This window comes from Anabaena azotica FACHB-119 (assembly GCF_014697625.1).
In the GTDB taxonomy this organism is placed as follows: Bacteria; Cyanobacteriota; Cyanobacteriia; order Cyanobacteriales; family Nostocaceae; genus Trichormus; species Trichormus azoticus_A.
The window spans coordinates 1-210,128 of record NZ_JACJSG010000009.1 but is presented as its reverse complement, the minus strand read 5'-3'; the positions used below and the strand labels follow the sequence as shown (position 1 = coordinate 210,128).

Below are 210,128 nucleotides of genomic sequence, written 5' to 3'. Positions count from 1 at the left end.
CTCTTGCCAAATGTTTGAGGATTTGTAATTCTACATCCATTGCCCTGCTTACCTTCCAGAGTTTTTTCTTTTCATCCTTTTATTCAGAATACTCGGAAAGTGACAGAAGAGGGATAAATCAGCGATGCTTAAATTACTTGCTTCAATCTTGGGTGCAACTGACATAACTTGAGAATCTGGCTTTGTATATGTAATAACTACGGTTATAGCCTATAGTAATAGATTTGCTCTACAGGGAAACTAACGAAAGTATATACTACAGCAAGCTTAGTGGCAGTTTGCAGTCTATGATAAAAACCTAACCCCCTGATTTCTTGTGTTGTAGCACAGATTTTGACCCCTCTCCAAACCTCTCCCCCACGGGGGGAGAGGCTTTGAAAAACATTAGTCTTTTTTCTCTCATTGTATGAAACTATCCTGCTGCTACGAGGGAAGGGGGAGAAATCTAACTCCCCTCTCCGCGTCGGAGAGGGGTCGGGGGAGAGGTCAGCCATAATGTATGAATCAACACGAGTATCTAAGATTCATACATGAATAATCCAACACCACCACGTAAAGGCGATAGTATAAATCACATAATCACAGGACAAACAATAAACCCAGATAAAATACAGATTGCCAAAGAACTACGTTGCCAAATGACACCAGAAGAAAAAATCCTTTGGCAACATCTTCGCGCTAATCGTTTGCATGGGTTACACTTTCGTCGTCAGCAAATTATTGATGGTTTTATTGTAGATTTTTACTGTCACGCCGCTAAATTAGTGATAGAGGTAGATGGAAAAATTCATGAACAACAAGCTGAATATGATGTAGAACGTGACAAGGTTTTGTCAGCAAGAGGGTTGCGTTTGCTGAGAATAAAAAATGAAGAAGTAAGGCAGAAACTTGATCAGGTTTTGAAGCTGATTTATCAATTTTGTTTGGAAGAGACCTAACCCCCTAACCCCCTTCCCTTGTAGGGAAGGGGGAAATTTTATCCTAACAACCCCATTAAGCAAAAGTCTCTGCGCGATCGCCACCAATGGCAAGGGCTAACTTCTTCCCCTTACAGCCCTGTTACATTAACGCCGTCCACTTTGAATTTTGTCAAAGATCGCCCCATCATCGAAGAACTTCTTCTGCACACCGTCCCAACCGCCTAAACTCTGAACGTTGTAAAGTTTGGAGACTTTAGGGAATTTCTTATCCACTTCTTTAGCAACAGCAGAGTTAACTGGTCTAAAACCCACCTTAGCAAATTCGCGTTGTGCTTCTGGAGCGAAAAGAAACTTGACAAAAGCTTCGGAAACAGCACGAGTACCGCGTTTATCTACAACTTTGTCAACGACGGCCACAGGGCCGTCTATGGAAATGTTGGTTTGGGGAATAATATAGGATGGTGATGTTCTTCCCTGTTGAGCTGCTAGAATGACTTCGTTTTCGTAGTTGAGTAGTACATCGCCTTGACCTTTTTTATAAAAAGCATCGCTGGCTTCCCTGGCATCTTTGGGTAATACAGGCACGTTTCTGTAAACTTTAGTGACATAATCTAAAGCTTGAGCTTCATTACCTCCATTTTTGGCGATCGCACCCCATAAAGCAAGGAAATTCCAGCGTGCGCCACCGGAGGTTTTCGGGTTGGCTGTAATTACCTTAATCCCTGGCTTGGCTAAATCACTCCAACTTTGAATTTTTTTCGGATTTCCGTCTCTAGTTTCTAGCGCCACTACTGAGCGAGTTACAATCGAATTATTGGGTGCTTCTTTTTCCCAACCTGGTTTAATTAAGCCTGCTTTCTCGATTTTTTTAGTGTCTAGCGCCAATGCTAAAGCCACAACATCTGCTTCTAAGCCGTCGATAACTGCGCGAGTTTGGGAACCAGAACCACCATAACTTTGCTTGATGATTACATCTTGACCTTTTTCCCGCTTCCATTTAGCCACAAATTGAGGAATGATTTTCTCATAAGCCGCCTTTGTCACGGCGTAGGAAACTAAAGTAATTTCAACTTTCTGCCCTCCTTGGCTAATAAGTTGTGTCTTCCCTGTTGCAGACGCAGTTTGGGAATTTGCCACAGCAAAGGGCGTTAAAGCACTTAAACCTAAGCCTGCTGCTAGCACTAAAGCAGATGGTTGGCTTAAGGTTGGCTTCCAGGTAGTAAATAGGCGCTTTTTCGCCTCGGCAATTGAACTGAGCGTTGTTAAGATTTTAGGTGTCATGGGATGTGTTTCACTGAGTAGCTAATTGCAATTAGTCGATGCAAATTCCAGACAAAGACAATGTAAATCTGGGGCAATAAGGGTACTAAATAGTACAACTTACTGCCCCGTTTTTTCACTATTATTCTACGGCACGTCTATCGTAAAACAGTGTTATAAAAAAGTAAAGTGTCTCACAAAATTTCGGAATATACGAATATGGGAAGGAGGAATTGGCGATCGCTCTCCTCATGACAAAATAGCTTAAAAGCCAGTAACGACAAGGCTTTAACGAAAAAAATTTATTAAAGATATAGACTACAGCAATAATTAGCTATATAGTATCAAGTTACTTTAAATACAAAGATGCTAAATGTTAGCAAAATTTGATACTAAACCTTAACAGCATTTTTAGTTGCCAAGCAAGCTGGTAGAATCACTATAATTACCATATTATCGATAGATATTATGAAGTTTTCTTATTGTATATTTTACGAAGGTCTGCAATTATCTATGTATCGTTAGACTGTAATATTGAGTATTCTCATCGATTAACTGTAGATTCATCTGGAGGAGATTAAATGAACCTGTGGCAGCGTCCCCTGAAAAAACTGCTGCTGATAGCCCAGCAGACGACACATAGATTTAGATTCAACTCATTAAACAGCTTTGTGTCATTAGTATTAGTCGGTGCGGTTTTAAGTGTAGCGCTAGCCGCCTGCACTGGTGGTAGCAATGGCAATAATGCTAGTACACAAAACCCAACTGCTAGTCCTGTTGCTGCCAACAAACCAAATGTGGAATTAACCCTAGTGTCCTTTGCTGTGACCAAAGCCGCGCACGAAGCCATCATTCCCAAATTTGTCGAAAAATGGAAGCAGGAACATAACCAAACCGTCACCTTTAAGCAAAGTTACGGTGGTTCTGGTTCTCAAACTCGTGCGGTTATTGATGGTTTGGAAGCCGATATTGTCCACTTGGCGCTGGCTTTAGACACGCAAAAAATTGAGAAAGCTGGACTAATTCAGCCTGGATGGGAACAAGAAAATCCCAATAATGGTATTGTTTCTAAATCTGTAGCAGCAATCATTACTCGCTCAGGCAACCCTAAAGGTATCAAAACTTGGGCAGACTTGGCTAAAGATAATGTTAAAGTAATTACTGCTGATCCCAAAACTTCAGGTGTTGCTCGCTGGAACTTTCTAGCCTTGTGGAACTCCGTAATTAAGACTGGTGGAGACGAAGCAAAAGCAACAGAATTTGTCACTCAGGTTTATCGGAATGTGCCGATTTTAGCCAAAGATGCGCGAGAAGCCACCGATGTATTTGGTAAAGGTCAGGGTGACGCTTTAATCAATTACGAAAACGAGGTGATCCTGGCACAGCAAAAAGGCAGCAAAGTAGATTATGTTATTCCCGATGTCAACATTTCTATTGATAACCCCATCGCTGTGGTAGACAAGAATGTTGATAAGCATGGTAACAGAGAAGTGGCAGAAGGGTTTGTCAAGTTTCTCTATACACCAGAAGCCCAAGAAGAGTTTGTCAAATTAGGATTTCGTCCAGTAGATGAGAAAATTGCTCAAACCAAAGAAGTAACAGATAAGTTTCCCAAGGTGAATACTTTGGGTACTGTTCAAGACTTGGGTGGTTGGGCAAACATTGATCAGAAATTCTTTGCTGATGGTGGCGTTTTTGACCAAATTCAAGCCAAAAATAAACGGTAAATAGGTAATGGGTAATTGGTAATAGGTAATGGGTAATGGGTAATTGGTAATAGGTAATTGGTAATAGATAAAAGTTTTTCAGTATCTGTAGGGTGGGCAATGCCCACCAAGACCATGAGCCGGTGGGCAGTGCATCGGCAAACGTATATTTCAAAAATCAAGTGTGAGTCCTATAGGTAATAGATAAAATTTTTTCAGCAATTACCAATTACCAATTACCAATTACCAATTACCAACTACCAACTAAAGTTAAATATTCTCTATCTTTTCACATTGAACTATCTATGACCTTATCTTCTACGGCTGAAGTTGATAGTAAAACTCCTAAATGGAAGGTATTTATTCAAAAAGTATTAAATACGCCTTGGACATGGCGAATTACTATTGCATATCTAACATTAATGTTATTTGCTCCTGTAATCGCTATGTTTCTCAAAGCTAGTACAGAACCGCCCTCGGAGTTTTGGCGAATTGCTACTAGTGATGTGGCATTGGCTACATATAATGTTACTTTTGTGACTTCATTGCTGGCAGCTTTGCTCAATGGCGTATTTGGTACACTGATTGCTTGGGTCTTGGTACGCTATGACTTTCCCCTGAAGCGCATAGTAGATGCTACCGTAGATTTACCGTTTGCACTACCGACATCAGTAGCGGGTTTAACATTAGCAACAGTTTACAGTGACAATGGCTGGATTGGTTCTTTATTAGCGCCACTGGGAATTAAAGTATCATTCACCCGTGTAGGGGTTTGGGTGGCAATGGTATTTATTTCCTTACCTTTTATAGTCAGAACAGTGCAACCTGTATTGCAAGAAGTAGAACGTGAGGTTGAAGAGGCGGCTTGGTCTTTGGGTGCTTCCCAATGGACAACATTTTGGAGAGTGATATTACCGCCGTTATTTCCCTCGATTTTAACTGGTATTGCCTTGGGCTTCTCTCGTGCTGTGGGTGAGTATGGCTCGACTGTAATTATTTCCTCCAACACACCCTATGAAGATTTGATTGCGCCGGTGTTAATTTTCCAGAGATTAGAGCAGTATGACTATTCAGGTGCAACGGTAATTGGCGTAGTCTTACTAGCAATTTCTTTGATACTGCTGTTAGGAATTAATTTGTTGCAAGGGTGGGCAAGAAGATATGACAATAAATGAGCCAAAATTACACTCATCGGGAAGTGACAAGGGGAAAGCTAGACCGCCACAAAAAAAGAGTTGGGTTCCCACAATTTTAATTTTTGTAGCGATCGCTTATTTAGCCTTAGTTCAATATATCCCGGCACTGAACGTATTTGTTCAAGCCTTCAGTAAAGGAGTAGGGCCATTTTTACAGAACCTCACCCGTAGCGACTTTCTCAGCGCCGCCAGATTAACCGTACTATTGGCGTTAATAGCAGTACCTTTAAATACAGTATTTGGCTTGTGTGCGGCTTGGGCGATCGCGCGTCACAAATTCCCCGGACGTGCTTTAGTATTAAGTATTATTGACCTGCCCTTCTCCATCTCGCCCGTAGTTGCTGGCTTAATGATTGTCTTACTTTACGGGCGCAATGGTTGGTTTGGGCCATTGTTGGAAGCAAACGACTTCAAAATCATCTTTGCTTTCCCAGGGATGGTATTAGCTACAGCATTCGTCAGTATGCCCTTTGTCGCCCGTGAAGTCATCCCTGTATTAGAGGAATTTGGCAAAGACCAAGAAGAAGCCGCCAAAACCTTGGGTGCGAGTGAATGGCAGACATTTTGGCGTGTCACCCTACCGGGAATTCGCTGGGGCTTACTTTATGGCATAATTTTGACCAACGCCAGAGCAATGGGTGAATTTGGTGCTGTATCAGTAGTATCAGGTAACATTGCCAATCAGACCCAGAGTTTACCACTCTTCGTAGAAGACGCTTACAAGCAGTACGAAACAGAAGCCGCCTTTTCCGCCGCCGTTCTTTTAGCACTACTAGCAGTAGTTACCCTAGTATTAAAAGAGATTGTAGAACGCAGAACCCGCATTAAAGATGTGGAGTAAATGGTCAATGGTCAATGGTCAATAGTCAATAGTCCATATCAGTGAATAGTCGTCAGAATTTATGATATTGATAACTGATAACTGATAACTGATAACTGCTTCCCCAGTCCCTAATCAGAGTTCACCTATGACTGACAACATACTTACCAATAAAAGAATTAGATTACGGATTCCTAAAGACTATCATCAGGAACCTGTAATTTCTCGGCTAGTATCAGAATATGGTTTGACTGTGAATATTGCGGCGGCGATTTTAGGAGCAAATGCTGTTGGAGACGGTTGGTTTGATTTGGATTTGCAAGGTACAGATGCACAAATTCAAAGTGGACTGAAATATCTACAAGAGTTAGAATTAGAAGTTTGGGATGAAAGCAAAGTTGCTGATTGGTAGCAACCAAAGTTGTAGGCGATCGCTTTGCTCTTGCTTGGTTAGGACAGAGCGATCGCTCAGATATTTAAAGCAAAGGTAATAGGATTTCAAATTTTGTCCCGATACCTAGTTGGGAAGAGAAATTTAATTTTCCCCCGTGTCTAGCAGTGATGATACGGTAACTAACTGCTAAACTTGTCTCTTTTGCGGTTCTTTTTTCTATGGAAAAATTTTCAAGTATTTGTTGTTGTAATTCCTCAGACATACCTGGGCCATTATCAGCAATACAAATTGCAACCCAACGTGAATCTGATTCGTTGGGTTTAGTTGTTGTTTGAGAAATAACTTGTGTGGTGATTTCTATCGTTGGCTGTTTATTGTTGTCGCCAGAATTTGCTTGTAATTGCTGACGCACCGATTCATCTAATAAACTATCTACAGCTTGGCTTAAGATATTCATGAATACTTGATTTAATTGACCTATAAAACAAGAAACTGGGGGAATTTTGCCATAATTTTTAATAATTTTAATTTCTCCTTTTAAACGACTTTTAATTAAAATTACGATACTATCTATGGATGCGTGTAAATCCATAGGTTTAGGATAAACTGCATCTATATGACAAAAGTTTTGTAAGCTGGTAACAAGTTTTTTTAATCTTTCTGCTCCAGAACGAGCGCTAGTTATTGCTTTTGATAAATCTTCTGCTAAATAATCAAATTCGATTTCTTGTTTAAGATCATTAATCTCTTGAGAATTGTGGGGGAAACAATGATCATAGGCAGATATTAACTTGAGTAAATCTTGGCTATAGTTAGAAATATAAGTTAAGTTACCCCAAATAAAACCTACGGGGTCTAAAATTTCATGTGCTACTCCATCAACTAATCTGCCTAATCTAGCCATTTTATCATTTTGAATCATTTGGGCTTGACTACGTTCGTAGCGTACTTGAGTTTCTATACCGCGAATTTGCCAAGCTGCAATATTCAATTCGTGGGGATCTAATAATTTGTAGGAATTGTCTGCTGTATGTACGACTATGGGTTCTGCCAAAAATTCTGGCGATCGCCTCAGTGTATGTTGCATTGCTGTTAAGATAGGCGTAGTATCTTTCAGCACTAGAATAGGCAAACGAGCATAGCTGTAAAGAACATCTAATGATTCTTTAGCAAACAACTCTTGTCCGTAGGGACGCAGCAAAAACTCTACTAATCGCCGTCGCGAAATCATCCCGACATATTTACCCTGTTCGAGCAGGATTACTCCCGGTAACAAAGGGTATTTATCAAAATATTTTCCCACTTCTGTGCCAATAACGCTAACTTCCACCCCAAAGTTGTACATTGGTAGTTCTTGGATAGTGGAATCTAAACATAAATCGCGATCGCTACCAGCAGATAAAACAGGCGGTGAGATAACAGAACAAAATTCTTGTGACACTGGACACCCTGATATATACAAGAACTGTTAAAGGAGGTAAACCCACTACCCCCAAAAGGACTTTCACGTAGTGTTCCGTAGGGAACCTAAGAGAAGCAAGCTACTCACTTGACTCAGCACAGGCTGAACGCCTCGCTTCCGCGCTTCAGCACTCTCGCTTCTGACTACAACTGAATTTAGTAAAACTAACACAAAGTTTATTTTAGTGATAATACTTACAGTTGTTTTGTGTCACAGTGATAATACGGAAGATGAACAAGTTAATTTTGGCAAATTGGACTGGCAAGTTAAAAGTTTTTATAGTAAAAAATCGATCCTCAGCAGAATTACAATCACACCGGGATCAAAAATGTTTGGCTGTAAGTTAGCGATAAGAAAAATTAATTTGCCCATTATTAATTTGCAAAAGCCGCAAACCATTACAGGCTATATATCATAGCTATAATCAGCCATAGCTATAGTGATCCCCAACTATTTAAAAAGTATGAATCATGAAAAAAATGCCCGGAAGGTAATACTGTAAAGAGCTTATTGGGAATAAGTATAAATCTGATGTAATCAAAATTTATGTAACTCTATACCCAGTCTGCTAATATCGGAACTATTTCCACAAGAAAACAATGCTCAAGATATCCATTATCATTAAAAGTCCCCGCCCACAAAGAAATAGGGTTTTTATTAGAGGTCAGCAGTTAGTCGTCAGTTGCACAAGATGATTGAAAATCAACCACCAGGAAAGCTCTAGATGTGTCCAAAACAACTGACAACAGTCAACCGACAATTTCGATAGAATGACTAGGCATAATATAAAAAATACACAGCGCTTTTGACTACGAGGCCCATGAATCAACTGAACAATGGTTTCACAATATTTTTGAGTCTGCTAGTCGAGGCGATACCCTTTTTGCTGTTGGGGGTTTTATTCTCCAGTGCGCTGCTATTTTTTGTCGATGAGCGCAAATTGGTGGAAAAAATGCCCAGAAACCCTCTCTTAGGTGCTTTAGTTGGCAGTATGGTCGGCTTTTTGTTTCCAGTCTGTGAATGCGGAAATGTACCAGTAGCGCGGCGTTTACTGATGCAAGGAGTACCGACACCTGTAGCGGTTGGTTTTTTACTAGCAGCACCAACAATTAACCCCGTTGTCATTTGGGCAACATGGACAGCATTTAGGGATCAACCAGAAATAGTAGTTTTACGTGTGGTATTTTCGCTGTTAATTGCCACAATTATCGGTTGTGTTTTCAGTGTACAAGCAGACTTACAACCAATCGTCCAACCTGCGATCGCTCGTTATTTAAAATTCAATCCCCCCGCCCAGCCTGGAACAAAACGCCGGGGTAAGTCCCCAACCAAAGATACAGGTTCATCCAGTATGTTGCGTCCGGGAACGTATATTTTAGGTGGTCGTGCAGGTGGTAGTCCCGCGCGACTAGACGCTAACCTCACAGCAGACAGCGACACAAGCGCCAGCAACAGCAAACCTTTCAGAGATAAAATGCGCCTCCTGTTAGACAACAGCATCCAAGAATTGCGAGAGTTAGGCGCAGTTATGATCATTGGTAGTGCGATCGCCGCAGCAATTCAAGTCCTAGCACCCCGCGAATTAATCCTCAGTCTAGGTTCTGGCCCCATTACCTCAATTGTTGTCATGCTAATTTTAGCCACAGTAGTATCAATTTGTTCTACTGTCGATTCATTTTTTGCCTTATCATTTGCGGCGACATTCAGCAGTGGTTCAATATTAGCCTTTCTCGTCTTTGGGCCGATGGTTGATATTAAAAGTGTCGGTTTGATGTTATCCCTATTCAAACCCAAAACTATCTTTTACTTATTTGCCCTAGCTGGACTATTAACATTCTTGTTCACCCTTTTTCTTAACTTGCACGTTCTTTAATTTAGTCAATAGTCAATAGTTAATAGTCAATAGTTAATAGTCAATAGTCAATAGTCAATAGTCAATAGTCAATAGTCTATGGAACAATGACCAATCACCAATCACCAATCACCAATCACCAATGACCAATGACCAATTCTCAAATTCCCAATAAAATACTTTCTTGGCTCGATGTCCTAGCAATTACAGCTTGGGGAATCTTATTGCTGAGATATTGGCTGACTGGCAAACTGAATTTGTTGATTCACCCCAATTATTTTTGGTTAGTGATAGTAGCTGGTATTGTCTTATTAATTATTGGCTTTGCCAAGGCTAAAGAACTGTGGCGTTTACGTCCCCGTGAAATAACCCAATCTCAGCACATAACTTTATTCGCTCCTGGTTGGGGTAGCGGTTTGCTGTTAACCACGGCAATTTTAGGCTTTATGATTACACCTCAAGTCTTTGCTAGCGATAAAGCCCTCCAAAGGGGCGTTACCGATTTGTTAGCAACCTCTCGCCTGCAACCCCAATCTTTCCGCGCCTCCATTCGCCCAGAGGAGCGATCGCTTGTAGACTGGGTACGCACCATTAACGTTTATCCAGAACCTGATACATATACAGGGCAAAAAGTCAAGGTACAAGGGTTTGTCATCCATCCCCCAGAACTGGGTAAAGAATATATATTCCTCGCCAAATTCGTCCTGACCTGCTGTGCGGCTGACGCTTACCCCGTAGGTTTACCAGTCAAGTTAAGCGCAAATCAAGAACGCTATACACCAGACACTTGGTTAGAAGTAGAAGGACAAATGACCACCGAAACCCTAAGCGGTAAACGTCAAGTGACTATTGCTGCTACTTCGTTGAAAAAAATTCCTCAACCACAAAATCCATACAGTTATTAGTAGATTATCTGAAGGGGAGATGAGGGGGATGAGGGAGAGAGGCAGAATAACCTATAAACTGTGGACTAATGACTATGGACTGTGGACTAATGACTATGGACTAATGACTAATGACCACCAAACCTTTTCTCCAACCACTAGATCGCGTAGCGATCGCTCTAATGTTAATTTTGAGTTTGTTGATTGGCTTGTTGATGTTACAAGGCGATGTTGTATCCTCTAGCGTGCGTGATTTTTCTTGGGAAAATCAACAAATTGGCGCAGATGATATCTCTTTTTCCTTGACATTTAGCCGTCCGATGGACATTAAAAGCGTCGAGGAGAACTTAAAAATAGAACCACCTTTAGCGGGGAAATTTAGTTGGGCGGGGCGCAGGATGCTTTATAGTCTGCTGACACCAGCCCCCTACGGGACAAACTATAGAATACAGTTGCAGGACGCTAAAGATAGGTTTGCTGACAAAGAACAAACAAAACGAGTCATTAAACCCTTTACTAGTCAATTTCGCACACGCGATCGCGTCATTCTCTACATTGGCGCAGATCAACAAGACCAAGGGCAGTTAGTACTTTACAATTTGTCATCTGAGCAGAAAAAGGTACTCAGCCCCAAAGACCTAGTAGTGATGGACTTTAAACCCTTCCCCGATGGAGAAAAAATCTTATTCTCCGCTCGTACTGCTAATAATCAAGACTTACTTTCCGCCCAATTATACACAGTCACCACAGGTATTCCTGCCAAACCTGATACACCAACAGAACCAGCAGGTAAAATTGACTTAATTTTAGATAACAAAGATTACCAAAACCTGAAATTCGACTTATCACCCGATGGACAAACTATTGTCATCCAACGGGGAAATAAAAATAACCCAGGTGACTTTGGGTTGTGGATGATGCCAACTACCAGCGACTCACGAGAAAAACCCACCGCACAGCGTCTACAAAGCCAACCAGGGGGTGATTTCATGATTACTCCCGATAGTAAAGCCGTAGCCGTAGCTCAAGGGCAAGGAGCCGCCATTCTACCACTACAAAAAGATGCCAATAAACCTCTAGATTTTCTGCCACAGTTTGGGCTAGTACAGGCATTCTCTAAAAATGGCTCTCAAGCAGCAATGGTAAAATTCAATACAGATTTTACAAAAGAATTGTTTTTGGTGACAAACCAAGGCATCCAAAAACCATTGTTAAAAACTACAGGTTCAATTCTTAGCTGTCAATTTGATCCCAGCTTACCCACATTGTATTGTTTGCTGACACAGCTTGTCTCTCAAGAACAATACATAGAACAGCCTTACCTAGTAGCAATTGACCTAAAAACCGGGCAGCAGAAACCCTTGCTAGTATTACCCGTAGAACAGAGAAACGTGCAGATGAGCTTATCGCCTGACGGTTTAGGCTTGTTATTTGACCAAGTAGTTCCCCAAACCAATCCTACTCCATCTGCAAGCACAACATTAAAAACCGACGATGGAGAAGCGATCGCCACCAGCAACCTATGGTTGATGCCCTTGCTACCCATCTCCGACACCGCTATCAGCACCATTAGACCAGAAAAGCTCCCCTTTATTGGCTTTCATCCTCGCTGGCTACCGTGAGGGACTGGGGACTGGGGACTGGGGACTGGGGACTGGGGGGAGATGGGGGAGTGGGGGGAGATGAGGGAGATGAGGAGAAGAACTGTCAACTGTCAACTGTCAACTGTCAACTGTCAACTGTCACCTGTCACCTGTCACCTGTCAACTGATAACTGATAACTGATAACCAACGTTTTCAATTTTTAACTTTTCTGAGCTAGGCATTTGATAAATTATATACAGAGACAGTATTTCTCTAGCTTGTGACATCCTATCAGTGAGTGGCTACCGTATAACTGTTTAGTCAACGCCAGCAGACTGATACCTTGATTAAGTATCTGTAGTGCGGGTTATGTATTTGTAGCATTTGAACTGAAAACCCTCGTCAGGACTAAGGTTGACGGGGGGGAAGCTCATAATGTTATAACGACATCAGTTATATATGCAAAACGGGGAACACTGCATCAAAAACTAACTACCCATGCTGAGGAAAGTCTAACTTGGCTGATAGATAAAACCCTCAGCAGTTGAGAAGCAGCGCTATTTTTAGTTAGCGTCGCTGGGATTTTTTAGTGGGTGGTTTAAGAGTGATGAATGAAGCTGACACCTCAAATAATAGGGCTGTGATGGAATCTCCTAATTCTTCTGCTAATTCACTACAACCAGAACAGACAATCTGTCCTTTTTACACAGTTGTGCCTGCCGATAACACAACTACTGCTAATTTGCCACTCCTAAACCCAGCAGAAGATGAACAGGACAGTACCCGTGCTGATGCTTCTCAAGACGCAAAACTGCAAGATTGGGTAGTAGAGCCTGATGGTGAAAAGCAAGCAATAGTAGACGCTGAATTTCAGAAGTTGCTGGCACTTAATGAGGAATTACGGGCTGCCAATAATGAACTATACCAGCAAGTGGAACATTTGCGGGATGATTTAGCTGAAGCAGAAAAAGCAATGCAGTGGCAGAAGAGACGCTCTAGTGTCACTGAATCGATGCTAAACCAGCAAGCTCAGGAGTTAGCCGCAGCCCAAGAACAAATCCAGTCTTTGTTCCAACAGTTAGAAACTGCTGTCCAAACTACTCAACATCAAGAAATTCTGATTGATAGTTATAAGGCTCAATTACAAATTAGTCAACAGCGTATTGCCCAATTAGAACGAGAGTGTTCTTTATTACAGACTAATTACAGTGAACAATCTCAACAGGTGATCCAATCAGAAAACGCCTGCCGAGAATTACGTACTCGCCTGATGCGACAGCAGCGCCAAACTTTACAATTCAAGGCTGCCTTAGAAAAATGTCTGGACACATCAATCCCCAATTATGAGTCTACAGACACGGGTGTTAACAATGCCCAAAACCCAGTCCCTCACAAAACTAGATTTGCTAGAAAAGCGCGGTCTTTGTTTCCCAACGCCGAGCCGATTAAACCTTGGTCAGCAGAACCAGAGTCTCCACTACAAGAGGCAGAAAAACCTTGGGATGAACCCCCGACACCACGCCCTTTCTCCAGTGATTACTCAATGCCTAATCAGCCTTCTCTCTGGAACTGGCCAGTGAAGGATCAGGAGAAGGAAGAGATCCGCATCATCTCTCAGCCACCAGAAGTAGAACCGGAACCAGAACCAGATGTTACTCCCCCTACACCGGAAGAAATTTCATCGGTGGGTTCCGCCGAATTAGACCAGCAAATAGAAAATCTCATTCAAATGTTTTTCGCGGCTCAATCGGGAAGTGCATCCCCTGCACCATCTGCGCCAGTAGACAGGACTGTTTGGGAAACTGCGGCGAAAACTGTAGAAGAAGAGACACCAGAACAGCCAACAGTAATTATAGAGGTGAGTCCTGCTCCAACGAACTCTACATTATCCTTTACTGTATCCCCGACGGAAAAAATAGACCAAACACAACAGCCACATCACTCGCCAACTCCACAATTGGATGAGCTAGAGTTACCGTTGAGGGACTTCAGCCCAGAGTCATTTGATGACTCTGCCAATAACACCCAATCACCTTCACCAGTGGTTTATCCGCAAAGACCTCCGAAGAAGCGTAAGTCTTTAGCATCGGTGGAATTACCTAATTTTAAACCTAATAGTCAGTAGACCTCTTGCATAAATACTTTGGTGTTGTTGAGGCTATGGCTTGTTTTTAAACTTTTGAGCAAGCGATCGCCGCTTCTATGGATGATGAGGCGATCGCCGGATGTTCACAAACAAATTAATATTAATAGGACTTACGCATAAAAACGAAAAATCAAGGGTTTGGGCAAGGGTGTAGGGGTATAGGGGTATAGGGGTGTAAATCTTTAAAACCCTTACACCCTTACACCCTTACACCCTTACACCCTTACACCCTGTCTCAACAGATAACCTTGGTGCGTAAGTCCTGATTAACTACAGCGACTGCTGGTTAGTGCGATCGCTACTAGTTGGGCTGATAAATGGATGAGCTTTAATTCATCTTCCCGTAAAGAACCAGGTTCTTTCCACTGGAGGGACAATACACCTAACATCTCATCGCGGTAGGTAATGGGGATGACGACATGGGCTTGGATACCATGCTCCTGATAGTGGCTAATACTGGCTAGGTTGGGGTCTTTGGCTGCATTGACTGTCACCTGAATTTGACCTGTGGCGATCGCTTCATTTGTCAGGGGATCTTGATTTAGCCAGTTGTTCAGGGTTGCTTCACTGCTGTAAAAGCCTTGTGTCGCACTGAGTGTTTTTCCTTCCATCATCTGTAGAATACAGGCATCGGCGGTAAAGCTGTCAGCAAATGCGGTGGCGATGGGTGTTAAGGTTTCCTCTAAACTCTTTGCTGCTTGAGTTACCTGTACCAAAACCGTTAATAATAACATTTGAGCATTGGCGCGACGCAATTCTTCTGTGCGTTGCTTGAGCAAATCATAAGTTTCGGCTGCTCTCTGCACAACGGCTTTCAGTTCGCTGGGGTCCCAAGGCTTAGTAATATATTTGTAGACTTGCCCAGCGTTAATTGCCTCTACCAAGTCTTCAATATCGGTAAAACCAGTGAGAATTATTCTCACTGTATCGGGGAATTGAGGTACAGTCTTACTTAAGAACTCAGTTCCCTTCATTTCCGGCATTCGCTGATCGGAGATAATGACAGCAACTTCCCCCTCTGCTGCCAAGATTTCTAAAGCATTTATGCCACTTTCAGCCTTGAGGACATGAAAATCTCGTCGGAAAGTGCGGTAAAGTAAATCTAGATTATCCGGTTCATCATCAACTACCAAGATTTTCAGTTTTTTTGCTCGTTCCAGAGTTGACAATTGCCGACGATGAGCCTGAACTTCAGTAAAACCATTAGTCATAACATTCTACAAGTAGATATTTTTATATTGTTATATTCAATACAAGCTTAGTAGATTATCCTTGTTAAGCCTTGCGTGTAATTGCGGATATACATTCAGGACTTATGCACCAAAGTTGTTGGTTGAGACTGGGTGTTAGGTTTGTGAACATCTACACACTCATAGCCCTATTGACTGTGGTAAGTAACGTTATTAACACAAAAATTTATTTGGCGGTAGAGTGTAGAGATAGTTGGCTGTTAAAGATTAGAATAAGATTTGCTGATGCAGTATAAAGTTAGTCGCAGCAACCAAGGTCTAAACTTTATAAGTTAGGCCGATGCTAGTTTAACGTGAGTTCGACCAGCGTTGTTTTGACCTCTCCCCCAACCCCTCTATCTTGAAAAGTTCTGAACGCCGCAAGCCCGCGCACCCTACGGGTTCGCGTAGCGTCTCGTTAGAGAAGCAAGCTACAGACTTTTCGCTCCTACGAGGAGAGGGGCTGGGGGTGAGGTATTTTTTCCTTTCTCCTCCCTCTCCTCGTAGGAGAGGGAGGTTGGGAGGGAGAGGTTCATCGAACTCACGTTAGTTTAAATTGCGTCCTACTATAAAGTGAAAATGTCTACTCTATTGATATTTGGTTTCTGCGCGAATCTAAAAAAATATTTTGAATTAAAATATGACTGACTTAACACCTAACACTCCCAATCCTGAAAACGCTAGTGAATTAGCACAAGAACTGCTGCGGAAACTAAGACAAAAACAAGGTAATTGGGTGGAATGGGGTCAAGCGATCGCCTATTTACAAAAATCCGGTTATAATCCCCAAGAGATTTTTGAAGCTACAGGATTTGAGCCAATTCAGCAAAATCAGGTGGTTGTAGGCGCTCAAGTTTATAGTTCTTTAGAAAAGGCGGGAGCATCAGAGGCTGCACGCACTCATTATACTACCCGTGGCAGTGATGTTTTATATGAACTACGTTTGCTCACCCAAGAAGAAAGAGCTAGGGCGGCTGAGTTGACGTTTACTCATAAACTAGATTTGGAGGAAGCAAGGGAAGTAGCTAAAGCAATTAAGGATTTTTCCTACTTCCGCACTTTACCGGAAGGATTCACTAACCATCCTGGGGATGCAGTAGCCTATCAAGCTTGGAAGTTAGCACGGCAGTACACAGATTTACAAGAGCGATCGCGCTTAATTGCTAAAGGCTTAAGATTTGCACATAGTCAATCAGCTAGGAAACAAATCGAACAGTTACTAGTTGATTTTACGGTGGTTTCCCAGCGTCCCGCACCCATTCCTCCCTTTTACCGCTTCGATACAGAGGACGAACTACCCCGTATTGTTCCTGTAGTGGGTAAGTTACCTTTAAAAGTGCAAGAACTCCAAGCCGTTCCTCTAGTTGAAGAACTCGAACCATTTCGGATAGTGAAATTTGCTGGTGAACAGGCTTGGGTAGCTTTACCGGGTTGGCAAGTATTGTTAGCCGCAGAAGATCCAGTAACGATTATAGCAACTAGCGATCGCTTCCCTAGTCAAAGTCAGGTTCAACCTGGGCCTGTGCTAGTAGTTGTAGATCGTTCCCAACGCGAATGGAATGACTTTAGTTATTTTGTCATAGATAACGGTGGCGAATTGGATTTTCAGTGGTTTGAAACCCAACCAGAACTACCCATATTAGGAAAGGTAATTATTATTGTTCGTCCTCGAAAAATTCTCGATGAAAATGTCACAAAAGATTCCTGGCAAATTGATGAATAGGTGATAGGGAACAGGTTACAGGGAACAGGGGAAGAAGAGGGGAAAGGGAAGAATTTGTTGCCTTTGTCCTATTGACTGTGGACTATTGACTGTGGACTATGGACTCCTTCCCTCACACCTATAAAGTTGATGGCGGATTCCAATACGGTAATGGTGCTTGGGGTCGAGTTGACAAATGGTTTGGTTAGATAGCAACAATTGCTGAGGAAAACTTTGTCTTCTCATTCCCCTTCCCACTATCCATAAATTAAGGGGAGATTTTACTGATATGGGTAGTTGGGAAATTTTCTTCCATACTGCACTCAAATCAGGGTCTGGTGATAAAGCTACAAAGTTATCAGGCTGTGAGTTTTGGCTTCTAACCTGTTCTAGTGCGGAAGCAATACTAATTCCCAACACTGCATCTTGGTAATTGCTGTATGTAGTCACCAAAATCACAGGTGAAGAGGGGTCTAAATTTAAATTTTGTGCTACTCTGTCGGGTTGAAAAGGTTTTTGGAATACTAGATTATGAACAACAAAAATACTACTCAATAAACCAACAAAGATAAAAATTAAAATAGATAAATTTTGACTTTTAAAATTCTTGGTAATTATGGGAATAAATTTATATCGGCGATTTACACTTAGGCTAGCAGCTAATAATGCACAAAAGCCTGGATAGTAAACAAAGCTGTAACGAGGAACGCTAGTAATATCTTTATTCGTAAGATAGGCAATAACAATTATTTGCAATAATATACAGCCTGTAAAACTTAAAAGTGTCAATGTAGCTGAGTGAGTAGCAGGCTTGATCCATAGTTGCTTTAAACCACGAAAAACTTGTAAACTTGCAAATATAGTAAATGCTAGCATCAAAACTCCGCTAATAATCACAACTATTAAAGGTTGATTTTCAACAGGCAAGAAAATCACCATTAATATCCAATTCATGATAATTTGGTATATAGGCGAGATAATAGTTGGAGAATCTAACCAGTTAGTTTCCGCCCTTTGAGCATGATTGAAAGTTGTGATCATCCAAGGCAGAAAACTCACGATAACAATACTGATGGAGAGAATGATTGTTAAGAAAAGTTTGGTCTGATTGACTAACTGAAAATTATGATATTTGAGCAACATCAGTAAAGTTGCAATCTCGGCAATAAAAACTAATGCAAAAAAGTAGTGGATATAAAAACCTATAATATTAATCACTACCCATAATAGCCATACCCATAATTTCCAAATTCCTTGAGCCAAATTCCGTTGAATCTGCATGAGCATCAGTAATGCTAAACTGATACAGAGCATGGGTAAGGTATAGTGCCTTGCCTCTTGAGAAAGGTAAACGGCAAAGGGAGATACCGCCATGAAAGCGGCGGCGATGATACCCGATTTTGGTGAAAAGGCTATACGATTGACACCATAAATAGCAGCGATCGCACCTACACCAAACAAGACTGGTAGCGATCGCAATTTAACTATCCAATCTTCTCCCAAAGGCGTTAACCACCCCAACCAATAGTGCATTAAACAAAAAAACAGTGGTGGGTGGGTAGATTGACGAGCAATATTTGCCGCAATTTGCGGACAACTCACACCAGAACGAAAAGTAAAAATTTCTTGCACCTGTTGTAGAGGAATCAGCACATCTAACTGCAAATCCTGATAATTATTACCTAAACTAAATATGGCAGTAATCACCTCATCCAACCACAGTGGTTTTAAGTCCAAATGCCAAAAACGCAAAATAGTACCAATGGCTAGCAAACAAAACAGAGCCAAATAATGGGAATAACTTCTATGATTTGTCATGATTACGATCCGAGTCAATTAGGGAAATAAAATATTTTTTGGCATTGAGACTAGTTGCAGAAACAACAATAATCTTTACTATTTAAGTTTGTGAATTTATGAGATTGTTTTACAATATAAAATAGTAAAATATACAAAGATAGCAATAATTATTAAAAATATCTAACTTTAAATCACAAATTTTATATGTCAGATACTAATATTACCCAAATACTGCCAACATCTGTGCAAACAGAATTATCTCAGATATCATTTGTTGCCAGTTTACAAGCAAAAATTGCGGAAATTCGCCAGACTTTACGCCCTGGACAACAACAAATGGCTGACTGGCGATCGGGGCCTTTGGCGGTGTCGGCTGTACCGGGTGCAGGTAAATCTACCGGGATGGCGGCGGCGGCGGCGATCGCGATCGCTCGTCAATATCAGCAGGCGGCTGAGTCAGCTAAATATTCCCGTCGTCAGTTAGTAGTAGTAACCTTTACTCGCTCGGCTGCTGCTAATATTAAATCAAAAATTCGCTACTACCTAAAGCAATTATCTTTACCTCAAACTGGCTTTGCTGTCTATACACTGCATGGTTTGGCTTTAAATATTGCCAGTCGTCATCCTGATTTATCAGGGTTAGAGTTAGAAAACCTCACCCTGATCACGCCTAACCAAAGTCATCGCTTTATTCGCACAGCCGTAGAACAATGGATCAACAATCATCCTAGATTATATTTGCGATTGTTAGAAGGGCAACAATTTGATGGTGAAGAAACAGAAAGATTACGCCGCCAGTCAGTATTACGCACAGAAGTTTTACCAGATTTAGCAACTACAGTCATTCACGAAGCCAAAAGTTCTGGTATATCACCAACTCAACTAAGAGAATGGAGTCAACAAACCACAGACGCTTATGAGATTTTAAGCATAGCGGCGGGATTGTATGAACAGTATCAAAATTTGATGCGATCGCGCGACTTTATTGACTACGACGACATGATTCTAGCCGCCCTGCGTGTTCTAGAAAACAACAGCGCCCGCAGAATTGAGCAAAATCAAGTCTTCGCCGTCTTTGAAGACGAAGCCCAAGATTCCAGCCCGTTGCAAACGCGACTGTTAGAGATTTTAGCAGCAGGCAGCCAGGAGGCAGGAGGCAGGAGGCAGGAGGCAGGAGGCAGGAGGCAGGAGTTAATCATTTCTCCCCCATCTTCCCCCACTCCCTCATCTCCCCCACCTCCCCCCAGTCCCCAGTCCCCCATCAACCTCGTCCGCGTCGGTGATCCTAACCAAGCGATTAACTCAACTTTTACCCCAGCCGATCCGATTTACTTTCGGGAATTTTGTCAAGATTGCGATCGCTCTGGTAGGTTAGCAACAATGGATCAGGCTGGTCGTAGTACTGCTATGATTATTAAAGCTGCTAACTTTGCCTTGGAATGGGTGAATAGTTTTTACAGTGCTAAACGGCAGTCTTCCCATACGCCTATTTCCACTCCCTTTAGTCTGCAAAAAATTCGTCCTGTTAATTTAACTGATATCAACCCAGCCCCAATGGGTAGGGGATTAGAACTACATACACCACGTGATATTTTTCACACCGTGCAATTGCTATCTAAGCGGGTGGTGGAGTTATTTACCGAAGACATGACTAAGAGTGCTGCTGTGTTGGTGCGGGAAAATCGCCAAGGACGTTGGTTAGCAGAGGCGCTAGCACCCATCTGTAAAGAGCATAACATTACATTGTTTGATGTGGGAGAGAGCGATCGCCGTTCTCATGTTCCCCAGGAGATTTTAGCATTGTTGCAATTTTGCGATCGCCCCCACTCTCCAGATTACCTCAAAGCTGCCCTAGAAGTATTAGTACAACGTCAATTAATTCCTACCCAAGACCTCAACGCCCTTGCTAGTTTACCAGAAGAATTTTTGTATCCAGGCCCCTTAGCTGCACCCCAGCCAGAACCAGTACAAAAAGCTTCCCACCTCTGTCGTAGTTTACTCCGCGCCCGTTTAGAACTGCCTTTATATCAAATTATTTCCTTCCTCGCCCTGACATTAAATTACGACCAAGCAGAACTAGCCACAGCCGACAAACTTTCAGAACGGGTAAACAAACAAATTGCTGGGAGTAACTCTATGGGGGCGATGCTTTCCGCCTTAAGCGAAATCGTCAGTTCCGAAAGGTTTGAACCTGTAGAAACAGACGACGCAGAAGCCCGTTACACCCGCAATGGTCAATTGACTATTATTACCATGCACAAAGCCAAAGGGCTTGATTGGAACTACGTTTTCATTCCCTTCCTCCATGAAAACTTAATTCCCGGTAGATTTTGGGTTCCTCCCCAAAGCCAATTTTTAGGTGAATTTACTTTATCAGAAGTTGCCCGCGCTCAAATTCGTGCCGCACTTCACGGTGAGAACGAGATACCACAAGTAACGCCAGCCTGGGAACAAGCAAAACACCTCAAAACAGCTGAAGAATATCGTTTACTGTATGTAGCGATGACGAGGGCAAAACAACTATTATGGATGTCTGCGGCGCAAAAAGCCCCATTTACCTGGAGTAAACCAGATAACTTACAAGAACAAGCGCCATGTCCAGTATTTTCCGCATTAAAACGGCAGTTTTCTGAATGTGTGGTTTCGTAGATAGGACTTACGCAACTGGCATATTTTTCCTGTAGGGTGTGTGACTGGGGATAATATTTGAACGTAGTTATGAGACTTGTAGCGTCACGCACCAACCAGCAATTGTGACAATTGCTTAAATTCTGGTAGAAAAAAGGCTAATAGAGTGATGAATAGCGATCGCTTATATCTTGCACCACTCTGTTATTGCGAAAATCTGAGCTTGAAACGCTTATGATTTCGTAGGGTGGGCATTGCCCACCACTAGCTTATTGAGAAGGTGCAAGATGTCAGATCGCTAAATAAATTAACGTGAGTTCGACCAGCGTTGTTTTGACCTCTCCCCCAACCCCTCTCCTACAAGGAGAGGGGAGTAAGAGGGTGATTTTTTCGTTTCTCCTCCCTCTCCTCATAGGAGAGGGAGGTTGGGAGGGAGAGGTTCATCGAACTCACGTTAAATTAGAACATCAAATAACCATCAAAACTCCAAAGTAAAAGCTTTCCCAGCCTATTCCCAGTCCCCAGCTATAAAATTTCAAGCGCCAGACAAGTAAATACTCGAACTGGCGCTTAAAAGATTCTGGTTTTTTTAACTTGGGGGTCTTTAAAATAGTTGACCCCATTGAAAGTTATGGGTTTATATTCAGGGTCTTTATATTTGCTGACCCCGTTTGAACAATTACCAGTGTCTCAGAAAATTGAGAAATTCTTTATTTCGTAATATTTTCTTTATCTTTTCTCTCTTTATATTTCGGACTGTATCAAAATATCAACTTTTTTAAGAAATATTACGATAAGTTAAAGCCGCACCCCTTGTAACAAAGTGATAAGTAGAACGACGTAGAAAAACCGAACTATGTAAAGAAAAGTAAAATAAGCTGACTCAGTTATGATTTTCTCCTCTGCTTCCCCAGTCCCCAGCGATGCACTGAGCGCAGCCGTTCGCGCAGAGTCCCCAGTCCCTATCGCTTTTGCCGACTTTGTTCCCAACGCCAGAAAAAAATCATCAGTGCAACAATTCCTACTTGCAGAGCGAAATTTGGTAGAGCATTTTCCACATTTCGTCCAGCGAGTAGTTGAAAAAAGAAAATGAACGCGCCAATAAACCCAGAAGCGCCAACACCAATATAGAGGAATTGCCGCAGTCCACGATAAGGCGTTGCCATTTCGGCTTTCAGGCGGGCATATTGTTCAGGATCAAAGCGCTTCTTAGAATTAGGTTCTACCATAAGTAAATGATGCTATAATTTCTAATCGTATATGCCGATGTGGCTCAGTGGTAGAGCAGCTGATTCGTAATCAGCAGGCCACGGGTTCAAATCCCGTCATCGGCTTGGGTTTTGGGAAAATAATATTTTTGTCTGGACCGATTTTTGACCATTTAGGCATAAAACCTATAGCGATCGCGCTACTCGTTTTTTAATCCCAATATCTCCGGCTCCTTTGTGCCATTGCTCTAAATTTCCTCAATTCGTCCCAAGGGCGAGTTGTAATATCTAGTTCTTTAGAATGCTGGTTTGGGTGATAGTGTTGTCGCTTGTAAACCCGCCCCTACATTCGCCATTTACTAAAGATAAATTTAGGACTTACGCATTGACAGAAAGTTGATACTAGGACTTACGCAACTGTCAGATTTTTTCTTTAGGGTGTGTGAGGAGCGATAATATTTGAACGTAGTCATGAGACTTGTAGCGTCACGCACCAACCACCAATTGTGACACTTGCGTAAGTCCTGAATATTATCGTTAATAATTGGTCATATCTCTGAACCCGCCCCTACCCAAATTGTTGATCATGAGAAATGCGATCGCCTGATGTCCCTGTGCGATATAGAAGCCAACTAAAACAAGGGCGAGACAGCAGCGAGAAGCTGATGGAAGTCGCAGCAAAGCAGGTGTTAACAGCCTGATAACGAGTAGCGCACTCTACATTTTGGATATTGTTTATCTGCAAGTCCCTTAATCAAAGTCAGTTTCGCAAAAAGCCTTCAATAAATTAATACAATTGGCAATTGCGCCTAAATGAGCAATTTCATAACCATGAGTATTTTGCGTAGGAAAAGCTAAACAAGCAGCACGTCCAACATGACCGAATTTCATAGCAATTGAAGCATCACTCCCAAAGCCACTGAGCGTTGTTAGCTGAATCTGCATATTCAATTGCTTGGCACATTGGCGTAATTGTCCATTCAAACTTTCATCATATATACCATAGGCATCTTGAGATAAAAGCACGGGATTTTCGCCATCTTGGACGGGGTATTCTTCAGATAATGGACAAATTTCTAAAGCAATTAAAGCATCTAATTTTTGATTTTGTGTGAAAAATAATGCACCAATAGCACCTACTTCTTCTTTGGCGGAAGCTACTAAATAAACGTCAATTGCTGGCTGTTGTAAATGTTGCGCTAAAGCTAGTAAAATTGCTACTGATGCTTTATTATCTAAAGTATAACTAGCGATATAGTCCTGCAATCTCACGGGACGCTTGCGATGTTTGCCAATTACCATTCTTGTCCCTGGACGAATACCCGCAGCTTCTAATTCCTCTGTGGTGCGTTTAGTTTCAATCCAGGCATTTTCCCATTTAACGGGACTGTCTTCTTGTTGAACTTTTTGTGGAGATTCGTGGGAGACATGGCGGGAACCAAAGCTGAGAATACCGCTAATGGTTTCATTATCTCCCAGTAAATCAACAACACCCTCGCCGTAAATCCAAGGGTAAGCACCGCCAAGTTTGCGGACTTCTACTTTACCTGCATCACCGATATTTTTGACGATCGCACCTATTTCATCCTTATGGGCAGTGATGGCGATCGCTCTAGTGGCATCTTTCCCTGGGATTTTGGCTATGATATTATCAGCGCGATCGCTCCAAACCTCCACCCCCAAAGCCGTAAATTTTTGTAATAAATATTCGTTAATTTCCGTTTCTACACCACTAGGCGAATGATGCAGAACCAACTCTTCAATAGTAGCAAATAATTGGTTGTAATTCCACATTAGTCAGCTTAAATCTAAAAATATGTCTTGATTGAGCAACTATAATCATCCTATCTTGAGCAGGCACTTAGCGCTAATTAAAAAAACTCACCCAGAAACATAACTGAGTGAGGCATATAAAAAATATCTTAAACAAGATTAATTTTTACTAGCAGTCAAGGCTAAATTTTTCCTAGTTAGTTTTGACTTTGTTTGTTTTTGCTTCAGCATTCCCACCACAGTCAAAGCACCGAAAGACAACATTCCCAGCGTCATGGAAGGTTCAGGAATTGTAGAAAATGCTGCTGTTGCTAAGATGGTATGAGCGCGTGCGGTTGGATGAATATCATCCCAAAATAAATATTCATCGGGATTTGCACAGATGGTTCCAGCCACCCTATCGAGACAAGGCTTATCTACAGTTGTAAAACCTAACTTTTTGGCATTATTAAACTGAGTATTGACATCTAAAAGTGTAATATTTAAACCTAACGCTGAATTTTGGTTTAAATTGGCAATGAGTTGGGATAATCCCAGATTGTGTTCTTGGGTTAATTTATTGAGTTGACTGGAAAATCCATTGAATTGGCTGTCTATACCTAGTGCTAGAGGGGTAGATCCTAAGTTTGGCAAATTAGGAACTAGAAAATTTTTTGCCCCCACACTAGCTAAAGCTAATATGGCATTGGAGATATTAGTTAAGGTCGTGTTAGGAGTAGTAAAAGGTGTAAAATCTAAAGATTGAGTAGGCAAGTAATCATTCAGTTTAGAAAAACTTGCAGCCGAAGCTTTTAGAGGCAACATAACAGAAAAAGTAATAAAAGTTGCCGCTAATATTTTAATTTTCATGTTTGATGAAAAATGAGATTTTATTGTTGAGTTTGTTTGATAAAGTTACAACAAGATAAAAAGCTTATAGCAGGGGACAGGGGACAGGTGACAGGTGACAGCCAAGGGAAGCTTCTTAATATAAGCGTTTGATGATTTACCCTATGTCCTAACCTATGTGGCTACTGCTATAACTGAGTTATTCTGTTTTTAGAACTCAGCTATGATTGGTGTTTTTGCTGAAGTAACTTAACGTACCCAACAATAAAATATCAAGAAAAATTAGAGGAAAATATCAAGATTTCAAGTATTTTTTGCTGCTCACTTAATAGCCATCAAAAATGATGTTAAGAACTTCCATAAATTCCATCATTCCATGAGCGAGAGCGAAGATTTTGAGAAAATTCTTCCTTTCCCCCTACTTACGCAACTGGCATATTTTTTCTGTAGGGTGTGCGACTGGCGAAAATATTTGAACGTAGTCATGAGACTTGTAGCGTCACGCACCAACCACAAATTGTGACACTTGCGTAAGTCCTGAGTAAGTAGGTTTTGCACCTGTTACCTGTCCCCTATCACCTGTCCTCTACTATAGTTGAAAGTCCTTTAGCGATCGCCTAAAACCTACCATAGATCGATCATTGCCCTTGATTTGCGGGTGGTGTTTGCTTCAACTTCAGCGCCTCAACAGCCGATATTCCCTCACCTTGCGAGCCAAAATACCATAAAGCCGCCGCCGCTTCAGCGCGAGTCACAGGTTTTTTCGGTTGAAATAAGGTTGTATAGCCAAATACCCGACGAATATTTGATTGTTCGCCATTTTGGAAATCAGCTAAAACTGCTCTTAAAGCTTTAGGGTCAATTTTACCCACATCTTGGAAACCCCAAGTTTCCCTAACCGCATCCAAAGTAGCATTAGGTAAAGCTTGCCGAGTATCTAAAGGTAATTTCCACAAAATCAACTGTTCTCTTGTCAAAGGTGCATCAGGACGAAACAAAACGGCTGTCGCATCTCCAGACAAAGGGCTAGGAATTAAACCAGCTTCGGCTAACCCTTGAATTACAGGAAAATCGGGGTTTTGAGACGACACATCACTAAAAGCAGCTTGCGAACTTTCCCCAGCCAAACGAATTTGCTTTGCTGGGTTATTAGCATACATAGCATTATTAGCAGCCACTAACCAACGAGCATATTCTCGCCGAGTCACGATTTTACCAGGTTCAAATTGATTGCTAGGAGTACTTTTATTCCCAGAAGATGCAGCACTGAAAACACCCAAAGCAGCTAAATCTTGAATATACTGGCGCAGTTGTTGGGGTGCTTTGTTAATGTCGTTAAACGATGTGGCTGTGGCGGTGGTTGAGTTATTGGGTGTATTGCTTGGCTGTGTTGCCCAATTCGCTGGAGGCACTGGGCCGATAAACTGGGTATCATCCTGTGTAGGTGGATTAGATGATGCCGTAGCTGTACTATTAGGGACGTACTCAATCTGGATGGCTGTAGATGTTTGAGGTTGATTAGCTGCGGCGTTAGTTACCGACTGAGGTTGAATTGACACCTTGAGGAGCAAATCATTACGTCTTGCTGCAAACGTTCCGCCGACATCATCAGTTGGCTGTTGCAAAATCTGCCAGTTGTTAGCTTGAAACTGGTTACGATAAAAGCTAATAATAAAATTGCTAGGGTCTGAACTCACCCAACGAGTGGATACTCCCTTTTGGGAATCACTAGCAGGGGTAATTTCCTGTAGTTGAGCATTTTGATAGATGGGTATGTCTTTGGGAAAATCAGCAGGTAACTGGGCGGAAGGTTGATTTGGCGTAGGTTGAACTTCACCTTCCTTAGCCTCCCCAAAAATCACTTGATTACCTTGCAATCTCGGATCTGCCGCCAAAGACTGTTCCAAGTTCTTGGCAGTTGGACTACTGGCGCAGGCTGTTAGTGAAGTCAGGAAAACAGCCAAACTCAGGACTAAAGCTGGTCGTTTACTAGGAAGCACAGGAAATCACAAATCGCGTGTCAATTCCTACCCTAGCACTATTGGCTGTTGATAGTTGACAGTTGACAGTTGACAGTTGACAGTTATCAGTTATCAGTTGACAGTTGACAGGTGACAGGTGACAGTTGACAGTTGACAGTTGACAGTTGACAGTTGACAGTTGACAGTTATCAGTTGACAGTTATCAGTTGACAGTTATCAGTTGACTATTGACTATTGACTATTGACTATTGACTATTGACTATTGACTATTGACTATTGACTATTGACTATTGACTATTGACTATCGACTACAGCCTGAATGACAATTGCCGTAACAAGGCAAATCTAATTAGCCGCATGGGTGTTGTGGAACCTTTGACGACTGGGGGTCGTAAAAAGCGCCCAACTGCTAAACGGGCAATTCCTTTGAGGCGTGCTTGTAATCTGACGCTGAGAAATTTCCATGTTCCGCCCTGTTCGCCAACGGCATACAAAGGGGTAAAAGCAAGTTTACCGTAGAGGACATCAGCACGATGAACTTTACTCAGATTGTTTTGCTGGTGTTCTGGATTAGGTATACCGCCATGTTCTCCATAGTTACGCCAAGGAATGTAGTTTTTTAGCTGACGTTGGAGGAGAAATTTATCAATATCAGAGTCCCAAGTTGAATACTTAGTGGCTCCGATTTTTTCTGTAACTTCATCAGCTAGTTCTAATAAATAGGTGGCACTTTTTGCATTCACAATATAAGCAACGGCGGAAGTAGAAAAACCTTGGGCATAGCCTTCGGGTGAAACGTGATAAACTTGTGGCGCACAGGTGTAAAGCCAGCTAATGCCCACATCAGTCTGATGGGGATTAAATGGTAAGGGCAATTTACCAAAACCTACTACTGGAACAAAATCTGCTTCAATAATTAGAGTTGGTTTATCTGTTTGGGTGGCTTTTTCCCAGGCGTGGCGATGGTTTAATAAGCATAAATAACTGCGAGAAAAGTTTTTAAATTCTGGCTGACTTTCTTGACGCAGAACTTCATAATTAAAACCTGCTTCAGATAATGTAGTTTCTAATTGCTCGGTTGATTCTTTATGAGCAATTATCAACACCCGGTCAATATAGTTAATCAAATAATTATTTACTGTTTCTTGTTCGTTCATATTTCTCAGAAACTTTATTTATTAGCTGTTGATTTATCTGCGTTCATCTGCGTGCATCTGCGTTCAATTATTCTCGATATATTATATGCAGCCTGATGTTAATTTGGGATGAGATATTGCAAGTTATCAATAAGAATTGGTGGGCAATGCCCACCCTACTAGTCTCTCTCCTCAATTTGTGGTGCTGGTAACTCCTTCAAGACTCGCCAAAGCACGGTGTAACTACCATCAGAACGTTTACGGACTGGTCGAAAAGCAATAATCATGTCGCTGCTGCGAACCTGTTTTAATTGGTCTATGTAGGTTGTCTTTTCTAAATTGGCAATTTGACTATTGAGGATAATCTCTGGGAGTTGGAATTGTAGCGATCGCAATAAATAAGTATGATGCAATTTGGCAGTCGCACTGGCAAGAATTACCTGATGTTGCTGCCAATTTTGGTCTTTACCAGTCAAAAACCGCCTTCTATCGACTTGCAGGGCTGCTAACTGTTTAGGGGGTTGGTAGTTAAGGAAAAACTCTCTGGTTGATGCAGGGACAGATTTTAAGCCATCGTCCAATTTCTCTAACGGCACATCCCCCACATCGACCATAAAACTGTAATCTACTCCCGGATGCCGTAATTGGAAGTTCTCATCTACTAGCTCAAGTGTTAAACTGGGATTAAGTCCTCCTTGAGTATTACCTAAATTCGGAAAATTATAGCGATCGCTCACGCTGGGCTGTAATCGGTTCCTGACTGTGTTGAGTGGACGCTCTTTAGCTGAAGCTCTGAAAGTCCGAAAAATCCCAGTACGTGGTAGTCGCAAAAACTGTGCGTAAGTTTGAGGTTCTTGCGGGTCAAGTCCGTAAGCAAAGCGGTCAAGGGCTGTAGCTGTTTCCTGTGCATCTCTAAATTTTGTATTTGGGGGAAATACTATCTGCGCTGTTGTCAACAACTGTTTGGCACGGGCAAGAATCTTAATTGCTGCGTCTGGTGGTGCGATCGCCGGTGGCATCGGTGGCTGATAATTAGCTATGGCTGTTTTACCAACTATGCCGATAATTGGTAATCCAGATGGGGAAGTGGCTGTGGTAGACTGTTGCCCTGGTAAATTGGGTTCCCCAGTTAATAAAGGTGTTGCTGGCTTTCCCAAATTTGGACGTTGTGTTGGTGCAATAGTCAGTATAGGATCTGACTTACGTTCACCACTTACCAAAGGCAAAGGTCTAACTAGACCTACTTCACCCCGGCGCGACAAGAGTTGATCTAGCACTGGCGAGAGTTTTAATAATTCTTGGCTAGAAGCAGACAAAGCACAATAAATTTTTGTTTGTGATGCGTTCAACTGGCCAGACAGGGGGGATGCTGCTTGCTGCTGACACATTCGACCGTTATAGTCATAGCGGTTGAGAAAAGCTGCTACTGTTTTAGTTTGCACAATCAATTGTCCCCGCACAGCACGCATCTGATTAGCATCTGGAGAAACCAGGGCTTGTTGGATGCGGACAATCAAATCTAGTTGTTGCTGCATCAAAGCGCTGGCTTCAGTATAAAAATTTTCATCAGTTGACGCAACAGCCAGAGTATGATGATGAGGCAAAGACTGATATTGTAAGGCAAGGGCGTTTCTCCCCAAGCTACTGACCCAAAAAGGCAACAAAAGGCTAAAAACTATGGAACTCATCTCCAAAACCCTGTGTGAATAGGTGTAGTAAAAATCTAAAATAGATATTAAATTGAGAAAAGAACGACCATCGACAATTGTCAGTCTATTCTAAATTTCGCAAAGCGTCGCCGGGTTGTTACCAGTGCTGAAACACGATTCCATGCAAGTTTCCCAGGATCAGCCTATTTATTCTGAGGCTTCACTCCAGCTGTTGTTGTTCGTTGATGGACGACCTCAATCTAAACAGCAGGTGCAGCGTATCCGTGCCTACTTAAAAGACTTGCAGGCTGAGTATCATTTTGAACTTCAAATTATTGATGTCGGACAACAACCATACTTAGCAGAACATTTTAAGTTAGTCGCTACGCCAGCTTTAATCAAAGTTCACCCAGAACCCAGGCAGACTTTAGCTGGTAGTAATATTATTACCCAACTGAAAAACTGGTGGCCTCGATGGCAAGCAGCCGCAGATGCTTATGTCAAATTGCAGGAAGAGTTACAAGAACGTGTAGATGACAGTCGGGTGGTGCAACCTCAATCAAATATTAATTCTGTAGCTGTTTCTGCCGAACTTATACGCCTTAGTGACGAGATTTTTCATCTCAAACAGGAAAAAGAAAAATTACTAGAACAATTACAGTTTAAAGACCGCGTGATTGCTATGTTAGTTCATGACCTCCGCAACCCGCTAACAGCAGCTGCGATCGCCATCGAAACCCTACAATCTAACTACAACCCAGAAATCGCCTCATTTCAACGCTTAAAACCCGCCTTAGTAGTCAACCTCTTAAAACAAGCCCGCGCTCAAACTAAAACCATAGATAAAATGATTGCAGATCTTTTGCAGGTGGGTCGGGGAAATGATACAGAATTCACAATTATACCACAAAAAACCGAAATTGGCTTACTTTGTTTAGAAGTACTAGAAGAATTGCGCGATCGCTGCACCGCCAAAGCGCAAAAAATTGAAACAGACATTCCCCAGGACTTACCCTGTGTTTACGCTGACCCCGAACGCATTCGCCAAGTACTGATAAATCTGCTGGATAATGCCATCAAATACACCCCAGAAGGTGGCACAATTAGTATTGCTGGATTACATCGTACTACGCAAAAAATACAATTTAGTATTAGTGACACAGGCCCTGGTATTCCCACAGAAAACCGAGAGCGCATATTTGAAAATCACTATCGCCTAGAAAGAGATGAAGCCAAAGAAGGTTACGGCATTGGCTTGTCCTTATGCCAAAGAATAATTCGCGCCCACTACGGTCAAATTTGGGTAGACTCAAACCCCCACGGCGGAGCATGGTTTCACTTCACCCTTCCTGTATATCCTGCTTAGGGAAAGGGGAAAGGGGAAAGGGGAAGGGGGAAAGGAAGAAGTCTTTGCTTTGTCAACTGACAACTGTCAACTGTCACCTGTCAACTGTCACCTGTCAACTGATAACTGATAACTGATAACTGATAACTGTCAACTGTCACCTGTCAACTGTCAACTGTCAACTGAAAAATCTGATTACGTCCTGCTTCTTTTGCTTGATAAAGGGCTTTATCCGCCGCCGCAATTAAGTCAGATGGTGAGGACTCCCACGTAGGAATGATAGTTGCTACACCCATACTCAGGGTAATATAGTCGCTGACAGTAGATTTACTGTGGACAATTTGCAAATTTCTGATGCTAGCTTGTATCGTATTGGCAACATACATTGCTCCAGCTGCGTGCGTGTATGGCATAATTACGGCAAATTCTTCACCACCATAACGAGCTACTAAATCTTGATGTTTCTGGGCTTTGTAGTTTAAAACTGCACCCACCTTTTGTAGACAGATGTCTCCTGCTGGGTGTCCATATTGGTCATTATAAAATTTAAAAAAATCTATATCACATAAAATCAGCGACAGGGGTGCGTTTTCCTGCACCAAGTTAATCCATTGTGTATTCAAGTAATTATCAAAGCGACGGCGATTTGCTAATCCAGTTAAGCCGTCTACATTAGCTAAATGCTGTAAAGCCAAGTTAGCTGCTTCTAACTGTTTATAAACTTGTGCTTGCTGTAGTAATCTTCGTAAGCGCTGACGCAATAAAGCCCAGTGAATGGGCTTGGTAATATAATCAGTTGCGCCAACTTCAAAAGCACGATCAATAGATTCTGCATCATTTAAACTTGTAACCATGATGATTGGGGTACGCTCCCATAACCCGGAAATCACCGAACTACCTAAGTTAGCGTCATGATCGAAACTAGTTACAGCAGAAATCAGATGTTCTCTGGCCATTTGCAGTAATTGCTTACAGCAAGTGAAACCATCCATCACAGGCATCATTGCATCTAGCAAAACTATATCTGGTTTTACAGTCTCATAAGCGTCTAAACACTGTTTACCGTCTGTTACCTCTACCACCCAATAACCTTCTTTTTCCATAGCTTCACGCAACAGCATACGGATGATTTTGTCATCATCCGCCACCAAAATCATAGGAGGTTTTTTCACAAGAGAATATGGACTTATGCCTGACATGAGTTGCGTTCCATAGAAAATCAGAGTTCTGAGGACTGAAAAACTACTTAAAGCTTCACCTGATTGTGGAATTATCGCCGGCGATCGCTTTTTCACACTAATAATAATTTCAGCTATTTCTTGACCATTTCGCCGACAAAAGCCTACAAAACGCTCATCCATGCTGAAACATGGCAGGTCTACCCATATCCGTTTTATCTCCAGATTGTCCGATAACTTGTAATCTAGTATCTGGAGTTATACTGATTTGGTTACACATGGAATATAAATAACAAAGGCAAGTAATACACAATTACTTTACTCCCCATAGCAACGCTAATAAATAACACTTTTAGATTTCCCATTTGATAAACCGTAATTACGTACTTCAGTAAAAATTCAAATTTAAAATTTCATTTTTCGCGAAAAACTCTGTTTTTTATAAAAACTTCAAAAATTGACAGAATAGATGAATCACCTAATCAGATGGAAAGAACATTATAAACTTTAACTTACCATCACTTACAATAGACATCGGTCAAATGCAATGTAGAGACGTTGCTTGCCAATCTGTACATTATTTATTCAGTGCAAGTTCATAGGAAATTGGTATCACAAATTATACATAAGTCGCTTAATTCAGTAAAATTTCTGATGACACGTTGAGGTGAAAAGTATTTTTTCTTTTGTTAAGATACAGTAAACTAGCAGAATTACCTTAAACAGCAATTCATTTCACGTCTGTCCCTTCGGGGAGCGTGAGATGAATTGCTCGTGAGTTGACGACAGTCCTCTGACCAATTTTCAGCGCAGGGGAAACAGGGAGGAGGACAGGTCTGGAAAGTTGCCAACAAGGAAAAGCACCTATCTATGCGCCCGTGCTTGCGGGAGAATATCTGGTAAGTCGTTTACAAGCAACGTATTAGATGAAAACTTACGACTGGACTGTGGTTGGTGGAGGAATTACGGGTGCTGCACTCGCCTATGAATTGGTGAAGACAGGCTTTAGTGTACTTTTATTAGAAAAAGATGCTGTAGCGCAAAATGCTACCCGTTATAGTTATGGTGGATTAGCTTATTGGTCTGGGAGTACAGAACTTACTCGTCAATTATGCCGGGAAGCGATCGCCCGATACAATATCCTGTCCCAAGAGTTAGATGCTGATATCGAATTGCGGGAGTTAGATTTATTACTGACAATTCCTGCTGACGCTAACCCAGAAGCTACAGCCGCTTTGTATGCTAATTGTGCAGTACCGCCGCGTTTACTTAGTGTAGCAGAAGCCTGTGAGTTAGAACCATTACTCAATCGGGGTGCGATCAGCTACGCTGGGCGGAACGCCATCGCAGGTGCATTAACAGTTAAACATGGTCATATTAACCCGCAGAAAACAGCGCAAGCTTACATTCAAGCCTTCTTACGCGCTGGTGGTGAATTACAAATTACGGAATGGCAAGGAACTACTACTCACAGTGCTAATGTAGTTATATGTGCTGGTGGACTCAGCCGACAGTTATTAAAATCGCTGGGTATATCTGTGAAATTGTATTTTACCCATGCAGAAATCATCGAAATTCCTCCCGTTGATTTGCGTTTAAATACTTTAGTCATGCCAGCTAATTTGCAAAGATTTCAACTAGAATCTGCGTCTACTAAAGTTGATGAACTGTGGGATGAACCAGATAATCAGCTAACAGCACAAATATTAGATGCGGGTGCAATTCAGTTTTTAGATGGAAGTTTGCGCTTAGGGCAAATTAGCCGTATCCTCACAAATCCTGATGCTGTGATTAATCCTGAAGCCAGTGAAAATTTGTTGCGTCAAGGTATCAGTCAAATTTTACCTGCATTGGGTAATCTACCTGGAAATTGGCATCATTGTTTAGTCGCATTTAGTAACAACAACTTACCCGTAATTGGTGCTATTCCTGAATTAAAAAATGTGCATATTTTTTCTGGTTTCAGCAATCCTTTAGTGTTTGTCCCACCTTTAGCCAAGCGATTTGCTCAATTTTTAGCAGGTAAAGAGGATGAAATTATTCCTCAATTATCACTATAAATTACCTCTGTGTCTCCGTGGTTAATATTTATCACCACAGAGGCACAGAGGCACAGAGTTTTTATTTTCAGATACTCATAATATTATTGTGATTAGCCATCAGGTCTGAGGCTTCTTTTAATAGTTCTTGTTGTTCTTTTTGGATTTCTTCTAAACGATGAGCGATTTCTGCTAATCTTTGCCGCTTATCTGGGTAAATAATTTGAGTATCAGTTGTGAATATAAATGATTTATCTAAAACCTGATGATTATTTAGCCTTTTAGCGGCGAAATTACCAGCTTGACTCAAAGAGAAAATACTAATTTTAATTAAACCCTGAAGCATTTTGATTGGGACTTGCAAGATTGACAAACTGGCTGTCTCAATCAAGCGGATAATTGCTTTGATAATGCTCCAAATAAAAGCTATAGCAAACAGGGAAATAATTAAACTGATAATTGGGTGATTGGTAGCCCAATTCAATATTTGCACTAACCGTAAGAATGTTGGGTGTTGTGCTAGCCAATCATTTATAGAAGAATTTATTGATGTTTGTACAGCTACAGATGTTGTATTTTTAATTTGTTCCGCCGTTTGCCAACTTTGTCCCAGTTTGGTTGTCAGCGTGTCAATAACTTGGTCTGTTGCTGTAGAGGTCGTTTGCTGTAAAGATTGTTCTACTTGCTGTGCTGAGTTAGTCAAGGAATTAACGCTTTGGGTTACATAATTCTTTGCAACTTGCCAGCTTTGTAACAAACCTTGAGGAAAGTTTATATCTACTGGGGGTGTCATAAAAATTTAACAAGTATTCGCCGCTTTCCTAATGTTAGGGTACATATAACCTGACTTTTCACGGGATCTGGAAAACCTCTCTCCAAACCTCTCTCCTACGAGGAGAGAGGCTTTGATTTCTCCCCCTTCCCTTGTAGGGAAGGGGGCTGGGGGGTTAGGTAGGAGCGTTAACTTTTCCACATATAGCAGTAGCCACATAGGTTAGGACATAAGTAAATTATAAAACCCTTATATTAAGCAGCTTTTGAAGCTGTCACCTGTCCCCTGTCACCTGTCCCCTGCTATAACGTGAAAAGTCAGATATATAACGAGGATTCTTAAAAAATTTTCACTCTATTTTGTAGGGTGAGCAAGATGCCCACCCTACAAAATAGAGAATTCATTTTTGGGAAATCCCTAATTAAGATTAGGCGTGGATTAAATTACTATCAACAGGTAAAGATAAGTCACGCGACCATTCATTCCAAGAGCCAAAGTAATTTCTAGCATTTATTCCCGCTTCTTGTAGAGCAATGACAGTATTAGCTGCTCTGGAACCTTTAAAGCAGTAAACGTATAAGGTAGACTCGGAAGTAATACCAACTGACTGACAAATTTCTAAGATTTCTGCTGGCGAACGGAACATGGGAATACCAGATTCAGATTTCATCAAACGATGCCATTCCAACCAGATAGCATTGGGTATTCTGCCTTTGCGGGGACAAAAATCAGTACCGTAAGGTGAAGAAGTTAGCCCTTGCCATTCGTTGCGATCGCGCACATCTAATTTTATAATTGCTGGATGATCCAGCGCTGCTAACATCTCGCTTGTCGTCACTATCATCTCAGATTGAGGACGCAATCTAAAAATGCAGCTTTCCCGTTCAGGAACTTCATCGGTGGTAGGTAAACCAGCCGCCAGCCAAGCTTGATATCCTCCATGCAAAATCGATACCTGAGCGCAACCTAAATACTTGAGTAAAAAAGCAGCTCGACAAGATTGTCCATAACCATTATTCAAAGTATCTTCATACACAATTATCTTTTCCCCGCCAAAGATGCTCAACTTGCTCAAAATTTCCGCAAAGTATTCTTGCAATTTCTTTAAACCTGTTGGCGAGGAATCTTCTAAAAGATAAGTAAAAAAATCTCGCATATTGATAGATTGTGGAATGTGAGCAGTAGCATAATCTTCAGGATTGCGCGTATCAATAATGACGTTGTTTAATGACTTTTCTGCTAACAAAGACGTGAGTTCTTGAGGAGAAATAAGGAGTTTTGTTTTCACGCTTTCATGCTTGTGTTATCGTCTCATTGAGCATTATCGCCGTTAGTTAACTTGTGCTTTGAAATGAAAATTACAGAAAGTCGAATATTAAGCTTTAGCAAGTGGGGATTAATTTATAATCTTTTATTTTGTCAAGTGTGGGAAACCGAACTATTTTAGAGCAATAACCGTATAATATTAGGTTAAGCAGTTCCGTTAAATTAAAACAAACAAGAAAAATAGCTCTACCCCAGCCGCTTAACCAAGGAAGGAACGATGTCAGCAAAATTGTTACTAGTAGATGATGAACCTGGAGTGCGCCAAGCAGTTAAAGATTATTTGGAAGAAAGTAGTTTTACGGTGCAAGTAGCTAGTAACGCGAATGATGCTTGGCAATTGTTGCAAAAAAATGTGCCGGATTTAGTAATTTCCGATATTATGATGCCGCAGGTAAGCGGGATGCAATTTCTGAAACTATTACGGGAAGACCCGCGTTTTGAGTCCTTACCAGTAGTTTTTTTGACTGCTAGAGGGATGAGTGGCGATCGCATTGAAGGATACCAAGCCGGCTGTGATGCTTATCTACCAAAACCCTTTAATCCTGATGAATTGGTAGCTATTGTAGAAAATTTGCTGTTGCGGCGAACTATTGTTACTAAAGCAAATAGTAATATTACTGATATTAGTGGTATTGGTCAGGAATTAAAAAAAATACAGGAAATGCTGAAAAAAACTGGTGGGATGGGCTACGTGCCAGGGAAGGCGATGGGCTACGCCCCGCCAAAGGCGATCGCACAATCACCCTCACCAATTAAAATTGAATTAACCCCACGCGAACAAAGCGTTTTAGACCTAGTAGCAGAAGGTTTAATGAACAAAGAAATCGCCAGTCGCCTAAACACCAGCGTTCGCAACGTTGAGAAATATGTCAGTAAACTCTTCACCAAAACCGGAACAAATAGCCGCACCGAGTTAGTCCGCTACGCACTGCAAAATGGCTTAACCAACTAATCCCATTTATAAGCCTTGGCTACACAACGAATAATCTTTAAAAAACCTCCGCGCTAACCTCAGCGTACCTCTGCGTTAAAAAAGGCTAACATTTGGCACAGGTTGAGAAACAAAAAACTATTGTGTATTCTCAATTGTTATACTAAATGGGGATAGGTAGTCTTGTTTTAAAATCCTGTAGTACGAGCATGGTTTTAGACCACAGCAATGATATTTACAAATATCTAAAATCTATTTATGACTGTGATAATTATAGATATCCATATACCTTCACTAATGCTTTAAACCGTCAAAGTATTGAAACTAAGGCATTCATATCATCTTCAGACATAGATTTACTGGAGCAGAGAATACAGCCACAGCGACAAGAAGGTCAAGTAGAGAGAATCGAAAAAATTAAACTGTTGGATGTTTTAGAAGATTTGAAAAAAGAGCCTGTTGACCATGTTTTATTAAAGGGGAGACCGAGTTCAGGTAAGTCTACAGCTTTAAAAAAGTTGTTGTGGGAACAAGCTAAGAATTGTATAGAAAAAGAGGAAGAAAACAAAATTCCCGTACTGGTAGAGTTAAGACGCTACGAAACATCAGTCTTGGATTTGATTAAAGACTTTCTCATACAGCATGGATTAAAACTTGAGATTACAGAAATTGAAGATTTTTTGTTTACTGGGCGATTTTTGTTACTAATAGATGGGTTGAATGAGTTACCTGATGAAAGTGCAAGACGAAAACTCTCTAATTTTCGTCAGAAGTACATCAACCGGACATCAATGATTTTTACTACCAGAGACTCAGACTTAGGTTTTGGCATTCAGAAAAGGTTGGAAATACAACCCCTAACGGAAAAGCAGATGCAGCAGTTTATTCGTGCTAATCTTCCAGACGTAGGCGAAGAAATGCTACGGCGGTTAGACGGACGCTTGCGAAAATTGCGAGAAACACCGCTTTTTCTCTTTATCCTGTGTTACGTATATGAATACGATGAATACGATGAATACGATAGATGCGATGAAGATATTCTCAATAGTTTAGGTTTCCTGTTTAGGCGCTTCTCAAAAGTTTATGAAAAAGACAAGCGTGATGTACCCATTTCCGCAGATTTACGCTTTTGGCAATCTGATTTGTTACAACATTTAGCATTTGTGATGTTGCAACGTGACTGTGCCAAAGATTCGCGGTTAACTATTACTGAAGGGCAAGCCAGGAAAGTTTTAGCAAAATTTTTACAAGGTAAAGTTCCTTATCCTGATAACTCTGCCAGACTCTGGCTTAATGATTTGCTCAAGTATCATCTAATTGAAAACAGAGCAGATGAGCAAATTCAGTTTTATCACCAACTAATTCAGGAATATTATGCAGGCGAAAAGCTATTAGAATTACTTCGCGAAATTAGTGATGATCAAAGTGAGGCTCGGTTTAAGCATAAATACTTAAATGATGTCAACTGGACAGAGCCACTGGCGTTAATGTTGTCATTACCTGAACTAGAAGAAAAGCAGGCATTGACAGTGGTAAAATTATCCTTAGATGTGGATTTGATGTTAGGAGCAAGATTGGCGGGTGAAGTTAAAGAGGAGTTTCAAGTTCAAACAGTGGATTTAATTGCGAAACAAAGAGTTTCTGAAAGTTTTAAAATCTGGCTTTTAGGACTCACACGCTCAAATCATGCAATTCCTTTTTTGTTCAAAGCTTTAGAAAATCAGGATGATACTATTCGGGGGTTGGTGGTTAAAGCATTAGATAAAATTGTTAATGAGGCAGCAATTCCTGCGTTAAGTAAAGCCTTGCAAGATGACAACTATTTTATTCGTATGGATGCTTTTAATGCCTTAGAAAAAATCGGCACTAAAGCAATAATCCCGGCTCTGCAAAAGGCTTTAAAAGATGAATATTTTCTGATTTGTGACCAAGCTATCTATGTTTTAGGTGATATAGCAGGTGAGGCTGCTATACCTGACCTTATTGAAGTGTTAGCAAGAGACAGTGTGGTAATTCGTGACAGCGCACTCTGTGTTTTAGCTCAACTATGTGGTAAAAAAGAGATACCTGAATTAATACAAGAGTTGGCAGATAGAGGCTTTGATGTTCAGTCTGATGCTTTTTGTGCTATAAGAAATTGGTTGGGAATTTGTTTTGCGCCCAGAAGGAAAATACTTCACGGTAGACTTACTTATAGAAATCCTCATGCTTACGATCTAGAAAGAATGCAGAATGAGGTAAGTATTACTACCTTACATCAAAAATTGTCAGATCAAGACTCTGAGGTTCGTAAAACTGCTATTTATATGTTAGGGCAAATTGCAAATGAAGAGGCAATTAATGTTCTGTTGCAGGCTTTAGATAGTGAAGACTGGAGAGTGCGCTTTGATGCTGTTCATTGGTTAGCTGAAATTGCCAGTAATTCTTCCGATCAAATTATATTTGATAAGGTAGTAAAATGTTTGGACGATCCAAATTCTGACGTTGTTGGTTATGCTAGCTATGTTTTAGAGCAAAAAGGTATCCCTGAATTACTTCCTAAGTTATATGAATTTTTATTAACTTCCGAAAACCGTACATATACTTTAATTACAGTAATCTCAGCCATTCAACAACGTTGTGGATATTATAATTATGCGATCGCAACTTCTTCCCTGGCTGTAAATCAAAATTCACCTGATACTTTGCTAGATGTAGTCAATAAAATATATAAAAATATGTCAGAAAATCCTAAAGTTCAAATGAATTTCCATGCGCCTATTACTAATAGCAGCGTCGTTGCTGGGAATGTTGAAGGCGATAGTATTGGTAATCAATACAATAGCCCAGCAACAGATAAGATTGCTGAAGTAGAAAAACTGCTTCAGCAATTACTTGAGCAAATAGAGCAGACTAAACCAACGCCAACAGAAGCTCAAATAATTGTTAATCAAGCTGTGGAGAAACATCCGGTACTGAAAGACCAGCATAATATTGAGCAAGCCATTAAACGTTATCCACCGCTAAAAGTCCGTTTACAAAGAGTAGTAACAGCAGTAGGTATTGAGACTGTCAAAGTCATATTCGCTCCTGCTGGTATTGTGATTGAAGGTATTAGAGCTTTGATCGAACCTGAATAGAGTTTTTGGCTAATTTTTCTTACATTTATTCTCAGAGGATGTTTCAAAAGTATTTTTGCTTGCATCAAAATATTAAAAACTTAACTCACCTAGCCTGTTTCCCCTACAAAAGAATGGGGCTTTTAAAAAAGCCTCTCTCCGTTTCGGGGAAACGTTTGAAGAGGGGTTAGTTAGTATAATGTTCGACTTTCTAAACACCTGTGAGTAAAATTTTATATTGATTGTCCGAACTCCGTTTAAGGAATACCAAAAAATAAATTATCCAATTTGACTGTTAGTAATACCAATTTTATATGAGGTTGCACATAATATAAAATCCATAGATTTATCTGCGTGTATCTGCGTGCATCTGCGTTCAATTATTATCGACATATTATTCTATGCGGCTTCATATTAATTTGGTATAAGGTGCGTCAGTATGAATATTTTTGTGGTATAGCTATGGTTTCTCGTACTGACGCACCCTACATTTTAGATATTTTTTTATCTATAAGTCCCTTCCTCCTACCCCGGTAAACCCTCCACCTGCAACAAATCCAACCCCCGCTCAAATATCTCATCAATTGGTAACATTTGCCCATCTTGAGTCATAAATTTATGGTCTTTAGTCGCCCGAATTACAGACCCATCCTCTAAACAATATTCAAACACTTCCTGCTGTCCTCTATTATGCCATTGGGCAATAGGCTGAGTGTAAACAATCCCATTACTATCAACACTAAACACCCTACATTCAATCCCTTTCTCAACAATCTCCCCAATAGGTAAAAACCCATATTCAACCGTTAAAACTTCCGTCTCATAACTTAAACAATATTCAGCGAACTTCAACATATCATCAAATAGCTTTTCAGCTACTTGCTTTTTCACACCATTCTTAGTTGAACCATCAATAAACTTTTCCTGCTGCTTCTGCATCTCCGAAACTTTCTTCTTACCCATAGCACGACGCAGCAAATCAGCTTGTCCCAAAGAATAACCAGCCATGTCTTGAGCAATTTTCATAATCTGCTCTTGATAGACCATGATTCCGTAGGTTTCATTTAATATGGGTTCTAAAATCTGGCTTTCATAATCGATATTTTCTCTACCATGTTTACGGTTAATAAACTTAGGAATCAACCCCGCATCTAACGGGCCTGGACGATACAGTGCCAAGATAGAAGAGATATCTTCAATATTAGAAGGCTTCAAATCTCTGACTATCTGCTTCATTCCTGAAGATTCCAACTGAAATATTCCTTCTAATTCCCCAGATTCTAAAAGCTCATAGGTCTTTTGTACATCTTTAGGCAGAGTCTTATATTCACCTTTAGCTAAGATTTTTTGTGCCTTACGTTCTGTATTCGTAATTTCATAAGGGTCAATTCTAAAACCGTGCTTTGCTTCAATCAAATCAATAGTTTTCTGAATCATGGTGAGGTTTTTCAACCCTAAAAAGTCCATTTTCAACAAACCCATCGATTCCAAATCTTCCATGAAATACTGAGTAATTACAGAACCGTCATTATTCTTTTGCAATGGGACAATTTCATCTAAAGGTTCCGCAGAAATTACCACACCCGCAGCGTGAACACCAAAGGTTTTGTTAGTACCTTCAATTCGCATCGCCATATCAAGCCAATGGCGAACTCTAGGGTCATTATCATATTTTTCTTTAAACTCTGGTTCCGGGGTATCATCGGAAATCATCACCTTAAGTTTGGTTGGTTTACCCCGCACAACAGGAATTAATTTCGCCATTTTATCAGCTTCCCCATAGGGAATATCTAACACTCTGGCGACATCTTTTAAAACTGCTTTGGAGGTTAGACGGTTAAAGGTAATGATTTGGGCTACTCTTTCTTTACCGTATTTTTCTGTGACATATTCAATAACTTTATCCCGTTGTTCAATACAGAAATCTGTATCGATATCAGGCATTGATTTCCGTTCCGGGTTCAAAAATCGCTCGAATAGCAACCCATGATGTACCGGGTCAATGTTAGTAATTCCCATTGTATAAGCTACCAATGAACCTGCGGCAGAGTTATGGATAGCTATTGAGTTACCTATGTATGACGTATCTCCAGGGACACTAATATCATAGACATAACCATTATAATTTAATGTCTTGATGTCTTTGATTTTGAGATAGATGTAATTATCATCTATATAAAAACTATCATTTCTACAAAACTTTTGCGTTTTGATGCCTACTGGAAAATCAATAAAGTCAGCATTCCAGTTTAAAAGTTGTTTTCCTGATAGTTTTACTGAATATTCTGTCGCCCAATTAACTTTTTGTTTTCGTCTTTTAATGATAGATGCCCAGTATCCAAAGCGTGACAACAGTAATCTTAATTGTGAAGCAAGATTATGAGATGTGGTTGTATATTTGAGATTTATAGTTTTATCTTTTGTGCCGGGATGACCATCACCTCTAAACAGGTAAGCGATTAAAATTTTGATGTATTCTGACTTGCCTTTAGTAACAATATCAGCAGGTATATGCTTATAGTTCGCTCCTTTACCACACAAGCTAGCTAAAAATTCTCCCACAATTCTAGAGTAACTAATAACTTGTAAGGAGTTCTTTTGAGGATGAGGAAATATTTTACTATCTAAACCAAAAACTTGATTGATGAGACGGCAAATTTCCTCAGCATAATTCATCTCATCTTTTGCGAGTCCAAAACCAACAGCACACTCTCTGACTCCCAGTCTTGACCATCCCTCAGCAATATAATATCCCAGAATTTTGGCCAGGTCTTCGTTAAATGTGATGTATCTAGGAATTTTCTGTGTTTTTAAATTATTTGTGCCGATTTCATACCAGATAAATTCCTCATCAAATCTTAAATGAGATTTATTCTCTATAAATTTTATTAAATCAAAAACAATTTCTTGTTCAGCAGATTTAACTCTAGGAAAGACAACAAAATCATTTTTGCGGAGATTTCCTGCTTCTATCCAATTTAGTTGATATTTTCGATAGGGTTTGGAGGAACAGTATCGAGTACAACTAGGTTTACAAACATTTGCTTGTTTGTAACCCATGACAACACATTCATCAGTTTTAACTGCCCAAATTTTATGATCTTTAGTTAAAAATAGTTCTTCATTAGCAGCAGTGATTTTGACAATTTCTTCATTACATGGATACTCGTGTTTATTGGTCACAGGTAGTATATTTCCTTGATGGGTAATAACCTGTTGCCCAATTTGAATATCTTTGATAAAAATTTGTTCTCCACTTGCTACCATTACCTTGGTATCGCTGAGAACACATCCACGACCAGGCCCCACAGGAATATTATTATCTCTAGCGAATTTAATGTAATCCCAAACTACTAAAAAGTAGGTAGAAAATCCCATCTGTTGCAGCATTTTTAATTCATATTCCAATCTTTCTTTGTAGACGGAATCAACTTCGCTGCGAGATTTGCGATTTAATCTATCTAAAAGACCTTGCCAAGCCACCTCTTCTACATAAGTATCAGCAGTATGACCCGCAGGAATGGGATAGTTGGGAATGCGAGGCTCACCCATTATATTGTAAGGCTCGACTTTATCGGCAACTTCTTCGGTTGTGGCTATGGCTTGGGCGATGATATCATCACTTAAATGGTCACGAAATAGCAGCTTCATCTCGTCACCTGATTTGAGATATTCTGTACCGCTATAACGCATCCGGTTTTCTTCAATGATAAGTTTGCCTGTTTGAATACATAACAAGGCATCGTGAGCTTCTACGTCAAAACAAGAGATAAAATGGGAATCGTTGGTGGCAACAAATTTAATTCCTAATTCCTTAGCAATTCTAATAATTTCTACGTTAACAATGCGGTCTTCTTGGGAACCGTGGTCTTGAATTTCTAAATAGAAATCATCACCAAATACATCCTTATACCATTGGGCAACTTTCCGCGCTGCATCTGGTCTACCACTGAGGATTGCTTGGGGTATTTCTCCACCTAAACAAGCACTGGTAACAATTAATCCTTCATGATATTGTTGTAGTAATTCTTTATTGATACAAGGACGGGAAAAAATCCCTTTACCTTGCACACCTTTGAGGTGAGAAATTGTAGTTAATTTAACTAAATTTTTGTATCCTTTAGTATTTTTTGCTAAAACAACTTGATGATATTTAGGACGACGTTCTTGTTTCTCGATATCGCCGTTAATTATATACATTTCGTTGCCAATGATTGGCTTAATATTTTTACTGCGGCAAGTTTTCAGCAGTTCAACAGCACCATACATGACACCGTGATCGGTAACTGCGATCGCCTTAATACCCAATGCGATCGCCTGATCAATCAATTCTGGTAGCTGGCTAGCCCCATCCAGCAGGCTGTAATCACTATGAATATGTAAAGGTACAAAGGACATATCAATACTCCCAGCACTAGCCCACAATATTGTCCATAAGTCAATCGTTAGTAGTCAGTTGTCCGTTGTTTTTTATTTGGATTAATCCCTGACCTGAAAATGGGCTATCTTAAAACATCTTCTACCACTGACCACTGACTACTGACAACGAAATCTTAGATTAACGTTTTTACAGAAATTTCACTTCCGAAAGTGATGTTTTAATCATTACATCATTTTCATTTACCTACCATTTACCCCACATTTAGCATGAATCAACCAGAGAGTAATCATCCGCCGGAAACCGAAACTCGCCCTTGGTGGAGGCGTATCCCTCTCACTCTACAAATAGTTATTGCTTTGGTACTAGCAGTTATCTTAGGCATAGCCTTGGGTGCAGGCAACCCCAACCCCAGCAATGCGGCTTTAATTAACAATTTGGCAATTCCTGCCGAACTGGTACTCAAAGCCCTCCGCGCCTTAGCTACACCTTTGATTTTGGTAGCAGTGCTGCATACCTTTATGACTACCAATATCCCAGGTACAGCCGGACGGCGACTAGCAGTATTGTTATTAACAAATACTACTGTAGCGATTATCATCGGGCTTTTAGTCGCTAATATTTTACGCCCTGGCACTTGGGGAGATTTAGCCAAACCACAAAAAACAATTACAGGCCAAAGTCTTGATCCCTGGGGACTAGTCAAAGATGCTGTACCAGAGGCTATCCTCAAGCCACTGGTGGATAACAATGTGATTCAATTAATTGTGATTGCCCTGTGTTTTGGTATAGTGCTGCGCGGCTTAAAATCAGAACAAATCGCTCAAGGGAAGAATAGTTACCAACCCGTAGAAGATGCGATCGCAGTTTTGTTTGAAGCGGTAATTCGTATCCTCAACTGGGTAATTGCCTTAGTTCCCTTCGCTGTCTTCGGTATTGTCGCTAAAACTGTAGCCGAAAGAGGTTTTGCCCCCTTCCAATCTTTAGCCGCCTTTATTATAGCGGTGCTAGTAGCCCTAGTATTACAAGCTGCCTATTACCTGTCGAGAGTCAAAATTGGTTCTTGGGTAAACCCTGTGAAATTTTTAGCTGGTGGTACTGATGCCTTTCTGACTGCGTTCTCGACATCTTCCTCCACCGTAGCTATGCCTATCACCTTTGAAGTATTGCAAACCAAAATTGGCTTAAGAGAATCTTCTGCATCTTTAGGCGCATTAGTCGGTGCAAACTTCAACAACGATGGTACAGCCCTATACGAAGCAATGTCTGCATTGTATATCTCACAAGTCATTGGGCAGCATTTGAATTTGGGACAGCAGTTAATTGTTGTTCTCACCTCTATTTTTGCCTCAGTGGGCGCAGCAGGTATTCCCAACGCTGGACTTGTAACAATGACGTTGGTTTTTACTTCTGTCAACTTGCCTACTGAGTATATAGCTTTGCTAGTAACTGTAGATTGGTTTTTAGATCGCTGTCGCACTGCGATTAATGTCATGGGTGATATGACAGTGAGTGCTTTGTTGGATGGGAAAAAGCCACATTTATAGCAGGGGACAGGTTACAGTCTTTAAACCTTGTTCTTTAGGACTTACGCAACTGGCATATTGTTTCTGTAGGGTGTGTGAGGAGCGAAAATATTTGAACGTAGTAATGAAACTTGTAGCGTCACGCACCAACCACCAATTGTGACACTTGCGTAAGTCCTGTTCTTATAGGCATTTTATGCTTAGTCGCTGTCCTAATCTATGAGGACACAAAACTGTTGCACTAGGAACCTATAAACCTGTTCCCTGTCACCTGTCCCCTGTTCCCTACCTCAATGCTGTTGTGGCCCTTTAGCATCACATTCTTTATGCCAACACCGCTTTAAGAGTCCAATCCGCCAATTGTAAGCGAAGCGTCGGGGATTCAACTCTAAGTCACGGCTAAACAATGGTTGGTTGAGATACTGCCAAAGGGGAAATTTGATTTTGTCGTGGTTATTAGCCATAGGAGGAATATTTTATAAAAATGTTGTGGCAGTAGCTCAAAATAAAGAGTGCAACTACCAAATAAGATTTCTAGTTAAAGATGACATAATTTATATCTAATTGTCCTGGTGGCAATTGCGGATTTCTACCTAAAGATTGATGCAGAGTATTTTATAAGCAATATGAATAAATTTAATCAGCTAAGAAGCTGGAGGCTAGAGGCTAGAGTTTGACTAGGCAGAGGCTTACACCTCACCTTACTAATAGTACTTAGTCCTCAGCACTCAGTTCTTAGTTCTCCGTACAAGCTTAACGCCTGGCTACCACTAACAACATTCGCCTTAGTTATTGAGAATTTACGCAATTAGATCGTCTGTTAATACTGGGTTAATTGGGGTTAGGGTATAGGGGTGTCTAGGTTTTGCGTACCTATACATACTCCTATACCCTTGTCCAAACTCTTGATTTTTCCTTTTCATGGGTCAACTCCATTATTCTTGAGTTCTCATGGCTTGCGCTGCGAGGTAGACTTTAGTCCATTCGCCCATTACTTGATGGGGTTTGAGATTTAATTCTTGGGCTACCGCTTCTATGGAATTACCAGCTTTCCGCAGATCCAGTACTTGTCGCCCAATGGGGGTTAAATTAGCATAGAGTTCTTGCCATTGGTTTTGTGTTAAACCCAAGTTGTTCTCCTGCAAGGAAATTGCTAGCCAATTATCTACGAGTTCTGGTTTACCTTTGAGGGCAAAAACCCGGACTGCATGATAGCTGATTTTTTCCCGCAGTCGATAGATTTCTTTGATTGGTTTGTTTAATTTCTTGGCAATTTCATCTTGGGTTTTACCTTGGAGGTACATTTTTAACCATTCAACGGCTTCTGTTCCCAAGTTTTCTTGTAGGTAGTTGGCAAATTCTTGTTGTACTGTTTGGCGCAGTGCTTGTTGTTCCTCTAATTGTTGTGCTTCTTGATATTCGGCGATCGCTTGGTTATCCACCAAGTTAATGCGATTATCGCTATCATCTGTCAGCACTTCTTCGGAAACCAATCTCACTAAATCGCCTCCTGGTACTTGGGTTAAGCCACCACGTTGAGAACGGCGTAAGTAGTTGACGAAGCGATATACTAACAAAGGCTGGTTGCGTACTGGTCGCAAACAATACTCTTCTACCGTAGCGAACAGTAAAGTGTCTCTGAGACGTTTATCTATGGCTACTTCTGCGATGTACGCCATTTGTTGCTGAACGTATGTATCGTTTTGTAGTAGTTCTTGGATTACCTCTTGCAAAACGTCAATAACTGTGCGTTGGCGATCGCGGCTTAAACTGATCCAAGTTTGAATTCTATGCCGTAATGTCGCTAAACTCCCCAAGCGAGTAATTAGATTACGGTATGCACGTTCCCGCCCTACATTCAAGTAGCGTTGGCTTAAAATCTTCCAGCGATATTCCATCGCTTGCTTTGCAATCTCAAGTTCTTTCAGGTTGAGCAGATCCAAGCGTTGTGAATCACGTCCTAACAGCCAGAGAGTGATACTTTCTATTGCAGCCACATTTAGTTCTGGACAGTCCGCAGCTAGTCGCTTGCGCCAAAATTGCGCTAGTTTTTCTGCTTCCGTTACCATAGTGAGATTGCACTCCTCGAAACCCTTCTTTAAAGTGTGCATCACAACCCCCATTTATCGCACTTATCTTGTGAGCTAGCAGTTCACCCTTGAGTCCGCCATCTTGATGAAGACGTATCAACGATTCCATTGTTATTACGTCTTTACTCATGAATTTTATGCAGGAATTGCACGGCTCCTGTCTTTTTTATGGTTCTCAAGCCTGGGAAATCCATGTATGTTGGGTGTTTACTGCAAATTTATAAACTTAAAATTTTGTAACGTTATATGTTGAAACCACGCATGAGGCATTTACTCAGAGTAAGTGCAGATGCCTAATTTTTTGTCTGACGTTGAGAAAAGCTAACATTTTGTACCTAAAGAGCGAGAATCATATACCTGAATATAGACGCAGTTTCAGCCGTATAAGTTTCATCTGGGGGAGTTTGGCAGTGATAATCACCGAAAAAGCAGATTCATTGCCTAAAAACTCAGAGTAGAATCACTCAGTATTCTACAAGCAGAGATTCGCTAAGTATTATCAAAAAACGTAAGTATTAATTAATACCGATGTCCTTAACCACATAGATGAGAACATGAGTCAATCATAAAATCGTTATAGTAAGCAGGTTTTGAAGCTGTCACCCTCCGGGTTCGCCAGTTCCCTACGGCGGGAAACCCGCCTACAGGACTGGACTCACCTGTCACCTATCACCTGTCCCCTGCTATTAGGTAGTTGATTCTCCATTATTTCATGAATAATTTAGGCGATCGCCATAATTTTGATAGTCCGTGGAAAGAAATTCTCGAAGCATACTTTCCTCAAGCCATACAGTTCTTTTTCCCGGAAACGGCTGCATTAATTGACTGGGAACGCCCCTACGAATTTCTTGATAAAGAATTTCAACAAATTAGCCGTGAAGCCGAACAAGGTAAACGATATGCTGATCAATTAGTGAAAGTTTGGCACATCCAAGGTCAAGAACTGTGGTTATTAATCCACCAGGACTTACGCAACTGGCACAGTAGTAGGGTGCGTCAGATGTGGAAAATCCTTGAATATGTACGTAATTATTGGGGCTGACGCACCCTACAGTGAGTTTGATTATGACACTTGCGTAAGTCCTATCCACGTAGAAATTCAGGCACAAAAAGAGGATGCTTTTAGTCAGCGAATGTTCACATACAACTTTCGCATATTTGATCGTTTCAGCGTACCAGCAATCAGCTTGGCGATTCTATGTGATAGTAACCGTGACTGGCGACCTAGTAACTACAGTTACAACTATCCCAATACTCGCTTGAATTTTGAGTTTGGCATAGTTAAACTTTTAGACTATGAAAATAATTGGCAGGAGTTAGAAAATAATAGTAATCCATTTGCGACGGTAGTCATGGCGCATTTGAAAACTCAACAGACGCGCTCATCACCCGCCGAACGCAAAATCTGGAAATTCAGATTAATTCGCAGGTTGTACGATTTAGGCTTACAAGAACAAGACATTCGTAACCTATATCGCTTCATAGATTGGGTTATGATTTTACCAAAAGCATTGGAAGACCAGTTTTGGCAAGAGTTTAAACAATTTGAACAGGAACGGACTATGAGATACATAACCACAGGTGAGCGTATCGGCTACGAACGGGGAATAGTTGAAGGAAAACAAGCACTTATTTTGAAGCTGTTAAAAAGAAGATTGGGCGAACTATCCCCAGAAATCGAACAGCACATCCAATCTCTTTCTTTAAATCAATTAGAGGCTCTTGGCGAAGCTTTGTTAGACTTTGCTACGATGACAGATTTATCTGACTGGTTGCAAACAAATTAATTAGTCGTCATGAAATAGGAACTATGAGATACATAACCACAGGTGAGCGTATCGGCTACGAACGGGGAATAGTTGAAGGAGAGCAAGCCGTTATTTTGAGACAGCTAAAAAGAAGATTGGGTGAACTATCCCCAGAAATCGAACAGCGTATCCAATCTCTTTCTTTAAATCAATTAGAAGCCCTTGGCGAAGTTTTGTTAGACTTTGCTACTATGGCTGATTTATCCGATTGGTTGCAAATAAATTCTATGATTTGACAGTCTGATTGGTAGCTTGACAGATTATTAAATATTAAGTAGCGTGTGTTACGGCTGTGCAGGTTTTTGGGGGTTTAAGACTATCAGGATTAGCCGTAACGCACCGTATATCTTGGTGCTTTACGTTTTGCTATCACGCACCATAGAATTTAAGGTTTACTTTATAAATTTTCTAGCACAGTTAACATCGTTTATTTACTCTGTAAAAAAATACAGCATATTTCATCTGAGTGAGGTACACAAGGGCGGGCAAGATGCCCACCCCACAAGAATTTTATCATTTATATCTGTACCTCATTTACCTGCAACTTGCTGTATAACCTATACAACCATCTTCTTTGTGTAATAATTCTTTAAAAAAATTTTTAAACGTAAAATATACCCCCCTTGACAGATTCGGCACATTTGAGTTAGTAAAAATATGGAGTCCATTTGCTGAGACTGCAAAGTTTGAGCAGATGAAGCAGTCGTAAGACTGAAAATTACAAAGGAAATAATTATGCCTTTACAAGGTTCTGGCGCTCACGTTGACCCGCGTTCACTTAAGCCTTCTATTGACCTCGCTACAGTCATAGATTTACTGGCTCAAGCTATTTCCCCAAGCGGTTACGGGATGCAGTTATTTGAGTTTGACAACAATCAAAATAAACGCCTGAGAATACGTACTTCAGACGTTATGTATCGTCTGTTTAAACAAACTAAATTTAAAGAGGCTTTTAACCCTGCTAGAGGTGGAGGGTTTATTCAAAACTTATCGATGCCAGCAAATGGTAATAAGTCGCGTGTTGGCGGCTGTTTGAGTGATGGCAACGTTACAAAATTACCAGGTGCGATTGATAGATTAATGGCTGCTATTGACGAGGCACTAAATAATGCTGTGCCTTCCGACAGCTTATTATCGACATTGCTGTTAGATGAGCCTGATAAGCAACTCAAAAAACTGGCTGAAAAAGCAGGTACGTCTTTCCAGAATATGGTTAATACTGGCAACATCGTACCTATAGCATTTAAAGCAGGAGACACTAAAGATAACAAGTCTTTAGCGACAGTCATTTCTGCACGCGAACGAATTGAAAATACTGATTATTTTGAGCAAATGTGCAGGGCTGCTGCAAAATATTTGCAAGACGAACGTGGCAACGATGAAGATGATGTTGATTCATCGATCGCAACTTTAAAAGCAGAAAAAGGTAGAGAAGATAGCCAAATCCAGCGTTTTCTAAATTTTATAGATGATGAAGCATTGTCACGAGTCCGATTAACAATTAGCTTTCGGATTATGGAGGCGATCGCAGAAAATGCCCGCTCAAGTAATGACCCAAATTACCAACTTTTAGTAGAATATGTCAATCGCATACTCATTCTAGTTACATCTGCTCAAGAAGAGGACTATACCTTTGATTTAACGGCTCATTTTGGTGGTGCGGCTGAGTTTGACTTAGCCGATGAACTTAGTAAAGCCACCTTTTATTATTGTTTAGCTATTTGGCCTGAATGGAAAACTCAAATTTTTGAGCAAAAGACTAACAATCAAGTTCAGCGTGAAGTATGTTATCGTTTTCGAGTCAATGGAGATAACCCAGAATTAGGTAAACCTGCTTTTGAAGTACGCATCGAAAAAATTCAAGAATATTTATTTGATGATGATGATCAAGATTCCTCACCAAAACCTTGGGAAATTCGTCGTCGTTTAGCGCAGCTCATCTTTTTGTCCATCGTTGTTCCTCAACAAGATGAAGTCTCGCTGACTAAAGAATCACTAACCGATGTAGTGAATGAACTCCGAGCAAATTTTCAATCCCAGGGTAAAGACGCTATTCGCCAGACTTTAGACGAATTAAAAAAACGCTCTGAGTCAATGAAGTTAATTGCCAAAGCACTGACGAAAGTATTGCAGAATAAGAGCCAAAAAATCATATCTCAAGTTCAGAATCGCTCTTCACAACAATTCATCTGTGTTAAAAACACTATCATTAATTGGGATCGGCTAGAAGGAGCAACACCAGGTATCAGAAAGTTGCTTGTAGAGCCGCAACAAAATTCCAGCGAACAGGTTGAATGGTTTAAACATATACAAATTTGTGAGCAACCAGCAACATCAGGACTTTTTTCGGTTAAGGTTACTACCGAAATTTCAGAATATGACTTAATAACTAAAGGCGCAAGTAATCAAATAAGAGCCAAGCGTTTATTACCGCAGAAACTCCTGCAAGTTTGTTGGGTTCCTCGTTCTTGGCAGAAGGGACAAGATGGTAAATTAACTTATGAGCTTTCTACAAATGCTGCTCAATTTGCTGGCTGGGCATTACCAGCCGCAATCATAGTGGAATACGATGTTGAAACTGTGAAGCGGCGAGCAAATACAAAAGACGCTGAGGAAAAGAAGCAGTATCATGCAGCCGCCGTTACCGCTTTTGCTGTGCTAATTTACTGTTGTTTGTGGCGAATCATTACAAGGTTGCAAAAACGTGGTCAGAAGGAAGAATCAGTTGACTTTACAACCTTAATGTTGCGGCTGCAAGAAACAGGAAAACAATTAGATGAAGATAAGGACAATAAAGACAAAAATGGGGATGCTTATGTTTACGCAGCCGCCCAAACCTTGGAAGCCATACTAGGCGAGGATACCCCTATCCGAATGCAGGGAATGGTTCTAGAAAATCTGGTGAAACAAACTGATACGACAAAATGGAGCAAATACGGTATTTTTAAAGCATTATTAAGTGCGTTTCCACTTTGTATTAGTTGCCAAAATTCCGATTCTGTCCCCAAGATTGGTTTGATTTCCTACGCCAGTCGTCCCTGTAACGATGGGAATTTTCCCAATGATGAAGAGAAAGCATATCTTTTTCTGACTCAAAGTTATGTTGCTACATCTGTTAGTGAACCGTTTATAGGTTATGAACTTAAAAGAGAACGAATGCAGTCTGATGTACTTGATTCTCCAGAACAACTAAAAACGCAACGCTCAGTTCAAGAAGAAATTCGTCACCTCAAAGCCCAAGGATGTCAGCACATTATTTTATTAGCTCATGCTTATGGCGATCGCCGCATTAATCGAGCCGCAAAACAAAATTCTTCTTTAATACCTACAGAATTTTTAGAAGAAGTTTTGCAAACATTTCCTGATATCAACATATACCCAATGGTAAGGGATGTTTTTCCGGCTACAAGGTTGCGCGATCGCGGGTACAATGAAGCAGCTTTTGAAATTTCGCAAGCTGAAGACCATACAACTTTCTGGAGTTCTGTTGCTACTCCAGAAGATTATCGTGATTTTATTCCGGTTTATACCTTTGCTACACTTTATGCTATTCAAGCAGAAGAGCGCATACAATCTGGTTTTTGTACATATTTCCTAATTTCGGATACAAAAGTTCGCAGTCTTAACTCGATTCAACGCGCTCGTCAGCATTTGATCAATCCTGATTTAGACTCTCCTATTCATCCCTGTTTACTAACTGTATTGCGGGGCTTGCATTTTATTGAAGCGGAACGAGATGCGGACAAAAAAGGTCAACTCATCCCAGTGCTAGACCCGTTTAGTTGGATATCGCCTAATACAGTAGAAGAGGCTGGTGAAGTGAAAGTTCTCCACACCCGCCGTAAAGGACAGGTATTACTTAATTATCGCGCTGTACTCACCTACGTTTCTCAAGTTCTACACAGGAAATAATGGAATTATCTTTTCTAGAACAAGCCTCTATATGGGGGCAAGTATTTGAAATTGCTGTTAAACGCGGTGTTTTACAACATTTAATTCACCAAAACTTACTATTGAAAGAAAATCACGTTTTTCAGACTTGGCAATCTCACAAAAATACAGATGTCTTCCATCAATTGGTCAAAGCATTTAAAATCACAGACACCTACACTAAAGAATGGGTGGAAACCATGCTGCGTCATCTGTTGGTACTCGGCTATGGTTTAGGTTGGACAGCAATGCGTGAGTGTCTCAACCACAGTCAAATTAAGCAACCTAAACTAGAAGCAATTTGGTGTCCTTTAACATTTCCAGGGCAGCAAATGCTACGAGATGAAGAAAAAGAAGCGACAGCAAAAGCATTTCAAGAAGCTTTCAATATACCAGGGAAACCAGACGAAACCTTAGTCAACCGAGGACAACCAGCCAGAGCCGATTTTATTTTATGGCTATCCAACCAATCTATTTCTCAAAGAGAATCAGAGGATTTAAAACCTCCCAAAGACTTTGCAAAAGACCCAAAACACAAAAAAATTGAAAACCTAATTTTTTGTTTGGAATTTTCGTATAACGCACCCCTCAAATTTGCAGATTTTCAACAAGAAGCACCTCATAGAGAAGAAATGAGTCGCTATGCGCGTTACATTGAATCAAAGGGAGTCTTCTCTAGAGTTTGTGCAGAAGTTGAGGGTGAAGATTTTGCACTCTCTGAAAGGATGAAAAATTTTCTTTCCGCATTTAGCGGTCAAGATAAACCATTGTTCAAGCTCTGTCAGGCATCATCTTATACAGATAGCCTGATTAAGGTGTTACGCAAGCTTAAGCGTTTAGAAGGGACTTGCAACGCCAGAGCGATGGCTGTTACATCGAATGGTATTGAAAGTCTGGCTGCTCAATTCTTTGGTGTGGAACCAGAACCAGATACTAGAGCCAAGTTAATGAAATCTTTAGGAGAAGCATATTGCAAGGCTAAACATTCAGAGAATGATGAGCCACTCGATTTAGATGCAGAAATTCGTTCGGTGTTTAAGAAGCTTTTGAAGGGGCTACCCTCTGCGTTGAAAGCACAAGCAAAGTCTCTAACTGAAAACCCAACTCTAGGTCAATACTCCCAGTTTTTGTTTCAGGAGAATGTGACGGATTTTTACAACCCGATGAGTGAAATTACTAAGGATGAGGCGATCGCATCTATTGAAGACCACGAGGCATTACATCAGTTTTTTGGAAGCGACCCAAAAACACAAATTGCTAATTTTGTCAATCAAATCAATCCCGACCAGGAAACACTATCTCTGCGAAAAGTACACGAAGCCGCAGTTTTTGCTGGGTTGACTGCTGCTCAAGTTGGTAAAATTAACGTCTTAGCTTTGGAAGGAAATCCGGGTATTGGTAAAACTACTGCTGTGATGAAATTTCTTAAGCAGCAGGAGCAAGGTTTCTTGTTTTTGTATCTTAGTCCGCGAGTTGTAATTAATCGAGATGTGACTGACAAACTGGCTAGAGAAAACGAGCAACCCACTGGCATATTAACCATCACCAGCAATAAAAATTTGATTGTTGCAGCTCCAGAATGGTATAAAAAACAGGTTCAACAAAACAATTTTCCACCCCAAAATATCGATAGTGCTGTTGTTGTTGATGGTATTGAAAACCTCACACGTCCTCCTAGCAATATCTTCTTCCTAACCCCAGAACAAGAACATGATATTGATTGCAATATAGTCGGTTCGACTCGGTTTAAACGTCGTCTTAATGAACGGGATTACAGCGTAGAATCACTTAAAAATCCTGGGGTATTGGGTACGATAGCAAAGTCAGCCCGAAAATTACTAGAAGCAAACCCACGGGTTAATCAACTGGTAATGACTGCTGCTATTCAAGGTTATCGGACACTCAGCGATCAATCAACCACAGTTAATGCCTTCAACAACTTATTTGTACACAAAGATATCAGTAAGAAACCTGCAAAGAATGAACGTTCAGCATTTGCAGCGCGGATTCCTACTATAGTTGTCATGGTAGATGAACTCGCTGGTGATGGTGCAGGCGCACCCTTTGTCCGTAAGTTAGCTGAATGGTTGGAAGCGCAATTTATTAAACCGTTTGATACAAATCAATCTCCATTTAAAATTGTGCTGATTTTGGCTGATGCTTCACTCAGCAATGAACTGGTGTTGGATAGCTTTTTGGACTCAGGCGATCGCGCCCCTGATAAAGTATTAATTAGTCAAAGTCGAGGGGAAGCACCATTTCGGGTGACAGGGACTCATACAAAAATCGGCCCTAGAAAATACCCAACGCTACATATCATGACAAATAGCTACCCCGCTACTGAACTCAGTATTGATTACAGTATTAAGCTGTCTCCCGTTAAACCAGGTCAAAATAGTGACGGTACACAGCAAACAATTAGACAAGCAATTCGAGAAAAATCACAAGAGGAGTCACTAACAAATGCCTACTTAGAAATCAAGCGTGGGCTACAGCAGGAAGCAGAGCAGTTAATTTTCTTTGCTCAGGATAAAGCTTTTCTGCGTGAGTTGCAAGAAAAATTGACCACTGGTAAAGAAGCTCTCCTAAATAAGGAAGATGTGGAGGTTTTGGATCAAAGTGTATCACCCGATAAGCGATTGGAATTAGTCAAGCCGCCACGACGTGATAATGTTCGAGTTTTACTCATGACTTCTTCAGGCGCAAGAGGTGTTTCTTTCCCGAAAACTGATTGCATTATAGCTGCAATTCCCCGCTTTAATATTGAAGCCGCTTTAATGGAAGTCGCGCAATTAATTTACCGTGGTAGAGGAATGTATCTAGATCCAGAAACCGGAATGGAAGTTTCTGGAGATAACAAACCTAGACGCTTAGTTATGCTCATCAATGATTTTCTCATAGAAAGGGAAGACATTGACCCCAAAAGATTATGGTTGCGTCAATCGAGTGATTTATTGACTTTGCTGGTAATGTTGCGCTCGACAATTCATACCCGCATCAAAGGTGATGCAGGACTGAATAGAAACCGAATTGCATTTGTACCCGTTGGCTCGGTTGGCGATGAAGAATTGTTGCGTTTGATGTCTGATGATTTATTAGATTTCTTGCGTGAAGCCAAAGTTTTTATCAGCGATAGTCATCCCCAAGAAGCAAAAGCAATTGTTAAAAGGGCGGAACAGTTAACTACAACCATCTTTAAACATTTTGATTTGAGAGGTCAATCACCACAGAGAAATGCTAAGTCCTATGCAAATTATCAAACCTTACAAGCTATGGCTGTAGCTGTTTCTAGGATTCAGAGTTATTTGTTGCCATCATTAGATAATGATGCGCTAGAAATACCTGATAATCTAACTTGTATAGGGCCTTTTTGGATAGAAGATTGGAGCGATCGCCAAACAGAAGAAATATTTAGTTTTGAAGCATGGAAAGCCGAGGTTAAGCAAAATAGCAATCGTCTTTTAGGCTCATTAAAAGAAATTGCTGAAAGCAAGAAGTACAAATTTCCTGCAAAACTCAAACGTCCTGCAAACGAAATACATAAACTATTGAGTCGGGAACAAGCGGGATTTGTGATTGAATCTTCTACACTTCAAGCATTGAAAACTCAAAACTTAGTTCTGGGCTTACCTCTAGACTATCCCCATTTTTGGAACGAACAATCAGAAGATGATACCCGCCAGCAAGTATTACAAGACCCCCAAGCTTGGAGAAGTGGGCTAGGACGTTCTCTAACTCCTCAAGGCTTAATTATACCCGTAATACCTTACTATAGAACATTTCCTTGGGTTGCGGTGGCAGGGCGAAGGATTTTTACACAATTAGAAACAGTTTTTAGCGATCGCTACTTTATGGCATCCAATGAACTAAATCTTCTCAATACAATTTTGCTAGAAGATGAACCAAACTAAAGCTTAACGCCACTTCTAGAGATAGGATTTATTACAGCGTCAGTTTTTAGGAGCAAACCTCTGTCTTTGCAATTTATCAATGTTCCCCCGGCTAATTCTCAAACACCTACCGGCTTAGTTGTCACCTTACACGGTTGGGGCGCTAATGCTGAGGATGTGGCATCTTTACTGCCCTATTTCAATTTACCTGATTATCAGTTTGTCTTTCCCAATGCGCCTTATCCATACCCTTATACTCCTCTGGGGCGGGCTTGGTATGACTTGAGAGTGGAAAATATGTATGAAGGTTTGGCAGAAAGTCGCCAACAGTTAAAAGATTTTGTCCTTTCTTTAGAAAGTAGCACTGGTGTGCCTTTATCCCGGACTATCTTAAGTGGATTTTCTCAAGGCGGGGCGATGACTTTTGATGTGGGTTCAAAATTGCCCTTGGCTGGTTTGCTGGTGATGAGTGGGTATTTACATCCAGAAGCGATCGCACCCAATAATACCAATATTTCGCCCATTTTAATCATGCACGGTAGAAGGGATGAAGTTGTGCCACTGCAAGCTGCTGTTAATGCACGCACAACCGTAGAATCCTTGGGTGTTCCCGTCAAATATCATGAATTTGATACAGGACATGAAATTAATTTGGAAATGTTAGATGTAGCCAGAAATTTCATTGTCAATACCCTGGTTTAGTCTGAGTGACAATTTTTTTGACAAATATGGTATAAATTCTGAAAGATTTTAGGAAATCTATGCCATCTAGTGAGTAATATAGATTGAGTGGCACATTAGCGTGTCACTCATTCCGTGCTGGGTGCGAATGCTGCAAAAGGGAGGGGCAAGCATTATGAAAACTCTAAGCATTTCCAAGAAAGAAATTGCTGCCATGTCCGTAGCAGAAGTAGAAGAACTAGCTACTCGTCTAGAGATGGATAATTATAGCAATGCTTTTGAGGGTTTAAATGACTGGCATCTACTAAGGGCGATCGCTTTTCAGCGTCCAGAGTTAGTAGAACCCTATATTCATCTGCTAGACTTAGAACCCTACGACGAGGCATAAGTATTTAATATTCAGGAGTTGGGAGTAATTCAAAATGAAGAATTAAATCCTAACTCCTTACTGTTGAGTTTTTGTCATGGTTAATTCCCAACCCCCAACAGAAAATAGAAAAAGTCGGGTGCTTGTGGCTGTGGGCGGTGGTATTGCAGCTTACAAGGTTTGTGAAGTAGTTTCTAGTTTATTTAAGTCGGGGGTGGAGGTGCGAGTTATTGTCACTCGTTCCGCACAGCAATTCATTACACCTCTGACTTTAGCAACCCTCTCGCGTCACCCTGCTTACACAGATGATGATTTTTGGCAACCTACTCACTCTCGTCCGTTGCACATTGAGTTGGGTGAGTGGGCGGACTTGTTGGTAATTGCTCCCCTGACGGCGAATACTTTAGCTAAACTAACTTACGGCATGGCTGATAATTTACTCACCAATACCGTGTTAGCTTCCACTTGTCCAGTGTTGTTAGCGCCGGCGATGAATACGGATATGTGGGAACAGCTAACAGTACAACGCAATTGGCAACAGTTATTGACAGATAGTCGGTATCATGGTATAGGTACAGCATCAGGTTTGTTAGCTTGCGATCGCGTCGGTGCTGGCAGAATGGCGGAACCTCCAGAAATCTTGACTTACACCCAGTCGCTATTACATACCAAAGGTAAACGAGATTTAGCTGGTAAACGAGTTTTAATTAGTGCGGGGGGTACGCAAGAGTATCTTGACCCAGTGCGATTTATTGGTAATCCTTCTACTGGTAAAATGGGACTGGCTTTAGCTCAAGCTGCTTTACACCGGGGCGCTATGGTGACGTTGGTACATGGTGCAGCTAATTGGGATGTACCTTTGGGTGTGCAAGCAATTCCCATTATCAACGCAGAAGAGATGCAGCAAGTGATGCTGGAATATTTACCCAACGCAGATATCATCGTCATGTCTGCGGCGGTGGCTGATGTGAAACCTCAAGATTATAGTACCGAGAAATTACCCAAGCGATCGCTCCCTCAATCCTTACCCTTGGAACCTGTACCAGATATTGTTGCCCAACTAGGACAACTCAAACAACCCCATCAGCGTTTAATTGGTTTTGCCGCCCAAACAGGGGATATAGTCACACCAGCGAGAGAGAAGTTATACTCTAAGAAATTGGATGCGATCGTTGCTAACCCCATCGACAAACCAGATAGCGGTTTTGGTAGTGAAAATAATCAAGCCGTCTTTTTAGATAGTCAAGGAAGACAGCAAAAAATAGCACCTTGTTCTAAATTACAAATGGCACATTATTTGTTTGATTTCATCCGCCATATTTCGGGTAAATGAGGTACAAGCGTAAAACCCAAAACCATGTAGAGACTTTATATGTAACGTCTCTACAGTATTTCACGAATAGCGAAACCTGCTGTATTTATTCTCCCCGGAATCTAAACAAGTTGAATTAACGTGAGTTCGATGAACCTCACCCTCCCAACCTCCCTCGCCTTTTAGGAGAGGGAGGAGAAACGAAAAAATCACCGTCTTATATCATGTCCGCTTAATCACTTATCATATCTTCGGGGTTGGTAATTGGTAATTGGTAATTGCTAATGGTAGAAAACAATTACCCTCCGGGTTCGCCAGTTCCCAGGGCGCGGGAAACCCGCCTACAGGACTGGACTCACCTATTAGCTATTACCCATTACCGACCAAAACAACCATATTATCAGTAATTAGCCGAACTTGATATTACTCCCCTCTCCTCGTAGGAGAGGGGTTGGGGGTGAGGTCAAAACAACGCTTGTCGAACTCACTTTAAATTAAAAAATGATTTTTGTAGGCTAGGCATCTTGCCTAGCCTACACCTTCCTGATGGTAAGGTGTAGCTAGTTTACCTATTCATTAAATAAGTCTAAATCTGTGACTGCACCAACACTACTTGAGGAAACTAACTTAGCATATTTTGCCAGTATACCTTGAGTGTAACGAGGTGGACGGGGTGTCCAGTTGGCACGACGACTTGCTAATTCTGCGTCAGGGATGTTTAACTGTAACAAGCGAGAATTAGCGTCAATCGTGATGCTATCACCTTCTTGGACAAGGGCAATGTTACCACCGACAGCAGCTTCCGGGGCGACGTGTCCGACTACCATCCCATAAGTACCACCGGAAAAGCGTCCATCGGTAATTAAGCCGACTGCATCACCTAAACCTGCACCAATAATTGCTGAGGTGGGGGCTAGCATTTCCCGCATCCCAGGGCCGCCTTTGGGACCTTCGTAGCGGATGACTATCACATCACCTGCTTTAATCTTACCTGCCAGGATGGCATCTAAGCATTCTTCCTCGGAATCAAATACCCTTGCTGGGCCTGTAATTACGGGCTTTTTCACCCCAGTAATTTTGGCTACAGCACCTTCTGTGGCTAAATTACCTCTGAGGATAGCTAAGTGACCTTGGGCGTACATGGGGTTATTCCAAGGACGTATCACATCTTGGTCGGGGGATGGTTCGGAGGGGACATTTGCTAAAGTTTCGGTGATGGTTTTACCTGTGATGGTGATACAATCACCGTGAAGTAAACCATGCACCAGTAGCATCTTCATCACTTGGGGAATACCCCCGGCTTTGTGCAAGTCTGTGGCGACGTATCTACCACTGGGTTTCAAATCACACAAAACGGGTATACGACCACGAATAGTTTCAAAGTCATCTAAATTTAATTCTACACCCGCAGCACGAGCGATCGCTAGAAAATGTAACACGGCGTTTGTGGAACCACCCACCGCCATAATTACAGATATGGCATTCTCTATAGATTTACGGGTGATAATCTGTCTGGGTAATAGTTGATGGCGAATCGCTTCTACCAATACCTTAGCTGATTCTTCGGTACTATCAGCCTTTTCATCGTCTTCTGCTGCCATTGTGGAAGAATAGGGTAAACTCATCCCCATTGCTTCAAAGGCACTTGACATGGTATTGGCTGTGTACATTCCACCACAGGAACCTGCACCCGGACAAGCACGGCGTTCCACGGCTAATAGTTCATCTTCGTCAATTTTCCCGGCACTATATTCACCGACAGCCTCAAAGGAACTGACAACGGTTAAGTCTTTACCATTGTAATGTCCAGGTTTGATTGTACCACCGTAAACGAAGATAGCGGGGATATTCATCCGGGCGATCGCAATCATGGCCCCTGGCATATTTTTATCACAGCCACCGATGGCAATTACACCATCCATACTTTGCCCATTACAAGCGGTTTCTATCGAGTCAGCAATTACTTCTCGTGATACTAGGGAATATTTCATCCCCTCCGTTCCCATCGAAATTCCATCACTAATCGTAATTGTGCCGAATAATTGCGGCATTGCCCCAGCATTTTTTATACCTGCTTCTGCTCTTTGGGCTAGTTGATTTATCCCCATATTACAGGGGGTTATCGTGCTGTAACCATTGGCAACACCGACAATGGCTTTGGTAAAATCTGCATCCTGAAAACCAACCGCCCTTAGCATAGCCCGATTAGGCGATCGCTGCACCCCTTGAGTGACAACCTTACTTCTAAAATTCTCCGACATCTTTTTTCCTTCCGTGCCTTCATCGCTTGTGTTGCGATTGTATTATCTGTATTTTTGACGCAGATGATGCCCTCATTTGCATCCACCTTCCGGTAGTTTATCTATGTTTCAGCACTAGGAGTCTAGATGCGAAAATTTTACACATAAAGGTTTGTCATTTTTCATATATATACATATTTTTCAAATAAACCAGATATTAGAACAGTTATCAGTTATCAGTTATCAGTTATCAGTCAGCTAGCACTGTTAACTGTTAAACCATCCAAGATGCTTGAAAAAACTCCTGTTCACAAAACATAGCATAACGATAAGTTGAATGGGTTAAGGTATTAGCAGTAGCGTAATTTTCTACCAAATTTTCTAATTGCTGCGTTAAAGGTGAAAAATCTGCGCTACTGTAAGTGCGAATCCAGTCAGCATAACGATGATGGGGAATACCGTTAATAGCTAACTGTTCTCCCAAAAAAGCATACAAACGCATACAGGGAGACATAGCCGCAGCCGTTAAACCTACATCCCCACTCCAAGCAGTGGCTAACAAAAAGTCAGTATAACGGCGAGTGGCTCCTCCCGGTTGGATAGAATGCAAATCTACTCCCCATTTTGCCGCATAGCTTTCATGTAGGCGCAGTTCCTCTAGTACACCACCAGCCAAAGCGTGAAATGTGGTAAACCCAACCCAGTCTGGAGACTTAGCAGCTGCAATACTGTAAGCACGGGCAAAAGCTTCTAAGAAAAAAGCATCTTGTCCTACATAATAAGCAAATTTCCGCTCCTCCAGACTACCACCACCAATACCTTGAACAAAAGGATGCTCTAGGCAAGCTTGTACTAAGTCTTGGTTTGCTGTCCAAAGTTCATTTGATAGAGTCATTGGTCATTAGTCCACAGTTTACACTCACCCATCAAAATCGCAGAAACTGTTGCAAGAATGAACTCAAATTGCTCACAAAGTCAACTAAACTCGGTTTACCAGCACTCACCTTTTCTGTGTATGGTGTTTGTAGTTCTTTGATGAAGGCCTGAGCGGTTTGTGTTCCTGTGGCGTTGTTTTGAGATGTAAATAATTTCTCAGCTATTTGCGCGTCTTGTGTTGCACCTTGACGGTCAAGTAGTTGATATTTAGCGACACCACGAGCTAAGTATGCGCCTGCATATTCTGGTTGAGATGCGATCGCCTGATTAAAATAATAGATAGCTTGCTGATAATTGCCTTTCTGCCCCTCGGTTATACCCAAAGCATAAAATTCTTCGGCTGTGGCAATTTGTAATGGTATCCCAACCGCACCTTGAAAGTTAGCACCCTGCAAATATGCGCCTGTGAATTGTGCATTACTGAGAAACGCACCTCTAAAATCAGCACCAGCTAAATTTGTCCCACCGAGTTTGGCTTCACTTAAATTCACCCCAGCTAAACCCGCACCACTTAAGTTTGCACCGCGTAAATCAGCACCACTTAAGTTTGCCCGACTGAGATTTGCACCCGCTAGGTTAGCACCACTTAAATTTGCTCCAGATAAATCAGCCATGACTAAGCCAGCACCACTTAAGTCACAGTTTTGACATTGTTTTGTTGCTAATAACTGTCTGATATGTTCTTGATTTGCCGCTTGGGCAACATTGGTAAGGCTGATAGTGGTGATAACGGTAGTTGCGATAAAAATTAGGTTTTTCATAGTCAATTTTGGAGGATGTTGGCTCAGTACCCAAACAAGCTCAAACAAATTTATACTTTTGCTTATGATATGAGCCTCTTGAGCAGTTTGCCCTCCGTATAGACCGACCTAAATTACTGCTCAACAATACTTACAAATTGAGTAACAGTGGTCACTTCTTTAGAGCCAAAATCAAAACCTACATTGTTAGAAGTAGGCGCACTCAATTTAGTAAATATACTGAGTGTAAAAGTTATAATAGCTGCCAATAACAGTTTTTCTAGCATAATTTTACATCCCTCAACACCTTAACATAATTTCAAGTTATCAATACACTAAGTAAAACTTATTTTGACTTAAGCTATATGATTACTAGCAGTCTGTCGGTGATTTATATCATTTATCAGAGTGATTTCCGTCACTTTCAAATAGGTTTTAGGACTTACGCATAAAAACGAAAAATCAAGGGTTTGGGCAAGGGTGTAGGGGTATAGGGGTGTAAATCGAATGGCACGCTCGTTAAGCGCAAATTCTTGAGATATAAGGCTTTTGGGGTGTAAGGGTGTAAGGGTTCTGCACGGTCAAGAATTAATAATTAAACCAAAATGCCTAATAAATACTATTCTTCTTCTAACCCCTACACCCCTATACCAGCAAGGGTTTTGACAATTCGCGCAAAATTTGGCCATGTTGAGGGTTTTTTCTCAAAATTTATAGTACAATTGTACTGAAAGCTTGTTTAGCTATTAAACTTTGTTGGGGTCAAACAACTGCCAGCAACAATTCAGCCACAAAAAACCCTACTGTGAGATCATTACTATGATGACACCAATACAGGGTGTAACTGCAACCCAAATCAACTCACACCAGTTTGAGCCATACGCCCAAGAAGATGCTGATACAACCGCAGAATTTTCTTTTCAAACCATTGCTGATGTCACTAAAACTATTTTACGTCATGCTTTCTGGTTAGCTGAACAGAAACACAATCTTTCTTTAAAAGAGTATAAAAAACTACTACTAAATTATGGTTGGCAAGGCGAGGAAAAGAAATACCTCAAGATTGCTGCTACCTTTGGGAAGTTTGAACCGCAAGATTTTGCCCATGTTGAGCCTAGAACCATATACCAACTAGCAGAAAGAAACAAGCAGTATCAAAAAGTTATAGATAAGCTATTAGATTTCAGTGTAATTAACCAAGAAACGGTACGCACCTTGATTCAAAAACAGCGTACCCCCAGGGCGGCTAGACCGAAAAAACCCAGTATTTGGCGCAGGTTAAAGAATGGTGGTAGATATTGCCAAATTCCCCCAATTCACGAAGCCTCGGAACAAACTGGTACAACTTTGCAAAAAATGATGGATGAGGAAGGATTGACTGCCCAACAAATCGTAGCAGAAGCGATCGCTCTACGCCAAGCTTACAAAGAAGGGCAACTAGTTTTTGCAGAACAAAGAAATTAGTGCTGAGTTATATATTGGTTGAACTGGTAATTGGTAATAGCTAATGGGTAATTGTTTTCTACCATTACCGATTATCAATTACCAGCCACCACAATATGATAGGTGTTTAAACGGATCATGAATGCTGAGTCAAGAGATTTACCCCAACTCAGCACTTAACACTCATCACTGACTAGGATTTGTTTGCTGTGGTTGAGGAGGATTTGCTGGTAGTGGTTGAGTCTCAAAAGTGGGACTGAACTGGGTTCCTTGTTGATTTGGTAAGCGGGATGGAGGAGTAAATCCACTAATGCGATCGCTACCATCAATACAAGTATCTAACGCCTGGATAGGAGGTAGCTCCTTGATTTCACTACGCAAACCGACCACACACTGAGCAAAGCGCACTGGTAACAAACTCCGAACACAGTAGTTTAGAACATCTGGGTTAACTGACCCTTCAGTATTTTTACTCACTGCTACTACACAAGTACCTAAATCTCTCGGCTGTCTCGCCCGTCTACAGCCCAATAGGGCATCGGCAGCAGTGATTTGGGTATTTTTGCTAATATCAAGCACACAAGCAGATAAATCTCTGGGACGTAATGCTGTAGCACAACCTTCAGCTGCTGCTTCAGCAGTCACGCCAACACTGACGAGTCTACCTGCACAGGCGCGATAATCATTGTTGTATGAGGCAGTAACAGCCACACTAGGGGCGCTCATACCCAAAAGCCCAGCCGCAGCCAAAGCAGGTGCTGTCAGCCGCAGGAGGCGAGTTTTGAGAGCTAACTTTTGTTTTTCCAACCCAATATCCTGTTTTCTACACATTGCCGTTCTCCAAACACCCAAAGTTATGCTAACTCAAATGTGCAGCGAATCTTTGGCAAATCAGGGAATTTGAAGAAGGCAGGAGGGAATACTGCCCCCTAACTGCTGGTTTTAAGGTCAACCGCCCACCCACAAGGGGATGGGGTTTTACGCACGTTTAATAAAATTTTGCTGATTCAGACTAATGATTTTTGCATTTGTGATTTCCAGTTTTATAATAGTATGTCTGGGTAAATTTAAACAGGATTAAATTAAGGAAACTCATGTCCCGATACAGAGGGCCACGTCTTAGAATTGTACGTCGCTTGGGCGATTTGCCAGGATTAACTCGTAAGAGCGCTAGACGCGCTTATCCACCAGGTCAGCATGGTCAGAACCGCAAGAAGCGTTCTGAGTATGCTATCCGTTTAGAAGAAAAGCAAAAGCTGCGGATGAACTACGGTTTGACTGAAAAGCAACTGTTACGTTATGTGCGTCGAGCTAGACGTGTAACTGGTTCTACCGGACAAGTGTTGCTACAACTGTTAGAAATGCGCTTGGATAATACGGTTTTCCGTATGGGTATGGCTCCTACCATTCCCGCCGCTCGTCAGCTAGTAAATCACGGTCACGTTACAGTTAACGGTCGCGTGGTCAATATTGCCAGTTACCAATGTCGTCCCGGCGAAGAAATTGCTATTAGAGATAAAGCACCATCACGGAAGTTGGTAGAAAACAATCTACAGTATCCAGGTTTAGCTAACCTCCCCAGCCATTTAGAGTTTGACAAGAACAAGTTGGTTGGTAAGGTTAATGGTGTCATCGAACGTGAATGGGTGGCGCTGCAAGTTAACGAACTGCTGGTTGTGGAATACTACTCACGACAAGCGTAATCAGATCCCGTCGCCAACTGCCTTGGCAGCAAGGCGCGGGCTTTTTTTATTCGGGACGGTGTACCCCACTGCCCTGTTCTGGTTTATTGTTGCTGCAACTGTTCGATCGCCGATTGTGCCAATTTGGAACAATTGGTTAGTCCTTGTTGACTACAAAGGGTATCAGCCTTGGCAAAATCCTCAAGCGCCTCTTGCTTATTGCCCAGTTGAGTGTGAACCATTGCTCTGTTAAAATAGGCTTGGGCAAAATCTTGTTTGTTTTCAATGGCTTTGTTCAAGTCCTCTAGTGCGGCGGGTAGCTTTCCTTGTGCAGCTAGGGCATTACCTCGACCGTCATAAGCAATGGCGGCAAGTTTTGGGTTGTTGCTTGCTAGTCGCATTGCTTGGTTAAAATCAGCGATCGCTTTATCATAATCCTTGAACTGTTGCAAATAAAGCACACCCCGACTAATGTAACCTTCGGGATCGGATTGATTGATGTTGATTAACTCGCTGAAATCAGTTAACGCTCCCTCTTTATTACCTAAATTTCGTCTGGCGTTGGCTCGGTTAAGATAGGCATCTGCGTACTTGGGATTGAAATTAATTGCTTTAGTGCAGTCTTCTTCAGCTTTTTGAGGAGCCTGCAAAAGTACATAAGCCGCACAACGACGAGTAAAGGCTTCTGTATAATTGCTTTTTAATTCAATAGCTTTAGTTGCGTCTTCTACTGCTCGCTGAAAGTTAGCGGACTGAAAGTGGGCATTTGCCCTTTGGTAGTAAGCTTCAGCGTACTGAGGATTAATCTCTATTGCTTCAGTTAATGCTTTAATGGCTCCTTGTTTATCTTTTGCTTCTAAGTTTTTCAGCCCTTGTTTGTAAGGGGCTTCTGCTTTAACTTGAGGTAGCTGGTTATAAACGATAAAACCTACCCCACCAGCAACTATTATTCCTGCTATTCCTAATAAAATTGGTAATTTGACTGCAAAAGGCGGCTTATAAGTTTGTGGCTCGTTTGGCGAGGTTATTGTTGGTTGTGGTGAGTGATTTTCATCTCGCTGAATGATTTTACTTAAATCATGCAAAACTTCTACTGCTGACTGGTAACGCTGTCGCCAGTCAAATATCACCATCTTATCAATTAAATCTCCCAAGGCCGGACTGATATTGGCTTGTTTACGCCAGGAATTGTTATTTATGCTGTTACTATTATTACCTACTAGTTTTGTTAACTGATTAGAAGGTAGCCCCAACATTGCTTGGATACATATCATGCCCAAAGCATAGATATCACTGTTAAATTTGGGGAATCCCTGAAATTGTTCCATAGGCATATATGCTGCTGTACCAATAGCAACACTTGGATCTAATTGTGCTGGAGAAATTTGGGAATCAATTTCTTTAACTGCACCAAAGTCAATTAAAACTAAATTGCCATCAGAGGTGCGTCTCATTAAATTAGCTGGCTTAATATCCCGATGAATCACACCCTGACCGTGAACAAAGGCTAAAATCGGTAAAACATCGGTTAAAAGCTTAATAACCTGTTCCTCCGTCCAACGTTGATGAAGTTGCATTTCCTTGTTTAAAGTATAACCTTCAACAAACTGCTGAACTAAGTAAAACTCGTGATTGTATTCAAACTCAGCTAAAAGTGTAGGAATTCGCTCATGTTGCCCTAATTTTTCCAGCGTTTCCGCCTCTGCTTTAAATAAACGCCGGGCTGCTTCTAAAGCTTGTGGATCTTTACTTGAGTAGCTTAGTTGTTTAACAACACATTGGGGATGACCTGGACGCTTGATGTCTTTTGCCAAAAAAGTTTTTCCAAAAGCTCCCTCGCCCAAGACTTGAACTATTTCATAACGTCCGTCCAAGAGTTGACCGTTCATAGTAATTTTACTGCTACTCCAGAGAATTTTAGCACATTAGATATTCTTAGTCCTCAAGTGTTGTATCTTAAATTAAGATAAACAACACATTTAGCTAATTATTATTAATCCCAAAAAAGCTTGACTTGTAATCATGACTATAGTTTCGTTAGAAACATTAATAGCTGGTGTACGTGCTGGCGGTTTAGCTAGTTTTCCTACAGATACTGTGCCGGCGCTAGCAACTCTACCGGAAAAAGCCGATTTGATTTTTGCAGCTAAACAGCGCAGTCAGGACAAACCTTTAATTTTAATGGGGGCGATCGCTAAAGATTTATGGCCTTATGTTAAAGGTAGTGAACAAGAGTATCAAATTTGGCAGCAAGTAGTTAACAAATTTTGGCCGGGAGCGCTGACATTAGTTTTACCAGCAAGTAGTCTTGTGCCGCAAGTGATGAATCCTACTGACCCAACAACTATTGGTATTCGCGTACCGAACAGTGCGATCGCTCAAACAATTTTGGCACAAACGGGGCCTCTTGCCACTACTAGCGCCAACTTTTCAGGACAGCCAGCTTTATTAACAATGGCAGAAATTGCGGCTCAGTTTCCCACGGTATTAACACTCGAACCTACAGCAACAGCAGAAGCCGCAATTGGCTTACCTTCTACAGTTGCTAAATGGACGGGGGAAGGTTGGCAAATATTACGGCAAGGGGCGGTAAGCTTGGATTAACGTGAGTTCGACAAGCGTTGTTTTGACCTCACCCCCAACCCCTCTCTCTTGAAAAGTTCTGATCGCCGCAAGCCGGCGCACCCTACGGGTTCGCGTAGCGTCTCGTTAGAGAAGCAAGCTACAGACTTTTCGCTCCTACGAGGAGAGGGGTTGGGGGTGAGGTTTTTCGTTTCTCCTCCCTCTCCTCGTAGGAGAGGGAGGTTGGGAGGGTGAGGTTCATCGAACTCACGTTAACTGATAACTGATAACTGTTAAATCACCAATGGTTTAAGCACAGAATTATGCCATTGACGCTGATACCAATCGGCGACAAAAGGACGGATAATAAATTTAGGTTGGTCATCGCCTTTGACATCGATACGCAAACAGGAATAGGGACGGTGTTTTTGGTAACCTTGACCGTTACGACCGATATAAAGATGCGATCGCGCAATTAATTGTCCTTGTTCAATTAAATCAGCACCTTCTTGACGCTGACGACGCAGACTATAGCCACTCCCACCGCAAACTATCCATTGCATATGGCGATCGCCATGTCCGGTGTCGTAGGTTTGCAGGTATTCTAAACAATGAGCGTGACCATTCAATACTAAATCTACTAAGGGACGACCTTGATTGATATCGCCTATCTCTTGCGCCACTGCATCTAAGACATCACGTAAACGGCTACGAATTACTAATGTTTGTGATTGTAACCATTTGGTGGCTTCGGTGACGTATGGAGGATGATGGAAGTAAACTATCCTTCCCCGCACTTGGGGGTTATTCCATGATGCAATTAATCTTTGCTTCAACCAGTCTAGTTGTTCGGTGTCGGTGTGCGCTGGTTGAGAATCTTTGTTTAATTGTTTATCGATATCAACAATAATTTCTTCTATTTGGGACACATTCGAGTGGATGTCATCTAAACGTTCCGCTTCGACGGGGTTATCCGGGTTTAATTTGGCGGAAGTTTCGAGCATCTGCATCTTTTCGCGTTCTAAGTCTTCCCGACGCTGGTTGAGCATATTGCGATCGCTATCACCTTGTTTTGTAGCGGGTAAAGGTTCAGGATCGTTAAATGTATTGGAATCTAGGGCAAAAAAATCTATATCACCATAGCGAAAAGTATAATACCGATTTGGTAGGCGAGTAAATTTTCCTGGTTGGTAAACCAGACAACGACCTGTATCAGTCTTAGCCGTGTAATGTGTATCTAAATGACGGGGGAACTCTCCGGGTAATTGCCGGATATTGAGATAATCGAGAAAAGCTTTAGCATAAGCATCACCCGTTCCCGAACCATGAAAGCCAATATCTATATCTAAACGCGATCGCAATAACGTGCGAATCGGCCAAGTGGAAATAGACAATAAACTTAATAAGGGAGGTAACTCATAATAATCGTGATTTCCCGGTACAGGAAGAATCGGTAATTTAAACACCATCTTGTCATAAGTAATCTGATGGTGATTCTCCCCACCTACAATTAACTCACGATAAGGCTCGATAAAATTTGGCTTGTAGTATTCACTAGACCCCACCAGATAAATCACATCGCCAGTATGTAGCAGAAAACGGCATTCTTGATGATGGGGTAACATCAATTCAGCTACTTGGCGTTGGGGGTTGTGTCCCCGGTGTTTCCCGGAACCACTATCACCCACCACTAAAAAAGAAAATTCCCTATCTCCAGCCTTACCATCCTCAATTTCCAGCCGAGTTTGGTCAATCTTCCGTTCTAATATTAACGGGTCTTGCCATTTTACCCGTCGCTCCATCTTGCTAATTTTCTTCGTTATTGGTGGGTCAGATACTAGTTTCAATAGTGGTTACTCCTGGGTATGGGGGAAAGGGGAAGGGGGAAAGGGGAAGGGGGACTATGGACTATGGACTATGGACTATGGACTATTGACTATGGACTATGGACTATGGACTATTGACTATTGACTATTGACTATTGACTATTGACTATGGACTATGAACTATGGACTATGGACTATTCTTCTGTTGGTTCCTTGAGTTCAATTACCAAATTTGGTAGTCCGTCTAATTTTTCTACTGGTTCCACTTCTGGGACTGAGGGGACAAAAACCTTTAAGGCTGATGGTAGACATTTAATTTCAACTGGAGTTGTACCTACTACCTCACCATCTATAGCAACTTTTTGTGGTGGGTCTGTGGTGATTTTAAATTGATTGGCTCGCAGATAACCGATATCATCGCGTTCGGCGGCGCTTTTAGCAGAGGCTGTTTGGAATAGATGATATGTAGCAGCGATCGCACCAGCTTTGCTATTAGGTGCTACGATGGTTAAATCTAGCAATCCATCATCATAAACAATGCCGGCTGGCCCCTGAGCCAAAACAGAAGTCGCAGGCGCAGCATTAGCCACAGTTACCGCCGCCGCAGTGGTTTTAATAATTTTGTCTGGCGTTTCGATTTCTACATCAAAACTTTCCAACTCTCGTAATTCTTGAACGCCTGCCAGGATATACGCCAAAATTCCAAAGCGTTTTTTTGCTTCCCTGTCTGCCCTTTCAACAGTTTCCGCCTCAAAACCTACAGCTGTCAACAGTATCATGGGCAAGTCATTGCAATAAGCAACATCTACATTATGAGTGACACCTTGCAAAATTGTCTGACAAGCCGACTCAATTGTATCAGGGATTCCCAAAGCCGTGGCAAAAGCGTTAGCCGTACCGCGTGAAATCACCCCCAATGGAATATCAGTCCCTATCACAGCCACAGCCGCCGCCGATAATGTCCCGTCTCCCCCAGAGGCGATAATAGCTTCCACACCCCGTTCTACAGCTTCCCGCGCTAATTGGTCTGCACCGACTTCTTCTGTTGTCTGGTAAATATCCAGATCCAATTCTGGCTCTAGAATAGCCCGAATTTCTGCTAAATCTGCTTCTGGATTCCCCTGACCAGCAACTGGATTAAAAATAAGGCAAGCGGAACGATTCATATATATCGAATATCAGTTGCGATGGTGCTTCACTCAGTGTAACTGTTGGCTAAAGCACCAAACTATTCCTACCATTTTTGGTAAATTATCGCTTCTATCTGGTGGTAGGTATAGGACAGTTATCAGTTGTCAGTTATCAGTTATCAGTTATCAGTTATCAGTTGTCAGTTATCAGTTATCAGTTATCAGTTATCAGTTATCAGTTATCAGTTATCAGTTATCAGTTATCAGTTATCAGTTGTCAGTTATCAGTTATCAGTTATCAGTTATCAGTTATCAGTTGTTATTCTCCCCTGCTCCCCTGCTTCCTCATCTCCCCCCACTCCCTCATCTCCCTCATCTCCCTCATCTCCCTCATCTCCCTCATCTCCCCCCACTCCCTCATCTCCCTCATCTCCCCCAGCCCCTAAATCCCTAGACTAAGATGGAAGAATCACTAAAAATCGGCTCACATCGTAATGCGTAAATTTTAAATTGGAGCAAAGCGACTTGACGGTACATTGGCAGGAACGGGTTGGTAATCAACGGGATTGGGTTTGGCGGGGTTGGCGGACTCGTTACACTTACATTCGCGCTAGCCGAGACGAGCAACATAAAACCCCTCTGATATTACTGCATGGGTTTGGTGCTTCTATCGGGCATTGGCGACATAATTTAGAGGTTTTGGGTGAATCTCATACAGTTTATGCCTTGGATATGCTGGGTTTTGGTGGTTCACAGAAAGCCCCAGCAAATTACAGCATTGAGCTTTGGGTAGAGCAAGTTTACGATTTTTGGCGGACTTTTATCCGTCAACCAGTGGTATTGATAGGAAATTCCAATGGTTCTTTGATTTCTTTGGCGGCGGCTTCGGCTCATCCTGAGATGGTTAAGGGCATTGTGATGATGAGTTTACCAGACCCATCGTTAGAACAGGAGATGATTCCGCCTTTCTTGCGACCTCTAGTCATAACAATCAAGAATATCGTCGCATCTCCAATATTGTTAAAGCCTGTGTTCTATTTTGTTCGCCGTCCCAGTGTCCTGCGTCTTTGGGCTGGTCTTGCTTACGCTAACCCCGCAGCTATCACCGATGAACTGATAGATATTCTCGCCGGGCCGCCCCAAGATAGGGGATCAGCCCGTGCTTTTAGCGCCTTGTTTAAAGCTGCGATCGCAGTTAACTTTAGTCCTAGCGTCAAGGCTTTATTACCAAAGTTAACAATTCCCATGCTGTTAATTTGGGGACAAAAAGATAGATTCGTTCCACCCATCCTAGCTAACCAATTCGCTCAATATAACGAAAAGTTACAATTGCTCAATCTAGAGGATGTGGGGCATTGTCCTCATGATGAATGTCCAGAACAAGTAAATCAAGCCATTTTGGATTGGATGGAAAAATCCTTGGGAGATTCCCAATTAGTCATCTCCCAAAAATGATGAAAATTGTCTAACCGATAGTTACTTGATTGGTATCAACATTTGTAGCACCACTTACAGACCGGGCTACGGAAACCATTTTATTAAGAATATCTTGGCTAGGAACTTTGCCTTTTAAAACTACAGTGCTACCAGTTTGAGCCACCCAAAGAGTATCGACATCATCCAGTTGCTGGTCTTGGTCAAACGCCAACGCCACCCGCTTGGCTAAACCGCTTTGGTCATATTCTCCATTCAACCCTAAACGTTCTGGGGGAATTGATTGGGTGGCTGTAGGTGCATTTGCGGGGGCTTGTGCTACTTGAGGAGCGGGATTTACTTGAGCATTTTGAGGCTTTTCCATGCCAAAAAGTCTTTTTAACCAACCCATAAATGCGGTTCTCCTGATTTGAGGTTTACTATAATTTTTAAGATAAAAGTTTGACAAATATTCCACATCTGTCGTGCAAAAGATATTCCTTCTAAATGGCTTCTGCTTTTAGATTGATTTGCACTGTGTGTCAGTTATCAGTTATCAGTTATCAGTTATCAGGTGACAGGTGACAGGTGTTGTAGCAGAGATTTTGCCCCCTCTCCAAACCTCTCCCCCACGGGGGGAGAGGCTTTGAAACACATTAGTCTTTTTTCTCTGATTATATGAAACCACCCTGCTCATCTCCCTCATCTCCCTATTCCCCTCCTTGGAGGGGTTAGGGGTGGGTTCCTCCCTCATCTCCCACCCTTCCCTACGGGACGCTACGCGAACGGGAAGCAAGCTACATCTCCCTCATCTCCCCAATCCCCAATTTTTCAGAAAACATTTGAGCATTGCAGGCATTGAGTTTAAAATGAGGTATAAGACTTATAATTTATTCACCTAGTAAGCAGTACGTGTAGGATGGCAGTTAGCTAATATTGGCGTTAGTTAGATGCTGTCTGAGCCTGTGTTGGCAAAGATGAAACATACTCTTTCAGTTCTGGTAGAAGATGAAGCGGGAGTTCTGTCCCGCATTGCTAGTTTATTTGCTCGTCGTGGCTTTAATATAGAAAGCCTGGCTGTTGGTTCGGGGGAAGAGGGCGGAGTTTCCCGCATTACTATGGTTGTACCTGGTGACGATCGCGTGATTGAACAACTCACCAAGCAACTATACAAGCTGGTCAACGTCCTCAAGGTACAGGATATAACAGAAACACCCTGCGTGGAGCGTGAATTGATGCTCCTGAAGGTGAACGCGACGAGTTCCAACCGCTCAGAAGTCGTCGAACTAGCGCAAATTTTCCGAGCGCGAGTAGTTGATGTGGCGGAAGATTCTTTGACTTTGGAAGTGGTCGGCGACCCTGGTAAGATGGTGGCGATCGTCCAAGTGCTGCAAAAGTTTGGTATTAGGGAAATCGCCCGCACTGGTAAAATTGCCCTAACTCGTGAATCTGGTGTCAATACTGAGTTACTTAAATCTTTAGAAGCCAAGGTTTCTTAATGTTTAGCAGTAAGGGCGTACATCTGTACGTCCTTATACCAATTCTCCATGAAGTTCGCCGAATAAACAATGTAGAGACGTTGCATGCAACGTCTCTACAGCGCAGAATAAAGTGCATCTTCATCAAGAAACGGTATTACCCATGTATTTATATCAGGGATTGCCTTTGGGAATGGTTTTTATTTAAAGTTATTTTAGTGATCTAAATTAGCATCTAGTAACTGTAGGGTGCGTCAGACCCAATAATTTCGTACAAATTCAAGGATTTTCCACATCTGACGCACCTACCCTAAGTGCCAGTTGCGTAAGTACTGAGTTATATTAGTGATCTAAATTAGCATCTAGCTTCTAAAAAAGATGCTTAGAATCAAACTTGTCTTTTTTCGGTAAGTATTCAGAGCAATTCTTAGCTTCTTCAGTCATGACAATACAAGGCTCTACAGCACATTTTAAATAATGGTTATGAGAATAAAATTGACAGTTTTTACAGGGTAACTGATGTGAAGTTTTAACTGTAAAAACCATTTTATTTTCTATAATTGAACGAACTTTTCGTAAAGCTATAAAAAATATTACCCAGCTAAAAACTAATCCTAAAGGGGTTAATGATATGGCTATATCAGGAAGATTTACCCCATTTGTTGGGGTTGTTCTTTGCTGACTTTCAGTGTGAGTAATTTGGTTATCATTACTCCTGGCTATGATTTTATTTTGATTTCTTACCTCAGATAACATATTCTTGACCTTTGCTAATTTATAGTAATTTGTTTGTTAAAAAAATCATACTTTGAATAACAAAATATTTATTGCTGCCTAAGTCTACGGCTTTGGTATTAATAATCGTGGTCTAATTTAAAGGAAATAGTTTTTTATTCTTTCCTATTATAGGCAGAATTAGCATAGGTATCTAGATGATTTATAGAATAAAATCCTTTAATGCCTCAATTATATGTTTAACAAAATAAAGGTTTCTCTATCTCTGTCAATAGTTTTGCTTATATTGATGGTAAGTATATCCAAAGGTATATTTTAAAGATTTATCTAGTTAATAGATTTTTCTCATAAAATATAGGAGAAAATATTTTTTATACTTTACATTAAATAAATATTATCTTTGTGTTCGATATTATTTGCGTTTTATAGATAGAAAGGATATATTTTGATTTTTTCTTAGATTTTAGTTTAAACATAACTCGTCTGTGATTTAGAACACTTATTTATCTTTTTTAGCCTCGTTATAAAAGGTTATTGACCTACTAGGGGTTTTGTAGTAATGAACAGGGTGTTATTCTTGGTGTAACACATCCCTTGGGGTGGTGGAGCTAAAATGTTGCATTAATTAACCACGGAGGGTCAGCGAAAAGTTGAAGCCGTTCGCGGTAGCGTCTGGAAGAGAGGCTTTATAAGTGCAAGCATCTGAACTTTTTCAGACAGAAGCACACAGAACAAAGGCAATTTATACATTATGTTAGTTTGGTTATGCTATTGCTGGGTGGGATGAAAATATAGCGATCGCCACTCTCATGGGAAAATCAAAGTTAACAATTGCGGGTTTGGAGTCAGGCTAGGTGAACATTCCACCAGACAGTTAATAGGTAAGTTAAACGCTATGTTTAACTTGATGAACTTGATAGGATTACATCTTATCTGTCATATTATTTATCAGATTATGATGGCTGGGAATGGTAGAAAAAATTACCAGTTAAATGTTAGAAATTACTGTGCAAATAAATCAGCTTATAAGTAATTAACCGGAATTGTTATTACATAATTTGCTACAGCTTATTGATGTATAGCAGTCGCCTTATAGATTAGGACATCATTCAATCTTCAAACCTTTACTTTCAAAGACTTTTAACCCTGTCCCCTGTCCCCTGTTCCCTGTCCCCTACTGTAAAATAAAAATATTCCTGATGTCAGCCAAAAGGTAGAGTTTTTCTGATTTAATAGTGCTTAATATCAGCAAAATAAGGAATTGACTGAAAAAGTAGGCTAGATATTAACAGTATAATAGCCTTTTTATAATTGTGCGATGCTCAAGTTTAAAAATGGGCGCTATTGGGATTAAGAGTGAGATGATTTGACTTCCAATTGATTAAGACCCAGTAGACAAAATAAAAACCTGACCCTGCTATTTAGAATTATTCCGGTTTCTCAACGCTATTTGTGAAAATTGCAAAAACAGCATACGCATAAGAAAAAGCCTAAAAGATAAATAACATCAGTGAAATCAAGAGCAATCAAGATTTCAGGGGAGGGGAAGATGGAAATCTTTGATTATGTAATTCTCGGAGCGGGTTTAGGTGGTTTAGCCACGGCTGCTTGTTTAACCAAGCAAGGACATAATGTAGCAGTTTTAGAGAAACATTATTTACCCGGTGGTTGTTGCCATACTTTTGATTACGGGGAATATAGTTTTTGTGCGGATGTGCATTATATTTCTCAATGTGGTTCTGGTCAGGTCATAGCCCAATTTCTCAACTATATTGAACAAGATGTCCCCTTTAATAGTCTTGACCCAGACTGCATAGACCGGGTTATTACACCAGTAGCAGATTTTAGGATACCTTTGGGATGGGAAAGATTGCGCGATCGCCTACTTGCTAATTTCTCAGAAGAAAGCAATGCCATTAACCGCTACTGTAACGAAATTCAGCAACTCCATCAAGAAATCCGCAATTTAGGCAGGGAAATTCGCTGGTATGACCAAAAGTTGACTGACTGGTTAAAGTTACCCAAGTATTTTAATCTGTTTAAAAAGCGCAATTGGACACTGCAAGATTTGTACAACTATGTCGGGTTATCGCCCAAACTCCAAGCCATACTAGCAGGACAAAGCGGCGACTACGCACTCCCACCCGCAGAAATAGCCCTACTCACCCACACTTCCCTAGTTTGGGACTACTCGGAAGGTGCTTATTATCCCCAACATCACTTTAAGCACTTGGTTGATACTATTGTCGAGACAATTACCTCTGGTGGTGGTGTCATCGCCTATGCTACGACAGTTAACCATATTCAAGTCAGTCGTGGCAGAGTACATACTGTAATTGCCGATGGTAAAATCTACCGGGCTACCAAAGCTTATATCAGCGACCTCGACCCCAAATTAACGGTAGAGTTAATGCACGATGGGGAAGCCATCAGCCCCAAAGAACGGCGACGGCTAACTAGTTATAAATATTCAGCCAGTGTGTTTAATATTTACTTAGGTTTAGATGACCGCTTTGAACCCGAACGTTACGGTATTGGTAACTGGAATCTTTGGTATTATCCCACCGGAGACTTAAATAGAGAATATCAACAACAATTACAAGGCGACTTTAGCAACCCGTGGATTTTCCTATCTTGTCCGACGATGAAATCAGATCAACCAGGAATAGCCCCAAGCGGACATCATATATTAGAAATTGCCACAGTTTGTCCTTACGAACCTTTCGCCCAACTGCATCAACATGACTCCGCCGCCTATAAAGCCAAAAAGCGGGAAGTTTACCAGCAAATTATGAACACCGTGCGGGATATAGTTCCCGATGTTGATAATTACGCCAGGATGAAAGTTTACGGCACACCTACCACTAGTGAATATTATCTAGGACAACCCCAGGGGAATATATATGGTGCGAAATTAGTCCCCAGTCAAGTCGGGTTAAATCGTTTAGGATACACCACAGAATTACCTAACTTGTTTTTGGTGGGTGCAAGTGCTGGCTATCCCAGCGTTCCCGGTGTCATTGGGAATGGGATGGATGTTGTCGAGTTGTTGACTGGGGAGACTGTGCGGCGGAAAACGACTGCATCTCAACGGTTGGTGGGGGTGCGGTGCTGAGTTTTCACGGCATCTGGAAGACCTCTCTCCAAACCTCTCTCCTACAAGGAGAGAGGCTTTGATTTCTCCCCCTTCCCTTGTAGGGAAGGGGGCTGGGGGGTTAGGTCTGATATCAGCTTTTCCACATAACGTGAAAAATCAGATTTATTCCCAAGTAATTGTGTAAGAGTCGGCAGAAGATTTACCTTTACCTTGTCGCCAACAATTATCCGCTTCCCATGCGCCGCTTTCTGTTTTGCGTTTGCGGCTGCGGACGGTGAGGCTGTTATCTGCCAATTTCAGTAGGTGATATTGCCAAGGTTCGGCGGTGACGAGTTCGTGGGTAGGTGCGCCGAAGGTTCCCGCACAGATGCGAAACAGTCCCCGTTCTGCGTCGTATTCATTAAAGCCTTTTTGGGCTTGGTGGACGTGTCCGTGGAGGAAGAGGCGGAAACCTGCGACGGTTAACTGTTCGATGAAACTTTGGTCTTTGATGCGGTCTTCCCAGGCGCTATCGAGGGGATGATGCCATACTGCTATTTTCAGGCAGTTTTTATATTCTTGGTTGCGGCGAATTTCTGTGAGGGCGTTGCTGAGTGCATTCATGTTAATGCCAGCACGGGATTTATAATGATGATCCAATTGCCAAGCCGAGTTTAACCCTAGTATGAGTAGGTCTTGGTTGGGGAAATGGTCTAGGGTGTATTGTTGGTCATAGTCTAGGGGATAGGTTTGGTTTTTGATGGTTTGGTAGAAGTTGCGGAAGTGTTCAACTTTCATCACTCAGGTTTGATAACTGCTGGAGCAAACATTCTGCGGTGTAATATTCCTGAATTAGTTGGTGGCGAAATTCAATTTGCTCATTTGCACCCATTTGAATTAAGTGATGGTTGAGTAAATCTTGCAGCCATTGTAATGCTCTGTCACGGGGTCGATCAAATTGCTCGGCTTGCAAAAACTGGGTTAAAACTTCCTCTGCTTCTGACCTGGGTATGGCGACATTCAAATCTGTCAGCTTGTCCCCTTTGGTCATGTGGAATGCTAAATGTTTTAATAACGAGAACCACCACCGCCGAGACTCATCTGTAACTGGAATATCCTGGCGCAGTTGACGCTCATAGCTTTGGGTAAATTGGCGAAACACTAAACCCAAGTTTGGCGGGATGTCTCCTGTCTGTGCAAACAATGAACACAGCATTAACAGCAATAAGGGCGTTTCGCCAAACTCCCGCAACCTGTCGCCTAAGTTCTGCAACATCTGCTCACCCTGTTGTGGTAAATAGGCGCGGACAAACTGCTGCATCTGTTCTGCGGTCAGGGGTTGCATTTCCAACTTCTTAGTAATGCCCAAATCACCACCCACGCCTATATCTCTTGTGGTGAATATCATCGGCGTGGTTTTTTGGTGGTCTTGCCGGAATTTATACAAATCTCGCCGCGCTGCTTCTGAGGGTAATTCGTTGATCCCGTCTATTAACAGTAAAAATTGCCCGTTATTCAGTAGTTTTTCTATGGTTGCAGAGTCTAGTAGTAGGCGATGGCGTTTTAAGAAATCCCGAATTAAGTCCAAGATTGAAGTTTGGTAATAGCGCAACTCTACTAGCACGGGGATTTGACCTAACCCTCCTACCCCCTTCCCTACATTCGCGTAGCGTGCCGAAGGCAGGGAAGGGGGAGATGCTCCCCTCTTCGCTTCGGGGAGGGGTTGGGGGCTTTCAAGGGCAGGTTTTTTACACTTCGACCCAAAAACACTGATTTTAGGGTGTAGGGGTATAAGGGTGTAGGGGTGTAGGGGTAGATGAAAGTCTGATAATTTACTGAATCTTATAGTCCTCACTGATTACTTTATGAAAAACCTGCCCTTAAGAGGGGGTTGGGGGAGGGGTTTCTCCGCTTCCTCTAGCAACAACCGCACTAACGCTGTCGATTTCCCGGAACCAGGTCGCCCAACTAGCAAGACCTGTTCTTTTGCATACTTCCGCAACCCTGTCAAGACATCTAAGCGTTCAATTTTCCCCTCGTCTGCGCTCCTTTCTTCCTTGGCAGATTGTACCGTCTGCACCATAAAATTTAACAGTAGGGGTGACTGCTTCTGCTCAACTCGCTGCTGTCCTACTACATCAGTCAGCGTGTACGCTTTACCCCGTTGCGCGTAATGATTGCCGAGCGATTCAAGGTAGTAATTCCAGTCAGTCATACTGTGTAGAATGGTGGCAAGCTAATTGTGAAGATAGAGGCAAAGGGGAAGGGCAAGGTTTGTTTACTGTGGCTGATTTTTAAGCCACTTGTATTTTAGAAAGTTAAAAAGCCGCTATCCCAGAGAATACATAATTGTTCTGTTTGCCACACAATTATTTGCCGGGATTTAAATGCTGCTATAAACATAAAGAACCGTGGGACGCACGGTCTTAAAGCTCAATTAATGTCCGGATTAGGAGTCATTGAGAAGCCCACACTCACCCTGAAAGGGGAGTGTGTGGAATACGTCACGAAATAGTTTAACTTACTGATTTAAATTGTAACTGAGTTATTTGAGTTAATTAGTAGGGTGCGTCAGCATGAGTATCTTCTTAATATAATTAGAGTTTTTTGTACTGACGCACCCTGCTGCCTGATACTACAAAGTTAGGGAACACCAAAAAATAAATTATCTAAGTTGACTGTTAATAGGGTGCGTCAGCATAAGTATTTTCTTGATATAGTTAAGGTTTTTTGTACTGACGCACCCTACTGCTGAGTTATTTGAGGTGAAATTTCCGTGAACGAGTATCAGAACCTCGTCAACGAGTATTTTTTCCTCGTCGTTGAGTATCAGAACCTCGTCAACGAGTATTTTTTCTTCGTCGTTGAGTATCAGAACCTCGTCAACGAGTATTTTTTCCTCGTCGTTGAGTATCAGAACCTCGTCAACGAGTATTTTTTCCTCGTCGTTGAGTATCAGAACCTCGTCAACGAGTATTTTTTCCTCGTCATCTCAATTCTCTATGAAGTTGCACCAAATAAAAAATGTAGAGACGTTGCATGCAACGTCTCTACAGCGCAAAATAAAGTATCAGTTAGCCCCAAATGACTATAAATCCTCTCTACACTTACAAAACTAACTCGTCGGCAAGTATCAGAACCTCGTCAACGAGTATTTTTTCCTCGTCATCCCAATTCTCTATGAAGTTGCACCAAATAAAAAATGTAGAGACGTTGCATGCAACGTCTCTACAGCGCTAACCTTTGCAGCTTTCTATTTACGAATTACGAATTACGGATTAAAAATTATGCTAACTTCATCTCAGTGAACTCTGGCATCACCCATGTCTAACCCATTACCGAGTGAATCTCAACCCCAACCCCTCAGCGATTTTGAATTAGACTTACTCAAGCAGGAATATTTCTTTCTGCAAAATACTATCGAGGACTATAACAAGCAGATTTGGGTAATCAAAGCAATAGGAATTACTGGGACTGGTGGTGTTTTAGCATTGATGTTACAGCAAAAAACGAATGCTAGTGCGATCGCTCTCATCGGTTGCACCATCCCTCTATTTTCTGGGTTCTCGAAAGTCAGTGGAAACACTTTCAGCGTGGTTTCTATCCCCGCGTTAACCAAATCGAGTTTATTCTTACCAATACATATCAGTTAAAAGCCCCTAGTATATATACCAGTTGGTCGCAAACCCACAAACGCAACACCAACCCCAAGCGTAAAGGCTACCTTTGGGATGGTCTATTAAATCGCAGTGTCTTTATGAGCTACGTTTTAGAGATTGCCTTTCTTTTACTTATAGCTGCGATCGCGCCTATTATTTGGAAGTAGGGGACTGGGAACTGGGGACTCTTTCAAGGGCAGGTTTTTGACACTTCGACCCCAAAATACTGGTTTTAGGGTGTAGGGGTAGATGAAACTCTGATAATTTCGGGGATTTTACAGTTCTGACTCATTACTTTATTAAAAACCTGCCCTGAAGAGGGGCTTGTACCCCCACCAATGCGTCTTCCCTACCCCCTTCTTATTGAGCGAAGACGAAAAGGATACAAGCCCCTAAATTTATTTATGGGGATTGTAATTTTGAATTTTGAATTGGAGCGTTCGCGTAGCGTCTCGTAGAGAAACGACTTAACTTTAATTCCTGGCGCAGTTTTTGGTACATAGATATATCAACAACTGACAAAATTTGGTTAATATTTTTCCAAATTACAAGCTGATGATTTGTGTCCATATCTTTTAGCAATTGTTCGACATAATGCAAAGAAAAAGTACCAATACAACTACCCCCAACTACAACCTTGGAAAAGCGAGATTTCATCCAATCCAATTCAGCAGCAATGTCTTGATACATTTTCTGCTTTGATGGTAATGAAATGATGCCGTTAACATGGTCTAATAACCACCAAGCACCAACCTCTGAAGTTAATTGACTGTAGAAACTACTGTTATACCCAACAAAACCCATTTGGGGAATTTCTGGGTGAATTAAATGACGATATAACTGAAAGTTTTCCTCTTTATCTACTAATACTCGACGGTATTTCTCTTCTAAAAACGATACATTTTGACGAAAACCCGTACCAAAAATCACTACATCTGCTGGTATTTTTTCACCGTTTACTAACTCCAAACCACCAGGAACAAACTTGGCTATGCTTGACTTGATGGGTTTGATTTTCCCGCTATGTATATGTTGAATAAAACCTGGCGGTGATAGCATCAACCCACATTCGCGCCGTTCTATGTGATGTTCAGGTTTTATCCCACAAGCATCAAGACCTAATTGTAGGCTGATTAATTTCTCTATAATCCGCCAGAAACACCAAACCAGAGGCTTGCCAATAGTATGCAGAATTGTTTCAAATTTTCCCATTTCCCTGTAGATAAAGAAAGCTTCTGAGAATCGAGTGAATAAAATATGTTTGATGTTTATCAAACCCAAAAGATATCTTGGTACTTGCCAAATAGCTTGGCGGAAGACTAGAGTACATTCTTTGGCTGTTTTCGCTGCTAGATTAGCGATATCACAGGCAGATTTACCAAAACCTACGACAATAACCCGCTTACCTGCAATAATTGAGGGGTCGTTCATCTCAGTGGAATGTAAAACTAAACCTCCAGATGATGTAAATTTTTCCTGATCAACAAAGGAAGGTAAATTAGGCTGACTAAAAACACCATTGCACACGAATATAAAGTCAAATTCGTAACTTTCTTCCTGTGTTTGTCTATCATTTGCATTTGTATATTTGACTGTTACTACCCATTTTGGATCTGTTCCTGATTTTTGAGAAACATGAATAACTTCTGTTTGAAAACGAATTTTATCAATTACATGAAAATGCTTGGCGTAAGATGTCAAGTAATTTCTAATTTCCTCTGCTGAAGGCCAATCTGGATAAGATTTAGGCATGGGATAGTCAGAAAAACAGTAAGTATCACTGGTACTTTGGCTACCTAATCCTGGGTAAGTCCGGGATTTTTCCCATACGCCGCCTAATCCTTGTTTTTTCTCGAAGATGGTGACATTATAGCCATCTTCGAGAAAAGTTTTTGCCGTTACTAAGCCACTAATCCCAGCCCCTATCACGCAGATTTTTTGAAATTTCATAATTTTCTAAGTGAAAATACTGTACAGAAGTTTAGTAGTAAATAGTACTTTACACTAAATTAAATATTTTGTCCTAGCAGTTGTCTAACGCTACCTTACCTGTATGAGAAAAATCTCACCTCGGCTCCCTGTAAGCTTAATACTGCATCCCAGCGAAAGACTCTGTGAGAATTATGGCTGACGAGCAACTCAAAAAGCTCTCCCAGAGGCAGAAAAAGAGCGATCGCCAATGTAAAGTGTAGGGGTGTAGGTATTTTGTGTAATGACCCAAGCTGAATAAATTATGGAAAAGGGTAATGATGGGAGACAATATTCAAGGTAAGAAAATTTCTATTATTATCCCAGCGCTGAACGAAGCAGGAAACATTAAACAAACGATCGCCACTACTCAACCTAGTCAGAATGTAGAAGTGGTTGTTGTCGATGGTGGCTCACAAGATGATACGGTAGCGATCGCTCAATCTTTGGGTGTAAAAGTGATTTCATCATCTCCAGGGCGTGCGGTGCAAATGAACGCAGGTGTGGGGTTAGCGACTGGCGAGATTCTGTTATTTCTCCACGCAGACACACAGTTACCTGTTGGGTTTGATGAGATGATGCTTACAGCATTACAGCAGCCTGGGGTAATAGCCGGCGCGTTTGCTTTGCGGATCAATGCTGAAGGGGCGAGTTTGCGTTTGGTAGAAAAGGGAGTATATTGGCGATCGCGCTTTTTACAAATGCCTTATGGTGATCAAGCAATTTTTATGACTAAGGCGATATTTCAGCAAGTCGGCGGTTTTCCTGAATTACCTATCATGGAAGATTTTGAACTCATGCGGCGCTTAAAACCTATGGGAAAAATTATCATCCTCTCTGTACCAGTAATAACTTCAGCCCGGAGATGGTTGCAAAAGGGAGTTTTCAAAACTACTATGATTAATCAAGTTGTGATTATTGGTTATTTACTCGGTATCACACCCGCGCAACTTCGTATTTGGTATTCTCACGGTAAATTTTTGCGGTAAGCTTGGCGCTGCACTCCCCACCCTACTAATTGCGATTTTCCCCTATAACCAGCGCTGTTTTTTAGCGAAGCCAATACTCCCAATTACAATTAATATGATGATGACAATCACAGCCGGATAAGCCCAAGGTTGTTCTAGCTCTGGCATATGTTTAAAGTTCATGCCATAGAAACCTGTAATAAAAGTGAGTGGTAAAAATATACTGGAAAGGATAGTTAAACGATTAATTCGTTCACTGGTTTTACTAGCAATGTTATCGCGTTGAATTTCCATTAATTCTGACATCCAAACTCTCAAAGCTTGATATTCTTGCCAGAGATTATCAACTTGATGAACTAATTCTTGGTTGAATAATACTTTTACTGGCTGACTAATCCATTGGAAATCTTCATAATTCATCAAAGCTAGAAGTGACCGAATATTTTGGAAATTACGCCGTCCAGAGCGAGTGGATTGCCTCATGGCGGCAATTTTATGGTAAGTTGTTTCATCACCAGAACTAGCTAAAACTTCATCTTCTAAATCATCAAGTTGTCTGGAAATATAATCAAATACACTGTGGTAATTGTTTAAAATATTTTTCAAGATTAAATATAAAATATAATCAACGCCCCATCCTTGAATATCTATGGTTTGCTTGTGAATATTACTGAGTAGTATAGTTAAGACTTTGATTTCTTTAATTTCAAAAGTAATAATAAAATTGCTACCTAAGAGAATACTACCATACGCTACCTGAAACTCTTGATTTTTTATTTGATGAGTGAGAATTTCATAGCCATCAAATAAGCAATCTTCCATATCTTCATCAATTCCTGTAAGGGAACGGTTGAAAATCATATCAATCCGAGATGGGTTGAGTTGAAAGTGGTTAATTATTTTGGCAGTTCCCGTGCGATCGCGGAACTGAATGCAGCGCAACCAGATATTATGAGAACCATCAATTTTTTCCAGTACAGTATCAACATCTTTACTTGAGAATAATTCTAGATGATTCTGAGAAAATGTTAAAAGCATTAGCATATATCGATTTTGATTTAGTATTTTAATTATTAATAAAGCATTCATGACTCGGAGAATTCTTCAGTCTGGCGAACCACGCTCTACACATCAAGCAGATGAGGTTAGGGACTTCCAGAAAATAAACTATGCAATTTATCTGCCTCAAAGCAACTGTCTTTCCCCCTGCCCCCTTGCCATCACAGTGATAGTATATTTTTTTAATTGGAAGTCCCTTGGTCGGTTGCTGTCAATTAAAGAAATTTACTACGAGCAAGCAGCATTAAACTATACCAGAGTACAAGAGATTTTGGCACAACATAGCGATGCTAAACTCTTTGAGGTAGACAGCCATTGGAATATTCCAAAACTACATGGTAATGCGGAATCAGTTCAAGACTGGAATCGTATTAAGCGGACTGTTTTAGTATTGAGGGTAAAGAAATCTCTGCAATGTCGTCCTAAAACCCTTACACCCTGCCTCAACAGAAAACTTCGATGCGTAAGTCCTGGTAGACTCTAGTTACTGGGTGTATGAGATTAGTGAAGATAGGCATTGCTTGGTGGATGCTGCCATCTGTGACGATGTTAAGGACTTGATAGCTCTATTTCGGCAGTAACCCAATGCTAAAGCTACTTTTGCTACTAAGCACCTTAACCTGTCCATAACAATAAATACCTCTACTCATAGATGTATTTTGGCTAAATAAACAGATAATTCACAAATGCAACATAATTTTTTGTTGCTGATTGTTAGCTTAAACAGCAAGAAGCCTCTCACCTACCCGTTCGCGTAGCGTCCCGTAGGGAAGGGAGGTGATGAGACGGACACTTTGCTCAAGTCGGCAGAGCCGCCCACGCAAGTGTCCTCATGAATTGCGCGTGAGTTGACGACAGTCTCCCGACCAATGCGACAGCGTTCGCGTAGCGTCAATCGTTGAGTTTAAGGGTACGTTAGTCGCTTAAATTCTGTTTTTCGCAACAAATTATATATGAGATTGAACAGTTAAATCCTTCAAAGTGATTGTAAAGTTACGCTGTTGTGTTGTTGTAACTTGTGAAACGATCGCTTCACAAGTTACAGCCACAGTTAACATTACGAGGTTCCGCGCTAGGGGATAATCACAAACATCATCATTCACATCGGAAGGTACGCGATAAGAGTCATTCCAAATTACTTCTGCATAATCAGCCGCTAGTCCAGCATGAACACAAGGAACGCTAAATTCCTGTGCATAATCTTTCACAGCCTGACGTGCCACACTATTATCGAAGACATCGACAATTAGCTGGCTATCTTTGAGTAGTTGAGTTGTATTTGTTGGTGTTAATTCCTTAGTCTTGGCTTCTACTTTAATACCAATTGCTCGATATAAATTATTAGCTAAAATTTTCGCTTTGAATGCTCCCACATCAGAACGGTAGTATGGTTGAGTAGAAAGGTTACGCTCCTCAATGCGATCGCGATCGATTATCGTCAACTTCTCAAAACCAGACCGAGCCAAATTCTCAGCTATGTTAGCTCCTAATGCTCCAGCCCCACAAATTGTAATAGGATAATCTTTCAACTTTGCCATCACAGGATGACTACGGTAAAGCTGTTCATGGAAAAAAATAGTCATAATAATTCGTAATTAGGCGTTGCTGAATCAGAATATGACATATTACAGCAAGTTGCACGTAAATTAGGTACAGATATAAATGGTAAAACTATTGTGGGGTGGGCATCTTGCCCGCCCTAAGTGTACTTCACTCAGATGAACTGCGCTGTAAATTAGTAGGGTGGGCATTGCCCACCAAAACCATGATATGGTGGGCAATGCCCACCCTACAAAATACTTACAGTATGATTGATTTAGTCGGTAATAGGTAATAGCGAATAAGTAATTGAATTGTTTTTTACTATTACTAATTACCAACCCCCAAGATATGATAATTGTTTAAGTGATAAACTAGTATTGCTGTTCTATAACACCTACCAAAGATTGCAAGTCAAAGTCGCGGTCATATCCGCTTAAGCAAATACCGGAACTGATCACAGTCAAGTCAGATTTAGCGATCGCACTACTATGGCGAACACCGTCTGAGGTTGTCCAATCGACTGTCCAATAATCACCGCGATCGTGAAATTGCTTTAATTCGCCCCCGCCCATCTGCAAGGCTTTTCTCAGCCGCTTTTCATCCTGTTGGGGTTGATTGAAGTCCTGAATACGCCCAGTGGTTAATTCGTAGACTGTGCGGATTTCTGGAGTCATACCTTTGAATTGCAATTCTTCCACCGGAATCAGATGTTTCACAGCAGATTGCAGTGTTTCTACAATAGCCGGATCAGCCCGGCGATCGACTTCTTCAAACCAACAAGATTGTCCATTCCATCGGGCGATGATTTGGTCAAAGATGATACCTTCAGTTACTAGATGGATGGCCACTGGCTTAACTACCTGCAACCGTTGACGTATATCAGCTTCGTTGATGGGATATGCTAACCAAGTTTGTCCCTGTAGTTGATGTGCTAACCGCAGTCTGATTTGGGGAAAGTGTTGTAAGTATTCAGCGATTTGAGGTAAGTCTGCTTCCTCCACAACTTTTGCAGTTTTCTCATCCATAGGCTGAAAAACACCCCAACCTGCAAATTTGCTAGGCTTTGGCGTGAAGGTGTAAATCATCCCAGCTACCCTTGTGCGAACTCGCCCACCCTTAACACAAGGCGCGATAAATTTAGCTGCATACAACTGTGCTTGTGCATCAGCAATTTGATTGATTAGCTTATGGATGTTAGTCAAGTCGCTTTGCTCCAATTCAAAATTCAAAATTCAAAATTAAGAAAGTGAGAGGTAGCATAGGTTTTAGTGTTTGCATCTTTATCATATTTTTTGTGAAATGCTATCAGATGGAAGAATATTTAGCTTTGCTGAATTAAAATACGAAAAGCTCACACATACAAGCAAGCGAGAAAAAATACCCAATACCCAATCCCCAGTCCCCAGTCCCTAATCCTGCGTGTAAGTTTGTGGAGCATTGCTTGTTCTCAGTTACTAGAGGGACTCCACTGGTGAGTTGTTACACACTCTTTCAAAGATGGCTACTTTTAAGCCTACTTTCCAGCTTCTTCGCACTCCCCGTTCACACAAGCCCACTGTATTGACAGTGTTACTTTTCCTCTCGTACTAGTATGTAGGCTCTCACGAGTTGGGACACGCAGGATATTTATATAATACAAGATACTACAATATTTTCCAAATCTACTCAAACTATTTTTTCAGTCAATATTCAATAGAAAATCGGGAAAACCACATAACCGATGAGTAGATAAGTATAGATTCAATTCTATTAATTTTGAGTTAAGCTCAACCGACCAGTGAGTATAAACCTATAAGATTAGTAGATTGAATATAAACATTTATCCTAACAAACAAATGAAGTATTTGTTATTAATTTTAGCTACAACTGGAACAGCTTTATCATTTGCTAGTATTTTTAATAGTGCTAGTGCTTCAGAATTAACTGTTAATGTAAATTCTGTAGTAAATAATAAAACTATAGCCCAAGCAAGAACTTGTCCTAAATATGCGGGAGGAGGAAGGTTATCAGCACAAGTTGAAACGCGGAATTTTCTTATTCACATTTGCGATAGACAGGGAAAACTATTTTATACAGGTATTTCTAAGCGGGATGGTAAAGGTATTTATTCTCTGCCAACATATACGGAAGAAGGCACAGGATATGTCGCTAAGAATGGACAATATGAGTATATTGTCACTGGTGCAAGTTTAGATATTTTCAAGAATGGTAAAGTTGTACAATCTGAAAATGTAATTCGATATATTAGTGGTTATTCCAACTAATTATTTATATCTAATTTTTAGTTAATTAATAATCCCCATCTACAAGAGATAGGGATTTTTTATTTAATTATTAGAAATTGTTAAACATTGAAACACCCTAGCAAAATTACAATAGCACTGTTCACAAATTGATGTAATGAACAGTGCTATTTTGTAACCTTACTTATCCTCCCGCACAGGCAAGGGAATCTCCATGATTTCCATCAGCAAATCTAGACGAGAGGGACGTGTCAACAGAGGTACTAAATTCGGCAAGCTGTAGTAGTCACCGGCGAAGGTGAAAGTTTCTACAGGCGCTTGTTGCTGCTTTAATTGACTTTCTACCCAGTTGTAAGAAGTACCTACACGAACAATTACCACATTGGGCATTACTCCCAATTCTCGGCAATAGTTCTTGTAGACTTCACTGAAATAAGGTGTAGCATTTTCACCTTCATCAGTCACTAGAATAATTTGGTCAACTACCTGTTTCTTCCGGCGCATTGCTTCCAATGCACAGCCGATACTGGTACTACTACCCGCATTAATGTGTTGAAAAGCACGCTCCCAGTCTGTTAACTCCTTGCCGTTGGCTATAACTGGGTAAGGAATGGTATCGAAGGCGTAAACATACAGTTCTGCCTGAGTGATACCAGAGATGAGTGCAGCTAGGCGTTTACCAATCGCGATCGCACTCTCCATTGAGCCGGACTTGTCCACAAATAAAGCAGTTGGGCGAGAAATTGTCCCCCGTCGCTTTACCTGCTCGTTGGTGACTTTTTCCAGTCGAGCTACGGTGTCTGCGTCGAAATCTGCGGTATCGGCGGCAATTTGTGCTTTAAATGCAGCAACACGTCCACTCTTAGAGGCTTCCTCCAGCTTGGCATCAATCAGCTTTTTGACTTCTGGGTTATCCATTGCACCTCTAGTTTGCAGGGACTTGAGGTTATTGATAACTTCCTGGGGAGTCATGCTGTTGATTAACGCCACTAACGTAACTGGTGTAAGTTGCTTGATTGCACCAATGGCGATCGCATAGGGAATTTTGTACTCTACAATTAGCCTTGCTTGTTCTACAGCAGTTTCTGCCTTAGCGAGTTGCTTCAGCACATAAGCCAAAGAACCCTCTGGAGGAGTATCCCGGAATAGAATTGCATTCGCCCGTTCATTGGGTTTAATATGCAGTGAAGCATACAAGTGCTTCATGGCATTTCGACCCCGTAGCGCCGCCCGATCAAATAAAGCAGGATTACTTTCCCTTGTCTTCAAGTAGCGACGCACCGCAGTTCTCGCGGAACGAGGCATTTTATTTTGCTGCTGCTTCATAAAGTCTACTATCCGAGCCACCTGATAAGGTGGAAACTCTTGCAGCATCACAAAGCCAGCATCTCTGTGTTGGGTTAAATTGCTAGTTAACAGATGTGCTACAAATACTTCCTTGTGGTCGCGCACATCGCCATGATTTTGATACCAAACTGCTAGATGTCCGTAGAAAAGCGGGTCTAATTCAATAATTAACTTGTGAATTTCTGCCACTTGCTCAAGTTTGCGGTGAGGAGTTGTCAGCAAACTATTGAGCATTTCTAGACGCAAGTCACGTTCTGCGGTGTTCATAAGAACCTCCTCTAGTGGTGATGAATGAGGAGGCAGATGTTGCACGCGGGGTGATAAAGTCACCGCGCAAGTTGTAGAAGCATTGGTGTAACTTGGGCAGAGTTATGTAGGCTTCTATGATGAGGGCGCGGCAACAACTGCCATTGGGGATGAGGGAGATGAGGGGGATGAGGGAGATGAGGGAGATGAGGGGGATGAGGGAGATGAGGGGGATGAGGGAGATGAGGGAGATGAGGGAGATGAGGGAGATGAGCTAAACAAAGCAGATCAGGTATATAAAAACTCTTCCCCATCTCCCCCCTCTTTCCCCACTCCCTCATCTCCCCCCACTCCCTACTCCCTACTCAAGAGTCACGACGGCTCCTGCTGCTTCTAACTGCTGCTTGAGTGTTTGGGCTGCTTCTTGATTTAGTTGTGTCTGGACTACTTGAGGAAGGGAGTCTACAAAGTCTTTTGCTTCTTTGAGTCCTAGTCCAGTTATTGTCCGAATCACTTTGAGTAAAGCAATCTTTTTGTCTGCTGGAACCGATACTAACAATACATCAAACTCTGTTTGAATTTGAGGTTGATTTTCATCTAGCTCTGGCTTGTCAATGCGAATCAGTTTAGGTATAGAACTATCAACATTGAAGGTTGCTTCAATCTGTTTTACTAAAGCAGAAGTTTCATCAGCAGTTAACGCTTTGATTTGTTCTAAAATTTCTAGAGTTTTTAAAGACATGGCAACCTCTAATGAGTTGGCATTGGTGGGCAGTGCAGCGCCCTACTTACAGCCAGTTACAGGTAAATGAGGTACAGATATAAATGGTAAAATTATTGTGGGGTGGGCATCTTGCCCGCCCTTTTGCACCTCACTCAGATGAAATTTGTTGTAATTATGAAGCGAAATAAATCACCTCGTGCGAGTTGAAAAAGCTGTTGATTCACACACGGGATTTGAACCCGTAATCGCTTGATCTCAAGTCAAGTGCCTGTTCCAATTCGGCTAGTATGTAAGCTTTTTCGGTTAGGACACGAGGTGGAAGCTTTATTTTTGAGAAAGTTGATTCAAAATAAATCGAATCTCTTTTTTACTGCACTGCTGTTTAGTAGCAGCGTAAATTTTACGGCCTCTATAAGTGGCGATGGAACGGTGAATTAAACCTCTGAGAACATCAGTTACATAATCGGTTGGTGGTGGGGGAAAATTTTCAAAGGTAATCAAATACCAAATTTCGTTTAGTTTGTGGTACTGATGATAATCATCAACGATGAGAATATCGGTTGGCTCTTGCTTTGGTTTGCGCTTTCGAGGTGCTTTCTCGACTGCACAAAGAATTCCAGTTTCAGGATGAATATAAAAGCGATCGCGGTAACTTGTATCTAACCGAGTTCTACACCTTTGGTAAGCTTTGCTATAAACTTTACCATCAACTATTTCCACATACCTTTCTACAAAATCCCACACATGACCGATAACGTGCTGTCCTGCCATTGTGTTAGTCTTTAGTCGTTGGCACAGTTCACTGTAAATATCATTCCAAGACTGCCCAACTTTTGAACGCAAAAATCGACGCAAAGGCCCAAGATGATCCGCAAGATATTTTGATTTATTTCTCGGTTTAATTAAGTAAGGACTTAATAATCCATCTTGGCTGGCTACTTCAGTAAGTTTATCTAACTGCTTTTTAAAACCTTTATACTTTTTGAGGCTAATTCTCATCCCATGACGAGGACGTTCAATCACTATTTCGCTCAAACGATGTTCGCTCATACCTCAAGTTATCTAAATATTGATGTACCAATTGAGTTGTTTTTAAACATGAATGAACGGACATCATTGAACTCACCTCTATATGTTAATAATGGGAATTAATGTTATGATTAAATACAATTTAATTAATAGTGATTCCGCACAAGTTAGCAAAGCATTTTTCACAATTGCCTTACCAATTAGGCGACGCTCCCATTAGCGGAAGCGACAGGAATCGAACCTGTAATCCATTGCTGGATGGTGTGTAGGCTTTACAAATTAGGGCGCGGAATCAAATTAATTCATAATTAAGAAAGTTAGATATTCTCAGAGTTTTGGCTTTGAATCTTAAATAATTCCGTGCAAGTCGAAGACGCTTTTTACAACTACGGCCGCTCTTACCAAATATTGGCAGTGGGCCCGCACGCTAAATCTGCATGAGACTTAGCAACTATGCTTCGCTTGTTCGATCGCTCGAATTTTACTACCTTAGAGCCGTTATCAATGTGTATGTATGCTTCTTCTGTCGGGACACGGCTAGATTCTTCAGCCATAAACAGCTTCAGGACGAACAATCAAATCCCCACCAGGACGGCGATCTACTATGTAAGCACCAAGGCGATCGCTATTCACATCCAAATGTCTAGCAACTCGTTCTTTAATCGCCACATCATTCATACTGGCTGTAATTCCTAGTTGTGTTTCTCCCACATCCACAGAATGTCCTTCAAATCGAATATGTACCATCTCCATCACCTCTTTTTTAATTACAAATTACCAAACGGATCTGATCGGGATTGAACCGATACCCTCCCTGTGAGAGTTACACTCACACCTCATGTAAGTTGAAAAAGCTGTTGGTTCATACGCAGGAATCGCACCTGCACCTATCATTTATCAAACGATCGCTCTACTTTTGAGCAAGTATGTAAGCTTCTTAAGTGGGGACACAAGGGCTATGCAGGAACTCTACCATTAGAGCTACAGACCCAAGTTTGATTAATTAGTCATTAGTCATTGGTCATTGGTCATCTGTTTCTTTATACTACAAATGTAGTATGTATTTCAGAGAATGTCAAGAGGATGAGTTAAAGAATTGCGAATGGACTATTACTGATATACGATAGCGATCGCTACGGTGAGACAGAGCATCGTCGCTGGTTTTCTTCCTTGACGTTGGTAAGTTAGACAAGCACAAAATAGAGGATTTAGTGTGTTACGAGATATCCGCGCCGCAATCTTTGATATGGATGGTTTGCTGTTTGATACAGAAAGTATTGCTCGTTGGGCATGGCAGCAAGCGCTGGCCAGTCACGGATATATAATGAATGACAACTTCTACAATGAATTTGTCGGGCGTGATTTGTCATGGCGAGAAAAAATCCTCAAACAAAGATATGGCAACAACTTTCCTTTTGAGGAGGTAAAAAGACAGCGAATTGAAATAGGCGATCGCCGAGAACTACAAGAGGGTTTGCCCATAAAACCAGGTGCATTAAATTTACTGGCTAAACTCAACAGTTTGGGCATCATCATTGCTTTAGCAACTGGTACATCCCGTAGCCGCACCATCCGACGCTTAAGCAACGCAGGCATTTTGCATTACTTTACAACCATTGTCACCAGCGAAGATGTGCCACAAGGCAAACCTGCACCAGATATATACTTAGAAGTTAGTCGCCGAATCCATGTTGCACCTATGCAGTGTGTAGTTTTTGAAGACTCATCCGTAGGGATAGAAGCAGCGTTTACCGCCGGGATGTATCCGATTATGATTCCCGATATAGAAAAACCATCTCCAGAAATCAGATGTTTGACTTACCAAGTGTTGGAATCATTAGAGCAAGTCAGTGAATTATTAGAGAAGAGACTGGAGGCTAGAGGTTAGAGGCTGGAAGTTATGTTAATGGAAATTGATTAGTAAAGTTTTGTAACAATTAAGGTAATTTTGCCCCACTGCTCAAGAAATACCTCTAGAAACGCAACTGTAATCTCCATGTACCGCGTATTAGAACAGCAGAAAATTAGCTAATTTTCTGCTGTTTTCTCTAAAAATAGGTAGTTCACCAAGGTACTACGCCATTCTCATCAAAGAACCCACCAGTAACACCATCATCAGGTAGAGTAGCTAATCGGACAGCTGCTGTCGCTCCTTGCTCAACAGTGCGATAACCTCGGTGTTGATTAATATCTGTGGCTGTGAAACCAGGGTCAGCCGCATTAATCGGGGTGTCTTTTAATTCACTAGCAAACAAAACCGTCAGCGCATTTACTGCTGTTTTTGATGAGTTATAGGCAAGCAATTTCATACCAGCGAACTCGTAATTTGGGTTAGAATTTTGAGTCAGTGAACCTAAACCACTGGATATATTGACAATTCGCCCTGCTGTTGATTTCTTCAACAATGGTAACATCGCTTTGGTAACTGCAAATACACCGAAAACATTCGTTTCGTAAGTCTGCTTTAGTGTTTCAATATCTAATTGGCTTGGTGGAACTTGGTCTATTAAAATCCCTGCATTGTTGACAAGGATATCTAGTTTTCCAAAGTCTCGTTCAATTTGGTTAGCAGTGGTATCGATGGTTTTTTGGTCGGTAACATCAAGTTGAATTGCTCTTGCATCAATTTGACTAGAGAGGAGTTGATTTGATGCTTTAGTGCCAAGTTCTTTATTTCTTGCGCCAACAATAACAGTGGCTCCTCTGGAACCGAGTTGGCGTGCAATCTCGTACCCAATGCCTTTGTTTGCACCTGTAATCAGTGCTACTTTTCCTTTTAAATCATCTGACATATTAGTTCTCTATAATTTGTGGTTGAGTGGATGTTGAATTGCCACATCAGAACATTGTCAGTATATCGAGTAATTACGTTAGTTAGTCATTAGACGATCGCCTGTTCTTGTCGAGGTACTTCACAAGCGTAAGTGATTGTCTGCTTAAAGCGACATTGTGAAATTTGGATGCGATCGCCACCTAAATCATACCCATTAAATGGAGAGCATACGACATAGCAGTGGAACTGCATCGGAACGCCTCTAAGCCTTGGTTTAGCTGATGGGGATTTGGGATGCTCTCGGCAGAATGTTTGTCTAACACCGTGAAAGGATTTTGCCGTCAGGGTTTGTTTTCACTTGATTTGTGAATTCTGCTTGAGTTTATCTTGCAATAATTTTATTTTTTATAGTTGATGAGTCCGCCTGTTTCTTGTTGTCAGAAAGTTCCAAGAATTACTGCTGATTGAGCAAATATAATTTAATAGTTTAGGATGCAATATTACTCTATTATATTCGTTAAAGCAGGCATACTTTTATATGTAAAAATAACAGTGCTTCACATTTCTTATTCTTTGATAAATTTAAAATTACTATATTAAAGTTTGCAATTACTATTTATAAATAGACTACAGAAATTCTTGAATTATTCAACAACCATTAGTTAGTTGTTTTGTAACTTTTTTTATGGTGATGTGTAATTAGGATTAAATCAGTTATCAGTTATCAGTTATCAGTTATCAGTCAGCCAGGGCGTATGGTGGCAGATAAAAAAGCGCCTCCCTACGCTTTCCACTAATTGGTGTGGTGTTTCACTTTTGTATTTAAGTACGGGCGGGTTTAACGAACATATCTGTTTTTACCATGAATTCCTCAATGAACCTGCCTCTACAACTGATAACTGATAACTGTTCACTGTTAAATATCCCACTTTTAAAACTTTAAAAAGAGGCTTTTATGGCAGATATTAATGGGACTAGTGCCAATGATTTTCTGATCGGTACTGAAAATATCGACTCAATTTTCGGTAAAGATGGAAATGACATTTTAATCGGTTTAGCGGGTGATGACTTCATTTCCGGTGATTTAGGTGATGATTTAATTATCGGTGGCGAGGGAAACGATACTCTTTACGCTGGACTCAGTGTTGTATACTACGCGCCAGGATATGGAGGCGACCTCAACTCTACAAATGTCTTGTTTGGTAACAGTGGTAATGATCAGTTGTTTGGTTCGGATGGCAATGATTTCATGTTTGGTGGTGAAGGAGATGACCTAATCAGCGAAGGATATCTTTCTGGTGATGATTATTACGATGGCGGCGACGGTAACGACATTTTAGTTAGTAGTTATGGCGATGACACTCTTATTGGTGGCGATGGAGATGATATCTTATTAGACCAAAGCGTTAGAGCTGGTGGTGGTAATGATTACTTAGATGGCGGTAACGGGAATGACAGTCTCGACGGGAGCATCGGAAATGATACCTTAATTGGTGGCAATGGCAATGATAATCTCACTGGTGCAGGAATCGGATATGGGCCTATTGAATTTATTATTTATGGTGCTGGAGAAATCGATACTTTAACTGGTGGTGAAGGCAGTGATACATTCGTCCTGGGAGAGGGCGGTTTAAATTATGTTGGTAACATTGATAGTTTTTATGGCAGTCGTAACCGTGACTATAATGGTCAATTAGTCACCCAAGGCAACAATGACTATGCGCTGATTACTGACTTTAACTCCACTCAAGATAGCATCCAGCTTGCCGGAACAATCAACGATTATGTTTTAGGTTCATCTGGTGATGGTTTACCATCCGGTATCGGCATTTATTTGACTATGCCTGATGGGGCGCAGAATGAACTAATTGCTATTGTCCAAGGTGACAATAATTTGAGTCTGGACGCTAGTTATTTTACCTATGTGGGCTAACCTTAATTTAACGTGAGTTCGACCAGCGTTGTTTTGACCTCTCCCCCAACCCCTCTCCTACGAGGAGAGGGGAGTAAGAGGGTGAGGTTTTCGTTTCTCCTCCCTCTCCTATCCGCAAGCGGAAATCATTAATATGAAACGAAGAAGAATATGTATACACAAAGATAATGATCCAATGTTTCAATTCCGCAAGCGGAAATCATTAATATGAAACCCTTGGGCAGAGAAAGCGATCGCCACTCACAGAGAAGTTTCAATTCCGCAAGCGGAAATCATTAATATGAAACGTTGCCGATCCAGTTTGGATACTTTACGACCTCATGTTTCAATTCCGCAAGCGGAAATCATTAATATGAAACTATGAAAACCCATACTGCGATCGCCCCATAGAAATTAGTTTCAATTCCGCAAGCGGAAATCATTAATATGAAACTAGATGATGATGATATTCCTTTTTAGTAATTGATATCGTTTCAATTCCGCAAGCGGAAATCATTAATATGAAACCCGTAACCTCATCACTGGTAAGCCTTTGTTGCCCCTGGAGTTTCAATTCCGCAAGCGGAAATCATTAATATGAAACTTTTCTGAAGCCTTATTTTAAAGGCTTGCTAACCAAAGTTTCAATTCCGCAAGCGGAAATCATTAATATGAAACCTCCCCAATCCCCAATCCCCGGAAACCAGCCAAGTACTTGTTTCAATTCCGCAAGCGGAAATCATTAATATGAAACTTGTGCGCCAGCGTCGCTATCACTCCAGTCGTCGTTGTGTTTCAATTCCGCAAGCGGAAATCATTAATATGAAACTTACGATGCGCTTGATGCGGGCTGGAATGCTTGGTTTCAATTCCGCAAGCGGAAATCATTAATATGAAACAACCTAGTACGGCTAGAGCCAGAACGCTTTAAACTCAGTTTCAATTCCGCAAGCGGAAATCATTAATATGAAACGACTTGTACTACTACAGTAGTAGTTATCCCGTCTTGTTTCAATTCCGCAAGCGGAAATCATTAATATGAAACTCAAGCGTGGAAGCGCAGTATTGCTTGCGTTATTGGTGTTTCAATTCCGCAAGCGGAAATCATTAATATGAAACTCAAAGACTTCGCGATCATAAAGAAGAGTCATGTCTTGTTTCAATTCCGCAAGCGGAAATCATTAATATGAAACTTAAAATCATTTTTAATGATTCTGACCGAAGTAGTTTCAATTCCGCAAGCGGAAATCATTAATATGAAACGAGTGTGGGTTTTGGCTGCCTGGGTGTTATCCTTTTTGTTTCAATTCCGCAAGCGGAAATCATTAATATGAAACTTTCTACAAGTTTGGCAGTAATAACGCTGGATCACAGGTTTCAATTCCGCAAGCGGAAATCATTAATATGAAACCAACTGTACTGTTTGATTACTTGTATAACTCTGGTTTCGTTTCAATTCCGCAAGCGGAAATCATTAATATGAAACTCAGCATTAGCAGCAGCATTAGCAGCGTTGATAATATGTTTCAATTCCGCAAGCGGAAATCATTAATATGAAACAGGACAGGTGTAGGCGCGGGTCAAGGTTCTGGTTTAACCGTTTCAATTCCGCAAGCGGAAATCATTAATATGAAACCTTGTGAGGCGCGGTTTGGCACTAGTGTAGATTGTTTCAATTCCGCAAGCGGAAATCATTAATATGAAACCCGCCCGAAAAGAAGCGAGTCGGGCGGTAGTGTAAGGTTTCAATTCCGCAAGCGGAAATCATTAATATGAAACTGTCGCTGCGTTTGGCGTTGGACAATTAATAGGAATTTGTTTCAATTCCGCAAGCGGAAATCATTAATATGAAACTTGAAATCACAATTCAAGGAATCGCGCAATGCCCCAGTTTCAATTCCGCAAGCGGAAATCATTAATATGAAACCCCCATTTAGTCCAAGGTCTTCAGTGTGAGGGTTTTGGTTTCAATTCCGCAAGCGGAAATCATTAATATGAAACTTCCAAGGATAACCATTAAATGCAATTCCAATTGCAAGTTTCAATTCCGCAAGCGGAAATCATTAATATGAAACCTGCCTGGAATTGGTTTTTTGTTATTGGTAACGAATGTTTCAATTCCGCAAGCGGAAATCATTAATATGAAACTCAACGGAGTAGGATCATTCTTCTCCAAAAATGACTTGTTTCAATTCCGCAAGCGGAAATCATTAATATGAAACGTGAGGTTGGATGCAACAGACCTCATCCTGAGCCTGATGTTTCAATTCCGCAAGCGGAAATCATTAATATGAAACTCATCCACTAGTAACAATGAATCTGCAAATATCAGCCGTTTCAATTCCGCAAGCGGAAATCATTAATATGAAACTAGTCACTATAAGAAGTTAATTGGGGTAGGGACTGTGTTTCAATTCCGCAAGCGGAAATCATTAATATGAAACACAATGACAGAAACAACAACGCAACCAAAGCACAAAAGTTTCAATTCCGCAAGCGGAAATCATTAATATGAAACACGATAACTTTCACTATTCCGATGCGGGTAATGTTGTTTCAATTCCGCAAGCGGAAATCATTAATATGAAACTGATCTACATTCCTACAGACCCAAGAACGGGATGTTTCAATTCCGCAAGCGGAAATCATTAATATGAAACTGGTGAATGGATGGAGGTTGCTTCGATAACTAACTGTGTTTCAATTCCGCAAGCGGAAATCATTAATATGAAACCGTTAGGCACAACTAAGCCGAGTACAGCCAAAATGTTTCAATTCCGCAAGCGGAAATCATTAATATGAAACCTCCTTTGGCGCTTGCAATATAATAAAAGGATCTTCTTGTTTCAATTCCGCAAGCGGAAATCATTAATATGAAACGCAAAGAAGCTATAGGTAGTGTCCCTCTTATCGCCGCGTTTCAATTCCGCAAGCGGAAATCATTAATATGAAACTGATAGGATCACGATAGCCTGACGACTTGTAAATAGGACGTTTCAATTCCGCAAGCGGAAATCATTAATATGAAACTTGAAAACTTTTGACTGCATCTATCATTTTACTCGTTTCAATTCCGCAAGCGGAAATCATTAATATGAAACACACGGGGTTAAATTGCCAAAATAATTATATTGAGGTTTCAATTCCGCAAGCGGAAATCATTAATATGAAACCTTAATTAGAAATTCTCCTGCCTCTGTAATTTTTTCTGGTTTCAATTCCGCAAGCGGAAATCATTAATATGAAACCGATCGGTGTCGCTGGCCTTACTGCTTCTTCACGGTTTCAATTCCGCAAGCGGAAATCATTAATATGAAACAAAGGCTACATTTTTTTCTGTTTGTTTTAAGTCATGTTTCAATTCCGCAAGCGGAAATCATTAATATGAAACTCGACTACATCGTTAACACCCAATATTTCTTTGTTAGTTTCAATTCCGCAAGCGGAAATCATTAATATGAAACTTTGTTCCTAGATTTCGATAGTTTTGTGCGTTCGTTTCAATTCCGCAAGCGGAAATCATTAATATGAAACCAAAGCACTTAATTTCTGATATAAGTATAATACGTTGTTTCAATTCCGCAAGCGGAAATCATTAATATGAAACCATAAGGTGTTAAGGTAGCGTTATCAGTACAGATTTGTTTCAATTCCGCAAGCGGAAATCATTAATATGAAACCCGGCAGTTGGAAGCGTTTGATAATCCTGGTTTCCACGACCATTTTTGGCGGGGAAGCTAGAAAACCTCATTTCAGCCTCTAAAGCGAGTATAAGCTGACTGTGCTTGTAAGCTATATTCCTTATAGAGCAAGGGTTTCAGACTTTTGGCGGGAGGTGGGGGGTTTTCGCCTGTGCTTTGCCCTGCCAAAATCTAGAAAATAATACATATCTTCAATTTTCAAGGTACAGACTTACCAAAAAACAAGTTAGTAAGTTCAACAATGGGAGGCTTGACACTCACCGCCTTAAAATATCATATTTTAGAATCGATGAGAGCATTTCTTAACTTTGAAGGTTAGTACTTTCATCTGCTGAGAATTGTTCCCATATCATTTTATACTCTTTTTTCATCTCATCAGCTAAAATTTTCGGACTTAAAATCCTCACATTGGCTCCATATTTCAGCATACGCTGCCTAAACCAAAACCAATAATCTATAGTTGCCTCGATTTCCCGAAATTTTCCTTCAGGGTCAGTGTAAACAACTACTTCATCTTTCCTTCGAGGCTTGTAGTTAGCCAATTGTCCACTAGTACGATAGCGTACTTTCAAGGTGGGAAAGTCGCAGGATACCCAAGGGGTAGCGGATGCAGCACCTACAGTCAAAATCCTATCGACTCGAAATATCTGGTTTTGGTCGATGTTATGCCAATAATCAAACCGCCAAGAACGCCAATCGGGTATAAATGCGAATAGGTAGAGAAGACCATCATGCAGTCGCAGTTCTGAACGGTTGATGTCTTTAATTCGTGCTTCTGCTCCTGGTTGGGTCTGATAGCGGATGGTATAACAGCATTGTTGCACAATCCGTTCTTGAAGTTGGCGGACGATCGCATCTAAATTGCGATCGCTATAGTCCACGGGAGGACTAAAATCGACTTTCACAAATGAGGGAATATCTGATTCTGTCAAATTACCAATACGTTGGATTTGACTTGCTTGTGCTGAAAACCCCATATCAGCCAGAAAGTAAGCAGCTATTGCCAAAGCTTCGCGCTGTTCGGTTGACAGCAGCACAGGAAAATTTGAGTCAACTAATTTGTAAGGACTTTTAGTTCCGCTAGCAATTTCGATACCGCAGTCTCTAAGCTTGCGAATTGTACGGTCAACTTTTTGCTTGATATCAGCATCATCTGTAGATTTGCCATGCTGTTCAAGAAATATTAACAGCAAATCTACTAATTCTTGCCGTCGCCGTGGTTTTTCGGCTAGAAGTTTCAGAATTTCTAGAGCAAAGGCGATTTGGTTATAGCTTCCATCCACTTTGGACGGCATGGCTTGAGGATGTTTTTTGATACTTGACAGTATTAGTATGGGTGAAATTTTGATTGTAGTCAAAAAATGATAACAACATTTACAAAACTGGTACTAAACTAAGTCCAAGAGAAATACAGACAAGTCCATGAAGCTTTTTTTACAACCTCTGTACTCTCAACTCAACCCAGGAGTTGAGAACTGCCCGCTTGGGTGTACATCTGAATGTATTGTGACTCAAAAGGCTCCCCAACTTCAACCACCGGATGGGTGTGTTTGTCCCTTATCATCACACCAAGCTAAGACTTATAAAGAAATTATACATGGTGATGCAGATATTATCTGTAATCAGTCAGCAACTGGTGATGGTAAATCTCTCAGCGCTAATTTACCAGGGCTAATTGATCCTAATTTTCGGATGATGGGACTGTACCCAACAATTGAACTGGTAGAAGACCAAGCCGAACAGCAAAATCATTACAATGAGTTATTTGGTTTAGATGCTTCTCAACGAGTAGATCGTTTATATGGTGCGGAATTAAGCAGACGGGTGAAGCAAGCCATAAAAAGTAACAAATTTCAAGAATTGTTCTTGGCTATTCAACAGAAGCCAGTATTACTCACCAATCCCGATATTTTTCACTATATTACCCACTTTCAATATCATGATCCTGCTTATGGTCGAGATTTACTGCCGTTAGTATTAGCTGAATGGCCAGATTTGTGGGTATTTGATGAATTTCCTATTTTTGGTTGTCATCAAGAAACTGCTGCTTTAAATAGTTTAGCTTTTATTCGTCGTAGTCAAGAGAATCAACCACGTCCTAGAAGGTTTTTATTTACTTCCGCAACACCAAAACCAGATTTTATTGAACAATTACGGAAAGCAAATTTTAAAGTTGCTAAGGTTGAGGGCGTTTATGCAGGTGAGGAAAAGAAAGGCTTTCGTCCGATTCTGCAACCTGTGGAATTAGAATTTGTAGAATTGCCAAAAGATACAGATACACAGACATGGTTAAAAGAAATGATTCCCAAAATTGGGGAAATTCTCAATCAAGAATCAAAAGCCAGAGGATTAATTATTGTTAATTCAGTGGCGAAGGCAGGTCAAATAACAAGTTTATTAAAGCATTTATTACCAGAGGTGATAGTTAGAGAAATTAGCGGACGCATTGACCGCGAACAAAGATTATTGGTACAAAGCGAATTGAAAGATGCTAACCAACCAGTGTTAGTTGTGGGTACATCTGCTGTTGATGTTGGTGTTGATTTTAAGATTCATTTATTGATATTTGAAAGTAGTGATTCGTCAACGGTGATGCAACGTTTAGGACGTTTAGGCAGACATCGCGGTTTTAATACTTATACAGCATACATTTTAATTCCTGGTCATACTCCCTGGGTCATGGCTAGACTGCAAAAACAATTTAGCCCCAATCAAATAGTAGCACGGGATGATTTAGCTGCGGCGATCGCAGATGCTTTTGACCCACCTAGAGAGTTTGATAAGTATCGTCATCGTTGGGGTGCATTGCAAGCCCAGGGTATGTTTTGGCGGATGACTCAAGAAAATGCTAAAGTGAGCCAATCTGTGCGCGATCGCATGACTGAAGATTTGCAGCGTGTATATTCTCACAGTATTGAGTCAGCAAGAGGCTACTGGTATAAAAAGCAGAAAAGTGATGTAGAAAAAGCTACTCAAAAACAACTTTTAAGTTTTCGAGGTGGTTCCACACTGCAAGCTGCGGTTTGGGATCACAATAACTTTTACACTTATGACCTACTAAGATTATTACCTTATGCAAGAGTAGAAATCATTGACCGCAAAACTTTTTTAGATGCAGCTAATAACAAGGGACGAGGTGAAGAAGAATTTCCTGATGATTTTATTAATGTTTATCTTCGCATTCAGCAATGGGTAGATGAACGCATCGATAATATTAGCTTGCAATGTAATTATCAAAGTAGTGAATTACAAATTGGCGAACTTTGTTTAATCGATAAATTAAACTTAATTGGACATCCTCAATCAGATGTCATAACTTGTTTACGGAAGAAGAAATTACTCACCTTTTTAGTACCAGTCAACAAGAACAAATTAAGTAGTCATTGGGAAGTGAGCCGTACTCTTCACCTCAGTCCTTTATTTGGCTTATACCGTTTAGTTGATGCTAGTGAACAAGCTTATGCTTGTGCATTTAATCAAGATGCGTTACTGCTTGAAGCATTAAAGTGGCACTTGAAGAAATTCACAGATACACGCTTTGAGTCCTCCATTTTTTAAACCCACCTCAGCTTATATCTACTCACAAGTATGTCTACCTTATTGCAAACATTACTAATTGAAACTCTGCCAGAAGATACAGACCCTATTTTGCTGCTGTATATCGAAAAACTATTACCTTTTCTAGAGCAGGAATTTGCGGGAATTTCCGCTTTAGGCGGTACTTATGAAGCCCATTATCAAGTATTATCTCAACTAGGCGATCGCTTTGCACAAGAAAAAGCTCAAAGATGGTCAAGCCGTGCTGACCAAAACTTATTAGTTCATGTCCTCAACGGGTTATTAACAGCTTGGAATATTAGTAAATATTTGCCTCAACCATTATCAGAAATAGAGAAATATTTACTTTGCTTAGGATTAACTCTGCATGACTACAACAAATATTGTAACGGACAAGGAGAAGAAACACCAAATAATTGGGACGTAGAGCAAATTATCAATCTTTGTCGTGAATTAGGAGAAAAACTCAACTTTAAATTATTTTGGGCGGAATGGCAGGAATATTTACCAGAAATAGCTTATTTAGCACAAAATACTCAAAACAAAACCAGCACAAATATTTATCCAGCTAACTGGCCAGTTCCTAAAATTAAAGACCGTCGCCGCTTAGAAATACCTCTACGTCGTCTGCTAGCTTTTGGTGATATTGCAGTCCATTTTAACGACCCAGCAGACATCGACACTCAAACCGGAGGAGACAGGCTGCGAGAACAACTGCGGTATTTAAACATTAATAAAAACTTAGTTTATCATCGCTTAAGAAACAGTATCGGTATTTTAAGCAATGGTGTTCATAATGCTACAATTTTGTATGCTAAAAAACTCAATTGGGAACCTATTTTATTTTTTGCCCAAGGGGTAATTTATTTAGCACCAGTAAATAGTCAGACTCCAGATATTCAAGAACTGCAAGAATTTATTTGGAGCCAAATTAGCGGAGTTTTAGGTAGTAAAATGTTGGGTGGGGATATTGGCTTTAAACGAGATGGGAAGGGTTTAAAAGTAGCACCCCAAACACTAGAATTATTTTCTCCAGCCGAACTCATTCCTCAACTACCACGTGTAATTGAGGTCAAAGTAGCCAATATGAAAGACCCAGCTACCCCGAAACGGCTAGAAAAACTACCTTTAACTGAAACAGAGAAAGATGTCCTGAAAAAAGGTGCAGACATCCGTGCAGATAGAATTGCTGAATTTATTTTCTTTGCTCAAAAAGAATTTTTTGGTAATTCTAGTGAATATATCAATTGGGTACTAAATCAATTAGGAGTTCAAGACAAAATATCTCCTGAACAAACCCAACTAGAATCAGGAGGAGTTAATTATGGCTGGTATCATGTAGCAGCATATTATGTTGCTTGTCACGACACTTTAAAACCAGAAGATATCTCACAACGGATGCAAATATGGGCAGAAGAATTAGCAAATTGGGCAAGTGAAAATAATTTGCTACCGTCCCACTCCAGCCCAATTCGGGAGATTTTCTATGCTTATTTAACCAGATATTTAGAAGTTAAAGGCTGGGAAAGTAATTATTCACCTTTTGATGCAGAAGTTGCGGCTTATGCTAACGCTAAAACCAAGGTAGCTAAACAGCCGATTTGTTCCTTAAGTTCTGGTGAATTTGCTTCAGAAGATCAAATGGATTCAGTAGTTTTATTTAAACCGCAGCAATATAGTAATAAAAACTCACTTGGTGGAAGACAAATTAAACGGGGTATATCTAAAATATGGGCTTTAGAAATGTTGTTACGCCAAGCTTTTTGGGCAGTCCCAGCAGGCAAGTTAGAAGAACAACAACCAGTATTTTTATATATTTTTCCTGCATATGTTTACTCTCCACAAACTGCTGCGGCAATTAAATTGTTAGTTAATTATATGAAGCTGACAAATTTGTGGGATGTTCGTAAACAATGGCTAGAACAGGAAATGAATATTAATGCTTTGCAATCAGTTTCTTGGTTAAATGATGAAGCCAAATTAGGACGATTTCAAAAGGATAAATACAATAAAGAAGACTTGCCTTTTATGGCAATGTCTTACACCACAACCAGAGGTAAAACCCTAACTGATGCCTGGGTACAACCAGCTTTTCTAGCATTGTCACTTTCTATATTATTAGGTGTGAAAGTAGTAGCTACTAGTAGTTCAGTACCTCTTTATAACAGCGACAATGATTTTAAAGAGTCTGTAATTCTTGATGCACCTGCATCATTTTGGAACTTACTGGGATTATCTAATTCATTGCGAATTCAAGATTTTGAAAATGCAATGCAAAGGCTTTTAATTGCTTACAGTCTACATTTAGATACTCGTAGCTCCCCACCTGATGCTAAGTGGCGAGATTTAATTAAAACCGTCCGTGAGGTAACAACAAATGTACTCAATATTTTTAGTTTAGCAACAGAAGGATTACGGCGTGATAAACGAGATATACCAAGACAAGACGAAATTAAACGTTATTGGCAATATGCTCAATTATGGGTCAAACAAGAGAGTTCAGTCAACAATGAAGGAGCTTATCTCATGAAATTAATGGAAAAATTAGTCCAACAGTATCGAGTTTTTTATCAAGCAAATTTGGGTGAATCTAGTCACACAATTTTACTACCTCTATCCAAAGCTTTGGAAATGATTTTATCTGTACCTCAAGAAGTTGATGTAGATGATTTAATCTTTCAAGCTTCTGGACAACTGCAAGATGCTTTACAGCGTCAAGAAGTCTACAAACGCCCTTTAATGATGGATAAATCAATCAATAAAACCACAAGAGAAGAACGTGAATTAATGGCAATTCATGCGTTTATCACAACTTGTGTGCGTGAATTATTCCTGGGACTTTATAAAGGCGATCGCGCATTACTTCAAGAAAATGTCAACCGCATCAAATCAGGTGCAGAATTTGCCTATCGTTGGTTAGCTTTGCAAGAGAAATCTGCAAAATCTTCCTAATTGTTTTATTTCCGTAGCCATCTTCTGACTTTTCATATTATGTGGAAAAACTAACGTCAAACTTCACCCCCCAACCCCCTTCCCTTGAAGGGGAGAAATCAAAGCCTCTCTCCTTGTAGGAGAGAGGTTTGGAGAGAGGTCTTTCAGAACCCGTGAAAAGTCACAGCCATCTTTCCATCAAAATTATCAGGAGCCAAATTATGACTATTCTCGAAACATTAAAACCCGAATTTCAATCGACCTTTCCTCGTTTAGCATCTGGTAAATATATTCATTTCATCCTATTACGCCATAGTCAATCATTCCCAGTATTTCAAACTGATGGTATCCTCAATACAGCACGTACACAAGCAGGTTTAGAAAATACAGATGAAAGCAAAAAACAACTGAGTCGTTTGGTGATGTTCAAGCGCAAACAAACGACTCCTGAACGCCTTGCTGGACGCGAACTACTGCGTAGTTTAAACCTCACTAGCGCAGACGAAGCCAATAAAGATAAATACTGTGAATACAATGGCGAAAAATCATGTAAAAAATGCCCTGATTGTATTATCTATGGATTTGCGATCGGCGATAGTGGGTCAGAACGTTCCAAAGTATACTCAGACTCCGCTTTTTCCCTCAGTCCTTACGAACAGTCACACCGCAGCTTCACCTTTAACGCTCCTTTTGAAGGTGGAACAATGAGTGAAGCAGGGGAAATGCGGAGCAGTATCAATGAATTAGACCATATTATTCCAGAAGTGACCTTCCCCACAGTGGAAACCCTACGCGATCCTACCTACGAAGGCTTTATCTATGTTCTAGGAAACTTGCTGCGTACTAAACGTTATGGCGCACAAGAATCTCGCACCGGGACGATGAAAAACTATATTGCAGGAATTGTATTTTGTGATGGCGAAATCTTTAGTAACTTGCATTACACTCAAGCACTTTATGATGCTTTAAAAGGTGATGTAGATACACCTGTGGCTGACATTTTGTATAAGGTAGAAGAAGTGGCAAATAATTTACTGAATCAAGAACCTGTACGCACAACAAAACGGCTTTTTGGTTCCCAATTAGAACAACTGCTAGATGAAGTTAACACAATATATCAAGATGAAACTCGTTTAGCAGAAACAATAAATGCACTCTACGGTCAAACTAAAGCCTATGCAGAATCCTTTGGAGCATTGAAGAAAAAAGGGAAGAAAGATTAATCTGTCTTGGGGGTTGGTAATTGGTAATTGGTAATTGGTAATTGGTAATTGGTAATTGGTAATTGGTAATTGGTAATGGTAACAAACAATTATCCATTACCTATTACCCATTACCGACCAAACCAACCATATTGTAAGTAATTATCGGGACTTGGTATTAGCCCAATTTTCAATGCAACTAAAGGACTTTACTATGGCAATATATCATTGCACCTTAACGCTACATGATAACGTTTTCTTTGCTACCCGCGAAATGGGCATTCTTTATGAAACAGAAAAGTATTTACATAACTGGGGATTAAGCTTTGCACTTTTTGCCATTAATTATATTCCCCAACCATATCGGCTACAAGGAGAACTAGCACAAAAGCCAACATATTTAGATGCTAGCGCCGAACAAAATCTGCTCCATCTAAACCAAGCTGGAATTTATGTATTTCCTGCTCAACCTATTAATTGGTCATATCAAATTAATACCTTTAAAGCTGCTCAAGTTAGCTATTATGGCAAATCAAAACAATTCGGTGATAAAGGTGCAGATAAAAATTATCCCATTAATTACGGACGAGCGAAAGAAATAGCTGTTGGCAGTGTCTATCGTACTTATATTATTGCACCAGAATCTATCAAGATACCCCATTGGATACGTTTAGGTAAATGGGCTGCCAAAATTAAAGTTGAGGCTGTAAAAATTCCCGATCAAGTTATGCAAACTAAATCTGGTGATTATACTTGTTTACATCCTCTCAACCCTTTAGATTTGTCAAGTATCACTCGCATACTACTATATAACCGCATTGTTATGCCTCCTGTGAGCTTAATCAGTCAGGCACAGTTACGCGGTGACTATATAGTAACTAGAAAAGAGGAATGGCAAGATTTTAAATCAACATTAACTGAACAGCAATCTCAACAATTACCAGAAGAAATTTGTTTACCTACAGGAGTATTTTATGGAGCAGGAAATATTGCAGCAACAGCATAAATCTTCCACATTGCATTCAATTGTGGTTGAACTAGCGGCTGCGGATGTGGGAGAAATGCCACCTACTTTATCTCGCGCACTGCACGCCCTCGTACTTAAATGGTTTGCCGCAGGGAGTTCATCTGTTGCGGAAACTATCCATGCGAGTCAAAATTCACCATTAACAATTTCTGGTTTATTAGGAAATCGTCGTCAGAGTGGAGTGCGTGTAGGCGATTATTTTTACTTCCGAATTGGTTTACTAGATGGTAGTTTAGTTGAACCTCTCATGGGAGGTTTTGAACAGTCAGAGACTCAATCTATAATATTAGGAGATTTTCCTTTTGTATTGCGAAATATCTATGCGTTACCAGGAACCCATCAATTAGCAGGTGCAGCCGATTATGGGTTACTATCACATCCAACACAAGTTTTAACAGATATTGAAATCCATTTTCTCTCCCCCACTAGCTTTAAGCAAAATCAAGGTGTACAAACCTTTCCATTGCCGGAATTAGTGTTTAACTCGCTGCATCGACGGTGGAATATTTTTGCCCCAGAACAATATCATCTTTCAAGTTGCGAATGGAATGCTTTGGTAACAGCTTACGACCTCAAAACCTATGCACTCAAAATGGAAGGTGGTACAGAAGTTGGGGCGCAAGGTTGGGTGCGTTACCGATTTAGCAATCTTGAAACGGCTCGGATTGCCACAATTTTAGCAAATTTTGCCTTCTTTGCTGGGGTAGGACGTAAAACCGCGATGGGTATGGGACAGGCACAATTGGCTTCAAGCACAAGTGGATTGAAAAAGTCTCCTAAACCAAAGCAATCTAAAGTTTATTAAGCCTCATGAGATTGTAATTACAGCACATTTCATCTGAGTGAGGTATACAAGGGCGGGCAAGATGCCCACCCCACAAGAATTTTATAATTTATATCTGTACCTCATTTAGCTGCAACTTGCTGTAAAAATAATATTTCCTAATAGGCTATCACCGAACAATACTATCTTCGTCTCCCCAGTCCCCAGTCCCCAATCCCCAATAGACTATGAACGAACAATATTATCTCCCCTTAGCTTATCTCAATGCTTGGGAATATTGCCCGCGTCGTTTTTTTCTTGAATATGAATTAGGAGAAAATGCAGATAATGAACATATTATCATGGGACGGCATCTTCATCGCCATGTTGATGATGAAGGCAAGAATGTAGAAGGTGATAAAGTGGTTTACCGACATCAATGGGTGTGGTGCGATCGCCTATTGGTTAACGGTATCATCGATGCAGTCGAAGAAAATGATCACCAGCTCGTCCCTGTGGAATTTAAAAAAGGACGTATGGCAAACCACAAGAGCGATCATTTTCAATTGTGCGGTGCAGCTTTGTGTTTAGAAGAACGCACAGGTACAAATATTCCTTACGGTGAAATCTTTTACTACGCCAACCGCCGCCGTGAACGGGTAGAGTTTACATCTGCATTGCGGCAAGCTACAGAACAAGCAATCTTAGCCGCCAGGTCTGCTATCGGTGGCAAAATGCCTCCACCGATAGACCATCCGCAAAAGTGCCGAGACTGTAGCTTACAAAAAATTTGCCTGCCCAAAGAAATTAAAAAATTACGTCTTGAGGTATAAAAATGTCTGTTCTTTATGTAACCCAACCTGATGCAATCCTCAGTAAAGCTGCTGAGGCTTTTAAAGTTGCCTTAAAACAGGAAGATGGCAATTGGCAGAAAAAATCAGTTCCCGCGCAAACTATTGAGCAAGTTGTATTGATGGGAAATCCCCAAATTACTGGTGATGCTCTGGTTTACGCCTTGGAACTGGGTATGCCTGTACATTATCTCTCCTGCTTTGGTAAATATTTAGGATCAGCCCTTCCGGGATACTCTCGTAATGGGCAATTACGACTGGCTCAGTATGCTGCATATTATGACAACACTCATCGTTTGGAGATTGTCAAAACAATTGTGATTGGTAAGATTCACAATCAATATAGTGTTTTATATCGCCACGACCAAAAAGATAATCCTCTCAAATCTCGTAAACAGTTAGTCAAAGAACAGACAACTCTTGATGAAGTACGAGGTGTTGAAGGATTAGCTGCAAGAGAATATTTTGCCGCTTGGTCAGCTATGCTGGAGGAACAATGGTCATTTAATGGCAGAAATCGCCGTCCTCCCACCGATGCAGTCAACGCCTTACTAGGTTTTGCCTATGGACTTTTACAAGTACAAGTTACTGCTGCTGTACACATGGCTGGCTTAGATCCCTATGTCGGTTATTTGCATGAAGCCACCAGGGGACAACCAGCGATGGTTCTGGATTTGATGGAAGAATTTCGTCCCCTAGTTGCCGATAACTTAATCCTTTCAGTCATCAGCCACAAAGAAATCAAGCCTGAAGATTTTACCGATCATCTTGGTGCGTATCGACTTTCAGAAAGCGGACGCAAACAATTTTTACAAGCATGGGAGCGCAAAATGAATGATGAATTTAAGCATCCCACATTTGGCTACCGTTGCAGCTATCGTCGTGCGATCGAATTACAAGCACGTTTATTCAGCAGACATTTACAGGAGGGGGTTCCCTATAAAGCCCTAACACTGCGATGACTACTTTGTTGTACCTGATAATTTATGATTTGCCCGATAATAAAAAGGCGAATAAGCGGCGAACCAAGCTACATAAAATGCTCTCTGGCTATGGAAAATGGACACAGTACAGCGTGTTTGAATGTTTTTTAAATGCTGTGCAGTTTGCTAAATTAAAGGTGCAGATGGAAAATTTGATTAAACCCTCTGAAGATTCCATCCGTATCTATGTTTTGGATGCTGGAGCAGTACGTAAAACTATCACCTACGGTTCTGAGCAACCTCGACAAGAACAGACAATAATACTATGATGCTAGTAGCATTTTTTGGCATGGGAAAGCACGGGCGAAAACCCCCCACCTCCCGCCAAATCGACAGAACCTTGACAATTCAATACTTCTAGCGTTTTAAGTACCAACATAGAGCTTAGTTACAAGTGCCGGAAACGGACTTTTAAAGTAGCCCCGCCAAAAATGGTCTTGGGAATGGCTCTATCACTCGCCTCTGGCTGGCGGACTTTCAATTAAATGAAACCCGTTCGCGGGATTGAAACATACAGCGATCGCTCAATTACTTTTGTCTTCAAGCTTTCAATTAAATGAAACCCGTTCGCGGGATTGAAACCTCTTCCCTGTTAGGCGCTTTATGTGCGTCTTTTATTTCTTTCAATTAAATGAAACCCGTTCGCGGGATTGAAACAAAATAAAAATACCAAGCGTAAGCGATCGCCGGAAATCTTTCAATTAAATGAAACCCGTTCGCGGGATTGAAACTGTCAAGATTACCATCGTGATCATAATATTTACTCCTTTCAATTAAATGAAACCCGTTCGCGGGATTGAAACTACTAGCCTCATCCTGACTGAACACCACGAATAACTGCTTTCAATTAAATGAAACCCGTTCGCGGGATTGAAACATTTAGAAGCCAGTCCCAACGCATTGTTTGAACTTTCAATTAAATGAAACCCGTTCGCGGGATTGAAACTTTTAAGTTCGGCTTGTATGCGCCGTAGTTCTTCTCTGACTTTCAATTAAATGAAACCCGTTCGCGGGATTGAAACAGTGGATGTAAAATGATTCCATTGCGACTCAGGACAAACTTTCAATTAAATGAAACCCGTTCGCGGGATTGAAACAACTTTTGGAACATTCGCCACATTACCGTTTGACATGGCACTTTCAATTAAATGAAACCCGTTCGCGGGATTGAAACTAACGGTTGATGTCCTCACTTAATCGCTGAATCTCCTCTTTCAATTAAATGAAACCCGTTCGCGGGATTGAAACAGCAATCTGCTCAAGAATTTGCCAACATCAACTTCAAGCTTTCAATTAAATGAAACCCGTTCGCGGGATTGAAACGGAATATGATTATCTACGCCCGTCCGCCGTAATCTTACCTTTCAATTAAATGAAACCCGTTCGCGGGATTGAAACCAACCATTTCCACAGAAAACCCCCCAGTCCGGGCTACTTTCAATTAAATGAAACCCGTTCGCGGGATTGAAACAGTGACGGTTCGAGTGACGGTTCGAGTGACGGTTCACTTTCAATTAAATGAAACCCGTTCGCGGGATTGAAACAAAAGATATTTGATACCCTTCTTTCCTAAAATTATTACTTTCAATTAAATGAAACCCGTTCGCGGGATTGAAACCTCCTTAATACAGTAATACAGTAATAATCCAACTTCTTTCAATTAAATGAAACCCGTTCGCGGGATTGAAACATACTCTATAGCCAAGTCATGATACATCTGTTTAAGCTTTCAATTAAATGAAACCCGTTCGCGGGATTGAAACAGTGCTGACCAGATGCAACCGGGGATGACTATTGCTTTCAATTAAATGAAACCCGTTCGCGGGATTGAAACTTCAATTACTCTTAAACCCGTAAAAGAGCTTTACCTTTCAATTAAATGAAACCCGTTCGCGGGATTGAAACCAACCGGCTAGCAAGCAAGAAGTAGACAAACTAACTTTCAATTAAATGAAACCCGTTCGCGGGATTGAAACGGCAGTGCCAAGATTTCACTCATTTAGAGAACCTCTGCTTTCAATTAAATGAAACCCGTTCGCGGGATTGAAACGGTTACTGGACATTTTGAGCTACGATGAAGTAAACTTTCAATTAAATGAAACCCGTTCGCGGGATTGAAACACAACTTCTATTGCTTCTAGTCCTTGCGTGACTACGTTCTTTCAATTAAATGAAACCCGTTCGCGGGATTGAAACATTACTTGTAGGGAGTAATCAAGTTTGTTCATCAAGACTTTCAATTAAATGAAACCCGTTCGCGGGATTGAAACTCCAGTCGTCATCGTCTCCCCTTGGTGTTCCCCCGGCCTTTCAATTAAATGAAACCCGTTCGCGGGATTGAAACATTTGATATCCCAAATATTTGGCATTTGATAAAGCTACTTTCAATTAAATGAAACCCGTTCGCGGGATTGAAACCTCTTTGCTAATTTCGTTGTGTAATTTGGATTCGGAGGGACTTTCAATTAAATGAAACCCGTTCGCGGGATTGAAACAACATGGGATTTAAATCATCGGCGGATTTGTTCATAGTCTTTCAATTAAATGAAACCCGTTCGCGGGATTGAAACACATGAGAAGTAAAAGTCGATGTGGACAAGCCGCCGTTCTTTCAATTAAATGAAACCCGTTCGCGGGATTGAAACATTTCATTTATCAGCGACTTACGAAAACATCCCAACCTGACTTTCAATTAAATGAAACCCGTTCGCGGGATTGAAACATAGGCATTGCGAGACGCTATCAACTCAACAATAGCTTGAGCTTTCAATTAAATGAAACCCGTTCGCGGGATTGAAACATTAGCCGTATTTTCAGCATTAAATGCCTTAGTAAGCTTTCAATTAAATGAAACCCGTTCGCGGGATTGAAACATGATTATTGATCTACCATCACTTGAACTTAAAGGAACTTTCAATTAAATGAAACCCGTTCGCGGGATTGAAACCCAATCACTCCCATCTCCCCTTGGCGTTCCGCCAGATGGCTTTCAATTAAATGAAACCCGTTCGCGGGATTGAAACGTGATAACTATGCTTGGGAGGAAGAAGACAGCGCTTACTTTCAATTAAATGAAACCCGTTCGCGGGATTGAAACATTCGTGCGCTCTCAAGTTCGGGTTCACAGGATGGCACTTTCAATTAAATGAAACCCGTTCGCGGGATTGAAACTGAGGAACAGATTGCAAGGGGCAGATGCTGGGCCTCTTTCAATTAAATGAAACCCGTTCGCGGGATTGAAACTATGAAATTTTTCAAATTCTTCGTGTTGGGGACTGGGGCTTTCAATTAAATGAAACCCGTTCGCGGGATTGAAACTCCCGATTTAGTGCCAATGCTGAAGGGGATGAGCTTTCAATTAAATGAAACCCGTTCGCGGGATTGAAACATCGCCAAATATTGACCCCACTGCACCCCCCAGGCAGCTTTCAATTAAATGAAACCCGTTCGCGGGATTGAAACAGTTGCAGCTAGCCTGCCTGTTGTTTTAGGGAAAACTGCTTTCAATTAAATGAAACCCGTTCGCGGGATTGAAACGATTCTTCTGCGTTTTTCTCTTCTAAAATTTCTTCCTTTCAATTAAATGAAACCCGTTCGCGGGATTGAAACAAAGCGAGGGTTGCTATCTTGATTTACTCGCGCAAACTTTCAATTAAATGAAACCCGTTCGCGGGATTGAAACTGAAGCGAAAGTTACCAATAAATTTTTCGGAGCCAACTTTCAATTAAATGAAACCCGTTCGCGGGATTGAAACGCTCTAGCCAACTACCGTCATACTGACGCGGGGCAACTTTCAATTAAATGAAACCCGTTCGCGGGATTGAAACGACAAATAATCAGAAGCACTTCACGCGCCTTAACTTTCAATTAAATGAAACCCGTTCGCGGGATTGAAACAATTGATTCTACTACTACAGTTGGCGGCCACCGTCCTTTCAATTAAATGAAACCCGTTCGCGGGATTGAAACTTCAGGAGGAAATCTAGAGATTAAACTTTTGATTTGCTTTCAATTAAATGAAACCCGTTCGCGGGATTGAAACACTTCCTATCTTCCATAAATCGTTAGCAGTGTTACTTTCAATTAAATGAAACCCGTTCGCGGGATTGAAACAAACTATAGCGCTTTACTTCGTTATAATTTCCGGGTTGCTTTCAATTAAATGAAACCCGTTCGCGGGATTGAAACAGACACTTTAAGGACCAGCCAAAATAGGTTTCTCCTTTCAATTAAATGAAACCCGTTCGCGGGATTGAAACGCTTCCGTTGGTCTAGGCATAGGGCAGGAAATTTACTTTCAATTAAATGAAACCCGTTCGCGGGATTGAAACTTTTCTGATAAATTATCCTTATTGCTAGATTCCCACTTTCAATTAAATGAAACCCGTTCGCGGGATTGAAACAATAATCTACGGCAGTTTGCAGCGTTCGCCCTTGTGCTTTCAATTAAATGAAACCCGTTCGCGGGATTGAAACTTTATTGTTGTCCAATTTTGAACGCCAAATAACCCTTTGACTTTCAATTAAATGAAACCCGTTCGCGGGATTGAAACGGATCACTTGTTCATGAGACTTTACCGTGCCAGCGTTCTTTCAATTAAATGAAACCCGTTCGCGGGATTGAAACATTCTGGCATCTCTCAAGCACACAAATCAGTCTTACTTTCAATTAAATGAAACCCGTTCGCGGGATTGAAACAGGCACAATATAAGGCAACCACGGAAGCCTGGAATAGACTTTCAATTAAATGAAACCCGTTCGCGGGATTGAAACATCGCGATTACTCCCTACTCTCAACTAATGCCTAACTTTCAATTAAATGAAACCCGTTCGCGGGATTGAAACGTCGTCTCTAGCGGTAGCCGTCAGAGATTGTCCCGCAACTTTCAATTAAATGAAACCCGTTCGCGGGATTGAAACAAGCCGGCGCGTTCGCCGGGGTTGCACAGGTCACGTCTTTCAATTAAATGAAACCCGTACCTCTTCCTCCTCCGGGGTTCCATGAACCGCCAGGTTGCACAGGTCACGTCTTTCAATTAAATGAAACCCGTTCGCGGGATTGAAACTATCTCAAGCTGAGATTGAATTATGGGCTAAATCACTCCTTTCAATTAAATGAAACCCGTTCGCGGGATTGAAACGATTCTTACTTGGATACCAATATTCAATCATCTTCTTTCAATTAAATGAAACCCGTTCGCGGGATTGAAACTTACCTTCACCGTAATGCCATTGTGAACCGTTGCCATACTTTCAATTAAATGAAACCCGTTCGCGGGATTGAAACAATTCCTCAAACTTCTTTCTAAAGTTGGAAGTTGCTTCTTTCAATTAAATGAAACCCGTTCGCGGGATTGAAACCGGAAAAGCTAGAAAAGTAGCCTTCCTTCAAAGTCTTTCAATTAAATGAAACCCGTTCGCGGGATTGAAACAATATTGCATTTAGCAAGAAAACACTTTTCACCTACCCTTTCAATTAAATGAAACCCGTTCGCGGGATTGAAACCGCTCGATTGCATCGACTCGCGCCCCCAACGCTTCAGCTAGCCCAACTTTCAATTAAATGAAACCCGTTCGCGGGATTGAAACAAGTACAAACAAAACCTAGAAAAATAAACTAAACTTACTTTCAATTAAATGAAACCCGTTCGCGGGATTGAAACAGTTGCAGGGATTGACCGGAGGCAACTGCATTGTACTTTCAATTAAATGAAACCCGTTCGCGGGATTGAAACGCATCTGATTCAGTTTCAAGGATTGAGTAGGGCAGACTTTCAATTAAATGAAACCCGTTCGCGGGATTGAAACAGATGAGCTTGAGTCCCTCCGCACACTGGAAGTGGAACTTTCAATTAAATGAAACCCGTTCGCGGGATTGAAACGTCTGAGTTTCGACCCAATGCGCGGATCGTGAAAGACTTTCAATTAAATGAAACCCGTTCGCGGGATTGAAACTCAATAAAAATGCTTGTTTCCCTTAATGATAGCACCTTTCAATTAAATGAAACCCGTTCGCGGGATTGAAACATTGAAATTTCACAGCGTGACATCCGTAACAAAAACACTTTCAATTAAATGAAACCCGTTCGCGGGATTGAAACATCGCCACACCCTACTCAACAAATTCCCCGATATTCTTTCAATTAAATGAAACCCGTTCGCGGGATTGAAACAGTTCTAATTGTTTGGGGGTCATGCAAAAGATCCTCTACTTTCAATTAAATGAAACCCGTTCGCGGGATTGAAACTTACCACTACTAGACAAGCATTCTATAGCCAACTTCTTTCAATTAAATGAAACCCGTTCGCGGGATTGAAACTCCCTAATTTTGTTGATTGGGAAACCGAAGCTGGGCAGCTTTCAATTAAATGAAACCCGTTCGCGGGATTGAAACAAAGCAAAGCGGTGGCGCTAGAGTTGGCGCTGGGACTTTCAATTAAATGAAACCCGTTCGCGGGATTGAAACCAGCCCCTATAGCCTTAACTTTTATGATCGAATCAACTTTCAATTAAATGAAACCCGTTCGCGGGATTGAAACCAGAATGATATTTCTGCTAGTGTAGCTAAGAAACTTTCAATTAAATGAAACCCGTTCGCGGGATTGAAACATTAATCAAACTAAAAGCATCCAAATACTATGGAATGCTTTCAATTAAATGAAACCCGTTCGCGGGATTGAAACAATTAGACAGTACCACTACCATCCCATCATATTTAACTTTCAATTAAATGAAACCCGTTCGCGGGATTGAAACGGTTCCAACTGTCCCAAGAGTTTTGTTTTTAGCTTTCAATTAAATGAAACCCGTTCGCGGGATTGAAACGACGATGAGAACGCTTACGCTTTGGGTGTCGCCCTTTCAATTAAATGAAACCCGTTCGCGGGATTGAAACCATCAAGTGGTCGAATCTTCCGCCCCACTCCCTCCCCTTTCAATTAAATGAAACCCGTTCGCGGGATTGAAACTTTTTTGGTCAAGCTCCAGGCTTTGAGTAATGCTTCCTTTCAATTAAATGAAACCCGTTCGCGGGATTGAAACTTTAATTTGTCCCATGTGCTTATTTCATCTAAAAAGCTTTCAATTAAATGAAACCCGTTCGCGGGATTGAAACTATAAACTTAGATTCACTATCAACCAATAGTACTGAAGCTTTCAATTAAATGAAACCCGTTCGCGGGATTGAAACAATAATTTCAAAATGCAATAATTCGACGTTAAACCCTTTCAATTAAATGAAACCCGTTCGCGGGATTGAAACATTCTATCAGTTAAATCATTATCCTTATTCTTATTATTACTTTCAATTAAATGAAACCCGTTCGCGGGATTGAAACATTAAATTACTACGTCCATAACCCATTCCTTCGTAAACTTTCAATTAAATGAAACCCGTTCGCGGGATTGAAACCAGAACGGATTAAAACAAAACAATTTGTAGAGATAGACCTTTCAATTAAATGAAACCCGTTCGCGGGATTGAAACGCACTGGCAGAAGATACACAGCCGCCGACTAATCCTTTCTTTCAATTAAATGAAACCCGTTCGCGGGATTGAAACTTGTCCATGTCTTTGGATTCGAGGACGGCAAATTAGGCTTTCAATTAAATGAAACCCGTTCGCGGGATTGAAACTACCACTTGCCCTTGGCTTCTTCGCTATTAACAATCTTTCAATTAAATGAAACCCGTTCGCGGGATTGAAACTAATATTCAGCAGTGCTATCGAAACAGATTTGCGTGTCCTTTCAATTAAATGAAACCCGTTCGCGGGATTGAAACAAAGCTGTAGGAATTGCCGTAGTGCTTAACTCGTTCTTTCAATTAAATGAAACCCGTTCGCGGGATTGAAACGAAACGCGATCGCACTTGAGCGAATAAGCAAGTTAGCCTTTCAATTAAATGAAACCCGTTCGCGGGATTGAAACGTGCCAGATTGCAAAAGCTTAAATTTTGCAGAACTTTCAATTAAATGAAACCCGTTCGCGGGATTGAAACAGTCATAATGATATTCCCTCAAAAAATCACCAGCGCACTTTCAATTAAATGAAACCCGTTCGCGGGATTGAAACAAAATGGCTCTAGCCCAGCCTCAACACCACGCTTTTGCTTTCAATTAAATGAAACCCGTTCGCGGGATTGAAACAACTTGCCCTCAACCGTTCCCCAGGACTCACTCGCCTTTCAATTAAATGAAACCCGTTCGCGGGATTGAAACTGTTCATATCGTGCTTGTTTAAAAGTAATTTGGCTTTCAATTAAATGAAACCCGTTCGCGGGATTGAAACGAGATGGCAGCCTACGGTCATTGAGACATAGAAAGACCTGCTAGCTTTCAATTAAATGAAACCCGTTCGCGGGATTGAAACGTAAAATATTTAAGTAAAAAATAAAATGATTATAGTCCAATACGGTTTAGATAAGAATAATTAACCGCCGATAAACGCCGATGAATTTAGATATTTAGTTAATGTTTCTGCCCAATTTAGCCTTAACTGAACCGTATTGGATTATGGTCTTTCAAATAATCCTTAATTGCCAGACTCTTAACTGAGAGAATTGACTAATGCCTTGGCAACAGCTTTGGCAGATTGAGGATTTTGTCCAGTGATCAGGCGATCGCTCACTTCGATATGGGGTATAAAAGGTACTATCCCTCTTTTATATATAGCCCCTTGCTTTTTCAATTCATCCTCCAAAAGATAGGGAACAGCCTCCACCAAACGAATCAACTTTTCCTCTAGGTTGGCGAATCCTGTTACCGTTTTTCCATCTAATAAATAGCGTCCATCAGCCAGCTTAATATTAAGCAGTCCGGCTGAACCATGACACACGGCTGAGATAAAACCACCGTTTTCATAGATTTGTGCTGCTACCTGCGCTAGCCTTTCATTATTAGGAAAATCCCACATTGCCCCATGTCCACCCGCATAGTAAATGGCAATGTAATCTTCTGGGTTAACGGCTTCAATGGGAATTGTATTATTCAGTTGAGCTTGCAGATTTTCGTCTTCCCAAAATAGACGATTATCTTTATCTCGTAAATCATAACTTCTTTGATCAAGCGGTGGCTGACTTCCTTTAGGGCTAGTAAAATCAATTGCAAAACCTGCTTCAGCCAGAATGTGGTAAAAATGTGTCACCTCTCCCAGCCAGTAGCCTGTTTCTTTACCATTATTCAAAGTGTTATGGCTGGTGATGACAATCAAAACTTTTTTATCTTTCATAGGTATTTAAATCAGCTAATTAAACTATTTAGAACTAAATTACTAAAATAAGTTTGATTTAGATTCCTGGCTTCTCCCAAGATTAATTATCTACAATCAATATATGCCAGGACTTACGCAACTGGCACAGTAGTAGGGTGCGTCAGATGTGGAAAATCCTTGAATCTGTACGAAATTATTGGGGCTGACGCACCCTACAGTTAGTTTAATTATGACAATTGCGTCAGTCCTATATGCAATAAAAAATAGCAATTGTCTCAGTCATAAATAGTATAAAATATTGACATAAAAATACTTCCTTTCCGTAGCAATTATTTAAGGTACTGGCAATGTCAAAAATAGTTCTGCACCAATGGGAGATATCTCCATTTTGTCGCAAAGTACGCAAAATTCTCCAGTATAAAAAGTTAAATTATGTGACACAAAATTATAACGGTTTGTTAGCCTTAAAAGTCTCCAAATTGTCTAAAGCCGCAAAGTTGCCAGTTTTAGAATATGCAGGGGAATGGATTCAAGATAGCTCAGATATTGCTGAATTTTTGGAACATCGCCATCCCCAACCTGCCTTGTTTCCATCTGATCCTCAACAGCAGGCTCAAGCTTTGTTGTGGGAAGATTGGGCAGATGAATCATTGTACTGGTATGAGGTCTATCTTCGCTTTATGGATCAGCGAGCATTGCAGTTAACTATTCCCCTATTGTGTGCTGGTCGTCCTCAATTTGAAGCATGGATTATCGGTAGTTTAGCTCCAATAATCTACCGACAACAACTGCGATCGCAAGGTATAGGACGATTATCGCGCGATCGCTTTGAAGCAAAATTCTTTCAGCAGTTAGCTCGCATTGAAGTAGTATTAAGCCATCAACCCTGGCTAGCTAGTCACGAATTGACAATCGCAGATATTGCAGTTGCCGCTCAACTCGAAGAAATCCTGCGAACAAGCACGCTCAAAGAGCGAATTTTAGCTTATCCAAAACTGGCAAATTGGCTAACTCGAATGAACTATTAGGAATCAGGTGAGATTCCTCAATTAGCTGGCGTAAGCAGGGAGTGAGCCAATTCAAAATTCGCGCATTAAGAAAGCCAGAGGTAGCATAGGTTTGGGCGTTTGTATCTGGATCAGCACTTGGGGTAGGGTGCGTCAGATGTGGAAAATCTTTGAATCTGTACGAAAGTATTGGGAATAACGCACCCTACAGTTACAGCAAGTTGCAGCTTGATGTACAGATATAAATTATAAAATTCTTGTGGGGTGGGCATCTTGCCCGCCCTTGTGTACCTCACTCAGATGAAATGTGCTGTAATTTGATTATGACACTTGCGTAAGTCCTATGATATTGCAGTGTTTGAGAAAGATTCTCTTATTCCGCTTGTCGAATTGTTTCTAACTCAATACGATAAGTACCTTCAAAGCCAGTACCGCCAATGTCAAATTCCCAACCGCCAGGAACAGAACGCATCGGTATGCCTCCCTGAGTATGATCCTTAACAAACTCCTCACCTGTATAGAGATACAGTTGCAAACTCGGCTGTACTAATGCACGTACATAATATTGCTTGTGGAAGACTACATTGTCTGAGAAACCGATACCAAACATATCTCGCTCGCCCACATAAAACTCTAGTCGCATAACTAAATCTGTTCCATCAGTCAAGCTTAAAGCCTGATTTAGGTAGCCCTGCCAAATCAACTGGTTACTATCAGCCCAGGAAAAAGCTAGTTTATTAGGATCATCGCTAAAGTCTGGTGTAAGAAATGGGCCGTAGCAGTTCTCCGCCTCTTTGCTTTGATGGAAAAGCTCAAAATCTACACCCCTTGGTTTAATCGAAACACCAAAGAAAAATTCACTTTTACCAAACATATCAAAGCCACGCATGACTTTCGCCCGAACTTGCCGCAGTCGTACAAGCACATCACCAAAAAAGAAACGTGTAGCAATTTCAAAGGACTCACGCGCTGTAATCAACGAGTCAAAACCACCATGACATTTATGTACAAAAGTACGAGGGACTCCATCGAGTTGGGCGAATGCTTGTTTTACCAGACCATCACTGCGATTGTAGGCAGGGCCATACTCGCCAGATACCGAGAACAACCGATTCAACGCCGATCCCTTTTGATCTGAATAGCTACGATAGTTAGTGCCAACCACAGTGAGGATTCGCTCTAAGGGAAAGTACTTGTGCAGGTTAGTGAAGGAAGCGGGATTTTGAGGATCTTTTTGTTTTTCAGGATTAAAGTGTTCAAGTTCATTAGCAGCGTCAATTCCTAACCAACGAAAATCCCGAATCACCTGAAAAGTAATTCCTTTATGAGGTGTTCCTAATGTGACAATTTTGTTGATGGCGGAGTCAGCACCAGTCGGGCCATGCAGCTGAGGATAGGTTCGTTGCAGGGCTTCCCGGACTATCAGCCCACCCATAGAATGAGCAATAATATTAACTTTAGGTTGAATATCAGATTTGTATTGAGCGATCGCCCGAATAAAGCTAATTAATCGTACCAAAGCCTCACCATAAATCTGAAACTTGCGATCGTTGAGATCATAATAACGGAACACCCATAAGCTTTTACAGGGGTCTTCTTCAGTTTTCAGCAGGCGAAGAGCCATCGCCGGATCGATGATAATGCGACCTTGAAAAAAGCTGGGGTCAAATGACTTAAGTTCATCTGGAATAACTGGAGGAGCATCCATTTCACGGGAATAGTAGCCTACAACATTAGTAGCATCATGGTACTTGCGATCAGACTTGATGAACCGCAAAATCATCCCTTCGTAGATGTAATTTTCCCCCCGCTTTTGTGGATAAACACTACCGTCATTAAAACCTTGATAAGTCAGCTTTTGCTCATCAGCCGTATCTAAACCTCCAAATCCACGTATCAGGATGATAGGCAGTTCACGTTGTGTTGGTAAAGACCATGAAGAATTTGCCATACTGCTCTCCTTTGAGTGCATTATTGATAATAAAAGTGGCACGCCATATCGTAGTTGGTGTAGGGTGCGTCAGATGTGGAAAATCCTTGAATCTGTACGAAATTATTGGGGCTGACGCACCCTACAGTCTGACTTTTCACGGGCTGGAAAACCCCTCTCCAAACCTCTCCCCTAAAAGGCTACGGTGTACACACAAGTCATATAAAGTTGTCCCACGGCGTTTTGATCCCCCCTAACCCCCCTTAAAAAAGGGGGGAAGCTCTCAAAGTCCCCCTTATTAAGGGGGATAATGGGGGATCAAATGATCTGTTTGGCTCAACATAGAGATGTGTGTACACCGTAGCCCCTAAAAGGAGAGAGGCTTTAATTTCTCCCCCTTCCCTACAAGGGAAGGGGGCTGGGGGGTTAGGTCTGGCGGAGCGCTTTTCCACATGACGTGAAAAGTCAGATCCTACAGTTAGCGTAAGTCTTATAAATAAAGGTGGCACGGCATATAGTAGGCGCGATGGAAAATTTTAGGACATGAGTCAGGTTTTTCTCATAGATTTGTGATTGTTGGATCTGATCCAAACCAATAGCCACATAGCTACCTGATTGATGCAGGTTTTAAGCTAATTGCTCAACATTGTCAGCATTTTTGAGCGCCAACCAAAGTAAAATCCCATTGAATATGGCATATACACAATCGAGAATACCAAAGAAGAGGAATGAAGGTGTTTGTCCCTCGACAAAAACCAGCCATAACCAATAACTTCCGATTGTCATTCGCACTAACACCGCGAACTTAGCATTCCAACTGTAGCGGATGGGGTCGCGACCTCCAGCCACGTACAACAGGGAAATAAAAAACAGCAGTAAACCAGCTTGTCGCATCCAAATTACCGATCCGCCACCGCCTGGCAAGTTGAAAAAATCGAGATACCATTGTGGTGTAAAAATAAACGGTAGTGCCATCCCGAAAATATTAATCAGCACACCAATAAAAGTAACAATATTAAACCATCTAACGAATTTGTTCATAGTAAAAACCTCTTGTTATAGGTATATTAGTGTAAAACAATCAAAGTTTGTAGTAAGGACTTTAGTCCTTTTAGCATTGCTGAATCAGAATATGAAAGATACAGCAGATTGCGGGTAAATGAGGTACAAATTTTCACTAAAAGCAATGTAAAAAAGACTTTCAAGCCTGTTAAGAGTCCCCTGATACCTGTTCCATGCTGTAATTTTGCTATTTGATACTTACAGGAATTTGTAGGTAAATAAGGTACAGATATAAATGGTAAAAGTCTTGTGGGGTGGGCATCTTGCCCGCCCTTGTGTACCTCACTCAGATGAAATATGCTGTATATTCAGTAATGCCCATATTTTCAATTAGCTATGCTGTCCTTTTGTCAGGACTAAAGTCCTTACTACGAACTGAAACTTTCGGCTTTGTCTAAATGTAGCATTAATGGTTTTTTCAAGGAAGTTGAGCAGTTTTTGAGCTTTCAAACTCAATTGAGGGAAACTCCTGCATAGCTTCCTTCGTCCAATCTGGATGAGATTTTAATAGCTCAGGTACGTCCTTAAGTTGACTTAAAGCTTCCTGAGATTGGGGAATGATGATAAATCGATAAAAGTATTTTTCTAGCCAAGACAATTCATAAACATCTTGCAGTTTAGTGAGCAGATAACTGGAATCAAATCTAGGGTCATTCGCACTACTACGTAGGAAATTAATGTAACCTTGTAAATCAAATTTGGGAGCCGTACCTGTCAGTATCATTTTCACTTCTTCATTGTTAGAAGAGGAGAATGTAGCATTATGACAAGCTGCACAGTTAAGGCTGACTTTGGGATATCCAATTGTCTGTTTGGCAAGCCCCACAGGTACTTCCTCACCAGCTTTCCAGTCCATTTTTAGGGACATATATCCGCCTGGGCCTGGCAACTTTTCAGGAAAGACCCGTGGCAGTATCAACCAAATCCAATAGGGTACATTATCTATCTGTTCCGTCCCAATTGTCCCATAGTTAAATTGCTGTTCCACTGAGGCGTAAGCAATAGGAACTTTACGATACAGATGAACCCAATTCAAGTACCAAACTGACCCCACAAGCAGGACAACAATTAACCCAACAATAGCGACCAGTTTGCCTATTTTTTCTTTTGCACTACCCATAATCTTTGTTTCCGGTTATGTGTATCTTTACACAATCAAGACAAGGAATCATATCAAGTTCGGCTAATTATTTATAATATGGTTGGTTTAAGTGGTAACAGATAATAGCTAATAGGCAATTATTTTTTCCATCACCAATTACCAATTACCAATTACCAATTACCAATTACCAATTACCAATTACCAACCTCCACAGATATCATAAGTTTGCCAACAAACATGATATTAGAGCTTCTTCAAGTACTCAATTAAAGCATTCTTGTCTTCTAAAGAGAGTTCCGTACCATATGTATGTCCTGTATTACTGTTACCAGGCAGTTGGGTGTCAAACTTAAAGTATTTTTTATCACCTTCCTGAGCAACATTAGACACAAAGCCAACATTCTGTTGATCAAATAGGTCGTTACCACGGTAGAACTCTTTGGGTCGATTCTCTGGTGTTTCTAGCAAATCTCGCAGTGTGGGAACAGAGCCGTTATGTAGGTAAGGCGCTCTTAACCAGATACCGTCAAGGGGCATATTGGCATAACCGTTAGTTTTGCGGAAATGCTGAAATCGTTCTGGGTATCCAGCAAATAGGGTGTTCTGGTTGGCTAGCAGTTCGTCGGTATAGGAGTTGAGGCGGTGCGGGTCAGTGCCAATTTCTTGAATGGGAGAAACTTTGCCAATGCGATCGCCTCCAAAAGCGTGGCAACTAGCACAGGAGTTGGTAAATATCTGCTGACCTTTGGCTGCTAAATCAGCATTGACTGCGTAAGGATACGTAGGCGCTGGTAGTTCCCATAACCAATCAGCTACCCGTTTCAACCCAGCACGATCCACTGTTGTTGGCGTAATTCCCGCACCCAAACCAGCACTGAGATTGCGCTCGTCTACCGAGGTATTGTCACCATCCCAGTGAAGTTGCAGTCCTTCGCGGGGCTGCTGATTCCAAACCGAGGGAAAATCAGCCGTGCCAATCAGTTCCTTTTCTGGCAGTTGCTCCATCGGAAAATTGAACTGAAGGGTTTTATAGGGATTGAAGGTATCTACTCGTCCCGGCCCCCATTCAGGCTGACGATTCAAAAATGACAAGCGATCGCCCTGAATGCTCAAAGCACCCCTTGTCATGGGAATGGCAATGTAACGATAAATTACTTTTTGGATGGGGTTGAGGTGTCCACCGATCGCTTCAATTTGTGGTAGCATCTCATCTGGGTCAAAGCGAGAATCCAGGGCGACTTTGCCGAGAAACTGGATATAACCCCGCAAATTGACTGTGTTTGCAGGCATAGCTGGGATTACTTGGTGAGGGCTGTCGGGCGTGTCTCGCAACGTGCCTGTATGACAAACCGCACAGTTCAACCCGACACGATCAACTATCACCCGTCGTTGTGAGAAACCTACAGGTAAATCCTTTCCTGGTTCATAGATAAAACCCAGAGATGCGTAGCCGCCTTTGCCATTGTCGGGTAAGTATTCTGGAAACATCTGCGGCAGAACCTTCCAGATCCAGTAAGGAATACCCCGTGCGGGTTCGCTACCAATGGAACCATACTTAAAATGGTCGTTGATATCGGCGTATTTGACGGGATTGTTGCCAATCAGTGGTACTAGCACTGCGATCGCCACTGCCAACAAAATGCTCACAATCAAAACCCACAGCTTTTTGAAGCCTTTAGTGGGTAGAGTTGGAGTGCTTTGTGCGCTCATCAATCTTTCCTCTCATCAGTTATCAGTTGTCAGTTATCAGTTGTCAGTTATCAGTTGTCAGTTATCAGTTATTAGTTATTAGTTATCAGGTTATTTCCACTGTCCACTGTCCACTGTTCACTGATAACTGTTCACTGATAACTGTTCACTGAAAAGGTGCAGGTTCAAATACCGTCAGCACTTCTTTGACCATAATTTCGCGATCGCCACTGTAACGGCGTTCCTCATAGCAACCCAAAGGATTTTCCAACACATTTAATAAGCACTTATTGCAATAGGTGCAGGGTCTGTTGGGAACATCTTTGCCGGCTGCAAATTGCTTGACTAAATCGTTATTTGCTACTAATGGACGGGCAATACTGACCGCATCGCACAAGCCTTCATGGATGGCTTGATTAATGTAGGAAGCTTGTTGAAAACCGCCAGTGCAAATTACGGGAATCTTGACCTGCTTTTTAATTTCTGCGGCATGGCTGAGACTAATCCCCTGATACTTGTGCAATAGCGCCTGCATTTCCTTAGCTGATATATATTCCCGGAACGATGGGTCTAAATCAGCGTCTGTAAGCGGATTTTCTGTGATCAGGTGTTGTCTATGTTTGGGTTTGAGCCGATTCCACAAAAATGAGAAAATGGGACGTAGTAGCCGATAACGGAACAGCAGATAATTACGGAAGGTGTAAATTCCACTGGAAAGCATGAGATCGTACCATCGCAGGGCATCCTCAAAGGGAAAATCACCGATTGGATTCAACGGATGGGGAAAAATGCTACCAGTAGAGACATGAATGGCATCGGCTCCTGCGGCTTCCACCCATTTACAGACCTGGATAGATTCTTCTAGTGTATTCCCTGGTTTCTCCCAAGGAATCACCGCATTGTTGTATTCCACGGCGCTGATTTTGACTTGCAGATGAAAGTCATTTCCCACTTCCTGGCGGATAGCCCGAATTACATCGAGCAGAAAACGGGCGCGGTTTTCTAAACTCCCACCGTACTCATCTTGACGGTCATTAATTCCTGAACTGAGAAATTGTGTAAATAGATAGCCATTAGCGCTATGCAGTTCCACACCATCTAGTCCGGCTGCACGCGCACGACGAGCGCCAGCAGCAAAGGCGGCGATAGTTTCTTGAATTTCTGTCTTGGTCATTGATTGACAAAGCAACCCATGAAAAGACTCTGTTTGACTGGTTGAACTCAGAGCTTTTTTGTTGAGATTTTCAATCCCGGAAACATCTTGCTGACGACCCGAATGGCTCAGTTGCATCAGCAGTTTGCAATCATACTCATGCACCTTGTTACCTACTTCTCGCCAGAAGGGAATGCGTGCATCGCTGTCAATTGTGGCATAATTAGGAATAATTCGCCCGCGAATGGTTACGGGAACAAAAGATGTAATAATTGCCCCCACACCGCCACGGGCAAATTTCTCTTCCCAATTAATCCGGGCTTGGTTGCCAGAACCGTCATAATTGTCAAATCTGCCGGAAATATTCGAGCGAAAAATTCTATTTTTAACTGTTAAATTGCGAAAATGTAGTGGTTCAAAAAGATTATCAGCCATAAGTTATTTACCAAAACGCTGGTGTCTAAAAAAGAGGCGGCTGTCGCCGTAGGAGGAGGCGATAAATTCAGATGTTGTTTTAATTTTTCCAATCAATTGAGCATTACGGCGATACTCAGACTCTGGTATTTTATTAGTTTCAATCTGTTGCGAATCAATTCCATAAACAGAAAATATCGTTGTTCCAGGTTTAATCGTTGCTAAGTCTTGGCGAAAATCATGTTCAGGACTTGCGGAAAACTGCACGGCTTGGCTGGGAACTAAAAATAGTTGCATGGGATAGAGAGGATGAGCCACCTTTCGACCCTGTTGATCAATTTCACCTAATTTTTTTAACGATATTTTTGTGGGATATCGAGTCACTCTCTTAAAGATGAGATTGATCAATTTGGGGCCAATTTCTCTGACAACGGGAACAATGTTGGAAAACTCATTGGCGAAGAAGTTGTAGTTTTTTCCCTGTCCCGTTAAGGAAACGAGAGCGGAAAAATCTTCGGAAGCATTGCTATCAATTAACCATTTGATGGCAAGACCCGGAGCAAATCCGCGATCGCTAGGATCACCTGTGAGTGATAATCGCAACAGACCATAATCTGCCCCTCTAAACAATCCTGTAAACGGGGTGTTATCGGCGGGAATGAATTGAATTTTGGCGACACTGGCACGGGCATGAATTGCTTTTTTCCAGTTTGCCGGGGCTTCATCGGATGCGTAGTCCATTTTTGCTCTTAAAGGAGTCAGAAATAGACCGATGACATCAATTTTTGGCAGAGGAGGCAGTTGTTCATACTGGGTTTTCACAATCCTTTCATTCCACAGAAATTCCTGCTTTTGTTTCGCAGTCCACGATGGGTAAGCTGTGGGCAGTGCATCGGGATTATGCGGTTTCACCTGAGAATCATGGACTTGTTCTGGGCTGATCATATGGGGCTGGGGACTGGGGATTGGGGACTTTTGAAAGTAAGGGTTTTATGTTGATGATTGGTTAATGTTTTAATATCCTTCTGTGTTAATACCGTTTCTTCAAGAAGCACTTTATTCTTGACTGTAGAGACGTTGCCTGCAACGTCTCTACATTATTTATTTGGCTAAGGGGAGGTGTCGTAGGCGGTGGGGTTGTTTTTCTGCGCCTTCACGTAGAAATGTTATTAGCTATCAGGCCGCTATGGTTGCACCAAAAACATCTGCTTATTTAAACAATTTTCTCCAGGGAGCAAAAGCATTGTTGAGACCTGTATGTGCAAGGGACAATTCAGGGTAGTGGCGACGCAACACGGTTAACATGGTGTTGTTATCAATCCAATCCAGCCCAAATTGGGTATATACTTCTGCTCGATAATCTTTTGTGAAGAAGCGATCGCTCTTTAAGCGTCGTGATGCCATGAGAATAAATACTCTAAAGGCTGTATCGCTGAAGCCAAATCCCTCTGGTAAATCTTCGGCGAACATCCCCACCATCAAATCAACGCTATCGATGTCATTGTTGTAGACTTCGCGCAACTCTTTCGCCCACTGCGGGTTAGAGGTAATCTCCTCAAAGGACTTGACTCGACCACGACCAATCAGTTCCCGGAAACGGTTATAGCGAGGAACCCCACGTTCGCGATCGCGTAAAATATCGACTGCGGCTAGGTCAAATACTTCGCCATTATCCCGCACCAACTGTTGCAAGAAGCGCGGGTAATTGTGTAAGGTAATTGCCCCTGGATGTGCAACGCCCAAGGAATAGAATAAGTCGGTGATGGGAACGGCTTCAACGAGCGCCCGCGTGCGTTTGCCAGATGCTTCAAAGAAATCCTTCTTCTCCAGCAGTTTCCCTGTTTTCAGTTCGTGGATTTCAAACTCATCGGGAATTAACGGGTGCAACCGATAAACAGATACAAACTCTTCTGTCAAATAGTAGGGGGCTGTATGGTGATCTGTTGACGAACCAACAATTCCGCTTAATAACTCGCCATCCCCAATTCGACCAAACCATCGTTTTATATCCTGTCCAAGTAGTCCATACCAGTTGGCATTCATACCAATTTGCAGGGCAGGATGGGCGAGGATACCGGGTGTCCATTCTACGGTGTGAATTTTTGCCATTAAGGCAGCATTAATTAACCGCGCATGGTCGTAGAGTGTATTATCATTCCAATCAGGATACCGCCGCTTGAGTTCATCGCAGAGGGTGTTATGTTCCTTAACAAACAGAATATGCAGCAAACTCAACCCGACCCACCAATTATCATTGGAACCTGTGAGGTCAACACCTTTTTCTGGGTCTAAAGGTAGCAGTCCATCATCGCCGATTGTTAGCTTCCCATCCACATGAGAACGTAGTTTATCGGCTGATTTTTCATCATAGCCATAGATTTGTGAGCCATCCCACCAATGAGTTGAATCACTAATAAATGTTGGTGGCCCTGATTTATCTCCTTCAGGACGAGAAGGATCTGCCTCGGTTTGGGGTACGTTCATCGGACGGTACTCTTCAGGCCAAGGATCACCCTTTTCTAGAGGAATTTCCAACTTCTTGGTGGGATGGTGTTTATGCACAAACCAATCATGGTTCTGGAATTGTATCCATGCAGCCGCCAGAATATTTAATGTAGTTGCAGGGATAAACTCTTTTCGCGTCATCAACGCCAAACTTACTTGACGCGGGTTGGGCTTCATCAAATTCTGTTCATCTGGGTAAGCTTCCTTTAACGGCACATTGCGCCCAAAACGAGTACCAATCATTCCCATTTCTGGATGCTCTAGGTCGTTATAACTGCCATCAAATGTCCGAGTCTTGAGATACCGTTTTTCAGGATCTGGCAAAGGTTGAGGTAATTTATCTTTATTTGGGAGTTGCGATGTATCGTGCAAATTCTGCCGCCGCAAGGTGTCACGGAACTGATTTAAGCGCAAAAGTGCCAAAATAAGGATTTGTCGATGCCAAGGCTTGTTGGGCATTGTGGAAACTCCTCTTATTTTTAATTTTGAAAAGTTTTTGATAGCTGAAGATAGATTATTCTTCAGTATGACTAACAGGATTTACGCATTAACTCATATCTTGCACCACTCTGTTATTGCGAAAATCTGAGCTTGAAACCCTTATGATTTCGTAGGGTGGGGAGTGCAGGGAGCCATATGCTTATTGAGAAGGTGCAAGATGTCAGTTAAGATTGTCTGTTATGACTGAGTGTAAAAATCCTTAATTTTTCATTAATTGGTATTGTCAGGGTTAGCAAAACTATATGACGATAATCCCGTTGTCTCAGAACAAGATTGCATTTATATAGTTACTAAAAATATCAAATATTTTTAGTGGCAGTAGGGCGCTGCACTGCCCACAAAAACAATGCTCCGGTGGGCAGCGCTCTACAGGTACTGAGATTTTTTCAGGAATCAAATCGGATTCCTATATTTAGATACCTACAATAGTCAGTCTCAGCAAAACAAAAACTTCACTCCTTTTCAGCTTTCAAAAGCGTATTGACCGCAGAAAAAGTTAATGATTTTTTAACTCTTGAAAAAAGTTAGTATTTTAAATATATTGCGAAATCATTTTCAAAACTGGTCAATTATTCATGCCCACCTAGTTCAATTATTTATACATTAAATAATTGAAATAACAACTATATTTTGGTTGTGGACATTTTTAGTTTTATTTCACAATATTTAGTTTCTAAATTTTTTCAAAAGATTAGTGGATAAAATAACCTCTATAAAGAGATTTTTTTATGCCTACTTGTTAAAGTATGCCTGAGCAAATCAGATAATGGTTTGTTTATTCAGAAATATTTACATAAAAATTTGCTAGATACTGTTCTTTCCCTATGGATGAGAATGTTCTAACCTCTAGTCTCTAGCCTCTCGCCTCTGTTAGGTTTTACTGCTTCTATGTGAACAACTTTGATTCCTTTGTTAATAATTTTTTTATGTTTTCATCCTCGTGAAGGTATTTGATTGATAACAACTTGCAAGGACGACTCCAAAAGATGCAGCACAAAAACTGATATCTTTCAGTTCCTGTGAGGGGAATTAATTGATAGAAACCACCACAAAAAAAGGATTTATATAATTTTAACAGCGTTTCAGTCCCCGTGAGGGGGATTAGTTGATGGAAACGCATAAGTAAACTTACCCATTTCCCTGATAGTAAAGTTGTTTCAATCCCCGTGAGGGGAATTAGATGATGGAAACTTTGGGGGAGTGTGAGCTTCAGAACAACGGCACAATGTTTCAATCCCCGTGAGGGGAATTAGTTGATGGAAACTCATCTCTTATGCGACTGAGGACACTTCGGTTTATGTTTCAATCCCCGTGAGGGGAATTAGTTGATGGAAACACAGATTTAACTTGGCAGGAATTGCAAACGGCATTGTTTCAATCCCCGTGAGGGGAATTAGTTGATGGAAACAAAGAATGAGTTGTCGTGGTGGCAGCTACGAAACTGTTTCAATCCCCGTGAGGGGAATTAGTTGATGGAAACTGCCAACATAACTTTTTTAATCTTATCTTTCTTAATTAGTTTCAATCCCCGTGAGGGGAATTAGTTGATGGAAACAACTAATAGGTTAGTGGCTCAATTCGGTATTGACGAGTTTCAATCCCCGTGAGGGGAATTAGTTGATGGAAACAAAAAAATATCAGATACCAATAAAAAGGTAACTGATGTTTCAATCCCCGTGAGGGGAATTAGTTGATGGAAACCCAAACTAATCTGATTATTCCTAGTTATCCCCGTAGTTTCAATCCCCGTGAGGGGAATTAGTTGATGGAAACCGATTTAGGCGAATTGGTACAATCATTACCTTTTGTTTCAATCCCCGTGAGGGGAATTAGTTGATGGAAACATACAGTCATTTTACAAACTCCTTAAATAAATCAACGTTTCAATCCCCGTGAGGGGAATTAGTTGATGGAAACGTTAAAAAGTCTCCCCAACACAGATTGTTCCCAGGAGGTTTCAATCCCCGTGAGGGGAATTAGTTGATGGAAACTTTTACAGGCTTATTCAACAACGCAAACGTTGAATTGTTTCAATCCCCGTGAGGGGAATTAGTTGATGGAAACATTATGTATTCAAGAAAATTTTATCCTTACGACTTGTTTCAATCCCCGTGAGGGGAATTAGTTGATGGAAACTTGATGCGAAAAAGTGTTGATGAAAGAAGTTACGCCAATGTTTCAATCCCCGTGAGGGGAATTAGTTGATGGAAACTTGGCGATCGCTGAATTGATTGTAATATCAATCTCGCGTTTCAATCCCCGTGAGGGGAATTAGTTGATGGAAACTTGAAAAAAGATTGGATATATGCCGATTACGGCAGTTTCAATCCCCGTGAGGGGAATTAGTTGATGGAAACCTTGGGCATTTTGAGTAACAATAGAAGTAATAGAAGGTTTCAATCCCCGTGAGGGGAATTAGTTGATGGAAACGTAAATATGAGCAATTGTTAATGAAAAACACTGGCTGTTTCAATCCCCGTGAGGGGAATTAGTTGATGGAAACTTGGGATCTCTTGCGTTAGTAGATGAAGATCATCCTTTGTTTCAATCCCCGTGAGGGGAATTAGTTGATGGAAACCATCACGCCATTGGCTAGAACTTGGGTAAATGGCGCGTTTCAATCCCCGTGAGGGGAATTAGTTGATGGAAACAATTTCAGGTTCAATATTTAAAGAATTAGGACTTACGCACTGTACAAAATAACTATCTTGTGTATCACAGTAAATAGGTTGTTTCAGGCTTTTGTCAATCACACTTGATTGCTTGTGATCGCCAAAATATTGTGGAAGAATTTAGCTCTAAGCCTTGAAAACTATACCTGTTATTTTGGCTTCTCTGTCAATGCGTAAGTCCTAAGAATATTTTGGAAAAGTTTCAATCCCCGTGAGGGGAATTAGTTGATGGAAACACATCAGCCGAATTGCGATCGCGCTTCCCATTATGTTTCAATCCCCGTGAGGGGAATTAGTTGATGGAAACCTGGGTTGGAGTTGCGTCCACGCACTTGGCTGAACTTGGGTTGTTTCAATCCCCGTGAGGGGAATTAGTTGATGGAAACGATAACTTTCAAGGAACTCTAACAGATGACGACGGACGTTTCAATCCCCGTGAGGGGAATTAGTTGATGGAAACATCCTCAGAGCTGCTTACCGCGATTTAAGTAATGAAGTTTCAATCCCCGTGAGGGGAATTAGTTGATGGAAACTGCAATCAATTGAAAAATATTTCCAAGGAGATGTAGTTGTTTCAATCCCCGTGAGGGGAATTAGTTGATGGAAACCAAATTCTGATTGGGACAAGTAATCAAAAGCTCATGTTTCAATCCCCGTGAGGGGAATTAGTTGATGGAAACTTCTGTGATTGTGCCTTTGAAGTTTTGCGCCAACGCAAAGTTTCAATCCCCGTGAGGGGAATTAGTTGATGGAAACGAGCCATAGGTAAAGCTGGCGAGGCTGTATCCCAAGCGTTTCAATCCCCGTGAGGGGAATTAGTTGATGGAAACTTCCAGCGTTAGCCCCCCATCAAAGCCCAAAACTCAATGTTTCAATCCCCGTGAGGGGAATTAGTTGATGGAAACCCTACCCTCAGCCATTGATCCGAAGGAATGGGAGAAAGTTTCAATCCCCGTGAGGGGAATTAGTTGATGGAAACACTAAACGGGCTTTGCAAGTCAAACTCAATCGTAGGTTTCAATCCCCGTGAGGGGAATTAGTTGATGGAAACTGCTCAGTACTGAAACTTAACTAGAGCAAGGTTCCTGGGAAGCGATTTGGCGGGTGGAAAATAATGGTCATTTTCAGCCGCGCTTATTGCAAATAATTTGCAACTTCCCTAATTATGGAAACGCTGTAATTATTATGTTGTCAAGGTTCTGGGGATTTTGGCGGGTCTCCAGGGTTTTTGCGCCCGCTTCGACTTGCCAAACATCAAATTGGTGACTTAATCATAATATGAGTATCTAATATTGTCGAGTGTTTTGGGAAGTGTAATCTTAGAAAGGTGAGTATCGGATGGAAAAATACAGTCCATTTTCTTGGAGCGATCGCTTCTCGCCTTCTACTGATGTCAAGGGAATTCCCCAATCTAACCTCGCCCAAAAGTTATCACCCTGTCTCCATAGTAACCCTAAACCTGTACCTACCAAAGTATCCGGTGATGGGTTTTGTCCCTTGTAATTCCAACCTGTACCTATATCAATAAAAGGTGTAAGTTGTAATACACCACCAATTCCAGTAGCACGGACTATAGGCAACCGCAATTCTGCTGAGAAAAGCATTCCGTTATCTGTCAGCAATAAGTCTTGACGATAGCCGCGCACACTTAGCTGTCCTCCCAAACCAAATTGTTCTAAGGGTACTAATGAATCACTGGCTAGTTGTATATCACCCCTGGCTAAAAATAAAGTTTCTGGGGCTAGCTGGCGTAACCACTGCGCCTGTCCTCGCCAAGCAGAGAAGCGGCTATCTGGCTGATCGCTGCTGATATTGGCATCAAACCAACTCAAACCCCAGCTAAATTGCGATCGCAAGGCAAATACTTGCTGTTGACTGCGTTGGGTATACTCTTGAAAAAAGCGTAGGGCAGAAATTCTCGTTGCACCATTAGCATCTGCACCAGGGGAGAGGCGAAACGGCCCAATATTATCAATACCTAACTCCGTTTGACTTTCCTGACGGGAGAAAGATAATCCTATTGCTAGTTCCTGGGTTGGTTTGTGCAATAGCGGTTGTTTATATCCTAACTCGTAAGAGTAGGTATTCGATTGAATATCCAGAACGCTAAATGGTCTTTCAATAACGTGATTCCACCCTTGGTTAAAACCAAAGAATACAGTACCGTTGCGGGCATTAATCGGCAAAGTGTAGTTGAGGCTGACCGTATTACTACCATCAGTATTAGTATAACCCACGCTGAGGGTATCACCCAAACCCAGTAAATTTGCTTGTTCGATGTCTACTCCCCGGCGGAAACTACCTACACTTGGCGATCGCCCATTATCTAAAGTTGCTGTTAACTCGAATGTATCTGCTTCTTCCACTTCCACCTGCAAAATGTTAGTCCCTGGAGTGACACCAGATTGCAACTCTGCTGACAGATTTTTGATACGCGCATCAAGGCGTAGCAGTTGGAGAGTTTCTAGTAAACGGGGTATATTTAGGGGTTGAGTAGCACCTAATTGGATGCGATCGCGAAGATATTGACTTTGCAATCGCCTATTGCCAATAATTTTGATTTCTTGTATGCTGCCTTCAATAACTTGAATCTTCACAACTCCCGCTTCTAATATTTGCGGTGCAATTAACGCCCCCGTCGTTGCATAACCTTTATCTGTATACAGTTTCGTAATCGCATCTCTAACTTCTAACAAGTCTGCAAAGGTAATTTCTCGCTTGATCAAAGGATTTGTAATTGCGGCAAACTGTTCTGGTGTAAAAACTGTACTACCAACCACCTCTATCCGATCAACCTGAAATTTCGCATCTGGATCATCCTGTCCCGACGGTTGATTTTCTATTTGAGGTGGAGGTAATAATTGTTCCTGGTTTAATGGCTGCGAGGAATTAACAGGAATATCATCAAATCTATCCGGTGATAAGTTGCGGGGATAAGGGTTTTGGGCAATTACTCCGCTACTAGGTTCTACACAGAATGCCGATTGATGATGAAATATTGCTATTAATAAAGATGCAAATATTAAAGGTTTTAATCCACACCAAAGATTTAACGACCCTTTCATAATTACGAATATCTCATATAATCGCCGCCAAGATGTAGTGAGGATACAGTAACGTAGCTTATTTAAATGATAATCGCTGGATGTTTAGCAGAATTTACCAAATACTGGAATATAGATTTATGGCGCTTTCTACTCTGCTGAGTTACACAATTATTGGCGTGCATTTGTGTCTACCGTTATCTCTCCGTTGTTAATAAAACGTGAGTTCGACAAGCGTTGTTTTGACCTCACCCCCAACCCCTCTCCTTCGAGGAGAGGGGTTGGGGGTGAGGTTTTCGTTTCTCCTCCCTCGCCCAGTAACTATGGAATCTTACGCCGGGATATGCACCAGAGTAAGAAGGTGATTTTTTCGTTTCTCCTCCCTCGCCTGACGGAGACGCTACGCGAACGCCTTTTAGGAGAGGGAGGTTGGGAGGGAGAGGTTCATCGAACTCACGTTAATAAAGATTGCTATATCAAAGTTTTTAGCACTTGTTTTGTTAACATGAATAATTGCATCAGGCTACATCCTACAGATGCAATAACTAAATCGTAATCAGCTAATCTACTGTTATTTTTGCGATTAATTAAAGACTTTCTAAGTAAATACCGTATATTGTGATTCAAATAATATCTCAACAGAAAAAATCCCCTAACTTTCATTATGGGGATTTCTTTATTACCTATTGCTTCTTCACCTATTTAACTAGGACTTACGCACCGAGTTTATCTCTGACTTTTCACGTTATGTGGAAAAGTTAACAGCAGACCTAACCCCCCAGCCCCCTTCCCTTCAAGGGAAGGGGGAGAAATCAAAGCCTCTCTCCTTGTAGGAGAGAGGTTTGGAGAGAGGTCTTTCAGATCCCGTGAAAAGTCAGAGTTTATCTATGGAGGTAGGGTGTAAGGGTGTAAGGGTTTAGGGGTATAGGTTGAGAGTTTTTACACCCCTATACCTCAATACGGTTCAGTTAAGGCTAAATTGGGCAGAAACATTAACTAAATATCTAAATTCATCGGCGTTTATCGGCGTTTATCGGCGGTTAATTATTCTTATCTAAACCGTATTGCCCTATACCCCCATACCCTTGCCTACACCCTTGATTTTTCGTTTTCATGCGTAAGTCCTATTAACATCGGCTAGGAGTGCAAAATCCTTCTCCTGAAAGGGTTGCAGCCCGAATTGCTGCTATGGGGAATTTGGGAGTGCGATCGCTATATAATAAACCGTTGGCTTCTTGGAAGGTGTCGGTAAATTGGGTGTAACAGAAACCACTGAATAGTTCAATACTATTGACGGTTTCCAGTAGGGCAGAGTATTTCATTTCTAATTCGGAGACACTCCAACACCGCTCATATCCCCAAGCTTTATCTGCACCGGGTTCGTCTTCTGGCGCATAAGCAATACCACCAAACTCTGTCAGCATCACTGGTTGTCCTTGATGGGGATAGTTGTCCAGGGTGAGAATACGTCCACCAGGGCGTTTATGATTGAGCATATCCGACAGTTTCACCTCTGGGCCGTAACGCCGCAGTAGTTGCTGGGGCTTGGTGTCATAATCATGAATTGCTAAGATATCTGTATCTGTACTTTCCCAGCCATCGTTACCAATTACTGGACGAGTTGAATCGAGGGTTTTGGTTAAGTGATACATTGCCAAAACATAGTTGCGGTGCGCTGCTGTCTCAACTAAGTTTGGCACACCCCAAGATTCATTAAAAGGAACCCAAGCCACAATACAGGGATGGCTGGAATCTCGCTTGATAACTTCCGTCCACTCCCGCGTCATCCGTTCTACAGCTTTGCGAGTGAAGCGATAGGCGCTAGGCATTTCTTCCCATACCAATAAGCCTAAAACATCTGCCCAATATAAGAATCGGGGGTCTTCAATTTTTTGGTGTTTGCGGACTCCGTTGAAACCCATTGCTTTGATTAGTTCTACGTCGCGCCGCAAGGCTTCATCGCTGGGTGGAGTCATCAGGGTATCTGGCCAGTAGCCTTGGTCAAGGACGAGGCGGAGATAGTAGGGGCGACCATTGAGCATAAAGCGATCGCGCTGTATACTTACCATCCGCATGGCTGTGTAAGATTTTACCTCATCCAGTAGGCGATCTTCACCCCACACTTCAATTTCTGCATCAATTAGCGTTGGCTTTTCCGGACTCCACAATAATTCGTTGCGGAAATCATCAATTCCCGGATCACCAAGGGCGATGCGACGATTAATTTCTCCGTTCAATACATCGTAGGTATCATTCGCCAACACCTTATCGCCAATGCTCAATTTCATCCTGATTTGTACGCCACCAACAGGTAGTTCACCCGCCAACCCTGCTTCAAAAGCCACTTCCCAGCGTTCAAAGTCGCAATTCCAGCACAGATGACCGAGATAAGTCTTACCCACTCGCTCAACCCAGACGGTTTGCCAAATACCGCTAGTGCGGGGATACCAAATACTGTGGGGTTTCAATTGCCAATCTTGCTTCCCGCGAGGCTTGGCGAGGTCTAGCGGATCATCTTGCGCCCAAACTGTGACTTTTGTTGTACCACTGTCATTTAAGGCATGGGTAATATCGAGGGAGAAATTAGTGTGTCCGCCTTCATGTTCGGCTATGTATTTATCGTTCACCCACACACGCGCCCGGTAGTCTACTGCACCGAAGTGTAACAGCAATCTGCCATCACCTGCTGGTGTGGTAAATTCCCGTTCGTACCAACAGTTGGGGTGAAAATTTGTCTCGCCTATACCACTTCTAGTTGATTCCGGGGCAAATGGCACTTCTATCAGATGAGTCCATTGCTTGAGGTCGCTGGGTTGCACACATTGACCTTCGTCGTCATATGCAAACTTCCATAAACCATTGAGGTTTTGCCAGTGCGATCGCACCAACTGTGGGCGTGGATGTGCGACTCTTCTCCAGTCAACAGCTTTATCTTCGCTGCTCTTTACTGATAAGGCAACTTCACTATCATCAACCTTTATTAATTTCATTTATACCTCTTTTTTATTAAAATCGGTTATTCTCAATTCTTAAAATTAAGAACAATCTAACTAGAATATTGATGGCTTTTACAAGCAAAATATTTACATAAATTAATGTAATTACTGCTTTTTCTCTTTCATTCTTTCTTAGTTATAACGTTGTTTACCTACGGAAATACAAACTCATCAGTGTGCATCCGTATTCATCCTCTTTTATGGGCGGTTAATACTTTATTGCTTTAACTATTATAGAAATATATTGATTAGTTTGACTTCTACCAAAGGAATATAATTATACAAAATTTAGATAGTAATTACAGAGTTATGATAATTCTTGAGCGATATAGTTTAGTTAAGAATAATTAACCGCCGATAGTCTAGGATGTTCAAACTATGTTAATTAAGGTGAGGTTCAGTTCGTAGTAAGGACTTTAGTCCGAAGAAAAGGACTAAAGTCCTTACTACAAACCTGAAGATGAAGTGTTTTGTATAGTGCTATAGCTCATCAAAATTTATACAAAGTGACTTAAAAAGATTTAATAAATCGTCAATTTAATACGTCTTAGTAATTAGAAGTGAACTCGAACACAAGCCAGATGTAATTGTTTTGCAATAAAATTAACTTTATTTGCATACATCACCATTAAAGGCGGTATTGGCAATAATGATTGAACAGCAACACCCTGTAGATAGTACAGCAATATTTGAGCGATTATGGAATATTACCAAAGAACTACGCCAAAAAATAGACGCGCGTTTTGAACTACAGCCAGATCCGTCTACTAAAGATTTACAAACCTATAAGGCTCAAGTAGGCGCAGCGCATGGTTCGTTGAATACTTTTACAGGTAAAGAAATCAATTGGCTAGTGCATTCATGGTTGCGTGAACCACAATCAGGTTTTTGCAATATGCACTTAACTATTTGGTTAGGGTCACATATTCGCGTTCCCCATTTGGCGTTTGCGTTCGCCACTGTACCACATTTGTTTTTCTATATAGATTATATCGCTCGCAGTGATTTATTCACAGACTTAGATTACTTAGATCGCTATTATGAACCTGCAAATGAAAGATACCTATCATTTACCAATGATGAACGCTTCCAACAATATATTAGTAAAACTCTCTACATCCGTCAGGTACAATCTCAGACAAGTCTGTGTTACACAAGCCCAGTCACAGAGGAAACAATAGCGGCGCTAAGTTCTGTAGCTCATGAGATGATAGATCGGTGGTTGGTTTGGGTTGATGAAGCCGAACCTGTACCAGAGTCAGAACGTGCTGCTTTAGCCCAACGTGACTTAATTATGCGTCGGGCGATCGCCGAACGCGACCCAGATAATAAAATCGCAGTGCGGCTATTTGGCGAACAAATGACCGATAAATTAGTGCGATCGCTCTGGGGAGCAGATAGAATCATTAGTCATTAGTCATTGGTCATTGGTCATTAGTTATTCTCCCTCATCTCCATATTCCCCTCTTGGGAGGGGTTAGGGGTGGGTTTCCCTCATCTCCCCACTCTCTACCCGCGATTATGCGGCTCATCAAAATTAATCACAGGCCCTTTCGGTACAATACGAGTGGGGTTAACTTTGGGATGGCTTTTGTAATAATGGCGTTTAATGTGGTCAAGATTACAGGTTTCTCTCACCCCCGGAAATTGATAAAGTTCCTTGAGGTAATTCCCAAGATTTGGATATTCCACAATTCTATGGATATTGCATTTGAAATGCACATAATAAACTGCATCAAAGCGAAACAGTGTCGTAAACATACACCAGTCCGCCTCGGTAATTTGCTCCCCACATAAATAACGCTGCTTTCCTAATATATTTTCCCAGTATTCAAGAGCAGCAAATAAATCTGTTACCGCCTCATCATAGGCTGATTGAGATGTGGCAAAACCAGCACCATAAACACCATTATTGATAGGTTGATAAATTGCGTCTATAGTCTCGTCAATTGTCTTTTGTAAATGTTGTGGATAAAAATTGATATCTTTTTCAGCAAAAGACTCAAATTCTGTATCCAACATTCTCATAATTTCGCGGGATTCGTTATTAACTATCGTCCCGGTTTGCTTATCCCATAAAACCGGAACTGTTACGCGCCCACTATAATCAGGTTCAGCTTTGAGATAAACTTGCCAGAGGTATTGAGCGCCATTGACAGTATCAGGAATAGCACCAGGTTCATCACTAAATTCCCAACTATTTTGGTCAATTTCCGCAGCTACTACTGATAGACCAATAGCATTTTCTAGTCCCTTCAATTGGCGCATAATTGCCGTGCGACAAGCCCAAGGACAAGCCCAAGAAATATACAAATGATATCGTCCAGATTCAGCCTTAAATCCACTAGAACCATCGGCTGTAATCTGGTGACGAAATGTAGTTGAGGGACGGATAAATTTACCTTGGGAATCTTCTTGCTCCCGCTCTGGTATCCACTGACCATTTTTGAGAACACCCAGACCCATAATTTACTCCTTGGTCAGTTATCAGTTATCAGTTATCAGTTGAAAGCAAACATTCAGGTTTTGAACTATGGACTAATGACTATTCAGCATTAAGAATTTTGGGTACTTTGAAGAATTCGCCTTCTTGTTCAGGCGCACTGCTCAGAATAGCTTCTCTGTCAGCGTAGGGTTGCAGATCATCTTTTCTGGTGACGTTGCTGACATCAATTGCTCTTGTTGTGGGAGGTACATTAGTAACATCTAATTCATTTAGTTGTTCGACATAATCCAAAATACTCCCTAGTTGAGTAGTGAATTGTTCCTCTTCTTCTGGAGTTAATTCCAAACGTGCAAGCAATGCTACTTTACGGACTTGTTCGCGGTCAATCATAATTTTGTTAGTTGTCAGTGGTTAGTTGTCAGTGGTCAGTGGTCAGTGGTCAAAAACTAATGACCAATGACCAATGACCAATGACTAAAAGAATACGTCAATTTGCATCCGTCCGGTGGTTTTTAACCAGTTTTGCGCTTCGATGTAGTTATTGGGAGCCATGCGAATGGCGCGTACCCAATAGTCTGCGGCTTTGTCAAACAGTGCTTCGCCACCGTCGTTATCACCAGCTTCTTTGGCTTTTTCGCCTTGGTAGTGGTAAATAACGGCAATATTATTCAAGGCTTGGGGTAGCTTGGGATTATTTTCAATGGCTTGGTGATAAAGTTCTAGGGCTTTTTCGTGGTCGCCGTTGCTAGCATATATTAGCCCCATGTTGTAGAAAATATAACCGCGATCGTTGGTATCTTCTTCCAAGGTGAGGGCTTCTTCATAATATTCTAATGCTTCGGCATACTCCCCTTCTGCCTGCGCTGACATCCCATCTCGGTAATAAACGAAGGCTTCTTTAGCTTTTTTGTTGGTTGGCAGTATCTTGAGAATGATATCTGCCATGACAGTAAAGGATTTATCAATAAAATTATCGTTTTTTTGCGTTCTTGGCATATTGTGTTTCTATTGTTTTGGTAACGAGTGATCAGTCCTGAGTCCTGAGTAGTTTGTCAGTGAAAATAACCTGATAACTGTTAACTGATAACTGTTCACTGATTAAATCCCCAATCCCCAGTCCAATAGTTAATGTAACTGATTTAGAGAGCTATTCTGCTCTTCGAGGGGGATAATACAATCTGCATTGTTGTGTTTTGGGCTATTGACTAGGGTGCTGACTGGGTAGGCGGTCATTTCTGAGGCTGGATAGGGGGATAATAAGTGTTGTAACGCTTGGGGCTTTTGCTGTTGGGGATCTAACCACAAATCGTAATCTTGGGGGGAGAGAATTACTGGCATTCGGTCGTGGATGGGTTGCAGTAGTTCGTTTGCTGCTGTAGTGACAATTGTACAGGAGCTAATTTCCTCCCCATCAGGGTTTGTCCATTTTTCCCATAATCCCGCAAAGCCAAAGGGTTGCTCATCTCGTAGCCGAAAATAGAATGGCTGCTTTTTAGCCTGATGTCTTTGCCATTCATAAAAGCCATCAGCTACTACTAAGCAGCGTCTTTGCTTGAAGGCTGAACGAAAAGAGGGTTTTTCGGCAATAGTCTCGGCTCTGGCGTTGATGAGCTTGGTTGATATTGTCGGATCTTTCGCCCACGAGGGTATTAAACCCCATCGAAACTTGTGAAATTCTCGTTTGTTAGTTTCGGCGTTATGTAACAATGTCACTACAGTTTGCGTAGGTGCAATGTTATATTGAGCCTCTAAATCCAGCCGTTGCTGGACATGAAAAACTTCGGCTAATGCTTCTGCTGACTGGGTTAAAGTAAATCTTCCACACATATTGTTATTCTAACATATTGCATCAAAAAAAACATTTCTGTCTCACCTTAATTAACAGATTAATTTTTATTTATGCAAATAATTTTTATCTTTAATAAAAACATAAATTAAATAAGATAATTATCCTGTTAATCAAGAATACTTTTGTAAGATATTGTATTTTACACCTTAACTTCGTAACATATTCTCTATCTTAATTTCTACATGGAAACCTTACGTTTGTACGATTTTTTACCTTCAGGCAATGGCTATAAAGTGAGACTTTTGTTAACACAAATGGGTATGCCATTTGAACGAGTAGAAGTGAATATTTTGAAAGGAGAGAGCCGCAGTGTAGAGTTTTTAAGTAAAAATCCTAACGGGAGAATACCAGTTTTAGAAATTGCTCCAGGCAAGTATTTAGCAGAATCAAATGCTATATTGCTTTACTTGAGCGAATATACAGAATTTTTACCAAGCGATCGCTATTTAAAAGCCCAAGTCATGCAATGGTTATTTTTTGAACAATACAGTCATGAACCATATATTGCCACATCACGATTTTGGGTTTCTATTTTAGGTAAAGCTGAAGAATATCTTGCAGCTTTAGAACAAAAACGTGAACCTGGTTACGCAGCTCTCAAAGTGATGGAAAATCATTTGCAACACCGGAGCTTTTTTGTGGGTGAGCGTTACACAATTGCTGATATCGCCTTGTTTGCATACACTCACGTCGCTGATGAAGGTGGATTTGAGTTAACACAATTCCCCGCTATTCTAGCGTGGATAGAAAGAGTCAAATCTCAATCTGGGTATATTAGTATCACTCATGAACCGCAATTATGCTACGACTGGTAATTTGTCAGTTATCAGTTATCAGTTATCAGTTATCAGTTATCAGTTATCAGTTATCAGTTGTTATTCTTTGCCCTTCTGCTCTCCTTACTACCTTCCTAGTCCCTAGCCTAAGCGCCTCTATCCCTTCCTTATGTGTCAATCTCAATTAACTTTTGTCTCGAAGATAAACCAGATTTAATTGTGATATGAGATTTTGGCACAGCAAATTTTTCCGCTAAAAGTTTGATTAACTCTTCATTAGCTTTACCATCTACCGGAGGGGATTTTAGGTGTACTGTCAGGCTACCATCATCCTCTTCAGCAATTTTTTGTTGTTTGGAATTAGGTTTAACTTTAACCTTTATCTGCATAATATCATGTGCGCTTAAGTTCTTATCATATCTTGGTGGCTGGTAATGGGTAACAAGTAATGGTAGAAAATTAGGAATTAAACAAAAAACCCATCACTACCACAATGAGTAGAGACAGGATGATGGTTATTTTTCGGGAGTGTCAATAAATTGAAGGGAGTCGGGAGTAGTAATTTTTCCCCTACACCCCTATACCCTTACACCCCTAACTAGGGATATCTCTTACTACCAGCCCCTACTACGCCGATTTTGTGGCGATAAGAAAGTTCTGCACCGAACCAGCCAGAAGCGCTAGTTAGAGTACCAACAACTAGAGAGATTAATAGTCCCCAAGGTAAGATTCTGCCGTCAATATTACCCAAGCGGACAAGGAAGTTTACCAGTGTCAAAACGAGGATGGACACATTGAGAATTAAATGCACCCAACCAGCGTTACGCTTGCGGACACGTTCAATTTTTAAGAAGTCGCTTAAGCCTGTGGCGGCGGCGATGAGTCCGCCTCCTAAACCCAAGCCAATTAACCAGATAGAAGCCCTAGCCCAGAAGTAATCACGGGTTAGCCAGTAACCGAAGTCGCTACCCAAGGCGGCGGCTAGGAAGGCGATGGGGAAAATCACGCTGAGGGGGTGGAGGGGGTGTCCGGCGATCGCCACTGTACTTGGTACACCTGTATCACGATACTCGCGATCGTCTGTTTCAATAATGGGGGGAATATTCGGAAATGGAGAGGAAGCAGAGGAACCTGTAGTAGTTGTATCTGTGGTTTCCATAATTCAGTATCCTACTAGTTATTAGTTGAGGGAATTTGTTCTACATAAGCTTCCGCTTGCAGCGTGAGTTTGCCTGTTTCTACCTGTAGTCGCTTTAGTCGCAAACTCATACCTTCTAAATCGAAGTTGCTGAGGTTTAAAATTTCACTAGTTTGTTCTACGAACTCTTGTGTTAATTCTGGGGAAATTTCTGCTTCTTCGCCGTAGGTAACATTTTCCAGTGACACAGATGTGCCACTAGCATTAACTTGCGGTACGGCGGTGAAGGCAACCTTGTGAGTTTCGTTATTTTCAACTAAGAGAATGTCAGCATTTATTGCTACTTTTTCTTCACCTGGTAAGCGGAAGTCTATTTGTTGAGGCTTAACAGTTTTCAACTGCCCGTTAATATGTATTTTCTGGTTTTGAATTTTGGCAAGCACAAATTCAGAATTGAAGGCGCGGTTAATGTCTGCTTCTGTTAAAACAACCCGCGCACTACCGACTGTGGGTTTGGTCAGTTCAATTTTGCCAAAGGCTGCACTTAAAGGATTAATGGCAACATTATTGACCTGCATTTGCATTAACTCTACACGGAGGTCTTTTTGCATTACCAAACCTGCACCCTCAATCTTGACCTTATCCACCTGTCCCTGGACTATTTTCAGTGGATCGGTTTTGATATCTATATCGAGATTTTCGACTTCATCTAACTGGTTAGATAACCCGAACTCTGCCGCTTTACTCAGCGCCTGTTCTCCTAATCCGGGGGTTTCCGGCATTATTAATAAATCTCCCATAAAAATAAATATCTTTGAGTCAATTTAAACAAGTCAAATAAAAAAATTATCTATCTATAGATGGAGTAATTCTTGAATGCTTGTATGTCTAAAAGTAGAACTGTTTATTTCTATAAAAAAAATATTTATTTTCTATCCTGAGTTACCTAGTTAATCGCTCAAAAGAAGGAGGGAAAACTACAAAGAATTATGTCAACCTGAGATTAGTTAAAAATCCGACTACTTTCATGAGGAGAACTTCAGAATGGTATCAACTTTAGATGATGCAAAACGTAATGCTATCGGTGTAAAATTAGCTGATGTAAAACTACTTCAACAGTTGATTATTGAGAATGAGGAAAATTTTCTCAGAGAAACAACTGACGAAGAAATTTCTAGAAGACTTCGTGATTTCCTCGAAGATGACCGGAAGAACTTGGGCATCATAGAAACTGTTATCGTTCAATATGGCGTTCAACAACAACCAAGACAAACAGTCAGCGAAATGGTTGATCAAGTTCGCAAATTGATGCAAGGTTCTCAATTAAGCTTTTTTGAAAAAGTATCTAAGCACGAGTTGCTCAAGCATCAACAAGTAATGAGCGGTTTGTTAGTTCACAAAGCAGCCCAAAAAGTTGGTGCTGACGTATTAGCAGCCATCGGCCCCTTAAACGCCGTTAACTTTGAGAACCGCGCTCACCAAGAACAACTCAAAGGTATTTTAGAAATTTTGGGTGTGCGTGAACTCACTGGACAAGACGCAGACCAAGGTATTTGGGGACGAGTTCAAGATGCGATCGCCGCTTTCAGTGGTGTAGTAGGTAGTGCTGTTACCCAAGGTTCTGATAAGCAAGACATGAACATCCAAGACGTGATCCGTCTGGATCACAACAAAGTCAACGTCCTGTTCACAGAAATTGCTCAAAGCAACAACCCTCAAAAAATCCAAGAGTACTTCGGTCAACTCTACAAGGATCTAACCGCTCACGCTGAAGCAGAAGAAGAAGTACTCTATCCCAGAGTGCGTTCTTTCTACGGTCAAAGTGATACCCAAGAACTGTATGACGAACAAGCCGATATGAAGCGTCGGTTAGAGCAAATCAAGGCTATCAGCCCCTCTAATCCTGAAATCAAAGATAGAATTAAACAGTTGGCTGATGTCGTGATGGATCACGTTCGTCAAGAAGAAAGCACCTTGTTTGCTGCTATCCGCAACAACCTCAGCAGCGAGCAAACTGAGCAACTAGCTACTGAGTTCAAAGCTGCTAAGAGCAAGATTCAACAAAGATTAGCAGGTCAAGCTAGCGGCGCAGGTGTGTAATATCACCTATAATTAAGCAGCTAGATACCCATAGTTGAACATAACCAGTCCACGCCTCATTTGATGGCGTGGACTGGTTGTTTTGTGGGATATGGCTAGAGGCTAAGGGTTAGAGAATGAGGTTGATTATCAGTAAATATTAAGTAGGGTGTGTTACGGCAGTGTCAGTATTTGAGTATGAGCGACAGTATAAATTGCCGTAACGCACCGCTTTAACGCACCCTACTGGACTGGCAAGGCTAAAATGTGGCAATAGGTTTGGATAAATTTGAACGCAGATGAACGCAGATGAACGCAGATGAACAAGATGATAGATTTTTCGCTAATGCACAAGTTTAGGCTTGCCACGCCACTACTGGACTGGCAAGGCTAAAATAGTAGGGTGGGTATTGCCCACCACCTCCTTATTGAGAAGGTGCAAAATGTCAGTAAACCCATTCTTAACAGACAATCTTGGTGCGTAAGTCCTGGGTTAATTACTTATGCATAAGCGGGCTTGCAAGTTTATTTTTATTGGCGATCACAAGATAAGTTTCCGTTTACATTAACAATTGAACCCGGACGGCAACTAAGATAATCTGGTAATGTTGTTCTTATCCACTGACCATTTTGAGTTCGGCAAGTTGCTACCAAGTCACGACCCCTAGTGCTAATATTTCGGCAAGACTCAGTGTAACTTCCTGAAGCAGCATAAGCTGGTGTAAACATCATCTGAGCAGCAAATAAAGAACAAACTAAAATTGTTCTGTTCATGAGTATTACTCCTTACTTAATAGTAAAATGTGCTTATGTGATGTAGTGTAGTCTTTTTGATTTGTGTGATAAATCTCTTAGAAGATGTTGGTAAAGTATCAGCTAGTATTAGTTTCTTTGCTAATCTACTGAAAAGGGGATTTAGGGTGTTCAAGTGGTATTTAATACATCACTGAAGATTTTTAAAACAACCTCTAAGTATTCTGACTAAACTCTTCACATCTATGCAAATCCAAACTAAGTGAATACACTCAGCATAAAAAATAAGCCCAACATTGTCCCTAGCGCACTGTTGGGTTTTAAACCTATCAAAATGTGAGGTGAAGACAATAAATTACAGCCGCACAATCCCCCGATTTACTGCGGTGACTAGGGCTTGAGTGCGATCGCTCACGTTCAATTTGCCGAAAATATTATTAGCGTGGAACCTCACCGTACTCTCAGCGATCTTCAAGTCAGTGCTAATCTGCTGGTTATTCTTGCCCTTGGCGATGAGGCGCAGCACTTCCAACTCGCGATCGCTCAATTCTTCCTTGTCCATCCGTTCGGCTAGCTTGGCTGCTATACTAGGCGGAATATACTTGTGACCTTGATAAACAGTACGAATCGCATTCAAAAGTTCGTTCGGTTCCGCCCCTTTGAGAATATAACCTTTTGCACCAGCCCGTAGTCCCCGATAGATATCCTCATCACCATCAAAGGTGGTTAAGACAACAATTCGAGCTTGTTTATAATTATTACAGATAGTAGCGATCGCATCCGCACCTTCCATCTGCGGCATTTGCAAATCCATCAGCACCACGTCAGGTTGATGTTGGCAAAAAAGTTCTACCGCCTCTTTTCCATCACCAGCATGAGCAACTACAGTCATATCTGGCTCACATTGGAAAAACATTGTTAAAGCTTGTCCTAGAATCGGATGATCGTCAGCAATCAAGATGCGAATGACATTGGATTGGCTCATACGAAATAGTTCAAGTGTGTGTTGTTGGCAAAGTAAGAAATGTTCACAAACAGTCTGTAGCAAGTGCTGTTTGCATCTCTTAAAAAGATACCAATGAGAGCTTATTGATAAAGTAAATATAAGGTTTACTTCATCAACAAGCTCTACCTTGAACAACTACCGATTACAAAATCCCAATTACGGATGAGTTTATATATTGATAGTCACCATTACCTCTGTTCCTTGTCCAGGGGAACTTTGAATTGTTAATTTCGCACCAATGCGTTCAGCCCGTTCGCTCATGATTAAAAAACCAAAGCTGTTGACAATAGATACACTACCCATATCAAAACCTTGCCCATCATCTTTAATTCGCAAACTACACTGCCTTTCCTGATACACTAGTTCTATATGGATTTCTTGCGCTCTGGCGTATTTGAAAGCATTGGTTAATGCTTCTTGTCCAATGCGGAGTAGGTTATTTTCCACATCTGGCGGCAGAGGATATATTTCACCTACCACTTGGCAGACAATATGTGTATTGGTAGCGGAAAACATCTGCGTGGCAAAGCGGTTGAGACCATGAAAAATGTTCTCATCCTCTAATAATTGCGATCGCATGGCTTTAATTGAACGGCGTGCTTCAGTTAGCCCAGAATGAGCCAAATCGCGTCCTGCCTTGATTAATGCTTGTGCAGTTTCTATATCTGTGGTCAGTTTGCGTGAAGCTGTATCTAAGTGGACAATGACAACAGCAAAGGCTTGAGCTAAGGTATCATGAATTTCCTGCGCCAAACGGTTACGTTCTGCTAAGATAGTTGCTTCCTCAGCCCGTTTACGATTAGTGATATCCTGTACAGCAGCCATCCTAATGTTACGTCCACGATATGACATAACTCTAGCTCTAATCTCTGCCGGAAAAGTAGTTCCATCCTTGCAAAGACAGACGGTTTCATAAATTCCCTCATCCCCTGAGCGAATCTTCTGCATCACCTGTTCCCGGTATTCAGGGGCGGTAAAATCAATAACGCGCATACCAATCACTTCAGAAAACTCATAACCAAACATCTCCGCACAAGTTTGGTTAGTGTCTAAAATTACACCCTCGTGAGTAATCACGATCGCCTCAAATGTCGCCTCTGCCAATAGCCGAAATCGCGTTTCACTTTCCACCAGTGCTAGCTCTGCCTGCTTACGTTCAGCTATTTCCTGTTGTAATTCTAAAGTACGTTCAGTCACCTGTTGCTCTAAAATCAAATTATAATCAGCTAGGAGCTTTTCTGTTTTTTTGCGTTCGGTAATATCAATCCAAACAGTGAGCGCATATATAACTTCCCCAGACTCATCAAAAATCGGCATACTTAAAACTTCCACAGGGGTAGTTTGATGCAGGTGGCGAAACTCCAAATTATCAATATGGACGGTTTCACCTGCTAAAGAATGGACAATTGGCAGTTCAGCAGCAGGATATAACTGGTCAGTTCCAGTTAGATAAATTTGATAATATTCTGCCATTTGTTCCTTTTCAACAAATGGCAATATTTCCATATTCACTAACTTCTGTAATGCACGATTATCATAATATACTTGCCCATTATTATCATTTATGGAAATAGCTACAGGCACAGCGTCAAGAAACTGTTGCAGGCGATTTTTACTCTGCAATAAAGCTTTGTTTAAATCCTGCATTTGGGCAAATGTGGATTGGAGTTGATCAGCCATACTATTAAATGACTTGGCTAATTCTCCTAACTCATCGGTACGCCCTATTTCTATTCTTTTTTCCCATTCACCTTGAGCCAATGCTAAAGCAGATTCTTTTAGCACAGTAACGGCTTTATTAATAGAGCGTACAATGAGAAGACCGACAGTCATAGCCACTATCAAAGCCACAATACACAGCATGACTGTTGTACGAGTGTTAGCATTAATTTCAGACATAAAATCGTATTCTGGAACAACTACCACAATTAACCAGTCAATCCCTCGACGCTCTTGAAAAGGTAGAACTTGAATAAAATGCCGCTTACCATCTATTTGAAAATTTAATTGCTGTGGGCTTTGAATTGCACTGAAATAAGAGAATTTATCCTTCAAATATGCAGATGTTAATCGCGTTTTGATATCACTACTTTCTGTAGCTAAAAAAGATTTAATTTTATTTTCTGGTAATTGTGTTTTGAAATGATTTGCACGAAAAGGCTTTTCATCAGTTGAAGTTGCCACTAATTTGCCTGATGGACGCTCGATAATAAAACTGATGCCAGTTTTGCCAATTTTCAAACTATTTAGGAAAGTGCCAATTTTTGCAAGATTTAGGTTAGATAGTAAAACACCCTGCAAATTTCCCTGATTATCATAAACAGGCTGACTAGCACCAATGTATAAAGCAAGCCCAGAATTATGGGGATAAATCTCACTCCAGACTGGTTTTCCTGTTTTTATCGCTTGATTATACCAATTACGTCTTCGGGGATCGTAGGGTTTTCCATAATCATTTATGCTTGTACGCTGACCTTGAATATTAGTTGCGTAAGTTCGTAGATTGTAATTGGTTGATTTACTAGATACTCTGATTGTCAAAGAGTCATCGGGGAACCGTTCTGATGAAATTAGCTCTTTATTCTTATTGGCAAAACCAATTAAACTCACACTGTCAAATACTTTTAACTGTTCATAAAAATGTTTTTCTAATTGATAGGGATTTTGGATGTTTAATTGTTTGAATTTAATTAGATTAGCGTTATCTTGAGTAATCTTATGGGGAGTTGAAAGAAAATTTTCTAGATTCTGTTGCACACGTAGGCTAATTTCTCTCAATAGCTGGGCTGCAATATTATTTACAGCTTGTTGACCATTTTTGAAAGAAAGATAACCCGTTAAACTGACGACAGCGAAGATTTGTAAAACAAAGGGAATTATCAAAATAGTTCGCAGAGAACGCTTGGTATGATGATCACTAAGATGTTTAAGGGATTCACTCAATGAAAAAACCATACTAAAAATCTGGATTTTTATAATAAAGTTACCTTTAATGTATACTTGATCCGAATGGGAGGATATTCAGACAGGCTAAATTAAACCTCCTGAGATTGATATTTAAACAATAAACAAACATCTATGGTAGTTATTGTGCATCAACCTTTGGGAAGAGGTAAAGCTGATCGCTCTATATACTAATCAGGGTAGTACAAAAGTTTGGCTAATTACTTACGATATAGTTAATCTAGTTGGTAATGGTAATCACTAATTGGTAGTTGGTTTTTACCGTTACCAATTACTGTTTAACTGATACTCACGATAAAGACCGATTATCAATAGCGATTGATACGTATGACTACATCACAAACCGTTCAACAATTATCAGCCCAGTGGATAACACCAGAAAACTTTCGGCGTTATGGACAAGTAATTTTTCCTAGTGCTGATGGTAAAGCTTTTGATGCTGAAGATGCTCAATTAAATCTGCAAAATGGTACACCCCGCTTTTACATTATGCGGTTGCAAAAGCGAGGGCGAAACTTTCATAAAATTACTCGCCATGTGCAATGTACTCAATGTTTAGGTTCTCTAGAAGGTAAGGACTGGTTAATTGCAGTCTGTCCTCCTGAAAATGATTTAGATACACCAGTGTTAGCAGAAATTGCTGCTTTTCGCATTCCGGGGAATTGTTTTATTAAATTAAATCAGGGAACTTGGCACGCTGGGCCATATTTTGACCATGAATTTGTAGATTTTTATAATTTAGAACTGGCTGATACTAATGTGGTTGATCATTTCACCCATGATTTTCTCAAAAGTCATCAGTTAAAGTTTGAGATGGTTTAGCTAAGTTCTGAATATTTGCTGAGGCGAGATGGTACTGTACTAGGCTACTATCGGGTTAAGTATTTATCCTGAATAGTATGTTTAAAAAACTTTCTTTGGCTTTAATTGCGGCGACTATTTTAGTGGCAACAATAGACTATCCCCGCACCACATTAGCCGGAACTTGCGCCTCTAAATGTGGAGCAAAACCACTCCAGTTTACACCAGGGCAACGTATTCGGTTAGAAGTGATAAATAATACGCCAAATTTAGTTGAATTGGAAAGAATTCAAGGTACTACCCCCATCCGTCTACAACCGCAGCAGAAACTGCAATTTCCTCAACAGGACGGTTCTCAACCTAGTCTGTCTCTGATGTTCTGGGATGAAACAGGAGCGCCTTTACAAGCTGTTGTCTCTAAACCTAATTTTGGGACGCTGCGGGTAGAATTTCGTCCGACTTGGCGCTACCCAGGCGATCGCTCTCTCTATATACTGGGTGATGGACGCATAAATATTCTGTGACGTACTCCACACACTCCCCTTTCAGGGTGAGTGTGGGCTTCTCAATGACTCCTAATCCGGACATTAATTGAGCTTTAAGACCGTGCGTCCCACGGTTCTTTATGTTTATAGCTGCGTTTAAATCCCTGCAAATACTTGTGTGACAAATAGGGCAATTGTGCATTCTTTGAGATAGCGGCTTTTTAACTTTGTGACCACAGCTAGAACATTCTTGTGATGTCCCGCTTGGATTTACAGTTACTACCTTCAAACCAGCATTTTCGGCTTTGTTTGAAAGTATGGTTATGAACTGCCCCCATCCGGCATCATTAATACTTTTAGCCAGTTTTGTTTTAGCTAGTCCTTTGATATTCAACTTTTCGACAGCTACAACATCATATTTATCAAGTAGTGATTTTGCTGTTTTAAAGTGAAAATCTCTACGAGTATCAGCAACTTTTTTATGCTGCTTACCCAGTTTTTGAATAGCTTTTTTACGACGATGAGAACCTTTTTTCCGTCTTGATACCCTACGCTGTGCTATTTTTAATTTACGTTCAGCCTGACGTAGATGCTTTGGTGCTACGATTCTAGAACCGTCAGAAGCTACATAAAAATCAATCAAACCTACATCAATGCCAATGATATTGTCATGATTAAAATCAGGCTTAACAGTTGGCACTGTTTTGTCATCAAGGCTCAAGGCTACATAGTAACCATCGGCTTTTCTGGTAACAGATACAGTCTTAATATCAAATCCATCTGGTATAGGTCGATGAACAATTACCTTAACTTCTCCAATCTTTGACAGCGTAATTTTATTGTTAACAAAATGATGTTGTTTAAATTGGGTATAAGTGAAAGTTTTATATTGTCCTTTCCCTTTGAATCTAGGTCTACCAGACTTCTTGCCGTTAACATCACCCTTTAACCATCTATCAAAAGCTAGTTCAACCTTCTTGATAACTTCCTGCAATACTTGAGAATGAACATCCTTGTACCAAGGTCTATCTATTTTAAGCTGAACTAGAGAAGCTTTTTGATTGTAATAGTTGGGTTGTTCCTTTAATTCTGGTAGATGACAAATTAATGGGCATCTATCAATAGGACAGCGATTCATTTCATACCAGTCAAATCTTTGAGCAAGTAAGTAATTGTATTGACAACGCAGCATTTCTAGCGTAATATCAATTTTCTCTGCTTGCAATGCAGTTGGTTTGATTTTGTATTGGTATGAGGTTTTCATTGCTCTATCCTTGTTTTCGACCTATATCTAGGATTACATAAATGTAACGACTTTGTATTGGCATTTATGAAAAATAAAATATTAAATTTAAGGATATCTGAACGTAGATTAAATAAATTAAGATTATATGCAAGTCAAAACGATAAGACTATGACTCATGTAATTGAAGATTTTATCGACTCGCTTAAAGTCAAAACTGGCGATTCCTCACTTCGTGACGCTACGCGAACATCTACCCACAACCAAATTAATCCTACGGATTAATTTGGTTGTGGGTCAATTCGTCATCGCCCAAAAATTCATCTCATCACCTCCCTTCCCTACGGGACGCTACGCGAACGGGTAGGTGATAGGCTTCTTTTTGTTCAAGCTAAAACCAACGTTATGATTTTGGAAGCAGCAATGCTCAATGTCAAAAGTGGCGCAGAGGATGATTTTGAAGATGCTTTCCAGCAAGCCTCAAATATTATTGCCTCAATGAATGGTTATATCTCCCATGAACTTCATCGCTGTTTAGAGGTGAAAGGCAAATATTTGTTGCTGGTGAAATGGGAAACTCTAGAGGCGCATACAGTTGGATTTAGAAGTTCTCCAGAATATCAACAATGGAAGCAACTCCTCCATCATTTTTACGAACCATTTCCCACGGTTGAACATTTTGAATCAATTTGTTAACAGTGGACAGTGAACACAACCTGATAACTGATAACTGATAACTGATTTAAAGTAAACGTTTGGTAAGATTTTGTGAGTAATACTAGGGGTGAGGATAAGATCATGCTTCACCCCTTTGTGTGTTGATACCTGACTCCATAGCTCAATGCTTGACCAACGATCGCAATTATCAAAACCTTCCAGGCGTTTACCCAACCAACGTTGGCAAATTCACCTCCAAAAAGCAGAATTAGCTCAAAAACTGGCGGATGCCACAAATCTATCACCTATTGTTTGTCAATTGTTGATTAATAGGGGTATCGAAACAGCAGCACAAGCACAAGCATTTTTAGAGCCGGAATCTTTAAACTTACCTTCGCCATTGACAGAGTTCCCAGATTTGGCGGTGAGTGTGGAATTGTTGCAAGAGGCGATCGCATCCCATAGTAAAATAGCTATATGCGGTGATTATGATGCCGATGGTATGACTAGCACCGCTTTACTCTTACGCAGTCTCCGCAGTTTAGGCGCTCAAGTAGATTATGCTATTCCTAGCCGAATGCACGAAGGCTATGGTATTAACAAGCGGATTGTGGAAGAATTTCATAGTGAAGGTGTTAAATTAATTCTCACTGTTGATAATGGTATTTCCGCTTTTGAACCCATCGCTAGAGCCAAAGAACTTGGGTTAAAAGTTATTATCACCGACCACCACGACATCCCCCAAAAACTACCCCCAGCCGATGCTATCCTCAACCCTAAACTCATCGCTGAATCTTCACCATATAGGGGTGTAGCTGGTGTGGGTGTTGCCTATATTTTGGCAGTATCCCTAGCACAAAAGCTAGACAAAACCAAAGGCTTAATTCAGCCAATGTTAGCACTATTCACCTTGGGAACGATCGCAGATTTAGCTCCCCTAACTGGTGTCAACCGTCGCTGGGTAAAACGCGGTTTGAAACTATTACCTAAATCCCAATTAGCAGGAGTACAGGCGTTAATTCAAGTCGCGGGAGTCCAAGCGAGCAATTCAAAATTCAAAATTCAAAATTCAAAATTAATCAATAATGACTCTAACCAAGATGTAATTAATGCTGTTCCCAGTCCCCAGTCCCCAGTCCCCAGTCCCCAGTCCCTCAAACCAGAGGATATTGGCTTTCGTCTGGGGCCGAGAATTAATGCTGTTGGTAGAATAGGAAATCCTTTGACGGTAATCGAATTATTAACAACAGATGATGCGGGAATTGCTTTAGAACGCGCGATGCAATGCGAACAGGCTAATGCTAGCCGTCAGCAAATGTGTGAGGAAATCGAACAACAAGCGATCGCTTATGTAGAATCTCAATTCCTCTCTACTTTACAGCAAGACCGGGTATTAGTTGTTGTCCAACCAGGTTGGCATCATGGTGTAATTGGTATTGTCGCCTCTCGCTTGGTGGAACGTTACGGTGTTCCTGTGTTTATCGGTACTTATGAAGATGAGGAACTTATTCGCGGTTCAGCCAGAAGTATTCCTGAGTTTCATGTGTTTGAGGCTTTGGAATATTGTCACGACCTGCTGGGTAAATACGGCGGTCACAAAGCAGCCGGCGGATTTTCTCTACCTGCCAAAAATTTACCAGAATTGCGATCGCGTTTATCTGAGTTCGCTAATCAATGTTTAGAACTCCAGCACCTCAAGCCGTTACTGCAAATTGATGCTCAAGCTAACTTCCATCAAATCAATCAAGCACTGTACCAACAGTTAAATACTTTGCACCCTTGCGGTATCGACAACCCCGACCCCTTATTCTGGACAGCCAATGTCCAAGTTGTAGAACAGCAAATAGTTGGTAAAGGTCATATCAAAGTCACACTCAGCCAAACTATTAATAGTCAACAGTATCAATTTAAAGCGATCGCTTGGCGTTGGCGCGATTATTATCCCTTACCACCACGATTAGATATTGCTTACAAATTACGCGAAAATCACTTTAATGGTAATACTAGCCTAGAGTTAGAATTACTAGGTGTGAGATTAGCACAGAAACAATTGGAGCCACTTAACCAATTACAAATATTTTATGCCGCTTCTCCCAAACCTTTAAGAACCACCTTCAATTACAATCAACGTCAATATACTTGCGGAGTCTATGAAAATAACTCTCTTCCAGAATTAAGGATTAAAAACTCAGATGGCAAAGTTTTAGTTATGCAGCCAGGCAGTACAATCGGATTACTCGGAACTAGCCGTGAAGATGCCTTAGAAATTGACCTATCCTTACCGCAATATAATTCTATTGTTCAAGCGGCGATGCAGGCATTATCAGCGCTGAATGTTGAGTCTTGAGTGTAAATTTCAACCACTCAACACCCACCATTCAGCACTGGGAAATATTACAGGTTGCCATTGCGGAATGCTAGGACAAAAATCACAGCAGGCCCAGCAAGGATAATCAATGCAACAAAGGTTAGCTGAAAAATAACTTCCCAATTGATACTGGCTAAAGCGTCAAACATTTGTCTCTATTCCTCCCAATTGTCTTAGAATTACTCAGTTGCATTTGCAAAACCCGTATTAGATCATATCCGGCGATCGCCTGTGATATTTAATTTACTTCATAAAAGTATAGGAAACAACACAAAATGGCAACATGGCAATGCGTCAAACAATGTGGAGCTTGCTGCAATCTTGACCCAGCAGAACGCCCAGAAATAGAAGAATATCTCACACCAGAAGAACTAGAACTTTACCTGAGCATGGTAGGGGAGGGCGGATGGTGCATTAACTTTGACCACATTACCAGAGAATGCCGCATTTATCCCCATCGTCCCCGGTTTTGTCGTGTAGAACCAGAGATATTTCAGCAGATGTATGGTATTGAGGCTGAAGAATTGAATGATTTTGCGATTGAATGCTGTCAACAACAAATTGAAGGGGTATATGGCGACAGAAGTTTAGAAATGCTGCGTTTCGATCAAGCTGTCGGGATTTAAAGTTATGTGAAGCTAATTTTCATCTAAAATCATCGCTCACATGAGTGAGGGAATGGGGAATGGGGACTGGGGGGAGATGAGGCAGATGAGGCAGATGAGGGAGATGAGGGAGATGAGGGAGAAACCCACCCCTAGCCCCTCCCAGGAGGGGAAAAGGGAGATGAGGGGGTGGGGGAGAACAACTGTCAACTGTCAACTGATAACTGATAACTGATAACTGATAACTGACAACTGTCAACTGACTAGAAACTATTAAGATCAGAAGCATCTGCTTATTTAATCTTTACTGCCGCTACCCATGCCTGTGTCGCGCATTGTTACGCTGATTGTTGGTTTAATCGTCATTCTGGGACTCGCCCTGTGGCTGATTGATTCTCTGTCTCGCCTTTATTGGCAATTATCTTATTCGCCACTGTTGGGTAATTTGCTGTTGTTGCTGCTAATTGTCCTCATCGGCTGTTTAGTGGCGGCTTTTGTCTATTATGTGATGGTGTTGCAGGCTGGTGAACAGCGTACCCGTCGCAACCGTCGCCGCGTGAGTGTAGCGCAAATTCCGGCGGCTAAGTCTGATGCGGCTTCTTCTACCCTACAGGCTGTGCGACAACAGGTAGCCCAAATTCAAGATGAAGTAGCACGCCAAGCTTTATTAAGCCGTTCTCAAGAGATTGAAGCTAACTTAGCTAGGGGGGAAATTCAAGTAGTGGTGTTTGGTACGGGGAGTGCGGGGAAAACTTCCCTAGTCAATGCCATTATGGGGCGGATGGTGGGTAAGGTGGACGCACCAATGGGGACTACCAAGGTGGGGGAAACTTACTGTTTGCGGTTGAAGGGGTTGGAGAGGAAGATTTTAATTACAGATACGCCAGGGATTTTAGAAGCTGGGGTGGCGGGAACAGAACGGGAACAACTGGCTAGGGCGTTGGCGACAGAGGCGGATTTACTGTTATTTGTGGTGGATAATGATTTACGGCGTTCTGAATATGAGCCTTTGAAGGGTTTAGCGGAGATTGGTAAGCGATCGCTCCTCGTTCTCAACAAAACCGACCTCTACACAGATGAGGATAAGGAAGTTATTCTAGCACGGTTACGGCAACGGGTGCGGGGATTTATTGCTACAAATGATGTCGTGGCGATCGCTGCTAATCCCGAAGCTGCACAATTGGAAACAGGCGAACTCTTCCAACCAGAACCAGATATAGTCCCCTTACTGCGGCGGATGGCAGCTATTTTACGGGCTGAAGGTGAGGATTTAGTCGCAGATAATATCCTCTTGCAATCTCTGCGCTTAGGAGAGGAAGCCCGTAAACTCATCGATGCACAACGTCGCCGTCAAGCTGATAAAATTGTCGAGCGTTTTCAGTGGATTGGTGCGGGTGTGGTATCGGTAACACCTTTACCAATGGTAGATTTACTGGCAACGGCGGCTGTAAATGCCCAGATGGTGGTAGAAATTGGCAGAGTTTACGGCTGTGAATTAAACATGGAACGGGGACGGGAGTTAGCCCTGTCTTTAGCTAAGACGATCGCTAGTTTGGGTATTGTGAAGGGAGCGATTGAATTACTATCTACAGCCTTGCAACTCAATGTAGCTACATTTATTATTGGTAGAGCCATTCAAGGCGTAACGGCTGCTTATTTAACGAGGATTGCAGGTAAGAGTTTTATTGAATATTTTCGTCATGATCAAGATTGGGGCGATGGTGGGATGACGGAAGTAGTACAGCGACAGTTTCAAATTAATCGCCGGGATGAGTTTATTAAAGCATTTGTTGCCGAAGCGATCGCTCGTGTAGTGAAACCGTTACAAGATAGAGTTGATGCAGTGGAAAATGATGAACAGGCTAATAATTAAGGATAGGCTAGTGGCGTGACCGGACTAATTTTTTGCATTAGCCAACAATCTATCATCTTGTTCATCTGCGTTTATCTGCGTTCATCTGCGTTCATCTGCGTTCGATTTTTCTCAAATCTATTGCCACATTTTAGTCCGGTCACGCCAGTAGAGTAATTTACTTTTAATTAGTCGATATACCAAAATCATGGCATCCGGTATAAATATTATTTGGTAGTATAAAAATATAGGAGCCTAGCTAACTAAGGATTGGTAGCGACCTGAGTATTAAAATAAGCCTACTGAAAGTAACAATACTTAAGGAACTAAGCCAACATTTTAAGATTCTATGTAAGAATCATTTGTCTTTGAGCTATTCCGGAAACAGCAGACAATAAACCGAAACTTATATAAGGACTAACTCAGTAACCAGCTCATGAACCACCCCATGATCGGTAAAGTATTGCAAGCACGCTACCAAATCGTCCAAAACCTGGGTTCAGGGGTATTTGGACAAACATATATTGCTATAGATATAAATTACCCACATCAACCTAAATGTGTTGTTAAGCAACTGAAGGTAAATAGTTTACACTCTAGCCACCTAGATACACTCAGACTACGTTTTCTCACAGAAACGGAAACCCTCAAGCATTTGGGACAACACCCGCAAATTCCTAACTTTATCACCTGTTTTGAGGAAAACGAGCGCTTCTACTTAGTACAAGAGTACATCGCTGGACACGCTTTAACTGCGGAATTGCCAATTGCTCAAAATTGGGGTTATCTGTGGCGTGAGGATGAAGTAATTACTTTTTTAGAAGATGCCTTAACTATTTTAGAATTTATTCACTCGCAAGGTGTGATTCATTGCGATATTAAACCAGAAAATTTAATTAGACGTGCTGTTAATGGTAAATTAGTTTTGATTGACTTTGGTTCTATTGTGTCAGTCAATTTTGCCATAGATCCAGAATTATATATCTATCAGGTTCCTGCTACTTCCTTGGGATACATACCCCCAGAGCAATTTATTGGTCAAACACAGATTAATAGTGATATCTATGCTCTAGGAATGATAGCTATTCAGGCTTTAACAGGCTTAGAACCACTGCAACTAAGAGTAGATCCTGATAGTAATGAGATTATTTGGCGTTCTGTTGATACGCCAGTGAGTGACTATCTAGCGGCTATCTTAACCCACATGATCCGCTACAATTACCAAGTACGCTTTCAGTCTGCGGCTGAGGTCTTGCGTGCAATTCAACAGATGAAATGGGAAACCGCCCAAACACAACTCCAGCAACCACAGCAGATAGAGTACGTTCCCGCAGAAGCAAATTCTGGGTCAGGATCACCACTACTGACAGGAATGAAAGTTGGACTAGCCGTTAATACCTTATTGATGGGACTGGGAACTTATTCATTGTTGAGTAATTCTCCAGCCAACACCGAAACAGAAATTTTATATAAAGCGACAAAAGAATATCAAGAAGGCGACTTGCAACAAGCGATCGCCCTCGCTAAATTAATCCCCTCTCATAGTAATGTATATCCAGATGCTCAAGCCACTATCGAAGAATGGCAACAACAATGGCAAACCGCAGCTAAACAATATTCCTTAGCTGAACAAGCATTACTTGAGAGTAGATGGTCAGATGTTTTTAGTGCTGCCAGTGAAGTTCCCAATATTGCATATTGGCAAACAAAAGTTCAGGATATAGTTAAACAAGCCAATGTCAATATTGAAGCACAAACACAAGATTTATTAGCCAGGGCTTATGCTCAAGCCCAAGCTAAAGATTTTTCCTCAGCATTAGAATATTTACGTCAAATTCCTCAAGAAAGTTCTGCGGGTGCTTTAGTCCAGAAGAAACTGGCTGAATACAATGAAAAACGCCAAATTAGAGCCGCTTACTTTTTACACCAAGCCCGTAAACAAGCATTAGCTGGTAACTTTGATAATGCTGTCAACTACCTCCGCAAAATTCCCCAAGGTACGCCTGTATATGCTCAGGCTCAGGCTAAACTCAATGAGTACAAACAAAAATTACGCCCACAGATGCAAAACCAAAGGATAGCTTATAGTGTGATTGCAGCAACTAAAAAAGCTAAATCCTTGTTTGCAGAAAGTTCAGTCATCAAGGCTAATAATGTGAATTTTGAGACTCAGTTACAAGAGGTAAATATTAACTAATTGGGTGGTAATGGGTAATTGGTAATTGGTAATTGGTTTTTACCATTATCAATTACCTAAGAATAGTCCCTTAATCAATGACTTGCTTTCTGGTAGATTTAATCTGTCCTCGTTTAGTTTTACTGTCAAGACGTTTTCTTTGAGAGCTACGAGTTGGTTTGGTGGGTTTGCGTATTTGTGGCATGATGACCGCGCTTTTGATCAGTTCTTGGAGTCGTTGCAAAGCTTCTTGTCGGTTTTTCTCCTGGCTGCGATGTTCTTGTGCCTTGATGACAATAACCCCTTCCTGGGTAATGCGTCGGTCATTCAGCTTCAAGAGTTGCTGTTTGTAGAAAGCTGGTAATGATGAAGCCTCAATGTGAAAGCGTAAGTGGATGGCTGTAGAAACCTTGTTGACGTTTTGACCGCCAGCACCTTGAGAACGAATCGCGCTAATTTCGATTTCGTTATCAGGGATAATAATCTTTTGAGAAATTTGCAGCATAACTTATATATAGCGTTATTGGTGCGATCGCTACAATTACCAAGTGAGCGATCGCCCCTTCAGCAAAAAATCGTCTAATAGGGGAAAATTTAAAATTGGGCAGTCATACCATTTTGACAGCGCATCTCAAAAACCAGACAAAAGCCAGGGAGAACTAAACGAGAGTGAGTAGTTTATTACAGGGAGTTAACCTATACTTAATCGGCATGATGGGTGCTGGCAAAACTACCGTGGGTCATATACTAGCAAAGCAATTGGGTTATGTGTTTGTAGATACGGATGATATTATTACCCAAGCTGCTAAAAAATCCATCAGTGAAATATTTGCGACAGAAGGGGAAGCGGGATTTCGCCAGATAGAAAGCGATGTGCTGGGACAGGTTTGCGCCCATACTAAGTTAACTGTAGCCACAGGTGGGGGAATTGTGTTACGGCGGGAAAACTGGAGTTACCTGCACCACGGTTTAATTGTGTGGTTAGATGTGCCAGTAGATTTACTCTACGCACGTTTAGCAGAGGATACGACAAGACCACTCCTGCAAGATGCTGATCCTCAAGGCAAATTGCGATCGCTCCTCGAACAGCGTACACCACTTTACTCCCAAGCAGATTTACGCATTCCTGTCAATGCAGGAGAAACACCAGAACAAATTGCTGATCAAGTCATGCAGGCAATCCCCAGTGTGTTGAAAAAGCAGGTAGGGGAGCAGGGGAGCAGAGGGAGATGAGGGAGATGAGGGAGATGAGGGAGATGAGGGAGTACCCACCCCTAGCTGCTAAGAGGAGGGAAGGAGCAAAGGAGAAGAACTATGGACTGTTGACTATGGACTAATGACTAATGACAACTGACAAGATATGTAATAAGAGATTGTGACTAGGAACAAAGTCTTTTAAACTGGCCGCATAAATATTAAGTTTTCACGGCTTGGGGAACGATGGTCAACGATATTGAGTATATCAGGCAAGCTGAAGCTACTCGTGTACAGGTACTAAGCGAAGCACTACCTTATATTCAACAATTTGCCGGGCGCACCGTTGTTGTTAAATATGGTGGCGCGGCGATGAAAGATAGCAAGCTCAAAGACCAAGTAATCCGCGATATTGTGTTTTTATCTTGCGTTGGGTTGCGACCAATCTTAGTCCACGGTGGCGGCCCGGAAATTAACAGTTGGTTAGATAAGTTAGGCATCGAACCACAATTTAAAAACGGTCTGCGAGTCACCGACGCGCCGACAATGGATGTTGTAGAAATGGTGTTAGTCGGTCGAGTTAATAAAGAAATCGTCTCTTTAATTAACCAAGCTGGAGGGTTAGCTGTAGGGCTTTGTGGTAAAGATGGTAACTTAATTACTGCCCGTCCCCAAGGTCAAGAGGGTATCGGCTTTGTTGGTGAGGTGAGTAACGTCAATATCAAAATTTTGGAAACCTTGGTGAGTAGCGGCTATATTCCTGTCGTTTCTAGTGTTGCCGCCGACGATGCGGGACAAGCCTACAATATTAATGCTGATACCGTAGCTGGGGAAATTGCTGCTGCTTTGGGTGCTGAGAAGTTGATTTTATTGACGGATACCAGGGGCATTTTAAAAGATTATCAAGACCCTAACACCCTAATTCCCAAGGTAGATATTCGGGAAGCCCGCGAATTAATCGCTAGTGGTGTGGTTAGCGGTGGTATGATCCCCAAAGTTAGTTGTTGCGTGCGATCGCTTGCCCAAGGTGTAAAAGCCGCACACATCATTGATGGCCGTCTTCCCCACGCCTTACTACTAGAAATTTTTACTGATATTGGGATTGGGACAATGATTCTCGGTTCTCAGTATAGTTAAGTTATGGGAGAGATTTAATCAGTTATCAGTTATCAGTTATCAGGTGATGTTCACTGTTCACTGTTCACTGATAACTGAAACTCCCCAGTCCCTAGTAGTGAGTAAAACGTGAATACCGAAAGTTTAGAACTGGCTAAAACTCGATATCAAGCAGGCAAAATCGCTTTTGAAAGTGGACAATATCGAGAAGCTGTAGAAAATCTAGAAAAAGCTAGCGCCCTATTGGCACGTAATACCCGCCTTGGGGGTGAGGTGGAAATTTGGCTAGTTACCGCCTATGAAGCCGCCGGACGCACAGAAGATGCGATCGCACTTTGTCAACAGTTACGTCGTCATCCCCACTCGGAAACACGCCAGCAAGCCCAACGTCTGCTTTATATCCTACAAGCGCCAAGGCTGAAAAGACCTAGTAATTGGATGACAGAAATTCCCGATTTAACCGCACTGTCTGACAATGAATCCCAAATTCGCATAGCCGCCAAACCACGAAAAACGAGTGAACGCAAACCACCTGCTGAACCAGAATTTGTTGACCTCAGCCAAGTTAATACTAAAGACAATCGCTTTATTTGGCTAGCTTTAGTTGTGATTGGATTAACTATTTCATATTTGGTTTGGTTGGGTTTTTAGGAGGCAGGAGGCAGGAGGCAGGAGGCAGGAGGCAGGAGAATAATAATAGTAAATTTTTAGGAGGAATATATTAATGAGTTATGCTAATTTGGGCAATATTTTCACTAAATTAATTCAACGTTGTCAGGTTGTTTTATCACAGTTAACTGATAAAAATAAAATGAGGAAACCTATATTTTTATTAGTGCTGGTAGTATCACTATTATTATCTGGCTGCGTCGAGTATGATGTGGGCGTTAATTTTAATAACGCGAATAACGGGCAACTGGTGCAGCATATTAAATTAGGTGAACAGCTTACCAGTTTTAGCGGTGATTATGTCTACGAATGGTTAAATAGTATAGAGCGCCGCGCTCGGAAACTGGATGGTAGAGCTAGACGCATTTCTAGGGATGAAGTTGTGGTGACAATTCCCTTTAGTAATGGGAAAGAATTACAAACAAAGTTTAACGAGTTTTTCAATTCTGGTAAGCAACAAACAACAGAAGGTGGGGCGGCAGGGAACTCAGAATTACCAAAAATCGAATCTAACTTACTTGTAGTACAAAATAATTTTCTGTTAGCAGTAAAAAATGAATTGATTTTTGATTTAGACTTGCGATCGCTCTCTTTAATTGCTAGCAGAGGTAACGTTTTAGCAGATACTGGGGCAATTCTTGATTTAGAGTTTGGCTTAAAAACTCCTTGGGGAGCAAAAAACATTCAAAGAGTAGAAACTGCACCCCAACCAGAAAACAAAGGCGGACAACTCGTGTGGAAATTGCGACCCGGTGAACTCAACCATATAGAAGTAGTTTTCTGGCTACCCAGTCCTTTAGGCATTGGTGCTTTATTAATTACTCTCTTCGTCTGGGGCGGAATATATCTGAGATATACATTCATGCCCGATCCCCAACTTCAATTTGCTACCAAACCCTCAGTAACAGAGTAGGGACTGGGCTTGTCAGTTATCAGTGAACAGTCAACAGTGAACATCACCTGATAACTGATAACTGATAACTGATAACTGATTAAGGTGATAGTCGCTGAATTTTCCAGCTACCATCATCTAGAGTATAAAGCAGGCGATCGTGTAGACGGCTAGAGCGTCCTTGCCAAAACTCAATTTCTGTCGGGATCACTCGCAAGCCTCCCCAATGCGGAGGTCTGGGAATTTCCTGATTTTCATACTTACTTTGCAATTCCTGCATCCGTTGCTCTAAAATCTCTCTGCTAGTGATGATTTCACTTTGATTAGATGCCCATGCACCCAGACGGCTTTTAGCAGGACGGCTTTCAAAATAGTAATCTGATTCGCTTTCTGAAACCTTCTCCACACTGCCTAAAATTCTGACTTGGCGTTCTAGTTCTGCCCACCAGAAAACCAAGGCGGCTTGGGGATTTTGGGCTAGTTCTTGACCCTTGCGGCTGTTATAGTTAGTGAAAAAGACAAAACCCCGCTCATCAAAGTCTTTTAACAACACCATTCTTGCCGAAGGCTTACCATCGGGCTTGGTTGTGGCAATAGTCATAGCATTAGGTTCTGGAAGTTGAGCCGCCAATGCCTGCTCAAACCATTTTTTGAATTGTATAAAAGGATTGGGGTCAATTTCAGTTTCGCTCAGACCCTCTAAGGTGTAGTCTTTGCGAAGGTCGGCTATGGTTTTGTCCATTGTCAATTGCTTCCTTATGATCCAACTAAATGTTTATGTAATAAATTACACAATAAAATTGATATAGCAGGTGACAGGTGACAGGGTTGAAAGTCTTTTGCTGTCTAAATTTTTTCATTTCCTCATGTCCTAACTGCCTTGGTTATTGCTATCTCTATTTTCCCCAACTCCCTTACACCTTTTTTAGCTAAGAAATCATGTCATATATTACATAAATTTTGGTAAATATAGCAGTCGCCACATAGGGCGCGGACATTGATGAATCATCAAATCTTTACTGCAAGGGCTTTCTCTTGCCTGTCCCCTGTTACCTATCACCTGTCCCCTGCTATATATCCCTTTTCTAGCCTGTAGACTCTAATCTCTAACCCCTATTCTCCAGTTAGATTGATACATTTCTTTGTAAATCTATTTATCATGATGATTACTTATAGGACTTACGTAAGTGTCATAATCAAACTAACTGTAGGGTGCGTCAGCGCCAATAATATCTTACAAATTCAATGATTTTCCACATCTGACGCACCCTACCCCAAGTGCCAGTTGCGTAAGTTCTGACTTATACAAGTATTGTCTCAGAGTAGCGAAAGTTGATTACATCAGATGCGCCGTTCATCATCCTTGCAACGTTTACTGATTTATGGTCTGAGCGGCCCCATTGTCGCTCTGAATGTCTGGTTATTGTCCGTACTCTTTCGCTATTTTCAAAACCCCATCACGATTTTGAGTATGGCGGCAATTTTGGCTTTTTTGCTGAATTATCCGGTAAAGTTCTTTGAACGTGCTAGGATAACGCGAACTCAGGCTGTGATTATCGTTCTGCTGATCACTTTAACTTTATTTAGCATTTTGGGAGTAACTTTAGTCCCACTGCTCATCGACCAAACTATTCAACTTTTAAATAAAATTCCTGATTGGTTAACTGCTAGTCAAGCTAACCTAGAGTTGATTGAGAAATTAGCAAAACAGCGACGTTTACCGCTTGATTTGCGGGTGGTGAGCAATCAAATTAACGCCAGTATCCAAAGTGTAGTGCAACAATTGGCTTCTGGTGCAGTGGGGTTAGCGGGAACAGTAATTTCGGGTTTGCTTAACTTTGTGTTAGTGGTGGTGCTGGCATTTTATATGCTTGTGTATGGCGATCGCGTCTGGAATGGTTTAATTAACCTATTGCCAGCGCAAATTAGACATCCCTTCACTACATCCTTGCAACTCAACTTTCAAAACTTCTTCCTCAGCCAGCTATTACTAGGGCTGTTCATGATACTCGCTCTTACCCCTATATTCCTCGTACTCAGAGTACCCTTTGCCCTATTATTCGCCATACTCATCGGTATTTCTCAACTCATCCCCTTTATCGGGGCGACTTTAGGTATCGGCTTAGTGACATTGCTCGTACTTCTACAAGATTGGTGGTTAGCAGTTCAACTTGCCATAGCCACAATTATCGTGCAGCAAATTAAAGATAATCTATTAAGCCCCAGATTACTGGGTAACTTTATTGGACTTAACCCTATCTGGATTTTTGTAGCCATTTTGATGGGCTATGAAATCGCAGGTTTATTAGGAACTCTAGTTGCTGTTCCCATCGCCGGCACAATTAAAGGAACTTTCGATGCTTTAAAAGCTGGTAAGCAAGGCGACTTTATGTCCACCGTCACGATCGCTCATGACTCACCATTAGAGTAAACTTGGCGTAATGTTGTAGTAAATATAGCAGGGGACAGGTGATAGGTGACTCTTGACAGGTGAAGAAGCTTTTCCCTGTAAGGATTTTATGATTCGTCAATGTCCGCGCCCTATGTCTCGCTTGCTATATCTCAGCCTTTACAGAAAAATTACACCAATTATTAAAGTAATACTTAAAAATGTATGAAAGTATTTGCAATTAGACTCAAACCTAATGACGATTTAAAACAATATCTGAAAAACTTTGCCATAGAGCAAAATATTCAAGCAGGATTTATATTAAGTGGAATTGGTAGTTTAAAACAAGCAACAATTCGCTTTGCTAATCAAGATATGAGTACAGTCCTGAGCGAGAAATTTGAAATCCTTTCTTTAAATGGAACAATAGCGAATCAAGGCTTACATCTACATATCGCACTTGCTAATCAGCAAGGTCAAACTATTGGTGGTCATCTTGATAATGGATGTATTATTTACACAACTGCGGAAATAGTAATTGGTACTATTGAAGAGTTTCGCTTTCAAAGAACTTTTGATGAACAGACGGGCTATCAAGAACTAGAGATTCAATATTCCCCATTTAGTTCTTGATGGCGATATCGGTGCGTAATTCCTAATTTTATATAGCAGGGGACAGGTGACAGGGGACAGGTGACAGGGCTGAAAGCCTTTGAAATTAAAGGTTTTAAAATTGTATGATGTCCGCGCCCTATGCTTCGACTGCTATAGCAATTCAAAAAATCTTGGTAACACATCCATTATCTGTAGGGGCGAACATCTGTGCGCCCCTACTCATCTGCGTTTATCTGCGTTTATCTGCGTTCAATTTTATCCAAATCCATTGCCAAATTTGAGCCTCTTCATGCTAATACTTCTCACCACTGTCAATAGTCAAAAATTAACAGTTAACCATGACCTAATTTCACACTGCTTTATTGTTGCGTTGTGCCACAAAACCTAAAGTTACTCGTTTCATGAGTGAGTGTAAAATTACAAGAATAATAAAGGTAATGACAATAATTAATAAAGGCTGTTTTCCTAGAAGTTCCTCTACACCTCTGGTAATTATCTCATCTGGCTGAGTAATAAAATCCCAACTATTAAAACGTAAGAATCTACCCCAATAAATACCAATAGCACAGAGGGCATGAGTAATTAATTCCACGCCTAAAATCCATTGGCTTTTATGAATGCGGTGTAAATAATATCCTAAATTAATTAAAGATATTACATAAGCCTCAAATCCACCCAGAATAACTAGCAGATAAAGAGGAATTAATACTAAAGTTATGATCCAAACAGATTGGACTGTGCGGATGTCGTATATCAAATGAATTACATCTGTTAATAAATAAGGTGCATTTGGTAAGAAAGCATAGAAAACTATAAACCCTAACCACCACAGCCAAGAGCGTCCGCGTCCGTTGCGAAATAACCAAACACTCAAACCCAAAGGTATAAAAGCCAGAAATAAATTCCAAGTCATCCATCTCATATTTCTACCTAAGACTTGCAACAATCTGACTAATAATTGTTCTCGCATTGCTGTTTTCTCTTAAATTATATTTATCAAGTTAGTTGGCTTTTTATTATTAACAATCAATTGATCGAGAAAAATGGGCTTTATATACAATTAAAACTTCACTTAGTCATAAATCATTTTCGGAAAATAGCTCATGATTGTTTAATTTTGTCTAGAGAAATATTATCGACCAATCATAGTATAACAAGTACCTGTAGGGAGGGCAGTGCAACGCCAAAATCATGAAACCAAGATGACTATTTCAAGAATTGAGTATGAATGCTAACAGCAAATCTATCCTATCAAAGACAAAAAATTTTCAAATATTGTAAAATAAGTTACATATTGTTATATAAAATTAATGTTAATTGATTAAGGTTGATTGCAGTACTTGTTTAGTTCTACTACTAACTTATCTGATTCTTTGCCAGTAGTTTTAGCGGCATTTGTGAGAACAGTCTCAATTTCGGCTTTGGCTTTACGGACTTTTTCTCTACCAGTGGATGATGCTTCAACAGCTTTACCTGTACTCAGCGCTTTACTCGCCTTGGCGATCGCTTGACTAAGATTCTGGAAAACCTTGATAAATCGGCTTTGCATATCCTTGAGATTGGGATCGCTCAAATTGAGTTCCTGCAAAGAGATAGTTATTGCATCTAAGTCTTTAGATAGTTGCAAGCTGGTGGTTACTTGCTTTCCCTTATTTTGTTCAATCAGAGTATTTCCTGCATTCACTACCTGAATCAGTCGCTGACATTGAGTGGTTTTATCTCCAGCACAACCACTCAGCAATAAGGCAATAGTTACACTAGCGGGAATAATCAAGTTATACTTACGCACAATCAACATACATTCTCTACCACAGTCCAATCTCGACAATCATAGCTTTGGTAATTGGTAATTGGTAATTGGTAATTGGTAATTGGTAATTGGTAATTGGTAATTGGTCATTAGTCCATAGTCCATAGTTCTTCCCACTCCCTCATCTCCCCCATCTCCCCCTACTCCCTCATCTCCCCAATCCCCAGTCCCTAATCCCCAATCCCCACTTCTAGCTACAATAAGAGAATGTCTGAAACTTCTATCACTACAACACGCCCTACGTTCATCCTGGTAGATGGACATTCTCTCGCTTTCCGTTCCTACTTTGCCTTTGCTAAGGGACGGGACGGTGGCTTGCGGACTAAAACAGGTATTCCTACCAGTGTATGCTTCGGCTTTATCAAATGTTTATTGGAAGTGATGGCGACGCAACAGCCGCAAGCAATGGCGATCGCATTCGATTTGGGTTTACCGACTTTTCGCCACGAAGCCGACGATACCTATAAAGCCGACCGCCCTGGAACACCGGAAGATTTTGTTCCTGATTTGAAAAATCTGCATGAATTGTTGGAAGGCTTCAACCTCCCAATTTACACCGCCCCAGGTTATGAAGCGGACGATGTGCTGGGGACTTTGGCGCAGAAAGCTACCACACAGGGGTATAGGGTGAAGATTTTGACAGGCGATCGCGATTTGTTTCAACTCATCGACCCGGAAAAAGAAATCACTGTCTTAAATTTCAGTCCAGATGCGCTTAAACGTTCTACAAACAGCATCACAGAAATCAGTACAGAACAAGTTAAAGAAAAACTCGGTATTTTACCTACGCAAATTGTTGATTATAAAGCCCTGTGTGGGGATAAATCAGATAATATTCCCGGTGTTAAAGGAATTGGGGAAAAAACCGCAGTTCAGCTACTTAATACCTATGGTTCACTAGAGGAAATTTATCAAGCTATAAATGAAATTAAAGGTGCGACGCAGAAAAAATTAGCCCAAGGAGAAGAAGACGCTAAAAAGTCGCAATATTTAGCAAAGATAGTTACAGAAGTGCCAATAGAAGTTGATTTAGAAGATTGTAAATTAGTAGGATTTGATGAAAATATTCTTATTCCCATTTTAGAAAAGCTAGAATTTAATCGTTTTCTATCCCAAATTAACGAACTAAAGCTACGTTTTGGTGGCACAGTTGAGGAAGCACCAACCCCAGAAGTAACACCACCAGTCAACAATGATGATGAAGATGGTGATTTGTGGTTTTTCACTGCGGAAGATACTGCAACGATTACCCAAAAAATTGATGCACCAATTCAACCAAGAATTATTGATACTGAAGCCAAACTCACAGAGTTGGTAGAAATATTAAAACAATATACTAACCCAGAAAATCCAGTTGCATGGGATACAGAAACTAGTGACTTAGAACCCAGAGATGCAGCTTTAGTCGGTATTGGCTGTTGTTGGGGAACAGAAGCAGATGCTACAGCTTATATTCCTGTGGCGCATACAAAAGGGGATAATTTAGATAAGGATATAGTCCTGAATGCACTGCGTCCAATTTTAGAAAGTGCTGATTATCCTAAAACTTTCCAAAATGCCAAATTTGACCGCTTAGTTTTCCTAGTTCAAGGGATTAATTTAACCGGAGTTGTCTTTGATCCCATGTTGGCTAGTTATGTTTTGAATCCAGATACTAGCCATAATTTAAGTGACTTGACTCTGCGTTACTTAGGATTAACAATTCAAAACTATGTGGATTTAGTTCCTAAAGGTAAAACTATCGGTGATATAGATATATCTGCTGTAGCAAATTACTGTTGTTTACAAGTTTATGCTACGTTTCAACTTGTAGGTAAATTGCGTGAGGAACTGGCAAAAACACCAGAATTGTATAAACTGCTAACGGAAGTAGAACAACCTTTAGAAGCAGTTTTAGCGGCGGTAGAATACACTGGTGTCAGAATTGATTCAGCTTATTTAGGCGAACTTTCCCAAAAGTTAGAAGTAGATTTAGCTCAATTAGAGGAAAAAGCAACCGAAATAGCTGGGGAGAAATTTAACTTGGGTTCTCCCAAAAAATTAAGTTATATTTTATTTGAAAAATTAGGTTTATCTACTAAATATTCGCGGAAAATTCAGACTGGTTACTCAACAGATGCAGCGACTTTAGAAAAGCTCCAAGAAGTTTACAAAAATGATTTTCTTGAAACCATAATTGAGTATCGTACCTTATCTAAATTAAAGTCTACTTATGTAGATGCGTTACCTGCGTTGATACGTCCAGATACTCAACGAGTGCATACAGATTTTAACCAAACAGCAACATCAACTGGGAGATTATCATCTTCTAATCCCAATTTACAAAATATCCCCATTCGGACAGCCTTTAGTCGGCAAATTCGTAAAGCATTTTTACCTGAATCAGGTTGGTTAATGGTGGCGGCTGATTACTCACAAATTGAGTTAAGAATCTTAGCTCACTTGAGTCAAGAACCAATATTAGTGCAAGCATATCAACAAAATGAAGATATTCACACAGTTACCGCTAAATTAGTTTTTGAAAAAGAAGATATCACCCCAGATGAGCGAAGAATAGCCAAGACTATTAATTTCGGTGTGATATATGGGATGGGTTCTTTGAGGTTTTCTCGTTCAACGGGAATAGATAAGAATGTTGCTAATGAGTTTATTAAGAAATTTAACGAACGCTATGCTAAAGTGTTTGAGTATTTGGAACGGATGAAAAAAGAAGCGATCGCTCAAGGTTATGTAGAAACTATACTCGGTAGGCGGCGTTATTTCAACTTTACTAGCAACAGTTTACAAAAATACAAAGGCAACAATCCAAAAGATATTGATTTAAGCAAGTTAAAAAATCTCGGCGCTTACGATGCGGGTTTACTCCGCGCTGCGGCTAATGCTCCAATTCAAGGCTCTAGTGCTGATATTATCAAAATTGCGATGGTGCAAATCCAACAAGTTTTAAAAAAATATCAGGCGAGGCTGTTGTTACAAGTCCACGATGAATTAGTGTTTGAAGTTCCTCCCCATGAATGGGAAGAATTGCAACCACAAATTAAGTCAGTGATGGAAGGTGCTTTTCCGTTAACTGTCCCGTTGGTAGTTGATGTACGTGCAGGTGAAAACTGGATGGAAACCAAGTAAATTGTAATTATTCTTAGTAGGGTGGGCAGTGCAGCGCCACATATACTTATATTCTCACCATCAAAAGCCATAAATCCATGAAAACAGACCTAAAACAAACAATACAAGAAAAACGCACAGAGATTCTGAGCATTGCAGCCAAACATGGAGCTTATAATTTGAGAGTTTTTGGTAGTGTAGCAAGAGGTGAAGAAACAGAAATCAGTGATATTGATTTTTTAGTTGATTATGATTTAGATAAAATTTCTCCTTGGTTTCCAGGTGGTTTGATTTTAGATTTAGAGAATCTATTAAAGCGTAAAGTCGATGTGGTTACACCCAAATCATTGCACTATTTAATTCGAGATAAAGTTTTTAATGAGGCTATCTCTATATGAAAGATAGTCGAGTTTATTTAATTCATATACGAGACTGTATTGATAGGATTAAACAATACACAATTGCCGGGAAAGAATCATTTTTTAATGATATCAAAACCCAAGATGCTGTGTTGAGAAATCTTCAGGTGATGTGCGAATCTGTACAAAAACTACCACAAGATTGGAAAAATACATATCCTGAAATCGAATGGAATAACATTGGTGGATTTCGGAATAGATTAACTCATGAATATTTGAATGTAGACCTTGATATTGTTTGGAGTGTAATAGAAAATTACTTGCCGGATTTAGAGAAAACAGTTGAAGCTATGGCACAAGAGTTTTGGGACATTTAACTAAAAGAGGCTGATAGAAAGATATTATTATCATTCATATTTTGTCCCATCACCTTCTACTCGAAAGTTTATAAAGACCAACGCGAAGTTTCAATATTGTCTTTTTTATCAAGAACATATGCAATCTACACAAGTCGTAAGTAGCATTCCCGGACGGACAAGGTTCAAACTCCCTGTGCATCATCGTAATCAAGAGAACATGGCACAGATTGCCAGTGATATAGAAAAGCAATCAGGTATTTACAGTGTGGAGTATAATCATCAAACTGGTAGTATCCTTGTGCATCATGATACTCAGCAGGAATTAGATGATATCAAAGACATCATGAAGGATTTAGGCGTTGTCTTTGCAGATATTACTGGTGCAGCTGAACTCATACCTTTAGATGAAAAATCTGAACAGGGGCTAGACCTTTCTAATGCTTTATATGACCTCAACAAGCGTATTGTTGAGGCAACAAATGGTATTATTGACTTGCGGTTAGTTTTACCACTAGGGATTGCTGGACTTGGTGTTTACCAGTTATTGACTTTTGGGCTGCAACTAGAAATAATTCCTTGGTATGTTTTAATATATTTTGCTATCGATAGCTTTATTAAACTAAATTCTCAACCAGCAGCAGTAGCTGAATAAGCGTTGACGGTTGACAGTTAACTGTTAACTGTCAACAAACCTCATGCTTAATTATGCCCAAACCCTTGATTTTTCGTTTTTCTGCGTAAATCCTATTAAAATGATATCAAAACTAGTAATATTTTAGGAGAATATAAATTATGAGCCAATATCTTCTACTGCGGATTCAAGCGATTCCAAATGAATTATAAACATTAAAAAAAGCTATTATTCATCAATTAGATGGGTCTAAAAATAAATGCTCAAAAAAAAGAAGATATTGCTCACAATTGAAAAATTGCTGGAAAAAATTAATCAAGGAGATGGATTTACTATTGTCTCTTTTGATTTTCCTATTGTTCAAACAATGCTGCAACTACCTGAAAATTGGGACATTCACGATCGCATTATCACCGCCACAGCAGGTTACTATCAAGCTATCCTGATTACGGAATGCGCCTGATATTAACAGTGTTTGGGATTAACAATTTATACTAGCGGCAGAGTTTGCGATCGCTATCATCTTGGGGATATTGCCAAGAATAAGCAAAATGGCTCACACCTTTAATTTTATTACCAAAAGGACGCAAAGCCCGCATTTGTGCTTCTAACGGTGGACGATTACTGACTGACGCTCCCCAAGTTCCAGCCAAGGCGGGAATGACCTGTGTACTTGGTTTAGCCGTACTTAAGACTCGTTGCACTTGCTGCACAATACAACTAACATTACCGCAGGTAGCGTAAGACATGGGATGCCATTGTAAGGAACTAGGAAACCTGTCCCAAGGCTGCAAGCGTGAATCATAGCCTTGTCCCACAGTTTGGTTTCCTTCAGGGAAAAAGACAACGCCAGAAGGAATCCTGGCTTGTTTGGCTGGCTGGGTAGCTAAAGATACAAAGTCTACAATGCCTTGCATCGAATGAGCAACCGCCAACAGCCATAAATCCATCTGTAATATTGGTTGCCTAACTGTAGGTGCTAGTAAGGATTTTTGCTGTGGTGGGATGATGCGACCTTGCCACATTGGTTCACCCTCTTGAGGGTAAAGTTTATCAACATCAGTAATATCACCTGCGGTGATGTAACCTTTAGTTAAAAAGCGGCGAATCATCTCCAACCCCTTGTTATTTTGGGCGCGACGAAATAATGCTACTTGTGTAGCTTCAGTATAAAGCCACAAATCTGCAACAGTAGTAGCAAGAGAATCAGTACCAGCTTGTCGGGGATAGCGCACATAATCGAATAACAAACCATCAGGACGACGGCGCACTATTTCCTGTACCATGCGGTAATAGTCACGTTTGGCTTGCTCATTGTAGGGGTCGATGAAGACTTGAGAGCGATTATCGACAACATATAAGCTAGTTTGTCCTTTACCATTGCGAGCGATCGCACCTTCCCTATCACGCCGCAAAGCATAGTTATAACCGAAATTCGTAGTATACAACCAACTATATACCTTTAAACCACGTTGCCGTCCTTTCTGAATTGCAATACTCAATAAATCAACCTTTTCCGCACCTTTTTGGCGAACTACAGCAGGCCAAACCGTCGGGTTAGCCGATGCAGGTAACAAAACCCGCCCATCATAAAATACTTCTAGATAAATCTGGTTATAGCCACGATTCACCATGCGATCCATAATTTGGTCAATTGCGCCTGCTTTTATATCGCAGGGATATAAACGTAACCAAATAGCTTGGACATTCGGCCATGTGCGACTACGACATTTTTGTAGTTCCTGAGCGTGTTTTTTAATTAACTCTTGATAGCGTTTTTTCGCTTCTTGATTACCTTTGAGCGCTGATAAGCGGAAATTTTCTTTTGTTTGTGCTGCTGCTAGTGATAACTGACAAAATTCTGCCGTCTGTGCCTGAACTGGCTGTATGGCAAAATAGGGAATCAACAGGCTACTACCGAAAATAGCTGTAACTAGATGTTGGCGAAGTGAACTTAGTCTCACACGGTTTAAGGGACGCTTAGAAATACTGGACATAAAACAGACAAGACAACCATCAACCTAATTTAGGTAATTAGGTTGAATATTTATCAAATTTTGTACATCAAAAATCAGGATTCCCAGCATTCATGCTGAAATCTATATTTGTGTAATTAAATCTTTTACTTTGTAAAATTATTAATACATTCCAAAGCAACAACATCCTACTAAGGGGATATTTGTTAGCTTTTTTTCTCAATAAATGGGTAGGGACGCACAGCTAGCTGTGCATCCCCATAAGGATCATACAGACTAGGGTAGTGAATAGCTATAGCAATTATCCAAAATCCGGCGAAAGATGCAAACCTTGAAACCCAGACCATAGCTGAATTTCTGAATTTTGAATTTTGTAGCTTTAGCTGACCCCAGGGTATTTTGAATTTTGAATTGGTATTAACCACCTCGCTTTAATGCGTTCTCTACCTGTTTAAATTCCTGCTCCAAACGATTTTTAAGCTTTTGTGGTACGGGTCGGTTTGGGTAAGAACTGTAGTGTCCAGCTAAAGAGTTAAGAGCTGTCCGCATAGTGGTAAAGGAGCTAAGACCAGAAACAGAGTTAACCCGTTGATAGCGAGCAGAAAAATCATTAATTTTTTGCCGAGCTTCGGCTTGAATTGCAGCTTTGTCTGGTGAATCTTCTGTTAACTCTAGGGCTTGTCTCAAGGTATTAACGACAGCCAAAGTATCTTGACGATAATCACCTGTTAAGCTATCTGGGCTAGCACAGCCTACTAAACCAATAGCTACAACTAGAACGAGGGCAAGCAGACGTGACCAATAGCGCTTCATAAGCATTATCTAAAACAACACGTAAATCAACGTCCATCCTATCTTGGATTGGTATCCCTGGGATCAAGGGAGTGGGGAGTGGGGGGAGATGAGGGAGCAGAGGAGCAGAGGAGCAGGGGAGCAGGGGAGCAGGGGAGCAGAGGAGCAGGGGAGCAGAGGAGCAGGGGAGCAGGGGAGCAGGGGAGCAGAGGAGCAGGGGAGCAGAGGAGCAGGGGAAGTGGGGAAGATAAGGAAGAATAACAACTATCAACTGATAACTGATAACTGATAACTGATAACTGTCAACTGTCAACTGACTCTTATACTTTTTTTACATAACAGCAAAAAATATGACTGCTCAACCAGCATTCATGATATGGGAACATATATGTTGTAGCTGACCACCCACATAGAGGTTTTTGTGGATACCATTACCATCCCCGCTTTGAATCGTCCTGTGGATGCCACAGTAAATATTCCTGGCTCTAAAAGTATTACTAATCGAGCTTTGCTTGTTGCTGCTTTGGCTCAAGGTGATTCTACTTTAGAAAATGCCCTGTTTAGTGAAGACAGCGAGTATTTCGCTAAATGTGTAGAGCAGTTAGGTATTCCCATTACATTAAATCCGGCATTGGCGCAGATTCAAGTGTCCGGTAAGGGGGGGGAAATTCCCGCCAAACAGGCAGATTTGTTTGTGGGTTTAGCAGGTACGGCAGCCAGATTTATCACTGCGCTAGTAGCATTAGGTAAGGGTGAATATCGCCTAGATGGTGTACCTCGGATGCGGGAACGACCAATGGGTGATTTGGTAACAGTCCTGCAAAACAGTGGAATTACCATTAACTTTGAGGGCAATCCCGGTTTTATGCCCTACACTATCTACGGTCAGCAATTTGCTGGCGGTCATGTCAGTTTAAAAGCTAACCAAACCAGTCAGCAATTATCAGCGTTGTTGATGATTGCACCCTACGCCCAACAAGATACAACCATTGAGGTTGAGGGGACAATGGTTTCCCAGTCTTATGTGAAAATGACTTGTCGCCTCATGGCTGATTTTGGTGTAGAGGTTAGTCAAACCGATGACAACATATTTCACATCAAAGCAGGTCAGCGTTACCAAGGACGCAACTACACTATAGAACCTGATGCGTCTAATGCGTCCTACTTTTTCGCCGCCGCCGCCGTCACTGGTGGACGAGTGCGGGTGAACTATTTAACCAAAGCATCCTGTCAGGGTGATATCCTGTGGTTGAATGTTTTGGAACAGATGGGTTGTCAGATTATAGAGGGTGCAGATTATACCGAAGTTGTAGGGCCAGAACAATTACAAGGTATCGACGTTGATATGAATGATATGTCGGATCTGGTGCAAACCTTGGGAGCGATCGCACCCTATGCAAGTTCACCTGTTACCATTCGTAATGTAGAGCATATCCGCTACAAAGAAACCGAACGCATCCGCGCCGTTGTCACCGAATTACAACGCTTAGGTGTCAAAGTCGAAGAATTTGCCGACGGTATGCGAATTGAACCCGGCCCTATTACCCCAGCCGCTATAGAAACCTACCACGACCATCGTATGGCAATGGCATTTTCCGTTACAGGCTTAAAAACCCCAGGCATAATTATAAAAGACCCAGGCTGTACAGCAAAAACCTTCCCCGACTACTTCACCCGCTTCTTTAAGATGATTGGAGTTAGTTGACAGTTGACAGTTGTTATTCTCCCCCATCTCCCCCCACTCCCCAGTCCCCAATACCCAGTCCCCTATGTCCATCCGCGAAGAAATGCCCGTCCTAGCCCGTCATGAAGGTGAATGGGTGGGTACATATACATTAATTGATACCTCTGGGAAAATCCTCGATCAGCATGAATCCCATTTAAGCTGTCAATTTCCCGCAGATGGCCCTTATCCCTACTACCAAGTAAATCGCTATACCTGGGCTGATGGTAAAAAAGAAGAACATCAGTTTCCGGGAACCTACAGAGATAAAACACTGTGGTTTGATAGCGATCGCATTCTCGGCAAAGCCTGGGAAATAGACGATTCCACCGTTATCTTATGGTTTTCTTACAAGTCAGCCCCAGGAATGTATTTGTATGAAATGATTCAAATTAGCCCTGATAATAACCATCGTGCCAGAACTTGGCATTGGTTTAAAGACCATCAAATTTACCAACGTACTCTAATTCAAGAAAAACGGATAAAATAATAATTCACCATATTCCAAAATTTCTAGAGTGCGTTCACCCAGTGGACGCACAATTTGCTGTCAAAATGAAATAACAGCATATATTCTTGAATAATTGATTTATTATTTAAAACGGTTACTAGACAAGGTAGACGCATGGCAAAAAACGATAAAATTAACTTCTCAACCCCTAGCGGATTTCCCGAATTTCTGCCTAGCGAAAAACGCCTAGAATTATATTTACTAGATACCATCCGTAGAGTTTATGAAAGCTATGGATTTACACCTATTGAAACTCCCGCCGTTGAAAGGTTAGAAGTATTACAAGCTAAAGGTAATCAAGGCGACAATATTATTTATGGTATCGACCCTATTTTACCACCGAATCGCCAAGCAGAAAAAGATAAATCAGGTGAAACAGGTTCAGAAGCTAGAGCTTTAAAGTTTGACCAAACTGTTCCTTTAGCCGCGTATATTGCCCGTCACCTCAATGAATTAACCTTTCCCTTTGCACGTTATCAAATGGACGTAGTTTTCCGAGGAGAACGTGCAAAAGATGGGCGTTTTCGCCAATTTCGCCAGTGTGATATAGATGTAGTTGGGCGGAAGGAACTCAGCTTGCTGTATGATGCTCAAATGCCTGCAATTATCACAGAGATATTTGAAGCTGTTAATATTGGGGACTTTGTAATTCGCATCAATAACCGAAAAATTCTGACAGGTTTCTTTCAATCATTAGGAATTAGCGAAACTCAAATTAAAACTTGTATTAGTATTATTGATGATTTAGAAAAAATTGGTGAAGCGAAAGTCAAACAGCAGTTAGAGAAAGAAGGTATATCGGCAGAACAGACACAAAAAATTATCGATTTCATCAAAATTGATGGTAGCGTTGATGATGTATTAGATAAACTTAAACATCTTTCGCAGAGTCTACCAGAAGCCGAGCAATTTACCCTGGGTGTGACTGAATTAGAGACAGTAATTACAGGTGTCAGGAATCTTGGAGTTAATGATAAAAGGTATTGTATTGATTTGGCGATCGCTCGTGGTTTAAACTACTACACAGGCACAGTTTACGAAACAACTTTGATTGGACACGAAGCATTAGGAAGTATCTGTTCTGGCGGCAGATATGAAGAATTAGTGGGAATGTTTCTAGGTGAAAAAATGCCCGGTGTGGGGATTTCCATCGGCTTGACTCGCTTAATTAGCCGCTTACTCAAAGCAGGCATTTTAAACACCTTACCAGCAACACCAGCGCAAGTGGTAGTGGTGAATATGCAGGAAGACTTAATGCCGACTTATTTAAAAGTATCGCAACAGTTACGACAAGCAGGTCTTAACGTCATTACTAACTTTGAAAAACGCCAGTTAGGTAAGCAATTTCAAGCCGCAGATAAACAGGGAATTAGATTCTGTGTAATTATCGGTGCAGATGAAGCAGCAGCACAGAAATCTTCCCTTAAGGATTTAAAAACAGGTGAGCAAGTAGAAGTCGCGTTAGCAGATTTAGCCGATGAAGTGAAACAACGACTGATGTCACAGTAATATTGCTGCGGTTGCTATTGTCAATGGTAGTGGCTTAATCAAAACTCTCTCAAGAGTCTGCCACATCCATAGACGCGATCGCCAATTTCATTTTGCCGTAAAGCATACCACCAAGTAGCCGCATTCACAGCAATTACAGGCTTTCCTAGCCACCGTTCCGCCTCATCAGCCAACCGCAGCATACTTAAATTAGTACCCATCTGCACGATCGCCTCTACATCATCACCATCAAGTTCCTGAAGATGCTGGCGCAGGGTATCTTCCGAAACTTCGGCGATCGCCAATGCAGTAGGACAACGCAATCCTTTCAGGCGCACAACCTCCACCCCGATATCGCTGAAGAAATGGCGGATTTTGTCGTCAGCTACAGCCTGATAAGGGGTGATGACAGCAATTTTGTTCACCTTGAACGCTTCTAGGGCTGCTTGATACGCCGAAGCACAGGAGGCTATCCTCAAACCTGCAAAATCCTCAATCCTTTTGACAAACGCTTTGTTACCTTCACTCCCTCCCCAAAAAGTCTCAGCACTCATCGCCATAATTAGGTAATCGACACCCGCAGTCATCATCCGTTCAATTGCTGCGAAAAGTTCATCATCGATTTGCTGCAAAACATTTAACATCTTTGTGTCACTACTCAAGTCCTGGTCGCGGATATGTATGCGGGACATATGAGAAGTAACACCCCGCACCGCCATCGCATGAAAATCGGGTTCAACAATTGTGTTTGTGCTGGGCGCAAGCACGCCAAATTTCTTTCGCCATCCTAATACGTCCACCATGTCTAATTCCTTCTCAAATAACATCCAATAGGTGAACCAATAACTTGTCCATTGTGATAAATCAAATTTCCCCTTAAAAACGTACTCTTCACCCTTCCTGTTAACTCCATCCCCTCAAAAGGTGTATAACCTTGCTGTGACTCCGACTCAGCCGCATTTACCACAAAGCTTTCATTCGGGTCTACTAACACCAAATCAGCATCATAACCAATAGCAATATCCCCTTTGGTTAACAAACCAAAGCGCCGTGATGGGTTCCAACATAACAACTTAGCCATATGACTGTAAGACATTCCCCGCTTACTACCTTCACTCAATACACCCGAAAGTAAATATTCAGTCCCACCAAAACCAGACTTGGCTAACCATATATTATTCGGTTCTTTTGCACTGATTTTCTGTTCCGCAGAACAGCAAGCATGGTCACTAACTATCCAATCTATTTGATGGTTAAGTACAGCTTGCCATAAGTATTCCACATCAGCACGGGGACGAATAGGTGGGTTGACTTTTGCCCAAGTACCATTGGGTGTGTCAACATCTAATAATAAATGTCCGACTGTCACCTCTCGCCGAAAATTAATATGAGGAAAAGCAGTTTGCATCGTCAAAGCTGCTTCTATTGCTTTACGCGAACTCAAGTGTAATAAATTGATATTTGCACAGTTAGTCTCATGTGCCAAATAAGCAGCAATAGAAATTGCTAAACCTTCCGAATGGGGTGGACGTGCGGCACTGTAGGCTTGTAGTCCCGTTAGACTAGAATCATGCTGCACAATTTTTGTATAAGCATTGAGAATTTCTGCAACTTCGCAATGCAAACTCAAGCTAATATATTCTCGCGCCTGTGGGTATTCTGCCATTAAGCGAGTTATACCGCGCATAATAAACTCAAAGTGGGCAAAGTCGTAACGTTCCTCTTTATTTATCATCAAAAACAGGTTTTGCTGGTCTGATAAACCATGCAAACCATAGCCGCCGTAAAACATGAAGATTTTAAAGGAAGTTACCCCATATTCACTAAATAATAGAGGTATTTCTTCGATGTGTTGACTGGCGATCGGTGCAACATGATAACTGTAATCTACAAAAAAATTACCTGCGGATAATGCCAATACTTCGGGAAAAAAATCGCGGTATGAACCACCTTTATTGAGATAATATTGTCCTGTACGAATGTAGTTGAGACTAGTTGTTACTCCCCCCATCGCCGCAGCTTTGCTTTCTGTGACTGCATCTTGAGCGAGGGGTTGATAAATACCAATGTGCATATGGGCATCCACAAGCCCTGGAAAGCCCAAGAGGTTTTTGGCATCAAATACTTGTTGACCTTGCTCTACGGCGATATTAGGGGCAATTTGAGCGAATTTTCCATCTTTAATCCCTATATCAAGTAGTTCCACAGTATCATCATGGGGACGAACTACTCGCACATTTTTGATAATTTGATCTAATACTGGAGGTTCAGTCACAATAGACCTCACACTAAAATGATTACAGAAGTGAAGATTCTGATGTAGTCAGCAATTCCCACATCGTACCGGAACGCGAACCAAATCCTATTACTATGTAACAGTTTTTTATTTAACCATCTTGAGGAGAAAAGCTAATGGCAAATTTTAACGAGTACCATTTAAATCCAGAAGAATTTCCCTTCTTGAATAATTTTCAAGAGAAATGGAAGGTGATTAGAGATGAATTTACAAGTTTTATTAAGCAGGCATCAACTGAGGAGTTAAAATTTACTTATGATGTTTTAGGGCCTAAAAGTAAAACTATAAAAGCCAAGGGTGATTCAAAATATAGCGCTTTTGGAATTTTATTCCAAGGTCTGTTTATTGAAGAATATATTCAATTGCATCAAATTCAATATCCAGACTATCAAACTGATGAGGCTTCAGAAAAAGCGTTAGCGTTAAGAAAAACATATTTTCCTAATTTAGCCCAGGTGATAAAACAAGTAAACTTACTTAATGAGGATATTATTAGAAATGCGTATTTTGGGACATTTCATCCAGGGTTAGATATTAAGCTTCATGTTAACTATAACCCACATATGAATCGCGGTTATTTAGGTTTGATTGTGCCTGAAGGTGATGTGGCGATGAAAATATGCCATGATAAGCTTTATTGGCATAAAGGAGAATTTTTGATTTTAGATCACAGTTATCCACACTGTCCCCATAATTATACCAATTATGATAGGACTGTTTTGGTTGTAGACTTTTTTAAACCAGATAAGCCGAGAGCAGAAGTCATACAATTTGAACAGGAACAAGTTGCACAACGTATGCAAGATAATCCTTACAGCTTGGGTGTATTCGGGAAAAGTGATAAAGCGAAAGAAGAGGATTTTATTAAGTATGGTTTAGCTCATCAGTTAGAGTGGGATAAGGCTTTAGGAGTTTAATCCAATTTTTAGATAGGCTGGGAAACTCTCTCAAGAGAAATTCTCTAGCCTATTATGAATTGTTTTATGGTTGGGAGATTTTTCTACTAGTGGCTTGTCTATGCTAATACCAATTGGAAAAAAGAATGCGACAGATATATGGGTAGGGACGCACATCTGTGCGCCCCTACTCATCTGCGTTTATCTGCGTTTATCTGCGTTCAATTTTTTCAAATCTATTGCACTATTTTAGTCTTGACACGCCATTAGTGATATGTAAGAAACCTACTCATTTATTCTGCTCAAGTGCAGCCTGGAGACGTTGTTGATCCTGTTGAGTAATATCTGGGTTATGTAGTATCCAATAACAGTCTAGGCGGTCATTAGTGCGAAACAGCAGTAATGCGCCACTTTCTGTCCAGAACGGGCCGTGGGGAATGTGTGCTGGTCGCCAATAGTAACCATCTTTACGCATGGCACTATAGCGCCTATTGAAAGGATCGTCACTCATAGACCAATGTCCCAGCACATCTCCAGAGATAACGTAGGCTTCCTCCGTGGTGGGATGTCCAGCATAAAAGTTACCTTCGATCCACATAGGTACTAACCCCAGAATCCAAGTAGCGCGGCCGGTTTTTTTGTTGGTATATAAGCTTTTTCGCGCTGAACCTGGAGGTAAGAAGGTTGTACTCTCCCATTTCATGGCATGGAGTTCTTGTAAAGGTATATACTCAGTCATCCTTTCATGGGTCTGCATATACGGATGATATACAGAGTTTTCGGGAATTTGCTCTAGTTCTGCATAGTCTTGTGTGATATAACTGGGGTTAGCATCTGGCATCCACAAAAGAATGGTGTCTTCTTCTGCTTTCCAAGGGCCAGTCGGTACTCCAGCCGGAATAAAGGAGTAACTGAGATGGCGTAAGGAAAATCCACCCTGGTAAACTGTGCCTTGGAGGACAAAAATTTCTACATCTGTGGTGAAATGACCTATGGGTGCGTTCCAACCTTGTTTGAGGATGACTCGTTGTGTAGATTCTCCTGTATTTTTGTCGATGGATAGAATCTGGGCAGTACCATGTGTACTATCAACAAAGTTTTTCACATTAAAAGGCACTTGGGGAAAGCTGAGTACAGAATTAAGTGACTCCTCAGTTTCTACATGTGTGCGCCCTGTAAAAGTATGATTGTTCATTTGAGTACCTGCTTAGTGATCACAATTGTGGCACTTAAAAGCTAATGGGGATTGTATCAATCTTCAAACTTGGTTTTGACTTTTTGCGCTACAAAGGTCAAAACTACTGCTGATAGTGAAGTAAAGCAGTGCTAGCGATCGCCACACCCACCAAAATATGTTTTACTAATTTTGTCACCTGATTTGGGGTAGGGTGCGTCAGATGTGGAAAAGCCTTGAATCTGTACGACATTATTGGGGCTGACGCACCCTACAGATAGTTTGATTATGACACTTGCGTAAGTCCTAAAATAATTTTAGACAGATGAAATCATAGATAATTAAATTTATTGTATATCCAGTTAATGATGATGACACAAAATGCAGAGAACACCCTAAAAGTTGCTCATCAAGGGTTTGAATATTTTACTCAAGGTCTAGCAACGGGAGAATGGCAAAAATTTCTTGATATGCTGACAGATGACTTTACTTTCTGGTTTCCCGTGGGTAAATTCCACGGTTTGAATGTAGGTAAAGAACGCGCCCAGGAATTTTTTACATATGTTTCTGAGTCTTTCCAACCTGGACTCAAACTAACATCTCTAGACCGGGTTACTAGCAATGAAACAACGGTAGTCTTTGAGTTTCGAGACGAGGGGCTATTATTAGGAAAACCTTATAAAAATCGTGTAGCTGTGTCTTTTGATGTGCGTGGCGACAAAATTTGTAGTTATCGAGAGTATTTTGGGAGCGATGGTAAATCTAATTAGTCTGATGGGTGTAATTATATAGATATTAAAAGTATGACATCACTCTTGTGGGAGAAAAATAGAAACAAATGCTTCTAACTTAAGTTATATATTGTCTTTTGGGTAGTTGCTCACAATTAGGTGAACATTATCCCCAAAAGGGTAGCTTATGAAAAGCATAGCTTATGCTGCGATCGCAGTACTTTTAGGAGCAGGTTTGAGTGGAATAATTTCTGTTAAATCTTCACTCATTAATCAACCGCAAGATTTAATTGCACAAGAGTCCCCCACACCTAGCCCTACCACACCTACACCTAGCCCAACTACACCTACACCTACACCTAGCCCCACGACCCCAGGTAAAGGTAGTTAATTATAGCTAACGCTAAAACACTAGCAGATCCATCTTAATTGTCAATTAAGTCACATTATTGAGCTAATTCTGGGAAATCTACTCCCGCTCATAACCTGACCATTTTTTTAGTTAGCATCAAATTGTTGGTGGAGCAAACTGAGCAAAAACCTCTGCTCCAGTCAGGTTTTGTGTTTCATTTGCAAAGCAATAATAGGCAGGTTTTTCATCAATAAATATTTGATGATCAAAAACAAAATCTTGAGGTTGTTCAAATAACCCAACAGGAATAAAGTACTGATTGTTTGCTTTCAATCTATAAAATAAGTGAGTGCCGCATTGATTGCAAAAGCCACGTTCAGCCCATTGAGACGAATTAAATACAGTGATGTTTTCTTCCTCTACAAACGAAACATCGCTACCGCAGTCAACTACTAACAAAGGGCCGCCTCCCCATCTTCTACACATTTGACAGTGGCATCCACCTATATTTTTACTCATATTCTTAACAGAAATACGAGCTGCTCCACACAGACAAATTCCTTTACCTTGATTGTTATTTGACATATTATCCTCCGATGTGGTGAATTAGGTAAGTTATTCTAGCTTCTCCCCTCTGTCAACCTGTAGTGCTTTAATTATTTTGCGATTGAATTGCTTGGAGTTCTTTACACTTGGCCTCTGCGGCTTGATAGGCATCTAGATATTCTTGACCACCCAACATGACATCGCCATAATATTCATAAGGTGCATCACCGTAGATGGGTAGTGGGTCATCTTCGGGATAATCTTCCTGTGATTCTTCAATAACTGCTTTGAGCTTTTTCACACTCAAGCTTTGAGCGACAAAATACCATAATTCTGTCGATTTTTTGTGCAGATGGGGTAGTGTGGGATCGACGATACTGTCCCCTATCTCAATCCAACTGTGTTCTCTAGGTTTGTATGGCTTACCTGCACACACTAGAAACCCTTGGACATAAGTTGCTCCTTGTGTTGCTAATGCGGCTTTATAAGCATTATCAAAGGGTTTATTGGCCTTACTTTTGATGCTTTCGGCAAGTTTGAGCGAAAGCGTTTCATCCAATGCTTTATTCATTGACAGCCGTAATCAGAGCGCCTACTACAATATAAATATACAATGAAAAAACAACGGCGTTTTGGGTTTGCGCCGTTGTAGCAGCATTTATGGTTACTACAAGAACAAGTTTAGACTTTTCGGCAGAAACCGAATAATTACAATTACTATAGCTTGATAAAAATTGCTTGGATGTGTTTATTAACACAATCGATAAGCAATTCACTCTGGTTTAGGCATTTGCTGGTATCAGCAGAGAGTAGGAGAAGGAATATTTGCCGCTAGATTACTCAAACATCTCCCTGAAAAACCTTAATTTTGTGGGTTTATGCCCAATAAAGTACATTGGCGTTATTTATTCTCTCAAGAGGGTGATGCACAATCTATTAACAAATACTAAGCTACCTGTAGTTGCAGATGCTGACTATCCCTAAAGAAATGATGGATTTTAGCCAAACTCTTATTCATAAAATAGATGCCATTGTTGATCAATGGGTAGAAGCAGTCTATCAAGATGAACAGATTGAAGCTACTAAAGAGTTAACTTTTAAAGCTGTACGCAATAGTTTACCTAAAGTTCTCACAGCGTTAGCAACAGTACTTTCGGAATCAGAAAAGAGCGATTTACAAACGGTAGTTAATACAAGTTTAGAGCATGGGTGGCTGCGTGCGGAACAAGGATTTGAGCCAGCAGAGATTGCACGAGAGTATCGTTTACTGCGGATGGTGATTTTTTCTTTTCTGGAAGAAGATTTGTTAAAAGCAACTCCTGTAGAGTTGTTGCGGGCTGTGCGCTTGATTGATATGATCATTGATGAAGCGATCGCTCGTTGTTTTAACAGCTATACTCACGGTAGGCTACAAGAATTAGAACAACTCCAAAGCCAGTTACGCTTAACTAACCAAGAACTCACTCGTTTGGTTCGCGCTAGTAAGGATAGTATGTCACAGTTGGCGCATGAACTCAAAACACCTTTAACTTCTATTATTGGTTACACAGATTTATTTTTACGCCAGCATCGCCAAAAACCGGAACACAAGGATACGTATCCCAATCTCGAAAATATCGAGCGAGTTATGAAAAGCGGTAGGTTGATTCTACGCTTAATCAACGATACATTGGAAATTTCCCGTTACGATGCTGGTCACTTAATATTACAACCCACCGTTACAGATGTACGTGAGTTAATTAACTCAGTTGTCGAGATTATTGAACCACTAGCGCGGAATAAAGATTTAGCTTTAGTGATAGATTGCGATCGCGCTCCCCATCAAGTTACCACAGATCCGCTCAGAGTGCAGCAAATTCTCACTAATTTACTCAGTAACGCCATTCGCTACACTCAATCGGGTACAGTCAGGTTAGAGTGTTGGCAGAAATCTGAAAAAAACTGGGCTATATCTGTTATTGATACAGGAATTGGAATTGCACAAGACGCGCAAACGCAAATCTTCCAACCTTATTTTCGTGTAGTGAGTGATAAGCAAGTACAAGCTTCAGATGGTACAGGTTTAGGATTAGCAATAGTGCATCGCTTAGTTCAATTATTGCAAGGCGATATTAAGGTAGTGTCACAGCCAGAAAAAGGCTCTACATTTACAGTAACTTTACCATTGGGCAGTTGACAGTTATCAGTTATCAGTTATCAGTTGACAGTTGACAGTTGATATTAATTAACGTGAGTTCGACCAGCGTTGTTTTAACCTCACCCCCAACCCCTCTCCTACGAGGAGAGGGAAGTAAGAGGGTGATTTTTTCGTTTCTCCTCCCTCTCCTCGTAGGAGAGGGAGGTTGGGAGGGTGAGGTTCATCGAACTCACGTTAATTACTCTCCCTCATCTCCCTCATCTCCCCCATCTCCCCCCACTCCCCCCATCTCCCCCCACTCCCCAGTCCCCAATCCCCAATCCAGGTAAAATAAGTCTATAGATAATTAACTAAGAACACCTAAGTAGCCACTTTGTATGCTCACAACGGCTGATTTTCTCAAATATACTCAATGGTCTGGTATTGCGACTTTGGTGTTTGCTGCTTTGGCCATAATAGCTTTCCTGTTTAAATGGGGCTTCCGCTATCGGCTAGTGGGGACAACTGGCTTTATGTTGGTGCTGACTACTGGTTTATTTGCACTTTCATTGTTCCCTTTGAGTCGGACTGTGATTCCGGGGGCTGTGAAGTACACTCTAGTTTATGATAATGGGGCAAACCAAGCAGTTATTTCCTTATCTCCCAAAATTACGCCGGAGGAAGTGGAAGCGACTTTACTACAAGCCTCCAGCAACCTCTATTCTTTCGGGCGTTCTGGAAGAAGCGAGGATGACAAGCTGACAATTCGCGCTCGTACTTTTATCCACCCAGAACCAGGGCTAACAATACCACTTTACCTGGGCGAAATTAAGCGATCGCTCGCTAACCGCGAAGACCCCCAAGTTTCCCTGGATATCTATCCTGATAAATTTGCCCAACTCCCACAACCAAAGGCTTAATAGTCATCTCCTCTGTGTCTGTGTGGTGAAATATCTTGAACCACACAGACACAGAGTTTTCCATTGCTGTAAACGTAATTTCCTTGATTATTATCGGTGCATAAGTTTTTTGTATTTTCATATACAATATTTCTTATTTTTAGATTAAGATGTTATTTACCTAAATTTAATCAGAATGTCATTCATCAGTAACCAAAAATGGAAATAATACTTATCAATCCATGTAGTCACTATGAATTGCAATACTTTTGCTTGATATTCTGAGTGTTACTTTGTTAATAAAGATACATTTATTCAAAAGTTTGATTGTTCAGAACTTAAGGACAATGAGCAATATGAGATTTCAGCCAAACCTAATACCAATTCAAAATTCGCGCATTCGTCTTGGAAAGTTTGCTCAACGGGGGGAACCCCCGCACGCAACTTTCCGCAAAATTCAAAATGAAGCAAGCTATACATAACAAAGGGTTGGGACTCTGTATCTGTCGCATTATTTTTTCAAATTGGTATAACTTGTGAGTAGGGAGTGGGGAGATGAAGGAGATGTGGTTCTCTGCGAGACGCTCCGCTAGCTACCGCTTCCACGGAGTGGTACGACTACGCGGTAATCAAGGTCGAGATTCACCAACCAGGAGATCAGGGAGTAACCCACCCCTAGCCCCTCCCTGGAGGGGAAAAAAGAGTAGGGGAGAACAACTAATGACTATGGACTAATGACTATGGACTAATGACTAATGACTAATGACTAACTAAATTCTATTAAGAAATATCAAGGTTTTTGGCACACTAGAGTATATGCCTTATCAATTATCGAATCAAACCTTGTCTACACAAACTTCTAGTTCATTGATCACGCTCACTATTGCCCCTGCAAAAGTGATCCGTGGTGCTGGTATATTGGACACAGCCGCCGCAGAAATTGCTAAATTGGGCAGTCGTCCTTTAATTGTGACGGGTAACAGCACTGTATCTATTAGCCAAGAAACTCTGCATCCTATTTTAGGAAACCATAACCTGCATTTTTGTCAAGCCTCTTATGGTGCAGATTGTTCAGAAGCTAGCTTAAAAGCATTAAGGAAAGCAGCCAAAGACCATAAAGCAGATAGCATCATTGGTATTGGTGGCGGTAAAGCCTTGGATACAGCGAAATTAGTAGCGCATCAGTTGCAGCTACCTGTGACGACAATTCCTACCTCGGCGGCTACCTGTGCGGCTTGGACTGCCCTATCTAATGTATATTCCCTGGAAGGGGCGTTTCTTTATGATGTAGCCCTATCGCGTTGTCCTGATTTATTAATACTTGACTACGACTTGATCAAAACTGCACCACAACATACACTGGTGGCAGGGATTGGGGATGCGATCGCTAAATGGTATGAAGCCTCGGTTAGTAGCGGGCATCTAGAACAGACTCTAATTATTGCCGCAGTCCAACAAGCGCGAGTTTTGCGTGATATTTTATTCCAAAAGTCGGTTGCAGCTTTGCAACAGCCAGGGAGTGAAGTTTGGCAAGAAGTTGTAGATGCTACCGTATTACTTGCGGGTGTTATTGGTGGACTAGGTGGGGCGCAGTGTCGGACAGTAGCAGCCCATGCCGTACATAATGGTTTAACCCATATTGCCGGACATAGTAGCATTCATGGCGAAAAAGTCGCCTATGGTATACTAGTGCAATTGCGTCTGGAAGAAATGGTACAAGGCAATCAACTAGCAGCCGCCTCACGCCAACAACTATTAAAGTTTTACGCAGAGATTGGACTGCCGCAAAAATTAGGAGATTTGGGGTTGGGTAACATTACCCTGGGCGAGTTACAGACAGCCGCCGAAATCGCTTTAACACCTCAATCCGACATTCATCGACTACCATTTAAAGTTGCGTTGGAACAATTAATGGCGGCGATGGTTTCTACCACTGCACCGACAGATAGTAGAGACTCGGTTCATCGTGTCTCCACCAGGGGAATAAGTGACGAGGTTGAGGAATGAGTTTTGATTGGATAACCCCAGCAGATAGGATAAAGCAACTACCACCTTATGTATTTGCCCGTCTTGACGAGCTAAAAGCAAAGGCCAGGGAGCAAGGAATTGATTTAATAGATTTAGGGATGGGAAACCCTGATGGCGCGACACCGCAGCCAGTGGTGGAGGCGGCTATCCAGGCTTTGCAAGATACCAAAAATCACGGTTATCCCCCCTTTGAAGGAACAGCGAGTTTCCGCCGTGCCATTACCAATTGGTACAATCGCCGTTATGGAGTTGTGTTAGATCCCGATAGTGAAGCCTTACCGCTACTCGGTTCTAAAGAAGGATTATCTCATTTGGCGATCGCCTACATCAACCCTGGCGATGTAGTGCTGGTTCCTTCTCCCGCCTACCCCGCCCATTTTCGCGGCCCGGTAATTGCTGGGGGTAAAGTCCACAGCTTAATTCTCAAGCCGGAAAATGATTGGTTAATTGACTTAACCACCATCCCAGAAGAAGTTGCAAGACAAGCGAAGATACTCTATTTCAACTATCCCAGCAACCCTACAGGCGCTACCGCACCCCGCGAATTTTTTGAGGAAATCGTCGCCTTTGCTCGGAAGTACGAAATCCTCTTGGTGCATGATTTATGCTATGCTGAGTTAGCTTTTGATGGTTATCAACCTACTAGCTTACTAGAAATTCCAGGGGCGAAAGATATCGGCGTGGAGTTCCACACCTTATCTAAAACCTACAATATGGCAGGTTGGCGTGTGGGGTTTGTGGTAGGAAATCGCCATGTCATCCAAGGCTTGCGGACATTGAAAACCAACTTGGACTATGGTATTTTTGCCGCCTTGCAAACAGCCGCCGAGACAGCATTGCAACTACCAGATATTTATCTGCACGAAGTACAGCAACGCTATCGCACCCGTCGGGATTTCCTGATCAAAGGACTAGGCGAACTCGGTTGGAATGTTCCCAAAACCAAAGCTACCATGTATTTGTGGTTACAATGTCCTGTGGGTATGGGTTCGACGGATTTCGCCCTCAACTTGTTGCAGCAAACAGGCGTTGTGGTGACTCCTGGTAATGCCTTTGGGGTTGCCGGGGAGGGCTATGTGCGGATAAGCTTAATTGCAGATTGCGATCGCCTGGGTGAAGCCCTACAGCGCATCAAGCAAGCTGGCATCCGTTATCGTCCAGAAGCCCTCGTTTCTGCATCAGAATAGAGAATTAACAGTTGACAGTTGACAGTTGACAGTGAACAGTGAAAATTACTTGATAACTGATAACTGATAACTGATAACTGATAACTGTTGAAGGAAGTGTAATTCATGCAAACCCCCATCGCTACCACTCCTGATTTTATTGCTGCCGGTTTTCACGCCCTTTCCGATCCCATTCGGATTAACGTGTTGGAATTGTTACGTCAGCAAGAATTATGTGTCTGCGATTTGTGCGAAGCTTTGGGGGTAAGCCAATCTAAATTATCTTTTCACCTCAAGACTTTGAAGGAAGCTGGGTTAGTTAATTCCCGTCATGAGGGACGTTGGATTTATTACAGCCTCAATTTGCCTCAATTTGCTTTTTTACAACAGTATTTGGCAGGGTTTCAGGGTTGTCAGTCTCTATCTTCTAGGCGTTCCTGTTGTGAATAAGTTCGCATTAAGAATAATCGAACGCAGATAAACGCAGATAAACGCAGATAAATTACAATATTTACTCTTTGCCTTTCCCAGTCCCCAGTCCCCAGTCCCCAGTCCCCTTTCCTAACAATTGCGCGATCGCCTGGGCTAGTTTCACCGGATCGGCTGGTTTGGGGATATGCTTGTGAAAGCCGGCGGCGAGGGCTTGGTTTTGGTCGATTTCTCCAGCATAAGCTGTTAGGGCGATCGCCGGAATATTTCCCCCTTGTTCTGGCGACCATTTTCTAATTTGTCGCAGCAGCATATAGCCGTCGATTTGCGGCATACCAATGTCACTCAACAGCACATCTGGCTTGGATCTAGCTAAGGCTTCTAAGGCCTCCATTGCTGATGCTGCGGTGGTTACAGTTGCGCCGCATTGTTCTAGTGCAAAGCTGAAAAACTCCCGCACATCTGCCTGATCATCAACTAAAAGAATCTGCACACTAGCTAACAGCGTTTCCTGATGCTCTAATTCCTCCACAACAGACTCAGTATCCACTACTGAGTAATCAGCACTTTTATGTAATGGTAGCCTGACAGTAAAAGTCGCGCCCTTGTCTTCTCCCTCACTCGCGGCTTGGACTGTACCACCATGTAGTTCTACCAGATGGCGCACAATTGCCAATCCTAACCCCAAACCACCAAAGACTCTAGTTGTCTTGCCATCTGCTTGGCGGAAGTATTCGAAGACATGGGGTAAAAATTCTGGGGTAATGCCCTTACCATTGTCTTTTACCTGAATTTGGGCATCTCGTCCCACCTGTTCCAAACGCACTTCTACCCGTCCTTCTGGGGGGGTGAATTTGACAGCATTGGAGACTAAATTCCAGATTACCTGTTGCAAGCGATCGCCATCACCCATCACTGGTACAGGTTCATCACCCAATTTTGTATGTACTTCTATAGATTTAGCTTCGGCGGCTAAACGCACTGTTTCTAACCCAGCCTTAACTGTCGTTCTCAAATCCACCACACTAATATTCAAACTGAGTTTACCACGTAAAATGCGGGAAACATCAAGCAAGTCATCGATGAGTTGGGTTTGTAACTTGGCGTTACGTTCAATTGTTTCCAAAGCCTGCTGGATAGTCTCCTCTTTATATTTGCGGGTGCGGAGTAACTTCGCCCAACCCATGATGGGGTTGAGGGGAGTTCGCAATTCGTGGGAGAGAACAGCCAGAAATTCATCTTTAATGCGGTTGGTGGACTCGGATAGGGCGCGGGCATTTTTTTCAGCTTCGTATAGTTGAGCGCGGGCGATCGCTTGAGCGCATTGTTGCCCCAATGTCAACATAAACTTCTGCTCTTCTTCGGGAAATTTTTGGGGTGTAGCAAAGCTTAATCCCATCACCCCAATTGTCTGCTGTTCTACAATCAGGGGAATACAAGCGAAGGCACAATTGCCTGTTTGCGAGGGAACATCGGCAATTTGCGGATATTTAGCAGCAAATATTTCCACATTGGGGATAAACATCGCCTCGCCTGTCTTAGCTGTTTCGGCAATAGGTACAGCCGTCGTCACGGGGAAAGTTTCCCAAGCATCTTTCACAGATTCTGGATAACCAATTGCTTTGATGATTTTCAGGATGTTACCACCTTCAGTCAGTAAAACCACTGAACCAGCCGACGCGCCCAAAGCCGCCAGCCCTTGATTTACCACCACATCAGCCACTTCCTGGGGAGTTAAGGCTTCTGAGAGGGCGGCTGTAATACTTTGCAACCTTAACGTCCGACTCATCGCCAACTCAGCAGCTTGTTTCGCTTGTTGGGCTTCTTGATATAGTCTGGCGTTATCAATGGCTGTCGCGGCACGTCTGGCAATATCTTCAGCTAAAGCTAGGTCAGTTGGATTTAATTGTCGTCCTGAATTGGCTGTGACAAAGGAGATGACACCGAAGATTTGCAAGCGTGAATACAGAGGAATTACCATCAGCGATCGCATCTCCAAACTGTGTAATAATTGCAGATGTCGTTCATCCTCTGCCATCTCTTGTAAAAGCGAATCTGGCACTTGGGGATAAAAAGCTGATTCTCCTCTAATTAACTGGTCGCGGAACGGGTGTTGTCCGTTGGTTCTCGGTGGGTAATTGTAGCGAATTTCTTCCACAATCTCCATTTTCACCGGGTCAACAGATGCGATCGCCACCCGTTTAATTGACCTATCTGTTTGCAGAATATCCACAACACACCAGTCTGCGATCGCTGGTACTGCCAACCTAGCCACATTGTTGAGAGTAACTTCATAATCTAAAGAAGCTGCTAATATAGTGCTGGCTTCGACTAAAAACTTTTGTGCAGCTTCTGCTTGTTTGCGGTCACTAATATCTTCAATAATTCCCAAAGCATATTTAGCTTGTCCTTGCTCATCCCATACAGCCGATGCCGTCAAGTTTACCCAAACAATCGTCCCATCTTTGCGGATATAACGCTTTTCTAAAGAGTAACCATTGATTTCCCTGGCTAACACTTTTTTGGCATAATCCCAATCAGCCGCTAAATCATCAGGATGAGTGATATCTTGAAAGTTCATCTGACTTAACTCCAGAGCGCTGTAATCGGTAATGTCACACAAAGCTGGATTAACTTGCAGAAATTGACCATCCAAAGTTACTAAAGTAATACCCACTGCTGCTTGGTCAAACATTGCCCGGAAGCGTTCTTCGCTTTCCCGCAAAGCAATTTCTGCTTCCTTGGTGGCTGTCACATCAGCCAAGATAATCCCAATTCCCACCGTTTCCCCAATGCTATTGCGAACTGGGTAATAATTACCCAACCAATAACCGTAATTTCTCGGAGTGCCTAACGTCTCCCCGCTAATCTCCACATTCAGCATCGGCTCTCCCGTATCCAATACCCGTTGAAATTGGGCTTCTAATTCTGCCGCCATCTTCGGTATAACTTCTCGGAATTTCCGTCCTAAATGCTCCTCTATACTCAAACCGTTAATATCCGCCAACACTTGATTAATGCGGATATAGCGCAAGTCTCGGTCTAAAAAGCAGACTGCTACAGGTGCAGCAGCCAACAACGCATCCAGCAGTGACAGGGACTGGGCATAATGGTTGAGAGCGTGTTGCATATCACGATAGAGTTGGGCATTCTCCACCGCTAAAGCCGCACGATAGGCAATATCTTGAGCTAGGGCTAAGTCGGCTTGATTATAGCTACGACCTGATTCTGCTGTGACAAAGGTAATACATCCCAGAACTCGCTCATGGGCGATTAGGGGTAATATCATCGCAGATTTAATGCCTATCTGTCTTAAAGCTTCCAGATGCTCCTGATTTTGAGTAGTTTCTACCAAAAGTGAATCTGGTATTTCCGCCATCAGCATCGGTTCGCCAGTTTGTAGGACTTTAGCAATTAAACACCCACCTTCAGGCTCTGGCACATATTGCTGAAGAATACGCGCCCACTCTACTTTTTGATTGTCTACATAAGCAATAGGTAAGCGACGAATCGAGCCATCTTCGTTGACAATTTCAATACTGCACCAATCGGCTAGTTGGGGTACAGAAATTTGAGCAATCTGTTCTAAAGTTTGCTCGTAATCTAAGGAACTAGAAAGCGTACTGCTAGTTTGGGCGAGATAACGCAGCGCCACCTCTGCACGTTTGCGTTCTGTAATATCCAACCCAGTCACCCCCACCCCCAACAGTTGCCCATCTGGTAAACAGACTGGATAGTAGTTGACAATACTACAACGATAAACTCCGCTTGGATAGGTTTCCCCACTTATTTCCTGATTGAGTAGGGGCTGTTTGGTTTCCATCACCTGCTGGAAAAACGGCTCAAGTGTGTCCGCCCATTCTGGTAAAACTTCTCTTAAAGTGCGCCCCGTATGTTCGTTTTGAGGTACACCGTTGACTGCTGCTAGGGCTTCGTTAGTATAGACGTAACGCAGTTCTGTATCCAAAAAAGCTAATGCTACGGGTGAACTAGCCAGCCAAGCGTTCAATAATGCCAGATATTCGTCTTTTTGCTGAATAGCTTTTTGCAGTTTGCGCTGTAATTTTGTATTTTCTATTTCTGAGAGTTTGCGTTTAGTAATATCGACTGCGGCACAAATAACACCCTCAATTTGACCATTAACTTTGAAAGGTTCAGCTATTAAATCATAGTAAAAGACTTCTCCCTTCAAGATTACAGAAACCTCTTCATGGGCAGAAACATCACTTTCTAATACTCTTTGCTTAATTGCTGTAAGTTTTTCTGCTACAGAGGCGGGTACTATTTCATAGTCATATTTACCGATTATTTCTTCAGCCGAGTCTACACCTTGAGGATTATAAATCCATTGATAACGTAAGTCCCGATCCTGCTGAAATACTACGATATCGGAATTTTTGAGTGCTAATCTAAATCTTTCTTCACTCGTCTTCAGTTTTTGTAGATTTACTTCATCTCGTCCGTTGGTCTTCTTCCAGGTTTTACAGATCACACTGAAAAATAATCCCTGTATAGCAAATAACCCCATCTCTGCTATATTAGTAATATCAAAAGATAGGTCAAACTGTGGGTGAAGAAAGAAGTAATCGCTCAGTATTACAGACAAGAAAGTAGCTAAAATTCCTGACCGTAAACCACCGTACCAAGCACTGATCATGACCGCACTAAAAAATAGCAAAAACGGAGTAGTGGTCATTTTTAACCAAGGATCTAACAACAGCATTAGCGCACAGGCAAATGCCACAGTAAATATGACAATTCCAAAACGTAGCAATGCAGGATTAGAAAAATACGGCATGAAAATTACTTGCGACAACTAATACTTGTTGCAGAGTCTTTACATAACCTAAGCTAGTTTGCAAATTTTAGGTACTTGTCTTCGGATAGATTATGGTAATTTCATAAAAAACTTCTTTTGGCTAGATGATATTTTTTTGTTAATGTAGTATGGAACAGAAAAATGTGAATTTAATACAATTAAATATCCTGAAATGTATAAATATATAGTAAACTTTTTAATTATTATGATCAGAAATTAAGAAATAATTTTATATTTAAATCACAATAATTCCGTTAGGGAAAATTGTCTTTGTCTATCCAATTCCTGAAGCTTGATTTTTTCCGCGTAGAACGCCTGATAATAAGCCTGCCATTTTTCCGGTTCAACTTCAGGATCAGTTTGTTGCCACAGTTCCAAAAAGTGACGGTAACGCTTTTCTCTGAGGACTCGTTCCATACAGGCGATCGCAGCTTGTACAGCTTGGGGAGTCCGCATGATCTCCTTCTTGGTTTTCTCATCCAGATGGAACAGATGAGAAATGACGCTCAGTTCTTCCCCTAATTCTAAATATACATCTTGCAGTCTGGAAATTAAATCAATTTGCTTATCTGTGGACTCTAAAATCTGTAGCCATAAAAATCTGTGATGAGAAAGGCTAAACTGCAAGTTCCGCGCCTCTAGTTCGTCAATAATCGCTTGACGATGTTCGGGACAATGCAGGTAAATCCGCAGTAATAAAGCTTCGGCGTAGTCTAGAAGGTGGCGGTCTGTAGGGGATTGGGTACTGGTGACTGGGGATTGGGATCTACCGTTACTTCTAATTGGGATGGGTTTTGAGTAGGTAGTGCTTGGGGTAATTTGGGTGAGGAGGTTTTCTACTCGTAGGGGAATGAGTCTGGTGTCTCCTAAGCTGAGGATTTCCGCACAGTAGGAAACATAATAGTTACGAGTATCGCTGTTAACTATATTTTTGAGAAGTTTGACAAATTGTTGGGTAACTTGTTGAAAATCAGGAGCTTGTTTTAAATCCCTGTCTTTGATAATCTGCTGAATTTGCCAGTTTAACCACAATGGCGCATTTGCTAATAATTGCTGATAATCTTCAGATGTATGAGTATGCAAATATTCATCCGCATCTTTACCATCGGGGATGTTGAGAATTTTCAGTTGCACTTCGCCTTTGTAAGCTAAATCAGCAATCTCCCCGATCGCCCTTTCGGCGGCGTTAGTTCCCGCTTTATCCGCATCAAAGTTGAGTACCAACTGTTTTGATTCGCTGTAACGCAATATCAGCCGTACTTGGTCTAAACTTAGGGCAGTACCGAGGGAAGCTACAGCGTTATTTATTCCTGCCGCATGGAGGGCGATCGCATCAAAATATCCCTCAACTACCACGGCTTGATCAAGTTGAGAAATACCCGTCTTGGCTTGATCAAGGGCGAATAGGGTTTTACCTTTATTAAATAATTCGGTTTCCGGTGAGTTGAGATATTTCGGCTGTTCATCCGTCAAAGTTCTTCCACCAAAAGCAATCACCCGTCCTTGGATATCGCGGATGGGAATCATCAGGCGATCGCGGAATACATCATAATATCCCGCCCCTTCCTTACGCGGTTTAATCAACCCAGCTTTTTCCACCAGTTGGACTGGATAATGTTTATCTTCCACCAAATAACGGTGGAGAGTTTCCCAACCTGCGGGGGCGTAACCCAAGCCAAACTGTTGAATTGTCGCTTCATTGAGTTGGCGATCGCTACGTAAATACCCAAGCGCCCTTTGTCCTTGAGATTGTCTGAGGGCGTGCTGATAAAAATTCGCCGCCGAAGCCATCACCTCATACAACTGTTCCCGCAAAGACAACTGACGTTGTAATTCTTGGCGTTGTTCTGGTTCCAGAGTTTTCACAGGGACTTGGTAACGCCGTGCTAAATCTAACACCACCTCAGCAAACGATCGCTTCCCCAACTCCATCAAAAACTTAATAGAGTTTCCCCCAGCCAGACAACCAAAGCAATAATACATTTGCTTAGTTTGGCTAACAGTAAAACTCGGCGATTTCTCATCATGGAAAGGACACAAGCCCACAAAATCCTTACCACGCTTGCGTAAAACCACATATTCCGATACCACATCGACAATATCAGCTCGATGTTTAACTTCCTCAATCGTATCTGGGTGTAAGCGTGGAATTTGCATCTTATCAGTTATCAGTTATCAGTTATCAGTTGTCAGTTATCAGTTAGCAGTTATCAGTTGTCAAGCTATTTCCACTGTCAACTGTTAACTGTCCACTGTCCACTGTCCCTTCCCCAGTCTTATTGCCCATTTTCCCCACACCCTACTCCCCATATAATTGTTCTTGCCAAGCCAAGAATATTGTATTGAATTGCTTAAGCTTAATTTTATCAGAGGAAATACGGGACATGGGGCGTATTTTTATTTCGGCTGCTCACGGAGGACGGGAGGTAGGAGGTGTAGATCCAGGTTCAATTGCGGGGGGAACGACGGAAGCGCGGGAGATGATTTTGCTGCGGGATTTGATTGTAACTGAATTGCGATCGCGTAGTTTTGATGTTTTTTCTGTTCCTGACGATTTGAGTGCGGCTGACACTATCGCCTGGATCAACTCCCGTGGTCGTCGCGGTGATGTCGCCCTAGAAGTTCATGCTGACTCCGCTAGTAGCCCTACTGTGAGAGGGGCTAGCGTCTTCCACATTGCCAATAACAACGAACGTAAAAGCAATGGTGAACTGCTATTAGTAGGACTTTTACGCCGCGTCCCTCAGCTACCCAATCGGGGCGTTAGACCAGATACCGACAGTGGTTTAGGTAGATTAGCGTTTTGTCGGCAGATTACGATTCCTTCCTTACTCATGCAGGTGGCTTTCCTCAGCAGCCCAGAAGATAGGGCTTTGCTGCAAAATCGTCGCCGAGATTTCGCCTTGGGTATCGCTGATGGTTTGGCTTCATGGAGTCGAGTCATTGACCCCAACCCCGGAACCCCAGCCGACCCAAATTACCCACCTATAAACATTAACATTAACGGGCAGAATTATGCAGAGCAAGGGATTTTAGTCAATGGTAACGCTTACATTCCCATCGATTTAGTTGATCGCCTAAGAATTGATTTGTCTAAAGCACCAAATGTCAACCGTATTACCTACCGCCGAGTCGTCTATGTTAAAGCAGTAGAATTACGCGATTTTAATGTATCAGTTACTTGGGATGCCGCAACACGCACCGTCACCTTGCGTTCCAATTTGGTAGTTTGCCCAGGCCAAATCGACAGAATCATGTCAAATGGCACTACCTCAGAAGTACAGATGCAAATATTCCTCAGAAACAATAACGAGAATGCCTTAGCCCAATTTCCCGATATCCCCAAACTCTATCGAGAGGAAGCCAGTGCAGAGGGAGTAAATTATGACATTGCTTTCTGTCAGATGTGCGTAGAAACAGGATTTTTACGCTTTGGTGGGGATATTAAAGCAGAGCAAAATAACTTTGCTGGCTTAGGTTCCATCGGTGGTGCTACCCAAGCCGCCACTTTTCCCAGCGCCAGAATTGGTGTAAGAGCGCACATCCAACACCTCAAAGCCTACGCCAGTCTAGAACCCTTGGTCAATGAAGTAGTAGACCCCAGGTTTCGCTTCGTCACCCGTGGCGTTGCTACCAAAATTGACGACCTTTCAGGACGCTGGTCAGCAGATTTAAATTACGGGGCAAAAATTACAGCGATGGTCAAGCGCTTGTATGAGTCCGCAGGGTTGTTGTAATCGGGAATGGGGAAAAATCAATTGCAAAATTCCGCCTAAGAATGACAGTTACCAAAGATGCGATCGCCACTTAGATCGATTGATCAGGTGACTGTAACCATAATGAGCTAATTGATTGGAACTTCTAGTTTATCAGGAGCATCGACTCAACTAGCTCAATTATCTTTGCCATTATTGCTGCAATCCTATTTTATTTACCGAAAAACTGGGTTTAAAGCCCCGCCCTTCTAGGGCGGCTTTTGTGGTAGTATAACTAATAGCGGTAAAGCGCACAAATAAAAGACGAAGTAGGTCAAGCGGACTGCTCCTGATCCGGAAAGACAGGTAGTATAAATCCGCGCATCTTGTACCGCCACTTGCTTTATGCCGGGAAACCCGTCCAACGCAGTGGCTGACAAATGTGGGAGTAAACGCAGAAATTAAAAACCTTTTCAAACGCGGTCGGGCAGTCCGTGTGAGCTTGTGGACGTATCCAAACGGAGAAAGTTGAATACTAGTATTCAGATTTCTAGAGAGGACGGATGAAGCAAGAATCCTCCCTCCGGGACGCTAACGCGAACGTCTCTTTAGAGCGAGGAGTGTCAAATAGCAATCAATCTATCAAAAAGTTCCTCTGCCTCGGCAGTAGCATTGGTGCAGTGGCTTTAGGCATAAATCTTTTTTTGTTTGTCCTGTTAGGACTGGGATATGCAGACTAGAGTGAAATTAAATAATTTTTGGCATGGACTGGAGAAAGACAGAAAGAATTTCTTCCTTCCTTGTCTTCCTCATCTCCTCCACTAGTCAAACATAGCTATGGCAATTTTGCTTACAAAGCATCCATACACTGTTTGACTTTATCAAAAATAGACTGATCTTCGATTTGTTCTGCTAATTCTTGAGCATTGCGGTAACACAATAAAGCAAACTTTTTGCGTTTTGTGGTTACATACAAATTACCCATATTCAACAAAGTGGAAATTTCGCCAAGAGTGTCTCCTAGATGTTGATGAATAGCAAGTGCTTGTTTGTAGAATTTCAGAGCTTTACGGTGACTGCCCAATTTAAAGTAGGTAAAGCCAATATTGTTGAGAGTTGTAGCTTCGCCTGGGCGATCGCACATTGCCTGACGTGTTAACAGAACTTGATGGTAGAGTAATAGAGCTTGTTTGGGTTGCCCTAAATCAAGATAGATAGACGCGATGTTGTTTAAGGTGATAGCTTCACCGACAATGTTCTTAGCAGCCTTTTGAATTGGTAATGCTTGTTGAAGATAGTGCAGTGCCAACTCAAACTGACCTAAAGCACTATAAGCGAATCCCATACCATTAAGTGTGGTGGCTTCACCAGAAAAGTCGCCTAAGAAGCGTCGCATTGCTAAAATTTGATTTTGTAGTAAAAGCGATCGCTTAGGTTCACCCAATCTGACGTAAATTAACGCCATATCATTGAGGCTAGAAACCTCACCTTGAGTATCTTGCAGATCCCTAAAGATTTGCGCCGCTTTCTCAAAATACTCCAAAGCTTGAGAAAGCTTGCCCAGACGACTACAAGTCGAACCTAAATTGCTCAAAGCTGTAGCTTCTGCTTGTATACTGCCAATTTCTACAGCCACAGCCAACGCCTGATGGAAACACTCTAATGCTTTTTTTGGTTGCCAGCACCCAAGGTATGCTAAACCAATATCATTCAATGTAAGACCTTCTCTAGCACGGTCTGGAATTGCTCTAGCTAATTGTAAATTTTCCGTTACCAAATCGAGATATTCTTGAAATTTTCCCTGCTTGTAGTAGGTATTAGCTTCATCACGACGTTCTTCCCAAACACTGACTCGATTGCAAGGTTGCGTCATTTGACCTCAGTTGTACAGCAGATAGATTGGCAGGTTACTATTGAGCAGATAGAACCGTTCTACAGGTTCTCTAACTTTTAGTTAACCTTTATTTTCTACCTTTAGATACAAGACGTAAAGATATAGAGATGATAAGGTATAGACCTTATTAAAGCAATTATGGATAATCCAGCCAGTAAAAGATATTATGTCGGCATATATGTTGAATTTTCTCAGTTTTGCTCTATCTTAAGACTGAGGCGAAGAATAAATCAAAACAAAACCCCCTTCCGTAATAGAAAGAGGGTTTGTTGTGAGAAAAATAAACCTGGCACCGAGCGATTGTGGCGTAGGGCAACCCCTAAACTATCGTAGCCGTAGCAGAGTTTCACAACTGAGTTCGGGATGGGTTCAGAGTGGGACCAATGCACCATAGGC

Annotated in this window: 162 protein-coding genes, 3 tRNA genes, 1 rRNA gene, 2 pseudogenes and 5 CRISPR repeat arrays; of the genes and pseudogenes, 84 read left to right on the top strand and 84 right to left on the bottom strand. The window is 41.3% G+C overall.

Annotated features, from left to right (window positions below):
* Positions 1 to 530 precede the first annotated feature (530 nt).
* Positions 531 to 938, top strand: coding sequence for an endonuclease domain-containing protein (locus tag H6G83_RS08905; protein WP_190470102.1), 408 nt, complete (start codon positions 531 to 533; stop codon positions 936 to 938).
* A gap of 126 nt (positions 939 to 1,064) precedes the next feature.
* Here the strand turns inward: H6G83_RS08905 and H6G83_RS08900 are convergent, their stop codons facing one another.
* Positions 1,065 to 2,201 carry a sulfate ABC transporter substrate-binding protein gene (locus tag H6G83_RS08900; RefSeq protein ID WP_190470098.1) on the bottom strand — a complete coding sequence of 379 codons (1,137 nt, stop codon included), beginning with the start codon at positions 2,199 to 2,201 and terminating at the stop codon, positions 1,065 to 1,067.
* Positions 2,202 to 2,761: 560 nt separating this feature from the next.
* On the opposite strand from H6G83_RS08900, the gene H6G83_RS08895 reads away from it, so the two are divergent.
* The 4 genes from H6G83_RS08895 (at position 2,762) to H6G83_RS08880 (ending at position 6,314) form a co-directional block, all read left to right on the top strand.
* Positions 2,762 to 3,907, top strand: a complete 1,146-nt coding sequence (locus tag H6G83_RS08895; protein WP_190470096.1) for a sulfate ABC transporter substrate-binding protein — start codon at positions 2,762 to 2,764, stop codon at positions 3,905 to 3,907.
* 284 nt (positions 3,908 to 4,191) lie between these two features.
* A complete protein-coding gene (cysT, locus tag H6G83_RS08890) occupies positions 4,192 to 5,061 on the top strand; it encodes a sulfate ABC transporter permease subunit CysT (protein WP_190470093.1) in 870 nt (289 codons plus the stop codon).
* Positions 5,048 to 5,923: a sulfate ABC transporter permease subunit CysW gene (gene cysW, locus H6G83_RS08885; protein ID WP_190470088.1), complete on the top strand. Its 876-nt coding sequence runs from the start codon at positions 5,048 to 5,050 to the stop codon at positions 5,921 to 5,923. Before cysT ends, cysW begins: the two co-directional genes overlap by 14 nt.
* 127 nt (positions 5,924 to 6,050) lie before the next feature.
* On the top strand, positions 6,051 to 6,314 hold the full coding sequence (locus H6G83_RS08880) for an NIL domain-containing protein (RefSeq protein ID WP_190470086.1): 264 nt from the start codon (positions 6,051 to 6,053) through the stop codon (positions 6,312 to 6,314).
* A 64-nt stretch (positions 6,315 to 6,378) separates the two neighbouring features.
* On the opposite strand, the gene H6G83_RS08875 is transcribed toward H6G83_RS08880, so the two are convergent.
* Complete coding sequence (locus tag H6G83_RS08875) at positions 6,379 to 7,737, bottom strand: sensor histidine kinase (protein WP_190470083.1); 1,359 nt, start codon at positions 7,735 to 7,737, stop codon at positions 6,379 to 6,381.
* Between the two features lie 841 nt (positions 7,738 to 8,578).
* On the opposite strand from H6G83_RS08875, the gene H6G83_RS08870 reads away from it, so the two are divergent.
* The 4 genes from H6G83_RS08870 (at position 8,579) to H6G83_RS08855 (ending at position 14,203) form a co-directional block, all read left to right on the top strand.
* A complete protein-coding gene (locus tag H6G83_RS08870) occupies positions 8,579 to 9,631 on the top strand; it encodes a permease (RefSeq protein ID WP_190470080.1) in 1,053 nt (350 codons plus the stop codon).
* A 128-nt stretch (positions 9,632 to 9,759) separates the two neighbouring features.
* Positions 9,760 to 10,515, top strand: coding sequence for a TIGR03943 family putative permease subunit (locus H6G83_RS08865; protein ID WP_190470077.1), 756 nt, complete (start codon positions 9,760 to 9,762; stop codon positions 10,513 to 10,515).
* Between the two features lie 110 nt (positions 10,516 to 10,625).
* A complete protein-coding gene (locus tag H6G83_RS08860) occupies positions 10,626 to 12,116 on the top strand; it encodes a TolB-like translocation protein (protein WP_190470074.1) in 1,491 nt (496 codons plus the stop codon).
* A 569-nt stretch (positions 12,117 to 12,685) separates the two neighbouring features.
* The gene (locus H6G83_RS08855; protein WP_190470127.1) at positions 12,686 to 14,203 is read left to right on the top strand and encodes a hypothetical protein; all 1,518 of its coding nucleotides are present in this window, start codon (positions 12,686 to 12,688) and stop codon (positions 14,201 to 14,203) included.
* A 287-nt stretch (positions 14,204 to 14,490) separates the two neighbouring features.
* Here the strand turns inward: H6G83_RS08855 and H6G83_RS08850 are convergent, their stop codons facing one another.
* Positions 14,491 to 15,435 carry a response regulator gene (locus tag H6G83_RS08850; protein WP_190470071.1) on the bottom strand — a complete coding sequence of 315 codons (945 nt, stop codon included), beginning with the start codon at positions 15,433 to 15,435 and terminating at the stop codon, positions 14,491 to 14,493.
* A 658-nt stretch (positions 15,436 to 16,093) separates the two neighbouring features.
* On the opposite strand from H6G83_RS08850, the gene H6G83_RS08845 reads away from it, so the two are divergent.
* The gene (locus H6G83_RS08845) at positions 16,094 to 17,176 is read left to right on the top strand and encodes a RuBisCO accumulation factor 1 (RefSeq protein WP_190470068.1); all 1,083 of its coding nucleotides are present in this window, start codon (positions 16,094 to 16,096) and stop codon (positions 17,174 to 17,176) included.
* A gap of 96 nt (positions 17,177 to 17,272) precedes the next feature.
* Here H6G83_RS08845 and H6G83_RS08840 read toward each other — a convergent pair whose 3' ends face one another.
* Complete coding sequence (locus H6G83_RS08840) at positions 17,273 to 18,973, bottom strand: glycosyltransferase family 39 protein (RefSeq protein WP_190470065.1); 1,701 nt, start codon at positions 18,971 to 18,973, stop codon at positions 17,273 to 17,275.
* A 186-nt stretch (positions 18,974 to 19,159) separates the two neighbouring features.
* Here H6G83_RS08840 and H6G83_RS08835 point away from each other — a divergent pair, with 186 nt between their 5' ends.
* Positions 19,160 to 21,604 (top strand): ATP-dependent helicase, encoded by a 2,445-nt coding sequence (locus tag H6G83_RS08835; protein ID WP_190470062.1) that lies wholly within the window; start codon positions 19,160 to 19,162, stop codon positions 21,602 to 21,604.
* Between the two features lie 941 nt (positions 21,605 to 22,545).
* On the opposite strand, the gene H6G83_RS08830 is transcribed toward H6G83_RS08835, so the two are convergent.
* Complete coding sequence (locus tag H6G83_RS08830; protein ID WP_190470058.1) at positions 22,546 to 22,812, bottom strand: DUF3493 domain-containing protein; 267 nt, start codon at positions 22,810 to 22,812, stop codon at positions 22,546 to 22,548.
* Positions 22,813 to 22,845: 33 nt separating this feature from the next.
* Between H6G83_RS08830 and H6G83_RS08825 the strand changes: the two genes are divergently transcribed.
* Positions 22,846 to 22,917, top strand: a tRNA-Thr gene (locus tag H6G83_RS08825).
* Positions 22,918 to 23,359: 442 nt separating this feature from the next.
* On the opposite strand, the gene H6G83_RS08820 is transcribed toward H6G83_RS08825, so the two are convergent.
* From H6G83_RS08820 to H6G83_RS08795, 6 genes are all read right to left on the bottom strand, one after another.
* On the bottom strand, positions 23,360 to 23,536 hold the full coding sequence (locus H6G83_RS08820; RefSeq protein ID WP_190470055.1) for a hypothetical protein: 177 nt from the start codon (positions 23,534 to 23,536) through the stop codon (positions 23,360 to 23,362).
* Between the two features lie 5 nt (positions 23,537 to 23,541).
* A complete protein-coding gene (locus tag H6G83_RS08815) occupies positions 23,542 to 24,585 on the bottom strand; it encodes a M42 family metallopeptidase (protein WP_190470051.1) in 1,044 nt (347 codons plus the stop codon).
* A gap of 138 nt (positions 24,586 to 24,723) precedes the next feature.
* Complete coding sequence (locus tag H6G83_RS08810; RefSeq protein WP_190470047.1) at positions 24,724 to 25,413, bottom strand: SGNH/GDSL hydrolase family protein; 690 nt, start codon at positions 25,411 to 25,413, stop codon at positions 24,724 to 24,726.
* Between the two features lie 617 nt (positions 25,414 to 26,030).
* On the bottom strand, positions 26,031 to 27,392 hold the full coding sequence (locus tag H6G83_RS08805; protein ID WP_190470043.1) for an S-layer homology domain-containing protein: 1,362 nt from the start codon (positions 27,390 to 27,392) through the stop codon (positions 26,031 to 26,033).
* Positions 27,393 to 27,682: 290 nt separating this feature from the next.
* Positions 27,683 to 28,531 (bottom strand): LPS biosynthesis glycosyltransferase, encoded by an 849-nt coding sequence (locus H6G83_RS08800; RefSeq protein WP_190470041.1) that lies wholly within the window; start codon positions 28,529 to 28,531, stop codon positions 27,683 to 27,685.
* 158 nt (positions 28,532 to 28,689) lie between these two features.
* The gene (locus H6G83_RS08795; RefSeq protein ID WP_190470039.1) at positions 28,690 to 30,198 is read right to left on the bottom strand and encodes a hypothetical protein; all 1,509 of its coding nucleotides are present in this window, start codon (positions 30,196 to 30,198) and stop codon (positions 28,690 to 28,692) included.
* Positions 30,199 to 30,322: 124 nt separating this feature from the next.
* Between H6G83_RS08795 and H6G83_RS08790 the strand changes: the two genes are divergently transcribed.
* Positions 30,323 to 31,525 (top strand): histidine kinase, encoded by a 1,203-nt coding sequence (locus H6G83_RS08790; protein WP_190470036.1) that lies wholly within the window; start codon positions 30,323 to 30,325, stop codon positions 31,523 to 31,525.
* A gap of 143 nt (positions 31,526 to 31,668) precedes the next feature.
* On the opposite strand, the gene H6G83_RS08785 is transcribed toward H6G83_RS08790, so the two are convergent.
* The gene (locus H6G83_RS08785) at positions 31,669 to 32,703 is read right to left on the bottom strand and encodes a GGDEF domain-containing response regulator (RefSeq protein ID WP_190470124.1); all 1,035 of its coding nucleotides are present in this window, start codon (positions 32,701 to 32,703) and stop codon (positions 31,669 to 31,671) included.
* 905 nt (positions 32,704 to 33,608) lie between these two features.
* Between H6G83_RS08785 and H6G83_RS08780 the strand changes: the two genes are divergently transcribed.
* A complete protein-coding gene (locus tag H6G83_RS08780) occupies positions 33,609 to 34,742 on the top strand; it encodes an NAD(P)/FAD-dependent oxidoreductase (RefSeq protein ID WP_190470031.1) in 1,134 nt (377 codons plus the stop codon).
* A gap of 67 nt (positions 34,743 to 34,809) precedes the next feature.
* On the opposite strand, the gene H6G83_RS08775 is transcribed toward H6G83_RS08780, so the two are convergent.
* Both H6G83_RS08775 and H6G83_RS08770 read right to left on the bottom strand, forming a co-directional pair.
* Complete coding sequence (locus H6G83_RS08775) at positions 34,810 to 35,514, bottom strand: hypothetical protein (RefSeq protein WP_190470028.1); 705 nt, start codon at positions 35,512 to 35,514, stop codon at positions 34,810 to 34,812.
* 406 nt (positions 35,515 to 35,920) lie between these two features.
* Positions 35,921 to 36,781, bottom strand: a complete 861-nt coding sequence (locus H6G83_RS08770; protein WP_190470025.1) for a sulfurtransferase — start codon at positions 36,779 to 36,781, stop codon at positions 35,921 to 35,923.
* A gap of 255 nt (positions 36,782 to 37,036) precedes the next feature.
* Between H6G83_RS08770 and H6G83_RS08765 the strand changes: the two genes are divergently transcribed.
* Both H6G83_RS08765 and H6G83_RS08760 read left to right on the top strand, forming a co-directional pair.
* Positions 37,037 to 37,771, top strand: coding sequence for a response regulator transcription factor (locus tag H6G83_RS08765; RefSeq protein WP_190470022.1), 735 nt, complete (start codon positions 37,037 to 37,039; stop codon positions 37,769 to 37,771).
* Between the two features lie 188 nt (positions 37,772 to 37,959).
* A complete protein-coding gene (locus H6G83_RS08760) occupies positions 37,960 to 40,869 on the top strand; it encodes a HEAT repeat domain-containing protein (protein WP_190470019.1) in 2,910 nt (969 codons plus the stop codon).
* A 504-nt stretch (positions 40,870 to 41,373) separates the two neighbouring features.
* Here H6G83_RS08760 and dnaE read toward each other — a convergent pair.
* Positions 41,374 to 45,246: a DNA polymerase III subunit alpha gene (dnaE, locus tag H6G83_RS34800; RefSeq protein WP_199328367.1), complete on the bottom strand. Its 3,873-nt coding sequence runs from the start codon at positions 45,244 to 45,246 to the stop codon at positions 41,374 to 41,376.
* A 249-nt stretch (positions 45,247 to 45,495) separates the two neighbouring features.
* On the opposite strand from dnaE, the gene H6G83_RS08740 reads away from it, so the two are divergent.
* Complete coding sequence (locus H6G83_RS08740; protein WP_190470017.1) at positions 45,496 to 46,773, top strand: dicarboxylate/amino acid:cation symporter; 1,278 nt, start codon at positions 45,496 to 45,498, stop codon at positions 46,771 to 46,773.
* A 269-nt stretch (positions 46,774 to 47,042) separates the two neighbouring features.
* On the opposite strand, the gene H6G83_RS08735 is transcribed toward H6G83_RS08740, so the two are convergent.
* Both H6G83_RS08735 and H6G83_RS08730 read right to left on the bottom strand, forming a co-directional pair.
* Positions 47,043 to 47,216 (bottom strand): hypothetical protein, encoded by a 174-nt coding sequence (locus H6G83_RS08735; RefSeq protein ID WP_190470014.1) that lies wholly within the window; start codon positions 47,214 to 47,216, stop codon positions 47,043 to 47,045.
* Positions 47,217 to 47,687: 471 nt separating this feature from the next.
* Positions 47,688 to 48,875 carry a HetZ-related protein 2 gene (locus tag H6G83_RS08730; protein WP_190470011.1) on the bottom strand — a complete coding sequence of 396 codons (1,188 nt, stop codon included), beginning with the start codon at positions 48,873 to 48,875 and terminating at the stop codon, positions 47,688 to 47,690.
* Between the two features lie 679 nt (positions 48,876 to 49,554).
* Between H6G83_RS08730 and H6G83_RS08725 the strand changes: the two are divergent.
* The 9 genes and pseudogenes from H6G83_RS08725 to H6G83_RS35845 all read left to right on the top strand — a co-directional run.
* Positions 49,555 to 49,797 (top strand): annotated as a pseudogene (locus H6G83_RS08725) (hypothetical protein); the annotation flags it as partial.
* A 64-nt stretch (positions 49,798 to 49,861) separates the two neighbouring features.
* The gene (locus H6G83_RS35240) at positions 49,862 to 50,629 is read left to right on the top strand and encodes a DUF4351 domain-containing protein (RefSeq protein ID WP_242044499.1); all 768 of its coding nucleotides are present in this window, start codon (positions 49,862 to 49,864) and stop codon (positions 50,627 to 50,629) included.
* A 23-nt stretch (positions 50,630 to 50,652) separates the two neighbouring features.
* A complete protein-coding gene (locus tag H6G83_RS08715; protein ID WP_190470007.1) occupies positions 50,653 to 50,886 on the top strand; it encodes a DUF4351 domain-containing protein in 234 nt (77 codons plus the stop codon).
* Positions 50,887 to 51,385: 499 nt separating this feature from the next.
* Positions 51,386 to 54,562 (top strand): hypothetical protein, encoded by a 3,177-nt coding sequence (locus H6G83_RS08710; protein ID WP_190470006.1) that lies wholly within the window; start codon positions 51,386 to 51,388, stop codon positions 54,560 to 54,562.
* On the top strand, positions 54,562 to 58,491 hold the full coding sequence (locus H6G83_RS08705) for a helicase C-terminal domain-containing protein (RefSeq protein WP_190470000.1): 3,930 nt from the start codon (positions 54,562 to 54,564) through the stop codon (positions 58,489 to 58,491). Before H6G83_RS08710 ends, H6G83_RS08705 begins: the two co-directional genes overlap by 1 nt.
* A gap of 66 nt (positions 58,492 to 58,557) precedes the next feature.
* The gene (locus H6G83_RS08700; protein ID WP_190469996.1) at positions 58,558 to 59,172 is read left to right on the top strand and encodes an alpha/beta hydrolase; all 615 of its coding nucleotides are present in this window, start codon (positions 58,558 to 58,560) and stop codon (positions 59,170 to 59,172) included.
* A gap of 154 nt (positions 59,173 to 59,326) precedes the next feature.
* Positions 59,327 to 59,539 carry a protein IsiD gene (gene isiD, locus H6G83_RS08695; protein WP_190469994.1) on the top strand — a complete coding sequence of 71 codons (213 nt, stop codon included), beginning with the start codon at positions 59,327 to 59,329 and terminating at the stop codon, positions 59,537 to 59,539.
* Between the two features lie 76 nt (positions 59,540 to 59,615).
* Positions 59,616 to 60,851, top strand: coding sequence for a bifunctional phosphopantothenoylcysteine decarboxylase/phosphopantothenate--cysteine ligase CoaBC (gene coaBC, locus H6G83_RS08690; protein ID WP_190469992.1), 1,236 nt, complete (start codon positions 59,616 to 59,618; stop codon positions 60,849 to 60,851).
* Between the two features lie 263 nt (positions 60,852 to 61,114).
* Complete coding sequence (locus H6G83_RS35845) at positions 61,115 to 61,237, top strand: hypothetical protein (RefSeq protein WP_277876295.1); 123 nt, start codon at positions 61,115 to 61,117, stop codon at positions 61,235 to 61,237.
* 162 nt (positions 61,238 to 61,399) lie between these two features.
* On the opposite strand, the gene ilvD is transcribed toward H6G83_RS35845, so the two are convergent.
* The 4 genes from ilvD to H6G83_RS08670 form a co-directional block, all read right to left on the bottom strand.
* Positions 61,400 to 63,091 carry a dihydroxy-acid dehydratase gene (gene ilvD, locus H6G83_RS08685; RefSeq protein WP_190469989.1) on the bottom strand — a complete coding sequence of 564 codons (1,692 nt, stop codon included), beginning with the start codon at positions 63,089 to 63,091 and terminating at the stop codon, positions 61,400 to 61,402.
* 253 nt (positions 63,092 to 63,344) lie between these two features.
* Complete coding sequence (locus H6G83_RS08680; RefSeq protein WP_190469985.1) at positions 63,345 to 63,965, bottom strand: TenA family protein; 621 nt, start codon at positions 63,963 to 63,965, stop codon at positions 63,345 to 63,347.
* Between the two features lie 31 nt (positions 63,966 to 63,996).
* The gene (locus H6G83_RS08675; protein WP_190469981.1) at positions 63,997 to 64,767 is read right to left on the bottom strand and encodes a pentapeptide repeat-containing protein; all 771 of its coding nucleotides are present in this window, start codon (positions 64,765 to 64,767) and stop codon (positions 63,997 to 63,999) included.
* Positions 64,768 to 64,880: 113 nt separating this feature from the next.
* The gene (locus tag H6G83_RS08670; RefSeq protein ID WP_190469974.1) at positions 64,881 to 65,033 is read right to left on the bottom strand and encodes a hypothetical protein; all 153 of its coding nucleotides are present in this window, start codon (positions 65,031 to 65,033) and stop codon (positions 64,881 to 64,883) included.
* A gap of 532 nt (positions 65,034 to 65,565) precedes the next feature.
* On the opposite strand from H6G83_RS08670, the gene H6G83_RS08665 reads away from it, so the two are divergent.
* A complete protein-coding gene (locus tag H6G83_RS08665) occupies positions 65,566 to 66,210 on the top strand; it encodes a hypothetical protein (protein ID WP_190469971.1) in 645 nt (214 codons plus the stop codon).
* 165 nt (positions 66,211 to 66,375) lie between these two features.
* On the opposite strand, the gene H6G83_RS08660 is transcribed toward H6G83_RS08665, so the two are convergent.
* Complete coding sequence (locus H6G83_RS08660; RefSeq protein ID WP_190469966.1) at positions 66,376 to 67,020, bottom strand: hypothetical protein; 645 nt, start codon at positions 67,018 to 67,020, stop codon at positions 66,376 to 66,378.
* Between the two features lie 263 nt (positions 67,021 to 67,283).
* Here H6G83_RS08660 and rpsD point away from each other — a divergent pair, with 263 nt between their 5' ends.
* Entirely contained in the window at positions 67,284 to 67,892 is a 609-nt protein-coding gene (gene rpsD / locus H6G83_RS08655; RefSeq protein ID WP_190469964.1) for a 30S ribosomal protein S4, read from the top strand.
* An 83-nt stretch (positions 67,893 to 67,975) separates the two neighbouring features.
* On the opposite strand, the gene H6G83_RS08650 is transcribed toward rpsD, so the two are convergent.
* Positions 67,976 to 69,760: a serine/threonine-protein kinase gene (locus tag H6G83_RS08650; protein WP_190469961.1), complete on the bottom strand. Its 1,785-nt coding sequence runs from the start codon at positions 69,758 to 69,760 to the stop codon at positions 67,976 to 67,978.
* Between the two features lie 133 nt (positions 69,761 to 69,893).
* Here H6G83_RS08650 and H6G83_RS08645 point away from each other — a divergent pair, with 133 nt between their 5' ends.
* Positions 69,894 to 70,475, top strand: a complete 582-nt coding sequence (locus H6G83_RS08645; protein WP_190469957.1) for an L-threonylcarbamoyladenylate synthase — start codon at positions 69,894 to 69,896, stop codon at positions 70,473 to 70,475.
* Positions 70,476 to 70,726: 251 nt separating this feature from the next.
* Here the strand turns inward: H6G83_RS08645 and H6G83_RS08640 are convergent, their stop codons facing one another.
* Together H6G83_RS08640 and H6G83_RS08635 are read right to left on the bottom strand one after the other, a co-directional pair.
* Positions 70,727 to 72,280: a metallophosphoesterase family protein gene (locus H6G83_RS08640; RefSeq protein WP_190469953.1), complete on the bottom strand. Its 1,554-nt coding sequence runs from the start codon at positions 72,278 to 72,280 to the stop codon at positions 70,727 to 70,729.
* Positions 72,281 to 72,453: 173 nt separating this feature from the next.
* Positions 72,454 to 73,425, bottom strand: coding sequence for a YegS/Rv2252/BmrU family lipid kinase (locus H6G83_RS08635; protein ID WP_190469950.1), 972 nt, complete (start codon positions 73,423 to 73,425; stop codon positions 72,454 to 72,456).
* Positions 73,426 to 73,551: 126 nt separating this feature from the next.
* Between H6G83_RS08635 and H6G83_RS08630 the strand changes: the two genes are divergently transcribed.
* The gene (locus H6G83_RS08630) at positions 73,552 to 73,848 is read left to right on the top strand and encodes a hypothetical protein (protein ID WP_190469947.1); all 297 of its coding nucleotides are present in this window, start codon (positions 73,552 to 73,554) and stop codon (positions 73,846 to 73,848) included.
* Positions 73,849 to 73,914: 66 nt separating this feature from the next.
* Positions 73,915 to 74,844 (top strand): alpha/beta fold hydrolase, encoded by a 930-nt coding sequence (locus H6G83_RS08625; protein WP_190469944.1) that lies wholly within the window; start codon positions 73,915 to 73,917, stop codon positions 74,842 to 74,844.
* Positions 74,845 to 74,854: 10 nt separating this feature from the next.
* Here H6G83_RS08625 and H6G83_RS08620 read toward each other — a convergent pair whose 3' ends face one another.
* The gene (locus tag H6G83_RS08620) at positions 74,855 to 75,214 is read right to left on the bottom strand and encodes a BON domain-containing protein (RefSeq protein ID WP_190469940.1); all 360 of its coding nucleotides are present in this window, start codon (positions 75,212 to 75,214) and stop codon (positions 74,855 to 74,857) included.
* A gap of 565 nt (positions 75,215 to 75,779) precedes the next feature.
* Here H6G83_RS08620 and ilvN point away from each other — a divergent pair.
* Positions 75,780 to 76,301, top strand: a complete 522-nt coding sequence (gene ilvN, locus H6G83_RS08615; RefSeq protein ID WP_190469936.1) for an acetolactate synthase small subunit — start codon at positions 75,780 to 75,782, stop codon at positions 76,299 to 76,301.
* A gap of 348 nt (positions 76,302 to 76,649) precedes the next feature.
* Here ilvN and H6G83_RS08610 read toward each other — a convergent pair whose 3' ends face one another.
* Positions 76,650 to 77,036: a hypothetical protein gene (locus H6G83_RS08610; RefSeq protein WP_190469934.1), complete on the bottom strand. Its 387-nt coding sequence runs from the start codon at positions 77,034 to 77,036 to the stop codon at positions 76,650 to 76,652.
* 1,528 nt (positions 77,037 to 78,564) lie between these two features.
* On the opposite strand from H6G83_RS08610, the gene H6G83_RS08605 reads away from it, so the two are divergent.
* Complete coding sequence (locus H6G83_RS08605; protein WP_190469930.1) at positions 78,565 to 80,130, top strand: phytoene desaturase family protein; 1,566 nt, start codon at positions 78,565 to 78,567, stop codon at positions 80,128 to 80,130.
* 144 nt (positions 80,131 to 80,274) lie between these two features.
* Here the strand turns inward: H6G83_RS08605 and H6G83_RS35235 are convergent, their stop codons facing one another.
* The 3 genes from H6G83_RS35235 to H6G83_RS08595 form a co-directional block, all read right to left on the bottom strand.
* Positions 80,275 to 80,889, bottom strand: a complete 615-nt coding sequence (locus tag H6G83_RS35235) for a metallophosphoesterase family protein (protein WP_242044498.1) — start codon at positions 80,887 to 80,889, stop codon at positions 80,275 to 80,277.
* Positions 80,879 to 81,679 (bottom strand): NACHT domain-containing protein, encoded by an 801-nt coding sequence (locus H6G83_RS35230; RefSeq protein WP_242044496.1) that lies wholly within the window; start codon positions 81,677 to 81,679, stop codon positions 80,879 to 80,881. Before H6G83_RS35230 ends, H6G83_RS35235 begins: the two co-directional genes overlap by 11 nt.
* A 270-nt stretch (positions 81,680 to 81,949) precedes the next feature.
* On the bottom strand, positions 81,950 to 82,306 hold the full coding sequence (locus H6G83_RS08595; protein ID WP_242044495.1) for an NTPase (NACHT family): 357 nt from the start codon (positions 82,304 to 82,306) through the stop codon (positions 81,950 to 81,952).
* A gap of 99 nt (positions 82,307 to 82,405) precedes the next feature.
* On the opposite strand from H6G83_RS08595, the pseudogene H6G83_RS08590 reads away from it, so the two are divergent.
* The 3 genes and pseudogenes from H6G83_RS08590 to H6G83_RS08580 form a co-directional block, all read left to right on the top strand.
* Positions 82,406 to 82,606 (top strand): annotated as a pseudogene (locus tag H6G83_RS08590) (RNA-guided endonuclease TnpB family protein); the annotation flags it as partial.
* Positions 82,607 to 82,867: 261 nt separating this feature from the next.
* A complete protein-coding gene (locus tag H6G83_RS08585; protein WP_190469928.1) occupies positions 82,868 to 83,179 on the top strand; it encodes a hypothetical protein in 312 nt (103 codons plus the stop codon).
* A gap of 235 nt (positions 83,180 to 83,414) precedes the next feature.
* On the top strand, positions 83,415 to 83,744 hold the full coding sequence (locus H6G83_RS08580) for a hypothetical protein (RefSeq protein WP_242044494.1): 330 nt from the start codon (positions 83,415 to 83,417) through the stop codon (positions 83,742 to 83,744).
* 408 nt (positions 83,745 to 84,152) lie between these two features.
* On the opposite strand, the gene H6G83_RS08575 is transcribed toward H6G83_RS08580, so the two are convergent.
* Positions 84,153 to 85,700 carry a flavin-containing monooxygenase gene (locus H6G83_RS08575; protein ID WP_190469926.1) on the bottom strand — a complete coding sequence of 516 codons (1,548 nt, stop codon included), beginning with the start codon at positions 85,698 to 85,700 and terminating at the stop codon, positions 84,153 to 84,155.
* Positions 85,701 to 85,999: 299 nt separating this feature from the next.
* On the opposite strand from H6G83_RS08575, the gene H6G83_RS08570 reads away from it, so the two are divergent.
* Complete coding sequence (locus tag H6G83_RS08570) at positions 86,000 to 86,707, top strand: TIGR04283 family arsenosugar biosynthesis glycosyltransferase (RefSeq protein ID WP_190470118.1); 708 nt, start codon at positions 86,000 to 86,002, stop codon at positions 86,705 to 86,707.
* A gap of 42 nt (positions 86,708 to 86,749) precedes the next feature.
* Here the strand turns inward: H6G83_RS08570 and H6G83_RS08565 are convergent, their stop codons facing one another.
* Positions 86,750 to 87,730 carry a magnesium transporter CorA family protein gene (locus tag H6G83_RS08565; protein ID WP_190469923.1) on the bottom strand — a complete coding sequence of 327 codons (981 nt, stop codon included), beginning with the start codon at positions 87,728 to 87,730 and terminating at the stop codon, positions 86,750 to 86,752.
* A gap of 43 nt (positions 87,731 to 87,773) precedes the next feature.
* Here H6G83_RS08565 and H6G83_RS08560 point away from each other — a divergent pair, with 43 nt between their 5' ends.
* Entirely contained in the window at positions 87,774 to 88,229 is a 456-nt protein-coding gene (locus H6G83_RS08560) for a hypothetical protein (protein WP_190469920.1), read from the top strand.
* 463 nt (positions 88,230 to 88,692) lie between these two features.
* Here H6G83_RS08560 and H6G83_RS08555 read toward each other — a convergent pair whose 3' ends face one another.
* On the bottom strand, positions 88,693 to 89,328 hold the full coding sequence (locus tag H6G83_RS08555; protein ID WP_190469917.1) for a ThiF family adenylyltransferase: 636 nt from the start codon (positions 89,326 to 89,328) through the stop codon (positions 88,693 to 88,695).
* A 330-nt stretch (positions 89,329 to 89,658) separates the two neighbouring features.
* Positions 89,659 to 90,489 carry a hypothetical protein gene (locus H6G83_RS08550; protein WP_190470115.1) on the bottom strand — a complete coding sequence of 277 codons (831 nt, stop codon included), beginning with the start codon at positions 90,487 to 90,489 and terminating at the stop codon, positions 89,659 to 89,661.
* Between the two features lie 603 nt (positions 90,490 to 91,092).
* On the opposite strand from H6G83_RS08550, the gene H6G83_RS08545 reads away from it, so the two are divergent.
* Positions 91,093 to 91,551 (top strand): hypothetical protein, encoded by a 459-nt coding sequence (locus H6G83_RS08545; RefSeq protein WP_242044493.1) that lies wholly within the window; start codon positions 91,093 to 91,095, stop codon positions 91,549 to 91,551.
* A 159-nt stretch (positions 91,552 to 91,710) separates the two neighbouring features.
* Here H6G83_RS08545 and H6G83_RS08540 read toward each other — a convergent pair whose 3' ends face one another.
* From H6G83_RS08540 to H6G83_RS08510, 7 genes are all read right to left on the bottom strand, one after another.
* Complete coding sequence (locus H6G83_RS08540; protein WP_190469915.1) at positions 91,711 to 93,144, bottom strand: vWA domain-containing protein; 1,434 nt, start codon at positions 93,142 to 93,144, stop codon at positions 91,711 to 91,713.
* A gap of 114 nt (positions 93,145 to 93,258) precedes the next feature.
* Positions 93,259 to 93,405 (bottom strand): hypothetical protein, encoded by a 147-nt coding sequence (locus tag H6G83_RS08535; protein ID WP_190469912.1) that lies wholly within the window; start codon positions 93,403 to 93,405, stop codon positions 93,259 to 93,261.
* 79 nt (positions 93,406 to 93,484) lie between these two features.
* Positions 93,485 to 93,865, bottom strand: a complete 381-nt coding sequence (gene rplL, locus H6G83_RS08530) for a 50S ribosomal protein L7/L12 (protein WP_190469909.1) — start codon at positions 93,863 to 93,865, stop codon at positions 93,485 to 93,487.
* 203 nt (positions 93,866 to 94,068) lie between these two features.
* Positions 94,069 to 94,139 (bottom strand) — tRNA-Ser (locus H6G83_RS08525).
* 32 nt (positions 94,140 to 94,171) lie between these two features.
* Positions 94,172 to 94,897 (bottom strand): hypothetical protein, encoded by a 726-nt coding sequence (locus tag H6G83_RS08520; protein WP_190469906.1) that lies wholly within the window; start codon positions 94,895 to 94,897, stop codon positions 94,172 to 94,174.
* 525 nt (positions 94,898 to 95,422) lie between these two features.
* On the bottom strand, positions 95,423 to 95,623 hold the full coding sequence (locus tag H6G83_RS08515; protein WP_190469903.1) for a hypothetical protein: 201 nt from the start codon (positions 95,621 to 95,623) through the stop codon (positions 95,423 to 95,425).
* Between the two features lie 111 nt (positions 95,624 to 95,734).
* Positions 95,735 to 95,807: transfer RNA gene (locus tag H6G83_RS08510), tRNA-Ile, on the bottom strand.
* 282 nt (positions 95,808 to 96,089) lie between these two features.
* On the opposite strand from H6G83_RS08510, the gene H6G83_RS08505 reads away from it, so the two are divergent.
* Positions 96,090 to 96,764 carry an HAD family hydrolase gene (locus H6G83_RS08505; protein WP_190469901.1) on the top strand — a complete coding sequence of 225 codons (675 nt, stop codon included), beginning with the start codon at positions 96,090 to 96,092 and terminating at the stop codon, positions 96,762 to 96,764.
* Positions 96,765 to 96,939: 175 nt separating this feature from the next.
* On the opposite strand, the gene H6G83_RS08500 is transcribed toward H6G83_RS08505, so the two are convergent.
* A complete protein-coding gene (locus H6G83_RS08500) occupies positions 96,940 to 97,668 on the bottom strand; it encodes an SDR family oxidoreductase (protein WP_190469898.1) in 729 nt (242 codons plus the stop codon).
* Positions 97,669 to 97,757: 89 nt separating this feature from the next.
* Positions 97,758 to 97,901, bottom strand: a complete 144-nt coding sequence (locus tag H6G83_RS08495) for a hypothetical protein (RefSeq protein ID WP_190469895.1) — start codon at positions 97,899 to 97,901, stop codon at positions 97,758 to 97,760.
* 703 nt (positions 97,902 to 98,604) lie between these two features.
* On the opposite strand from H6G83_RS08495, the gene H6G83_RS08490 reads away from it, so the two are divergent.
* The gene (locus H6G83_RS08490) at positions 98,605 to 99,582 is read left to right on the top strand and encodes a calcium-binding protein (RefSeq protein WP_190469891.1); all 978 of its coding nucleotides are present in this window, start codon (positions 98,605 to 98,607) and stop codon (positions 99,580 to 99,582) included.
* 103 nt (positions 99,583 to 99,685) lie between these two features.
* Positions 99,686 to 103,241: direct repeats of the CRISPR family, unit length 37 nt; unit sequence GTTTCAATTCCGCAAGCGGAAATCATTAATATGAAAC.
* A 323-nt stretch (positions 103,242 to 103,564) separates the two neighbouring features.
* Here H6G83_RS08490 and H6G83_RS08485 read toward each other — a convergent pair.
* Positions 103,565 to 104,557, bottom strand: coding sequence for a helix-turn-helix transcriptional regulator (locus H6G83_RS08485; protein WP_190469889.1), 993 nt, complete (start codon positions 104,555 to 104,557; stop codon positions 103,565 to 103,567).
* A gap of 211 nt (positions 104,558 to 104,768) precedes the next feature.
* On the opposite strand from H6G83_RS08485, the gene cas3 reads away from it, so the two are divergent.
* The 8 genes from cas3 to cas2 all read left to right on the top strand — a co-directional run bounded on the left by cas3 (position 104,769) and on the right by cas2 (position 114,846).
* The gene (gene cas3, locus H6G83_RS08480; RefSeq protein ID WP_313935495.1) at positions 104,769 to 106,820 is read left to right on the top strand and encodes a type I-D CRISPR-associated helicase Cas3'; all 2,052 of its coding nucleotides are present in this window, start codon (positions 104,769 to 104,771) and stop codon (positions 106,818 to 106,820) included.
* A 30-nt stretch (positions 106,821 to 106,850) separates the two neighbouring features.
* Positions 106,851 to 109,772: a type I-D CRISPR-associated protein Cas10d/Csc3 gene (gene cas10d, locus H6G83_RS08475; RefSeq protein WP_190469883.1), complete on the top strand. Its 2,922-nt coding sequence runs from the start codon at positions 106,851 to 106,853 to the stop codon at positions 109,770 to 109,772.
* Between the two features lie 200 nt (positions 109,773 to 109,972).
* Positions 109,973 to 110,974, top strand: a complete 1,002-nt coding sequence (gene cas7d / locus H6G83_RS08470) for a type I-D CRISPR-associated protein Cas7/Csc2 (protein ID WP_190469880.1) — start codon at positions 109,973 to 109,975, stop codon at positions 110,972 to 110,974.
* Positions 110,975 to 111,167: 193 nt separating this feature from the next.
* Complete coding sequence (gene cas5d / locus H6G83_RS08465; RefSeq protein ID WP_190469876.1) at positions 111,168 to 111,959, top strand: type I-D CRISPR-associated protein Cas5/Csc1; 792 nt, start codon at positions 111,168 to 111,170, stop codon at positions 111,957 to 111,959.
* Positions 111,928 to 112,785 carry a CRISPR system precrRNA processing endoribonuclease RAMP protein Cas6 gene (gene cas6, locus H6G83_RS08460; RefSeq protein WP_190469873.1) on the top strand — a complete coding sequence of 286 codons (858 nt, stop codon included), beginning with the start codon at positions 111,928 to 111,930 and terminating at the stop codon, positions 112,783 to 112,785. Before cas5d ends, cas6 begins: the two co-directional genes overlap by 32 nt.
* Before the next feature lie 206 nt (positions 112,786 to 112,991).
* Entirely contained in the window at positions 112,992 to 113,576 is a 585-nt protein-coding gene (cas4, locus tag H6G83_RS08455; RefSeq protein WP_190469870.1) for a CRISPR-associated protein Cas4, read from the top strand.
* 2 nt (positions 113,577 to 113,578) lie between these two features.
* On the top strand, positions 113,579 to 114,556 hold the full coding sequence (gene cas1d / locus H6G83_RS08450; RefSeq protein WP_190469868.1) for a type I-D CRISPR-associated endonuclease Cas1d: 978 nt from the start codon (positions 113,579 to 113,581) through the stop codon (positions 114,554 to 114,556).
* Complete coding sequence (gene cas2 / locus H6G83_RS08445; protein WP_190469865.1) at positions 114,553 to 114,846, top strand: CRISPR-associated endonuclease Cas2; 294 nt, start codon at positions 114,553 to 114,555, stop codon at positions 114,844 to 114,846. Before cas1d ends, cas2 begins: the two co-directional genes overlap by 4 nt.
* A 205-nt stretch (positions 114,847 to 115,051) precedes the next feature.
* Positions 115,052 to 119,499: a CRISPR direct-repeat array (repeat unit 37 nt; unit sequence CTTTCAATTAAATGAAACCCGTTCGCGGGATTGAAAC).
* A gap of 108 nt (positions 119,500 to 119,607) precedes the next feature.
* Positions 119,608 to 122,949: a CRISPR direct-repeat array (repeat unit 37 nt; unit sequence CTTTCAATTAAATGAAACCCGTTCGCGGGATTGAAAC).
* A gap of 177 nt (positions 122,950 to 123,126) precedes the next feature.
* On the opposite strand, the gene H6G83_RS08440 is transcribed toward cas2, so the two are convergent.
* Positions 123,127 to 123,807 carry a type 1 glutamine amidotransferase domain-containing protein gene (locus H6G83_RS08440; RefSeq protein WP_190469862.1) on the bottom strand — a complete coding sequence of 227 codons (681 nt, stop codon included), beginning with the start codon at positions 123,805 to 123,807 and terminating at the stop codon, positions 123,127 to 123,129.
* A 329-nt stretch (positions 123,808 to 124,136) separates the two neighbouring features.
* Between H6G83_RS08440 and H6G83_RS08435 the strand changes: the two genes are divergently transcribed.
* Positions 124,137 to 124,817, top strand: coding sequence for a glutathione S-transferase family protein (locus H6G83_RS08435; protein ID WP_190469859.1), 681 nt, complete (start codon positions 124,137 to 124,139; stop codon positions 124,815 to 124,817).
* A 352-nt stretch (positions 124,818 to 125,169) separates the two neighbouring features.
* On the opposite strand, the gene H6G83_RS08430 is transcribed toward H6G83_RS08435, so the two are convergent.
* The 9 genes from H6G83_RS08430 to H6G83_RS08390 form a co-directional block, all read right to left on the bottom strand.
* Complete coding sequence (locus H6G83_RS08430; RefSeq protein ID WP_190469856.1) at positions 125,170 to 126,747, bottom strand: alpha/beta hydrolase; 1,578 nt, start codon at positions 126,745 to 126,747, stop codon at positions 125,170 to 125,172.
* A 606-nt stretch (positions 126,748 to 127,353) separates the two neighbouring features.
* Complete coding sequence (locus H6G83_RS08425) at positions 127,354 to 127,767, bottom strand: hypothetical protein (protein ID WP_190469853.1); 414 nt, start codon at positions 127,765 to 127,767, stop codon at positions 127,354 to 127,356.
* A gap of 439 nt (positions 127,768 to 128,206) precedes the next feature.
* On the bottom strand, positions 128,207 to 128,908 hold the full coding sequence (locus H6G83_RS08420; RefSeq protein WP_190469850.1) for a hypothetical protein: 702 nt from the start codon (positions 128,906 to 128,908) through the stop codon (positions 128,207 to 128,209).
* A 225-nt stretch (positions 128,909 to 129,133) separates the two neighbouring features.
* Positions 129,134 to 130,600, bottom strand: a complete 1,467-nt coding sequence (locus H6G83_RS08415; RefSeq protein WP_190469848.1) for a c-type cytochrome — start codon at positions 130,598 to 130,600, stop codon at positions 129,134 to 129,136.
* 145 nt (positions 130,601 to 130,745) lie between these two features.
* Complete coding sequence (locus H6G83_RS08410; protein WP_190469845.1) at positions 130,746 to 132,167, bottom strand: NADH:flavin oxidoreductase; 1,422 nt, start codon at positions 132,165 to 132,167, stop codon at positions 130,746 to 130,748.
* 3 nt (positions 132,168 to 132,170) lie between these two features.
* Complete coding sequence (locus H6G83_RS08405) at positions 132,171 to 133,091, bottom strand: hypothetical protein (RefSeq protein ID WP_190469843.1); 921 nt, start codon at positions 133,089 to 133,091, stop codon at positions 132,171 to 132,173.
* A 264-nt stretch (positions 133,092 to 133,355) separates the two neighbouring features.
* The gene (locus H6G83_RS08400) at positions 133,356 to 135,110 is read right to left on the bottom strand and encodes a peroxidase family protein (RefSeq protein ID WP_190469840.1); all 1,755 of its coding nucleotides are present in this window, start codon (positions 135,108 to 135,110) and stop codon (positions 133,356 to 133,358) included.
* A 1,049-nt stretch (positions 135,111 to 136,159) separates the two neighbouring features.
* A CRISPR array of direct repeats spans positions 136,160 to 137,803; the repeat unit is 37 nt; unit sequence GTTTCAATCCCCGTGAGGGGAATTAGTTGATGGAAAC.
* Positions 137,804 to 138,022: 219 nt separating this feature from the next.
* A CRISPR array of direct repeats spans positions 138,023 to 138,875; the repeat unit is 37 nt; unit sequence GTTTCAATCCCCGTGAGGGGAATTAGTTGATGGAAAC.
* Positions 138,876 to 139,143: 268 nt separating this feature from the next.
* Positions 139,144 to 140,889 (bottom strand): ShlB/FhaC/HecB family hemolysin secretion/activation protein, encoded by a 1,746-nt coding sequence (locus H6G83_RS08395; RefSeq protein ID WP_190469839.1) that lies wholly within the window; start codon positions 140,887 to 140,889, stop codon positions 139,144 to 139,146.
* Between the two features lie 1,106 nt (positions 140,890 to 141,995).
* Positions 141,996 to 143,858 (bottom strand): glycoside hydrolase family 2 protein, encoded by a 1,863-nt coding sequence (locus tag H6G83_RS08390; protein WP_190469836.1) that lies wholly within the window; start codon positions 143,856 to 143,858, stop codon positions 141,996 to 141,998.
* A 655-nt stretch (positions 143,859 to 144,513) separates the two neighbouring features.
* On the opposite strand from H6G83_RS08390, the gene H6G83_RS08385 reads away from it, so the two are divergent.
* Positions 144,514 to 145,281 (top strand): red chlorophyll catabolite reductase, encoded by a 768-nt coding sequence (locus H6G83_RS08385; RefSeq protein ID WP_190469833.1) that lies wholly within the window; start codon positions 144,514 to 144,516, stop codon positions 145,279 to 145,281.
* A 92-nt stretch (positions 145,282 to 145,373) separates the two neighbouring features.
* On the opposite strand, the gene H6G83_RS08380 is transcribed toward H6G83_RS08385, so the two are convergent.
* From H6G83_RS08380 to H6G83_RS08365, 4 genes are all read right to left on the bottom strand, one after another.
* The gene (locus tag H6G83_RS08380; RefSeq protein ID WP_190469830.1) at positions 145,374 to 146,330 is read right to left on the bottom strand and encodes a glutathione S-transferase family protein; all 957 of its coding nucleotides are present in this window, start codon (positions 146,328 to 146,330) and stop codon (positions 145,374 to 145,376) included.
* Between the two features lie 79 nt (positions 146,331 to 146,409).
* Positions 146,410 to 146,700 carry an Asp-tRNA(Asn)/Glu-tRNA(Gln) amidotransferase subunit GatC gene (gene gatC, locus H6G83_RS08375; protein ID WP_190469827.1) on the bottom strand — a complete coding sequence of 97 codons (291 nt, stop codon included), beginning with the start codon at positions 146,698 to 146,700 and terminating at the stop codon, positions 146,410 to 146,412.
* Between the two features lie 84 nt (positions 146,701 to 146,784).
* Positions 146,785 to 147,306, bottom strand: a complete 522-nt coding sequence (locus tag H6G83_RS08370) for a photosystem I assembly protein Ycf3 (protein WP_190469825.1) — start codon at positions 147,304 to 147,306, stop codon at positions 146,785 to 146,787.
* 129 nt (positions 147,307 to 147,435) lie between these two features.
* Positions 147,436 to 148,137, bottom strand: a complete 702-nt coding sequence (locus H6G83_RS08365) for an SOS response-associated peptidase (RefSeq protein WP_190469822.1) — start codon at positions 148,135 to 148,137, stop codon at positions 147,436 to 147,438.
* 204 nt (positions 148,138 to 148,341) lie between these two features.
* Between H6G83_RS08365 and H6G83_RS08360 the strand changes: the two genes are divergently transcribed.
* The gene (locus tag H6G83_RS08360; RefSeq protein ID WP_190469819.1) at positions 148,342 to 148,974 is read left to right on the top strand and encodes a glutathione S-transferase family protein; all 633 of its coding nucleotides are present in this window, start codon (positions 148,342 to 148,344) and stop codon (positions 148,972 to 148,974) included.
* Positions 148,975 to 149,102: 128 nt separating this feature from the next.
* Here the strand turns inward: H6G83_RS08360 and H6G83_RS08355 are convergent, their stop codons facing one another.
* From H6G83_RS08355 to H6G83_RS08345, 3 genes are all read right to left on the bottom strand, one after another.
* Entirely contained in the window at positions 149,103 to 149,324 is a 222-nt protein-coding gene (locus H6G83_RS08355; protein ID WP_190469815.1) for a DUF167 domain-containing protein, read from the bottom strand.
* Positions 149,325 to 149,533: 209 nt separating this feature from the next.
* A complete protein-coding gene (locus H6G83_RS08350) occupies positions 149,534 to 150,094 on the bottom strand; it encodes a DUF2231 domain-containing protein (RefSeq protein WP_190469812.1) in 561 nt (186 codons plus the stop codon).
* A gap of 14 nt (positions 150,095 to 150,108) precedes the next feature.
* Positions 150,109 to 150,855: an LmeA family phospholipid-binding protein gene (locus tag H6G83_RS08345; RefSeq protein ID WP_190470110.1), complete on the bottom strand. Its 747-nt coding sequence runs from the start codon at positions 150,853 to 150,855 to the stop codon at positions 150,109 to 150,111.
* Positions 150,856 to 151,117: 262 nt separating this feature from the next.
* On the opposite strand from H6G83_RS08345, the gene H6G83_RS08340 reads away from it, so the two are divergent.
* The gene (locus H6G83_RS08340) at positions 151,118 to 152,173 is read left to right on the top strand and encodes a hemerythrin domain-containing protein (protein WP_190469810.1); all 1,056 of its coding nucleotides are present in this window, start codon (positions 151,118 to 151,120) and stop codon (positions 152,171 to 152,173) included.
* 510 nt (positions 152,174 to 152,683) lie between these two features.
* Here the strand turns inward: H6G83_RS08340 and H6G83_RS08335 are convergent.
* The 3 genes from H6G83_RS08335 to H6G83_RS08325 form a co-directional block, all read right to left on the bottom strand.
* On the bottom strand, positions 152,684 to 152,926 hold the full coding sequence (locus H6G83_RS08335) for a hypothetical protein (protein WP_190469807.1): 243 nt from the start codon (positions 152,924 to 152,926) through the stop codon (positions 152,684 to 152,686).
* Between the two features lie 334 nt (positions 152,927 to 153,260).
* A complete protein-coding gene (locus H6G83_RS08330) occupies positions 153,261 to 153,890 on the bottom strand; it encodes a response regulator (RefSeq protein WP_190469805.1) in 630 nt (209 codons plus the stop codon).
* A gap of 189 nt (positions 153,891 to 154,079) precedes the next feature.
* Positions 154,080 to 156,866 carry a PAS domain S-box protein gene (locus tag H6G83_RS08325; protein WP_190469801.1) on the bottom strand — a complete coding sequence of 929 codons (2,787 nt, stop codon included), beginning with the start codon at positions 156,864 to 156,866 and terminating at the stop codon, positions 154,080 to 154,082.
* Positions 156,867 to 157,202: 336 nt separating this feature from the next.
* Between H6G83_RS08325 and H6G83_RS08320 the strand changes: the two genes are divergently transcribed.
* Together H6G83_RS08320 and H6G83_RS08315 are read left to right on the top strand one after the other, a co-directional pair.
* Positions 157,203 to 157,697 carry an ureidoglycolate lyase gene (locus H6G83_RS08320; RefSeq protein WP_190469799.1) on the top strand — a complete coding sequence of 165 codons (495 nt, stop codon included), beginning with the start codon at positions 157,203 to 157,205 and terminating at the stop codon, positions 157,695 to 157,697.
* Positions 157,698 to 157,774: 77 nt separating this feature from the next.
* The gene (locus H6G83_RS08315) at positions 157,775 to 158,200 is read left to right on the top strand and encodes a hypothetical protein (protein ID WP_190469796.1); all 426 of its coding nucleotides are present in this window, start codon (positions 157,775 to 157,777) and stop codon (positions 158,198 to 158,200) included.
* Here the strand turns inward: H6G83_RS08315 and H6G83_RS08310 are convergent.
* A complete protein-coding gene (locus tag H6G83_RS08310; protein ID WP_242044492.1) occupies positions 158,100 to 159,425 on the bottom strand; it encodes an RNA-guided endonuclease InsQ/TnpB family protein in 1,326 nt (441 codons plus the stop codon). The two genes, H6G83_RS08315 and H6G83_RS08310, sit on opposite strands and share 101 nt — an antisense overlap.
* 384 nt (positions 159,426 to 159,809) lie before the next feature.
* Between H6G83_RS08310 and H6G83_RS08300 the strand changes: the two genes are divergently transcribed.
* Both H6G83_RS08300 and H6G83_RS08295 read left to right on the top strand, forming a co-directional pair.
* Positions 159,810 to 160,100: an antibiotic biosynthesis monooxygenase family protein gene (locus tag H6G83_RS08300; protein WP_190469788.1), complete on the top strand. Its 291-nt coding sequence runs from the start codon at positions 159,810 to 159,812 to the stop codon at positions 160,098 to 160,100.
* 145 nt (positions 160,101 to 160,245) lie between these two features.
* Entirely contained in the window at positions 160,246 to 162,408 is a 2,163-nt protein-coding gene (locus H6G83_RS08295) for a single-stranded-DNA-specific exonuclease RecJ (protein WP_190469784.1), read from the top strand.
* A 47-nt stretch (positions 162,409 to 162,455) separates the two neighbouring features.
* Here the strand turns inward: H6G83_RS08295 and psb30 are convergent, their stop codons facing one another.
* Positions 162,456 to 162,578: a photosystem II reaction center protein Ycf12/Psb30 gene (psb30, locus tag H6G83_RS08290; protein ID WP_190469780.1), complete on the bottom strand. Its 123-nt coding sequence runs from the start codon at positions 162,576 to 162,578 to the stop codon at positions 162,456 to 162,458.
* Positions 162,579 to 162,704: 126 nt separating this feature from the next.
* Here psb30 and H6G83_RS08285 point away from each other — a divergent pair, with 126 nt between their 5' ends.
* The 3 genes from H6G83_RS08285 to H6G83_RS08275 all read left to right on the top strand — a co-directional run bounded on the left by H6G83_RS08285 (position 162,705) and on the right by H6G83_RS08275 (position 167,083).
* Positions 162,705 to 163,055, top strand: a complete 351-nt coding sequence (locus tag H6G83_RS08285) for a YkgJ family cysteine cluster protein (RefSeq protein WP_190469777.1) — start codon at positions 162,705 to 162,707, stop codon at positions 163,053 to 163,055.
* A 298-nt stretch (positions 163,056 to 163,353) separates the two neighbouring features.
* A complete protein-coding gene (locus tag H6G83_RS08280; protein WP_190469774.1) occupies positions 163,354 to 164,907 on the top strand; it encodes a YcjF family protein in 1,554 nt (517 codons plus the stop codon).
* Positions 164,908 to 165,322: 415 nt separating this feature from the next.
* Complete coding sequence (locus H6G83_RS08275) at positions 165,323 to 167,083, top strand: serine/threonine-protein kinase (protein WP_190469771.1); 1,761 nt, start codon at positions 165,323 to 165,325, stop codon at positions 167,081 to 167,083.
* Positions 167,084 to 167,153: 70 nt separating this feature from the next.
* On the opposite strand, the gene arfB is transcribed toward H6G83_RS08275, so the two are convergent.
* A complete protein-coding gene (gene arfB / locus H6G83_RS08270) occupies positions 167,154 to 167,567 on the bottom strand; it encodes an alternative ribosome rescue aminoacyl-tRNA hydrolase ArfB (RefSeq protein ID WP_190469768.1) in 414 nt (137 codons plus the stop codon).
* A gap of 164 nt (positions 167,568 to 167,731) precedes the next feature.
* Here arfB and H6G83_RS08265 point away from each other — a divergent pair, with 164 nt between their 5' ends.
* From H6G83_RS08265 to H6G83_RS08250, 4 genes are all read left to right on the top strand, one after another.
* The gene (locus H6G83_RS08265) at positions 167,732 to 168,295 is read left to right on the top strand and encodes a shikimate kinase (RefSeq protein WP_190469765.1); all 564 of its coding nucleotides are present in this window, start codon (positions 167,732 to 167,734) and stop codon (positions 168,293 to 168,295) included.
* Between the two features lie 207 nt (positions 168,296 to 168,502).
* Positions 168,503 to 169,393 (top strand): acetylglutamate kinase, encoded by an 891-nt coding sequence (gene argB, locus H6G83_RS08260; RefSeq protein WP_190469762.1) that lies wholly within the window; start codon positions 168,503 to 168,505, stop codon positions 169,391 to 169,393.
* Between the two features lie 108 nt (positions 169,394 to 169,501).
* The gene (locus H6G83_RS08255) at positions 169,502 to 170,023 is read left to right on the top strand and encodes a tetratricopeptide repeat protein (RefSeq protein ID WP_190469759.1); all 522 of its coding nucleotides are present in this window, start codon (positions 169,502 to 169,504) and stop codon (positions 170,021 to 170,023) included.
* A gap of 73 nt (positions 170,024 to 170,096) precedes the next feature.
* Complete coding sequence (locus H6G83_RS08250; protein ID WP_190469758.1) at positions 170,097 to 170,954, top strand: DUF3153 domain-containing protein; 858 nt, start codon at positions 170,097 to 170,099, stop codon at positions 170,952 to 170,954.
* A gap of 79 nt (positions 170,955 to 171,033) precedes the next feature.
* Here H6G83_RS08250 and pdxH read toward each other — a convergent pair whose 3' ends face one another.
* Positions 171,034 to 171,675, bottom strand: coding sequence for a pyridoxamine 5'-phosphate oxidase (gene pdxH, locus H6G83_RS08245; protein WP_190469754.1), 642 nt, complete (start codon positions 171,673 to 171,675; stop codon positions 171,034 to 171,036).
* 603 nt (positions 171,676 to 172,278) lie between these two features.
* Here pdxH and H6G83_RS08240 point away from each other — a divergent pair.
* Positions 172,279 to 173,364 carry an AI-2E family transporter gene (locus H6G83_RS08240; protein ID WP_190469751.1) on the top strand — a complete coding sequence of 362 codons (1,086 nt, stop codon included), beginning with the start codon at positions 172,279 to 172,281 and terminating at the stop codon, positions 173,362 to 173,364.
* 183 nt (positions 173,365 to 173,547) lie between these two features.
* Entirely contained in the window at positions 173,548 to 173,955 is a 408-nt protein-coding gene (locus H6G83_RS08235; protein WP_190469747.1) for a PPC domain-containing DNA-binding protein, read from the top strand.
* A 331-nt stretch (positions 173,956 to 174,286) separates the two neighbouring features.
* Here H6G83_RS08235 and H6G83_RS08230 read toward each other — a convergent pair whose 3' ends face one another.
* Together H6G83_RS08230 and H6G83_RS08225 are read right to left on the bottom strand one after the other, a co-directional pair.
* On the bottom strand, positions 174,287 to 174,907 hold the full coding sequence (locus H6G83_RS08230) for a DUF1361 domain-containing protein (protein WP_190469744.1): 621 nt from the start codon (positions 174,905 to 174,907) through the stop codon (positions 174,287 to 174,289).
* Positions 174,908 to 175,258: 351 nt separating this feature from the next.
* Positions 175,259 to 175,735, bottom strand: coding sequence for a hypothetical protein (locus H6G83_RS08225; RefSeq protein WP_190469741.1), 477 nt, complete (start codon positions 175,733 to 175,735; stop codon positions 175,259 to 175,261).
* A 219-nt stretch (positions 175,736 to 175,954) separates the two neighbouring features.
* Between H6G83_RS08225 and polA the strand changes: the two genes are divergently transcribed.
* From polA to H6G83_RS08200, 5 genes are all read left to right on the top strand, one after another.
* Entirely contained in the window at positions 175,955 to 178,873 is a 2,919-nt protein-coding gene (gene polA, locus H6G83_RS08220) for a DNA polymerase I (protein ID WP_190469738.1), read from the top strand.
* 77 nt (positions 178,874 to 178,950) lie between these two features.
* Complete coding sequence (locus H6G83_RS08215; RefSeq protein ID WP_190469704.1) at positions 178,951 to 179,250, top strand: nucleotidyltransferase family protein; 300 nt, start codon at positions 178,951 to 178,953, stop codon at positions 179,248 to 179,250.
* Positions 179,247 to 179,588 carry a HepT-like ribonuclease domain-containing protein gene (locus tag H6G83_RS08210; protein ID WP_190469701.1) on the top strand — a complete coding sequence of 114 codons (342 nt, stop codon included), beginning with the start codon at positions 179,247 to 179,249 and terminating at the stop codon, positions 179,586 to 179,588. Before H6G83_RS08215 ends, H6G83_RS08210 begins: the two co-directional genes overlap by 4 nt.
* A gap of 118 nt (positions 179,589 to 179,706) precedes the next feature.
* A complete protein-coding gene (locus tag H6G83_RS08205; protein ID WP_190469698.1) occupies positions 179,707 to 180,222 on the top strand; it encodes an HMA2 domain-containing protein in 516 nt (171 codons plus the stop codon).
* 238 nt (positions 180,223 to 180,460) lie between these two features.
* A complete protein-coding gene (locus H6G83_RS08200) occupies positions 180,461 to 180,664 on the top strand; it encodes a PIN domain-containing protein (protein ID WP_190469695.1) in 204 nt (67 codons plus the stop codon).
* Positions 180,665 to 180,695: 31 nt separating this feature from the next.
* On the opposite strand, the gene H6G83_RS08195 is transcribed toward H6G83_RS08200, so the two are convergent.
* The 3 genes from H6G83_RS08195 to psb27 all read right to left on the bottom strand — a co-directional run bounded on the left by H6G83_RS08195 (position 180,696) and on the right by psb27 (position 182,996).
* Entirely contained in the window at positions 180,696 to 182,198 is a 1,503-nt protein-coding gene (locus tag H6G83_RS08195) for a family 10 glycosylhydrolase (protein WP_190469693.1), read from the bottom strand.
* A 185-nt stretch (positions 182,199 to 182,383) separates the two neighbouring features.
* Positions 182,384 to 182,524, bottom strand: coding sequence for a hypothetical protein (locus H6G83_RS34955; protein ID WP_206758984.1), 141 nt, complete (start codon positions 182,522 to 182,524; stop codon positions 182,384 to 182,386).
* 70 nt (positions 182,525 to 182,594) lie between these two features.
* Complete coding sequence (gene psb27 / locus H6G83_RS08190; protein WP_190469690.1) at positions 182,595 to 182,996, bottom strand: photosystem II protein Psb27; 402 nt, start codon at positions 182,994 to 182,996, stop codon at positions 182,595 to 182,597.
* Between the two features lie 394 nt (positions 182,997 to 183,390).
* Between psb27 and aroA the strand changes: the two genes are divergently transcribed.
* From aroA to hisS, 3 genes are all read left to right on the top strand, one after another.
* Entirely contained in the window at positions 183,391 to 184,674 is a 1,284-nt protein-coding gene (aroA, locus tag H6G83_RS08185; RefSeq protein ID WP_190469686.1) for a 3-phosphoshikimate 1-carboxyvinyltransferase, read from the top strand.
* A gap of 64 nt (positions 184,675 to 184,738) precedes the next feature.
* Positions 184,739 to 185,182 carry a DUF3598 family protein gene (locus H6G83_RS08180; protein ID WP_190469683.1) on the top strand — a complete coding sequence of 148 codons (444 nt, stop codon included), beginning with the start codon at positions 184,739 to 184,741 and terminating at the stop codon, positions 185,180 to 185,182.
* A 135-nt stretch (positions 185,183 to 185,317) separates the two neighbouring features.
* Positions 185,318 to 186,712 (top strand): histidine--tRNA ligase, encoded by a 1,395-nt coding sequence (hisS, locus tag H6G83_RS08175; protein WP_190469680.1) that lies wholly within the window; start codon positions 185,318 to 185,320, stop codon positions 186,710 to 186,712.
* Positions 186,713 to 186,750: 38 nt separating this feature from the next.
* On the opposite strand, the gene H6G83_RS08170 is transcribed toward hisS, so the two are convergent.
* Together H6G83_RS08170 and H6G83_RS08165 are read right to left on the bottom strand one after the other, a co-directional pair.
* Positions 186,751 to 187,494: a maleate cis-trans isomerase family protein gene (locus tag H6G83_RS08170; RefSeq protein WP_190469677.1), complete on the bottom strand. Its 744-nt coding sequence runs from the start codon at positions 187,492 to 187,494 to the stop codon at positions 186,751 to 186,753.
* Positions 187,495 to 187,496: 2 nt separating this feature from the next.
* Positions 187,497 to 188,966 carry an amidohydrolase family protein gene (locus H6G83_RS08165; protein ID WP_190469674.1) on the bottom strand — a complete coding sequence of 490 codons (1,470 nt, stop codon included), beginning with the start codon at positions 188,964 to 188,966 and terminating at the stop codon, positions 187,497 to 187,499.
* A 137-nt stretch (positions 188,967 to 189,103) separates the two neighbouring features.
* On the opposite strand from H6G83_RS08165, the gene H6G83_RS08160 reads away from it, so the two are divergent.
* Positions 189,104 to 189,904: an aspartyl/asparaginyl beta-hydroxylase domain-containing protein gene (locus H6G83_RS08160; RefSeq protein ID WP_190469671.1), complete on the top strand. Its 801-nt coding sequence runs from the start codon at positions 189,104 to 189,106 to the stop codon at positions 189,902 to 189,904.
* Between the two features lie 268 nt (positions 189,905 to 190,172).
* Here the strand turns inward: H6G83_RS08160 and H6G83_RS08155 are convergent, their stop codons facing one another.
* Both H6G83_RS08155 and H6G83_RS35840 read right to left on the bottom strand, forming a co-directional pair.
* On the bottom strand, positions 190,173 to 191,078 hold the full coding sequence (locus tag H6G83_RS08155; RefSeq protein ID WP_190469668.1) for a DUF4437 domain-containing protein: 906 nt from the start codon (positions 191,076 to 191,078) through the stop codon (positions 190,173 to 190,175).
* Between the two features lie 103 nt (positions 191,079 to 191,181).
* Positions 191,182 to 191,310 (bottom strand): hypothetical protein, encoded by a 129-nt coding sequence (locus H6G83_RS35840; RefSeq protein WP_277876294.1) that lies wholly within the window; start codon positions 191,308 to 191,310, stop codon positions 191,182 to 191,184.
* Between the two features lie 118 nt (positions 191,311 to 191,428).
* On the opposite strand from H6G83_RS35840, the gene H6G83_RS08150 reads away from it, so the two are divergent.
* Positions 191,429 to 191,827 carry a nuclear transport factor 2 family protein gene (locus tag H6G83_RS08150; RefSeq protein ID WP_190469665.1) on the top strand — a complete coding sequence of 133 codons (399 nt, stop codon included), beginning with the start codon at positions 191,429 to 191,431 and terminating at the stop codon, positions 191,825 to 191,827.
* Between the two features lie 148 nt (positions 191,828 to 191,975).
* On the top strand, positions 191,976 to 192,179 hold the full coding sequence (locus tag H6G83_RS08145; RefSeq protein WP_190469663.1) for a hypothetical protein: 204 nt from the start codon (positions 191,976 to 191,978) through the stop codon (positions 192,177 to 192,179).
* Positions 192,180 to 192,296: 117 nt separating this feature from the next.
* Here the strand turns inward: H6G83_RS08145 and H6G83_RS08140 are convergent, their stop codons facing one another.
* Positions 192,297 to 192,725, bottom strand: a complete 429-nt coding sequence (locus H6G83_RS08140; RefSeq protein ID WP_190469661.1) for a GFA family protein — start codon at positions 192,723 to 192,725, stop codon at positions 192,297 to 192,299.
* A 67-nt stretch (positions 192,726 to 192,792) separates the two neighbouring features.
* The gene (locus H6G83_RS08135; RefSeq protein WP_190469658.1) at positions 192,793 to 193,257 is read right to left on the bottom strand and encodes a hypothetical protein; all 465 of its coding nucleotides are present in this window, start codon (positions 193,255 to 193,257) and stop codon (positions 192,793 to 192,795) included.
* A gap of 420 nt (positions 193,258 to 193,677) precedes the next feature.
* On the opposite strand from H6G83_RS08135, the gene H6G83_RS08130 reads away from it, so the two are divergent.
* From H6G83_RS08130 to H6G83_RS08110, 5 genes are all read left to right on the top strand, one after another.
* Positions 193,678 to 194,862, top strand: a complete 1,185-nt coding sequence (locus H6G83_RS08130) for a sensor histidine kinase (RefSeq protein ID WP_190470107.1) — start codon at positions 193,678 to 193,680, stop codon at positions 194,860 to 194,862.
* A 338-nt stretch (positions 194,863 to 195,200) separates the two neighbouring features.
* Positions 195,201 to 195,722: a Ycf51 family protein gene (locus tag H6G83_RS08125; RefSeq protein ID WP_190469655.1), complete on the top strand. Its 522-nt coding sequence runs from the start codon at positions 195,201 to 195,203 to the stop codon at positions 195,720 to 195,722.
* Positions 195,723 to 196,517: 795 nt separating this feature from the next.
* The gene (locus H6G83_RS08120) at positions 196,518 to 197,708 is read left to right on the top strand and encodes an iron-containing alcohol dehydrogenase family protein (protein ID WP_190469652.1); all 1,191 of its coding nucleotides are present in this window, start codon (positions 196,518 to 196,520) and stop codon (positions 197,706 to 197,708) included.
* Positions 197,705 to 198,916, top strand: a complete 1,212-nt coding sequence (locus H6G83_RS08115) for an aspartate aminotransferase (protein ID WP_190469650.1) — start codon at positions 197,705 to 197,707, stop codon at positions 198,914 to 198,916. Before H6G83_RS08120 ends, H6G83_RS08115 begins: the two co-directional genes overlap by 4 nt.
* Positions 198,917 to 199,021: 105 nt before the next feature.
* Positions 199,022 to 199,345, top strand: coding sequence for an ArsR/SmtB family transcription factor (locus H6G83_RS08110; RefSeq protein ID WP_190469647.1), 324 nt, complete (start codon positions 199,022 to 199,024; stop codon positions 199,343 to 199,345).
* A gap of 61 nt (positions 199,346 to 199,406) precedes the next feature.
* Here the strand turns inward: H6G83_RS08110 and H6G83_RS08105 are convergent, their stop codons facing one another.
* Complete coding sequence (locus H6G83_RS08105; protein ID WP_190469644.1) at positions 199,407 to 204,122, bottom strand: PAS domain-containing protein; 4,716 nt, start codon at positions 204,120 to 204,122, stop codon at positions 199,407 to 199,409.
* Between the two features lie 261 nt (positions 204,123 to 204,383).
* Positions 204,384 to 206,300 carry a DNA primase gene (gene dnaG, locus H6G83_RS08100; RefSeq protein WP_190469641.1) on the bottom strand — a complete coding sequence of 639 codons (1,917 nt, stop codon included), beginning with the start codon at positions 206,298 to 206,300 and terminating at the stop codon, positions 204,384 to 204,386.
* Positions 206,301 to 206,527: 227 nt separating this feature from the next.
* On the opposite strand from dnaG, the gene tftA reads away from it, so the two are divergent.
* A complete protein-coding gene (tftA, locus tag H6G83_RS08095; protein ID WP_190469637.1) occupies positions 206,528 to 207,880 on the top strand; it encodes a hormogonium tapered terminus morphoprotein TftA in 1,353 nt (450 codons plus the stop codon).
* A 171-nt stretch (positions 207,881 to 208,051) separates the two neighbouring features.
* Here tftA and H6G83_RS08090 read toward each other — a convergent pair whose 3' ends face one another.
* Positions 208,052 to 208,315, bottom strand: coding sequence for a hypothetical protein (locus H6G83_RS08090; protein WP_190469633.1), 264 nt, complete (start codon positions 208,313 to 208,315; stop codon positions 208,052 to 208,054).
* A gap of 86 nt (positions 208,316 to 208,401) precedes the next feature.
* Between H6G83_RS08090 and H6G83_RS08085 the strand changes: the two genes are divergently transcribed.
* The gene (locus H6G83_RS08085) at positions 208,402 to 208,578 is read left to right on the top strand and encodes a hypothetical protein (RefSeq protein ID WP_190469629.1); all 177 of its coding nucleotides are present in this window, start codon (positions 208,402 to 208,404) and stop codon (positions 208,576 to 208,578) included.
* A gap of 110 nt (positions 208,579 to 208,688) precedes the next feature.
* Here H6G83_RS08085 and H6G83_RS08080 read toward each other — a convergent pair whose 3' ends face one another.
* Both H6G83_RS08080 and rrf read right to left on the bottom strand, forming a co-directional pair.
* Positions 208,689 to 209,711, bottom strand: a complete 1,023-nt coding sequence (locus H6G83_RS08080; RefSeq protein ID WP_190469626.1) for a tetratricopeptide repeat protein — start codon at positions 209,709 to 209,711, stop codon at positions 208,689 to 208,691.
* A gap of 305 nt (positions 209,712 to 210,016) precedes the next feature.
* A 5S ribosomal RNA gene (gene rrf / locus H6G83_RS36515) occupies positions 210,017 to 210,128 on the bottom strand; the annotation flags it as partial.

Coding starts and splice junctions, on each gene's coding strand:
- H6G83_RS08905 (WP_190470102.1), top strand. CDS start 531: ATGAATAATCCAACACCACCACGTAAAGGCGATAGTATAAATCACATA.
- H6G83_RS08900 (WP_190470098.1), bottom strand. CDS start 2,201: ATGACACCTAAAATCTTAACAACGCTCAGTTCAATTGCCGAGGCGAAA.
- H6G83_RS08895 (WP_190470096.1), top strand. CDS start 2,762: ATGAACCTGTGGCAGCGTCCCCTGAAAAAACTGCTGCTGATAGCCCAG.
- cysT (WP_190470093.1), top strand. CDS start 4,192: ATGACCTTATCTTCTACGGCTGAAGTTGATAGTAAAACTCCTAAATGG.
- cysW (WP_190470088.1), top strand. CDS start 5,048: ATGACAATAAATGAGCCAAAATTACACTCATCGGGAAGTGACAAGGGG.
- H6G83_RS08880 (WP_190470086.1), top strand. CDS start 6,051: ATGACTGACAACATACTTACCAATAAAAGAATTAGATTACGGATTCCT.
- H6G83_RS08870 (WP_190470080.1), top strand. CDS start 8,579: ATGAATCAACTGAACAATGGTTTCACAATATTTTTGAGTCTGCTAGTC.
- H6G83_RS08865 (WP_190470077.1), top strand. CDS start 9,760: ATGACCAATTCTCAAATTCCCAATAAAATACTTTCTTGGCTCGATGTC.
- H6G83_RS08860 (WP_190470074.1), top strand. CDS start 10,626: ATGACCACCAAACCTTTTCTCCAACCACTAGATCGCGTAGCGATCGCT.
- H6G83_RS08855 (WP_190470127.1), top strand. CDS start 12,686: ATGAATGAAGCTGACACCTCAAATAATAGGGCTGTGATGGAATCTCCT.
- H6G83_RS08850 (WP_190470071.1), bottom strand. CDS start 15,435: ATGACTAATGGTTTTACTGAAGTTCAGGCTCATCGTCGGCAATTGTCA.
- H6G83_RS08845 (WP_190470068.1), top strand. CDS start 16,094: ATGACTGACTTAACACCTAACACTCCCAATCCTGAAAACGCTAGTGAA.
- H6G83_RS08840 (WP_190470065.1), bottom strand. CDS start 18,973: ATGACAAATCATAGAAGTTATTCCCATTATTTGGCTCTGTTTTGTTTG.
- H6G83_RS08835 (WP_190470062.1), top strand. CDS start 19,160: ATGTCAGATACTAATATTACCCAAATACTGCCAACATCTGTGCAAACA.
- H6G83_RS08830 (WP_190470058.1), bottom strand. CDS start 22,812: ATGGTAGAACCTAATTCTAAGAAGCGCTTTGATCCTGAACAATATGCC.
- H6G83_RS08815 (WP_190470051.1), bottom strand. CDS start 24,585: ATGTGGAATTACAACCAATTATTTGCTACTATTGAAGAGTTGGTTCTG.
- H6G83_RS08810 (WP_190470047.1), bottom strand. CDS start 25,413: ATGAAAATTAAAATATTAGCGGCAACTTTTATTACTTTTTCTGTTATG.
- H6G83_RS08800 (WP_190470041.1), bottom strand. CDS start 28,531: ATGAACGAACAAGAAACAGTAAATAATTATTTGATTAACTATATTGAC.
- H6G83_RS08795 (WP_190470039.1), bottom strand. CDS start 30,198: ATGAGTTCCATAGTTTTTAGCCTTTTGTTGCCTTTTTGGGTCAGTAGC.
- H6G83_RS08785 (WP_190470124.1), bottom strand. CDS start 32,703: ATGTCAGGCATAAGTCCATATTCTCTTGTGAAAAAACCTCCTATGATT.
- H6G83_RS08780 (WP_190470031.1), top strand. CDS start 33,609: ATGAAAACTTACGACTGGACTGTGGTTGGTGGAGGAATTACGGGTGCT.
- H6G83_RS08775 (WP_190470028.1), bottom strand. CDS start 35,514: ATGACACCCCCAGTAGATATAAACTTTCCTCAAGGTTTGTTACAAAGC.
- H6G83_RS08765 (WP_190470022.1), top strand. CDS start 37,037: ATGTCAGCAAAATTGTTACTAGTAGATGATGAACCTGGAGTGCGCCAA.
- H6G83_RS08760 (WP_190470019.1), top strand. CDS start 37,960: ATGGTTTTAGACCACAGCAATGATATTTACAAATATCTAAAATCTATT.
- dnaE (WP_199328367.1), bottom strand. CDS start 45,246: ATGTCCTTTGTACCTTTACATATTCATAGTGATTACAGCCTGCTGGAT.
- H6G83_RS08740 (WP_190470017.1), top strand. CDS start 45,496: ATGAATCAACCAGAGAGTAATCATCCGCCGGAAACCGAAACTCGCCCT.
- H6G83_RS08735 (WP_190470014.1), bottom strand. CDS start 47,216: ATGGCTAATAACCACGACAAAATCAAATTTCCCCTTTGGCAGTATCTC.
- H6G83_RS08730 (WP_190470011.1), bottom strand. CDS start 48,875: ATGGGGGTTGTGATGCACACTTTAAAGAAGGGTTTCGAGGAGTGCAAT.
- H6G83_RS35240 (WP_242044499.1), top strand. CDS start 49,862: ATGTACGTAATTATTGGGGCTGACGCACCCTACAGTGAGTTTGATTAT.
- H6G83_RS08715 (WP_190470007.1), top strand. CDS start 50,653: ATGAGATACATAACCACAGGTGAGCGTATCGGCTACGAACGGGGAATA.
- H6G83_RS08710 (WP_190470006.1), top strand. CDS start 51,386: ATGCCTTTACAAGGTTCTGGCGCTCACGTTGACCCGCGTTCACTTAAG.
- H6G83_RS08705 (WP_190470000.1), top strand. CDS start 54,562: ATGGAATTATCTTTTCTAGAACAAGCCTCTATATGGGGGCAAGTATTT.
- isiD (WP_190469994.1), top strand. CDS start 59,327: ATGAAAACTCTAAGCATTTCCAAGAAAGAAATTGCTGCCATGTCCGTA.
- coaBC (WP_190469992.1), top strand. CDS start 59,616: ATGGTTAATTCCCAACCCCCAACAGAAAATAGAAAAAGTCGGGTGCTT.
- H6G83_RS35845 (WP_277876295.1), top strand. CDS start 61,115: ATGGTAGAAAACAATTACCCTCCGGGTTCGCCAGTTCCCAGGGCGCGG.
- ilvD (WP_190469989.1), bottom strand. CDS start 63,091: ATGTCGGAGAATTTTAGAAGTAAGGTTGTCACTCAAGGGGTGCAGCGA.
- H6G83_RS08680 (WP_190469985.1), bottom strand. CDS start 63,965: ATGACTCTATCAAATGAACTTTGGACAGCAAACCAAGACTTAGTACAA.
- H6G83_RS08675 (WP_190469981.1), bottom strand. CDS start 64,767: ATGAAAAACCTAATTTTTATCGCAACTACCGTTATCACCACTATCAGC.
- H6G83_RS08670 (WP_190469974.1), bottom strand. CDS start 65,033: ATGCTAGAAAAACTGTTATTGGCAGCTATTATAACTTTTACACTCAGT.
- H6G83_RS08665 (WP_190469971.1), top strand. CDS start 65,566: ATGATGACACCAATACAGGGTGTAACTGCAACCCAAATCAACTCACAC.
- H6G83_RS08660 (WP_190469966.1), bottom strand. CDS start 67,020: ATGTGTAGAAAACAGGATATTGGGTTGGAAAAACAAAAGTTAGCTCTC.
- rpsD (WP_190469964.1), top strand. CDS start 67,284: ATGTCCCGATACAGAGGGCCACGTCTTAGAATTGTACGTCGCTTGGGC.
- H6G83_RS08650 (WP_190469961.1), bottom strand. CDS start 69,760: ATGAACGGTCAACTCTTGGACGGACGTTATGAAATAGTTCAAGTCTTG.
- H6G83_RS08645 (WP_190469957.1), top strand. CDS start 69,894: ATGACTATAGTTTCGTTAGAAACATTAATAGCTGGTGTACGTGCTGGC.
- H6G83_RS08635 (WP_190469950.1), bottom strand. CDS start 73,425: ATGAATCGTTCCGCTTGCCTTATTTTTAATCCAGTTGCTGGTCAGGGG.
- H6G83_RS08620 (WP_190469940.1), bottom strand. CDS start 75,214: ATGGGTTGGTTAAAAAGACTTTTTGGCATGGAAAAGCCTCAAAATGCT.
- ilvN (WP_190469936.1), top strand. CDS start 75,780: ATGAAACATACTCTTTCAGTTCTGGTAGAAGATGAAGCGGGAGTTCTG.
- H6G83_RS08610 (WP_190469934.1), bottom strand. CDS start 77,036: ATGTTATCTGAGGTAAGAAATCAAAATAAAATCATAGCCAGGAGTAAT.
- H6G83_RS08605 (WP_190469930.1), top strand. CDS start 78,565: ATGGAAATCTTTGATTATGTAATTCTCGGAGCGGGTTTAGGTGGTTTA.
- H6G83_RS35235 (WP_242044498.1), bottom strand. CDS start 80,889: ATGAAAGTTGAACACTTCCGCAACTTCTACCAAACCATCAAAAACCAA.
- H6G83_RS08595 (WP_242044495.1), bottom strand. CDS start 82,306: ATGACTGACTGGAATTACTACCTTGAATCGCTCGGCAATCATTACGCG.
- H6G83_RS08580 (WP_242044494.1), top strand. CDS start 83,415: ATGTCTAACCCATTACCGAGTGAATCTCAACCCCAACCCCTCAGCGAT.
- H6G83_RS08575 (WP_190469926.1), bottom strand. CDS start 85,700: ATGAAATTTCAAAAAATCTGCGTGATAGGGGCTGGGATTAGTGGCTTA.
- H6G83_RS08570 (WP_190470118.1), top strand. CDS start 86,000: ATGGGAGACAATATTCAAGGTAAGAAAATTTCTATTATTATCCCAGCG.
- H6G83_RS08565 (WP_190469923.1), bottom strand. CDS start 87,730: ATGCTAATGCTTTTAACATTTTCTCAGAATCATCTAGAATTATTCTCA.
- H6G83_RS08560 (WP_190469920.1), top strand. CDS start 87,774: ATGACTCGGAGAATTCTTCAGTCTGGCGAACCACGCTCTACACATCAA.
- H6G83_RS08555 (WP_190469917.1), bottom strand. CDS start 89,328: ATGACTATTTTTTTCCATGAACAGCTTTACCGTAGTCATCCTGTGATG.
- H6G83_RS08540 (WP_190469915.1), bottom strand. CDS start 93,144: ATGAACACCGCAGAACGTGACTTGCGTCTAGAAATGCTCAATAGTTTG.
- rplL (WP_190469909.1), bottom strand. CDS start 93,865: ATGTCTTTAAAAACTCTAGAAATTTTAGAACAAATCAAAGCGTTAACT.
- H6G83_RS08520 (WP_190469906.1), bottom strand. CDS start 94,897: ATGAGCGAACATCGTTTGAGCGAAATAGTGATTGAACGTCCTCGTCAT.
- H6G83_RS08515 (WP_190469903.1), bottom strand. CDS start 95,623: ATGGTACATATTCGATTTGAAGGACATTCTGTGGATGTGGGAGAAACA.
- H6G83_RS08500 (WP_190469898.1), bottom strand. CDS start 97,668: ATGTCAGATGATTTAAAAGGAAAAGTAGCACTGATTACAGGTGCAAAC.
- H6G83_RS08495 (WP_190469895.1), bottom strand. CDS start 97,901: ATGCAGTTCCACTGCTATGTCGTATGCTCTCCATTTAATGGGTATGAT.
- H6G83_RS08490 (WP_190469891.1), top strand. CDS start 98,605: ATGGCAGATATTAATGGGACTAGTGCCAATGATTTTCTGATCGGTACT.
- H6G83_RS08485 (WP_190469889.1), bottom strand. CDS start 104,557: ATGCCGTCCAAAGTGGATGGAAGCTATAACCAAATCGCCTTTGCTCTA.
- cas10d (WP_190469883.1), top strand. CDS start 106,851: ATGTCTACCTTATTGCAAACATTACTAATTGAAACTCTGCCAGAAGAT.
- cas7d (WP_190469880.1), top strand. CDS start 109,973: ATGACTATTCTCGAAACATTAAAACCCGAATTTCAATCGACCTTTCCT.
- cas5d (WP_190469876.1), top strand. CDS start 111,168: ATGGCAATATATCATTGCACCTTAACGCTACATGATAACGTTTTCTTT.
- cas6 (WP_190469873.1), top strand. CDS start 111,928: ATGGAGCAGGAAATATTGCAGCAACAGCATAAATCTTCCACATTGCAT.
- cas4 (WP_190469870.1), top strand. CDS start 112,992: ATGAACGAACAATATTATCTCCCCTTAGCTTATCTCAATGCTTGGGAA.
- cas1d (WP_190469868.1), top strand. CDS start 113,579: ATGTCTGTTCTTTATGTAACCCAACCTGATGCAATCCTCAGTAAAGCT.
- cas2 (WP_190469865.1), top strand. CDS start 114,553: ATGACTACTTTGTTGTACCTGATAATTTATGATTTGCCCGATAATAAA.
- H6G83_RS08440 (WP_190469862.1), bottom strand. CDS start 123,807: ATGAAAGATAAAAAAGTTTTGATTGTCATCACCAGCCATAACACTTTG.
- H6G83_RS08435 (WP_190469859.1), top strand. CDS start 124,137: ATGTCAAAAATAGTTCTGCACCAATGGGAGATATCTCCATTTTGTCGC.
- H6G83_RS08430 (WP_190469856.1), bottom strand. CDS start 126,747: ATGGCAAATTCTTCATGGTCTTTACCAACACAACGTGAACTGCCTATC.
- H6G83_RS08425 (WP_190469853.1), bottom strand. CDS start 127,767: ATGAACAAATTCGTTAGATGGTTTAATATTGTTACTTTTATTGGTGTG.
- H6G83_RS08420 (WP_190469850.1), bottom strand. CDS start 128,908: ATGGGTAGTGCAAAAGAAAAAATAGGCAAACTGGTCGCTATTGTTGGG.
- H6G83_RS08415 (WP_190469848.1), bottom strand. CDS start 130,600: ATGAGCGCACAAAGCACTCCAACTCTACCCACTAAAGGCTTCAAAAAG.
- H6G83_RS08410 (WP_190469845.1), bottom strand. CDS start 132,167: ATGGCTGATAATCTTTTTGAACCACTACATTTTCGCAATTTAACAGTT.
- H6G83_RS08405 (WP_190469843.1), bottom strand. CDS start 133,091: ATGATCAGCCCAGAACAAGTCCATGATTCTCAGGTGAAACCGCATAAT.
- H6G83_RS08400 (WP_190469840.1), bottom strand. CDS start 135,110: ATGCCCAACAAGCCTTGGCATCGACAAATCCTTATTTTGGCACTTTTG.
- H6G83_RS08395 (WP_190469839.1), bottom strand. CDS start 140,889: ATGAAAGGGTCGTTAAATCTTTGGTGTGGATTAAAACCTTTAATATTT.
- H6G83_RS08390 (WP_190469836.1), bottom strand. CDS start 143,858: ATGAAATTAATAAAGGTTGATGATAGTGAAGTTGCCTTATCAGTAAAG.
- H6G83_RS08385 (WP_190469833.1), top strand. CDS start 144,514: ATGATTGAACAGCAACACCCTGTAGATAGTACAGCAATATTTGAGCGA.
- H6G83_RS08380 (WP_190469830.1), bottom strand. CDS start 146,330: ATGGGTCTGGGTGTTCTCAAAAATGGTCAGTGGATACCAGAGCGGGAG.
- gatC (WP_190469827.1), bottom strand. CDS start 146,700: ATGATTGACCGCGAACAAGTCCGTAAAGTAGCATTGCTTGCACGTTTG.
- H6G83_RS08370 (WP_190469825.1), bottom strand. CDS start 147,306: ATGCCAAGAACGCAAAAAAACGATAATTTTATTGATAAATCCTTTACT.
- H6G83_RS08365 (WP_190469822.1), bottom strand. CDS start 148,137: ATGTGTGGAAGATTTACTTTAACCCAGTCAGCAGAAGCATTAGCCGAA.
- H6G83_RS08360 (WP_190469819.1), top strand. CDS start 148,342: ATGGAAACCTTACGTTTGTACGATTTTTTACCTTCAGGCAATGGCTAT.
- H6G83_RS08355 (WP_190469815.1), bottom strand. CDS start 149,324: ATGCAGATAAAGGTTAAAGTTAAACCTAATTCCAAACAACAAAAAATT.
- H6G83_RS08350 (WP_190469812.1), bottom strand. CDS start 150,094: ATGGAAACCACAGATACAACTACTACAGGTTCCTCTGCTTCCTCTCCA.
- H6G83_RS08345 (WP_190470110.1), bottom strand. CDS start 150,855: ATGCCGGAAACCCCCGGATTAGGAGAACAGGCGCTGAGTAAAGCGGCA.
- H6G83_RS08340 (WP_190469810.1), top strand. CDS start 151,118: ATGGTATCAACTTTAGATGATGCAAAACGTAATGCTATCGGTGTAAAA.
- H6G83_RS08335 (WP_190469807.1), bottom strand. CDS start 152,926: ATGAACAGAACAATTTTAGTTTGTTCTTTATTTGCTGCTCAGATGATG.
- H6G83_RS08330 (WP_190469805.1), bottom strand. CDS start 153,890: ATGAGCCAATCCAATGTCATTCGCATCTTGATTGCTGACGATCATCCG.
- H6G83_RS08325 (WP_190469801.1), bottom strand. CDS start 156,866: ATGGTTTTTTCATTGAGTGAATCCCTTAAACATCTTAGTGATCATCAT.
- H6G83_RS08320 (WP_190469799.1), top strand. CDS start 157,203: ATGACTACATCACAAACCGTTCAACAATTATCAGCCCAGTGGATAACA.
- H6G83_RS08315 (WP_190469796.1), top strand. CDS start 157,775: ATGTTTAAAAAACTTTCTTTGGCTTTAATTGCGGCGACTATTTTAGTG.
- H6G83_RS08310 (WP_242044492.1), bottom strand. CDS start 159,425: ATGAAAACCTCATACCAATACAAAATCAAACCAACTGCATTGCAAGCA.
- H6G83_RS08300 (WP_190469788.1), top strand. CDS start 159,810: ATGATTTTGGAAGCAGCAATGCTCAATGTCAAAAGTGGCGCAGAGGAT.
- H6G83_RS08295 (WP_190469784.1), top strand. CDS start 160,246: ATGCTTGACCAACGATCGCAATTATCAAAACCTTCCAGGCGTTTACCC.
- psb30 (WP_190469780.1), bottom strand. CDS start 162,578: ATGTTTGACGCTTTAGCCAGTATCAATTGGGAAGTTATTTTTCAGCTA.
- H6G83_RS08285 (WP_190469777.1), top strand. CDS start 162,705: ATGGCAACATGGCAATGCGTCAAACAATGTGGAGCTTGCTGCAATCTT.
- H6G83_RS08280 (WP_190469774.1), top strand. CDS start 163,354: ATGCCTGTGTCGCGCATTGTTACGCTGATTGTTGGTTTAATCGTCATT.
- H6G83_RS08275 (WP_190469771.1), top strand. CDS start 165,323: ATGAACCACCCCATGATCGGTAAAGTATTGCAAGCACGCTACCAAATC.
- arfB (WP_190469768.1), bottom strand. CDS start 167,567: ATGCTGCAAATTTCTCAAAAGATTATTATCCCTGATAACGAAATCGAA.
- argB (WP_190469762.1), top strand. CDS start 168,503: ATGGTCAACGATATTGAGTATATCAGGCAAGCTGAAGCTACTCGTGTA.
- H6G83_RS08250 (WP_190469758.1), top strand. CDS start 170,097: ATGAGTTATGCTAATTTGGGCAATATTTTCACTAAATTAATTCAACGT.
- pdxH (WP_190469754.1), bottom strand. CDS start 171,675: ATGGACAAAACCATAGCCGACCTTCGCAAAGACTACACCTTAGAGGGT.
- H6G83_RS08240 (WP_190469751.1), top strand. CDS start 172,279: ATGCGCCGTTCATCATCCTTGCAACGTTTACTGATTTATGGTCTGAGC.
- H6G83_RS08235 (WP_190469747.1), top strand. CDS start 173,548: ATGAAAGTATTTGCAATTAGACTCAAACCTAATGACGATTTAAAACAA.
- H6G83_RS08230 (WP_190469744.1), bottom strand. CDS start 174,907: ATGCGAGAACAATTATTAGTCAGATTGTTGCAAGTCTTAGGTAGAAAT.
- H6G83_RS08225 (WP_190469741.1), bottom strand. CDS start 175,735: ATGTTGATTGTGCGTAAGTATAACTTGATTATTCCCGCTAGTGTAACT.
- polA (WP_190469738.1), top strand. CDS start 175,955: ATGTCTGAAACTTCTATCACTACAACACGCCCTACGTTCATCCTGGTA.
- H6G83_RS08215 (WP_190469704.1), top strand. CDS start 178,951: ATGAAAACAGACCTAAAACAAACAATACAAGAAAAACGCACAGAGATT.
- H6G83_RS08210 (WP_190469701.1), top strand. CDS start 179,247: ATGAAAGATAGTCGAGTTTATTTAATTCATATACGAGACTGTATTGAT.
- H6G83_RS08205 (WP_190469698.1), top strand. CDS start 179,707: ATGCAATCTACACAAGTCGTAAGTAGCATTCCCGGACGGACAAGGTTC.
- H6G83_RS08200 (WP_190469695.1), top strand. CDS start 180,461: ATGCTCAAAAAAAAGAAGATATTGCTCACAATTGAAAAATTGCTGGAA.
- H6G83_RS08195 (WP_190469693.1), bottom strand. CDS start 182,198: ATGTCCAGTATTTCTAAGCGTCCCTTAAACCGTGTGAGACTAAGTTCA.
- H6G83_RS34955 (WP_206758984.1), bottom strand. CDS start 182,524: ATGGTCTGGGTTTCAAGGTTTGCATCTTTCGCCGGATTTTGGATAATT.
- psb27 (WP_190469690.1), bottom strand. CDS start 182,996: ATGCTTATGAAGCGCTATTGGTCACGTCTGCTTGCCCTCGTTCTAGTT.
- H6G83_RS08180 (WP_190469683.1), top strand. CDS start 184,739: ATGTCCATCCGCGAAGAAATGCCCGTCCTAGCCCGTCATGAAGGTGAA.
- hisS (WP_190469680.1), top strand. CDS start 185,318: ATGGCAAAAAACGATAAAATTAACTTCTCAACCCCTAGCGGATTTCCC.
- H6G83_RS08170 (WP_190469677.1), bottom strand. CDS start 187,494: ATGGTGGACGTATTAGGATGGCGAAAGAAATTTGGCGTGCTTGCGCCC.
- H6G83_RS08160 (WP_190469671.1), top strand. CDS start 189,104: ATGGCAAATTTTAACGAGTACCATTTAAATCCAGAAGAATTTCCCTTC.
- H6G83_RS08155 (WP_190469668.1), bottom strand. CDS start 191,078: ATGAACAATCATACTTTTACAGGGCGCACACATGTAGAAACTGAGGAG.
- H6G83_RS35840 (WP_277876294.1), bottom strand. CDS start 191,310: ATGTCGTACAGATTCAAGGCTTTTCCACATCTGACGCACCCTACCCCA.
- H6G83_RS08150 (WP_190469665.1), top strand. CDS start 191,429: ATGACACAAAATGCAGAGAACACCCTAAAAGTTGCTCATCAAGGGTTT.
- H6G83_RS08145 (WP_190469663.1), top strand. CDS start 191,976: ATGAAAAGCATAGCTTATGCTGCGATCGCAGTACTTTTAGGAGCAGGT.
- H6G83_RS08140 (WP_190469661.1), bottom strand. CDS start 192,725: ATGTCAAATAACAATCAAGGTAAAGGAATTTGTCTGTGTGGAGCAGCT.
- H6G83_RS08135 (WP_190469658.1), bottom strand. CDS start 193,257: ATGAATAAAGCATTGGATGAAACGCTTTCGCTCAAACTTGCCGAAAGC.
- H6G83_RS08130 (WP_190470107.1), top strand. CDS start 193,678: ATGGATTTTAGCCAAACTCTTATTCATAAAATAGATGCCATTGTTGAT.
- H6G83_RS08125 (WP_190469655.1), top strand. CDS start 195,201: ATGCTCACAACGGCTGATTTTCTCAAATATACTCAATGGTCTGGTATT.
- H6G83_RS08120 (WP_190469652.1), top strand. CDS start 196,518: ATGCCTTATCAATTATCGAATCAAACCTTGTCTACACAAACTTCTAGT.
- H6G83_RS08115 (WP_190469650.1), top strand. CDS start 197,705: ATGAGTTTTGATTGGATAACCCCAGCAGATAGGATAAAGCAACTACCA.
- H6G83_RS08110 (WP_190469647.1), top strand. CDS start 199,022: ATGCAAACCCCCATCGCTACCACTCCTGATTTTATTGCTGCCGGTTTT.
- H6G83_RS08105 (WP_190469644.1), bottom strand. CDS start 204,122: ATGCCGTATTTTTCTAATCCTGCATTGCTACGTTTTGGAATTGTCATA.
- dnaG (WP_190469641.1), bottom strand. CDS start 206,300: ATGCAAATTCCACGCTTACACCCAGATACGATTGAGGAAGTTAAACAT.
- tftA (WP_190469637.1), top strand. CDS start 206,528: ATGGGGCGTATTTTTATTTCGGCTGCTCACGGAGGACGGGAGGTAGGA.
- H6G83_RS08085 (WP_190469629.1), top strand. CDS start 208,402: ATGAAGCAAGAATCCTCCCTCCGGGACGCTAACGCGAACGTCTCTTTA.
- H6G83_RS08080 (WP_190469626.1), bottom strand. CDS start 209,711: ATGACGCAACCTTGCAATCGAGTCAGTGTTTGGGAAGAACGTCGTGAT.